Annotated in this window: 210 protein-coding genes, 4 tRNA genes, 4 pseudogenes and 1 riboswitch (1 of these 219 only partly in view); of the genes and pseudogenes, 137 read left to right on the top strand and 81 right to left on the bottom strand. The window is 74.3% G+C overall.

From position 1 onward, the window contains the following. Both FN207_RS17875 and FN207_RS17870 read right to left on the bottom strand, forming a co-directional pair. On the bottom strand, positions 1–524 hold the 5' portion of the coding sequence (locus FN207_RS17875; protein WP_142459799.1) for an energy-coupling factor ABC transporter ATP-binding protein. It extends 217 nt beyond the left edge of the window; the window shows 524 of its 741 coding nt (coding positions 1–524); it begins with the start codon at positions 522–524; the stop codon falls past the left edge of the window. Next, positions 521–1,084, bottom strand: a complete 564-nt coding sequence (locus FN207_RS17870; RefSeq protein WP_142459798.1) for a biotin transporter BioY — start codon at positions 1,082–1,084, stop codon at positions 521–523. Before FN207_RS17870 ends, FN207_RS17875 begins: the two co-directional genes overlap by 4 nt. A gap of 532 nt (positions 1,085–1,616) precedes the next feature. Here FN207_RS17870 and FN207_RS17865 point away from each other — a divergent pair. Next, positions 1,617–1,985 carry a hypothetical protein gene (locus FN207_RS17865; RefSeq protein ID WP_142459797.1) on the top strand — a complete coding sequence of 123 codons (369 nt, stop codon included), beginning with the start codon at positions 1,617–1,619 and terminating at the stop codon, positions 1,983–1,985. Positions 1,986–2,083: 98 nt separating this feature from the next. Here the strand turns inward: FN207_RS17865 and FN207_RS17860 are convergent, their stop codons facing one another. The 6 genes from FN207_RS17860 to FN207_RS17835 all read right to left on the bottom strand — a co-directional run bounded on the left by FN207_RS17860 (position 2,084) and on the right by FN207_RS17835 (position 10,288). Beyond that, entirely contained in the window at positions 2,084–3,631 is a 1,548-nt protein-coding gene (locus tag FN207_RS17860; protein ID WP_142459796.1) for an ATP-binding cassette domain-containing protein, read from the bottom strand. Between the two features lie 148 nt (positions 3,632–3,779). Beyond that, positions 3,780–5,372 carry a glycoside hydrolase family 13 protein gene (locus FN207_RS17855; protein ID WP_142459795.1) on the bottom strand — a complete coding sequence of 531 codons (1,593 nt, stop codon included), beginning with the start codon at positions 5,370–5,372 and terminating at the stop codon, positions 3,780–3,782. Between the two features lie 83 nt (positions 5,373–5,455). After that, a complete protein-coding gene (locus FN207_RS17850; protein WP_142459794.1) occupies positions 5,456–5,854 on the bottom strand; it encodes a globin in 399 nt (132 codons plus the stop codon). After that, positions 5,851–7,140 carry an MFS transporter gene (locus FN207_RS17845; protein WP_142459793.1) on the bottom strand — a complete coding sequence of 430 codons (1,290 nt, stop codon included), beginning with the start codon at positions 7,138–7,140 and terminating at the stop codon, positions 5,851–5,853. The genes FN207_RS17850 and FN207_RS17845 overlap by 4 nt, the downstream gene beginning before the upstream one ends. Further along, positions 7,137–8,168 (bottom strand): mechanosensitive ion channel family protein, encoded by a 1,032-nt coding sequence (locus FN207_RS17840; RefSeq protein WP_142459792.1) that lies wholly within the window; start codon positions 8,166–8,168, stop codon positions 7,137–7,139. The genes FN207_RS17845 and FN207_RS17840 overlap by 4 nt, the downstream gene beginning before the upstream one ends. A gap of 32 nt (positions 8,169–8,200) precedes the next feature. Further along, positions 8,201–10,288 carry a prolyl oligopeptidase family serine peptidase gene (locus tag FN207_RS17835; protein ID WP_142459791.1) on the bottom strand — a complete coding sequence of 696 codons (2,088 nt, stop codon included), beginning with the start codon at positions 10,286–10,288 and terminating at the stop codon, positions 8,201–8,203. A gap of 202 nt (positions 10,289–10,490) precedes the next feature. Between FN207_RS17835 and FN207_RS17830 the strand changes: the two genes are divergently transcribed. Next, positions 10,491–11,018 carry an HNH endonuclease gene (locus FN207_RS17830; RefSeq protein ID WP_246066145.1) on the top strand — a complete coding sequence of 176 codons (528 nt, stop codon included), beginning with the start codon at positions 10,491–10,493 and terminating at the stop codon, positions 11,016–11,018. Then, positions 11,015–11,893, top strand: coding sequence for an SCO6745 family protein (locus FN207_RS17825; protein WP_142459789.1), 879 nt, complete (start codon positions 11,015–11,017; stop codon positions 11,891–11,893). Before FN207_RS17830 ends, FN207_RS17825 begins: the two co-directional genes overlap by 4 nt. Before the next feature lie 36 nt (positions 11,894–11,929). Here FN207_RS17825 and kynU read toward each other — a convergent pair whose 3' ends face one another. Next, on the bottom strand, positions 11,930–13,183 hold the full coding sequence (gene kynU, locus FN207_RS17820) for a kynureninase (RefSeq protein ID WP_142459788.1): 1,254 nt from the start codon (positions 13,181–13,183) through the stop codon (positions 11,930–11,932). A 37-nt stretch (positions 13,184–13,220) separates the two neighbouring features. Here kynU and FN207_RS17815 point away from each other — a divergent pair, with 37 nt between their 5' ends. Genes FN207_RS17815 through FN207_RS17805 form a run of 3 tightly spaced genes read left to right on the top strand, consistent with a single transcriptional unit; the run spans position 13,221 to position 15,554 of the window. Continuing rightward, positions 13,221–14,660, top strand: coding sequence for an amidase (locus tag FN207_RS17815; RefSeq protein WP_142459787.1), 1,440 nt, complete (start codon positions 13,221–13,223; stop codon positions 14,658–14,660). A 30-nt stretch (positions 14,661–14,690) separates the two neighbouring features. Further along, positions 14,691–15,056, top strand: a complete 366-nt coding sequence (gene ctaJ / locus FN207_RS17810) for an aa3-type cytochrome oxidase subunit CtaJ (protein ID WP_142459786.1) — start codon at positions 14,691–14,693, stop codon at positions 15,054–15,056. Between the two features lie 45 nt (positions 15,057–15,101). Next, a complete protein-coding gene (locus FN207_RS17805) occupies positions 15,102–15,554 on the top strand; it encodes a DUF5130 family protein (RefSeq protein ID WP_142459785.1) in 453 nt (150 codons plus the stop codon). A 66-nt stretch (positions 15,555–15,620) separates the two neighbouring features. Here FN207_RS17805 and pepN read toward each other — a convergent pair whose 3' ends face one another. After that, positions 15,621–18,170 carry an aminopeptidase N gene (pepN, locus tag FN207_RS17800; RefSeq protein WP_142459784.1) on the bottom strand — a complete coding sequence of 850 codons (2,550 nt, stop codon included), beginning with the start codon at positions 18,168–18,170 and terminating at the stop codon, positions 15,621–15,623. A 134-nt stretch (positions 18,171–18,304) separates the two neighbouring features. Here pepN and FN207_RS17795 point away from each other — a divergent pair, with 134 nt between their 5' ends. Further along, on the top strand, positions 18,305–18,967 hold the full coding sequence (locus tag FN207_RS17795; RefSeq protein ID WP_142459783.1) for a mycothiol-dependent nitroreductase Rv2466c family protein: 663 nt from the start codon (positions 18,305–18,307) through the stop codon (positions 18,965–18,967). Between the two features lie 58 nt (positions 18,968–19,025). On the opposite strand, the gene FN207_RS17790 is transcribed toward FN207_RS17795, so the two are convergent. Next, positions 19,026–19,511, bottom strand: a complete 486-nt coding sequence (locus tag FN207_RS17790) for an ester cyclase (protein ID WP_142459782.1) — start codon at positions 19,509–19,511, stop codon at positions 19,026–19,028. A gap of 195 nt (positions 19,512–19,706) precedes the next feature. Between FN207_RS17790 and FN207_RS17785 the strand changes: the two genes are divergently transcribed. Further along, positions 19,707–20,462, top strand: coding sequence for an SDR family oxidoreductase (locus tag FN207_RS17785; protein ID WP_142459781.1), 756 nt, complete (start codon positions 19,707–19,709; stop codon positions 20,460–20,462). On the opposite strand, the gene FN207_RS17780 is transcribed toward FN207_RS17785, so the two are convergent. Together FN207_RS17780 and FN207_RS17775 are read right to left on the bottom strand one after the other, a co-directional pair. Continuing rightward, the gene (locus FN207_RS17780; RefSeq protein ID WP_246066144.1) at positions 20,459–21,244 is read right to left on the bottom strand and encodes an MBL fold metallo-hydrolase; all 786 of its coding nucleotides are present in this window, start codon (positions 21,242–21,244) and stop codon (positions 20,459–20,461) included. The two genes, FN207_RS17785 and FN207_RS17780, sit on opposite strands and share 4 nt — an antisense overlap. After that, positions 21,241–21,909: a DUF429 domain-containing protein gene (locus tag FN207_RS17775; protein WP_142459780.1), complete on the bottom strand. Its 669-nt coding sequence runs from the start codon at positions 21,907–21,909 to the stop codon at positions 21,241–21,243. Before FN207_RS17775 ends, FN207_RS17780 begins: the two co-directional genes overlap by 4 nt. 25 nt (positions 21,910–21,934) lie before the next feature. Here FN207_RS17775 and FN207_RS17770 point away from each other — a divergent pair, with 25 nt between their 5' ends. Next, complete coding sequence (locus tag FN207_RS17770) at positions 21,935–22,426, top strand: ribose-5-phosphate isomerase (RefSeq protein ID WP_142459779.1); 492 nt, start codon at positions 21,935–21,937, stop codon at positions 22,424–22,426. 6 nt (positions 22,427–22,432) lie between these two features. On the opposite strand, the gene FN207_RS17765 is transcribed toward FN207_RS17770, so the two are convergent. Then, complete coding sequence (locus tag FN207_RS17765; protein ID WP_142459778.1) at positions 22,433–23,674, bottom strand: GNAT family N-acetyltransferase; 1,242 nt, start codon at positions 23,672–23,674, stop codon at positions 22,433–22,435. 62 nt (positions 23,675–23,736) lie between these two features. Here FN207_RS17765 and FN207_RS17760 point away from each other — a divergent pair, with 62 nt between their 5' ends. Continuing rightward, positions 23,737–24,153, top strand: a complete 417-nt coding sequence (locus FN207_RS17760; protein ID WP_142459777.1) for a MarR family winged helix-turn-helix transcriptional regulator — start codon at positions 23,737–23,739, stop codon at positions 24,151–24,153. Here FN207_RS17760 and FN207_RS17755 read toward each other — a convergent pair. Both FN207_RS17755 and FN207_RS17750 read right to left on the bottom strand, forming a co-directional pair. Further along, on the bottom strand, positions 24,138–24,803 hold the full coding sequence (locus FN207_RS17755) for a LuxR C-terminal-related transcriptional regulator (protein ID WP_246066143.1): 666 nt from the start codon (positions 24,801–24,803) through the stop codon (positions 24,138–24,140). The genes FN207_RS17760 and FN207_RS17755 overlap by 16 nt on opposite strands. After that, on the bottom strand, positions 24,800–26,086 hold the full coding sequence (locus FN207_RS17750) for a sensor histidine kinase (protein WP_142459776.1): 1,287 nt from the start codon (positions 26,084–26,086) through the stop codon (positions 24,800–24,802). The genes FN207_RS17755 and FN207_RS17750 overlap by 4 nt, the downstream gene beginning before the upstream one ends. 221 nt (positions 26,087–26,307) lie before the next feature. On the opposite strand from FN207_RS17750, the gene FN207_RS17745 reads away from it, so the two are divergent. The 4 genes from FN207_RS17745 (at position 26,308) to FN207_RS17730 (ending at position 31,627) form a co-directional block, all read left to right on the top strand. Continuing rightward, positions 26,308–27,942: a hypothetical protein gene (locus FN207_RS17745; RefSeq protein ID WP_142459775.1), complete on the top strand. Its 1,635-nt coding sequence runs from the start codon at positions 26,308–26,310 to the stop codon at positions 27,940–27,942. A 94-nt stretch (positions 27,943–28,036) separates the two neighbouring features. After that, a complete protein-coding gene (locus FN207_RS17740; protein ID WP_142459774.1) occupies positions 28,037–29,839 on the top strand; it encodes a bifunctional metallophosphatase/5'-nucleotidase in 1,803 nt (600 codons plus the stop codon). A gap of 160 nt (positions 29,840–29,999) precedes the next feature. Next, a complete protein-coding gene (locus FN207_RS17735; RefSeq protein ID WP_110906308.1) occupies positions 30,000–31,001 on the top strand; it encodes a sigma-70 family RNA polymerase sigma factor in 1,002 nt (333 codons plus the stop codon). 122 nt (positions 31,002–31,123) lie between these two features. Then, on the top strand, positions 31,124–31,627 hold the full coding sequence (locus FN207_RS17730; RefSeq protein WP_142459773.1) for a DUF4396 domain-containing protein: 504 nt from the start codon (positions 31,124–31,126) through the stop codon (positions 31,625–31,627). Positions 31,628–31,666: 39 nt separating this feature from the next. Here FN207_RS17730 and FN207_RS17725 read toward each other — a convergent pair whose 3' ends face one another. Both FN207_RS17725 and FN207_RS17720 read right to left on the bottom strand, forming a co-directional pair. Further along, the gene (locus tag FN207_RS17725) at positions 31,667–32,548 is read right to left on the bottom strand and encodes an alpha/beta fold hydrolase (protein WP_142459772.1); all 882 of its coding nucleotides are present in this window, start codon (positions 32,546–32,548) and stop codon (positions 31,667–31,669) included. After that, positions 32,545–33,945 (bottom strand): FAD-binding oxidoreductase, encoded by a 1,401-nt coding sequence (locus FN207_RS17720; protein ID WP_142459771.1) that lies wholly within the window; start codon positions 33,943–33,945, stop codon positions 32,545–32,547. The genes FN207_RS17725 and FN207_RS17720 overlap by 4 nt, the downstream gene beginning before the upstream one ends. Positions 33,946–33,978: 33 nt before the next feature. Here FN207_RS17720 and FN207_RS17715 point away from each other — a divergent pair, with 33 nt between their 5' ends. Next, positions 33,979–34,803, top strand: coding sequence for a M55 family metallopeptidase (locus FN207_RS17715; protein ID WP_142459770.1), 825 nt, complete (start codon positions 33,979–33,981; stop codon positions 34,801–34,803). Between the two features lie 577 nt (positions 34,804–35,380). On the opposite strand, the gene FN207_RS17710 is transcribed toward FN207_RS17715, so the two are convergent. From FN207_RS17710 to FN207_RS26415, 5 genes are all read right to left on the bottom strand, one after another. Beyond that, the gene (locus tag FN207_RS17710) at positions 35,381–35,902 is read right to left on the bottom strand and encodes a hypothetical protein (protein ID WP_142459769.1); all 522 of its coding nucleotides are present in this window, start codon (positions 35,900–35,902) and stop codon (positions 35,381–35,383) included. A 569-nt stretch (positions 35,903–36,471) separates the two neighbouring features. Beyond that, positions 36,472–37,602 carry a site-specific integrase gene (locus FN207_RS17705; protein ID WP_142459768.1) on the bottom strand — a complete coding sequence of 377 codons (1,131 nt, stop codon included), beginning with the start codon at positions 37,600–37,602 and terminating at the stop codon, positions 36,472–36,474. A 41-nt stretch (positions 37,603–37,643) separates the two neighbouring features. Beyond that, on the bottom strand, positions 37,644–37,862 hold the full coding sequence (locus tag FN207_RS17700; protein ID WP_142459767.1) for an excisionase family DNA-binding protein: 219 nt from the start codon (positions 37,860–37,862) through the stop codon (positions 37,644–37,646). A 53-nt stretch (positions 37,863–37,915) separates the two neighbouring features. Next, positions 37,916–38,929: a hypothetical protein gene (locus FN207_RS17695; RefSeq protein ID WP_142459766.1), complete on the bottom strand. Its 1,014-nt coding sequence runs from the start codon at positions 38,927–38,929 to the stop codon at positions 37,916–37,918. A 483-nt stretch (positions 38,930–39,412) separates the two neighbouring features. Beyond that, positions 39,413–39,946 (bottom strand): hypothetical protein, encoded by a 534-nt coding sequence (locus FN207_RS26415; RefSeq protein WP_185938405.1) that lies wholly within the window; start codon positions 39,944–39,946, stop codon positions 39,413–39,415. 443 nt (positions 39,947–40,389) lie between these two features. Between FN207_RS26415 and FN207_RS17685 the strand changes: the two genes are divergently transcribed. Further along, complete coding sequence (locus tag FN207_RS17685) at positions 40,390–41,622, top strand: IS110 family RNA-guided transposase (RefSeq protein ID WP_142459870.1); 1,233 nt, start codon at positions 40,390–40,392, stop codon at positions 41,620–41,622. A gap of 1,366 nt (positions 41,623–42,988) precedes the next feature. Here the strand turns inward: FN207_RS17685 and FN207_RS17680 are convergent. Genes FN207_RS17680 through FN207_RS27555 form a run of 3 tightly spaced genes read right to left on the bottom strand, consistent with a single transcriptional unit; the run spans position 42,989 to position 48,508 of the window. Continuing rightward, the gene (locus FN207_RS17680) at positions 42,989–47,311 is read right to left on the bottom strand and encodes a caspase family protein (RefSeq protein ID WP_142459765.1); all 4,323 of its coding nucleotides are present in this window, start codon (positions 47,309–47,311) and stop codon (positions 42,989–42,991) included. After that, positions 47,308–48,195: an alpha/beta hydrolase family protein gene (locus FN207_RS17675; RefSeq protein WP_221888262.1), complete on the bottom strand. Its 888-nt coding sequence runs from the start codon at positions 48,193–48,195 to the stop codon at positions 47,308–47,310. Before FN207_RS17675 ends, FN207_RS17680 begins: the two co-directional genes overlap by 4 nt. A gap of 16 nt (positions 48,196–48,211) precedes the next feature. Then, entirely contained in the window at positions 48,212–48,508 is a 297-nt protein-coding gene (locus tag FN207_RS27555) for an HNH endonuclease (RefSeq protein WP_425459856.1), read from the bottom strand. A 649-nt stretch (positions 48,509–49,157) separates the two neighbouring features. Here FN207_RS27555 and FN207_RS17665 point away from each other — a divergent pair. From FN207_RS17665 to FN207_RS17655, 3 genes are all read left to right on the top strand, one after another. Continuing rightward, entirely contained in the window at positions 49,158–50,426 is a 1,269-nt protein-coding gene (locus tag FN207_RS17665; RefSeq protein WP_142459763.1) for a hypothetical protein, read from the top strand. Positions 50,427–50,786: 360 nt separating this feature from the next. Beyond that, on the top strand, positions 50,787–52,046 hold the full coding sequence (locus tag FN207_RS17660) for an SNIPE associated domain-containing protein (protein WP_221888261.1): 1,260 nt from the start codon (positions 50,787–50,789) through the stop codon (positions 52,044–52,046). A 590-nt stretch (positions 52,047–52,636) separates the two neighbouring features. Next, entirely contained in the window at positions 52,637–53,707 is a 1,071-nt protein-coding gene (locus tag FN207_RS17655) for a hypothetical protein (protein ID WP_142459762.1), read from the top strand. 85 nt (positions 53,708–53,792) lie between these two features. Here the strand turns inward: FN207_RS17655 and FN207_RS17650 are convergent. The 3 genes and pseudogenes from FN207_RS17650 to FN207_RS17640 form a co-directional block, all read right to left on the bottom strand. Next, positions 53,793–54,949: pseudogene (locus FN207_RS17650) on the bottom strand (IS3 family transposase). Between the two features lie 148 nt (positions 54,950–55,097). After that, positions 55,098–56,003, bottom strand: coding sequence for a nucleotidyl transferase AbiEii/AbiGii toxin family protein (locus FN207_RS17645; RefSeq protein ID WP_185938403.1), 906 nt, complete (start codon positions 56,001–56,003; stop codon positions 55,098–55,100). Between the two features lie 11 nt (positions 56,004–56,014). Then, entirely contained in the window at positions 56,015–57,076 is a 1,062-nt protein-coding gene (locus FN207_RS17640; RefSeq protein ID WP_142459760.1) for a type IV toxin-antitoxin system AbiEi family antitoxin domain-containing protein, read from the bottom strand. A gap of 863 nt (positions 57,077–57,939) precedes the next feature. Between FN207_RS17640 and FN207_RS26405 the strand changes: the two genes are divergently transcribed. From FN207_RS26405 to FN207_RS17630, 3 genes are all read left to right on the top strand, one after another. Further along, the gene (locus tag FN207_RS26405; protein ID WP_185938402.1) at positions 57,940–58,080 is read left to right on the top strand and encodes a hypothetical protein; all 141 of its coding nucleotides are present in this window, start codon (positions 57,940–57,942) and stop codon (positions 58,078–58,080) included. Between the two features lie 71 nt (positions 58,081–58,151). After that, a complete protein-coding gene (locus tag FN207_RS17635; RefSeq protein WP_142459759.1) occupies positions 58,152–58,907 on the top strand; it encodes a DUF6338 family protein in 756 nt (251 codons plus the stop codon). 432 nt (positions 58,908–59,339) lie between these two features. Further along, positions 59,340–59,909, top strand: a complete 570-nt coding sequence (locus FN207_RS17630) for a hypothetical protein (RefSeq protein WP_142459758.1) — start codon at positions 59,340–59,342, stop codon at positions 59,907–59,909. Between the two features lie 432 nt (positions 59,910–60,341). Here FN207_RS17630 and FN207_RS17625 read toward each other — a convergent pair whose 3' ends face one another. Both FN207_RS17625 and FN207_RS17620 read right to left on the bottom strand, forming a co-directional pair. After that, positions 60,342–61,196 carry a hypothetical protein gene (locus tag FN207_RS17625; RefSeq protein ID WP_142459757.1) on the bottom strand — a complete coding sequence of 285 codons (855 nt, stop codon included), beginning with the start codon at positions 61,194–61,196 and terminating at the stop codon, positions 60,342–60,344. 427 nt (positions 61,197–61,623) lie between these two features. After that, positions 61,624–61,697 (bottom strand) — tRNA-Gly (locus FN207_RS17620). A gap of 45 nt (positions 61,698–61,742) precedes the next feature. Here FN207_RS17620 and FN207_RS17615 point away from each other — a divergent pair. The 8 genes from FN207_RS17615 (at position 61,743) to FN207_RS17580 (ending at position 70,161) form a co-directional block, all read left to right on the top strand. Continuing rightward, positions 61,743–63,194 (top strand): amidase, encoded by a 1,452-nt coding sequence (locus FN207_RS17615; protein WP_142459756.1) that lies wholly within the window; start codon positions 61,743–61,745, stop codon positions 63,192–63,194. Between the two features lie 14 nt (positions 63,195–63,208). After that, positions 63,209–63,282 (top strand) — tRNA-Pro (locus FN207_RS17610). A gap of 85 nt (positions 63,283–63,367) precedes the next feature. Further along, entirely contained in the window at positions 63,368–64,846 is a 1,479-nt protein-coding gene (gene tig, locus FN207_RS17605) for a trigger factor (protein WP_142459755.1), read from the top strand. Between the two features lie 309 nt (positions 64,847–65,155). After that, a complete protein-coding gene (locus FN207_RS17600; RefSeq protein WP_425459854.1) occupies positions 65,156–65,791 on the top strand; it encodes an ATP-dependent Clp protease proteolytic subunit in 636 nt (211 codons plus the stop codon). Positions 65,792–65,809: 18 nt separating this feature from the next. Beyond that, positions 65,810–66,439: an ATP-dependent Clp protease proteolytic subunit gene (locus tag FN207_RS17595; RefSeq protein WP_110007178.1), complete on the top strand. Its 630-nt coding sequence runs from the start codon at positions 65,810–65,812 to the stop codon at positions 66,437–66,439. 306 nt (positions 66,440–66,745) lie between these two features. Further along, positions 66,746–68,020, top strand: coding sequence for an ATP-dependent Clp protease ATP-binding subunit ClpX (gene clpX, locus FN207_RS17590; protein ID WP_110007177.1), 1,275 nt, complete (start codon positions 66,746–66,748; stop codon positions 68,018–68,020). A 192-nt stretch (positions 68,021–68,212) separates the two neighbouring features. Next, positions 68,213–69,127 carry a DUF559 domain-containing protein gene (locus FN207_RS17585; protein WP_246066142.1) on the top strand — a complete coding sequence of 305 codons (915 nt, stop codon included), beginning with the start codon at positions 68,213–68,215 and terminating at the stop codon, positions 69,125–69,127. A gap of 104 nt (positions 69,128–69,231) precedes the next feature. After that, positions 69,232–70,161, top strand: a complete 930-nt coding sequence (locus tag FN207_RS17580) for an oxygenase MpaB family protein (protein WP_142459753.1) — start codon at positions 69,232–69,234, stop codon at positions 70,159–70,161. A 1-nt stretch (position 70,162) separates the two neighbouring features. Here FN207_RS17580 and valS read toward each other — a convergent pair whose 3' ends face one another. Further along, on the bottom strand, positions 70,163–72,748 hold the full coding sequence (gene valS, locus FN207_RS17575; protein WP_142459752.1) for a valine--tRNA ligase: 2,586 nt from the start codon (positions 72,746–72,748) through the stop codon (positions 70,163–70,165). Between the two features lie 42 nt (positions 72,749–72,790). Between valS and folC the strand changes: the two genes are divergently transcribed. Both folC and FN207_RS17565 read left to right on the top strand, forming a co-directional pair. Continuing rightward, positions 72,791–74,131 (top strand): bifunctional tetrahydrofolate synthase/dihydrofolate synthase, encoded by a 1,341-nt coding sequence (folC, locus tag FN207_RS17570; protein WP_142459751.1) that lies wholly within the window; start codon positions 72,791–72,793, stop codon positions 74,129–74,131. Beyond that, complete coding sequence (locus FN207_RS17565) at positions 74,128–74,502, top strand: DUF4233 domain-containing protein (RefSeq protein ID WP_142459750.1); 375 nt, start codon at positions 74,128–74,130, stop codon at positions 74,500–74,502. The genes folC and FN207_RS17565 overlap by 4 nt, the downstream gene beginning before the upstream one ends. A 12-nt stretch (positions 74,503–74,514) precedes the next feature. Here FN207_RS17565 and FN207_RS17560 read toward each other — a convergent pair whose 3' ends face one another. Both FN207_RS17560 and FN207_RS17555 read right to left on the bottom strand, forming a co-directional pair. After that, positions 74,515–75,051 carry a Clp protease N-terminal domain-containing protein gene (locus FN207_RS17560; protein ID WP_142459749.1) on the bottom strand — a complete coding sequence of 179 codons (537 nt, stop codon included), beginning with the start codon at positions 75,049–75,051 and terminating at the stop codon, positions 74,515–74,517. 1 nt (position 75,052) lies between these two features. After that, positions 75,053–75,274, bottom strand: coding sequence for a helix-turn-helix domain-containing protein (locus tag FN207_RS17555; protein WP_093582915.1), 222 nt, complete (start codon positions 75,272–75,274; stop codon positions 75,053–75,055). Positions 75,275–75,347: 73 nt separating this feature from the next. Here FN207_RS17555 and ndk point away from each other — a divergent pair, with 73 nt between their 5' ends. From ndk to FN207_RS17535, 4 genes are read left to right on the top strand one after another with little or no spacing between them, the layout of a single operon-like run. Then, positions 75,348–75,761, top strand: coding sequence for a nucleoside-diphosphate kinase (gene ndk / locus FN207_RS17550; RefSeq protein ID WP_142459748.1), 414 nt, complete (start codon positions 75,348–75,350; stop codon positions 75,759–75,761). 43 nt (positions 75,762–75,804) lie between these two features. Continuing rightward, positions 75,805–76,749, top strand: coding sequence for an ABC transporter ATP-binding protein (locus FN207_RS17545; RefSeq protein ID WP_142459747.1), 945 nt, complete (start codon positions 75,805–75,807; stop codon positions 76,747–76,749). A gap of 1 nt (position 76,750) precedes the next feature. After that, positions 76,751–77,530, top strand: a complete 780-nt coding sequence (locus FN207_RS17540) for an ABC transporter permease (protein WP_246066141.1) — start codon at positions 76,751–76,753, stop codon at positions 77,528–77,530. Then, on the top strand, positions 77,527–78,360 hold the full coding sequence (locus FN207_RS17535; RefSeq protein WP_142459746.1) for an ABC transporter permease: 834 nt from the start codon (positions 77,527–77,529) through the stop codon (positions 78,358–78,360). Before FN207_RS17540 ends, FN207_RS17535 begins: the two co-directional genes overlap by 4 nt. A gap of 6 nt (positions 78,361–78,366) precedes the next feature. Here the strand turns inward: FN207_RS17535 and FN207_RS17530 are convergent, their stop codons facing one another. After that, on the bottom strand, positions 78,367–79,086 hold the full coding sequence (locus FN207_RS17530; protein WP_221888260.1) for a TetR/AcrR family transcriptional regulator C-terminal domain-containing protein: 720 nt from the start codon (positions 79,084–79,086) through the stop codon (positions 78,367–78,369). 100 nt (positions 79,087–79,186) lie between these two features. Between FN207_RS17530 and FN207_RS17525 the strand changes: the two genes are divergently transcribed. Beyond that, positions 79,187–79,912, top strand: coding sequence for a DUF4386 domain-containing protein (locus FN207_RS17525; RefSeq protein WP_142459745.1), 726 nt, complete (start codon positions 79,187–79,189; stop codon positions 79,910–79,912). Between the two features lie 36 nt (positions 79,913–79,948). Here the strand turns inward: FN207_RS17525 and FN207_RS17520 are convergent, their stop codons facing one another. Continuing rightward, on the bottom strand, positions 79,949–82,219 hold the full coding sequence (locus FN207_RS17520; protein ID WP_185938401.1) for a putative bifunctional diguanylate cyclase/phosphodiesterase: 2,271 nt from the start codon (positions 82,217–82,219) through the stop codon (positions 79,949–79,951). A gap of 201 nt (positions 82,220–82,420) precedes the next feature. Between FN207_RS17520 and FN207_RS17515 the strand changes: the two genes are divergently transcribed. The 9 genes from FN207_RS17515 (at position 82,421) to FN207_RS17475 (ending at position 93,514) form a co-directional block, all read left to right on the top strand. Beyond that, positions 82,421–84,349 (top strand): TIGR03960 family B12-binding radical SAM protein, encoded by a 1,929-nt coding sequence (locus FN207_RS17515; protein ID WP_142459743.1) that lies wholly within the window; start codon positions 82,421–82,423, stop codon positions 84,347–84,349. Positions 84,350–84,361: 12 nt separating this feature from the next. Then, entirely contained in the window at positions 84,362–85,129 is a 768-nt protein-coding gene (locus FN207_RS17510; RefSeq protein WP_142459742.1) for a TIGR03936 family radical SAM-associated protein, read from the top strand. 287 nt (positions 85,130–85,416) lie between these two features. Continuing rightward, positions 85,417–88,722 carry a ribonuclease E/G gene (locus tag FN207_RS17505; protein WP_142459741.1) on the top strand — a complete coding sequence of 1,102 codons (3,306 nt, stop codon included), beginning with the start codon at positions 85,417–85,419 and terminating at the stop codon, positions 88,720–88,722. A gap of 214 nt (positions 88,723–88,936) precedes the next feature. Then, positions 88,937–89,248 carry a 50S ribosomal protein L21 gene (gene rplU / locus FN207_RS17500; RefSeq protein ID WP_110007164.1) on the top strand — a complete coding sequence of 104 codons (312 nt, stop codon included), beginning with the start codon at positions 88,937–88,939 and terminating at the stop codon, positions 89,246–89,248. Between the two features lie 7 nt (positions 89,249–89,255). Beyond that, the gene (rpmA, locus tag FN207_RS17495) at positions 89,256–89,513 is read left to right on the top strand and encodes a 50S ribosomal protein L27 (protein ID WP_110007163.1); all 258 of its coding nucleotides are present in this window, start codon (positions 89,256–89,258) and stop codon (positions 89,511–89,513) included. A 101-nt stretch (positions 89,514–89,614) separates the two neighbouring features. Next, positions 89,615–91,096, top strand: coding sequence for a GTPase ObgE (obgE, locus tag FN207_RS17490; protein ID WP_142459740.1), 1,482 nt, complete (start codon positions 89,615–89,617; stop codon positions 91,094–91,096). Beyond that, positions 91,093–92,229 (top strand): glutamate 5-kinase, encoded by a 1,137-nt coding sequence (gene proB / locus FN207_RS17485; protein WP_142459739.1) that lies wholly within the window; start codon positions 91,093–91,095, stop codon positions 92,227–92,229. The genes obgE and proB overlap by 4 nt, the downstream gene beginning before the upstream one ends. After that, on the top strand, positions 92,226–92,708 hold the full coding sequence (gene def, locus FN207_RS17480; protein WP_142459738.1) for a peptide deformylase: 483 nt from the start codon (positions 92,226–92,228) through the stop codon (positions 92,706–92,708). The genes proB and def overlap by 4 nt, the downstream gene beginning before the upstream one ends. Positions 92,709–92,731: 23 nt before the next feature. Beyond that, the gene (locus FN207_RS17475; RefSeq protein ID WP_142459737.1) at positions 92,732–93,514 is read left to right on the top strand and encodes an isocitrate lyase/PEP mutase family protein; all 783 of its coding nucleotides are present in this window, start codon (positions 92,732–92,734) and stop codon (positions 93,512–93,514) included. Positions 93,515–93,523: 9 nt separating this feature from the next. Here FN207_RS17475 and FN207_RS17470 read toward each other — a convergent pair whose 3' ends face one another. Genes FN207_RS17470 through FN207_RS17460 form a run of 3 tightly spaced genes read right to left on the bottom strand, consistent with a single transcriptional unit; the run spans position 93,524 to position 94,856 of the window. Next, a complete protein-coding gene (locus tag FN207_RS17470) occupies positions 93,524–93,859 on the bottom strand; it encodes a hypothetical protein (RefSeq protein ID WP_142459736.1) in 336 nt (111 codons plus the stop codon). A gap of 35 nt (positions 93,860–93,894) precedes the next feature. Then, complete coding sequence (locus tag FN207_RS17465; RefSeq protein ID WP_142459735.1) at positions 93,895–94,200, bottom strand: hypothetical protein; 306 nt, start codon at positions 94,198–94,200, stop codon at positions 93,895–93,897. Beyond that, positions 94,197–94,856: a maleylpyruvate isomerase family mycothiol-dependent enzyme gene (locus FN207_RS17460; RefSeq protein ID WP_142459734.1), complete on the bottom strand. Its 660-nt coding sequence runs from the start codon at positions 94,854–94,856 to the stop codon at positions 94,197–94,199. Before FN207_RS17460 ends, FN207_RS17465 begins: the two co-directional genes overlap by 4 nt. 73 nt (positions 94,857–94,929) lie before the next feature. Here FN207_RS17460 and FN207_RS17455 point away from each other — a divergent pair, with 73 nt between their 5' ends. Further along, positions 94,930–95,415 carry a MarR family winged helix-turn-helix transcriptional regulator gene (locus FN207_RS17455; protein ID WP_246066140.1) on the top strand — a complete coding sequence of 162 codons (486 nt, stop codon included), beginning with the start codon at positions 94,930–94,932 and terminating at the stop codon, positions 95,413–95,415. Here FN207_RS17455 and FN207_RS17450 read toward each other — a convergent pair. The 4 genes from FN207_RS17450 to FN207_RS17435 are packed head-to-tail and all read right to left on the bottom strand — an operon-like array spanning position 95,406 to position 98,557. Continuing rightward, complete coding sequence (locus FN207_RS17450; protein WP_142459733.1) at positions 95,406–95,810, bottom strand: Fur family transcriptional regulator; 405 nt, start codon at positions 95,808–95,810, stop codon at positions 95,406–95,408. The genes FN207_RS17455 and FN207_RS17450 overlap by 10 nt on opposite strands. After that, positions 95,807–96,808, bottom strand: coding sequence for a metal ABC transporter permease (locus FN207_RS17445; RefSeq protein ID WP_142459732.1), 1,002 nt, complete (start codon positions 96,806–96,808; stop codon positions 95,807–95,809). Before FN207_RS17445 ends, FN207_RS17450 begins: the two co-directional genes overlap by 4 nt. A 1-nt stretch (position 96,809) precedes the next feature. Beyond that, on the bottom strand, positions 96,810–97,613 hold the full coding sequence (locus FN207_RS17440; RefSeq protein ID WP_185938400.1) for a metal ABC transporter ATP-binding protein: 804 nt from the start codon (positions 97,611–97,613) through the stop codon (positions 96,810–96,812). Continuing rightward, on the bottom strand, positions 97,610–98,557 hold the full coding sequence (locus FN207_RS17435) for a metal ABC transporter substrate-binding protein (protein WP_246066138.1): 948 nt from the start codon (positions 98,555–98,557) through the stop codon (positions 97,610–97,612). Before FN207_RS17435 ends, FN207_RS17440 begins: the two co-directional genes overlap by 4 nt. A 65-nt stretch (positions 98,558–98,622) precedes the next feature. On the opposite strand from FN207_RS17435, the gene FN207_RS17430 reads away from it, so the two are divergent. From FN207_RS17430 to holA, 10 genes and pseudogenes are all read left to right on the top strand, one after another. Beyond that, a complete protein-coding gene (locus tag FN207_RS17430) occupies positions 98,623–99,891 on the top strand; it encodes a glutamate-5-semialdehyde dehydrogenase (RefSeq protein ID WP_185938399.1) in 1,269 nt (422 codons plus the stop codon). A gap of 25 nt (positions 99,892–99,916) precedes the next feature. Then, complete coding sequence (locus tag FN207_RS17425; RefSeq protein ID WP_110909214.1) at positions 99,917–100,804, top strand: AAA family ATPase; 888 nt, start codon at positions 99,917–99,919, stop codon at positions 100,802–100,804. Then, complete coding sequence (locus FN207_RS17420) at positions 100,804–102,252, top strand: vWA domain-containing protein (RefSeq protein WP_142459731.1); 1,449 nt, start codon at positions 100,804–100,806, stop codon at positions 102,250–102,252. Before FN207_RS17425 ends, FN207_RS17420 begins: the two co-directional genes overlap by 1 nt. A 311-nt stretch (positions 102,253–102,563) precedes the next feature. Next, a complete protein-coding gene (gene nadD / locus FN207_RS17415; RefSeq protein WP_246066137.1) occupies positions 102,564–103,295 on the top strand; it encodes a nicotinate-nucleotide adenylyltransferase in 732 nt (243 codons plus the stop codon). Continuing rightward, on the top strand, positions 103,292–103,918 hold the full coding sequence (gene rsfS, locus FN207_RS27050; RefSeq protein WP_246066136.1) for a ribosome silencing factor: 627 nt from the start codon (positions 103,292–103,294) through the stop codon (positions 103,916–103,918). The genes nadD and rsfS overlap by 4 nt, the downstream gene beginning before the upstream one ends. Further along, positions 103,915–104,664, top strand: a complete 750-nt coding sequence (locus FN207_RS17405) for a histidine phosphatase family protein (RefSeq protein ID WP_142459730.1) — start codon at positions 103,915–103,917, stop codon at positions 104,662–104,664. The genes rsfS and FN207_RS17405 overlap by 4 nt, the downstream gene beginning before the upstream one ends. Before the next feature lie 55 nt (positions 104,665–104,719). Beyond that, the gene (locus FN207_RS17400; protein ID WP_142459729.1) at positions 104,720–105,595 is read left to right on the top strand and encodes a DegV family protein; all 876 of its coding nucleotides are present in this window, start codon (positions 104,720–104,722) and stop codon (positions 105,593–105,595) included. Between the two features lie 138 nt (positions 105,596–105,733). Then, positions 105,734–106,588, top strand: coding sequence for a ComEA family DNA-binding protein (locus FN207_RS17395; protein ID WP_142459728.1), 855 nt, complete (start codon positions 105,734–105,736; stop codon positions 106,586–106,588). Further along, positions 106,585–108,690 (top strand): annotated as a pseudogene (locus FN207_RS27045) (ComEC/Rec2 family competence protein); the annotation flags it as partial. The gene FN207_RS17395 and the pseudogene FN207_RS27045, both read left to right, overlap by 4 nt. Before the next feature lie 325 nt (positions 108,691–109,015). Then, a complete protein-coding gene (gene holA / locus FN207_RS27040) occupies positions 109,016–110,020 on the top strand; it encodes a DNA polymerase III subunit delta (protein WP_246066135.1) in 1,005 nt (334 codons plus the stop codon). A gap of 91 nt (positions 110,021–110,111) precedes the next feature. Here holA and rpsT read toward each other — a convergent pair whose 3' ends face one another. Next, positions 110,112–110,372 carry a 30S ribosomal protein S20 gene (gene rpsT / locus FN207_RS17385; RefSeq protein WP_073419169.1) on the bottom strand — a complete coding sequence of 87 codons (261 nt, stop codon included), beginning with the start codon at positions 110,370–110,372 and terminating at the stop codon, positions 110,112–110,114. A 181-nt stretch (positions 110,373–110,553) separates the two neighbouring features. Here rpsT and lepA point away from each other — a divergent pair, with 181 nt between their 5' ends. From lepA to FN207_RS17365, 4 genes are read left to right on the top strand one after another with little or no spacing between them, the layout of a single operon-like run. Next, entirely contained in the window at positions 110,554–112,398 is a 1,845-nt protein-coding gene (lepA, locus tag FN207_RS17380) for a translation elongation factor 4 (protein WP_142459727.1), read from the top strand. Further along, a complete protein-coding gene (locus FN207_RS17375) occupies positions 112,395–113,066 on the top strand; it encodes an MOSC domain-containing protein (protein WP_142459726.1) in 672 nt (223 codons plus the stop codon). The genes lepA and FN207_RS17375 overlap by 4 nt, the downstream gene beginning before the upstream one ends. A gap of 31 nt (positions 113,067–113,097) precedes the next feature. Next, on the top strand, positions 113,098–113,826 hold the full coding sequence (locus FN207_RS17370; RefSeq protein WP_142459725.1) for an LppX_LprAFG lipoprotein: 729 nt from the start codon (positions 113,098–113,100) through the stop codon (positions 113,824–113,826). Further along, the gene (locus FN207_RS17365) at positions 113,795–115,540 is read left to right on the top strand and encodes an MFS transporter (RefSeq protein WP_142459724.1); all 1,746 of its coding nucleotides are present in this window, start codon (positions 113,795–113,797) and stop codon (positions 115,538–115,540) included. The genes FN207_RS17370 and FN207_RS17365 overlap by 32 nt, the downstream gene beginning before the upstream one ends. Here FN207_RS17365 and FN207_RS17360 read toward each other — a convergent pair. From FN207_RS17360 to selD, 4 genes are all read right to left on the bottom strand, one after another. Further along, positions 115,509–115,838 carry a hypothetical protein gene (locus FN207_RS17360; RefSeq protein ID WP_185938398.1) on the bottom strand — a complete coding sequence of 110 codons (330 nt, stop codon included), beginning with the start codon at positions 115,836–115,838 and terminating at the stop codon, positions 115,509–115,511. The two genes, FN207_RS17365 and FN207_RS17360, sit on opposite strands and share 32 nt — an antisense overlap. 16 nt (positions 115,839–115,854) lie before the next feature. Then, the gene (locus FN207_RS17355) at positions 115,855–116,820 is read right to left on the bottom strand and encodes a zinc-binding dehydrogenase (protein ID WP_142459723.1); all 966 of its coding nucleotides are present in this window, start codon (positions 116,818–116,820) and stop codon (positions 115,855–115,857) included. A gap of 74 nt (positions 116,821–116,894) precedes the next feature. Beyond that, a complete protein-coding gene (locus FN207_RS17350) occupies positions 116,895–117,464 on the bottom strand; it encodes a hypothetical protein (RefSeq protein ID WP_142459722.1) in 570 nt (189 codons plus the stop codon). A gap of 130 nt (positions 117,465–117,594) precedes the next feature. After that, positions 117,595–118,602, bottom strand: coding sequence for a selenide, water dikinase SelD (selD, locus tag FN207_RS17345; RefSeq protein ID WP_221888259.1), 1,008 nt, complete (start codon positions 118,600–118,602; stop codon positions 117,595–117,597). Positions 118,603–118,685: 83 nt separating this feature from the next. Here selD and FN207_RS17340 point away from each other — a divergent pair, with 83 nt between their 5' ends. The 5 genes from FN207_RS17340 (at position 118,686) to FN207_RS17325 (ending at position 122,913) form a co-directional block, all read left to right on the top strand. Continuing rightward, positions 118,686–119,282 (top strand): DUF6624 domain-containing protein, encoded by a 597-nt coding sequence (locus FN207_RS17340; RefSeq protein WP_142459721.1) that lies wholly within the window; start codon positions 118,686–118,688, stop codon positions 119,280–119,282. Between the two features lie 21 nt (positions 119,283–119,303). After that, positions 119,304–119,399, top strand: a tRNA-OTHER gene (locus FN207_RS26400). A gap of 40 nt (positions 119,400–119,439) precedes the next feature. Further along, entirely contained in the window at positions 119,440–120,750 is a 1,311-nt protein-coding gene (gene selA / locus FN207_RS17335; RefSeq protein WP_142459720.1) for an L-seryl-tRNA(Sec) selenium transferase, read from the top strand. Continuing rightward, positions 120,741–122,486, top strand: coding sequence for a selenocysteine-specific translation elongation factor (gene selB, locus FN207_RS17330; protein WP_142459719.1), 1,746 nt, complete (start codon positions 120,741–120,743; stop codon positions 122,484–122,486). Before selA ends, selB begins: the two co-directional genes overlap by 10 nt. Positions 122,487–122,538: 52 nt before the next feature. Continuing rightward, entirely contained in the window at positions 122,539–122,913 is a 375-nt protein-coding gene (locus tag FN207_RS17325) for a PH domain-containing protein (RefSeq protein ID WP_142459718.1), read from the top strand. A gap of 172 nt (positions 122,914–123,085) precedes the next feature. Here the strand turns inward: FN207_RS17325 and FN207_RS26395 are convergent, their stop codons facing one another. Together FN207_RS26395 and FN207_RS17320 are read right to left on the bottom strand one after the other, a co-directional pair. Further along, positions 123,086–123,241 carry a hypothetical protein gene (locus FN207_RS26395; RefSeq protein WP_185938397.1) on the bottom strand — a complete coding sequence of 52 codons (156 nt, stop codon included), beginning with the start codon at positions 123,239–123,241 and terminating at the stop codon, positions 123,086–123,088. A gap of 32 nt (positions 123,242–123,273) precedes the next feature. Beyond that, positions 123,274–124,041, bottom strand: coding sequence for an enoyl-CoA hydratase-related protein (locus tag FN207_RS17320; protein ID WP_142459717.1), 768 nt, complete (start codon positions 124,039–124,041; stop codon positions 123,274–123,276). Positions 124,042–124,089: 48 nt separating this feature from the next. Between FN207_RS17320 and hemW the strand changes: the two genes are divergently transcribed. The 5 genes from hemW to FN207_RS17295 all read left to right on the top strand — a co-directional run bounded on the left by hemW (position 124,090) and on the right by FN207_RS17295 (position 128,792). Further along, positions 124,090–125,313, top strand: a complete 1,224-nt coding sequence (hemW, locus tag FN207_RS17315) for a radical SAM family heme chaperone HemW (protein WP_142459716.1) — start codon at positions 124,090–124,092, stop codon at positions 125,311–125,313. Between the two features lie 89 nt (positions 125,314–125,402). Next, on the top strand, positions 125,403–126,290 hold the full coding sequence (locus tag FN207_RS17310; protein WP_142459715.1) for an ABC transporter ATP-binding protein: 888 nt from the start codon (positions 125,403–125,405) through the stop codon (positions 126,288–126,290). Further along, positions 126,287–127,027 carry an ABC transporter permease gene (locus FN207_RS17305; protein WP_142459714.1) on the top strand — a complete coding sequence of 247 codons (741 nt, stop codon included), beginning with the start codon at positions 126,287–126,289 and terminating at the stop codon, positions 127,025–127,027. The genes FN207_RS17310 and FN207_RS17305 overlap by 4 nt, the downstream gene beginning before the upstream one ends. Positions 127,028–127,047: 20 nt before the next feature. Further along, positions 127,048–128,178 carry a sensor histidine kinase gene (locus tag FN207_RS17300; protein WP_142459713.1) on the top strand — a complete coding sequence of 377 codons (1,131 nt, stop codon included), beginning with the start codon at positions 127,048–127,050 and terminating at the stop codon, positions 128,176–128,178. Further along, positions 128,175–128,792 (top strand): response regulator transcription factor, encoded by a 618-nt coding sequence (locus FN207_RS17295; RefSeq protein ID WP_110909597.1) that lies wholly within the window; start codon positions 128,175–128,177, stop codon positions 128,790–128,792. Before FN207_RS17300 ends, FN207_RS17295 begins: the two co-directional genes overlap by 4 nt. Here FN207_RS17295 and FN207_RS17290 read toward each other — a convergent pair. Continuing rightward, on the bottom strand, positions 128,787–129,257 hold the full coding sequence (locus FN207_RS17290) for a GNAT family N-acetyltransferase (protein ID WP_246066134.1): 471 nt from the start codon (positions 129,255–129,257) through the stop codon (positions 128,787–128,789). The genes FN207_RS17295 and FN207_RS17290 overlap by 6 nt on opposite strands. After that, a complete protein-coding gene (locus FN207_RS17285; RefSeq protein WP_425459855.1) occupies positions 129,254–129,568 on the bottom strand; it encodes a type II toxin-antitoxin system VapB family antitoxin in 315 nt (104 codons plus the stop codon). Before FN207_RS17285 ends, FN207_RS17290 begins: the two co-directional genes overlap by 4 nt. 253 nt (positions 129,569–129,821) lie before the next feature. Here FN207_RS17285 and hrcA point away from each other — a divergent pair, with 253 nt between their 5' ends. The 9 genes from hrcA (at position 129,822) to FN207_RS17240 (ending at position 137,543) form a co-directional block, all read left to right on the top strand. Continuing rightward, positions 129,822–130,841, top strand: a complete 1,020-nt coding sequence (hrcA, locus tag FN207_RS17280) for a heat-inducible transcriptional repressor HrcA (protein ID WP_142459712.1) — start codon at positions 129,822–129,824, stop codon at positions 130,839–130,841. Between the two features lie 14 nt (positions 130,842–130,855). Beyond that, entirely contained in the window at positions 130,856–131,992 is a 1,137-nt protein-coding gene (gene dnaJ / locus FN207_RS17275) for a molecular chaperone DnaJ (protein ID WP_142459711.1), read from the top strand. Next, a complete protein-coding gene (locus tag FN207_RS17270) occupies positions 131,989–132,771 on the top strand; it encodes a 16S rRNA (uracil(1498)-N(3))-methyltransferase (protein ID WP_142459710.1) in 783 nt (260 codons plus the stop codon). The genes dnaJ and FN207_RS17270 overlap by 4 nt, the downstream gene beginning before the upstream one ends. A 129-nt stretch (positions 132,772–132,900) precedes the next feature. After that, positions 132,901–133,260 (top strand): histidine triad nucleotide-binding protein, encoded by a 360-nt coding sequence (locus FN207_RS17265; protein ID WP_142459709.1) that lies wholly within the window; start codon positions 132,901–132,903, stop codon positions 133,258–133,260. Positions 133,261–133,321: 61 nt separating this feature from the next. Beyond that, a complete protein-coding gene (locus FN207_RS17260; RefSeq protein ID WP_142459708.1) occupies positions 133,322–134,149 on the top strand; it encodes an enoyl-CoA hydratase/isomerase family protein in 828 nt (275 codons plus the stop codon). 106 nt (positions 134,150–134,255) lie between these two features. Next, entirely contained in the window at positions 134,256–135,359 is a 1,104-nt protein-coding gene (locus FN207_RS17255; RefSeq protein ID WP_221888258.1) for a PhoH family protein, read from the top strand. Between the two features lie 5 nt (positions 135,360–135,364). After that, complete coding sequence (ybeY, locus tag FN207_RS17250) at positions 135,365–135,868, top strand: rRNA maturation RNase YbeY (protein ID WP_110007122.1); 504 nt, start codon at positions 135,365–135,367, stop codon at positions 135,866–135,868. A gap of 4 nt (positions 135,869–135,872) precedes the next feature. Next, complete coding sequence (locus tag FN207_RS17245) at positions 135,873–137,204, top strand: hemolysin family protein (RefSeq protein WP_142459707.1); 1,332 nt, start codon at positions 135,873–135,875, stop codon at positions 137,202–137,204. Between the two features lie 6 nt (positions 137,205–137,210). Next, entirely contained in the window at positions 137,211–137,543 is a 333-nt protein-coding gene (locus FN207_RS17240) for a cytidine deaminase (protein ID WP_142459706.1), read from the top strand. A gap of 67 nt (positions 137,544–137,610) precedes the next feature. Here the strand turns inward: FN207_RS17240 and acmB are convergent, their stop codons facing one another. Then, a complete protein-coding gene (gene acmB / locus FN207_RS17235; RefSeq protein ID WP_142459705.1) occupies positions 137,611–138,834 on the bottom strand; it encodes a methyl acetate hydrolase AcmB in 1,224 nt (407 codons plus the stop codon). A gap of 174 nt (positions 138,835–139,008) precedes the next feature. On the opposite strand from acmB, the gene era reads away from it, so the two are divergent. The 3 genes from era to FN207_RS17220 are packed head-to-tail and all read left to right on the top strand — an operon-like array spanning position 139,009 to position 141,466. Next, the gene (gene era, locus FN207_RS17230) at positions 139,009–139,923 is read left to right on the top strand and encodes a GTPase Era (protein WP_142459704.1); all 915 of its coding nucleotides are present in this window, start codon (positions 139,009–139,011) and stop codon (positions 139,921–139,923) included. Then, positions 139,924–140,712, top strand: a complete 789-nt coding sequence (gene recO, locus FN207_RS17225) for a DNA repair protein RecO (protein ID WP_110909628.1) — start codon at positions 139,924–139,926, stop codon at positions 140,710–140,712. After that, on the top strand, positions 140,702–141,466 hold the full coding sequence (locus FN207_RS17220) for an isoprenyl transferase (RefSeq protein ID WP_142459703.1): 765 nt from the start codon (positions 140,702–140,704) through the stop codon (positions 141,464–141,466). Before recO ends, FN207_RS17220 begins: the two co-directional genes overlap by 11 nt. A gap of 11 nt (positions 141,467–141,477) precedes the next feature. On the opposite strand, the gene FN207_RS26710 is transcribed toward FN207_RS17220, so the two are convergent. Further along, complete coding sequence (locus FN207_RS26710; protein WP_221888257.1) at positions 141,478–143,073, bottom strand: serine/threonine-protein kinase; 1,596 nt, start codon at positions 143,071–143,073, stop codon at positions 141,478–141,480. A 152-nt stretch (positions 143,074–143,225) separates the two neighbouring features. Here FN207_RS26710 and FN207_RS17210 point away from each other — a divergent pair, with 152 nt between their 5' ends. Genes FN207_RS17210 through FN207_RS17200 form a run of 3 tightly spaced genes read left to right on the top strand, consistent with a single transcriptional unit; the run spans position 143,226 to position 146,762 of the window. Then, entirely contained in the window at positions 143,226–144,773 is a 1,548-nt protein-coding gene (locus tag FN207_RS17210) for an FAD/NAD(P)-binding protein (RefSeq protein ID WP_142459702.1), read from the top strand. A 55-nt stretch (positions 144,774–144,828) separates the two neighbouring features. Next, the gene (locus FN207_RS17205; RefSeq protein WP_110909584.1) at positions 144,829–145,263 is read left to right on the top strand and encodes a hypothetical protein; all 435 of its coding nucleotides are present in this window, start codon (positions 144,829–144,831) and stop codon (positions 145,261–145,263) included. Then, the gene (locus tag FN207_RS17200) at positions 145,263–146,762 is read left to right on the top strand and encodes an FHA domain-containing protein (protein WP_142459701.1); all 1,500 of its coding nucleotides are present in this window, start codon (positions 145,263–145,265) and stop codon (positions 146,760–146,762) included. The genes FN207_RS17205 and FN207_RS17200 overlap by 1 nt, the downstream gene beginning before the upstream one ends. A gap of 359 nt (positions 146,763–147,121) precedes the next feature. Here the strand turns inward: FN207_RS17200 and FN207_RS17195 are convergent, their stop codons facing one another. Beyond that, complete coding sequence (locus FN207_RS17195) at positions 147,122–149,233, bottom strand: cation:proton antiporter (RefSeq protein ID WP_221888256.1); 2,112 nt, start codon at positions 149,231–149,233, stop codon at positions 147,122–147,124. A 253-nt stretch (positions 149,234–149,486) separates the two neighbouring features. Here FN207_RS17195 and FN207_RS17190 point away from each other — a divergent pair, with 253 nt between their 5' ends. Beyond that, complete coding sequence (locus FN207_RS17190) at positions 149,487–150,332, top strand: protein kinase domain-containing protein (RefSeq protein WP_142459700.1); 846 nt, start codon at positions 149,487–149,489, stop codon at positions 150,330–150,332. 90 nt (positions 150,333–150,422) lie between these two features. Here the strand turns inward: FN207_RS17190 and FN207_RS17185 are convergent, their stop codons facing one another. Next, on the bottom strand, positions 150,423–152,261 hold the full coding sequence (locus tag FN207_RS17185) for a serine/threonine-protein kinase (protein WP_142459699.1): 1,839 nt from the start codon (positions 152,259–152,261) through the stop codon (positions 150,423–150,425). A 271-nt stretch (positions 152,262–152,532) separates the two neighbouring features. Between FN207_RS17185 and FN207_RS17180 the strand changes: the two genes are divergently transcribed. The 4 genes from FN207_RS17180 (at position 152,533) to FN207_RS17165 (ending at position 156,334) form a co-directional block, all read left to right on the top strand. Beyond that, positions 152,533–153,387 carry a hypothetical protein gene (locus FN207_RS17180; protein WP_142459698.1) on the top strand — a complete coding sequence of 285 codons (855 nt, stop codon included), beginning with the start codon at positions 152,533–152,535 and terminating at the stop codon, positions 153,385–153,387. A gap of 84 nt (positions 153,388–153,471) precedes the next feature. Continuing rightward, positions 153,472–153,750 carry an antibiotic biosynthesis monooxygenase family protein gene (locus FN207_RS17175; RefSeq protein WP_110909580.1) on the top strand — a complete coding sequence of 93 codons (279 nt, stop codon included), beginning with the start codon at positions 153,472–153,474 and terminating at the stop codon, positions 153,748–153,750. A 90-nt stretch (positions 153,751–153,840) separates the two neighbouring features. Next, entirely contained in the window at positions 153,841–154,827 is a 987-nt protein-coding gene (locus tag FN207_RS26385; protein WP_185938394.1) for a nuclear transport factor 2 family protein, read from the top strand. Positions 154,828–154,915: 88 nt separating this feature from the next. After that, complete coding sequence (locus tag FN207_RS17165) at positions 154,916–156,334, top strand: glycine--tRNA ligase (RefSeq protein ID WP_142459697.1); 1,419 nt, start codon at positions 154,916–154,918, stop codon at positions 156,332–156,334. Here FN207_RS17165 and FN207_RS17160 read toward each other — a convergent pair. Then, the gene (locus FN207_RS17160) at positions 156,304–157,488 is read right to left on the bottom strand and encodes a glycosyltransferase family 9 protein (protein ID WP_142459696.1); all 1,185 of its coding nucleotides are present in this window, start codon (positions 157,486–157,488) and stop codon (positions 156,304–156,306) included. The two genes, FN207_RS17165 and FN207_RS17160, sit on opposite strands and share 31 nt — an antisense overlap. A gap of 60 nt (positions 157,489–157,548) precedes the next feature. Beyond that, a complete protein-coding gene (locus FN207_RS17155; protein ID WP_142459695.1) occupies positions 157,549–158,652 on the bottom strand; it encodes an NAD(P)-dependent alcohol dehydrogenase in 1,104 nt (367 codons plus the stop codon). Between the two features lie 174 nt (positions 158,653–158,826). Here FN207_RS17155 and dusB point away from each other — a divergent pair, with 174 nt between their 5' ends. From dusB to FN207_RS17110, 8 genes are all read left to right on the top strand, one after another. Continuing rightward, the gene (gene dusB / locus FN207_RS17150; RefSeq protein ID WP_142459694.1) at positions 158,827–159,981 is read left to right on the top strand and encodes a tRNA dihydrouridine synthase DusB; all 1,155 of its coding nucleotides are present in this window, start codon (positions 158,827–158,829) and stop codon (positions 159,979–159,981) included. Continuing rightward, positions 159,978–160,418: a hypothetical protein gene (locus FN207_RS17145; protein WP_142459693.1), complete on the top strand. Its 441-nt coding sequence runs from the start codon at positions 159,978–159,980 to the stop codon at positions 160,416–160,418. Before dusB ends, FN207_RS17145 begins: the two co-directional genes overlap by 4 nt. Positions 160,419–160,511: 93 nt before the next feature. Next, the gene (locus FN207_RS26380; protein ID WP_185938393.1) at positions 160,512–160,901 is read left to right on the top strand and encodes a hypothetical protein; all 390 of its coding nucleotides are present in this window, start codon (positions 160,512–160,514) and stop codon (positions 160,899–160,901) included. A 195-nt stretch (positions 160,902–161,096) separates the two neighbouring features. Continuing rightward, positions 161,097–163,808 carry a pyruvate, phosphate dikinase gene (gene ppdK / locus FN207_RS17135; RefSeq protein ID WP_142459692.1) on the top strand — a complete coding sequence of 904 codons (2,712 nt, stop codon included), beginning with the start codon at positions 161,097–161,099 and terminating at the stop codon, positions 163,806–163,808. Between the two features lie 77 nt (positions 163,809–163,885). Beyond that, a complete protein-coding gene (locus FN207_RS17130) occupies positions 163,886–164,512 on the top strand; it encodes a YdcF family protein (RefSeq protein WP_142459691.1) in 627 nt (208 codons plus the stop codon). A gap of 17 nt (positions 164,513–164,529) precedes the next feature. Continuing rightward, positions 164,530–165,045, top strand: a complete 516-nt coding sequence (locus tag FN207_RS17125) for a hypothetical protein (protein WP_142459690.1) — start codon at positions 164,530–164,532, stop codon at positions 165,043–165,045. 93 nt (positions 165,046–165,138) lie between these two features. Then, positions 165,139–167,643 (top strand): DNA primase, encoded by a 2,505-nt coding sequence (gene dnaG, locus FN207_RS17115; protein WP_185938392.1) that lies wholly within the window; start codon positions 165,139–165,141, stop codon positions 167,641–167,643. Further along, positions 167,640–168,221, top strand: coding sequence for a hypothetical protein (locus FN207_RS17110; RefSeq protein ID WP_142459689.1), 582 nt, complete (start codon positions 167,640–167,642; stop codon positions 168,219–168,221). Before dnaG ends, FN207_RS17110 begins: the two co-directional genes overlap by 4 nt. Positions 168,222–168,226: 5 nt before the next feature. Here FN207_RS17110 and FN207_RS26375 read toward each other — a convergent pair whose 3' ends face one another. Next, positions 168,227–168,541, bottom strand: coding sequence for a hypothetical protein (locus FN207_RS26375; protein WP_185938391.1), 315 nt, complete (start codon positions 168,539–168,541; stop codon positions 168,227–168,229). 139 nt (positions 168,542–168,680) lie between these two features. On the opposite strand from FN207_RS26375, the gene FN207_RS17100 reads away from it, so the two are divergent. Continuing rightward, positions 168,681–168,753: transfer RNA gene (locus tag FN207_RS17100), tRNA-Asn, on the top strand. Positions 168,754–169,240: 487 nt separating this feature from the next. On the opposite strand, the gene FN207_RS17095 is transcribed toward FN207_RS17100, so the two are convergent. Further along, a complete protein-coding gene (locus FN207_RS17095) occupies positions 169,241–169,597 on the bottom strand; it encodes a helix-turn-helix domain-containing protein (protein ID WP_142459688.1) in 357 nt (118 codons plus the stop codon). Between the two features lie 249 nt (positions 169,598–169,846). On the opposite strand from FN207_RS17095, the gene FN207_RS17090 reads away from it, so the two are divergent. The 12 genes from FN207_RS17090 to FN207_RS17035 all read left to right on the top strand — a co-directional run bounded on the left by FN207_RS17090 (position 169,847) and on the right by FN207_RS17035 (position 178,299). Next, positions 169,847–170,332, top strand: coding sequence for a helix-turn-helix domain-containing protein (locus FN207_RS17090; protein ID WP_246066133.1), 486 nt, complete (start codon positions 169,847–169,849; stop codon positions 170,330–170,332). A 406-nt stretch (positions 170,333–170,738) separates the two neighbouring features. Next, complete coding sequence (locus tag FN207_RS17085) at positions 170,739–171,146, top strand: hypothetical protein (RefSeq protein WP_246066132.1); 408 nt, start codon at positions 170,739–170,741, stop codon at positions 171,144–171,146. After that, on the top strand, positions 171,140–172,042 hold the full coding sequence (locus FN207_RS17080; RefSeq protein ID WP_142459686.1) for an ATP/GTP-binding protein: 903 nt from the start codon (positions 171,140–171,142) through the stop codon (positions 172,040–172,042). The genes FN207_RS17085 and FN207_RS17080 overlap by 7 nt, the downstream gene beginning before the upstream one ends. Beyond that, a complete protein-coding gene (locus FN207_RS17075; protein WP_142459685.1) occupies positions 172,039–172,728 on the top strand; it encodes an SAF domain-containing protein in 690 nt (229 codons plus the stop codon). The genes FN207_RS17080 and FN207_RS17075 overlap by 4 nt, the downstream gene beginning before the upstream one ends. Positions 172,729–172,742: 14 nt before the next feature. Further along, positions 172,743–173,522 (top strand): CpaE/TadZ family protein, encoded by a 780-nt coding sequence (locus FN207_RS17070; protein ID WP_142459684.1) that lies wholly within the window; start codon positions 172,743–172,745, stop codon positions 173,520–173,522. Continuing rightward, positions 173,512–174,930: a TadA family conjugal transfer-associated ATPase gene (locus FN207_RS17065; RefSeq protein WP_142459683.1), complete on the top strand. Its 1,419-nt coding sequence runs from the start codon at positions 173,512–173,514 to the stop codon at positions 174,928–174,930. The genes FN207_RS17070 and FN207_RS17065 overlap by 11 nt, the downstream gene beginning before the upstream one ends. Continuing rightward, on the top strand, positions 174,927–175,829 hold the full coding sequence (locus FN207_RS17060) for a type II secretion system F family protein (protein ID WP_142459682.1): 903 nt from the start codon (positions 174,927–174,929) through the stop codon (positions 175,827–175,829). Before FN207_RS17065 ends, FN207_RS17060 begins: the two co-directional genes overlap by 4 nt. Continuing rightward, positions 175,826–176,740 (top strand): type II secretion system F family protein, encoded by a 915-nt coding sequence (locus FN207_RS17055; RefSeq protein ID WP_142459681.1) that lies wholly within the window; start codon positions 175,826–175,828, stop codon positions 176,738–176,740. Before FN207_RS17060 ends, FN207_RS17055 begins: the two co-directional genes overlap by 4 nt. A 30-nt stretch (positions 176,741–176,770) precedes the next feature. Then, positions 176,771–176,968 carry a hypothetical protein gene (locus FN207_RS17050; RefSeq protein WP_091112575.1) on the top strand — a complete coding sequence of 66 codons (198 nt, stop codon included), beginning with the start codon at positions 176,771–176,773 and terminating at the stop codon, positions 176,966–176,968. A gap of 7 nt (positions 176,969–176,975) precedes the next feature. Further along, the gene (locus FN207_RS17045) at positions 176,976–177,440 is read left to right on the top strand and encodes a TadE family protein (RefSeq protein WP_142459680.1); all 465 of its coding nucleotides are present in this window, start codon (positions 176,976–176,978) and stop codon (positions 177,438–177,440) included. Continuing rightward, positions 177,437–177,862, top strand: coding sequence for a TadE/TadG family type IV pilus assembly protein (locus FN207_RS17040; RefSeq protein ID WP_142459679.1), 426 nt, complete (start codon positions 177,437–177,439; stop codon positions 177,860–177,862). Before FN207_RS17045 ends, FN207_RS17040 begins: the two co-directional genes overlap by 4 nt. Beyond that, positions 177,859–178,299, top strand: coding sequence for a TadE/TadG family type IV pilus assembly protein (locus FN207_RS17035; protein ID WP_142459678.1), 441 nt, complete (start codon positions 177,859–177,861; stop codon positions 178,297–178,299). The genes FN207_RS17040 and FN207_RS17035 overlap by 4 nt, the downstream gene beginning before the upstream one ends. Positions 178,300–178,577: 278 nt before the next feature. Here the strand turns inward: FN207_RS17035 and FN207_RS27035 are convergent, their stop codons facing one another. Next, a complete protein-coding gene (locus tag FN207_RS27035) occupies positions 178,578–178,832 on the bottom strand; it encodes a hypothetical protein (RefSeq protein WP_246066159.1) in 255 nt (84 codons plus the stop codon). A gap of 162 nt (positions 178,833–178,994) precedes the next feature. Here FN207_RS27035 and FN207_RS17030 point away from each other — a divergent pair, with 162 nt between their 5' ends. The 3 genes from FN207_RS17030 to FN207_RS17020 all read left to right on the top strand — a co-directional run bounded on the left by FN207_RS17030 (position 178,995) and on the right by FN207_RS17020 (position 182,813). Next, positions 178,995–181,496: a LysM peptidoglycan-binding domain-containing protein gene (locus FN207_RS17030; RefSeq protein ID WP_246066158.1), complete on the top strand. Its 2,502-nt coding sequence runs from the start codon at positions 178,995–178,997 to the stop codon at positions 181,494–181,496. A gap of 356 nt (positions 181,497–181,852) precedes the next feature. Continuing rightward, on the top strand, positions 181,853–182,254 hold the full coding sequence (locus FN207_RS17025) for a hypothetical protein (RefSeq protein ID WP_142459676.1): 402 nt from the start codon (positions 181,853–181,855) through the stop codon (positions 182,252–182,254). A 52-nt stretch (positions 182,255–182,306) separates the two neighbouring features. Next, entirely contained in the window at positions 182,307–182,813 is a 507-nt protein-coding gene (locus tag FN207_RS17020) for a hypothetical protein (RefSeq protein WP_142459675.1), read from the top strand. A gap of 333 nt (positions 182,814–183,146) precedes the next feature. On the opposite strand, the pseudogene FN207_RS17010 reads toward FN207_RS17020, so the two are convergent. After that, positions 183,147–184,104, bottom strand: a pseudogene (locus FN207_RS17010) (IS5 family transposase). 264 nt (positions 184,105–184,368) lie between these two features. Further along, on the bottom strand, positions 184,369–184,635 hold the full coding sequence (locus FN207_RS17005) for a hypothetical protein (protein ID WP_142459674.1): 267 nt from the start codon (positions 184,633–184,635) through the stop codon (positions 184,369–184,371). 144 nt (positions 184,636–184,779) lie between these two features. Here FN207_RS17005 and FN207_RS17000 point away from each other — a divergent pair, with 144 nt between their 5' ends. After that, on the top strand, positions 184,780–186,156 hold the full coding sequence (locus tag FN207_RS17000; RefSeq protein WP_142459673.1) for an ApeA N-terminal domain 1-containing protein: 1,377 nt from the start codon (positions 184,780–184,782) through the stop codon (positions 186,154–186,156). A 145-nt stretch (positions 186,157–186,301) separates the two neighbouring features. Here the strand turns inward: FN207_RS17000 and FN207_RS16995 are convergent, their stop codons facing one another. From FN207_RS16995 to FN207_RS16985, 3 genes are all read right to left on the bottom strand, one after another. Further along, the gene (locus FN207_RS16995; protein WP_342778757.1) at positions 186,302–186,481 is read right to left on the bottom strand and encodes a hypothetical protein; all 180 of its coding nucleotides are present in this window, start codon (positions 186,479–186,481) and stop codon (positions 186,302–186,304) included. A gap of 38 nt (positions 186,482–186,519) precedes the next feature. Continuing rightward, positions 186,520–187,020, bottom strand: coding sequence for a phage major capsid protein (locus FN207_RS16990; protein WP_185938390.1), 501 nt, complete (start codon positions 187,018–187,020; stop codon positions 186,520–186,522). Between the two features lie 137 nt (positions 187,021–187,157). After that, positions 187,158–188,204, bottom strand: coding sequence for a hypothetical protein (locus tag FN207_RS16985; protein WP_142459670.1), 1,047 nt, complete (start codon positions 188,202–188,204; stop codon positions 187,158–187,160). A 710-nt stretch (positions 188,205–188,914) separates the two neighbouring features. Between FN207_RS16985 and FN207_RS16980 the strand changes: the two genes are divergently transcribed. From FN207_RS16980 to FN207_RS16925, 12 genes are read left to right on the top strand one after another with little or no spacing between them, the layout of a single operon-like run. Next, positions 188,915–189,766, top strand: a complete 852-nt coding sequence (locus FN207_RS16980) for a hypothetical protein (protein ID WP_246066129.1) — start codon at positions 188,915–188,917, stop codon at positions 189,764–189,766. After that, complete coding sequence (locus FN207_RS27025) at positions 189,763–190,158, top strand: hypothetical protein (RefSeq protein WP_246066128.1); 396 nt, start codon at positions 189,763–189,765, stop codon at positions 190,156–190,158. The genes FN207_RS16980 and FN207_RS27025 overlap by 4 nt, the downstream gene beginning before the upstream one ends. Beyond that, complete coding sequence (locus tag FN207_RS16970) at positions 190,158–190,967, top strand: hypothetical protein (RefSeq protein WP_142459669.1); 810 nt, start codon at positions 190,158–190,160, stop codon at positions 190,965–190,967. The genes FN207_RS27025 and FN207_RS16970 overlap by 1 nt, the downstream gene beginning before the upstream one ends. Continuing rightward, positions 190,960–192,549: a hypothetical protein gene (locus FN207_RS16965; RefSeq protein WP_142459668.1), complete on the top strand. Its 1,590-nt coding sequence runs from the start codon at positions 190,960–190,962 to the stop codon at positions 192,547–192,549. The genes FN207_RS16970 and FN207_RS16965 overlap by 8 nt, the downstream gene beginning before the upstream one ends. Further along, positions 192,546–194,060, top strand: a complete 1,515-nt coding sequence (locus FN207_RS16960; RefSeq protein ID WP_221888255.1) for an SCO6880 family protein — start codon at positions 192,546–192,548, stop codon at positions 194,058–194,060. Before FN207_RS16965 ends, FN207_RS16960 begins: the two co-directional genes overlap by 4 nt. Continuing rightward, positions 194,057–195,562: an ATP-binding protein gene (locus FN207_RS16955; RefSeq protein ID WP_142459667.1), complete on the top strand. Its 1,506-nt coding sequence runs from the start codon at positions 194,057–194,059 to the stop codon at positions 195,560–195,562. The genes FN207_RS16960 and FN207_RS16955 overlap by 4 nt, the downstream gene beginning before the upstream one ends. Beyond that, complete coding sequence (locus FN207_RS16950; protein ID WP_142459666.1) at positions 195,559–196,707, top strand: M23 family metallopeptidase; 1,149 nt, start codon at positions 195,559–195,561, stop codon at positions 196,705–196,707. Before FN207_RS16955 ends, FN207_RS16950 begins: the two co-directional genes overlap by 4 nt. Positions 196,708–196,748: 41 nt before the next feature. After that, complete coding sequence (locus FN207_RS16945) at positions 196,749–198,692, top strand: type IV secretory system conjugative DNA transfer family protein (RefSeq protein WP_246066127.1); 1,944 nt, start codon at positions 196,749–196,751, stop codon at positions 198,690–198,692. Beyond that, complete coding sequence (locus FN207_RS16940) at positions 198,689–199,261, top strand: hypothetical protein (protein ID WP_246066126.1); 573 nt, start codon at positions 198,689–198,691, stop codon at positions 199,259–199,261. The genes FN207_RS16945 and FN207_RS16940 overlap by 4 nt, the downstream gene beginning before the upstream one ends. Then, positions 199,258–199,863 carry a hypothetical protein gene (locus tag FN207_RS16935; RefSeq protein WP_246066125.1) on the top strand — a complete coding sequence of 202 codons (606 nt, stop codon included), beginning with the start codon at positions 199,258–199,260 and terminating at the stop codon, positions 199,861–199,863. Before FN207_RS16940 ends, FN207_RS16935 begins: the two co-directional genes overlap by 4 nt. Continuing rightward, positions 199,860–200,156: a hypothetical protein gene (locus tag FN207_RS16930; RefSeq protein ID WP_142459665.1), complete on the top strand. Its 297-nt coding sequence runs from the start codon at positions 199,860–199,862 to the stop codon at positions 200,154–200,156. The genes FN207_RS16935 and FN207_RS16930 overlap by 4 nt, the downstream gene beginning before the upstream one ends. Positions 200,157–200,159: 3 nt before the next feature. Beyond that, a complete protein-coding gene (locus tag FN207_RS16925) occupies positions 200,160–201,494 on the top strand; it encodes a hypothetical protein (RefSeq protein WP_142459664.1) in 1,335 nt (444 codons plus the stop codon). A 229-nt stretch (positions 201,495–201,723) separates the two neighbouring features. Here FN207_RS16925 and FN207_RS26370 read toward each other — a convergent pair whose 3' ends face one another. The 5 genes from FN207_RS26370 to mobF form a co-directional block, all read right to left on the bottom strand. Continuing rightward, positions 201,724–202,683, bottom strand: a complete 960-nt coding sequence (locus FN207_RS26370; protein ID WP_185938389.1) for a VldE C-terminal domain-containing protein — start codon at positions 202,681–202,683, stop codon at positions 201,724–201,726. A gap of 295 nt (positions 202,684–202,978) precedes the next feature. Continuing rightward, positions 202,979–203,130, bottom strand: a riboswitch (cyclic di-AMP (ydaO/yuaA leader). 589 nt (positions 203,131–203,719) lie between these two features. Then, entirely contained in the window at positions 203,720–204,241 is a 522-nt protein-coding gene (locus tag FN207_RS16915) for a signal peptidase II (protein WP_142459663.1), read from the bottom strand. Further along, positions 204,231–204,890 carry a cation diffusion facilitator family transporter gene (locus FN207_RS16910; protein ID WP_142459662.1) on the bottom strand — a complete coding sequence of 220 codons (660 nt, stop codon included), beginning with the start codon at positions 204,888–204,890 and terminating at the stop codon, positions 204,231–204,233. The genes FN207_RS16915 and FN207_RS16910 overlap by 11 nt, the downstream gene beginning before the upstream one ends. Then, a complete protein-coding gene (locus FN207_RS16905) occupies positions 204,887–205,276 on the bottom strand; it encodes an ArsR/SmtB family transcription factor (protein ID WP_142459661.1) in 390 nt (129 codons plus the stop codon). Before FN207_RS16905 ends, FN207_RS16910 begins: the two co-directional genes overlap by 4 nt. A 260-nt stretch (positions 205,277–205,536) precedes the next feature. Further along, complete coding sequence (gene mobF, locus FN207_RS16900; RefSeq protein WP_142459850.1) at positions 205,537–211,050, bottom strand: MobF family relaxase; 5,514 nt, start codon at positions 211,048–211,050, stop codon at positions 205,537–205,539. A gap of 192 nt (positions 211,051–211,242) precedes the next feature. Here mobF and FN207_RS16895 point away from each other — a divergent pair, with 192 nt between their 5' ends. From FN207_RS16895 to FN207_RS16885, 3 genes are all read left to right on the top strand, one after another. Further along, the gene (locus FN207_RS16895; protein WP_142459660.1) at positions 211,243–211,509 is read left to right on the top strand and encodes a helix-turn-helix domain-containing protein; all 267 of its coding nucleotides are present in this window, start codon (positions 211,243–211,245) and stop codon (positions 211,507–211,509) included. Between the two features lie 410 nt (positions 211,510–211,919). Continuing rightward, positions 211,920–212,495 (top strand): hypothetical protein, encoded by a 576-nt coding sequence (locus tag FN207_RS16890; RefSeq protein ID WP_142459659.1) that lies wholly within the window; start codon positions 211,920–211,922, stop codon positions 212,493–212,495. A 35-nt stretch (positions 212,496–212,530) separates the two neighbouring features. After that, positions 212,531–212,989 carry a hypothetical protein gene (locus FN207_RS16885; protein ID WP_142459658.1) on the top strand — a complete coding sequence of 153 codons (459 nt, stop codon included), beginning with the start codon at positions 212,531–212,533 and terminating at the stop codon, positions 212,987–212,989. Positions 212,990–213,310: 321 nt separating this feature from the next. Here FN207_RS16885 and FN207_RS16880 read toward each other — a convergent pair whose 3' ends face one another. From FN207_RS16880 to FN207_RS16865, 4 genes are all read right to left on the bottom strand, one after another. Further along, a complete protein-coding gene (locus tag FN207_RS16880) occupies positions 213,311–214,999 on the bottom strand; it encodes a M48 family metalloprotease (protein ID WP_185938388.1) in 1,689 nt (562 codons plus the stop codon). Positions 215,000–215,385: 386 nt separating this feature from the next. Beyond that, positions 215,386–215,610 (bottom strand): hypothetical protein, encoded by a 225-nt coding sequence (locus tag FN207_RS16875; RefSeq protein WP_142459656.1) that lies wholly within the window; start codon positions 215,608–215,610, stop codon positions 215,386–215,388. A 19-nt stretch (positions 215,611–215,629) separates the two neighbouring features. Further along, positions 215,630–215,881, bottom strand: a complete 252-nt coding sequence (locus FN207_RS16870; RefSeq protein ID WP_142459655.1) for a hypothetical protein — start codon at positions 215,879–215,881, stop codon at positions 215,630–215,632. A gap of 261 nt (positions 215,882–216,142) precedes the next feature. Further along, positions 216,143–216,916: a methyltransferase domain-containing protein gene (locus tag FN207_RS16865; protein WP_142459654.1), complete on the bottom strand. Its 774-nt coding sequence runs from the start codon at positions 216,914–216,916 to the stop codon at positions 216,143–216,145. Between FN207_RS16865 and FN207_RS16860 the strand changes: the two genes are divergently transcribed. The 3 genes from FN207_RS16860 to FN207_RS16850 all read left to right on the top strand — a co-directional run bounded on the left by FN207_RS16860 (position 216,894) and on the right by FN207_RS16850 (position 218,628). Continuing rightward, entirely contained in the window at positions 216,894–217,367 is a 474-nt protein-coding gene (locus tag FN207_RS16860) for a MerR family transcriptional regulator (protein WP_221888254.1), read from the top strand. The two genes, FN207_RS16865 and FN207_RS16860, sit on opposite strands and share 23 nt — an antisense overlap. 352 nt (positions 217,368–217,719) lie before the next feature. Continuing rightward, positions 217,720–218,019 (top strand): thioredoxin family protein, encoded by a 300-nt coding sequence (locus FN207_RS16855; protein ID WP_142459653.1) that lies wholly within the window; start codon positions 217,720–217,722, stop codon positions 218,017–218,019. Positions 218,020–218,238: 219 nt separating this feature from the next. Beyond that, complete coding sequence (locus FN207_RS16850; protein ID WP_246066124.1) at positions 218,239–218,628, top strand: ester cyclase; 390 nt, start codon at positions 218,239–218,241, stop codon at positions 218,626–218,628. A 24-nt stretch (positions 218,629–218,652) separates the two neighbouring features. Here the strand turns inward: FN207_RS16850 and FN207_RS16845 are convergent, their stop codons facing one another. From FN207_RS16845 to FN207_RS16830, 4 genes are all read right to left on the bottom strand, one after another. Then, the gene (locus tag FN207_RS16845) at positions 218,653–218,988 is read right to left on the bottom strand and encodes a YnfA family protein (RefSeq protein WP_142459652.1); all 336 of its coding nucleotides are present in this window, start codon (positions 218,986–218,988) and stop codon (positions 218,653–218,655) included. 475 nt (positions 218,989–219,463) lie between these two features. Further along, positions 219,464–219,955: a hypothetical protein gene (locus tag FN207_RS16840; RefSeq protein WP_142459651.1), complete on the bottom strand. Its 492-nt coding sequence runs from the start codon at positions 219,953–219,955 to the stop codon at positions 219,464–219,466. 438 nt (positions 219,956–220,393) lie between these two features. After that, positions 220,394–222,601: a heavy metal translocating P-type ATPase gene (locus tag FN207_RS16835; RefSeq protein ID WP_221888253.1), complete on the bottom strand. Its 2,208-nt coding sequence runs from the start codon at positions 222,599–222,601 to the stop codon at positions 220,394–220,396. 1 nt (position 222,602) lies between these two features. Beyond that, on the bottom strand, positions 222,603–223,049 hold the full coding sequence (locus FN207_RS16830) for an ArsR/SmtB family transcription factor (protein WP_142459650.1): 447 nt from the start codon (positions 223,047–223,049) through the stop codon (positions 222,603–222,605). A 1,426-nt stretch (positions 223,050–224,475) separates the two neighbouring features. On the opposite strand from FN207_RS16830, the pseudogene FN207_RS27340 reads away from it, so the two are divergent. The 3 genes and pseudogenes from FN207_RS27340 to FN207_RS16820 all read left to right on the top strand — a co-directional run. After that, positions 224,476–224,595: pseudogene (locus FN207_RS27340) on the top strand (zf-HC2 domain-containing protein); the annotation flags it as partial. A 72-nt stretch (positions 224,596–224,667) separates the two neighbouring features. Beyond that, entirely contained in the window at positions 224,668–225,135 is a 468-nt protein-coding gene (locus tag FN207_RS16825) for a hypothetical protein (RefSeq protein ID WP_246066123.1), read from the top strand. After that, entirely contained in the window at positions 225,132–226,907 is a 1,776-nt protein-coding gene (locus FN207_RS16820) for a copper resistance CopC/CopD family protein (RefSeq protein WP_185938415.1), read from the top strand. Before FN207_RS16825 ends, FN207_RS16820 begins: the two co-directional genes overlap by 4 nt. Positions 226,908–227,494: 587 nt before the next feature. Here the strand turns inward: FN207_RS16820 and FN207_RS16815 are convergent. Continuing rightward, positions 227,495–228,895, bottom strand: coding sequence for a cytochrome P450 (locus FN207_RS16815; protein WP_246066122.1), 1,401 nt, complete (start codon positions 228,893–228,895; stop codon positions 227,495–227,497). A gap of 386 nt (positions 228,896–229,281) precedes the next feature. Then, a partial coding sequence (locus FN207_RS16810; protein ID WP_142459646.1) for a cytochrome c biogenesis ResB family protein occupies positions 229,282–229,740 on the bottom strand: 459 nt, incomplete at its 5' end.

Genomic DNA, 229,740 nt, shown 5'->3' with positions numbered 1-229,740 from the left:
ACGATCCGGGCGGGGCGCATGACGAGCACGCCGGCGATGGCCAGCAGCTGCTTCTGCCCGCCGGAGAGCAGGTGCGCGGGGTGGTCGGCGTGCCCGGCGAGGCCGTAGCGCTCGAGCACCTCGGCGACGCGGGCCGCGCGCTCGTCGGCCGGCACGCCCTGGTTCTCCAGCCCGTAGGCGACGTCCTCGGCCACCGTGGGCAGCACGATCTGCGCGTCGGGGTCCTGGAACACGAAGCCGACCCGGCGCCGCACCGCGCGCACCTGGGTCCGGGTGTCGAGCCCGTCGACGAGCACCCGCCCCTCCGACGGCACGACCAGGCCGTTGAGCAGCCGGGCGAGCGTGCTCTTGCCCGACCCGTTGGCGCCGACGACGCCGATCCGCGCCTCGGTGAGGGTCAGGTCGAGGCCGTCGAGCACCGGCCGGTCGCCGTAGCGGTGGGAGACCCCGCGCAGCTCGATGCCGCGCCCCGGGTCCGCGACGTCGTCCGCGGCGGGCGCCGGGCCGGGACGGCGGAACCTCACCGGCTCTCGGCGGTCCGGCGGGGACGCTCGATGACGGGGTAGCTGCGCCGGACGACGTCGGCGATCGCCGCCGCGACGACGGCCTTGAACAGGTCACCGGGCACGAACACGGCCGCGCCGCTCCAGAACGCGGCGCCCCACTCCAGGCCCGCGACCGCCTTGAGCACCGGGACGCCGATCGCGTAGATGACGACGATCCCGCCGACCACGTTGAACAGCGTGCCGCGCAGCACGTCGTAGCGGTCCCACGAGCGCTCGGTGAGCCAGCCGATGACGAACGCGGCCACCGGCCAGCTGTAGAGGTACCCCGCGGTCGGCCCGGCGAAGGGTGCCAGCCCACCGGCCCCGCTGGCCAGCAGCGGCAGCCCGACGGCCACCAGGACGAGGAACAGCAGCACGGCGAGGGAGCCGCGGCGGGCGCCCAGGACGCTGCCGGCCAGCATCACGCCGAGGGTTTGGGCGGTGATCGGCACCGGGCCGACGGTGATCGCCGGCAGGGTCCCCAGCACCGCGATGACGGCGGCGAACAGGGCGACGTAGGCGAGGTCCCGGGTCTTCACGGTGGCTCCTTGCGAGAGGCAGCGGGCGGGCCCGCGCGGTCCTCGCGGAAGGTACCGGAGCGGCGCGGGACACGGGTCCGGCGGCCTCTCCCGATGGTTGCCGTCGGTGTCGGCGCGCTCACCTGCAGAGACGCCCGCCGGTTTGCCCGGCCCGCCGGGGACGTGTTGTCTGGGGTCGCTGAGGCCTTCGGCGGACGCGGGAACAGGGCGGGACTGGCGCATGGCAACCGGGTGGTGGGCGTCTCTGTGGCAGCGGGGGCGCCACGAGCCGCGGGAGCTCCTCCAGGAGCGGCCACGGGAGCCGGTGCACCGGCCCGCCCCGGCCCCGCAGCCCGCCGTCGACGACGACGCGGTCCCGCCGCAGGCTCCGCACCCGGCTCCGGCCGGGAGCACGCAGGACGCTCCGGCGGCCCTCCCGCCCGGAGGCGCCGTGCCCCAGCAGACGTCCGGTCCGTCCGGCCGAGCCGGGTCTCCCGACCCGGTGCGCAGCACCCCGCTGCGTCCCCCTCTCGAGACGACAGGAGCCCCATCCGTGGCAACGCTCGACAACGTGATCGCCGACCTGCTCGCGATCGAGGGCGCCAACGGCGCCGCGATCGTGGACATCGACAGCGGCATGGCCCTCGCGTCCGGGGGCACCCCCGGCTTCGACCTCAACGTGGCGGCCGCCGGCAACTCCAACGTGGTCCGCGCCAAGCTGCGCACCATCGGCGACCTCGAGCTCAAGGACGAGGTCGAGGACATCCTCATCACGCTGGGCAGCCAGTACCACCTGATCAACGTGCTCAAGGGCCAGGGCAACTCCGGCCTGTTCATCTACCTCGTGCTCAACCGGGTGACCGCCAACCTGGCGCTCGCCCGGCACAAGCTGCGGGCGGTCGCGGCCACCGTCGCCGTCTGAGGCCCGCGGGAACCGACGGGCCGGCGCCCGATCCGGACGGGGGTCGGGGAGGGCGCCGGCCCGGCACCGCGGTGCCGGGCCGTGACTCGGGCAGCGGTTCAGGCAGCGGCGGTGGCAGCCTCGACGATGCGCTCGCGCACCGCGTCGACGGCGAGCTCGCCGGTGTCGATCCAGCGCGCCACGCGGCCGTCGGCCACGATCCCGACGCGGTCGCAGCACTCGGCCAGCTCGTCGGGGTCCACCGAGACCACGACGACCGACGTCCCGTGCATGGTCGCCTCGTCGAGCAGCCGCCGGACCTGCCGGCGGGCCCGGACGTCCAGGCCGCGGGTGGGCTCGTGCAGGACGACGACGTCGCGCGGTGAGGCCGACATCCACCGCGCGAGCGCGAGCTTGTGCTGGTCGCCGCCGGACAGCGCGCCGAAGACGGTGCGGATGCTCATCGTCTTGACGTCCATCTGGTGCACGGTCCGGATGACCCCGCGCAGCGTGGCGATCTCCCGGCGCAGGTCGGTGAGCGTGCCCCAGGCCTCCTGCGTCAGCGTGCGGGCGATGGTCTCGCCGGGGTCGACCCCGTAGGCGTCCTCGTCGGGCCGGTACGCCGGCAGCGCCAGCGAGCCGTCGTCGGTGCACCCGAGCGAGCGCTGCTCGCCGTGCAGCAGGAGCTCGTCGGTGACGGCCGGCAGCTCGCCGGACAGGGCGTCGGCGATCTCGCGGACGCCGGAGGAGCGGTGCCCGGTCAGCCCGATCACCTCGCCGCGGCGCAGCAGCAGGTCGACGCCCTCGACAGCGCCGGGCACCCGCAGGTTGCGGACCCGCAGCGCGACCTCGTCGGAGGGGGCCGGCCGCGGCGTCGTGCGCGCCGGGACGTCGTCGTCCGGTGCCGGCGACTGTGCCGGGACCGGGGCCGAGGCGATCCGCGGCGGCGGCGGCGTCACCGGCTCGCCCACGGTCTCCGCGGCCAGCCGGACCGGGTCCATCTGCGCGCTCGGGCAGTCGAGGGCGATCCGGCCGTCGCGCAGCACCAGCACGCGGTCGACCACCTCGAGCATCTCGGGCAGCCGGTGGCTGATGTAGAGCACCCCGCGGCCCTGGCGGCTCAGCCGCCCGGCGACGGAGTGCAGGCTGGTGACCTCCGAGGGCAGCAGCGGGGCGGACACCTCGTCGAGCACGACCAGGCGGGTGTCCTCGGCGAGCACGCGGGCGGTCTCGACCAGGCCGTGCACGAAGTGCGGCAGGTCCCCGACCAGGGTGTCCGGGTCGACGTCGAGCGCCACCTCGGCGAGCAGCACCTGGGCCTGCCGGCGCAGCTCCTCCTGCGGCCGCCCGGCCTGCGCGGTGCCGCGGAAGACCGCCTGCGCGACGGTCAGGTGCGGGTCGATGTGCACCAGCTGCTCGACGACGCCGACGCCGAGGTGGCGGGCGTCCTCCGTCGACAGCGGCGCGTACGGGTGGCCCTGCAGCGTCATGAGGCCGGAGTCGGCCGCGGTGATGCCGGCCACGATGTCCCCGAGCGTGGACTTGCCGGCGCCGTTGGTGCCGACCAGCCCGACGATCTCGCCCTCGTCGAGGGTGAAGGAGACGTCGCGCAGGACGCGGCGGGCACCGAACGACTTCGTCAGCCCCTCGACCTGCAGCAGCGCCATGGGCGGGCGAGCCTCCCCGAGAGTGGGTCCCCGACGGCGGGTCGGTCGACCGTGTGGAGCGTCCCCCGTGACGCCTCGTTACGAGACGGATGCTACCCGCGTCGGGGCCCGGCGCCTCCCGAGAGCGGGGGCGCCGGGCCCGTCCCGCTCAGGCGTGCAGCCACACCGCCGCGTCGGACGGGAGGGTCCCGCCGGTGACGTCGTCGCTGGCCAGCAGGACCCGTCCCTCGGGCAGCGGAACGGCCTCGGGGGAGAGGTTCAGCAGGCACACCAGGCCGCCGGGACGGCGGAAGGCGAGGCACCCGCCGGGGGCGGGCAGCCACTCCAGCGACTCGCCGGAGAACGCCGGCGAGGAGGCCCGCAGGGCCAGCGCGGCCCGGTACAGCGACAGCGTCGACGACGGGTCGGCGGCCTGCGCCTCGGCGGTCAGCGGCCCCCAGCCCTCGGGCATGGGCAGCCAGGTCTCCCGCCGCGCGGAGAAGCCGTAGGACGGCGCGCTGCCCGACCACGGCACCGGGATCCGGCAGGCGTCGCGGCCGCGCTCGGTGTGCCCGGAGCGCTCCCAGATCGGGTCCTGCAGGGCGTCGTCGGGCAGGTCGACGTCGGGCATGCCGAGCTCGTCGCCGTTGTAGACGTAGGCCGCGCCGGGGAGGGCGAGCTGCAGCAGCGCCGCCGCGCGCGCCCGCCGGGTGCCGAGCTCGCCGCCGCCGTAGCGGGTGACGTGCCGGGGCCGGTCGTGGTTGGACAGCACCCAGCAGGCCGGGGCGGGTACGTCGGCGACGGTGGCCAGCGAGTGGACGACGGCGTCGCGCAGGTCCTCGACGGTCCACTCGGCGGTCAGCAGCTTGAAGTTGAAGGCCAGCTGCAGCTCGTCGGGGCGCAGGTAGTCGGCCAGCCGGTCGTCGTCCGAGACCCACACCTCGCCGACGGCCATCGAGCCCGGGTGGGCGTCGAGCACGGCGCGCACCCGCCGGTGGACGTCGTGCACGCCGTCCTGGTCGAAGCGCAGGTCGCCGGGGCCGTGGTCGTCGAGCAGGCCGGTGTCCTCCATCGGCTGCATGTCCGGCAGACCCGCGGGCTTGGCCATGCCGTGCGCGACGTCGATGCGGAAGCCGTCGACGCCGCGGTCGAGCCAGAAGCGCATCGTCGTCTCGAGGTCGTCGAGGACCTCGGGGTTGGTGAAGTCGAGGTCGGGCTGCTCGGGGGCGAACAGGTGCAGGTACCACTGTCCGTCGGGCACCCGCGTCCAGGCGGGGCCGCCGAAGACCGAGGGCCAGTTGTTCGGCGGCTCGGCGCCGTCCGGGCCGCGGCCGTCGCGGAAGAGGTAACGCGCCCGCTCGGGCGAGCCGGGGCCGGCGGCCAGGGCGGCCTGGAACCACTCGTGCCGGTCGGAGGTGTGGTTGGGCACCAGGTCGACGGTCACCCGGATGCCGGCGGCGTGCGCCTCGGCCAGCAGTGCGTCGAACCCGTCGAGGTCGCCGAAGACCGGCTCGACGTCGCGCGGGTCGGCGACGTCGTAGCCGTGGTCGGCCATCGGCGAGGGGTAGAAGGGCGTGATCCACAGCGCGTCGACGCCGAGGTCGATCAGGTGCGGCAGGCGGGCGCGGATGCCGGCGAGGTCGCCGACGCCGTCACCGCTGCCGTCGGCGAAGCTGCGGATGTAGACCTGGTAGAAGACCGCGTCGCGCCACCAGTCGGCGTCGGTGCGGCGGAACGGGCGGGCAGGGGTGAGGGAACTCACCGGGCTCCTAGGTGACGTGAGGGAACGGCCCCCTCGCAGGGGCCCGCCGCGAGCTCGCGAGCGGTGGGGGGCGAGGGGGTCCTCTATCGGTTCTGCATGCTGCGGGCGGCCATCGTCAGGTAGGCCCACAGGGTGTCGTCCTGCTCGTCGGGCAGCTCGAGGCTGTCGACGGCGTCGCGCATGTGCCGCAGCCACGCGTCGCGCTCGGCCTCGCCGATCGCGAACGGGGCGTGCCGCATCCGCAGGCGCGGGTGGCCGCGTTCCTGCGAGTACGTGGTCGGGCCGCCCCAGTACTGCTCGAGGAAGCGGCGCAGGCGCGTCTCGGCGCCCTCCCAGTCGTCCTGGGGGTAGAGCGGCGCGAGCACCGGGTCGCCCTTGACACCGGCGTAGAAGCGGGCGACGAGCCGACGGAAGGTCGGCTCGCCACCGACCTCGTCGTAGAAGGTCCGCGCCGAGGGCAGGGACCGGCTCGCCTCGCTCATGACACCGATGGTCCCGCAGCCGGGCGCTCCTCCGCCACGTCGCCCCCGGAGGCGGCCCTCGTCCGCCCGTAGGCGAGCAGCGGCGGCACGACCGCCACCAGGCCGATCCCGCCGGCCAGCGCGACGACGGCGCTGGGCGCCAGCCCCTCCGCGGCCAGCCCGGCGGCGAGTGCCCCGACGCCCTGGATGCCGTACAGACCGCTGACCGCGACGCCGAAGGCGCGGCCCCGGAAGGCCGGCGGCACGGCCTGCACGAAGGCGACGTTGAGCGGGATGCTCCACGAGGCGCCGAGCCCGGACACGAACATCAGCCCGACGACGAGCGCGTACGCCACGCGGCCCGGCCCGGCGCTCATGGCGACCAGCCCGGCCAGCAGCACCGGCGCCAGCGACAGGCCCACCAGCAGCGGCATCAGCCGGTCGCTGCGCGCCGTCCCCAGCAGCCGGGCGAGCACCAGCCCGCCGACGGTCATCCCCAGCGGCTGGGCGGCGAGCAGCACGCCGACCTGGGCGGCCCGCTCGCCGAGCTCGTCGGTGAGCGGGACGGCGATGCCCTCGGCGGCGTTGGCGAACAGGGTGCCGACCCACAGCAGCGCGATGATCGCCAGCAGCCGCGGGCTGCCGCCGATCAGCCGCAGCCCCTCGCCGGCCTCCCGCCAGACCGAGGACGGCTCGGTGACGCCGTCGGTGGGCGCCGGCCGGCGCTGCAGCCCGGCGGTGAGCCAGACGGCGGAGACGGCGAAGGTGGCCGCGTCGGCGAGCAGCACGGCCGTGGGGCTGAGCACCGTGACCAGCCCGCCCGCGGCGAGGAACCCCACGACCTGCGCCATCTGCAGGCTGACGTTGGTCAGCGAGGTGGCGACGGCGTACCGCTCGCCCTCGAGGACGTCGGCCATGAGCGCCGAGCGGGCCGACTCGAACGGCGGCGCGCACAGCGAGACGAGGAACAGCAGCACGAGCAGCACGGCCAGCGGCGTCCCGGGGACGGCCATCCCGGCGACCAGGACGGCGCGGACGACGTCGCTGGTGATGAGCACCCGGTGCCGGGGGAAGCGGTCGGCGATCGTGGCGAGCACCGGCCCGCCGAGCGCCCACGGCAGGAAGCCCAGCGCGAAGGTGAACGCGGCCAGCAGCGGCGAGTCGGTGCGCTGGTAGACGAGGACGGTCAGGGCCACCCGGGCGAGCTCGTCGCCGATGGTCGACAGCGTGTAGGTGCCGAAGAACGGGCGGAACTCGCGGACGGCGAAGACGTCCCGGAACGTCGCCGGGCGCGTGACCCCGCTCATCGGGCGCCGCTGGCCGTGGCCCCGTTGGCCGCGCTCACCAGCGGGGGCGGCGTCCGGATGCCCTCGACGGCGAAGCGCTCCTTCAGCCGCATCCGCAGCTCCCGGCCGACCCGCCACTGGTCGGCGTTGGTCGTGCGCACCTGCACCCGCATCGTGACGCCCTCGGCGGTGATCAGCTCGACGCCGAGGGACTCCGGCTCGGCGAGCAGGACCCCCGCCCAGTCCTCCTCGGCGTAGAGGGCGTCGGCCACCTCCTGCATGACCCGCCGGCAGCGCTCGAGGTCGGTGTCGTGCGCGACGGGCATGTCGATGACCACCTGCGCGTAGCCCTGGCTCTTGTTGCCGACCCGCAGGATCTCGCCGTTGCGGGCGTACCAGACGACGCCGTTGACGTCGCGCACCCGGGTGATCCGCAGGCCCACCGCCTCGACCGTGCCGCTGGCCTCGCCCAGGTCGACGACGTCGCCGACGCCGTACTGGTCCTCGAGGATGATCCCGATCCCGGCGATGAAGTCCTTGACCAGGTTCTGCGCGCCGAAGCCGAGGGCGACACCGACGACGCCGGCGCTGGCGATGATCGGCGCCAGGTTGACGCCGAGCTCACCGAGCACCAGCACGACGGCGATGCCCATGACGACGAACGACGCGATGCTGCGCAGTACCGACCCGATCGCCTCGGCCCGCTGGGTGCGCCGCTGGGCGATGGTCTCCACGCCGTCGGGGTCGGCGGCGCGGACCCGGTTGCGCCAGGGCCGCAGGATCGTCGGCATCGAGCCGGTGGCGGTGCGGTCGGTGAGCCGCCGGATCGCCCGGTGCAGGAGCGCCCGGACGACGAAGGCCACGACGACGACCAGCAGGATCCTCGCCGGCTTCTCGATCAGCGCCTCGGCGTTGGTGGCCAGCCAGCCGACGCCGGACAGCTCGTAGACCTTGGCGCACAGGGTGGTCGGGTCCGACAGGCACGCGGGGGCGGCGCCGCCGAGGCCGGTGTCGGCGGCGGCGACCACCACGGAGAGTGGAGCAGGCATCACTCTCCATGGTGTCAGGTCGGGACGACGGATCAGGCGGGCGGCGCGCCCCAGTCCGACAGCCCGGTGGCCGCGGCGAGGAAGGCCAGCTGGTCGGCGGCCAGTCCCACGGTGCGGCTGACCGCCCGCGCGCCGTGGCCGACCGACGTCTCGCGCCGCAGGACGACGGGTGCGTCGGCGCTCGTGGCGGCCTGCAGGGCGGCGGCGAGCTTGCGCCCGTGCAGCGGGTCGACGCGGGTGTCGGACTCGAAGGTCGTGAACAGCGTCGCCGGGTAGGCGGTGCCCTCCCGCACGGCGTGGTACGGCGAGTAGCCGAGCAGCCAGCCGAGCTCGACCGGGTCGTCAGCGGTGCCGTACTCGTCGTTCCAGGTGCGGCCCAGGCCGAAGCGCTCGTACCGGACCATGTCCAGCAGCGGGGCGCTGCAGACGACGCCGGCGGCGAGGTCGGGCCGCTGGGTGAGGGTGGCGCCCACGAGCAGGCCGCCGTTGGACCCGCCCATCACCGCCAGCTGCGCGTGTGTCGTCCAGCCCTCGGCGACCAGGTGCTCCCCGGCGGCGGCGAAGTCGTCGAAGACGTTCTGCTTGCGCTCGCGCATGCCGGCGCGGTGCCAGTCCTCGCCGTGCTCGGAGCCGCCGCGCAGGTTGGCCACCGCCCACACGCCGCCGGCGGCGACCCAGGCCAGCGCCTGCGCCGAGTAGCCCGGCGTCAGCGCCACGTTGAAGCCGCCGTAGCCGTAGAGGACGGTCGGGCGGGGGGTGTCCGGCGTGCCGGTGCCCGACAGCACGAACAGGTGCACCGGCGTGCCGTCGGGCGAGGTCGCGTGCGTCTCGACGACGGTCAGGTCCGGCACCTCGCCGGCCACGGGCGCGCGCTCGTCCTCGGCCAGTGCCGTCGGCTCGGCGGCGTCCCAGCGCAGCACCGACGGCGGGGTCGCGTGGTCGGTGTAGCCCACCCACGCCGTCGTCCCGCCCTCGGGCGGCGCGCTGACGCCGGAGACGCTGCCGACGCCGAGGCCGGTGACCTCCGCCAACCGGCCGGAGCCGTCCGCGGCCCACACCGAGAGGCGGTCGGTGGCGTCGACGGAGTGCACGGCGAGCACCTGCAGCGACCCGTCGGCGCCGTCGACCAGCGCGACGTCGGACAGCACGCCGTCGTCGGACTGGGGGACGACGTCGGTCCACGCCTCCGCCGGCCAGGTGACGGGGTCGGCGGGGTCGGCGACGGCCAGCCGCCAGCGCGGGGTGCCGCGGTCGCTGAGCAGCCACAGCCGGCCGTCGCGGGCCACCCACGCGGAGGTCTGGGCGTCGACGCCGACCTGGAACTCCCGCAGCGCGCCGTCACCGGCGAGGTCGGCCAGCCAGACGTCGTCGCGCGGCGCGGTCCCGGCGGAGGCGGACACGGCCAGCCAGCGGCCGTCGGCGCTCACCCGCACGCCGTAGTAGTTGGTGGGGTCGAGTCCCTCGCCGTGCACGAGGACGTCGTCGTCGGGGTCGGCGCCGACCCGGTGACGCCACACCCGGCGGTGGAACTGCTCCTCGCCGGCGGGCACCTGGTCCGGCGCCAGGCGGCGGACGTAGAAGAGCTCCTCGCCGCCGGGCAGCCAGGCGACGGGGGAGTAGCGGCAGCGGTCGACCGGCCCGTCGAGCTGCTTCGCCGTGGCGACGTCGAGGACGTACAGGCGCGACTCCTCGTCGCCGCCGGTGGACAGCTGGTAGGCCAGCCGGTCGCCCTCCCACGACGGCGACCACGCGTCGAGCGTCGTCGTCCCGGACGGGTCGACCGCCATCGGGTCCACGAGCACGCGGACGGTGCCGTCGGGCTCGCGGACCCGCAGGACGGCGTGCTCCTGGCCGGGGTCGCGGCGGGTGGAGAAGGCCCGGCCGCCGCGGTGCACCGGGACGCCGACCGCGCCGGCGTGCACGAGCCGCTCGAGCCGGGCGGCGAGGTCGGCGCGCAGGGGGAGGGCGCCGAGGACATCGGCGGCGAGGGCGTCCTCGGCGGCGGTCCACGCCTGCGTGCGCGGGTCGCCGGCGTCCTCGAGCCAGCGGTAGGGGTCGGCCACGCGGTGGCCGTGCAGGTCCTCGACCAGGTCGAGCTTCTCGGCGTCGGGGTAGCGCACCCGGCCCACCGTAACCGCGGGCCGGACGGTTCCCCCGAGCGCCACCGGGCCTGGTCAGGGCACTATGGGTCTGCCCACGGGCCGCCCCGGTACGGCGGTCCGGGGACTCCGGAGGTGCTCCGTGTCGCGTTCCGCGTCCGGGTCGTCGCCGGCGGGCCACCCAGGTCCGCGGCGGGACCCCGTCCCACACCCCCGGCTGCCCGTGCCCTCGTCCGGCACGACGGCCGCCACCCTGCTGCTCAACGCCACCTACGAGCCGCTCTGCGTGGTGTCCAGCCGCCGCGCGATCGTGCTGGTCCTCGCGGAGAAGGCGGTCCCGGTCGACGACGCCGCCGAGGTGGTGCACGCCGAACGGGTCAGCCTCGCCGTCCCCGTGGTCGTGCGGCTGACGCGTTTCGTCCGGGTGCCCTACCCGGCGCAGGTCCCGCTGTCGCGCCGCGCGGTGTTCACCCGCGACGGGCAGACCTGCGTCTACTGCGGGAGCTCCGCGACGAGCATCGACCACGTGGTGCCCCGCAGCCGCGGCGGTACGCACACCTGGGACAACGTCGTGGCCGCCTGCCGGCGGTGCAACCACACGAAGGCCGACCGGTCGCTGGCCGAGCTGGGCTGGAAGCTCCCGAACCCGCCGCGCACACCGAGCGGCGCGGCCTGGCGGCTGCTGGGCGCCCGCACCGTCGACCCGCGCTGGCGCGAGTGGCTGGGCGTGCCCGAGAGCGTGTCGGCGTGACCTCTGCCGGCACCGCGCGGCGGCTGTGGGCGCTGGCCGAGCCGTACCACGCGGTCACGTACTTCTCCGACGAGTCGCGGGCTGCCGCGGAGGCGGCCGGGCTGACCGGCTTCTGGTCGGCGTACTTCGCGATGCGCGCGGCGCCGCTCGGGCCGGTGGGGCCGGAGGTCGTGACGGCGACCTTCGTCAACTTCGCGCCGTCGTTCGTGGCCCGTCGCGTGCCCGCCGTGTGGTCGGCGGTGACCCCGGAGGAGGCGCTGGCGGCGCGGCTGGCCGGCGTCGACGCGACGGTGCGCCGCGTCCTGGGGGAGTGGGTCACGTCCGCCGAGGCGGCGGAGGCCGCGGAGCTGGCGCGGATCGCCGCCGAGGCGGTCGACCTGCCGGGCCGTCCGCTGGCCGCGGCGAACGCGGCCGCGAGCGAACCCGACGAGCCGCACCTGGCGCTGTGGCAGGCGCTGACCACCCTGCGGGAGCACCGCGGCGACGGGCACACCGTGGCGCTCGTCGCCCGCGAGGTCTCCGGCATCGGCGCGCACGTGCTGGTGGCGGCGGCCGGCCGCGTCGACCGCGAGTGGTTGCAGAAGGCCCGCGGCTGGGACGACGACGCGTGGGCGGCCGCGACGGACGAGCTGGCCGGCCGCGGCTGGCTCGACGGCAGTGGGCCCGACGACGTGGAGCTGTCCGCGGAGGGCCTGGCGATGGTCACCGCGATCGAGGCCGACACCGACCGGCTGGCGCTGGGCCCGTGGCGGGCGCTCGGCGACCCCCGCTGCGACCGCCTCGCCGAGCTGCTCGTGCCGGTGCGCCGCGCCGTCGTCACCGCCGGGCTCTTCCCCGACCGCAACCCCATCGGCGTCCCGCCCGACGTCACCTGAGGAGAGCGGCAGAGATGGCCATTTCTGCCGACCTCCTCAGGTGACGCGGGTGCGCTCCTCGGGGTGGGCGGACCAGCCGCCGTCCTCGAGGATCGCGCGGAAGCGGTCGACGGCGTCCCAGACGTCGACGAACCGGGTGTAGAGCGGCGCGGGCCCGAGGCGCACGCGGTCGGGCGTGCGGAAGTCCGGCACCACGCCGCGGTCGACCAGCGCCTGCGTCAGCTGCCAGGCGTGCGGGTGCGCCAGGGTGACGTGCGACCCGCGGCGGGCGGCATCGCGCGGGCTGGCCAGCGCCACGCCGTGCGGCGCCAGGTGCGCGTCGGCGAGGTCGACCAGCAGCCCGGTGAGCGCCCGCCCCTTCGCCGCCAGCCGGCCGGTGCGCGCCTCGGCCACCAGCCGGGCACCCACCTCCACCGCCGCGGCCGCGAGCACCGGCGGCGTCCCGGTCGCGAACCGCCCGATGCCCGGCACCGGGTCGTAGACCGGTCCCATGGCGAACTGGTCGCGCTGGCCGAACCAGCCCCAGATCGGCTGGCGCAGCGACTCCTGCAGCTCCCGCCGCACGTAGAGGAAGGCCGGCGCGCCGGGCCCGCCGTTGAGGTACTTGTACGTGCACCCCACCGCGAGGTCGACGCCGTGGGCGGCCAGGTCCAGCTCCACCGCGCCGGCGGCGTGCGAGAGGTCCCAGACGACGAGCGCGCCGGCGTCACGCGCCGCCGCCGTCACCGCGGGGACGTCGGCCAGCGCGCCCGAGCGGTAGGCCACCGCCGAGAGCACGACGACGGCGACCCGCTCGTCCAGCGCCGCGGCCAGGTCGGCGGGGTCGAGCCCCTCGTCGACGTCGGCCGGCACCTCGCGGACGGTCATCCCGCGGGCGGCGGCGATGCCGGCGACGACGTAGCGGTCGGTGGGGAAGTCGTCGGCGCAGCAGACCAGCACGTCGCGGCCGGGCCGGGCGTCGGCGGCGGCGACCACCAGCTCGTACAGGTCGACGGTGGTCGTGTTGGCCAGCAGCACCTCGCCGGGCCGCGCGCCGAGGACGCCGGTGCCGATGACGTCGCCGACCCGCGTGCCGACGTCGATCCAGCCCGCCCACGACCCGACCAGCCCGCGGCCCCACTCCTCCTCGGCCACCCGCGCCAGCGCCGCCGGGGTGTCGCGTGGCATGCGGCCCAGCGAGTTGCCGTCGAGGTAGAGCAGGCCGTCGTCGACGCCGGCGAAGCGGTCGCGGAACCCGGCCAGCGGGTCGGCGTCGTCGAGGGCCTCGGCGGCGGCGCGGGTCAGGTGCACGCGGACCTGTCTACCGCGCGGGCTAGCGTCGCAGCCCGTGACCGGGACGCAACTGCACGAGCTCACCGCGCTGGAGCAGGCCGCCGCCGTGCGCGACCGGACGGTCAGCCCGGTGGAACTGGTCGAGGCGGCGCTCGCCCGGGTCGAGGCGCTCGACGCCGGCCTCGGCGCGTTCATCACGGTCACACCCGAGCGGGCGCTGGCCGCGGCCGCCGAGGCGGAGGCCCGGGCGCTGCGCGGCGGTGACCTCCCGCCCCTGCTCGGCGTCCCGACGGCGATCAAGGACCTCAACAACACCGCCGGCGTCCGCACCACCTTCGGCTCCGCGGTCTACGCCGACTTCGTGCCCGGCTTCGATGACGCGGTCGTCACGAAACTGGCCGCCGCCGGGACGGTCAGCGTGGGCAAGACCAACACCCCCGAGTTCGGCTTTCCCTGCTACACCGACAACGACGTCGCCGGTCCCGCCCGCTGCCCGTGGGACCCGACCCGGCTGGCCGGCGGCTCCAGCGGCGGCGCGGCCGTGGCGGTCGCCGCCGGGATGCTGCCGTTCGCGCAGGGCAGCGACGGCGGCGGCTCGATCCGCATCCCGGCGAGCGTCAACGGCCTGTTCGGCATCAAGCCCACCCGCGGCCGGGTCAGCAACGCGCCGCTGGGCAGCGACGTCACCGGCCTGGGCACCCACGGCCCGCTGGCCCGCACGGTCCGCGACGCCGCCGCGATGCTCGACGCCATGGCCGGCCCGGTGCCCGGCGACACGACGTGGGCGCCGCCCCTCCCGCCCGGCGAGACGTTCCTCGGCTGCGCCGACCGTCCGGTCGGGCGGCTGCGGATCGGCCGGGCGCTGGAGTTCCCGATGCCGGGCGTCGCGCTGGAGGCGGAGGTGGCCGCCGCCCTCGACGACGCCGCCCGGCTGCTCGAGTCGCTCGGGCACGAGGTGGTCGACGTCCCGGGGGACCTGCTGCCTCCCGACCTCCTCGGCGTCTTCGAGCAGGTGTGGGCGCTGTCGGGGGCGACCCTGGTCGTGCCGCCGGGCCGGGGTGGGGAGCTGCGGCCGCTGACCCGGGAGCTGCGGGCCCGCGGGCTGGCGCTCTCGGCGCAGGCGGCGATGGAGGCGCTCAACTCCCTGCGCGTCTTCTCCCGCCGCTACGTGCAGGCCACCGACGTCTTCGACGTCGTGCTCACCCCGGTGACGACGATGACCCCGCGGCCGCTGGGCTGGTTCGACGCCGACGGCGACGGCGCCGCGGACTTCGCGCGGCAGGTGCGCTACGCCGCCTTCCCCGCGCTCTACAACGTCACCGGGCAGCCCGCCGTCAGCGTGCCCCTGCACTGGACCGACGACGGCCTGCCGGTCGGCACCATGCTGGTCGGGCGGCCGGCGGACGAGGCCACGCTGATCGCGCTGTCGGCGCAGCTGGAGGAGGCCCGGCCGTGGGCGCACCGGCACCCGCCGGTCTGGCACGCCGACGCATGACCGGTCGGCGCGGGCGGTAGATTCCGGGGCGTGACCGTCGTCGAGACACTGCTCGTCTTCGTCGTGGCCCCGCTGGCGGTGTACCTCCTCCTGTGGGCGCTGACCTACCTGCCCGGCGGGCGCAAGCGCCAGGGCCTCCGGTACAAGCCGGGGCAGCCCTGGGAGCACGAGCCGGTCTGGTACGAGCCCCAGCCGGAGAACGCGCCGACGCACGCCGCCGGCGAGGGCGACACCCAGGCCGTCGGTTCCTCGCTGTACGGCGAGCCCGCCGCCATCGGGTCGTCCGACGGCCACGGCCCGTCCTCCGGCGGCTCGCACGGCGCCACCGCCGTCTCGGCCGGTGCGCCGGCGCCCGCGGCGGCCGGTCCGCTCGGCGGCGCCCGCGGGACCTGGTGACCCCGGCGTGACCCCCTTCTCCTCGACCGCCCCAGGAGGCCGGCGATGACCCGCGTGCTGGATGCCGACGCCCACGACACCGGGACGGTGGACACCGCGCCGACCCGGGCCGACCAGGGCTACGACACGATCTTCAGCTACCGCGAGCTGGCGCGGCTCGACGAGGCGCTGACCATGTCCTCGCGCGAGACCGGCCTGCGGTTCACGCTCTACATCGGCGACCTCGGGCCCACGACCCGCATCCGCGCCGAGGAACTGCACGCCCGCGGCGGCGACCCGCTCGACTCGGTGCTGCTGGCCGTCTCGCCCGGCCAGCGGGTCATCGAGGTGGTCACCGGGGCCTCGGCCGCCCGCCGGCTGCCCGACCGCGCCTGCGCGCTCGCGGTGCTGTCGATGACCAACTCCTTCGCCTCCGGCGACCTCGTGGGCGGCATCGTCAACGGCCTGCGGCAGCTGTCCGACCAGGCCGGCCACCCCCACCGCACCCACGGTCACTAGCGGCCACCAGCTCGAACGCGAGAGGCCCAGGACCCGACGGGTCCTGGGCCTCTCGTGTTCGGCGGTTCAGCTCTCGGCGGCGTCCCGCTGCCGGGCGCGCAGCGCACGGGCGATGCCGTCACGGCCCTCGGAGACCAGCCGGTGCAGCGGAGCCGGGTGCCCCTCCTGGCCCAGCCAGGCGTCGGCGGCCTTGAGCGTGTGCTCCTCGACCACCGGCGGGAACAGGTACTGCACGGCGTTCTTGGCGATCTCGCCGGGCCGGCGGTCCCACATCGGGCCGATCTCGGCGAAGTACCGCTCGACGTACTCGGCCGTGACCTCCCGCTGGGCGGGGTGCCAGAAGCCGGCCACCAGCGCCTCGTGGACGGCGTTGGGCACGTCGGGGTCGTGGAAGGCGCGCTGCCAGGCGTCGGCCTTGGCCTCGGCCGTCGGGCGCAGCGCCCGCGCGGTCGCGGCCCGGCGGACCCCGGTGGCGGTGGCGTCGCGCTCGGCCTCGGCGTCGATCTCGGCGTCCCCCGCCGCGCCGATGGCGACCAGGCCGTTGAGGAAGGCCCAGCGGGCGTCGGCGTCGACGGCCAGCCCCTCGACCGTCCGCGAGCCGTCGAGCAGCCCGCGCAGCACCGCCGCGTGCTCCTCGGTGCGCGCGGCCGAGGCCAGCGTCCGCGACCACTGCAGCTGCTCGTCGCTGCCCGGCTCGGCCGACTCCAGCGCCTGCACGGCCTTGTCGGCCAGGGCCGCCCAGCCGGTCTCGGCCCACTGCGGGTCGGCGTAGGAGGTCAGCGCCGACTGCACGCGCGCCAGCAGCGACTGCACGACGCTGGTCTCGGTCTCGGCGTCGATGCCGGCCAGCACCAGCTGCACCCACTCGCGGGCGGGCAGCTCGGCGTCGCGGGTCATGTCCCAGGCCGCCGCCCAGCACAGCGCGCGGGCCAGCGGGTCGGGGACGCTGCCGATCGCCTCGCGCAGCGTGGTCAGCGAGCGCTCGTCGAGGCGCAGCTTGGCGTAGGTGAGGTCGTCGTCGTTGACCAGCACCAGGTCGGCCGCCGGGTGCCCGACCAGGTCGGCCACCTCGGTGCGGGCGCCGTCGACGTCGAGCTCGACGCGGGTGGTGCGGGTCAGCCCGTCGGGACCGCGGTCGTAGAGGCCCACGGCCAGCCGGTGCCGGCGCAGCACGGGGTGCTCGGGGACGGCGGTCTGCTCGATGGCGAACGAGGCGTAGCGACCGTCGTCGGTGAGCTCGAAGACCGGGCGCAGGGTGTTGACCTGGCTGGTCTCCAGCCACTGCGCCGACCAGGCGGTGAGGTCGCGGCCGGTGGCCTCCGACAGCGGGTCGAGCAGGTCGGCCAGCGTGGTGTTGCCGTACTCGTGGTCGCGGAAGTACTTCCGGATCCCGGCGAGGAACTCCTCGCGCCCGACGTAGGCCACCAGCTGCTTGAGCACCGAGGCGCCCTTGGCGTAGGTGATCCCGTCGAAGTTCACCTCGACGGCGGCGACGTCGACCATGTCCGCGGCGATCGGGTGGGTCGAGGGCAGCTGGTCCTGCGCGTAGGCCCAGGCCTTCTCGGCGTTGGCGAACGTCGTCCACGCGGTCGTGTACTCGGTGGCCTCGGCCTGGCACAGCGTGGAGATGTAGGTGGCGAAGGACTCGTTGAGCCACAGGTCGTCCCACCAGCGCATGGTCACGAGGTCGCCGAACCACATGTGCGCCAGCTCGTGCAGCACCGTCTCGGCGCGCCGCTCGTAGCGGGCCCGGCTGGTGCGCGAGCGGAAGACGTAGTCCTCCAGCACGGTGACCGCCCCGGCGTTCTCCATCGCGCCGGCGTTGAACTCCGGCACGAACAGCTGGTCGTACTTGTCGAACGGGTACGGGTAGTCGAACACCCGGTGGTAGAACTCGAAGCCCTGCTTGGTGACCCGGAACAGCTCCTCGGGGTCGAGGTGCTCGGCCAGCGAGGCCCGGCAGTACAGCCCCAGCGCGATGTCCTCGTAGGCGTCGGTCACCCGGGCGTAGGGCCCGGCGATGAGCGCGACGAGGTAGGTCGACAGCCGCTTGGTCGGCTCGAAGTGCACCAGCTGGGAACCGCCCGGGCCCGCCTCGATGGTGCGCCCGCCGGTGTTGGAGACGACCTGCCAGTCGAACGGCGCGACGACGTGCACCTCGTAGGTGCCCTTGAGGTCGGGCTGGTCGAAGCAGGCGAACACGCGCTTGGCCTCGGCCGGCTCGAAGTGCGTGTAGAGGTAGACCTGCCCGTCCTCGGGGTCCTCGAAGCGGTGCAGGCCCTCGCCGGAGTTGGAGTACCGGCAGTCGGCGTCGACCACGAGGGTGTTGTCGGCGGCGAGGTCGGGCAGCGGCAGGCCGCCCTCCTCGGTGTAGGCGGAGACGTCGAGCTCGACCCCGTTGAGCGTGGCCGACCGGACGGTCTCGGCGACCAGGTCGATGAACGAGGCGGCGCCGGGCTCGCGGCAGGTGAAGCGGACCGTCGTCGTCGAGCGGAAGGTCCCGGTGCCCGGGTGCCCGTTCCCGTCGGTGAGGTCGAACTGCAGGTCGTAGCTGTCGACGGCCAGCAGGCGGGCGCGCGCGGCGGCGTCGTCGCGGGTCAGGTTGGGTACGGCCACGCCGGGCAGCTTCCCACGGACGGCCGACACGCCCGCCGGGGACGGGGGAACAAGCGGCCCCACCACGCACTTGGCAGCCGCAGGAGCCGGCGCCGCACGGGCCGGCTGCGATGACGACGAGAGGGAGACGACGGATGACCGAGGCAGTGCAGAGCTCTCCGGTGAAGGCCCGGGTGGACTTCTGGTTCGACCCGCTGTGCCCCTGGGCGTGGCTGACCAGCCGCTGGGTGCTGGAGGCGGCCAAGGTGCGCGACATCGACCTGCACTGGCACGTCATGTCCCTGGCGGTGCTCAACCGCGGCCGGGACCTGCCGGAGGAGTACCAGCAGATGATGGAGCAGGCGATCGGCCCGGTCCGGGTCGCGATCGCCGCCGCGCAGGCGCACGGCGACGAGGTCCTCGGCGACCTCTACACCGCCATGGGCACGCTGCGGCACCACGAGGAGCTCGAGCTCGACGAGATCGTCGCGCCGGCGCTGGAGAAGGTCGGGCTGCCGGCCGAGCTGGCCGAGGCGGCGACCTCCACCGAGTACGACGAGGCGCTGGAGAAGAGCCACCACGCCGGCATGGACCCGGTCGGCGACGACGTCGGCACCCCGGTCATGCACATCGACGGCGTCGCGTTCTTCGGGCCGGTGATCAGCAGGGTGCCCACGGGTGAGGACGCCGGGAAGGCCTTCGACGGCGCCGTCCTGCTGGCCAACCTGCCCGACTTCTGGGAGCTCAAGCGGACCCGCACGTCCGGCCCCGACATGGACTCGGTGCCGGCCGACACCCTCGAGCTCACCCGCCGCTGACCCGGCGGCCCGGGGCGGTGCGACTCCGCGCCGCCCCGGGCCGGTCGCGCGGGCGCGGTCAGGTGGCGGGGACCTCGGACGCCCGCTCGCTCCGGGTGGCGGCCCGGGGCTCGGGCACGGCCGCCGCGGCCTCACCCAGCCCCAGCTGTGACACCAGCTCGAGCCGGTCGTAGTAGAAGCGGTGTGCGACGGCCACGCCGTCCCGCACCGTGATCAGGTCGCACTCCCGCAGCCGCATGGTCCGGCCGGTCGGCGGCACGTCCCCGTCGGGCAGGCTCAGCACGCCGGTGTGGGTGCCGACGACCCAGCCCTCGTCGATCGCGGTGTCGCCGGCCTCGAAGGTGGCCCTCGACTCCCAGGTCATGTCGGGGAACGCCTGCACGAACGACAGCAGGTCGTCGGCGATGGCCTCCCGGCTGTCGAGTCGCCGGCCCTCCGGGGTCTCGGCGACGGCGTCGGCCGCGTAGAGCCGCAGGAGGGCATCCCGGTCGCCCGCGCCGGCCGCCGCCGTGATCCGGTCCATGATCTCTCGTGCCTGTCCCATGACGACTCCTCCGGTCGTGCGTCGGGTCGCCGGCCGGTCGGACCGGCCGGCGCCGCCGGCCGCCCGGGTCGGGCCCGCGGCAGGCCGACACCCCAGTGGGGACCCTGCCCCGGCCCCGGTGAAGAGGCGGAGGGCCCGTGGGGGTGCGCCGCACCGTGCAGGTCCGCGGACGTGCACGGTGGCATGCTCTCGGCCGTGCCGCGTCCCGTCCGCCAGCGGATCCTGCTCACCGGCGCCAGCTCCGGCCTCGGCAGGGGGATGGCCCGCCGCTTCGCCGCCCAGGGGCGCGACCTCGCCCTGGCCGCCCGGCGGCTCCCGCTGCTCGAGGAGCTGCGCGACGAGCTGCTCGCCGCCCACCCCGGTATCCGCGTGGTCACCGCCGCGATCGACGTCGACGACCCGCAGGCGGTCGCCGAGGGCGTGCCCGCGCTGGCCGCGGAGCTCGGTGGCGTCGACCGGTTCGTCGCCAACGCCGGCATCGGCAACGGCTCCTCGGTCGGCACCGGCGCCGCCGAGGTCAACCGGGCGGTCCTGGCCACGAACGTGCTCGGGACGCACGCGCAGTGCGAGGCCGCCGTCGAGCTGTTCCGCGCGCAGGGCTCCGGCCACCTGGTGGTGATCAGCTCGGTGGCGTCGGTTCGCGGCATGACGGGCAGCCGCACCGCCTACGGCGCCAGCAAGGCCGCCCTCAACGCCCTGGCCGAGGGCATCCGCTCCGACCTGCTCGGCACCGGCATCCGGGTCACGACCGTGCTGCCCGGCTACATCGAGACCGACATCAACGTCGGTCGCCGCGGCCCGTTCACCGTCGACCTCGACACCGGCGTCGACGCCCTCGTCGCCGCGATCGAGCGCGAGCCGGTCCGCGCCTACGTGCCCGAGTGGCCGTGGCGGCCGGTGTCGGCGCTGCTGCGGGTGCTGCCGCTGCCGGTGCTCCGCCGCCTCACCTAGGTCCCCGTCCCGCCATTCGCGCGCGAATGGCGTTCCGCCGCCGTCCGCATGACCGCCTCGGGGTAGGGGCCGCGGTCGAGGCGGCCCTCCCGGAGGGCGGCCAGCACCGCGAGCAGCTCCTCGCGCTGCGCGCCCACGAACGCGGCGTCCACGACCGCGCCGTGCCCCGGGACCACCGCGCCGCGGGCCATGGCGTGCAGCCGCCCGAGGGTCGCCGGCCACTCGGCGGGGAAGGCGTCGTCGAAGGCCGGCGGGGCGCCCTCCTCGACCAGGTCCCCGGCGAAGACGACCCCGTCCTCGACCTCCACCACCAGGTCGTGCCCGGTGTGCCCGCGGCCGAGGAACCGCAGCACCACCTCGACCCCGCCGACGTCGAGCACGGCCACGTCGTCGACCAGCGCGTCCGGCGGGTCCAGCGGCGCCAGCCGGACCTGCTCGGCGCCCTCGGCGTCCCCCGCGGCGAGCAGCTCGGCCACCCGGGCGGCGCGCTGCGCCTCGCCAGTGGCGAGCAGGTCGGCCGCGCAGCCGCGGGAGCCCCAGATCGTCGCGGGGCGGAAGGCGGCGTTGCCGAAGCAGTGGTCGTAGTGGGCGTGGGTGTCGACGACGGTCCACGGGGAGGGCGTCACCCGGCGGACGGCGGCGACCAGGTCGGCGGCCTCACCCAGGTGCGACCGGGTGTCGACGACGAGGCAGGCGCTCCTCCCCACGACGAGCCCGCAGTTGAGGTCGAGGGACTCGTGCCGCCGGACGAACACCCCGTCGGCGACCTCCCGGAAGGTCACCAGCAGATCCGCATCGGCCGGCCCCGGGCGTCGGGGGCGCCGTCGCCCACGCACTCCGCGACGCCGTCGGCCACCCGCCGGGCCGACCAGGCGGCGGCGCAGGCGTCGAGCGCGTCGACGGCGGGGACCAGCGGGGGAGCCCCGAGCAGCGCGGTGTCCACGGCCATCACCGGTCGCAGTGCGGCGAGCCGCTGTGCGAGCCCGCGGGCGGTGACCTTCGGATCGGCGACCCCGCCCAGCCCGAGCCGGAAGGCGAGCTCGGGATGGACCTCGACCACGCGCTCCGACGGCGGGTCGCCCAGCGCGTCGTCGAGCGACCGGATCGACCGGACCAGCTGGAACGCCTGCGCCGAGAGGGAGGTCCCCCCGGTGGCCGCCACCGACAGCGCGCGTGCCTCGGCGTAGTCGTCGGTGCCGAGCACCGCCCGCACGGGGGCGGCGAAGACCGAGCTCCCCGCTCTGCCGAGCAGGCGCCGCGCCGCGACGTCGCAGGCCCGCGCGCGGTCGTCGGACAGGCCGATCGGCATGTCGATGCCCACCACCTCGACGTCCGGCACGGCGAGGACGGCGTCGACGTCGTGGAGCGCCAGCAGGGTCACGGTGCGGCCCTCCAGGAGGGCGCCCACCCAGCGCCCGCGCCAGCCGTCGACCCCGAGCACCGCCACGTACCGACCCTGACAGACTCGGGCCATGCGCGTCTTCGTCGGCACCGACCACGCCGGACTGGACTTCAAGGAGCACCTCAAGCAGGCGCTCACCGAGGCCGGGCACGAGCCGGTCGACTGCGGCGCCCACGACTACGACCCGCAGGACGACTACCCGCCGTTCTGCTTCGAGGTCGGCGAGCGGGTGGTCGTCGAGCCGGGCAGCCTCGGCGTGGTCATCGGCGGGTCGGGCAACGGCGAGCAGATCGCGGCCAACAAGGTGCCCGGCGTCCGCGCCGCCCTCGTCTGGAACCGGGAGACCGCCGAGCTCGCGCGGGCGCACAACGACGCCAACGTGTGCGCGATCGGCGCCCGCCAGCACTCGATCGAGGAGGCCACCGCGCTGGTGCTGCACTTCCTCGCCTCCCCGTGGAGCGACGAGGAGCGGCACGTCCGCCGGATCGGCCTGATCAGCGACTACGAGCAGAACCGGCACCGTCCCGCCGGCGGCCTGCCCACCCGCGCCGACGTCGTCTGAGGCTCCTCAGAACTGGTCGGGGCAGTACGGGCTCACCGGCCAGGAGAACGCCGTCGCGGCCTGGGTGACCGCTCCGGGACTCACCTCGGTGACCCGGCCGGCCGCCTGCAGCGTGCCCAGCGAGACGCCGCCGAGGTAGGCCGCCGCGAGCGCCTCGACGTCGACCACCAGGTCGGGGTCGCCGTCGGTGGGGGCGCAGAAGGCCCCGGCCGGGTGCCCGCGCAGCCACCAGCGCCCATCGTTCCAGGGGCAGAACCGGTCGCGCACCTCGAGCACCATGTCGATCGGCGCGGGGTAGCGGCGGGCCGCCAGCGCCCGGCCGACGTCGACCAGCCGCAGCCACAGTCCGTCCAGCGGCCGGGCGAGCAGTGCCCGCGGGTCGGCCAGCAGGTGGCGCAGCGGGTCCTCGTCGGGTGCGTAGCCGGACTCCACCGACCGCACCAGGTCCAGGTCGAGCAGATACCGCCACAGGGCGGCGTACGCGGGCGTGCTGCGGGCGCGCACCTCCTCGACGACGACGGTGCCGTCGGGCGCGCCGTCGTCGGTCCAGCGCGACCGCACGTGGAAGGCGGCGTACCCGGTGACCTCCCCGTCGGCCTCGCGGTGCAGGAGGTACCGGCGCGCGCTCGCGCGGTGGCGGTGCTCGACGGGGTCGCGCAGCAGCCGGCCCCACCAGCGCTCGTCGCGCTCCATGTTCCCGGGGACCCAGCGGCGCAGCGCCTCGTGCACCCGCGCGGCGCCGTCCCGGTAGGCATCGGCGTCGACCGGTGCCACGGTGCCGGTGCCCAGGTCGACGTCGGGACGGAAGGCCATCTGCCGCGTGCGGCCGCGCAGGTTGCCCCGCTGGGTGGCCACCGCGTACCCGAACCGGCCGTAGATGCCGCCCTCGGAGGCCCAGAGCCCGGCCAGCGGCTCGCCGCCCTGCTCGTGCAGCTCGGTGAGCTGGCGCCGCATCACCGCGGTGAGCACGCCGCGGCGGCGGTGCGTGGGGGAGACGGTCACCCAGGTGACGCCCGCGCACGGCACGACGGCGCCGGGCACGGTCAGCTGCCGGCTGTAGATGCCCGCCGTGGCGGCCACCCGGCCGTCGTCGGCCCACAGGGCCAGGGAGCGGTCGAGCTCGGCCACCGGCGGCGGCTTCTCGGTGAAGTCGCCGACCGGCTCGTCGCCGAAGACCTCCATCATCGCCCGGCTGAAGGCGGGCCACTCCTCGGTCGTGACGGGGCGGAGGTCAGCGGGATCGGTCACCCCTGCTGTCTACCGGGAGGGGACGACGGCCCGCGACCGCGTTCCGGTGCGAGCATCCGGGGGTGCAGCAGCAGCGGCCGGTCGGGTGGTGGGTGAAGCGGCTCGACGAGCTGCTCGAGCGGGGTCTCGACGACGTCGTCGCGGCCGAGGGACTGTCCCGGCGGCACTGGCAGGTGCTCGACACCCTCGCCGCCGCCCCGTCGGCGCGCCCGGACCTGGACGCCGCCCTCGCCCCGTTCGCGACGCCGGCCCGGGTCGACGGCGTCCTCGCCGACCTCGCCGCCCGCGACTGGGTCGAGGAGCACGCAGGCCTCCTCGCGCTGACCCACGACGGCCGGGGCGCGCACGGCCGGCTCGCGGGCGCCGTCGCCGCGTTCCGCCGCCGCGTCGCCGAGGGGCTGTCGGCCGAGGAGTACGCGGCGACCGTCGCGGGCCTGGCCCGGATGGTCGCCAACCTGGAGGGTCAGCCGCGGAGGTAGGCCAGCGTGGCCATCACCCGGCTGTTGCGCTCCTCGTCGGGCGCCAGGCCGAGCTTGGCGAAGATCCGCTGGGTGTGCTTCTCCACCGCGCCGGGGGTGACCACCAGCTGCCGGGCGATCGCGGTGTTGGAGTGGCCCTCGGCGATCAGCCCGAGCACCTCCCGCTCGCGCGGGGTCAGCCGGCGGACGGGGTCGTCGGCGCGGCGGCGGGCGAACAGTTGCGCCACGACCTGCGGGTCGAGGACGGTGCCGCCGGCCACCACCTCGCCGAGGGCGGCCAGCAGCTGGTCGAGGTCGGTCACCCGGTCCTTGAGCAGGTAGCCCACCCCGCCGCGGCCGTCGGCGAGCAGCTCGTCGGCGTAGGCCACCTCGACGTACTGCGACAGCACCAGCACCGCCGTCCCGGGGACCACCCGGCGGACCTCCACGGCGGCGCGCAGCCCCTCGTCGGTGTGCGTGGGCGGCATCCGGACGTCGACGACGGCCACGTCCGGGCGCTCGGCGAGCACCGCGCGCACCAGCGACGGGCCGTCGCCGACCGCGGCCGCCACGGTGGTGCCCGCCTCCTCGAGGAGCCGGACCAGCCCCTCGCGGAGCAGGACCGAGTCCTCGCCGAGCACCACGCGCAGCGGTCGGTCGCCGGGGCTCATGCCCACGGCAGCTCGGCGGTGGTCCTCGTCGGCCCGCCGCGGGGGCTCTCGACGGTCAGGACGCCGTCGACGGCGCGCAGCCGGTCGGCGAGGCCGGCCAGGCCGTGCCCGGGCACGAGCAGCGCCCCGCCCTCGCCGTCGTCCTCGACGACGACCCGCAGGACGTCGCCGGCCCGCGCGACCTCGACCCGGCAGACCGACGCGCCGCTGTGCTTGGCGACGTTGGCCAGTGCCTCGCTGACGACGAAGTAGGCGGTGTTCTCGGTGGCGGGCGCCAGCCGCTCCCCGGGCAGGTCGACGGCCAGCTCCACCGGCACAGGCGAGCGGGCGGCCAGCGCGGCCAGCGCGGCGGCGAGGCCGCGGTCGGCGAGCACCGGCGGCGCGATGCCGCGCGACAGCGCCCGCAGCTCCTCCAGCGCCTCGCGGGCCAGGACGCCGGCCTCGACGAGCGTGGTGCGGGCGGCGGCGGGGTCGCGGTCGAGCTGCCGCTGGGCGCGGGAGAGGTCCATGCCCAGGCGCACGAGGTGCTGCTGCGGGCCGTCGTGGATGTCGCGCTCGAGCCGGCGCAGGGCCACCGCCTCGGCGGCGACGGCGGCGTCACGGCCGCGGGAGAGCCGCCCGAGCTCGGCCTGGGTGGCCGCCCGCGAGGTGAGCAGCACCCTGCCCAGCTGCGCCTGCAGCAGCGCGACGGCGCGGACGACGAACGGCAGCGCGGCCGCGGCCAGCAGGCCGATGAGCGTGTAGCCGACCACGCGCAGGCTCGTGCCGCCCTCGAAGCCGAGCAGCTCGAAGAGATCCTCGTTGCCCTCCTGGGGCAGCGCCCAGTCCCACAGGCCGTAGGTGATCCCGCCGAGGGCGAGCGCCCAGAACGCGACGGTCAGGGAGAAGGCGAGCACGGCCAGCGGGAGGCGCAGCACCGCGTGCAGGGCGTCGAGCCAGGACTGCGGGTCGCGCAGCGGGGTGAGCAGCCGGCGGACCGCGCCGCCCTCGGCGGGCAGATAGGCGGGGCGGGGGACCGGCCGGCCGAGGACCGCCGGCAGCTGCGCCCGCTCGAGGGTGGCCGAGCCGCGGGCGGCCAGCAGGGTGACGGCGAGGACGGCCAGGCCGATCCAGATCACCACGGTGCCGATCCCGACGGCCAGGCCGGTCACGGTGACGACGAAGAAGAACACGCCGACGGGCAGGGACAGCAGCGCGTAGCCGGAGTCGAGGAGGGCCTGGCGCAGGCGGCGCGCGTGCGGTGGCTCGGTCACGGAGGGCATCACCAGGGTGTCGGTGGTCATGGTGCGAGCCTGCTGACGGGAGACGGCCCGGCCGATCCCGTCACCCGGCCGATCCGCTGTCGGGCTGGCCCGACACCCGTTCCCGCGCCGCTCATCGGACGGGGATGCTCCCGGTCGCGGCGCGCCGGTGTCCAGGGGGCTGGCTACTGTCGGGGCCTGCCGGAGCGTGCCGACGGCGCCGCGCCCCCGCGTGGCCACGTGCCCGGCGGACGGAGGTCCCCATGCGCCCCAGGGCGGTGCCGGTCGTGCTCAGTGCCCTCCTCCTGACCGCCGGCTGCACGTCCTCGGCGGCCGGGGAGGACGAGGGCGCCGACGCCGCGGCGGTGGCCACGTCCGCCCCCGACCAGCGGCTGACCGTCGTGGCCGACGCCGAGCCCGTGGCCTCCGCCGTCAGCGCCAGCCGCGCGCTGTTCGACGAGGCGGGCGTGGTCGTCGTCGCGCCGGACGGCGACCGCGCGGCCACCCTGCTGGGCGCCTCGGCCGCCGTCGGCCTGGGCGTGCCGCTGCTGCTCGACCCCGAGGGCGAGGGCTCCGACGACGCCGTCGCCGGGGAGCTCGACCGGCTGGGCGCGCAGACGGTGCTCGCCGTGGGCGCCGACTCCGCGCCCGGGGACGCCGACGTCGTCGCCGTGCGGGCCAGCCCCGACGCCGTCGCCGCCGCCACCGGGCTGGACCTCGCCGAGGCCGACGCCGTGCCGGAGGACGGCGACGCGGCCGCCGTCGCGGCGCTCGACCCCGACGCCCCCGCCGCCCTGCGGCCCGAGGACGCCGACCCGGCCGAGGGCGAGGCCGACGGGGAGCTGCCGCCGGTGACCCGCGCCGAGCCGCTGGACGCCACGGTGGTCCTCGCCTCCGGCAGCGCCGAGTCGCTGGCCGGCGTCGCCACCGCCCGGGCCGCCGGCGCGAGCGTGCAGGTGACCGCCGGGCAGACCGACCCGCGTGCCTCGGCCGACGCCGTCGACGCGATCGCGGGAGCCGAGACCGTCGTCGCGCTCGGGACCGGCTTCGGCGCCGAGGACGGCCTGGACTGGAAGGTCGAGACGGCCGCCACCGGCACCCAGCTGCCCGGCGGCGGTCAGACGCTGTTCCCGCAGCACTTCATGGTCGCCCTCTACGGGCACCCGGGCACCGGCGCGCTGGGCGTCCTGGGGGAGCAGGACGCCGACGCCGCCGTCCAGCGGGCCCGCGACACCGCCGCGCCCTACGAGGCGCTGGTCCCTGACGCCACCGTCGTCCCGGCCTTCGAGATCATCGCCACGGTCGCCTCGGAGTTCCCGACCGAGGAGAACGACTACTCCTACGAGGCGCCGGTCGAGCAGCTCCGCCCGTGGGTGGAGGCCGCGGGCGCGGCCGGCCTGTACGTCGTGCTCGACCTGCAGCCGGGCCGCAACGACTTCGTCGCCCAGGCCGAGCGCTACCGCGAACTGCTGGAGCTGCCCCACGTCGGGCTGGCGCTGGACCCGGAGTGGCGGCTGGCGCCCGACCAGGTGCACCTGACCCAGATCGGCTCGGTGGGCATCGAGGAGGTCAACCGGGTGGTGACCTGGCTGGCCGACCTGACCCGCGAGAACCGGCTGCCGCAGAAGCTGCTGGTGCTGCACCAGTTCCGCGTCGACATGATCCCCGGCCGCGAGCAGGTGGACCTGTCCCGCGACGAGGTCGCCGTCATGGTGCACGCCGACGGGCAGGGGCCGCAGGGCAGCAAGCAGGAGACCTGGCGGGTGCTGCAGGGCGTCGGCCCGGAGGGGCTGGCCTGGGGCTGGAAGAACTTCTACGACGAGGACGCCCCGATGCTCACGCCCGAGGAGACGATCGCGCAGGTCTCCCCGCGTCCCCAGCTGATCAGCTACCAGTAGAGACCCCTGTGTGACGGGAACGTCACCCTCGGCAGTTAGCGTCGCCCGGCGCCCGGGACGCACGGGCGCCGCACACCGAGGGGATCTCGTACACATGCAACGACGCAGGTACCGGGCCGCGGCCCTGTCGGCCGGGATGGCCGTGCTGGCGGTGACCGCCGGGGCGGCGACGCCCGCGGCGGCGGCGCCGGGCGGTCCGTCCGACGAGCTCGACATCACGCTGCTGGCCACCACCGACCTGCACGGCCGGGTGCAGGACTGGGACTACTTCAGGGACGCGCGCTACACCGAGTCGGCGGGCTACGCCACCGGCCTGGCCCGGGTCGGCTCGGTGGTGGACCAGGTGCGCGCCGACAAGGGGGAGGACAGCGTCCTCGTCGTCGACAACGGCGACTTCCTGCAGGGCACGCCGCTGAGCTACTACTACGCGCGGCAGGAGCCGGTCACCGAGACCGGCGCCGAGCACCCGATGGCCGCCGCCTACGACGCGATCGGCTACGACGCCCAGGTCGTGGGCAACCACGAGTTCAACTACGGCCTCGACCTGCTGCAGGCCTACACCGAGGACGTCGACCACCCGGTGCTCGGTGCCAACGTCGTCGACGCCGCCACCGGCGAGCCGTACCTGCAGCCCTACACGCTGCGGCGGATGCACGTGCCCGGTCACAAGCCGGTCACCGTGGGCATCCTCGGGCTGACCACGCCGGGCTCGGCGATCTGGGACCGCGGCAACGTCGAGGGCCGGGTGGAGTTCCAGGACATGGTCGAGGCGGCGGAGCGGTGGGTGCCGGTCGTCGACCGGCAGGCCGACGTCGTCGTGGTGCTGTCGCACGCCGGCGTGGGCGGCACGTCGTCCTACGACCCCGCCCAGGCCCCGACCGAGAACCCGGCCGACGTCATCGCGCGGACGGTGCCCGGCATCGACGCCATGGTGGTCGGCCACACCCACCGCAACGCCCCGAGCCAGGTGGTCGTCAACGAGGTCACCGGCGAGGACGTCCTGCTGACCCAGCCCTACCGCTGGGGCGCCACGGTGTCCCAGGTCGACATCGGGCTGGAGAAGGTCCGCGGCCAGTGGGACGTCGTCAGCACCGCGGCCACCGCGCTGCGCACCGACCGGTACCCCGAGGACCCGGCGGTGCTCGCCGCGACGGCGGACGCGCACGCCCGCACGGTCGAGTACGTCAACCAGGTGGTCGCCACCTCGGCGGAGGCGCTGCCCGCGGCCACCAGCCCGTGGGAGGACACCCCGATCCTCGACTTCATCCAGGACGTGCAGACCGACACGGTCGGCGCCGCGCTGGAGGGCACGGAGTACGCCGACCTGCCGGTGCTCTCGATCGCCGCGCCGTTCAGCCGGGACGCGGTCTTCCCGCAGGGCGACGTCACCGTCCGCGACATCGCCGGGCTCTACGTCTACGACAACACGCTCGAGGCGGTGACCCTCACCGGCGCCCAGGTCCGCGCCTACCTCGAGTACTCGGCCCGGTACTACCGGACGGCACCGGCCACCGGTGCGGTCGACCCGGCGTCGCTGACCAACGCCGTGGCACCCGAGGCCCCGAACGGGATCCCGGACTACAACTACGACCAGCTGTCCGGCGTCACCTATGACGTCGACGTCGCGCAGCCGGTCGGGTCGCGGATCGTCGGCCTCTCCCACGACGGGCAGCCGGTGGCCGACGACGAGGTGTTCGTCGTCGCGGTGAACAACTACCGGCGCTCCGGCGGCGGCGGGTTCCCGGGCATCTCGACCGCGCCGGTGGTCTACAACGAGCAGCAGGAGATCCGCCAGCTGCTCATCGACCGGGCGCAGTCGACCGGGGTCATCGACCCGGCGGACTTCGCCGTCGAGAACTGGCGGCTGGTCCGCAGCGGCGCGCTGCTGGTTCCCTGACGCACCGTCCGCAGCGCGACCCGACCGCCCCGCCGGAGCCCTCCGGCGGGGCGGTCGGCGTCCGGGCACGGGTCAGGCCGTCGGGGACTCCCGTTCCGTCGGTCCCCCGTGGTGGACTGACGCCCGCCGACGGGGAGCCGACGAGGGAGAGGTGGTCCGCGTGACCAGCGTGCTGAGCGGGGTGGCCGACGAGCTCGACCCGCGGCTGCTCGAGCACCGCAGAGAGCTGACCGGCTACTGCTACCGGATGCTCGGGTCGTCCTTCGACGCCGACGACGCGGTGCAGGAGACCCTGGTCCGGGCCTGGAAGAGCTTCGCCTCCTTCGAGGGCCGCTCCTCGCTCCGGTCCTGGCTGTACCGGATCGCCACCAACGTCTGCCTCGACCAGCTGTCGGGCCGCCAGCGCCGGGCGCTGCCGATGGACCTGTCCGGGTCGCCGTGGTCGCCCGTCGAGGCGTCCCTGGCGGCCAAGCGGCCGGCCGAGGCGTGGGTCGAGCCGGTGCTCGACCGCGCGGTCCTGCCCGAGGACGGCGACCCTGCCGAGCGCGCGGTGGCCCGCGAGTCGGTGCGGCTGGCCTTCGTGGCCGCGCTGCAGCACCTGCCCCCGCGCCAGCGCGCCGTGCTGCTGCTGCGCGACGTGCTGCGCTGGCACGCCGACGAGGTCGCCACCCTGCTGGAGAGCACCGTCGCCTCGGTCAACAGCGCCCTGCAGCGTGCCCGCGCGACGCTGGCGGCGATGGGCGGCACCCCGGAGGAGCGGCCCCTCGACGCCGACCACCGCGACCTGCTGGCCCGCTACCTCGACGCCTTCGAGCGCTACGACATCGACGCCTTCGTCGCCCTGCTGCACGAGGACGCCACCCAGCACATGCCGCCGTTCGAGATGTGGCTGGGCAGCGCCGCCGACATCGGCACCTGGATGCTCGGCCCCGGCAGCGGGTGCAAGGACTCGCGGGTGATGCTCACCGAGGCCAACGGCTGCCCGGCGGTCGCCCAGTGGCGGCCGACGGCCGACGGCGGGCACGCGCCGTGGGCGCTGCACGTCCTGGAGATCGAGGACGGCCGCATCCGGCACCAGACGAGCTTCCTCGACCTGGACAACGACCTGTTCGCCCGGCTCGGACTGCCGGCGACGCCGGACGCGGAGCCCGCCGCAGGCTGACCGCCCGCACGACCGCCCCACCGCCTCCCGTCCCGCCCCGGGACGGGAGGCGGTGGTGCGTCCGGGGGTTGTGTCAGGTACCCCCTGGGGGTATACCTGTCGTCGTCCACGGAGGAGGCGACATGCAGACCGACCACACCCACCCGACCCACCAGGACCACACGGGCTCAGACCCGGGCTCCCGGGCATCCGTGCCCTGGAGCGCCGCCGCCCAGGCCACGCTGCACTGCCTCACCGGCTGCGCCATCGGCGAGGTGCTCGGCGTGGTGATCGGCACCGCGCTCGGCTGGTCCACCGCGGCCACCGTCGTCCTGGCCGTCGCGCTGGCCTTCGTCTTCGGCTACGCCCTCACGATGCGCGGCGTCCTGCGCGCCGGCCTGACGTTCCGCGCGGCGCTCAAGGTGGCGCTGGCGGCCGACACCGTCTCGATCGCCGTCATGGAGCTCGTCGACAACGCCGTCCTGGTCAGCGTGCCCGGCGCCATGGAGGCGGGGCTGTCCTCGGCGCTGTTCTGGCTGTCGCTGGCCGGCGCCCTCGCGGTGGCGTTCGTCGTCACCCTGCCGCTCAACCGCTGGCTCATGGGGCGCGGCCTCGGCCACGCCGTCGTCCACGCGTACCACCACTGACGCACGCGGGGCCCGGTCGGCGACCGGGCCCCGACGCGGTCAGGCGCGGGCGAGGGAGCGGCGCAGCGCCGCCACCGACGCGGCGGCGCCGGTCCGCGTCATGACCACACCGGCGTGGTCGTGGCCGGGCAGCAGCCCGGCCTGCACCAGCGACCCGTGCACCGCGACCACCGCCGCCACCTCGTCGGTGGTGTACGCCGGCGGCGTCCCGGCGCCCGTGCTCCACTCCGCGTACAGCAGCTGCGCCGGCACCCGCAGCGCGACCAGCGCCTCGGCGGCGGTGCCGGTGAGGAAGACGTCGGCGGCGTCGTCGACCAGGGCGCGGCCGTCCAGCCGCACCCGGCCGCCATCGGTCCCGCGCTCGAGGTCGTGCGCGAGGCAGCGGGCGAGCAGCGGGTCGGTGGGGTCGAGCAGCGGCGCGGTCTGCGAGACCACGTACCCGACGTAGGCGCCGAGGTCGGGCCAGTCGGTGGCCAGCCGGCCGAGCCGGTCGGCGAACGCGGCCTCGAGCTGCTCGCGGCGCGTGGGACGTCGGACCATCGGTACGCCGCCGTCGAGCAGGGTCAGCGTGCGCACGCGGTCGGGGTGCGCGGCCGCCATCTGCACGGCGACGAAGGCGCCCAGCGACATCCCGACGACGTCGACCCGCTCGAGCTCGAGGGCGTCGAGGACGGCGACCTGGTCCTCGACGTGCCCGGCGATCGTGGAGACGTCGGAGCGCGGCGTGCTCAGCCCGCGGCCGCTGAGGTCGGCGGCGACGAGGTCGACGTCGGGCGCCTCCTCGAGCACCCACTCCCACAGCCCGCAGGTGCTGCTCAGCCCGTGCACCGCCAGCACCGGCGGCGTGCTGCCCGGCCGACGCCGCACGTGCAGGGTGCGGCCGCCGGGCCGCGTGACCTCGACGTCCAGGTGCGCGCTCACGCCGGCACCTCGTCGGGCAGGACCTTGCCCGGGTTGAGGATGCCGTGCGGGTCGAGGGCGGCCTTGACCGCGCGCTGCATCGCCACCACCGCCGCGCTCTGCTCCAGTGCCAGGCCGGAGCGCTTGAGCAGGCCGACGCCGTGCTCGCCGGTCACCGTCCCGCCGAGGTCCACGGCGTCGGCCATGATCTCGGTGAACGCGACCTGCGCCCGCTCGCGCGCGGCGTCGTCGCCGGGCGGGGTGATGAGCAGCGGGTGCAGGTTGCCGTCGCCGGCGTGCGCGATGTTGGCGATGAGGACGTCGTTGCGTCGCGCCGCCGCCTCGATCCGCGCCAGCATCTCCGGGACGGCGGCCTTGGGCACGCAGACGTCCTCGGTCAGGACCGGGCCCAGCCGCTCGACGGCGGGATAGGCCAGCCGGCGGGCGGAGAACAGCGCCTCGGCCTCCTCGGCGTCGGTGGAGGCGGCCGCCCAGGTGGCGCCGGCGTCCTCGAAGCAGCGCAGCATGCCGGCGGCCTCGGCGTCGCCGGCCTCGCCCGGGGCGTCGGTGCGGCCGAGGAGGACGACGTCGGCGTCGACCGACAGGCCCATGTTCTTCCACGCGTCGACGGCGGCCAGGCAGTGCCGGTCGACCAGCTCCAGCGCCGACGGGACGATCCCCGCGGCGCCGATCGCCTCGACCGCGCGGCCGGCGTCGACCACCGAGGCGAAGTAGCCGACCACGGTCCGCTCGGCGGGCCGGGCCGGGCGCAGCCGCACGGTCACCTCGGTGACCACCCCGAGCGTCCCCTCCGAGCCGACCATCAGCCCGACCAGGTCGTAGCCGACGACGCCCTTGGCCGTCCGCCGGCCCAGCCGCACCAGCTCGCCGGTGCCGGTGACCACCTCGAGCTCGAGGACGTAGTCGCGGGTGACGCCGTACTTCACGCAGCACAGCCCGCCGGCGTTGGTGGCCACGTTGCCGCCGATGGTCGACCAGGGCGCGCTGGCCGGGTCCGGCGGGTACCAGAGGCCCTGCGCGGCGCAGGCGGCACGCAGGTCGTCGTTGACCACGCCGGGCTGGACGACGGCGTAGCGCTCGACCGGGTCGATCACCCGGATCTCGCGCATGGCCTCGGTGGAGACGACGACGCAGCCGTCGACGGCGTTGGCGCCGCCGGACAGGCCGGTCCCGGCGCCGCGGGTCACCAGCGGCACCCGGTGCTCCAGGCAGGCGCGGACGACGGCCTGCACCTCGCGGGCCTCGCGCGGGCGGACGACGGCCAGCGGCCGCCCGGACGGGGCCCACTCGGCCTCGTCGTGCCGGTAGGAGGCGAGGACGTCGTCGTCGAGGAGGACGCGGTCGGCGGGCAGGGCGGCCAGCAGGGTCCCGACGACCCCGGTGGTGAGGGTGGTCACCCGGACAGGAAACACCCCGTCGAGGATGGGGCGGTGAAGGTCTACCTCTCCTCCGACATGGAGGGCACCGCCGGCGTCGTCGACTGGGGCCAGTGCCGCGGGCCGGGCGCCGAGTACGACCACTACCGGCGGTTGCTGCAGGACGAGGTGAACGCGGCCATCGCCGGCGCGATGGACGCCGGGGCGACGGAGTTCCTGGTCAACGACTCGCACTCCTCGATGCAGAACCTGCGCCCTGGCGAGCTGCTCGGTGGTGCCCGCTACCTCTCCGGGCGGCACAAGCCGACGTACATGATGGAGGGGCTCGACGCGTCCTTCGACGCCGTCTTCCTCGTGAGCTACCACGGCTCGATGGGCGGCCCGTCCTCGGTGCTGTCGCACACCTACAATCCGGCGGCGATCGCCCGCGTGCGGCTGGGCGGCGTCGAGGTGGGGGAGTCGGGGATCAACGCGCTGGTCGCCCTCGGCCACGGCGTCCCGGTCGTGCTGGTCACCGGCGACGAGACCACCGCCGAGGAGGCCCGCGCGGTGTGCCCGGGCATCGAGGCCGCCGTCGTCAAGCGTTCGGTCACGCGGTTCGCGGCCGAGAGCCTGCACCCGGACGAGGCCTGCGCGCTGATCCGGTCGGGGGCTGCCGCCGCTCTGCGCGGGCTCTCCTCGGCGCGGCTGCCGGCCATCGAGCTACCGGCCACGCTGGAGGTCACCTTCCGCAACGCGGACCTGGCGGAGATGGCGTGCCGCATCGTCGGCGTCGAGCGGACCGGGGTGCTGGAGGTCTCGATCACCGACGCCGACCCGGTCGAGCTGTACCGGACGTTCGTCACGGTCGTGCTGCTCACCCGGGGGATCGCCGAGTGAGCGCGGAGAGCGGGTGACCGGGATCGAACCGGCATGGCCAGCTTGGAAGGTGCCCGGATGGAACCGGCGCAAGATGACGCCCACCTGGAAGGCCTCATCCCGTGGGCCGGCTGCTAGGGGTCGAGCCTCGCCGGTGACGCCTGCAGCACCCCACCTGCGATGACGGGGCGCCGCGTCCTACCCCAGGTCGATGGGTGTGTCCCCCTTGACCTTCTGCACCTCCAGTGCGAGATGTGCGGCCCTGAGGGCGTTGCGTGATCTCTCGGCGAGGGCGCCTCGGACAGGTGCTTCGAGCCTGTCGTTCACGTTTTCGGGCGCTTCTGCGGGCGGCCTGGGAGACACCGTCACGAGAAACGGCCTGCTGCAGTGACGTAGTGAGGGGAGTTCGATCTCCCGATGACTCCGAGGAGCCTTCGCTGTGCGCTCGTGCGCTAGGGGTTCAGCCGAGCCCCAGCCCACCGAGCGGACGTGTGAGCACCACCGAGTTCGGCCGGCATCCGCGCAGGCAGAGAACCCCTCACCTCGTGCGGGCCTCCGCCTGTGCGCATGCCTGGTCTTGTGGCGGTGCCGTCCGACGTCAGGGCGCCAACTCCGCGCAGACGTCCGTGGAGCGGCCGTTCAGCCGGTAGCTGGCCGTCTGGCCATTCTCATCGACGGCCAACCGCACGCGGCCGGTGGTGTAGGCGAGCTGCAGCACTCCGGCGGGTTGGCTGTTCTCGACGGATGTCCAGAGGAGGTTGGGGCCGGCCGCGTCGATGGTGAAGGAGCCATCGGGGAAGACGGTCTGCCTTCCAGGCCCGCTGACGTTGTAGGTGATCGACTCGCCTGTCTTGTCATTGATCACGATCGCCTCCGCATGGCCGGTGAAGCGGAACTCCGTGGCCCCGTTGGGCAGCGGCGTCTCCGTGACCTGCTGGTTGCTGAAGAAGTCGATGGTCACTGCAAACGGGCAGTAGCCATCGTCGCCAGCAGTGTCGGTACCGGGCAACTGGATGGTCTGGGGCTCCGTCGGCAGCGGATCGCCTTGCGCGGGGCCAGCCCCGGCTACCAGTCCGACGGCGGCAGTGGCGATGACCAAGGACGTGCGCGTCGTTCTCATGGCTCCCCCTCGAGACCGATGACGAGACCGTCACGCAGGGGGACATTGCGGAACAGGATCGTCAGCGGCTAGGGGGTCTCGCGTCGTTCGGTCCCGGATCCGGGGATCGCCGCAGAGTCCTCACATGCTCTCGAGCGCGTGCCTACGCAGGGTCAGTACGGCCGGTCGAGTGAGCGATGGGATCGTGAGAACCCGCCGGAGCAGTACGACGAAGTCCCGTCGTCTGCAGGTGAGCCGACGCCGAGCGCCTGACGAGCCGATCGCAGAGGGCGGTTAGCGGTCCGAGTCGTCACGCACGGAGCGGAGAACAGGTGTCTCCCAGGAGCGTGGATCGCCCGTCCGGAGGTTCCCCAGAGCTGCTCCGGAGGGTGACGGTCCGGTTCGCCCGCGGCGACGCGTGGAGCGGGTGACCGGGATCGAACCGGCATGGCCAGCTTGGAAGGCAGGATCTTGTGACCCGGTCTGTGCTGGTCAGCGGTCTACTTTGACCTCCGGGCGAGGGCTCGTGACCCACATGTGACCCAGCGGTCCGGCATGACCCACGCGTGACCCACCGTCCCTCGGGCGTACTAGCCGTCCCGGTCCGGATCATCCTCCGATGACTCGCCGGCCGCACCCAGCATGGCGTCGAGGGCACGGGCGATCTCGGCGTCGCGGTCGTCGGCGGCGTGCTGGTAGAGCAGGGCCGCGGCGGGGGAGGAGTGGCCGAGCCGGCGCATGAGCTCCTTGGTGGTCGCTCCGGTGGCAGCGGCGAGGGTGGCGCCGGTGTGGCGGAGCTCGTGAGGACGAACCGCCTGTAAGCCGATGGCGTCGGCGGCCCGGCGGAAGGTCCCATTCCAGTTGCTGCGGGCTAAGTAGCCGCCGGAACTGGTGCTGAACAGGAGGGCGTCGGGGGAAGCGACGACGTACTTCTCCAAGTGCTCCTCCACTAGGGCCACGATGGCGGCGGGGAGGGCCACGGTGCGATGTCCGGCGTCGGTTTTAGGCTCGCCGACCACCCACTGGCCGCCGACGCGTCGGACCGAGCGCTCGACGCGCAACCGGCCACCGGGTAGGACGTCGGACCGGCGCAATGCGGTGGCCTCACCGAACCGGAGCCCGCCGAAGGCGAGGACGAGCAGCAGGGCGCGGTAGCGCTCGGTTCTCCGGTCCTTCCCCAGTTGCTGTGCTAGCTGCAGCGCCTCGGCCGCGGTGAGTGCGCGGGACGGCCGGGAGGCCTTGGGCGTGCCGGCGCCACGCAATCGGCAGGGGTTGGAGGCGACGGCCTCGTCGGCGACCGCGACGTTGAGGATGGCCCGCAGGAGCCGGTACGCCTGCGCCAGTGCTGTCGGGCCGGTCGCCCGGCCGGCCTTGGCGTGCCAGGAGCGGACGGCGGCGGGAGTGACCTCGTCGACGGGGACGTCGGTCCATGGCTCGGCGAGGTGGTGGCGCCACAGGCCCGCGTACAGGACGCGGGTGCTCGCGCGGAGGTCGTTGCGGGCGAGGTAGTCCTCGGCGTAGTCGCCCACCGTCCTCCGGCTGGCGGTCGGAGCCCGCCAGGCCTTCCGGAGGAGGTCCGTCTGCTGGGTGGCCAGCCACGCCCAGGCGTCGGCCTTGGTGCCGAAGACCTTGGCGTGGCGCCGACCGTCGGGCCCGCGATACCGAGCGCGATAGCGACCGCTCGGAAGCTCGTCGACGGTGCCGAACGTCCGCTTGGCCACGTCACGACCCTGGCGGGCGATTCAGCGAGCGTCTTGGCTGATCAGCGCTGGCTGTGGACCCGGCCGGCGTCCACAAGGGCGTCTAGCGCCGAGCGCTCCAGGCGCACATACTTGCCGACTTTGACGTAGGCGATGCGGCGCTCAGTGATGAGCCGGCGGATGAACCGTTCGCCGGTGCCGAGGTATTCGCCGGCCTGCGCAACGGTCAGCAGCGGGTCGCCAGGGAAGTGTCGCCCGTAGGTCGTCCGCTGGATCGCCATGCCGCCGAGTCTCGTGAGCGTTCTCCAGTCCTCCTTGAGGAACGCCTTACCTGTCACTTCAGCGCGGACGGACCAGTTGCCTCCTCCACGTCAAGAGGGGCCAGCCAGCGAGGATCGCACTGGGGGCGACGAGCCTCAAAGGCAGCAAGCAGTGTCTCGGTGACCCGCGGGTTGCTTGGACGGCGTCCAAGCCGTCCCATGGCGTTGAAGGCCACCCCGGCGGCCCGCCATGTCCACCGCAGCGCCGCCCAGCGGCCAACCGGTCGGGTCCCTCTCCACACCTCAGGCAGAGAGGCGAGGTCGGCGAGGTCCTCGTCCCAGTAGCTGGCAAGTGTGAAGTGCCCGACGTGCCCCGCGTCCCCGATGCGCACGGCATAGTCCGCGAGCAGGTCCTCAAGCAGGTAGATGCGCGCAGCTGTACCGCGGTGCGGTTCCAAGGCGTCGCCCCAACCGACTCGCAGACTGACCTCGTCTAGGGTCAACGACTGCCAGCCACGGACTTCCGGCCAGCTCGAACCGGGGCAGCCGTCGGAGTCCGCGCTGATTGCAAGTAGACGGCGCAGCGCGGGCCGAGCTCGGACGATGTCGCGGCCGAGGGCGGCGTAGGCCGCGGCCACGGTAAGCCTTCTGCGGACCACCCGGTCGGCAACCTCGGCTAGGTGCTCAAGTACGCGCTCGACGGCGGCACGATATGTGCCCAGCGCCTCCACCGCCTCTAGCTCATCGGCTATAGCGCGGTCGAGCTGAGGGTGGTCCCCAGAAGCGCTCGCCTCACGTCCACCGTTGTCCATCGCGTTGACGAAGCTGATACGGGCATCCCGGTAGCGCGCGAGGACCTGGTGATACTGCGCGGACTCGTCACGAGTCGCAGCGGTGGGATGCCCAGCGACCAGCAGGGCAAGCCGCCACTCATCAACGAGTGCCGCCCACGCCTTCGCAACGTCGCCTTGATCGGCGGACTCGGCCAGGCGGTTCCCTCGCCGTCCCAGCACCACCTGGGACAGTGCGATGAGAGCTGCCCCCAAGGAGACAAGCACCGGGACCAGCCACGACCAGTCGATCTTCACGCAGCCATCCGCCTTCTCCGACCCTCCGGGCAGGATAGCTGCCGCGCCGCGCCATCCCTGGCTGGCGAGCTGCCCTAAGGGGCAAGCCCAAACGGATTCTGGTCAGGCACCGAGCTGTCGGTGGCTGCACGCGGCCGTCCGCCTCACGCAGGCTTCGCAGGGGTGAAGATCGCCTTGGCGGCTACTGGGTTATATCCGGCTCAGTCGCCGAACTCTGCCTACCGAGGCATTCCGCACGGCAGCCCCTCACTGGAGGGGCGCGAGATCGCGAGCCTGCACACCTCTGGCACCGGCGGTCGCCGAACTCGTTGTGACGAGCTGCGGCAGGCTGATTCAGGAGGTCCTGGGGGCACAACTGCTGGAGGGATTGAAGTCGGCATCGTGGGTGCGCCGCGAGGTCCGCGTCGCTGGCCGCGGCGGCAATTGGATGGGCGCGCTACCCGAGGGGGACCAGCCCCCTGTCGCGGACAGGCCGGATCGCATTCAGGGCAGGTGGAGGTGCGCTTGCTGCCGCGCCCGCGCCTGACGCTGGTAGTCGATCGATCCACTGCGGACGTACGTGCGGCGGCGGTAGGCGTCGAGGACGGCGTCGATGGCATCGGAGAGGTCCAGGAGGTCGCGGTCGTAGAAGCGGCCGTCGTCGATCTGGCCGGCGAGCTCGCCGAGCAGCGGCAGCCAGTCGCGGCGGGTCGGCGTAGCGGGGACCGGGACCTCGACGCGCCGCTCGACCACCTCGACGGCGGAGAGCCCCGACGCGGCGGCCCGGGTCTGCTCCCAGGCGCGATGTCGGCAGGTGGCCGAGCACCACTTCGGAATCGGGCCACGGTTGCGTGGGGTGATGGGCCCGCCGCACCAGGCGCAGTCGGTGGCGGCGGCCCGACGTTCCGGTGAGCGCTTGTCCTCATCCGCCGCGTCGGTTCGCCGCGGCGCGCGCGGCTTCCGCTCTGCCTTCTCGCGCCGTCGCCGCTCGGCCTCTGCTCGTCGCCTTCGGTAGTCCGCCGTCCCCTTGCTGGCCATGCTGGCGAGGCTGCTCAGCGGCCTCCAGTCTTCTCGTCACCACGAGTTCGGCGGGCCGACGATGCATGAGGTGTGTGGCACTTGATCTTGTGCATCTCCAGTGCCAGCAGGTCCGGTCGCTGGTGCCGATGCGCAGGTGGTCGCCGGGGTGCTTGAGCGCGCCCCTCGAGGTCACCGTGGGATCGAGACCGGGTGTCCCTAATGGGGCTGCATCCGGTCGGTAGTGCAGCAGGATCGGGTGTCCGAGCCGCCGGCGGGTGAGCACTGTGTGTCCCGGGTCCGATCCTCGAGGCCCACCTTCAGACCGTGCCCCCGCCGGTTGGTGAGGAGGAGCGGATGGCCGGTGGGATGGCGTGCCTCGAGCACTGATCCATTAGGTCGCCACAGCCTTCTCCTCCAGGGTCGGATGCTGCTGATGCCGATCCGGAGGAGGCCAGTGCGTGGTGTTGTTCCTCGGCAATGACTGGGCTGAGGCCCATCACGACATCGAGCTCGTCGACGACTCCGGCCGCCGACTGGCCCGCCGACGACTGCCCGAAGGCGTGGAGGGGCTGCCCGCGCTGCACTCCCTGATCGTCGACCACCTGGCCGAGGACGCCGAGCCTGGCCAGGTCATCGTCGGGATCGAGACCGATCGCGGGCCGTGGGTGCAGGCGCTGGTCGCCGCCGGCTACACGGTCTATGCAATCAATCCCCGGCAAGTGGCCCGCTATCGGGAACGGCACGGCACCGCCGGCGCCAAGAGCGACCCCGGCGACGCACACGTACTGGCCGAGCTGGTGCGCCTGGACCGGGCGCATCACCGGCCGGTGGCCGGGGACTCGGCGCTGGCCGAGCACGTCAAGGTGCTCACCCGCACCCACCAGTCACTGATCTGGTCTAGGCAGCGGCAGACCAACGCGCTGCGCTCGATGCTGCGCGAGTTCTATCCGGCCGCATTGACCGCCTTCGGCGAAGACCTGGCCAGCCGGGAGGCGCTGGCGATCCTCGCGCTGGCTCCCTCACCCGAGACCGGCCGCCGACTCTCACAGAGCAAGATCGCCGCCGCGCTGCGCCGCGCGGGACGACAACGCGGCATCGACGCTTCGGCCGAGCGGATCCAGGCCGCGCTCCGCACGCCGCAGCTGCAGGCCCATCCTGGCGTGGTGAGCGCCTACGCCGCCGCCGTGCGCTCACTGGTCGCCGTGATCGACGCCCTGGTGACCCAGGTTGAAGTCCTGCGCGGGGAGGTGGAGGCGGGTTTTGGCCGGCACCCGGACGCTGAGATCTACCTGAGCCAGCCCGGGCTCGGGCCGGTCCTGGGCGCCCGGGTGCTGGCCGAGTTCGGAGATGACCCGACCCGCTATGCCGATGCCAAGGGGCGCAAGAACTACTCCGGCATGGCCCCGATCACCCGCGCCTCCGGCCTCCGGCGGATGGTGCTGGCCCGCCCTGCTCGCAACCGGCGCCTGGCCAACGCCCTCTACTTCCAGGCCTTCGCCGCGCTGAGCAGCTCACCGGGAGCGAGGGCCTACTACGACGCCCAGCGCGCCCGCGGCGCTACCCACCACCAAGCGCTGCGCGCCCTGGCCAACCGCCTGGTCGGCATCCTGCACGGCTGCCTGCGCCACCACATCGCCTACGACGAAGCCATCGCCTGGCACCGCGAATCTCAGTCGCAAGGAACCGCCGCTTGACGGCTTAACACCGTGGGATGTCTGAAGGTCGCTCATGGAACGAGGTCGACCACACCCGGCGGCAGGGGCGACGAAGTGGTCGCTGAGTTCGGCGTCTGTCGGCGCGAGTCCGCTTTCGACAGCAGTTGAATGGCGATTGCTGGAGGCGCCGCAGCGCAGCTCCCAGGACGTGCTCCGCGAGGTGGCCGCCGATCTCATGCAGGCCGTTCCGGCGAACTGGATCCGCTGAAGTACTACGCCACGCTCATCGGCTTCCGCGGTCGAGACACGTTCGTGGCCGAGACAGCTGAAGGATCTGTCACACTCCCGGGCGCTCCCGACCACGTACGCTCCGCCGTCGAGGAGCTTAAGCGGCTGATGTGGACGCCGGAGCGCGGCGCCTGGATCGGGGTAGAGCTGGTCGTGGACCGCGAAGGCGGGCAGCTGCAGCCGGGGTTCAACTACACGATTGAGCCCGCGGGCGACCCGATGCCGGTGGATGTTCTCGCCGACGAGCTACGGCAGTTTCCACGCCCACCGGGCAGCCTGCCCGACTGGTGGGCTAAGAAGACGTTGCGGAAGTCGAAAGCGGGCGAGCCCGTCGGCGGGTCACGCAGGTCAGCCGCCCCTGACGCCGCGCGTCGACCGCACTGGCGCACTTCCGCAACAACTTCTAAGCGGGTCGGCGGCTGATGCACTCCGCCAAAAGGATGGCCAGCGTGTACGGGGACCTCTGCAAAGTGCCCAGTGACCTTGGATTCAAGTCACGAGGAGGCCGTGGGGCGGCGCGGAAGTCCAGCGAGGTGACCGCGTAAGCGGTCTCGCCGGAGGAGCCGTCCTTCGCCGGCGCCCGCGGACGGCCTGGATTGCCCAGGGCGGCCCGGGAAAGAACGTCGCAGCACGGCTGCTCTCCAGTTCGAGCACCTTGATTAAGCGGGACTCGGTCCGGCACTGTCCAAGACTGCACCGGCGTTGCCGGCGAACGACGCGGTCGACTCCAACCCCAGCAGCAAGATCCTCACCGCCTGGATCGCCAAGGAATAGCTCCGCGCGCTGCTGGTCTTCGCCCGCTCCGGTGGACAACCGTTCTCCATCGACTGCGGAACCACCGAGGACCTGACCACCGACCACAACTGGCCGCGTGGCAGCGGCAGGCCAGGGGGCCCGATCCGGCTGCGCGACGTGGACGTGGTGTGCCGGTCGAACAACGCTCGCCGTGGTTGTGGCGCCGACAGCAGCGCGACCTCCTCGTGAACCGCGTCTGGATCGCCGGCCTAGCGCGAGAGGTACCAACCCCCGATGGGCGGAGCTCACCGTGCTGCGCACCGCCGACATAGCCATCTGGGAGCACGAGGACGGCTGCCCCAGCCCACCAGTCTGACGTCTACTACCAGCCTGTTCTCCAACTAGTGCCCGTCTGGTGCTTACTGTCTTGTCCGCCGTTCGCAGCGGCATCAGGGGACACGAAGCGGCCGTCGGCCAGGCGACAACCGTCAGCATGCCCGCTGCGCCAACCGTCCGAGGGGTAGTCAGCCACAGCACTACAAAGGCAGAAGGCGAACCCGATCAACTCGCGGTTGGCGCTGACGACGATGTCGCCGGACTGCGTCGCTGAAAGGTGGGTCGCGGGATAGGGCAGAGCGTGTACGCCCACAAGTTGCTCCGCTGTTAAATCCCAAACTCGCACCGTGCGGTCGACGCTGCCTGTGATGGCGACCGGGGTGCCGTCGAGCTCAGTGCAAACCACTGCGGTCACCCAGCCCTCGTGGCCGGTAAGCACGCCGCGCTCAGTGGCGCTGGCCAGGTCCCAGAGCCGCACTGTGCCGTCGAAACTGCCGGTGACGGCGACGGGGGTGCCGTCAAGCTGGGCGCAGGCCACCGCGCTCAACCCGCCCTCGTGGCCGGCGAGCATGGCCTGTTCGGTGCCGGTGGCGAGATCCCAGACCCACAACGTGCCGTCTCTGCTGACGGCGACGGCGACGGCGGTCCTGTCGAATCCGGCGCATGCCACTGCGGTCACCCAGCCCTCGTGGCTGCCGAGCACGGCGCGTTCGGCGCCAGTCGCCAGGTCCCAGAGCCGCACCGTGCCGTCGCCGGCGGTGACGGCGACGGGGGTGCCGTCGAGTTCGGTGCAGGCCACCGCGCTCGGCGGGGCCTTGTGGCCGGTGAGCACGGCGCGCTCGGTGCCGGTGGCCAGGTTCCAAAGCCGCACCTTGCTGTCGCCGCCGGCGGTGACGGCGACGGGGGTGCCGTCTAGCAGGGTGCAGGCCACCGTGCTCACCCACCCCTCGTGGTGGCTGAGCACGGCGCGCTCGGTGCCGGTCGTAAGGTCCCAGAGCCGCACCGTGTTGTCGCCGGCGGTGACGGCGACGGGGGTGCCGTCGAGTTCGGTGCAGGCCACCGCACTTACCCCGCCCTTGTGGCCGGTGAGCGCGACCTGTTCGGTGCCGGTGGGCAACTCCCAAAGCCGCACTGTGCCGGAGTTGTCGCCGGTGATAGCGACGGGGGTGCCGTCCAGCAGGGTGCAGGCCACCGCCCGCACCAAGTTGTCGTGGCCGGTGAGCACGGCGCGCTCGGTGCCGCTTGCCAGGTCCCAGAGCCGCACGGTGTCGTCGTCGCCGCCGGTGATAGCGACGGGGGTGCCGTCCAGCAGGGTGCAGGCAACCGCGTTCACCCAGTCGTCGTGGCCGGTGAGCACGGCGCGCTCGGTGCCGCTTGCCAGGTCCCAGAGCCGCACCGAGTCGTCTTCGCCGCCGGTGACGGCGACCGGGGTGCCGTCCAGCAGAGTGCAGGCAACCGCGTACACCCTGCCCTTGTGGCCGGTGAGCACGGCGCGCTCGGTGCCGCTTGCCAGGTCCCAGAGCCGCACCGACTCGTCTTCGCCGCCGGTGACGGCGACGGGGGTGCCGTCCAGCTCGGTGCAGGCCACCGCGTTCACCCCGCCCTTGTGGCCGGGTAGCACAGGGCGGGAGATGCCGGTCGCGAGGTCCCAGAGCCGCACAGTGCCGTCTTCGCCGCCGGTGACGGCGACCAGGGTGCCGTCCAGCTGAGCACACGCCACCGCGGTCACCGGACCCTCATGGCAGGTGAGCACGGCGCTCTCGGTGCCGGCAGCCAGGCCCCACAGCCGCACCGTGCCGTCACTGCCGCCGGTGACGGCGACGGGGGTGCCGTCCAGCTCGGCGCAGGCCAGCGCGCTGACCGATCCTTGATGGCCGGCCAGCGTGGCGTGTTCGGTGCCGGTGGCCAGATTCCAGATCCGCACTGCGCCGTCGTTGCCGCCGGTGACGGCGACAGACATGCTGTTGAGCTTGGTGCAGGCCACGGTTCGGATGGAGCCCTGGTGGCCAGTGAGCGTTGCCCGGAGAGAATCGTGGACCATCGCTCCCGTCGCCCACCGCACGGGAAAGCGGCTGTCCTCTACAAGTGTCGTCAGCTGATCGGTGGCTGCGCACCGGGCAGCGTCGATCGCCAGAATGTCGCGCCGGGTCGCCGCGTCGGCGGTGCCGTGCACGCCGACGGATGCGAGGTACATGGTGCGGACCAGCCGCCCCACCGGGGTAGTGGCAGTCCTGATCGCCGTGGCGAGGATGTCCGGGTCGGCGTGCACCAGGTACTCGGTGTCGCCGACGAGGTCGTCGATTCGGCCCGCAGCGGCGGCGTGGGTGGCTAGGTACATCAGCGTGTAGGGGTGGGCGCGGCGCCAGTCGCGCCCACCGCCGACGCGGGACGGCACGCGGCGGCGCAGCGTGTCCACGAACGCCGATTCGACCGTCGCCGGGTCGGTGTCCTGGCGGAGATGCTCGGCGAGCGCCTCGTGATAAAGCCGGTAGGCCGACCGGCCGGCCTCGGTGGCCTCGACCACATAGGAGCCGGCGGCCCGGCGGAGCCACAGCAGATCCTCGTCGGCGTAGGTGTGGCCGCTGATGGCGCTGGCCAGCGGCGCCCAGAGGTTCTCCCACGGTAGGCCCTGGCCGTGCGCGTAGGCCAGAGGGCGGAGCAGGTCGCGGGCGCGCTGGGCGTTGGCGCCGAGACGGCGGTCCAGGTCGGCGCGCATAGCCTCCCCAGGCAGACGGGGCAGCCCGGCGCGCCAGGCTCGGTCGGTGATGTCGGCTACCTGGGGCTCGGCGGCGAGGGTGGTACTGACGATCCGGGCGACCAGGAAGGACGGCATCGCCGCGGCGGTGACCGCGGAGGCCACGTCGCGGACCAATAACGGGTGCGCGTCCAGGTAGGGGGAGTACTCGGCGCCTTCGAGCAGGCCGCGCATGGTGTAGGCCCTTATAGCCTCCCAGTCCGCGTACTCCTTCTCGTCCAACCCGACGGTCTGCACCGCTGAGCCGAGCAGCGGCAGCAAGTGGGGGCGGGTGCCCAGCAGCAGCCGCACCCGTCCCTTGCTGCGGTTGAGCAGGGGTGCGAGCAGGTGGGTGATCAGATGCTGCGGGTCGGCGGCCTCGTCAAGGGCGTCGATCAGGGCGACGAGCGGGCCGCTCCAGTCGGCCAGCCGATCGACCAGTTCGGCGACGGTGCCGGCGCGCACCTTCGCTGCCGCGGCGAGGCCGGCGAGGACTTGGTCGGTGGTCAGGGCGCCGGCGTAGATGGCGACGTCCAGTACCCCGTGAAACCGGTCGGCGGAGATGGCCAAGTCGAGCTCATCGAGGGGAACGGCGCGTCGGTAGTCGGGATCGCTCAGGGTGGCGACGAGGCCGAGCACGGCCGTCTTGCCGGTCCCAGGTCCTCCGGTCACCGCTAGCCCCGGCCGGTCCGCCGGGTGATCGTGCAGCCAGTCGGCGATGTCGCTGAGCGCGGCGCGCCGGCCGCTGAACCACCAAGTGGGAGGGCCGACGGTGGGGCTGCCCATCGCCCGCAGCAGGAAGCGCCGGCGGTACTCGGTGTCGCGTCGCGCGGACTGGTTGTCCCATGCGGTCACGTCTTGCAGGTAGAGGTCCAGATCGGTCAGCTCGGCGCGGTGCCGGGGGTTCGGCAGGAACTCCGGCGCGTGGCCAGTCAGACCTACCCCGGTCCAGCCAATGCGCTGGAAGGACGGCCGGTTCTCGCTGTCGTTCATCGCGGCGACCACCGCGCCGATGTCCAGCGCGGTCGGCGCATGCCCGGCGGTGGCCAGGCTGTCGACGGCCTCGCGCAGCAACGCCGGGAAGGCGGCCGCCTCGGCCTGCTCGGCGGGCAGCGCGGACGTCACCACGACAAGTCCGCCGCCGGAACCCCAGTCGCGCTGCATCCCCTCCAGCGCACTGGCCGCCAGTTCGTTGCCCCCCTTGCCGGAGTAGCAGGTGTCCAGCAGCAGCAGCAGGCGCTGCACCGGCGTGCCAAGCAGCAGCTTCCGCGCCAACTCTGCTGTGCGCAGCGCGTTGTCGATGTCGTCAGGGTCGGTGTCACTGGTCAACAGGACGTGCTCTCCGGAGGCGTCGAGGACCTCCCCGTGGCCGGAGAAGTAGACGACCAGGTGATCCTCCGGCTGGACCTGCTGCCTGCAGAGGGCGCGCAACTGTTCGGTGAGCTGGTACTGGGTGGGGTTCAGGCCGAGGCCGGTGAGATGGGTGTAGCCGAACCGGGACGTGAAGAGCGAGATGATCTCGTCGCGGGCGGCGGCGACACCAGGCCGGTCCCACGTTGGCTGCCGCATGTGATTAGGGACGGCAGTGGCGACGAGTAGGCGTCGCCCTTCACCCGGTGCGTCGCCGACGGTCACGGTCGGGCCAGTCCTTCGGCGATTGCGTTGCCGGTGGTGGCGTCGCTCAGGTAGGGACGGACGTCATGTGCGTGCGCGCCGTTGTACACCGTGAAGCCATTCACCCGGTCTCCGAACCACGGGCGCAGGTCCTTCTCTAAAGCGACCACATCTCCAGCGTCGGCGATGTTGGTCCACACGAGGCCTTCGGCTCCCGGCCAGCGGCCCACCCCGTCGGCCGGTGCAGGATCGAGCCGCTCAAAGATGAGGTTCCGGATGCCGAGCGGCGAGCCCAGCGTCACCAACGCCAGGGCTGGTGACTCCTCGGCTGGTACCGCGCACAGCGCCTCGTAGGCGATGACCGAGCCCAGCGAGTGCCCTACCACCACCCGGGTGTCCGGGCCCAAGAGCGCCCGCACCCGCCCTCGTGCGGCGGCCCGCACAACTGGGTCCGTTAGATACCGCCGGACCTGTTTCAGGTCGGCGATCATCGCCCGCAGCGCTAAACCGCCGAAAAAACGCGACCGACTCAACGCGCGGAACGCGGCCTGCGTGCTCCGAGGAGTCCGCACGAGGGTGTCCGCATCGGGGGCAACAACCCCCGGGTCCACACGTGCGGCCTCCTGCCACCAGGCCAGCAGCAGCTCCTGCTCCAGACCCGGCGCGACATCCTTCGGCTGGTACGGCGGATCAGCCGCGGCCAGTCGCTGGCCCGCAGGCCGGAACAGATCACCATAGAAGGCCATGCCGATGTCGTCGTCTCGAAGCAGGTCGCCGAACCCGGCTCGAGTCACGCCATCGTGGAGCGAAGGCACCCAACTCATCAGAAGCTCACGCTCACCCAGCAGTTGCTGTCCGATCCCATGCACGCACACGACTCGCATCGCGCCCCCGAGGAACTGCATCAGGCTGACCTGTATGTCACCCCGAACCGGATTGTCGTGACGTGGCCCGCTGTTGGCGGATTCTCCACTCGAACAGAAGGCTAGTGCGCTTACTGGCGTTGCACGGCGGACAGGCGGGCAGGATGTTGCCGATGCTATGCCTGCCATCTCTGGCCAGCGGGATGACATGGTCCCGGTGGAGTACGGCGCTCGGCTTGCCGCAGTAGGCACAACAGCCGCGGTACCGACCGACGAGACGGCGCCAGTCGCGCTCGGTGAACTGTAATGCCTCGCGTCTGAGCTGGCCCTTCCGCCGTCGACGGATGGCGCGCATGCGTTCGGGATTGTCTCTGAGGTACTGCATAGCGTATTCGCGTCGGCGCCTGGCCTCGCGCGGATACCTCTTGGTGCTCCGGGCATGCTCCCGGCCATCGGCGACTCGCCGGCCATCGGACGCGCGGGTCTTGCACGCCCGACTGCAGTAGACCGCGTGCGGGCGCTTGTCTGCCATCGAGGCACCGCAGACAGGGCATAGGCGGCCAGGGTCGACGCCCTCCCAGTTCGCCGCTTTGCGTCGCGCGGCTAACAGCGCCTGATTGCACCGCACGCTGCACGCACGCGCGTTCGACTTCTTCCCGGCCATGTCCCCGCCGCAGTGAGCGCAAGCCCGCGCGTCTTGGGCGTCCTGGGCGTCCGGAGGCAGTGCGGCCACGTTCGTCAGGCTAAGCGGGCGCGCTGCTGCGTCGGTTCAACTCTCCCCTCGCGTGGCCCGGAAGAGTGCAGCACTGTGCGGTGGTGCAGGCCCCACCAGCCGGCGCGGGCGGAGATCTCTCCACCACAGCGGCACCAGGAGCACCGTGGGCTACGCGGTGTCCTCCTCCACCTACGCGCTGTCGTCCCCGTGACCTACTGTCCGATCCGGAGCCGTACCGCAATCGACGGGGTAGTGGGCGGCCGCACGGGATCTGGCACGGAGGTAGGTCATGGCACGCAGGCGGGGCTTTTTCGCCGAGATGGCGCACCAGGCGGCGGTCGCGGAGAAGAACCGGCAGCGCGCACACGCCGCCGCCGTCCGCGCCCAGGCCCAGCGCCAGCGGCAGGCCGAGCAGGCCCGCCGGCAGTATGAGCAGGCCGTGCGCGCAGCCGAACGGCAGTCGGCGCACGAGGTGAAGATGGCCGAGATGGAGCGCCAGCGGCTCCACCGAGAAGCCCAGGAGGCCGAGGTAGACCGCCTCAACGGCGAGCTCTCCCTGCAGCTGGCCGACATCGACAACCTGTTGGCCGCCACCCTCGACGTCGACGACTTCGTCGACCTGGAGAAGCTGCGCACCGTCGTCGAGCAACCGCCGTTTGAGTCCCGGTACAGCACGCCGATCCCGCCGCCGGCGCCGCTGCCGGTGCCGCCGCAGCCGGTCTACGTCGAGCCCGAGGCGCCCCGCGGGGTTGGTGCCGTGCTCGGCGGCAAGAAGAAGCACGCCGAGGCGGTCGCCGCCGCCCAGGCCGCGCATGCCCAGGCTTACTCGGCGTGGCAGCAGGCCGCCGCGGCGGTGCCGATGCAGCAGCTGGCGCAGATGACTGAGCATCAGAAGGCCGAGCAGGCCCGGCTGTCGAAGCTGGCGTTCGACCAGTCCCGCTACGAGGCCGACTGCGACCGGCGCCAGCAGGAGGCCGATGCGGCCAACGCCGACCTCGAGGTGCTGATCGACGGGCTGCGCCGCGGCGCCCCGGAGGCAGTCGAGGAGTATCTCGGCGTGGTGTTCGGCAACTCCGTCTACCCGCCGGAGTGGCCGTGGCCGCCGGCCCACCGCTACGACGCCACCGGCCGGGAGCTGGAGATCCAGCTGCACTTCCCCGCCCCGGGAGACCTGCCGACGGTGCGGCAGTACAAGTACGTGCGCGCCGGTGACCAGATCACCGCGACCGAGCAGCCGCAGAAGGAGCAGCGCGACCGGTTCGCCCGCCTGGTCGCCAACATGACGCTCCGGACCCTGCACGAGGTGTTCGAGGCCGACCGCGGCGGGATCGTGCAGAGCATCTCGCTGATCGGCTCGGTGTCCCACGTCGACCCGGCCGCCGGGCGGGACACGGCCACGCCGCTGATTGCCGTCGCCGTCGACCGGAGCACCTTCGAGAGCATCGACCTGCGCCGCGTCGACCCGGCCGAGACGCTCAAGCACCTGGGCGCAGTGGTGTCGAAGAACCCGCACGCGCTGACCCCGATTCCTCTGGCCCCCGGCGTCCGCGCCCACTGACCGACCCGTACAGCGAGGCGATCTGCAATGCACGGCTTCCGCTTCAACACCCCGCCGGGCTGGCCGGTCGCTCCGGCCGGCTGGGTTCCTCCGGAGGGATGGGTGCCCGACCCGAGCTGGCCGCCGCCCCCGCCCGGCTGGGCGTTCTGGGTCCCCGAGGCGGTCGCGGCCTCGCCGACCCCGCCGCCGGTGACACCACCGGTGACGTCGAGCGCGGCCGCGAGCACTGCACCGGATCCCGCGCCGGCCCGGACCGCCTCGACTCCGGCGGCACCCTCGTCGAGCCCGGGCGACACGGCCGCAGCCGTCGGCACTGGGACCAGCGCGCCGACCGCCGCGGTGCCGCCCACGTCGCCTGCCGTGCCGGCGACGCAGGCCGCGGGCAGCGCGGAGGCCGACGCGCGGGTTGAGGCGCTGGAGGCCGAGCTGGAGCGGCTGCGCGGGCTGTTGTGGGAGGCCGGCCGCAAGGCCCGCGAGCAGACGGCCGCCGCGGCAGCTGCCCCGGCTCCTGTTCCTGCGGCGACTGCGGCGTCCCCGCCGGTGTCGACGGCCGCTCGGGCCGGTGACGACTTCGTCGAGCTCGACGACGCGCGGCTGCTGCAGCAGGTCGGCATATACCACTACCACCACCCCCTCGAGCACGCCGAGGCCTACCGCCAACGGCTGGCCGAGCTGCGGGAGCAGATCAAGGAGACGGTCAAGGCCGGGCGGGCGATCGAGGCCTCGGACAAGTTCTCCTACAACAACTCCCTGGCGCTGGGCCGGAAGATGACCGCCGACCTGTCCAAGCTCATGCTGCGCGCCTACAACGCTGAGGCCGACAACTGCGTGCGGGCGCTGCGCGCCGGTGCGCTGCCCGCGGCCACCAAGCGGCTGACCAACGCCGCCGACGCGATCGCCAAGCTCGGCACGATGATGGAGATGCGGGTCGCCCCGGCCTACCACGCGCTGCGGATCACCGAGCTGGAGCTGACCGCCGACTACCTGTTCAAGCAGCAGGAGGAGCGCGAGGCCGCCCGCGAAGAACGCGAGCGGCTGCGTGAGGAGCGCAAGGCCGAGGCCGAGCTGGCCGCGCAGCGGGAGAAGCTGGACAAGGAGCGCGCGCACTACGCCAACACCCTCGCCGCGCTGCAGGCCCGCGGGGACATCGCCGAGCTCGCCGACGTGCAGCGCCGCCTGGCCGAGATCGATGAGGCCATCACGCAGAACGACTTCCGCGCCGCGAACATCCGCGCCGGCTACGTCTACGTCATCAGCAACGTCGGCGCGTTCGGACAGTCGGTCGTCAAGATCGGTATGACCCGGCGGCTGGAGCCGATGGACCGCATCCGCGAACTCGGCGACGCCTCCGTCCCGTTCCCCTTCGACGTGCATGCGCTGTACTTCTCCGACGACGCGATCACGCTGGAAAACGAGCTGCACGCCGCGTTCGCCGCCCGGCGGCTTAACCACGCCAACCCGCGCAGGGAGTTCTTCTTCGCCCCCCCCGAAGAGGTGCGCGACGTGCTCGCCGAGAAGGTCGGCAATCTACTGGAGTACGCGGCTCAGCCAGAGGCCGAGCAGTACTACCAGAGCTTGTCGAGCTGGCCGGCCGACGCAGGTGGTCACCTCGGACGATGACGGCTCGAGGAAGCCGGGAGTATTCGCAGCCGTCCAGGGGAGGCGTCGCGCCGGTCCTTGCGCGTCTCGGTGGATACTCAGCCCGCCCGTTTGCGCACCGACAGCCGAAGAGCAACAGGCCGGATCGAAGAGTGTTGAGCGCCTCGAAGAGCGACAGAACGGTCAGCTGCGCTCGACCTCACAAGGGACAGTTCAGAGCCTCGTCCGCAGTCCACGCGATTGCCCCATCGTTGATTGCGTACACAGGCAGGTCGGGCCGCGAGTCGGGGTCGCCGCCAGTCTAGCCAAGTTCGATCAAGTGAATAGCTAAGAGCCCGTGCCTTGTTTGACCCCCGCCGCCCGGTACGCACGTCGCAGAGACGCACTCTCGTGATCCGACTGACCTGTCAGGCTTCCGGAGAAGGTCTGGAGGACCTTCCAGACGGCTCGTGCAGGCCCTTGGCGACGCCTGCTTCCCCTCCACTGGTCATGAATTGATCGCGCTGAGGCGGTCAATACGGCCAGCATGGGTGGCTGTTGTGCTACCGCACATCAAGTGTCCCGCGGCGCGGTGGACGACGGTCTGGCGAGAGCCGTGATAATAACGTTCGGTGACCACCACATCACCCGAGGCTTCGCCCGACGCCACCCTAAGTGCGTGGCGTGATGCTGAGTGCGGCATTTCACCTGAAACCGGATCACTCAAACTTGGCTGGCTTTATACCGTCATTACAGCCGGAGCGCTACCCGTAGCCTCTCCCTACTTCTTGCTCAGCACCTTATTGCAGTATCTGCGCGTTCTGTACGTGAAGGTGCGGAGCAGTGCAGCAACTTACGGTTCAGACACTACGCTTGGATTCGACCTAGTTGCCTCTCTGGTGATTATACCGCTCGCGGGCCTAATTTCCACGACCGGTGTTAGTGTCGCGCTTTTTATGCTTTCGGAGGAGGATCGAGTCACCTGGCAGTCGAGCGGTTGGATTGTCTTGATAGGAACCGTGTTGATTACGATTAAGTTGATCTGGTTGACGGCTCGCACTTTGAGTCGACACAAGAGCGGTGCGGAGGTTCTCGTTTTTGAGGAGAACGTCGAGGTCGAGGCCGCCATCGATCAACTGCGCGAATGGCGCGGTAATCGCGTACCCGGCTACCTTCCGGGACGCTTCAAGGCTGCCGATACTCTGGCGATGGAAGCGGTCGTAAAGGATATCGGTACGGTCGAGGCTCCAAGACTACGCCAAGCACTTGCATGCCTGGCAGCGCATCGCGTGGACCGCTTGCAGCTCATAGTGATTGCCGTCGGCGGCGTCGGCTGGATCATTTGTCCACTCCTCTGGCGTCCCGACACTTATCGGTGGTGGCTGATGGCGCTAATAATCCTCGTGGCCTATGCATTGCTTGCCCTCTCACTCGGCGTGACCGTTCAGTCGCTGTACTTTGACCGCCTACGTTGGCTGAAGCGATCCTGGGTCTTGTGGAAACGAAAGGCCGCACCGGAGCAACCCGAGGTCGCGTCGGGGAGTACGTTGACCGTTCTAACTGGTCAGGTTGCAGAGTTGGCGGATAAGGTCGATACGCTCCAACAGCTCCTTGCCGAGCGAAAGAACGGCCACCCGCGCATGTGGGTGCCCTGGAAGGCTCGGTCCGGGTCTTCGCGGGCCGGCGCTGGTAATCGACGGTGACATCGATCGCGCTGGCTTGCGATGGGGATTGCCCCGACTTCGGTTGACTCGCTTCGGTCGGGCCGTGAGCGGCGTTGGTCAGTGTCTAGAAGTCGATGGGCATGAGTCGTCCGAGGCGTCGTTGCTGGCGGCGCCGGTGGTAGGTCTTCTCGATCCAGGTGATGATTGTGAGCCGCAGGTCCTCACGGGTGGCCTAGCGCTGCCGGTCCAGGATGTTGCGCTGCAGCAGGGCGAAGAAGGACTCCATCGCGGCGTTCTCTCCGCAGGCGCCGTCGCGGCCCATCGAGCTGGTCAGGCTATTGTTCTTCAGCGCGGTTACGAAGGCGGTGGAGTCCGGTCTGGCTGCCGCGGTCGGAGTGCACAATCGTGCCGGCCCTCCTGCGGAGGGCGATGGCGTTGCGCAGGGCGGTCATGGCCAGTGTCGCGGTCATCCGGCGTCCATGCAGTGGCCGACGATCCGACCCGAGTGCAGGTCTTCGATGGCGCATAGGTAGAGCTTGCCCTCAGCGGCTGGGTGCTCGGTGATGTCGGTCAGCCCGACCGCGTTGCGTGCTGCGGCGGTGAACTGGCGGTTGACCAGATCGTCGTGCACCGGCGGGCCGGCTTTGCGGTTCAGGTCGCCCTTCTTCGCGGACAAACCAGATTCGCTGCGGGGAGCACAACCGGGCGACCCGGTTGTCACCTGCGGCCAGCCTGTGTTCGTACAGCTGGTCCGCGATGAACCGGTAACCGAAGGCGGGATCATTGGAGTGGATGCCGACCACGGCGTTGATCAGGTGCGCGTCTTCCCAGTCCCGCTGCGAGCCGGGGTTAGCGCACCACTTGTAAAGGGCCTGCTTCGAGAAGCCCAGCACCCGGCAGGTCGCCGCGACGGGGATGTGCTCGGCGGCGAGTTCACGGATCAGCGGATGGACCACTTTGGGAGGACGTCGCGGGCGAAGTAGGCCGTCACCCTTCGCAGGATCTTGTTGCTTGCTCCAACAGCTTGTTGCGGCGGCGCAGCTCTCGCAGTTCCGCTGAGTCGTCCTTCGGCCCGCCGCCACCGGCGTCACTCGAGGCTGGAGGCGCCAGGCCGTCCTCGCGGTCTGCGATCTTCAGCCAGCGCTGCAGGCAGGTCTTGGAGACGCCGAAGTCCTTGGCCACCTGGCCGAAGTCCTTGGCCACCTGGGCGACCGGCGCCTCGCTCTCGCGGGCCACAGCGATCACGTCACGACGGAACTCCGCCTGATACGGCTTGGGCACGATGCTGATCCTTCCGGCGAGGCCGTAGCCTCACAGGCGAGGAGTCAACCGAACCGGGGGCAGTCCCTGCGTAGACGTATCCCGGGGGCGGGGTCAGGCCGGTGCATGAATCGACACCACCGAGCAGGAATATGGGCCGGGGGTGCCGTTAGGTGGCGGATTGCCACTGATGATTGTCCGGATTCCACTGCATGCCGGTGACCTCTCCCGCGAGGACCGGGTCGAGGCACCGGGCTACCGCCGTCAGGGCCTGGGGGAGCGTGTGCAGTTCCGTCGGAACCATGGTGGGGCGAGCCACCTTGGGATATCCGGCGGTCCACGTCCTGTCGGGCGAGATCAGGGCCGTGGGCAGGTTCAGGGCGCGGCGGGAGGCTTCCTGCGCGAGTGCCTCGCCGAGTGCGTCGCCGTTCAGCGTGAACGCCTGGGTAATGAGGACGAGGTCGACCAGGTCACGGAAGCGGGTCGAAGCGATCTGCCGCGGCCCGTGCTTTTCGTACATGGCGCAGACCTTGTCCGCGACCTGATCGGCCAGTGGGTAGAGGGTGAACTCGGGGAGGGGTGCGACGCTGGGGATCTCGATGATCGGTGTCGGCCGGTAGCGCTCTACCTGGGCGACGAAGTTCAGCTTGGTGGACAGATCGATGGGAAATCGGCCGAACTCAGTCGCCCCGAGGTAGGCAGTCACCGGGATCTGCGCGCCGTCGACGAGGCCGGTCATGAGGACGGGCGCACCGAGCACGAAGCGGAATGGGTCACCGACGTCGGTGGCGGCGAGCGTTCCGAGTTCCTCAGCTGCTGCGGTGAGCGTCTCGGTTCGGTGCAGGAGGTCGATGTCTTGGCTGTGGCGGGCGCCGGGAAGTCGGGCGAGCAGCCCGGTGCCGCCCTTGAGGATCCAGGGGCTCGCCGGATCGGCGAAGACTCGGGCAAGGAATCGCTGCAGCAGGTACTCGCGCTCCAGCTGGTTGAAGGGGCGTCCGCTCTGCTGCGCTTGGGTCTTCAGACGGTCACGAAGGGATGCTTTAAAGGCGGCTGGGTTCTTGGCGGGTTGGGTCATGGGCGCTGGTCTCATTCCGGTAGCTCGTGGCGCGAGTGACCGGCTGCCTGCGGTGTCGTGCCTGCCTCCGGGTCGATGGGGTGATCAACCGTGTCGGGGGGATCCACTGGCTGGTCACTGATGGCAGGTGCGTCGACTGGCAGTGAGAGTGCCGACGTCAGGTGCTGGGCGAGAAGTCGTTGAAGGTCAGAGGTCACCGGTGCCACTGCTGCGGCCACCATCTGCTGAAGTTTGGCCGTCACCGGGGCGAGCGCGGCTGCCGCTGCCGTCTGCACGGAGTGCTTTGTGGGCTGCAGCGATGCCAGCGCTTGCTCCAGCAGGGCTTGTGAGGGCCGCAGTGCGGTGGCCAGGGCTTGCTGAGCCGCCTCCATGGCGGCTTGATCGGGTGCCCCGCTCAGCAGTTGTCCGACCGCGCGGGTGCTTCTGGGTACACCAGCCTGCTGCAGGAGCTGCTGGAGCAGTTGGTAGCCGTGGCCGGGCTGGGCTCCGTACCGGTGCGCGACCGGGTTCAGGACGGTAACGATCTGATCGACGTCGGCGTGCTGGGTGAGGACCGCGTCGCGGACAACGCCGGCCAGATGCCCGCCGTCGACACCGGCGTGGGCGAGGTCGCCGACGGTGACGGGAACGGTCGTCACCGGTAGTCCGTCGATGACCGTCCACTCCTCAGGTGTGAGGTGACGACGGTGCAGGCGAATCTGCGCGTCTCGGGTCTGCTTGCGTTCGGCGAGACTGAAGTTGAAGGTGTCCGCCTCAAGATCGCCTAGGGCGTGCAGGTCGGCCGCGGACTGAAAGGACACTACGGCGACACCAGGATCGCTCAGCCGCTCGTGCACAGAGAGTTCCGGCGCCAGGCTGAGCCAGGCAGCCTTAAGCTCTGTTCTGCGGTCAGCAGGGGCGCCGGCGAGTCGGTACACGCCGTGCCGCAGTCGGTCTAGCGCACCTTGGTGGGTCAGTCGGGCCAGCTGCTGGGTGGTGACCCCGACCTGCCGCGCCTGGGATGACGTAAGCAGACCCCACTGCTCGCTAGCAAGATCACTGAGGAGCGTGAGCCCCTCGGTCGACGTGGACATACTGCAATACTACTCGCCAGCGTTAGCTTTGCAGTAACGAACGCTACTTTCGTAGGCAGCGGATGTCGCTATCGATCGACGTGTACAGCGTCGCTGTCGACGCCAGTGCGCTCGTCAGCAGCAGCCCATGCGCCCCCGGTGCCCCGGCGCTCCCGACCGGGGTGCCCATACAGGTTGCGCCTTCTTAGCCCACCGAGTCCCTGCTTGCTGGCCCTGCCCTGCAGGACGTCCAGGACGCGGTCGGCCACGCCGATCCCACACACCACCCGCCGCTACAACTGCAGCCGGCACCGCCTCGACCGCTCGCCCCCGACCTGACCTGCTGGGCAACGGCACTCCTCGGCAACGGGCTGTCCCGGAACTATCAGCACCAGCGGCTACGGTGATTGGCTTATGTTTGAGCCCTATATCTAGGGGTGAAGGTGGCCGACGATGCCACATGTGGTGCATCGGTCGGTGTGTCGCGCCAACTCGTCACGCCAGTGTGGTCTCATCACTACAGACAGCACAAAGCCCCGGATGGTCCGGGGTGGACCGTCCGGGGCTTCGCGGATCCTCTTGGCCGAGGGAACCGCGAGGTTACAGGTCCTTGAGTTTGGCGTACCCCGCGCCACGCTCGAGCGGAGAGCCAGGAGGCTGTCGGAGAGGAGGACACCATGGCTCGCGTGGTGCGGACGACGAAGGTCGTTCGCGTGCCGGTCAAGGTGACCCGCACCGTCAAGATCACGATCAAGCCCGTCTGACGGGTCGTTCTCAGTCGACTGAGGAGCTCACGCTCGGGTCCTAACGTGCTTGCCGCTGGCTCTGTCGGCGAGACGTCAGGCCCTCTACTACCAAGGCCCTCATCTCGTAGGAGGAACACCATGGCCGCGAAGAACCGCACCAGCGCCAAGGCCGCCACCGCGGCGTCGAAGGTGCTGCGTGATGGGCGCACGTCGAAGGCGTCGAAGACCGCCGCCGGCAGCGCTCTGTCGCAGACCCCCGCCAAGCGCAAGGGGAAGTGACAGCCCGCGGCGGGGGCTCCAGCCCCCGCCGCGGTGCCGCGACGTGACAACACCCCCAGGAGTTCCGCAGCGTGCTCGTCCCTACGTCGGTGTTTCAGCTTGCCGCCGTCTTGCTGCTCATGCTGCCGGGCATCGTGTACACCGCGGTGCGTCGCCGGCTGGTAGGACCAACGCCCGAAGACCAGGCCTTTAGCGTCCGGCTGACTCGCGCCCTCGCTGTCAGCGTGGTCTTCGACATTGCCTACGTCCTGATCGCAGGACCGTGGCTCGTCGACCTCTTGAGTCCTCGGCCCGGCTCCAATGACGCCCTGAGCGGCCTCACCAACCGGCCACGGGTGGCTGCCGCAGTAGCGCTCCTGCTGCTGATCGTCGTGCCCACCGCGATAGCCGCGCTGGGACAGCTCCGGCTGCGCAAGCCCCTGCTGGGCGAGCGGCCGCTCGCACTGGCTCCGGTGTACCACCCAACGCCCTCAGCATGGGACCAAGCAGCGCTTGAGCGTGGCGGCGCCTTCGTTCGGGTGTTCACCGAGGACGGGCACTGGGTGGGCGGCTGGCTCGGCGCGGGCGCCTACGTCTCCACCTACCCCCAGCCGCGGGACCTCTTTATCGATGAGGAGTGGAAGCTGGGCCCCGCCGGGGACTTCCTGGAGAGAGTTCCCGACAGCCTTGGGGTGTTCGTCCCGCTCACCGGCAAGGAGCGGGTTGCCTGGATATCCGCGCCGGCAGACCAGACGACGCCACCCCGGCTCCCGGTCCACCGCCGACTGCTCTCCCGACTTTGGGCGCGCTGGCGACGACGCCGCGGAAGGCATACGCCCGCCAGCTGACGAGGTGTGCCGCCCCTGTCCGGGTACACGGCTGGCGCCTCTACTCAGCCTTGGCCTGTCCCGATCCGCCAGTCGGCCCCCGCTCCGGCCCGCGGGAGGGCTGAGCCACCGGAGCCGGTCGCCCACCCTTCTTTTCCCCGGGGGCCGACACCGTGGTGCGCGGGGCGGCACCGCCGGTGAACCCTCGCGGACTCGCGCCGCGCTGCTGTCGGTCCTCAGCCACAACAATGTCCCTTCGTCCCTGATGTAGGTGCGCCCGTTGTCGTCACCGCTGCTGGGCGCAACAGCTGCCAGTGTCCCCTCCCTTACCGACAGTTCGCAGTCCATCGACGCTCCCAGCCCACCGGTTCCGTCGACCGGCGGGGTCGCTGCCGGGGTAAGTCGAGACAGAACCCTGCTGTCAGTAGTCAGGTCGACACTGACGGTGTGCTTGTGACGGGAATCGAAACCGCTCTGGCGAGCCTCGGCTCAGCCTTCGCCACCGAGGCCGCCAAGGCCGCCACTGCTGGCCTGACTGCCGGCCTAGGCCGGCGTCCTCGCCGCTCGATCCGCCGAACCACCTATCAGGCGCTAATCGTGAGCTGCTCACGCGCCCGGCAGCGCATCGCCAGCGTGCTGGCTGTTCAACAGGCACGGCTCAATCCGTTCGACCCGGTAGCGGTGGTTACCGGCTTCCCGGTCGTGGTTACCGTCCTCGATCGAGTCATCGCGGACTTGGCCGACGTCTCCGAAGCCTTCTGCGCCGTGCAGGCCCTAGCACCCAACGACGTCGCCCGCGGCGCCGAGGAACTGCTCACGACAGTGGGACAGCTGTTGGCTCATCCCGATCCCGGCTGGCACCGTCCCCGACAACGCCGCGAAGCCCGTCGGCAAGCTCACGCTGCAGGCGAGCGCTACGACGCCGCCCTCAGCGAGTTCGGCCGCCTGGCTCACGCCGACGCCGCACCCAGCCGCAAGGAGCGGCGTGCCGCCCGCCGACGCGGGACTCCACCGCAGACGTAGGGCCCGTCAGGGCGGCGGCCGCTTACCCCCGTCCTGCCTTCCCTTGCACAGAGATGGGCGCCCGAGCCCGGCCGACTAACGCGGCCAGCCCGGGTTTGGGCTGTCAGCCGACGCTCAGCTGAGCATGCACCGCGTGGCCGTGGGCAGTCCGCGCGTCGCGCAGCTCGGCCAGAGCCGCCCGGGCTTCAGCCTGGACACCGGTGACACGTCCAGAGCCGACCCAACCGCCGGTGCAGCTTCGCGGATGATTACGCGCAGCCGCGACCCGGTCGGACATCATCGCCCGGGGAGCTGATCGGTAAGCGCTCGACGACTACGGCTCGGCGGGGGAGGTTGGCTCCCCACGCCTTCGGGCCGGGCTTCCATGGCCCGGAGAGGGCGAGGTACGGGCGGGCGGTACCGAGAAGTTCTGCGATCAGCCCTCGTGCAGGGTCAGGACTGGTCGCCGTGTGGTGAAGCGCAGCGCTGCTGAAACATGTCCAACGCAGCCTTGGTTAGCTGGTAGGCAGACCCCGCGACCATGCCCACCATCTCGATATTTGCGCCGTCCTGCAGGAGGGTGGCGCCTGGTTCAGCGCCAGGGGTCCGGGCCGCGCGGTGCAGCATTGGCCACAGCTTCCCGTGCGCGTCGCCACTGGCGATGCGCCAGCTGCTCCGGATGGCCTGATGAGACCACGGATCAGCGGCGGCAACGTAAGCCGCTGCCTCCTTGATGACGTCGGTCATGTTTACCTTCGAGAGTGTGTGGCCTCGTCGTTGCAGCTCGGCGGCCGTGTTGGTTTGTCGCTCCGTAGCTCGCGCGAGCTGCCCCTTGGCCGCTTGAACAGCCTTCAGCGGCAGTTTGTCGCGAAGCGGCGGCTCCAGGGCTTCCCGGGCGAGGTGCCGTGATTCCTGGAACTCCTCGTGGGCGACGATGAGCTGCCGCCGGACCCTCTCCGCCCGCAAGGGGGGTAGAAGGACCCAGAGCGTCTGTGCGGCGCCCATCAGCGCGGGGCGGATGAGGGACATGTACGGCGACGGCATCATCGTCCGCGTTTCCTGCATGAGCCGCCTGGCCGCCGCCAGGTGTTCGATCGCTGAAACCAAGCCAAGCCATGCCACGGTGCTCGCGGGCAGCAGTGACCAGGCGCGGTCGTCACCCGCGAGAGGACTGCCCGGAGCGGGTGCGGGCGGATCCTCAACCAAAGGCTCCCACTGGGACGTGATGGTGAACAGGCCCGTCAGCCGTCGTTCCCATGCCTCCCACTCCGGCGTCCGGAAGGAGTCGTCCCTCCGCCTGCTGGCCATCACACGAGGCTACGGGCCTGGGATCTGCCGTCCGCATGACACAGCGGCTGCAGGCGCTCACCGCGCCGAACGTCGTCTTCGCGCCTACCTCTCGCCGGCGACAAGGAACTTCAGTCCCCGGCGACTTCGGCGCGACGCTGGGGTTAAGGCCGACCGGTAGGTCTTCCTGAGAGCGACCGGATCGCTGTCCGGGCCAGCTGCCGGGTCGGCTTCGGCTACCTGCACCCTGTGACCCAAGTGGGTCAAGAGGCTCGGATCGGCGGCTGGAAAGGCTGTCCCACCAGGCCGTTCAAGCCGAGCGGCGTGACCCATCCATGACCAATGCAGCGGAAGACAGGGGTCCTGAAAGGGTTCAAACGGACAGTCCGGAGGCTCCTCCAGAGCTTCTCCAGAGAGCCTGACAGGCGGCTTGAGCTGCGGTTATGCGTGGAGCGGGTGACCGGGATCGAACCGGCATGGCCAGCTTGGAAGGCTGGGGCTCTGCCATTGAGCTACACCCGCGAGGTGCCGCCCCAGCGTAGCGGGCCGGGTCGATAGCGTCCGGGCGTGACCGAGCCCACTGAGCTGGACGCCACCGCACAGGCCGACCTGGTGCGCCGCGGGGAGGCCAGCCCCGCGGAGCTAGTCGACGCCGCCATCGCGCGCATCGAGGGCACCGACGGGCAGCTGCACGCCGTCCTCCGCGACCGGTTCGACGCGGCCCGCGCCGAGGCCGCCGGGGCGCTCCCGGACGGTCCGTTCCGCGGCGTGCCGCTGCTGCTCAAGGACATGGGCGCGCACATGGCGGGGGAGGAGACCGCCTACGGCCTGGCCCCGCTGCAGCAGGCCGGGATCCGCTGGCGGCGCGACAGCCACCTCGCGACGCTGTTCCGCGCCGCCGGCTTCGTCGTCCTCGGCCGCACCAACGTGCCCGAGCTCGGGACGACGGTCACCACCGAGCCCGCCGCCAACGCGCCGGCCTGCAACCCGTGGGACCCCAGCCGCTCCACCGGCGGCTCCAGCGGCGGGTCGGCCGCGGCGGTCGCGGCGCGGTACGTGCCGGTCGCGCACGCCAGCGACGGCGGCGGGTCGATCCGCATCCCGGCCGCCGAGTGCGGGCTGGTCGGGCTCAAGCCCAGCCGGGCCCGGGTCAGCCAGGGCCCTGACGTCGGCGAGGGCTGGGCCGGCGCCACGATCGACGGCGTCGTCACCCGCACCGTCCGCGACACCGCCGCGGTCCTGGACCTGATCGGCCGGCCGATGCCCGGCGACCCGTACGCCGCGCCGCCGCTGCCGCGACTGCTGCTCGAGGAGGTCGGCGCCCCGATCGGCCGGCTGCGGGTCGGCCTGCTCGATGCGCCGCCCGACGAGCGCATGCTCGACCACCCCGACTGCCGGGCCGCCGTCGCCCGGGCCGGCCGGCTGCTCGAGGACCTCGGCTGCGCCGTCGAACCCGCCTCGCCCGCCGCATTCGCCGACGAGCGGTTCTCCCGGCACTTCAACGCCACCATCGCCGCCGACACCGCCCGCACCCTCGCCGACTTCGAGCGGATCATCGACCGGGAGATCCGCGACGACGAACTCGAGCCCCGCAACGCGTACTACCGGGTCACCGGCAACCGGATGACCGCGCCCGAGTACCTCGGCGCCCGCGCCTGGCTGGGCTCCTGGTCCCGCCGCATGGCGGAGTTCTGGACGCCGGCCGAGGACGGCGGCGAGGGCTTCGACCTGCTGGTCACCCCGACCGTGGGTGCGCCGCCGCCGGAGCTCGGCTGGTTCACCGCCGCCGGCCCGCGCGAGGAGGGCCGGCGGATCTCCGCCTTCATCCCCTGGACCGCCCAGTTCAACGTGACCGGGCAGCCTGCGGTCAGCCTGCCGCTGCACACCACCGACACCGGCCTGCCGGTGGGCGTGCAGGTCGTGGCCGCCGCCGGGCGGGAGGACCTGCTCGTGCGGGTCGCCGCCGCGCTGGAGGAGGCCGCACCGTGGGCGGGACGGCGTCCGCGGCTGCCCGCCTAGACTCCGAGGGGCCACGGGGTGTGGCGCAGCTTGGTAGCGCACCCGCTTTGGGAGCGGGGGGCCGTGGGTTCGAATCCCGCCACCCCGACCCCGCCCCCGGCGTCTCTAGACTCGGGGGTCGACCCGGCGCCTGTCCCGGCGTCCCCTTCCGTCGTACGAGGAGCACTGCCGCTGTGAAGAGCACCATCGAGGAACTGGGCCCCACGCGGGTCCGGATGGCGATCGAGGTGCCCTGGGGGGACCTGGACCACGCCTTCGGTGAGGTCTACAAGGAGCTCAAGACGCAGGTCCGCGTCCCCGGCTTCCGCCCGGGCAAGGTGCCCAACCGCATCCTCGACCAGCGCATCGGCCGCCCGGTCGTCCTCGAGCAGGTCGTCCAGCACGCGATCCCGGAGGTCTACTCCGAGGTCGTGCGCGAGAACCAGGTCCGCGTCATCGGCCAGCCCGACATCGAGGTCACCCGCCTCGACGACAACGACACCCTGGCCTTCACCGCCGAGGTCGACGTCGCGCCGAAGATCGACCTGCCCCCGCTGGAGGACCTGTCGGTCACCGTCGACGACGTCGAGGTCACCGACGAGGAGATCGACCAGCAGGTGTCGGTCATGCGCGAGCGCTTCGCGATGCTGACCGGCGTCGAGCGGGCCGCCCAGGACGGCGACTACGTCTCCATCGACCTCGAGGCCCGCGTCGGCGACGAGGTCCTCGAGGACGGCACCACCAGCGGCATGTCCTACGAGGTCGGCTCCGGCTCGATCATGGAGGGCCTCGACGACGCCGTCCGCGGGCTGTCCGCCGACGAGTCGGCCACCTTCGAGACCCCGCTGCAGCAGGGCCCGCACGCCGGTGAGCAGGCGCAGGTCACCGTCACCGTCCGCTCGGTGAAGGCCAAGGAGCTGCCCGAGCTCGACGACGAGTTCGCCTCCACCGCCAGCGAGTTCGACACCCTCGAGGAGCTGCGCGACGACGTCCGCACCCGGCTCTCGCGGGTGAAGGTCATGCAGCAGGGCGCCCAGGCCCGCGACAAGCTGGTCGAGCACCTGCTCGAGGTCACCGAGGTGCCGATCCCCGAGGGCCTCGTCGACCGCGAGCTCGAGTTCCGCAACAACGCGCTGGCCACCGAGCTCACCAACGCAGGCATGGACTGGGACACGTTCCTGTCGATGTCGGGCACCGAGGGCGGCCGCGAGGCCTACGACGCCGAGCAGCGGAAGAACATCGAGGAGGCCGTCCGCACCCAGTTCGTCCTCGACGCGATCGCCGACGCCCGCGAGATCACCGTCGACAACGACGACCTGTCGGCGCAGATCATGGCCCAGGCCTCGCGCAACCGGATGAGCCCGGAGCAGTACGCCCAGCAGCTGCAGCAGGGCGGCAACATCGCCGAGTTCGTCGCCGACGTGCGCCGCACCAAGGCGCTGGCCCAGCTGCTCGAGCAGACGACGATCACCGACGCCTCGGGCAACGTCGTCGACCTCGAGTCGGTGCGCCCGCAGACCGTGCGCGCCGCCGAGGCGGCCCCGGCCGCCGACGACACGGACGCCGCCGACGCCGCCGAGGACGAGGCGCCCGACGCCGAGGTCGCCGACGCCGTCGCCGTCGAGGCGACCGAGGGTGCCACCGAGGACAGCTCGGACGTCACCAAGGCCTGACGAAGGACCCCGTCCTCCTCACCCCGAGCGAGCTCGGGGTGAGCCTCGGGACGGGGCCACCGACCGACGCCGTCCTGCCCCGCGTGTGCGGGGGAGGGCGGCGTCCGTCGTTCCCCGGCCGGCCGCGGGCGGGGGTCCGCTGCGCCGACGGCGAACAGGGCCCGCGCCGGGACTCCCGGCCCAGGGGTGCGCGTTAGGGTCGACGTGACTCGGGGCGGACGCCGGGGGTACGGCCCGGCCGGGCCGCCGGCCCCGCTCCCCGCCCACCGAGACCGACTCGATCCACCGCCAACGGAGGTCACACCACCCGTGAGCACCGACCCGAACCCGGCGTACAGCCCGCTGATGCGGGGTGCCGCCGGGGGGATGAACCTCAACGACTCGGTCTACGAGCGCCTGCTGCGCGAGCGCATCATCTTCCTGGGCACCCAGGTCGACGACGTCATCGCCAACCAGCTGGCCGCCCAGATGCTGCTGCTCTCGGCCGAGGACCCCAAGCAGGACATCCACCTGTACATCAACTCGCCCGGCGGCTCGGTCAGCGCCGGCATGGCCATCTACGACACGATGCAGTTCATCGACTGCGACGTCGCCACCTACGGCATGGGCCTGGCCGCCTCGATGGGCCAGTTCCTGCTCACCGCGGGCACCCAGGGCAAGCGCTACGCCCTGCCGCACGCGCGGATCATGATGCACCAGCCCTCCGCCGGCGTCGGCGGCACCGCGGCGGACATCGCCATCCAGGCCGACCTGTTCCGTCGCACCAAGCGCGAGCTCAACGAGCTGCAGGCGCAGCACACCGGCCAGTCGCTCGAGCAGATCGAGCGCGACTCCGACCGCGACCGCTGGTTCACGGCGCAGGAGGCCCTGGAGTACGGCTTCGTCGACCACGTGGTCAGCAAGGCCGCCATGACCGACAGCACCAACCCGGTCACCGACAACTGACGGTTCGGAGGAACTGACATGAGCTTCGAGATGCCCTCCAGCCGCTACATCCTCCCCTCCTTCGTGGAGCGGACGAGCTACGGCATGAAGGAGTCCAACCCGTACAACAAGCTCTTCGAGGAGCGCATCATCTTCCTCGGGGTGCAGATCGACGACGCGTCGGCCAACGACGTCATGGCCCAGCTCATCACGCTGGAGTCGGCCGACCCGGACCGCGACATCACCATCTACATCAACTCGCCCGGTGGCTCCTTCACGTCGCTGATGGCCATCTACGACACGATGATGTTCGTCCGTCCCGACATCCAGACCGTCTGCATGGGCCAGGCCGCCTCGGCCGCCGCGGTCCTGCTCGCGGCCGGGACGCCGGGCAAGCGGCTGGCGCTGCCCTACTCCCGCGTGCTGATCCACCAGCCCTCGGGCGAGGCCGGCGGCCAGGTCTCGGACCTGGAGATCCACGCCGCCGAGATCGAGCGGGTGCGCACGCAGATGGAGGAGATCCTCGCGCGGCACACCGGCCGGACGGCCGAGCAGGTCCGCTCCGACATCGACCGCGACAAGATCCTCACCGCGACCGAGGCCAAGGAGTACGGCATCGTCGACGAGGTCATCCAGAGCCGGAAGCTCAACGCCCTGCCCACGGCGTGAGCACGCCGTCCCCCGGACGGCGCGGGAAGAGTCGCGCGTGTCGCGGCCGTAACCCGTACCGTTCGGGGGGCAGTGCCGGGAGTGACGAGCGAGTCGGCCGTCCCCGGCGCACCGGGGCGTCGGACCCCCGCGGCGTCGGTGGCGGCAGGTACCGTCGGCGAGCGCCCGATCCCCGGCCGGCAGCGCCGGGAGGGTCGTCCTCGCGGCACCCGCCACCAGCGGGACCGAACACGGGCACATCAGTGACACATCATCCGCAGGTCCGTACCCCCGAGGACCTGCTTCCCCCGAGGTGGAGGTCAGCAGGTGGCACGAATCGGTGAGAGCGGTGACCTGCTCAAGTGCTCGTTCTGCGGGAAGAGCCAGAAGCAGGTCAAGAAGCTCATCGCTGGCCCCGGCGTCTACATCTGCGACGAGTGCATCGACCTCTGCAACGAGATCATCGAGGAGGAGCTCTCGGAGTCGTCGGACCTCAAGTTCGACGAGCTGCCGAAGCCCCGCGAGATCCACGACTTCCTCGAGCAGTACGTCATCGGCCAGGAGAAGGCCAAGCGCACGCTCGCCGTCGCCGTCTACAACCACTACAAGCGGGTGCAGGCCGGCGGTGAGCGCGCGGGCCGGGACGACTCGGTCGAGCTCGCCAAGTCCAACATCCTGCTGATGGGCCCCACCGGCTGCGGCAAGACGCACCTGGCGCAGACCCTCGCCCGGATGCTCAACGTCCCCTTCGCGATCGCCGACGCGACGGCGCTGACCGAGGCCGGCTACGTCGGCGAGGACGTCGAGAACATCCTGCTCAAGCTGATCCAGGCCGCCGACTACGACGTCAAGCGGGCCGAGACCGGGATCATCTACATCGACGAGGTCGACAAGATCGCCCGCAAGAGCGAGAACCCGTCGATCACCCGCGACGTCTCCGGTGAGGGCGTGCAGCAGGCGCTGCTGAAGATCCTCGAGGGGACGACGGCGTCGGTGCCGCCGCAGGGCGGCCGCAAGCACCCGCACCAGGAGTTCATCCAGATCGACACGACGAACGTGCTGTTCATCGTGGGCGGTGCCTTCGCCGGTCTGGAGAAGGTCATCGAGCAGCGGGTCGGCAAGCAGGGGATCGGCTTCGGCGCGGAGATCCGCGGCAAGAAGGAGATCGAGGCCTCCAGCGCCTTCGCCGAGGTCATGCCCGAGGACCTGCTGAAGTTCGGGATGATCCCCGAGTTCATCGGCCGACTCCCGGTGATCACCAGCGTCCAGGCCCTCGACCGGGACGCGCTGATCCAGATCCTCACCGAGCCGAAGAACGCCCTGGTGCGCCAGTACCGCCGGCTGTTCGAGCTCGACGGCGTGGAGCTGGAGTTCAGTGACGACGCCCTCGAGGCGATCGCCGACCAGGCCATCCTCCGTGGCACCGGCGCCCGCGGGCTCCGGGCGATCATGGAGGAGGTGCTGCAGTCGGTGATGTACGAGGTGCCCAGCCGCGACGACGTCGCCTCCGTGGTGATCACCAAGGAGGTCGTGCTGGAGCACGTCAACCCGACCATCGTGCCGCGCAAGCCCACCCGCGAGCGCCGCGAGAAGAGCGCCTGACGCGCTGATCCACCGCCGAGCGAGCCCGTCCCCGACCCCGGGGGCGGGCTCGCTCGCATGTGGAGGCCCGAGCGTGTGCGCTGACGCCGCATCCGGGGGCTGAGAACCCGGCCTGAGCGCACACGCTCGATGCCCGTCCACAGATCCCTGGGGCCGGGACACCGGTGGTCGCGCGCCGGTCACCGTCACCGGGTGACCCTCGACCCCACGGCCCTCGTCGGCCCGGACGGATGGACCACCTGGGAGGCGCTCACCGCGCGGGTCGACCGCGGCACGGTGGCGCGCTGGGTGGACGCCGGCCGACTGGTGCGGCTGCAGCCCGGCGTCTACACCCTGCCTGCGGTCGCGGGGGACTGGCGCCTCCGCGTCGAGGCCGCGGTCCGCGCCTGCGGCAGGGTGGTCAGCCACCGCTCCGCCCTGGCGCTCTGGGGGCTGGCTCCACCCGGTGGCCCCGTCCACCTCACCGTCGGCCACACCCGGAGCGGACGAGGGACCGAGGGCGTCGTCCTCCACCGCACCCGCGCGCTGGAAGACAGCATCCGGCGGGTCGAGGGCCTCCCTGTCTCCGCCCCCGAGCGCGCCGTCGTCGACGCGTGGGGCAGCCCGGCCGGCCTGTCCCGGGCCGCGGTCCGCGCCGCGGCCATCGACGCCGTGCGCCGGCGGCTCTGCCGACCGCAGGAGCTGCACGAGGAGATCGGGCGCCGTCCCTGCCTGCCCGGGCGCGCCGCGCTGGTCGACCTCGTTCGCCTTCTCGCCGAGGGGTGCCGCAGCGAGCTGGAGATCTGGGGCTGTCTCACGGTGCTGCGCGGTCCCGGGATGCCGCCGTTCACCCAGCAGCGGCGGCTCGAGGTGGCGGGGGAGGTGTTCCTCCTCGACGCCGCCTACGACGAGGTGCAGCTGGCCGTCGAGATGGACGGCGCCGCCTGGCACGGGTCCCGGGTGCAGCGCGAACGCGACATCCGCAGGGACGCCCTCGTCGCGACGGCGGGCTGGCAGACCCTGCGCTTCGGCTACCGGCGGCTGACCGGGGAGCCCGAGACCTGCCGCGCCGAGATCCTCGCCGTCCACCGGGTGCGGCGCCGCCTCCTCCGAGAGGGTGTGCGCTGACGCGGGGTTCCACGCCCCAGGATGCGGCCCCAGCGCACACTCTCGGCTCCGGGTGCCACGGCCTCGGGGGGCCGGGGGAGCGGGGGGCTGGCACAGTCGGGGGCGTGCGCGTGCTGACGTCCCTGCCCGAGGCCGCGCGCGAGGCGTTCCGGGCCCGCGTCTCCGGCGACCCCAGCGGCGCGCCCGACTGGGTCCGCGACATCGCCCTCGTCGGCACCGGCCCCGGCTGGTTCGAACCCGACGGCGTGGTGTGGCGGGTGCACGGCGACCTGTCCACGCTGGTCGGCGGCGTCGCGGCGCTGCTCGGGCAGGCGGCGCACCCGCTCGCGCTCGCCGGCGTGCAGCGGCACTCGGCCTACCGCGAGGACCCGTGGAAGCGGCTGGCCGGCACGGCGCGCTGGCTGGTCGTCAGCACCTTCGGCTCCGAGGAGCTCGCCGAGCGCGAGTCCGCTCGGGTCCGCGGGATGCACGAGACCGTGCGCGGGCGGGTCCGCGGCCGCCCCTACTCGGCGTCGGACCCTGTCCTGCTCCGCTGGGTGCACCTCGCCTTCACCGACGCCTTCCTCGCCGCCCAGCAGGCCGTCGGCCGCGACCTCACCGCCCGGTTCGGCCGCGGCTGGCCCGACGTCTACGTCCGCGAGTGGGCGCGCAGCGCGGAGCGGCTCGGCACCACCGACCTGCCCGCGAGTGCCGCCGAGCTGGCCGAGGCGCTCGCCGCCTACCGCCCCCAGCTCGCGCCCGTCCCCGACTCGATGCGCGCCTTCGTCACCGCCCCGCCGGGGCTGGGCACGGCCGAGCGGGTCTTCTACCGCGGCCTGGCCGGCGCCGCGGCGCACCTGGTCTCACCCGCGCTCGCGGGGTGTGCCGGCGTCCCCGGGCGCGGGCGCGGCGGCACCACGCAGGTCGCCGTCGCCCGCGCCCAGCTGCGCGGGCTGCGCCTCGCGCTGGGCGACCACAGCCCGTCGGAGGAGGCGGCCCGCTGGCGGCTGGGACTGGGCCCGGCGCCGGCCTGGACGCGGGAGACGGCGGCCTAGGTCAGGCCTCCGCGGGCGGCGCCAGCACCACGTCCACGGTCAGCGGCCCGGACCCGGCGACGACGCTCAGCGACGCGATCCGGCCGGCGTCGACCAGGTCGGCGCGGCCGGCCTCCAGCAGCGGCACCTGCGCCTCGGGCGCGGTCACCGTCGCGGACTCGACGTCGGCCCGCATCGAGACCTTGGCGTCGGACTTGGCCTTGCGGATCCCGGCCAGCGCCGCGGCCACCGCGGGCACGACCTCCGGGTCGCCGCCGTCGGGCAGCTCGGCGGCGGCCGGCCACGGCGACCGGTGCACCGAGCCGGCCTGCCACCAGGACCAGACCTCCTCGGTGACGAACGGCAGCACCGGCGCGAACAGCCGCAGCTGCACCGACAGCGCCAGCGCCAGCGTGGCCTGCGCCGACTCCGCCGCCGCGCCGGTGCCGTAGGCGCGGGACTTGACGAGCTCCACGTAGTCGTCGCAGAAGGACCAGAAGAACGCCTCGGACACCTCGAGCGCGCGGGTGTAGTTGTAGGCCTCCATCGCCGCCGTCGCCTCGTCGACGACGTCGGCCAGCCGGCGCAGCAGCCCGAGGTCGATCGGCTCGGTGACCTGCTCGCCGCTGAGCCCGGCGGTGACCCCGAGGCCCAGCACGAACTTGCCGACGTTGAGGATCTTCATGGCCAGCCGCCGGCCGACCTTCATCTGCGCCTCGTCGAACGGCGAGTCCGCGCCCGGCCGGGCACCGGCGGCCCGCCACCGGACGGCGTCGGTGCCGTAGCGCTCGAGCACGTCGATCGGCGTGACGACGTTGCCCTTGGACTTCGACATCTTCTTGCGGTCGGGGTCGACGACGAACCCGGAGATCGCCGCGTGCGTCCACGGCACCGCGCCGAACTCGTAGTGCGAGCGGACGACGGTCGAGAACAGCCAGGTCCGGATGATGTCGTGCGCCTGCGGCCGCAGGTCCATCGGGAAGACGTGCGCGAACAGCTCCGGGTCGGTGTCCCAGCCCGAGGCCACCTGCGGCGACAGCGACGACGTCGCCCAGGTGTCCATCACGTCGGGGTCGGCGATGAACCCGCCGGGGACGCCGCGCTGCGACTCCTCGAAGCCCGGCGGCACGTCCGAGGACGGGTCGACCGGCAGCGACTCCTCAGGCGCCAGCAGGGGAGCGCTGTAGTCGGGCTCGCCGGAGGAGTCGAGCCGGTACCAGACCGGGAACGGCACGCCGAAGAACCGCTGCCGGCTGACCAGCCAGTCGCCGTTGAGGCCCTCGACCCAGTTCTCGTAGCGGTGCCGCATGTGCTCGGGCACCCACTGGATCTCCCGGCCGCGGGCGACCAGGGCGTCGCGCAGCTCGGGGGAGCGGCCGCCGTTGCGGATGTACCACTGCCGGGTGGTGACGATCTCCAGCGGCCGGTCGCCCTTCTCGAAGAACTTGACCGGGTGGGTGATCGTCCGCGGCTCGCCGTGCAGGTCGCCGGACTCGCGCAGCATCTCCACGATCCGCTGCTGGGCGCTGAACACCGTCTTGCCGGCCAGCTCGGCGTAGGGCCCGCCCGGGACGCCGTCGGGCGCCTCGGGCACCAGCCGGCCGTCCCAGCCGACCACCGCGCGGGTGGGCAGCTGCAGCTCGCGCCACCAGGTGACGTCGTTGAGGTCGCCGAAGGTGCAGATCATCGCGATGCCCGAGCCCTTGTCCGGCTCGGCGAGGCGGTGGGCCACCACCGGCACCTCGACGTCGAACAGCGGCGTCCGCACGGTCCGGCCGACCAGCGCCTGGTACCGCTCGTCGTCGGGGTGGGCGACCAGCGCGACGCAGGCCGGCAGCAGCTCCGGGCGGGTGGTCTCGATGAAGACCGGGCCGTCGGAGGAGGAGAAGGAGATCCGGTGGTAGGCGCCGGGGCGCTCGCGGTCCTCGAGCTCGGCCTGGGCGACGGCGGTGCGGAAGGTGACGTCCCAGAGGGTGGGCGCCTCCTGCGCGTAGGCCTCACCGCGGGCGAGGTTGTGCAGGAACATCCGCTGCGCGGTGGCCCGGGAGGTGGCCGAGATCGTGCGGTAGACGTTCGACCAGTCCACCGACAGGCCCACCCGGCGCCACAGCTGCTCGAAGGCGCGCTCGTCCTCCTCGGTGAGCCGCTCGCAGAGCTCGACGAAGTTGCGCCGGCTGATCGGCACCTGGTCCTTGCCCGGCTTGGCCGGGGGCTCGAAGGACGGGTCGTAGGGGAGTGCCGGGTCGCAGCGCACGCCGTAGTAGTTCTGCACCCGCCGCTCGGTGGGCAGGCCGTTGTCGTCCCAGCCCATCGGGTAGAAGACGTGCCGGCCGCGCATCCGCTGGTAGCGGGCGACGATGTCGGTGTGCGTGTAGCTGAACACGTGCCCCACGTGCAGCGACCCGCTGGCCGTGGGCGGCGGGGTGTCGATCGAGTACACCTGCTCGCGCGGGGCGGCCAGCGCGGCGGCGCGGTCGAAGGCGTAGGTGTCCTGCTCGGCCCAGCGGGCGACCCAGGTGTCCTCGAGACCGTCGAGCGTCGGCTTCTCGGGTACGCCCGACCCCGCTCCCGGGGTGGTGCTGACCGGGGTGGCGGAGTCGGTGACCATGGCCTCCATCCTAGGAACCCGGCGACTGGCATCCTGGGGAGGATGAGCAGCGACCTGACGCGCGTGGAGGAGGAGCTGCTGGCGCGCTGGCCGGAGACCCGGCTGGAGCCCTCGCTGGCGCGCATCGCCGCCCTCGTCGACCTCCTCGGCGCCCCGCACCGGGCCTACCCGGTGGTGCAGGTGGCCGGCACCAACGGCAAGACGACGACGGCGCGGATGGTCGACGAGCTGCTGCGCGGCTTCGGCCTGCGCGTGGGCCGCTTCACCAGCCCGCACCTGCAGTCGGTGCGCGAGCGGATCGTCCTCGACGGCGAGCCGGTGAGCGCCGAGCGGTTCGTGGAGACCTACGACGACATCGCGCCGTACGTGAAGATGGTCGACGCCGCCGGCGAGCACCCGATGAGCTTCTTCGAGGTCATGGTGGGCATGGCCTACGCGACCTTCGCCGACGCGCCGGTCGACGTCGCGGTCATCGAGGTCGGCATGGGCGGCACGTGGGACGCCACCAACGTCGTCGACGCGCGGGTCGCGGTCGTGACGCCGGTGGCCCTGGACCACGCCGAGTACCTGGGCCCCGACGTCACCACGATCGCCGGCGAGAAGGCCGGGATCATCAAGCCCGACGCGATCGCCGTCCTCGCCCACCAGCAGCCGGGGGCGATCGACGCGCTGGTCCGCCGCGCGGTCGAGGTCGAGGCCGTCGTCGCCCGCGAGGGCACGGAGTTCGGCGTGCTCGACCGCCGCGTCGCCGTCGGCGGGCAGCAGCTGCGGCTGCAGGGCCTGGGCGGGGAGTACGAGGAGGTCTTCCTCCCGCTGTTCGGCGCGCACCAGGCGCAGAACGCGGCCACCGCGCTGGCCGCCGTCGAGGCGTTCCTCGGCGCCGGCGCGGCCACCGGGCCGGTCGACCAGGAGACCGTGCGCGCGGCGTTCGCCGCCGTCCGCTCGCCGGGCCGGCTCGAGCGGGTGCGCACCAGCCCCACGGTCCTGGTCGACGCCGCGCACAACCCCGCCGGCATGGCCGCGACGGTGGAGGCGATCCGCGAGTCCTTCGACTTCACCCGGCTGGTCGGCGTCGTCGGCGCGGTGCACGGCAAGGACGTCGAGGGGATGCTGCGCGAGCTGGAGACCGTCTGCGCCGAGCTGGTGGTCACGCAGAACAGCTCGACACGGGCGATGCCGGCCGACGAGCTCGGCGCACTGGCCGTCGACGTGTTCGGCGCCGACCGGGTGAGCGTGTCGCCGCGGCTGCCCGAGGCGCTCACCGAGGCGATCGAGCTGGCCGAGGCCGGTCCCGACGACGCCCTCGGCGGCTCCGGCGTGCTGGTCACCGGCAGCGTGATCACCGCCGGCGAGGCCAGGACCCTGCTCGGCGGACGCTCGTGACCGCGCCCGACCCGGTCCGCGCCGGGAAGGCGCTGCGCGGCGCCGCCGCCGCGGTGCTGCTGCTCGAGGGGATCGCGGTGCTGTTCGTCCCGCGGGCCATCGCGCAGACGGACGCCGGGCTCACCGGCCCCCGGCTGACGATCCTGCTGGTGCTGGCCGCCGTCCTCATCCTGGCCTCGGGCATCCAGCGCCGGCCGCGGGGCCTGGAGATCGCCACCGTCCTGCAGGTGCCCCTGCTGCTCACCGGGCTCATCGACTCGGCGATGTGGTTCGTCGGCGGCGTCTTCGTGCTCATCTGGCTCTACCTGCTGCAGGTCCGCAAGGACCTGCTCGGCTCGCCGTTCCGCGAGCCGGCCGCGCCCGCCGACTGACGCCGGGACGGCTCAGGCGGCCGACGCGCCGTCGAGGTCCTGCCGGAGCCGGACGACGTCGGTGCCCAGGTGACGCAGCACCCGCCCGACGACCGGGTCGGCGACGGCGAGGACGCCGACGACCAGGTGCCCGGTGTCGATGACCCGGTCCCGCTGCCGGCGCGGGCGGGCCAGGACGGACCGCAGCGCGCCCTCGAGCGCCTGCTTGGCGCCGTCGCCGAACGGGATGTGGCCGCTGCGGCCGAGCGGTCGCCGGTCGAGCGCGCCGGCGCCGAAGGCGGACTCCGCCGCGGCACGCACCTGCTCGAGGTCGATGCCGACGGCGGCCAGGGCGTCGGCGTCCAGCGGCCCGCCCGAGCGGGCCAGTGCGTCGCGGACGGCTGCGTGGTCGAGCCCGACCGACCGCAGCGCCGCGCCGCCGCGGCCGGGGTCGCGGGTGAGCGCGAGCAGCAGGTGCACCGGTTCGATGCGCTCGGCGCGCAGGTCGCGGGCCTCCTCCTGCGCGACGGCGACCGCGCTGCGGGCCTCGTGGGCGAAGCGTTCGAACACCTCAGACGTCCTTCCTGCTCCGGGCGTGCTTCTTGTGGACGGCCTGCCGGCTGACGCCGAGGGCCCCGGCGATCTGCTGCCACGACCAGCCGCGCGCCCGCGCGTTGCCGACCTGCAGCACCTCGAGGCGCTCGGCCAGCTCGCGCAGCGCCCGCACGGCGCGCAGGCCGGTGTCCGGGTCGTCGGCCGCGGCGGCGGTGGTGACGTCGGTGGGAGTGGCCATGCGTCAACCATCGTTGACACGGTGGCGACTGTCAACCCTCGTTGACAGATGCCGTCCCGTAGGGTGCCGCCTCGTGACTGATCGCACCCTCGTCCTCGTCAAGCCCGACGGCGTCGCCCGCGGCCTGGTCGGGGAGGTCGTCTCCCGCCTCGAGGCCAAGGGCCTGCGCCTGGTCGCCGCCGAGCTGCGCACGCTGCCCCGCGAGGTCGCCGAGGAGCACTACGGGGAGCACCGCGAGAAGCCCTTCTTCGGCTCGCTGGTCGAGTTCATCACCGGCGGCCCGCTGCTCGCCCTCGTCGTCGAGGGGCCGCGCGCGGTCGAGGCGTTCCGCGCGCTGGCCGGCGCCACCGACCCGGTGAAGGCCGCGCCCGGCACCATCCGCGGCGACTTCGCCCTCGAGGTGCAGTCCAACATCGTCCACGGCTCGGACTCCGCCGAGTCCGCCGCCCGCGAGATCGGGCTCTTCTTCCCCGACCTCGCCGCGTAATCGGCTGGACCCCGCCCCAGGGGCCGGCGTCAGCATGGGGGGCATGGTGGAGTCGCTGGTCCGGGCGCGGGGCCTGGTGAAGCGGTTCGGCTCGTACACCGCGGTCGACGGGATCGACGTCGACATCGAGCCCGGGGAGTCCTTCGGCTTCCTCGGGCCCAACGGCGCCGGCAAGAGCACGACGATGCGGATGGTCGGCGCCGTCTCGCCGCCGACGGCGGGGGAGCTGCGGATCCTCGGCATGGACCCCGCCGTCGACGGGCCGGCCATCCGCGCCCGTCTCGGCGTCGTCCCGCAGACCGACAACCTCGACCTCGAGCTCACGGTCGAGGAGAACCTGCTGGTCTATGGCCGGTACTTCGGCCTGCCCCGCGCGACCGTGCGGGAGCGGACGGCGGAGCTGCTGGACTTCGTGCAGCTCACCGACCGCGCGAAGGACCGGGTGGAGCCGCTGTCGGGCGGGATGAAGCGGCGGGTCACCATCGCCCGGGCGCTGGTCAACGAGCCCGACGTCGTCCTGCTCGACGAGCCGACCACCGGGCTGGACCCGCAGGCCCGGCACGTGCTGTGGGAGCGGCTCTACCGGCTCAAGCAGCGCGGCGTGACCCTCGTCCTCACCACGCACTACATGGACGAGGCCGAGCAGCTGTGCGACCGGCTGGTCGTCATGGACCGCGGCCGGATCGCCGCCGAGGGCAGCCCGGCCGGGCTCATCGCCGCCTGGTCCACCCGCGAGGTGCTCGAGCTGCGCTTCCCGGTGACCGAGGGCGGCCCGTCGCACGCGGCCGCGCTGGCCCCGCTGGCCGCCCGCGGCGCCGTCGAGCGGGTGGAGGAGCTGCCCGACCGGCTGCTGCTCTACACCGCCGACGGCGACGCCGCGCTGTCGGAGGTCCTCGCGCTCGGGCTGCGGCCGCTGTCGTCGCTGGTCCGGCGCAGCTCGCTGGAGGACGTGTTCCTGCGGCTCACCGGCCGCACGCTGGTGGACTGACGTGGCCCTGCCCGGCCCGGCCGCGACGTCGTTCTTCGTCCAGCGGCTCACCGCCCACCGGCACTTCTGGCGCAGCAGCGCGCTCGGCAGCGTCCTGGAGCCGGTGCTCTTCCTCGCCGCGATGGGCCTGACCCTGGGCACCCTGGTCGACCGCGGGCCCGGCGTCCCCGGCGGTGTCGGCTACCTGGCCTTCCTGGCGCCCGGCCTGCTGGTGGCCGCCGCCATGCAGACGGCGACCGGTGAGTCGTCCTACCCGGTCCTCGGCGCGCTGAAGTGGGACCGGCTCTACGAGGCGGTGCTCGCCACCCCGGCCCGCCCGGCCGACGTCCTGGCCGGCCACCTGCTCTACGTCGCCTTCCGGGTGACGACGTCGGCGGCGGCGTTCCTCGTGGTGCTGGTGCTCTTCGGCGCGGCGGCGAGCCCGCTGGTGGTGCTTGCCCTGCCGGTCGCGCTGCTCACCGGGCTGGCCTTCGCCGCCCCGGTCACCGCGATGGCCGCCCGGCTGGAGGAGGACGCCGCGTTCGCCGCGCTGCAGCGCTTCCTCATCGTGCCGATGTTCCTGTTCAGCGGGACGTTCTTCCCGGTCGCGCAGCTGCCGGTGGCGCTCGAGTGGTTCGCCTACGCCACGCCGCTGTGGCACGGCGTCGCGCTGGCCCGCGACCTGGCGCTGGAGACGGCGGAGGCGGGCTCCGCGCTGCTGCACGTCGGCTACCTGCTGCTGTGGACCGCCGCCGGCACGTGGCTGGCCGCCCGGGCGCTGCAGCGGCGGCTGGTCCGGTGACCGGCGTCCCGACGGCGACCCGCCCGGCCTCGCTGCTGCTGCGGGTGGTGCCGCTGTACCCGGTGTCGCCGCGGCGGGCCGGGCAGCTGGTGTACCGCAACCTGCTGGTGGCCCGGCGCAGCTGGCTGGTCTTCGTCTCCGGGTTCGCCGAGCCGTTCTTCTACCTGTTCTCCATCGGCGTCGGGATCGGCGCGCTGGTCGGCGACGTCGTGACCGACACCGGCACCGCGCTGACCTACCAGGAGTTCGTGGCTCCGGCGCTGCTGGCCTCGGCCGCGATGAACGGGGCCGTCTACGACGCCGTCTTCAACCTGTTCTTCAAGCTGCGCTACGCCAAGCTCTACGACGCCGTCCTGGCCACGCCGGTCTCGGCCGCCGACGCCGCGGTGGGGGAGACGGTGTGGGCGCTGATGCGCGGCGCCGTCTACTCCACGGCGTTCCTGCTCGTCATGCTCGCGATGGGCCTGGTCGGGTCGTGGTGGGCGCTGCTGGCACTGCCCGCGGCGGTGCTCATCGGGTTCGCCTTCGCCGCCGTCGGGCTGGCCGCGAGCACCTTCCTGCGCGGCTGGCAGGACTTCGAGTTCGTGCAGGTCGCGATCCTGCCGCTGTTCCTGTTCTCCACGACCTTCTACCCGCTTTCGACCTATCCGCGGCCGCTGCAGCTGCTCGTCGAGTGCACGCCGCTCTACCACGGCATCGAGCTGGTCCGCGGGCTGGTGACCGGCGACGTGCGGTGGGCGCTGCTCGGGTCGGCGGCCTACCTCGCGGTCATGGGGCTGGCCGGCCTCGCCCTCGGCGCCCGCCGGCTGCAGCGGCTCCTGCTGGCCTAGGCGGCGCTACACGGCGGGGGGCGCGCTCGCGGCCCGGGAGCTCCAGCCCCGTCGGTGCAGTCGTCCGGCACCGTCGAGCAGGAGGTCGAGGGCGAACGCGAACTCGAAGTCCTCGTCGCAGCCCCGCCCGACCCCGGACAGGTCGCCCTGCGTGGCGGCCAGGGCGATCTCCAGGACGTGCGGGTACCGCTCCGCGAACTCGGCCGCCATCGCCTGCTGCGCCTCCGGGGGGAGGGGTGGCGCGCCGGGGTCCCGCGGCTCGTCGAACAGCTCGGGGCTGAACCCCCAGATGCGGTTGCCGAGGGCGTGCATCACGTGGTGGGTGAGGTCCACGGAGAAGCCGCCGGCCCGGAACGTGCCGGTCACGGAGTCCATGTAGGCCAGCACCGCGGGGGTGCGCCGCGTGCGCGACTCGATGGCCTGCCGCGCCCAGGGGTGGCGCAGCACCGCCCGGCGCGCCGAGAGCACGCGCTGCCGGACCCCGTCCTGCCAGTCCAGCGCCGGATCGGGTGGGTCGAACTCCCCGATGACGGCGTCGACCATGCCGTCGAGCAGTGCGTCCTTGTCCGCGACGTGCTTGTAGAGCGCCATCGGGACGACGCCCAGCTGCTGCGCCAGCCGCCGCATGCTCACGCCGGCGAGGCCGACCTCGTCGGCGAGCTCGACGGCGGCGCGCAGCACCCGGTCGCGGTTGAGCGGCGCGCGCCGGGCCCCCTCCTCGGTCACGGTCGGCCTCCCTGCTCGCCTCGTTGACAGGTGGACACCGTACACCTATGGTCCCGATCGAGGTGTACGCCGTACACCTGCTGTCCGAGGAGGACCCGAGATGACGCAGACCCTGCCCGCTCCCGCACCGACGGGGCCGCACGCCGGCCCGATGCGGCGGACCGCCGTCGTCGCCGGCGTGCTCTACCTGGTCACGTTCGTGACGTCGGTCCCCACGCTCGCGCTGTACGGGCCCCTGAAGGGGGACGCGGGATTCGTCCTCGGTGCCGGCGACACCACCGGCGTGGTGTGGGGTGCTCTCCTCGAGGTCGCCCTGGCGGTGGCCTGCGTGGGCACCGCCGTCGTGCTGTTCCCGGTGGTGAGGCGGCAGAGCGAGACGGCCGCTCTCGGGTTCCTGGCGTCCCGGGTGGTGGAGGCGGGCCTCATCCTCGTCGGCGTCGTCAGCGTGCTCTCGGTCCTCGCCCTGCGGGACGACGTCGCGGGGACGGGAGGGGCGGACGCGGACGCGCTGGTCGCCACCGGCTCCGCCCTCGTCGCGGTCCACGACGGGACCTTCCTGCTCGGGCAGAGCCTCATGCCCGTCCTCAGCGCGCTGTGCCTGGGCTCCGCGGTGTACCGCGCCGGCCTCGTGCCGCGGGTCATCCCGGTCGTCGGCCTCGCCGGCGCGCCCCTGCTGCTCGCCTCGGACATCGCGGTCGCCTGCGGCGTCCACGAGCAGGGGACCGCGCTGGCCGGTCTCGCCGCCCTCCCGATCGCCGCCTGGGAGCTCGCGTTCGGGATCTGGCTGGTGGTCAGGGGCTTCCGGCCCTCGCCCGTCCTCGGGTGACCGGGGGCCGGCGCGGAGGCTCCTGCGCTGCCGGGCTCACGCCGCGCCGAGGAGCGGGCGGCCGGCGCGGACCAGCCGCTCGACGGTCGCGGCCGGTACGGGGGAGCCGAACAGGTGGCCCTGCGCGGCGTCGCAGCCCAGCGACCGCAGGGCGGCCAGCTGGGCGGGCTGCTCGACACCCTCGGCCACGACCTGCAGGCCCAGGCTGTTGCCGAGCGCGATGACGGCGTCGGCCACCGAGCCCGCCGCGGCGCCGGCCGCCAGCAGCGCCACCGACGACGGGTCGATCTTGAGCCGGTCCAGCGGCAGGTCCTGCAGCCGCGACAGCGACGACGCCCCGGTGCCGAAGTCGTCGATGGCCACGTGCACGCCCAGCGCCCGCACCTCGCGGATGCCGGCGGCGGCGTCGGGGCCGGCGGCCACGGCCTCGGGCACCTCGATCTCCAGCCGCCCGGGGTCGACGCCGGCGTCGCGGGCGGCCGCGGCGATGCTCACCGCGAGGTCGCCGGTGGCCAGCCGGCGCGGCGAGACGTTGACCGCCACGCGCAGCGGCGGCAGACCGGCGTCGTCCCAGGCGCGCAGCTGGGTGCAGGCCTGGACGATGACCCAGTCGTCGATCTCGTCGATGACGCCGGTGGCCTCGGCGACCGGGATGAAGCCGGCGGGCTCGACCAGCCCGCGGGTGGCCGACTGCCACCGCGCCAGCGCCTCGACGCCGGTGACCGCGCCGCTGCGCAGGTCGACCTGCGGCTGGTAGAGCACCCGCAGCTCGCCGGAGCCGACGGCGGCGCGCAGGTCGCGCACCAGTTCGTCCTGGGCGGCGACCTCCTCGCGCATCCCGCGCTCGAACACCCGCACCCGGTCCTTGCCGCCGGCCTTGGCCACGTACATGGCGAGGTCGGCGTCGCGCAGCAGGTCGTCCATGCCGCGGCCGTCGGCGGCGTCGGTGAACGTGACGCCGACGCTGCCGCCCACGGTGAACCGCTCGCCGCCCCACGTGACCGGCCGGCGCAGCGCGCCGAGCAGCCGCTCGGCCACCAGGACGACGTCGCGGCGGCCCTCGACGTCCTCCATGAGCACCACGAACTCGTCCCCGCCGAGGCGGGCGACGGTGTCGGCCGGCCGCACGGAGGACTCCAGCCGCCGGGCGACGGCGACGAGGACAGCGTCCCCGGCCTCGTGCCCGGCGGTGTCGTTGACCGTCTTGAAGTCGTCGAGGTCGAGCAGCAGCACCGCGTGCCGGCGGGCCCGCCGGTCGGCGAGGGCGTGCTCGAGCCGGTCCTGCATGAGCGCCCGGTTGGCCAGCCCGGTGAGCGGGTCGTGCAGCGCCATGCGGGCCAGCTCGCCGGCCTGCTGCTCGAGCTGGCGGGCGGTGGCGCGGGCCTCGGCCTCGTCGCGCTTGCGGCCGCTGATGTCCCGGGTGATGGCCGCGACGCCGGTGGGGGCGCCGTCCCCGCCGCGGATGAGCGACAGGGTGACCAGCGCGTCGAACACGGTGCCGTCCCGCCGGCGCTGGCGGCGCTCCATCGTGCCGGCGCCCAGCGTGGTGAGGTCGGCGGGCAGCTCCTGCCCGGCCGAGAGCAGGGACGCGTGCCGGCCCACGACCTCGTCGGCGGCCCAGCCGTAGAGCCGCTCGGCGCCGGGGTTCCACGAGGTGATCCGCCCGTCCGGCGTCGCGGTGACCACGGCGTCGTCGGTGGACTGCACGACGGCGGCCAGCCGGGCGAGCTCGTCGCGCTGGGCGGAGAGCTCGGCGGTGCGCGCGGCGACCAGCGCCTCGACGTGCTCGCGTCGGTCGTCGAAGTGCCGCCAGGCGACCAGGCAGGCCCAGCTCTCGACCAGCACGAAGGCGGCGTGCAGCAGCGCCATCGGCAGCGCGTCGGGCCCGTGCGCGAAGACGTGGTGCGGCAGCAGGCTGCCGAGCACCAGGTGGTGGACGGCGACGAAGGCCACGGCCAGCAGGAAGGGGGCCCGCGCCGCGTAGAGGGCGGCCAGGGGCAGCAGCGCGAAGAACAGGAAGTGCGCCTCGGTGGCGCCGTCGGACAGTTGGACGCCCACCGCGGCCGTCGTCATCAGCCCGAGCGCGGCGGCCGCGGCGCGGGTGTTGCGGCGCAGCGACGGTGCCCACGCGGCGAGGGTGAGGAGGGCGACGGGCGCGGTGTGCAGCGCAGCGGAGGCGAGGCCGTGGCCGGTGACCAGCGCGTACACCGGCACCGCGGCCAGCAGGACCAGCAGCGCCCGGATGACGACGCCGTGGTGGGCGGCCCACTGCTCGGGCGCCATGGCCCGGCCGGGAGGGAGCACCACGGAGGACCAGCCCCGGGGTCGGCTGCGGAGGACGCCCTCGGCGTCCGTCGGTGCACCGGCTTCCCGGGTCGGCCGGACCATGCTCCTCCTCGGAGACCGCCCCCGTTGGTCACGGTCAGTGTAGCGACGCTCACGCACCGCCGCCGGTCGAGCGAACGGGACCCCGACGCCGCAACCGGGGGCGTCTACCCTGGACCGGTCATGAGCGGAGAGAGCCTGTACCCCCGTCTCGAGCCCCTGCTGGCCCAGGTGCAGAAGCCCATCCAGTACGTGGGCGGTGAGCTGAACGCCCAGGTCAAGGCCTGGGACGACGTCGCCGTGCACTGGGCGCTGATGTACCCCGATGCCTACGAGGTGGGGCTGCCCAACCAGGGCCTCATGATCCTCTACGAGGTGCTCAACGAGCGGCCCGACGCCCTGGCCGAGCGCACCTACGCCGTCTGGCCCGACCTGGCCGCGCTGATGCGCGAGGCCGGCGTCGGCCAGTTCACCGTCGACGCCCACCGCGCCGTGCGCGACTTCGACGTCCTCGGCGTCAGCTTCGCCACCGAGCTCGGCTACACCAACCTGCTCGAGGCGCTCGACCTCGCCGGGGTCCCGCTGCACGCCACCGACCGCGACGAGAGCCACCCGGTCGTCGTCGCGGGCGGGCACGCCGCGTTCAACCCCGAGCCGATCGCCGACTTCGTCGACTGCGCCGTCCTGGGCGACGGCGAGCAGGCCGTCGGCGACATCACCGACGTCGTCGCGGCGTGGAAGCAGCAGGGCCGTCCCGGCGGGCGCGAGGAGCTGCTGGCCCGCCTCGCCCGCGTCGACGGCGTCTACGTGCCGCGCTTCTACGCCGTCTCCTACGGCCCCGACGGCGCGATCGCCGCGGTGACCCGCACCCGCGCCGACGTCCCGGCCCGGGTCGGCAAGCGCACGGTCATGGACCTCGACGAGTGGCCCTACCCGAAGACGCCGCTGGTCCCGCTCGCCGAGAGCGTGCACGAGCGGATGAGCGTGGAGATCTTCCGCGGCTGCACCCGGGGCTGCCGCTTCTGCCAGGCCGGGATGATCACCCGCCCGGTGCGCGAGCGGACGATCACCGGCATCGGGTCGATGGTCGACCAGGGCCTGCGCGCGACCGGGTACGAGGAGGTCGGGCTGCTGTCGCTGTCGAGCGCCGACCACTCCGAGATCGGGCAGGTGGCCAAGGAGCTCGCCGACCGCTACGAGGGCACCAACACCGGCCTGTCGCTGCCGTCGACCCGCGTGGACGCCTTCAACGTGACGCTGGCCAACGAGCTGTCCCGCAACGGCCGCCGGTCGGGGCTCACCTTCGCCCCCGAGGGCGGCAGCGAGCGGATCCGCCGGGTGATCAACAAGACCGTGTCCAAGGAGGACCTGGTCGCCACCGTCACCACCGCCTACGCCAACGGCTGGCAGCAGGTGAAGCTCTACTTCATGTGCGGGCTCCCGACGGAGACCGACGAGGACGTGCTCGAGATCGCCGAGCTCGCCGTCGAGGTGATCCGCGCCGGCCGCGAGGCCAGCGGCCGCAAGGACATCCGCTGCACGGTGTCCATCGGCGGGTTCGTGCCCAAGCCGCACACGCCGTTCCAGTGGGCCGCCCAGGCCAGCGCCGAGACCATCGACCACCGGTTGAGGGTCCTGCGCCAGGCGATCAACGCCGACCGGCGGATCGGCCGCTCCATCGGCCTGCGCTACCACGACGGCAAGCCCGGCGTGATCGAGGGACTGCTCTCCCGCGGCGACCGCCGGGTCGGCCGGGTCATCGAGCGGGTGTGGCGCGAGGGCGGCCGCTTCGACGGCTGGAGCGAGCACTTCTCCTTCGAGCGGTGGACCGCCGCGGCCGGCGCGGAGCTCGCCCCGTTCGGCGTCGACCTCGACTGGTTCACCACCCGCGAGCGCACCCAGGACGAGGTCCTGCCCTGGGACCACCTGGACTCCGGGCTGGACAAGGAGTGGCTCTGGGACGACTGGCAGGACGCGCTGTCGGAGGAGGAGGTCGCCGACTGCCGGTGGACGCCCTGCTACGACTGCGGCGTCTGCCCGACCAACGGCACCGAGATCCAGATCGGTCCCACCGGGCGCAGCCTGCTGCCGCTGACCGTCGTGGGTCGCTGAGGTGGACCGGTAGTGGCCCGCCAGCCCGAGGGACCGCCCCCGCCGCCCACCGTGCAGAAGCTGCGGCTGCGCTACGCCAAGCGCGGCCCGCTGCGCTTCGCCTCCCACCGCGACCTCGCCCGCGCGCTGGAGCGGGCGCTGCGCCGGGCGCAGGTGCCGATGGCCTACTCCGCCGGCTTCACGCCGCACCCGAAGATCAGCTACGTCGGTGCCGCGCCGACCGGGGCGGCCAGCGAGGCCGAGTACCTGGAGATCGGCCTGGCGCAGCGGTGCGACCCCGAGGCGGTGCGGGTCGCGCTCGATGATTCGCTGCCGCCGGGCATCGACGTCCTGGAGTGCGTCGAGGCGGCCGAGGGCGGCGGCTCGCTGGCCGACCGCATCGACGCCACCCGCTGGCGCATCGAGCTGCCCGGCATCGAGTCGGCGGAACTCGAGTCGGCGGTGGCCGCGCTCCTCGCCGCCGGCGAGGTCACGGTGGCCAAGCGCACCAAGAACGGCCTGCGCGACGTCGATGCGCGCGCTCCGATCGCGTCCGCGTCCGCGGGCGGGGCGGCAGGATGTGCCATACTGCACGTGGTCGTCCGGCAGGTGACGCCCGCTGTTCGACCCGACGACGTGGTGGCCGCTCTCGCTGCCGTCGCCGACCTGCGCCCGCCGTCGCCCCCCCGGGCCGTGCGTGAGGCGCAGGGCCGGCTCGACGACAGCGGGACCGTGGCCGATCCGCTCGGTCCCGACCGTGCGGCGCGCGCCCGCTGCCAGGGGGAGCACGCCGCCGTCTGACCGGGGAGCCCGGCCGCTCCCGCGCCGTCGAGCGACACGGCTGCCAGACGTGCCGCACCGGCACCACCCGAGACCCTCTGCACCACCGCACCACCTGCAGTCCGCACCACCTGCAGTCCGGCCCCGGCCGCGGCGACCGCCGCCCGGGACCGACCCCAGACTTCGCGAGCCGGACGCGCCGCCGCACCCCGAGCGGCCGCCCGGACCGCCCAACCCGTGCACCTGCGCGGCTGCTCGTCCCCGCTGGGGATCGGCGCCCGGGCGCACCACACAGGAGGCGAGCCCTCGTGGCCGACCAGGACAACGACCCCACCAGCGACACCCCCACCGGCGACACCGGCCCGGCCCTCCCGCCCGGCGACGCGCCGGCCGAGGAGGTGCTGAGCGGGGACGCGGCGACAGGGGAGACCCCCGAGGAGGAGCCGGCGGAGACGGCCGCCGCCGAGCCCCGGGACGCGGAGCCGGCGCAGCCGGCCGAGCCCCCCGCCGAGCCGGAGGAGGAGCCCGAGGACGAGCCGGTCCCGTCGCCCTTCGGCGCCCAGTTCAGCTCTCCCGAGCCGACGGCGGTCATCGCCCGGCCCCGCCGCCGGGCCACCCGCCCGGCCGGCGCCGCCGACCCCGGCGCCGTCGAGCCGCTCCCGCCGGTCGCCGCCCCGGCGATCCCGGCCTTCGTCAGCTTCGTGGCCCCCGAGGCCGAGGTGGCACCCCCGCCGCGCCGGCGCAGCCGCCGGCCGCAGGCCGAGTCGCCCGACGTCGAGGACGTCGCGGCCCCGGTCGAGGACGACGAGGAGACCCCGGCGCCCCGCTCGCGCCGCAGCCGCTCGCGCCGCCGCGGCGGTGCTGCCGAGCGCGAGCCCGACGAGCCGGCCGCCGACGAGCAGGTGGCTCCCGAGCAGGGCGCCGTCGACGCCGATGAGGACGAGGACGCGGCCGACGACGCCGACCGCGACGAGACCGACCGCGAGGACGGCGACGGCAGCGGCAGCCGCCGGCGCCGCCGCGGCCGCCGCGGCCGGGGCCGGGGCCGCAACGGCGACGAGTCCACCGACGCCGAGGACGACGCCGAGCGCGCCTCCGGCGACGGCGCCGACGAGCGGACCGCCGAGGACCGCACCTCCGACGACGAGGACGACGAGGACGCCGACACCGGCGAGGACGCCGAGGGCGAGGACGGCGCCGAGGGCGGGTCGAGCACCCGCCGGCGCCGCCGTCGCCGCCGCCGGGGCGGCGAGGCCGCCGCGGAGTCCGGCACCGAGGACGACGACGACCGCCCGGAGCGCGCCGGCCGCAACGGCCGCAGCACCAGCGACGACGACGTCCGCGGCGTCGCCGGCTCCACCCGGCTGGAGGCCAAGCGCCAGCGCCGCCGCGAGGGCCGCGACACCGGCCGCCGCCGCGCGCCGATCCTCACCGAGGCCGAGTTCCTCGCCCGCCGCGAGGCCGTCGAGCGCCGCATGGTCATCCGCCAGCGCGGCGAGCGCACCCAGATCGCCGTCCTCGAGGACGGCGTGCTGGTCGAGCACTACGTCACCCAGGCGCAGGCGACGTCCTTCGCCGGCAACGTCTACCTCGGCCGCGTGCAGAACGTGCTGCCCAGCATGGAGGCAGCCTTCGTCGACATCGGCAAGGGGCGCAACGCCGTCCTCTACGCCGGCGAGGTCAACTGGGAGGCCGCCGGCCTCACGGGCAAGCAGCGCTCGATCGAGCAGGCGCTCAAGTCCGGCGACAAGGTCCTGGTGCAGGTCACCAAGGACCCGATCGGGCACAAGGGCGCGCGGCTGACCCAGCAGGTCAACCTGCCCGGCCGGTTCCTGGTCTACGTGCCCGGCGGCTCGATGACCGGCATCAGCCGCAAGCTGCCCGACACCGAGCGGCAGCGCCTCAAGGACATCCTCAAGAAGATCGTCCCCGAGGACGCCGGCGTCATCATCCGGACCGCCGCGGAGGGCGCCTCGGAGGAGGAGCTCACCCGCGACGTCGCCCGGCTGCAGGCGCAGTGGGAGGTCATCCAGCAGAAGGCCGAGTCGGGCAAGGGGTCCTCCAACAGCGCCCCCGTGCTCCTCTACGGCGAGCCGGACCTGGCCATCCGCGTCATCCGCGACGTCTTCAACGAGGACTTCAGCGAGCTCGTCGTCCAGGGCGACGACGCGTGGGACACCGTCGAGGCCTACGTCGCGCACGTCTCCCCGGAGCTGTCCGGGCGGCTGACCCGGCACACCGGCGAGGGCGACGTCTTCCGCGACCTGCGCATCGACGAGCAGCTGGCCAAGGCGCTCGACCGCAAGGTGTGGCTGCCCTCGGGCGGCTCGCTGGTCATCGACCGCACCGAGGCGATGACCGTCGTCGACGTCAACACCGGCAAGTTCACCGGCTCGGGCGGCAACCTCGAGCAGACCGTGACGCGCAACAACATGGAGGCGGCCGAGGAGATCGTCCGCCAGCTCCGGCTGCGCGACATCGGCGGCATCATCGTCATCGACTTCATCGACATGGTGCTCGAGAGCAACCGCGACCTGGTGCTGCGGCGGCTCACCGAGTGCCTGGGCCGCGACCGCACCAAGCACCAGGTCGCCGAGGTCACCTCGCTGGGCCTGGTGCAGATGACCCGCAAGCGCGTGGGCCAGGGCCTGCTCGAGGTCTTCTCCGAGCCGTGCGAGCACTGCCGCGGGCGGGGCGTCCTCGTGCACACCGACCCGGTCGACGACCGCCGCCGCGGCGGGAACGGCCCCGGGGCCGGCGGTCAGGGTCCGGGCGGACAGGGTCCCGGCAGCAGCGGCCGGCGCGACCAGAACGGCCGCAAGGACGCCGAGCGCAAGGACACCGAGCGCAAGGACACCGAGCGCAAGGACGCCGACCGTCGCGACGCCGAGGTCGAGAGCCCCCAGGCCGTGGCGGCCCAGCCCGCGGCGCCCGACGCCGGTCCCGAGGCGGCCCCGGCCGGCGAGTCCGGCGAGGGGCAGCGCTCCGGCGGGAGCCGGCGCAACCGGGGCCGGCGCAACCGCGGCCAGTCCGGTGAGGAGCGCGCGGCCGAGGACGCCGCGGTGCTCGCCGCCGCCTCGGTCGTCCCCGACGACACGTCCCCCGAGGACGCCGCCGCCGGTCCGGCCGGTGCGGCCGACGACGCGGCCGAGGTCGAGGTCGCGGTGCAGTTCGGCTCCGAGGTCCCGGGCGCCGAGGTGACCGAGCCGGAGGTGACCGAGCCGGCGGAGACGGCCGAGGAGCAGACCGCCGAGGAGGGCGACCCCGCCCTGCTGGTGGCCGACGTCGCAGCTCCCGTCGAGGCCCCTGTCGAGGCCGCCGCCGAGCAGGACGCCGAGCCCGACGTGCCGGCCGGTGCGGGCCCCGACGACCCGGCGCCGGCCGCGGACCCGCAGGCACCCGAGCCCGTGGTCCTGGAACCCGTGGCACCGGAGGCCGTGGCACCGGAGGCCGTGGCACCGGAGGCCGTGGCACCGGAGGCCGTGGCACCGGAGCCCGTGGCACCGGAGCCGCAGGCGCCGGCCGCCGACGACGGCACCGGCACCGCGGTCGGCGCGGCGCGCCCGCGTCGTCGCCGCGCCGCCAGCCGCCCGGCCGGCCCTCCGGCCTCCTAGGCCGGAGCAGCACCACCCCGAGCAGTACGGCCCCGGGCGGCCGGGACCGCGTTCGACCCGGTCCCGGCCGCTCGGGTACGCTGGTCGGGTTGCACCGCCCCGGACCGGACCCCGGTCCCGCGGAGGTGGTGCGGCCCGTCCAGCACCCGGCGCCCGCGCCGGGGTGCGCGCAGGACGCATCGCGGGACAGACAGCAGCGATCGAGGAGTCAGTGGTGTACGCAGTCGTGAAGGCCGGTGGCCGGCAGCACAAGGTGGCCGTGGGCGACCGGTTCACGGTCAACCGTCTCGCGGGTGAGGCGGGCGACACCGTCACCCTCCCGGCCCTGCTCCTGGTGGACGGCGAGACCGTCACCAGTGACGCGCAGGCGCTGGCCGGCGTGACCGTGACCGGCGAGATCGTCGGCCACGGCAAGGGCCCGAAGATCCGCATCCACAAGTTCAAGAACAAGACGGGCTACCACAAGCGTCAGGGCCACCGTCAGCCGCTGACCGACGTGGTCGTCCGCGACATCACGAAGGGCTGACGACGACATGGCACACAAGAAGGGCGCCTCGTCCTCCCGCAACGGCCGCGACTCGAACGCCCAGCGCCTCGGCGTGAAGCGCTTCGGCGGCCAGGTCGTCAAGGCCGGCGAGATCATCGTGCGCCAGCGCGGCACCCACTTCCACCCGGGTCTGGGCGTCGGCCGCGGCGGCGACGACACGCTGTTCGCCCTCGAGGCCGGTGCGGTCACCTTCGGCACCCGGCGTGGTCGCAAGACCGTCTCGATCACCACGGTCGACGCCTAGGCCTCCGGGCTCCCCAGAGACCACGCACGCCACCGAGCGCACGGGCCGTCCGGCCCGTGCGCTCGTCGGCGTTGAGCAGGCAGTGAGCAGGTAGAGCAGACATGGCCGCGTTCGTCGACCGCGTCGTCGTGCACGTCGCCGCAGGCAACGGCGGCCACGGCGTCGCCTCCGTGCACCGCGAGAAGTACAAGCCCCTCGGTGGCCCCGACGGCGGCAACGGCGGGGACGGCGGCGACGTCGTCCTCGAGGTGGACCCCAGCGTCCACACGCTGCTGGACTTCCACCACCGGCCGCACCAGAAGGCCGGCAACGGCCGTCCCGGCGCCGGCAGCCACCGGCACGGGGCCAACGGCGAGGACCGCGTGCTGCGCGTCCCCCAGGGCACGGTCGTCAGCGTCGGCGGCGAGGTGGTGGCCGACCTCGTCGGCGCCGGCACCCGCGTCGTGTTGGCCTCCGGCGGCAGGGGCGGGCTGGGCAACGCCGCGCTGGCCAACCCGCGGCGCAAGGCGCCCGGCTTCGCGCTGCTCGGCGAGCCCGGCGAGTCCTTCGACGCCGTCCTGGAACTCAAGAGCGTCGCCGACGTCGGCCTGGTCGGGTTCCCGTCGGCCGGCAAGTCCTCTCTGATCGCGGCGATGTCCGCGGCCCGCCCCAAGATCGCCGACTACCCGTTCACCACGCTGGTGCCCAACCTCGGCGTGGTCCGCGCCGGCGACGTCGTCTTCACGATGGCCGACGTCCCCGGGCTCATCCCGGGCGCGGCCACCGGCAAGGGGCTGGGCCTGCAGTTCCTCCGGCACGTCGAGCGCTGCGCGGTGCTGGTGCACGTCGTCGACATGGCCACCCTCGAGCCCGGCCGCGACCCCGAGAGCGACATCGAGGCCCTCGAGCAGGAGCTCGCGGAGTACGGCGGCGACGAGCTCGACCTCGTCGGCCGGCTGCGGGTCGCCGTCCTCAACAAGATCGACGTCCCGGACGGCCGCGAGCTGGTCGACCTGGTGCGGCCCGGGCTGGAGGCCCGCGGGCTGCAGGTCTTCGCCGTCAGCGCCGCCACGGGGGAGGGGCTGCCCGAGCTCGGCTACGCGCTGGCCGCCGCCGTCGCGGAGTACCGCGCCGCCCTGCCGGCCCCCGAGCCGCAGCGCGTCACGCTCACCCCTCGCGCCGTCGACGACTCCGGTTTCACCGTCACCCCCGACCCCGACGACGAGGGCACCTTCGTCGTCTCCGGCGTGAAGCCCGAGCGCTGGGTCCGGCAGACCGACTTCACCAACGACGAGGCGGTCGGCTACCTCGCCGACCGGCTCAACCGCCTCGGCGTGGAGGACCAGCTGACGAAGTTGGGCGCCCAGGAGGGCGACACGGTCGTCATCGGCGACGTCGCCTTCGACTTCCAGCCGAGCCTGCCCGCCGGCACACCGATGGCCGAGGAGGCGGCGGGCCTCGGCGGACGCGGCACCGACAACCGCATCGACGCGCCGCACCGGGTGCGCGCGGCCGAGCGGCTGGCGGCGAAGAAGGCCCGCCGGATGCCGTACGAGATGACCGAGACCTGGACCGACGAGGAGCTGCCCGAGGAGGGCGAGTGAGCGCCCGTCCCTCGGTCGCCCGGGCCGGCCGCGTGGTCGTGAAGGTCGGCTCCTCCTCGCTGACCACGCTGCCCGGCGGGCTCGACGCCGCACGGCTGACCGCGCTGGTCGACGTCCTCGCCGCGGTGCGGGCGCAGGGCCGCGAGGTCGTGCTGGTGTCCTCCGGCGCGATCGCCGCGGGCCTGGCGCCGCTCGGGGTGGAAGGCCGTCCGCGGGACCTGGCCACCGCGCAGGCCGCGGCCAGCGTCGGGCAGCTGCGGCTGGTGCAGACCTACGCCGACGCCTTCGACCGCCACGGCATCACCGTCGGTCAGGTGCTGCTGACCGCCGACGACCTCACCCGCCGCGGCCACTACCGCAACGCCCGCCAGACGCTGGAGCGGCTGCTCACCCTCGGCGTGATCCCGATCGTCAACGAGAACGACACGGTCGCCACCGAGGAGATCCGCTTCGGCGACAACGACCGGCTGGCCGCGCTCGTCGCGCACGTGGCCGCCGCCGACGCGCTGGTGCTGCTCTCCGACGTCGACGGCGTCTACGACGGCGACCCGCGCACCGGCCCCGCCCAGCTGGTCGACCGCGTGCAGGGTCCCAGCGACCTCGCCGCGGTCACCCTCGGCACCGCGCGGCGCAACGGCGTGGGAACCGGCGGGATGGCCACCAAGGTCGAGGCGGCGTTCATCGCCTCGGGCGCCGGCGTGCCGGTCGTCGTCACCTCGACCCCGCAGGCCGCCGCCGCGCTGGCCGGGGAGCGGGTCGGCACCCTGTTCGAGCCCTCGGGCCGCCGCCCCTCCGGCCGGCAGTTCTGGCTGCGCTACGCCAGCCGCCCGCGCGGCCGGCTGGTCCTCGACGACGGCGCGGTGCGGGCGGTCCGCGAGCGGTCCGCCTCGCTGCTGGCCGCGGGCGTCACCGCCGTCGACGGCGACTTCCTGGCCGACGACCCGGTCGAGCTGGTCGGCCCCGACGGCACCGTCGTCGCGCGCGGGCTGGTCGCCTACGACGCCCGCGAGCTGCCCGCGCTGCTCGGGCGGCGCACGCCCGACCTCGACCCGGAGTACCGGCGCGAGGTCGTGCACCGCGACGAGATGGTGCTGGTCGGGCGTCCGCGGGCGGCTGGGAGACTGCCCCGGTGACGATCCGCCCCATCCGCGAGCTCGGTGACCCCGTGCTCCGCACGCCCGCCGACGAGGTGCGGGCCTTCGACCGGGAACTGGCCGCCCTGGTGCGCGACCTCGAGGAGACCGTCGACCACCCCGGCCGCGCCGGGCTGGCCGCTCCGCAGATCGGGGTGAGCGCCCGGGTCTTCAGCTACAACGTCGACGGCGAGATCGGCCACCTGGTCAACCCGCGGGTCGTCGAGCTGTCCGAGGAGACCCAGGACGGCGACGAGGGCTGCCTGTCCATCCCGGGCCTGTGGGCGCCCACGGTGCGGGCGATGGAGGCCGTCGTCGAGGGCTTCGACGTGCACGGGGAACCGCTGCGGCTGTCGGGCACCGGGCTCATGGCGCGCTGCCTGCAGCACGAGGTCGACCACCTCGACGGGAAGGTCTTCCTCGACCGGCTCACCGGCGATGCCCGGAAGACCGCGCTGCGGGCCCTGCGCGCCCGCTGATCCACCCCGTACGGTCGGGTGCCGTGACCGATCTCGCGACCCGCGCCCGGACCCTGCTCGACCTGCACACCGCCCCGGAGATCCTCGTCCTCACCAACGTGTGGGACGTCGTCTCCGCCCAGGTGGTCGCCGCCACCGAGGGCGTGCGGGCCCTCGCCACCGCCAGCCACGGCATCGCCTCGACCTTCGGCTACGAGGACGGCGAGAACATCCCGCTCGACCTGCACCTGGACATGGTCGGCCGGATCGTCGCCGCCGTGGACCTGCCGGTGAGCATGGACATGGAGGCCGGCTACGGCGACGCCGGCGAGACCGCCCGCCGCGCCATCGAGAAGGGCGTCGTCGGCGGTAACCTCGAGGACCAGATGAAGCCGCTGGACGAGGCCGTGGCCGCCGTCGAGGCGGTCGCGCGCGCCGGGCGGGACGCCGGCATCGACTTCGTGCTCAACGCCCGCACCGACGCCTTCGTGCGCGCCGGGCGCGACGCCGACCGCTCCGAGCTCGTCGCCGAGGCGATCCGCCGCGGGAAGGCGTTCCTCGAGGCCGGCGCCCCGGTCGTGTTCGTGCCCGGGCTGCTGGCCCGCGAGGAGATCGAGGCGGCCGTCGAGGGTCTGGGCCGGAACAAGCTGACGGTGATCACCGTGCCGGGGCGGTCGCTGCCGGCCCGCGAGCTGCAGGAGCTCGGCGTCGCCCGCGTCTCCACCGGCCCGTTCACCCAGCGGGTCGCGCTCACCGCGCTGCAGGACGCCGTCGTCGACATGGTCGGCGGCGGCGTCCTGCCGCCCGGCACCCGCGCGCTCAACTGACCCGACGGGTCACCGGCCGGCGGGGAGCGCCACCCCTCCGGCCGGGACCACCAGGCCGCGGACGTCGAACGGGGTGACCACCTCGGGCGGGTGCGGCCGCCCCGCCAGCACCTCGTCGACCAGCGGTCCGATCACCTCGCGGCCGTAGCGGTCGTACTGCTCGCGGGACTCCCACACCTCGATCACCCGCAACCCGTCGGCGGTCGGCCAGGCCAGGTGGACCAGCCGGCCCTCGAAGGCCCCGCCGGTGCGCTCCAGCAGCAGCCGGTGCACGGTGTCGTAGAGCTCCACCAGGTCGTACGGCTCGGCCGGCGCGGTCACGTCCTCGGTCACCGCCCAGATCATCTGGTCCCCTCCTCGGCGAGCCGGGTCGCGGGCGGTCAGATCGCGACGCCGGCGCGGGGGAGCACCAGGCCGCGGACCTCGAACTCGGTGGACGCCGAGGCCGGGGGCTGCTGTCCCCGCAGCACCTCGGCGAACGCCGGCTCGATGACCTCCCGGTTCGCGCGCTCGAGGTCCTCGCGCGACTTCCACACGTCGATCGCCTGGAACCCGTCCGCGGTGGGCCGGACCAGGTGCAGCAGCAGGCCGTCGAAGGCCGGGCCGTTCCGCTCCAGCATCGCCGCGTGCACGGCGTCGTAGAGCTCCACCGGTGCGGACACGTCTGTGATCACACCCAGGGTCATGTCGTCCTCCTCCTCGACTCCTCCCGGCGGCCGTGCGCCGCCGGCAGCCGTTGCACGCCCGCACCGGAGAGCCGGTGCACGGTCGCGGTGCGCCCGGTGATCAGCAGCAGCAGGTCGCCGGTCGTGCCCTCGACCGGGGCGCCCTCGCCCAGCACGAGGTCGCTGTCGGTGGCTCGCACCTGCAGGCCGGCCAGCCGCTTCCGCACCCCGAACGGGAAGCTCATGGCCCAGGCCCGCCTGGCCGACACCGCCGCCGGGCCGGGCGGGATCGCCCGCTCCCGGCCCAGCGGGACGGCGATGTCCTGCCCGTGCACGAGGACGTCGGTGAGTGGCTCGACGGGCGAGACGAACGGCGCCCGCCGCCGGGAGCCGACCATCGCGCGGATCCGCCGGCCGTACTCGCCGTCGGGCAGCGGGCCGACGCGCAGCGCCGAGTCCCGGATCATCCGGTCGAAGCCGCCCCGCGCCCGGACGACCTCCACCAGGCCCGGCCGCAGGCCCATCTGGGCGAGGGTCAGGTGCGCGGCGACGTCGCGCACCCGCCAGCCCGCGCACAGGGACGGGGTCTCCCACTCGGCCGGCGACAGGTCGTCGAGCAGGTCGGCCAGGCTCGCCCGCTGGGCGTCGATCGTGCGCCAGACGTCGTCGAGGTCCACGACGGCCTCCCGGGAGGTTGGTACGATGGTCTGACTATTCAGTCAGAAGAGCTGACCAACGTCAAGGGGTGTCGTGGAGGTTCGCGCCGAGGACCGGCAGAACGGGGGCGGCCGCGGCCGCCGGGGCGAGGAGCGCCAGAACCTGGCCCTGCTGTGCTTCTACCCGCACCGGGCGATGGAGGCCCGGCTGCTGGCGACGTTGACGGCCGAGGGCTACGACGACCTCACCCTCGCGCAGGCGCGCGTCGCCGCGCGGATCGGCCCCTCCGGCACCCGGCTGACCGACTTGGCCGCGCAGGCGCTGGTCACCAAGCAGACCGCGGGTCACCTGGTCGACCAGCTCGAGCGGGCCGGCTACGTCCGCCGCGTCCCCGACCCGACCGACGCGCGGGCCCGGCTGGTGCAGATCGCCGAGCGGGGCCGGGAGCTGGTGGCGGTCGCCCGCCGGGTGGAGGCGGAGGTCGAGGCCGAGTGGACGGCCCACCTGGGGGAGGAGACCGCGGACCAGCTGCGCGTGGCGCTCACCCGGCTGCGCGAGGTGACCGACCCCTACCGCTGAGCGCAGGCCCGGCAGGTGCCGAACACCTCGAGCTGGTGCTGCACGTCGGCGAACCCGTGCTCGGCGGCCACCCGCGCGGCCCAGCGCTCCACCGGCGGGTCGGCGACCTCCACGGTGGTGCCGCAGGAGCGGCAGACCAGGTGGTGGTGGTGCACCGGGGAGCAGCGGCGGTAGGCGGCCTCGCCGTCCTCGCTGCGCAGGACGTCGACCAGGCCGTCGTCGACCAGGGCCTGCAGCGCGCGGTAGACGGTGGCCAGGCCGACGGCGTCGCCGCGCTCGCGCAGCAGCGCGTGCAGGTCCTGTGCGGTGCGGAACCCGTCGAGCTCCTCCAGGAGGGCGAGCACTGCCGTCCGCTGCCGGGTCTGCCGGCGCACCGGCACCTCGGGAGCGCTCACGTCCGCTCCCTCCCGATGGCGTGCTCGTCGTAGTGGACGCCGGTGCCGGTGCGGTGGGGTGCGTGCAGGTGCCCGTCGTGGTCGTAGTCCACGTGGTCGCCGTGCGGCACCGGCTGGTGCCCGCAGCCCTCGCCGTGCTCGTGCGGGTGGGCGGTGTGCACGTCGACCCGGCGCCCGTGCCGGCGGCGCGCGGTCGCGTCGCGCAGCGCCACGGCCACGGTGACGACGAGGAACAGCGCGATCGCCAGCAGCACGATCGTGCCGCCGGAGGGGGTGCCGGTGTAGTACGAGGCGGCGGTGCCCGCGACGCTGACCACCACGCCGATCGCGCAGGCCAGGTAGAGCGTGGCGCGGAAGCTGCGGCCCACGAGCTGGGCGACCGCGGCCGGCAGGATCATCAGCGCACTGATCAGCAGCAGCCCGACCACCCGCATCGACAGCACGACGGTCGAGGCGACCAGCGCGGCGAGCACGGTGTTGAGCGGCAGCACCGGCAGGCCGACCGCGCGGGCGTACTCCTCGTCGTCGCTGACCGCGTACAGCCGCGAGCCGAGCAGCCAGACGACGCCCAGGACGACGACGGTGATGACGGCGAAGACGGCGACGTCGGACGCGGTCGTCGTGGTGATCGCGCCGAAGAGGTAGGCGTCGAGGTTGGTCGCCTGCCCGCGCGGGGCCAGGGAGAGCAGCACGACGCCGCCGGCGATGCCGCCGTAGAAGAGGACGGCGAGGGCGACGTCGCCGCTGGTGCGGCCGCGCGCGCGGACGAGCTCGATGAGCACCGCGCCGATCACCGCGGCCACCAGCGCCGTCCCGACCGGCGCGCGCGAGGTGAGGACGCCGACGGCGACGCCGGTGAGCGCCACGTGGCCGAGGCCGTCACCGAGCAGCGACAGCCGGCGCTGCACGAGGAAGACGCCGACCGCGGGGGCGGCCAGCCCGACCATCAGCGAGGCGAGCAGCGCCCGCTGCATGAACCCGTACTCCAGCAGCTCCACGTCAGCGGCTCCCGCGCGCGCGGGCGGCGTCGGGCGCCGGCCGGGGCTGGTCGAGCCGGTAGCCCCGGACGGGCGGCGCGGCGGCCTCGTCCGGGTGGTGGCAGTCCGGCCCGGCCCCGGGGCCGACGTCGCCCAGCGGGCCGTCGTAGGTGAGCCGGCCGGAGTCGACGACGACCGCGCGGGTCAGCACGCCCGAGAGCGGGCCGGTCTCGTGGGTCACGACGAGGAGTGTCGTCCCGGCCGCCGAGACCCGGGCCAGCACGGTGGCCAGCGCCGCCTGGCTGGCCGCGTCGACACCCGCGGTGGGCTCGTCCATGACCAGCAGCTCCGGCTCGGCCGCCAGTGCCCGGGCCACGAGCACCCGGCGCTGCTGCCCGCCCGACAGCGAGGCGACCGGGTCCTCGAGCCGGTCGGCCAGGCCGACGGCGTCGACCGCTTCGGCGACCGCGGCCCGGTCGCGGGCGCCCGGCCGGCCGAACAGGCCCAGCCGCGGCAGCCGGCCGACGCCGACCACCTCGCGCACGGTGGCCGGCATCGCGCCGCTGACGGTGTGCCGCTGGGGGACGTAGCCGACCCGGCCGCGCTCGCGCAGCCGGCCCACCGGGGCGCCGAGCACCTCGACGGTGCCGCCGAGGACGGTCGCCAGGCCCAGCAGGCCGCGCGAGAGGGTGGTCTTGCCCGAGCCGTTGGAGCCGAGGACCGCCACCGCCTCGCCGGGCCGGACGACCAGGTCGGCGTCGCGGACGATGGCCACGTCGCCGTAGCCGATCGTGGCGCCGGCGAGCCGGAGGGCGGTGTCGGTCACGCGCAGCCCTGCCCCTCCTGCAGCGTCGCCAGGTCGGCGCGCATGACCGCGAGGTAGTCGTCGCCGGCCGACTCGTCGCTCAGGCCCTCGATCGGGTCGAGGACGGCGGTCTGCACACCGGCCTCCTCGGCGACGGTCTCGGCGACGGCGGGGTCGACGAGGGTCTCGGTGTAGACGGTCGTCACGCCGCGCTCGCGGACCAGCGTAGAGATCTCGGCCAGCTGCGACGGGCTGGGCTCCGTCGACGGGCTCAGGCCGCTGACCCCGACGACCTCGAGGCCGTACCGGTCGGCGAGGTAGCCGAACGCGTCGTGGCTCGTGACCAGCGTGGTCACCGCGCACTGCGCCAGGCCCTGCTGCATCTCGGCGTCGAGGGCCTCCAGGTCGGTGCGCAGCGCCGCGGCGTTGTCCCGGTAGGTGTCCGCGCCGTCGGGGTCGACCTCGGCGAGCCGGTCGGCCAGGGCGTCGCCCACGTCGGCCAGCCGGGTCGGGTCGAGCCAGAAGTGCGGGTCGACGGCGCCCTCCTCGTCGGCGTGCCCGGCGTGCTCCTCCTCGCCCTCGTCCTCGTGCGCGGCGGCCGTCAGCGACAGGTCGGCCGCGTCCCCGGCGTCCCACGCGGCGTCCCCGGCCTCGACCACGGCGTCGTCGAGCGCCGGCTGGAAGCCCTCGAGGTAGACGACGAGGTCGGCCTCCGACAGCGACGCGACGTCCTGCGGGGTGAGCTCGAGGTCGTGCGGCTCGGCGCCCGGCGGGGTGAGCGAGGAGACGTCGACCCGGTCGCCGCCGACCCGCTCGGCCGCCCACTGCAGGGGGTAGAAGGCCGCCTCGACCGAGACGCCGTCCTCGGCGGCGGCCGCGTCGCCGCCGGAGGAGCCACAGGCGGCCAGCAGCAGGGCGGTGGCGGCCGCGGTGGCCGCGGCGAGGACACGCGTCGTCGTGGTCATGAGAACCATTCTCACACAGGCGCCGACGCGCCCGGGAGAGAGGGGCGGCGCGTACCCTGCGGGTCGTGTCCGACGCCGTCGACCTGCCGCTGATCGGGGCCGCCGCGCGGCGTGCCCGCGCCGCCTCCCGCGTGCTGCGCACCCTGCCGACCGACGTCAAGGACGCCGCGCTCTCCGCGATGGCCGACGCGCTGGTCGAGCGCACCGACGAGGTGCTGGCGGCCAACGCCCTCGACGTCGACGCCGCGGCCGCCGACGGCACGCCGGCCTCGGTGCTCGACCGGCTGCGCCTGGACGCCGGGCGGGTCGCCGGCGTCGCCGCCGCGCTGCGCGAGCTGGTGGCGCTGCCCGACCCGGTCGGCGACGTCGTCCGCGGGTCCCGGCTGCCCAACGGGCTGGAGCTGCGGCAGGTCCGAGTGCCCTTCGGTGTCATCGGGATCGTCTACGAGGCGCGGCCCAACGTGACCGTCGACGCCGCGGGCCTGTGCCTCAAGAGCGGCAACGCGGCGCTGCTGCGCGGCTCGGCCTCGGCGTACCGCACCAACGCCGCGCTGGTCGCCGTCCTGGCCGAGGCCGGGCAGAAGGCGGGCCTGCCGGAGGGGTCGGTGGAGCTGCTGCCGGCCGACCGCGCGTCCGTCGGCGAGCTGCTGTCCGCGCGCGGGCACGTCGACCTCGTCATCCCGCGCGGCGGCGCCTCGCTCATCCAGCGGGTCGTCCGCGAGGCGCAGGTACCGGTGATCGAGACCGGCGTCGGCAACTGCCACGTCTACGTCGACGCCTCCGCCGACGCCGCGATGGCCGAGGCGATCGTGCTCAACTCCAAGACCCACCGGGTCAGCGTCTGCAACTCCGCGGAGACGCTGCTCGTGCACCGCGACGTGCCGTTCCTGCCGCGGCTGCTGGCCGCGCTCGCCGACGCCGGGGTCACCCTGCACGGCGACCCGGCTGTCGTGGAGATGGCCGCCCGCGCCGCCCACGACGCCGTCGTCCCGGCCACCGACGAGGACTGGGCCACCGAGTACCTGTCGATGGACATGGCCGTCCGCGTCGTCGACGACCTCCCGCAGGCGCTCGAGCACATCGCGCGGTGGGGGAGCGGGCACTCCGAGGCGATCGTCGCCGACTCCGCGTCCGCGATCGCCGCGTTCACCGCGGGCGTCGACGCCGCCGCCGTGCTGGTCAACGCCTCCACCCGGTTCACCGACGGCGGCGAGTTCGGCTTCGGCGCCGAGATCGGCATCTCCACGCAGAAGCTGCACGCCCGCGGGCCGCTGGGCCTGCCGGAGCTGACCAGCACCACCTACGTCGTCACGGGCAGCGGCCACACCCGCTGACCCGACCCCCTCGCCAAGGAGTCGCATGCCCCGCCCGCCGACGCAGATGCCCCAGTTCTCCTCGGTCGCCGACGTCGGCAAGCGGTTGTCGACCGCCGGGTACCTGCCCGACGCGCAGATCGCGACGACGGTCTTCCTCGCCGACCGGCTGGGCAAGCCGCTGCTGGTCGAGGGGCCGGCCGGCACCGGGAAGACCGAGCTGGCCAAGGCCCTGGCCGCGGCGACGGGCTCGGAGCTGATCCGCCTGCAGTGCTACGAGGGCCTCGACGAGGCGCGGGCGCTCTACGAGTGGAACTACAAGAAGCAGCTGCTGCGGATCCAGGCGGCCCAGGGCGGGGACGGCACCGACTGGGACACCGTCCACGACGACATCTTCGGCGAGGAGTTCCTCCTCTCCCGGCCGCTGCTGACCGCGATCCGGCGCACCGAACCGACCGTGCTGCTCATCGACGAGACCGACAAGGCCGACGTCGAGGTCGAGGGCCTGCTGCTGGAGGTGCTCAGCGACTTCCAGGTCACCATCCCCGAGCTCGGCACCGTGGCCGCGACCCGGCGGCCGACCGTCGTGCTCACCTCCAACGCCACCCGCGAGCTGTCCGAGGCGCTCAAGCGGCGCTGCCTGTACCTCTCGCTGGACTACCCGTCGGCCGAGCGGGAGCGGGAGATCGTGCTCTCGCGGGTGCCCGACCTCGCGCCGGGGCTGGCCGAGCAGCTGGTGCGCACCATCCGGGCGCTACGGGCGATGGAGCTGAAGAAGTCGCCGTCGATCTCCGAGACCCTCGACTGGGCGCAGACGCTGCTCGAGCTGGGCCTGGACACCCTCGACGAGACCGCGGTCCGCTCGACGCTCGGCGTGGTGCTCAAGCACGCCAGCGACCAGGAGCGCGCCGCCGCCGAGCTGCGGCTCAACTGATGAGCGCGCCGGCCTCGGCCGCCCCCGGGGGACTGGCCGGGCACCTCGACGGGTTCGTGCGCGCGGTGCGCGAGGCCGGCATCCCGGTCGGGATCAGCCAGGCCGTCGACGCCGCGGAGATCCTCACCGTCGTCGACCTGCTCGACCGCGAGCAGCTGCGGCACGGGCTGGCCGCGGTGCTGCTGCAGCGGGCCTCGCAGCGGCCCGCCTACGACACGCTGTTCGACCTGTGGTGGCCGCTGTCGGACCGCCCGCGCGCCGGGTCCGCGTCCGGCGGGGAGGACGACGAGGACCCCGGCGCCGACGACGGCTCGACGCTGGACCTGCCCGACGGGCACGGCGACGCCGACGAGCGCGACCTCGCCCAGCGGATGCGCGAGCAGCTGGCGCGGCTGCTGCGGGACGGCGACGACGAGGCGCTGCGCCGCTTCGCGCGGCAGGCGGTCGAGCAGCTCGGGCGGGCGCCGGCGTCGCCGTCGGGGCAGTCCTACTTCGGCTACCGGGTGATGCGGGCCCTGTCGCCGGACACGCTGGTCGCGCAGCTGCTCGCCGGCCTGCTCGCCGACGGCGACCGCGGCGGGCTGGCCGAGCAGGTCGCCCGGCAGACCGTCCGCGAGCGGCTGGCCGCGTTCCGGTCGGCCGTCGACGCCGAGGTCCGGCGCCGTGCGGCGGCCGAGCGGGGCCGCGACCGGGTGGCCAAGAGCGCGGTGCGGCCGCTGGCCGAGCAGGTCGACTTCCTGCGGGCGCAGCAGTCCGACCTCGCGGAGCTGCGCCGGGCCGTGGCGCCGCTGGCCCGGCGGCTGGCCGTGCGGCTGTCGGCGCGCCGGCGCATGGGCCGCCAGGGCCGGCTGGACTTCCGCAAGACCGTGCGCGCCTCGCTCGGCACCGGCGGCGTGCCCGTGGTCACCCACCACCGGCCGCGCAAGGTGCACAAGCCCGAGCTCGTGGTGCTCTGCGACGTCAGCGGCTCGGTGGCCGGGTTCAGCCACTTCACGCTGATGCTCACCCAGGCGCTGCGCGAGCACTTCTCCGGCGTCCGGGCGTTCGCCTTCGTCGACGCCACCGACGAGGTGACCCGCTTCTTCCGGCCGGGCGCCGACGTCACCGCCGCGATCTCCCGCATCGGGCGCGAGGCCGACGTCGTCGCCTTCGACGGGCACAGCGACTACGGCAACGCCCTCGAGGTGTTCGCCGACCGCTGGCCCACCGCCGTCGGGCCGAAGACGTCGCTGCTGGTGCTCGGCGACGGGCGGACCAACTACCGGCAGCCGGGCCTGCCGGTACTGGCCGACCTGGTCCACCGGTCGCGCTCGGCGCACTGGCTGAACCCGGAGCCGCGCCGGCTGTGGGGGAGTGGGGACTCCGCCGCGGACCGCTACGGCGAGGTCATCGACATGGTCGAGTGCCGCAACGCCACCCAGCTCGCGGACTTCGTCACCACGCTCTGACACCGGCCGCTTCCGGCGACACGCCCGGAGCGGGGGTTTCCGGTACCCCGCGTAACCGGTCGGCCGGTGGGCCGTTGGTCAGCACGGGCACGGGTCGTCGGACCGGTGCCCGGCCCGGCTCGTCGTCGCCGACGGCGGCCGGGGCACGCGACCGACGGCACGGGGGTGCCGGTCGCGGCCGGACGATCCGTCCCGGCGGCCGGGTGCGGCGACGTCCGCACCCGGCCGTCCGCGATCGCACGACCTCGGGCCGGTCCGCGCGGGCCCGGTCCAGCAGGGCCGCCGCCGACCCGCCCGGCTAGGCTCGATCGGTGGCAGGAACCCGGATCGGCGTGATGGGTGGGACGTTCGACCCCATCCACCACGGCCACCTGGTCGCCGCCAGTGAGGTCGCCGGGCTCTTCGGCCTCGACGAGGTCGTCTTCGTCCCCACCGGTCAGCCGTGGCAGAAGAGCGAGCGCGAGGTCAGCCCCGCCGAGGACCGCTACCTCATGACCGTCATCGCCACGGCCTCCAACCCGCGGTTCTCCGTGAGCCGGGTCGACATCGACCGCGACGGCCCGACGTACACCATCGACACCCTCTCCGACCTGCACGCCCAGCGTCCCGACGCCGAGCTGTTCTTCATCACCGGCGCCGACGCGCTGTCGCAGATCCTGAGCTGGCGCGACAGCGACCGCTTCCTCCGGCTGGCCCACTTCGTGGGGGTCACCCGGCCCGGGTTCACCCTCGCCGACGGGCACCTCCCCGAGGGGGCGGTCAGCCTGGTCGAGATCCCGGCGCTGGCCATCAGCTCCACCGACTGCCGCGACCGCGTCGCCCGCGGCATGCCGGTCTGGTACCTCGTCCCCGACGGCGTGGTCCAGTACATCGAGAAGCGCGGCCTCTACCGCTCCGGCCCGGGCGCCCGCCGCTTCCCCGGCCCCCGCGGCGACCGGCCCGCCTACGACCGACCGCCGGCCCCCGACGCCACCGCCGACCACACCGCCGACCCCACCGACCCCACCGACCCTGCTGCCCACCTCCGGGAGGTACCCCGATGACCGCCTCCACCGAGGCCCGGGAGACCGCGCTGCTCGCCGCCCAGGCCGCCGCGGACAAGCTCGCCACCGACGTCTCGATCGTCGACGTCAGCGACCGCCTCGCCATCACCGACGCCTTCGTGCTCGCCGCCGCGCCCAACGAGCGCCAGGTGCAGGCGATCGTCGACGAGGTGGAGGAGCGCCTGCGCGCGCACGGCGTCAAGCCGGTCCGCCGCGAGGGCGTCGCCGAGGCCCGCTGGGTGCTGCTGGACTTCGTCGACGTCGTCGTGCACGTCCAGCACACCGAGGAGCGGGCGTACTACGCCCTCGAGCGGCTGTGGAAGGACTGCCCGACCATCCCGTTCGTCGACCGCGCCCTGCCGGCCACCGCGGCCACCGGCGGCGCCACGCTGTCGGCCGACGACGTCGACCCCGGCAGCTCCGACCCGCTGTCGCTGGCACCCGACCCCACCGAGGACCTCACCGAGGACGACCTCGCCGACGAGGACGCCCTCGAGGGCGACCCGATGCAGGACGGCCACCTGGACGACGGCACGGCCGGCTCGGACGGCTCGGACGGCTCGGACGTCCATGGCCCGGGCTCCGCGACCGGGGACGGGGACGCGGGGACGACCGGCCGGTGACGGCCCCCGCCGCGCTCGACCTGCCGGTGCCCCGGCTCGTCGTCTGGCGGCACGGCCGCACGGAGTGGAACGCCACCGGGCGCTTCCAGGGGCAGATGGACCCGCCCCTGGACGCCGAGGGCCGCGCGCAGGCCGCCCGCACGGCGCCGCACCTGGTGGCGACCGGGCTCTCCGCGGAGACCACGGTCGTCGTCGCCAGCGACCTCGTGCGGGCCGCCGACACCGCGACCGCCCTCACCGGCGTGCTCGGCGTGCCGCTGCTCCTCGACGAGCGGCTGCGCGAGCACGGCCTGGGCTCCTGGGAGGGGCTCACCCGCGACGAGGTCGCCGAGCGCCATCCCGAGCAGTACGCCGAGTGGCTCGCCGGCCGCCCGGTGCCCGACCGCGGCGGCGAGCAGGCCGCCGACGTCGCCCGCCGCGCGCTGGCCGCCCTGCGGGACCTGCCGCCGGCCGAGGTCGCCGTCGTCGTCACCCACGGCGGGACCGCCGGGCGGCTCATCGAGGCCCTGCTCGAGCTCGGCCCGCAGCACCGCCGGGTGTTCGGACCGCTGGCCAACTGCGGCTGGAGCGAACTGGCCCGCCAAGGGGAGCGCTGGCGCCTGATGCGGCACAACACCGTCGTGGCCGCGCTCCCGGGTCGGCTCGAGGGGCCGGCCACCGGCCGGCCGGCCACCGCCCCGGCGGATGCCGAGGCCACCCCCGAGGGCGCCGCGCCGCCCGCGCAGGACGCCGACGCGGTCCTCTGACGCAGCCCTCGGGACACCGGCCGACCGCCCGCGGGGCGCGGGCTAGCCTCTCGTGATGCCCGTCGCCGTGGTCACCGACTCCACGGCCTACCTGCCTCCCGAGGTCGTGGCGCGCTACGGCATCGAGGTGGTGCCGCTCTACGTGGCTCTCGCCGGCCGCTCGGGGCGCGAGGGCGAGGAGATCACCCCCGACGAGGTCGCCCGGGCCGTGGCGACCCGCGGCCAGCAGGTGTCCACGTCGCGGCCGACGCCCGGCGACTTCGTCGCCGCCTACCGCCGCCGGCTCGCCGAGGGCGCCGACCGGGTGGTCTCGGTCCACCTGTCCGCGGAGCTGTCGAGCACCTGGGACGCCGCGCGGCTGGCCGCCGCCCAGGTCGGTGAGCACGTCGTCACGGTGATCGACTCGCGGTCGGCGGCCATGGGCACCGGCTTCGCCGTCCTCGCCGCCGCGCGCTGCGCCGCCGAGGGGGGCGACGCAGCGCAGGTCGCCGCCGTCGCGCAGCGCACGGCCGCCCGCACGCGGACGTTCTTCGTCGTCGACACGCTCGAGCACCTCCGCCGCGGTGGCCGGATCGGCTCGGCGGCCTCGCTGCTGGGGACGGCGCTGGCGGTCAAGCCGGTGCTGCACGTCGCCGACGGGCAGGTCGTCCCGCTGGAGCGGGTGCGCACGTCGGCCCGCGCGCTGGCCCGGCTCGTGCAGCGCGCCGTGGAGGCCGCCGGCGGTCCCGGCGCCTCCTTCGCCGTGCACCACCTCGCGGCTCCCGAGCGCGCCGCGAAGCTCGCCGCGGAGCTGCAGCGCGCGGTGCCCGACGCGCGCGAGCTGTACGTCAGCGAGCTGGGGGCAGCGATCGGCGCGCACGTCGGGCCCGGCGCGGTGGGCGTGGTGGTGAGCCCGGCCGACGACCGCGACGGGGACCGCGACCGGGACTGAGAGCGGAACGGCGGACACGGGGCGCAGCCTGCACCGGACCCCGGTCCTCCGGGTCCCGCGCGTCCACAGCCGGCACCGCCGTCCACAGCCGGCCGGCGGACGGCTCCCCGGCGGGGCGGGCTGCCTAGCGTCCGCCGCGTGCGCCTGACCTCCCGTCGCGATCCCGCAGCCGACGTCATCCGTGCCCGCCTGCGCGTGCTGCTCGACGAGGGGCGGCGCTCCGGCTGGCTGCCCGAGGACGACCCGCTCGAGGACGCGCCCCGCACGGGCGTCGCCCTCCTCCGTCCTCCCGGGGACGACCCCGACCCGCTTCCAGACGACGACCCCGGGGAACGGCTGCCCGACGGTCTGGGCCGCCACCGGGCACCGGGCCGCGCCGTGCGCGTCGACCCGGGCCGCCGCGGCAGTGCCGCCCTGTGGCTCACCGGCCTGCTCGCCGCCCTGCTGCTGGTCGGCTGGACCTGGCTTCAGCGGCCGGAGGTCGAGCCGGCGCCATCGCCCGAGGTGGCCCCCGCGGCCGAGGCGGACGCACCGGGGACAGAAGAGGGGACGGCGGTCGGGGAGGCCGTCGAGGCCCGGACCACCGTGGTCGTCTCGGTCGTCGGGCTGGTCGTCTCCCCGGGCCTGGTGACGCTGCCTGAGGGTGCCCGGGTGGCCGACGCGGTGGCGGCGGCCGGCGGCCTCCTGCCCGAGGCCGACCCCGCCTCGGTCAACCTGGCCGCGGTCGTCAGCGACGGCCAGCAGGTCGCCGTGGGCGTGCCGGGCCCGGCGGCCGGCGCGGCCGGTGGCGCGGCGCCGGCCGGCCCGCTCGACCTGAACACGGCCACGGTCGCCGACCTCGACGCGCTGCCCGGCATCGGGCCGGTCCTCGCCCAGCGGATCGTCGACCACCGCGAGCAGCACGGCCGGTTCGCCAGGGTCGAGCAGCTCGACGACGTGCCGGGCATCGGGCCGGCGGTCTACGGCGAGCTGGCCGACCTGGTGCGGGTGTGAGCACCGGCCGCGACCGCCGCTGGTCGTGGCTGGACCTGCGCCTGGTCCCGGTCGCCGCCGCGGTCTGGGCGGTCACCCTCCTCGCGGCGCTGCTCCCGCCCGCCGCGCTGCTCGTCCTGGCAGGTGCCGCCACTCTCGCCGCCGTCCTGCTCGCTCCCCGCCGGCGATCGGCCCGCGCCCTCGTCCTGCTGGCCGTCCTCGCCGCCGTGGCCACCACCGCCACGGTCGCCGCCGTCCGCGGTGCCGCCCGTGCCGCGTCCCCGCTGGCCGAGGCGGCCGGCGGCCGGACGGTCGGCGTGGTCCTGGAGGTGGACGGCGACCCGCGGCGCATCCGGGGCGTCGGTCCGCCGCGGCTGGTCCTCGACGTCACGGTCACCGCCGTCGCCGACGACGCGGGCACGGTCGGGCTGAGCGCCGGGGCGGTGCTGTTCGCCCCGGCGGAGGACTGGGCCGGGGTGCTGCCCGGCGAGGTCGTCCGGACGCGGGTGTCGGTCGCGACCGTGCCGGCCACCGAGGGCGTCGTCGCCCGGCTGTCGGCGCGGGGGCCGCCCGAGCCGGTGGAGGAGCCGTCGCGGCTGCAGCGGGCCGCCGGCGCGGTGCGCGACGGGCTGGCCGCCTCGGCGCGGCGGGTGCTGGACACACCGGCCGACGGGTTGCTGCCCGGGCTGGTCGTGGGGGACACCCGGGGCCTCGACCCGGTGCTGGAGGAGGACTTCCGGCGCGCCGGGCTGTCCCACCTGACCGCGGTGTCGGGAGCGAACGTCGCGATCGTCCTCACCGGCGTCCTCGCGCCGCTGCGTCGCAGGGCGGTGAGCCGGCGGGTCCAGGCGGGGGTGGCGCTGGTCGCCCTGGCCGGCTTCGTGGTGCTCGTCCGGCCCGACGCCAGCGTGGTGCGCGCGGCGGCCATGGGTGCGGTCACGCTCCTCGCCCTCGCCACCGGGCGCGCGCGGACGGCCGTGCCGGCGCTGTCGGCCTCGGTGGTCGTGCTGCTGCTCCTGGATCCGCGACTGGCCCGCGACGCCGGCTTCGCCCTGTCGGTCGCGGCGACGGCGGCCATCGTGCTGCTCGCGCCCGGCTGGTCGCGACGCCTGCAGCGGCGGGGCTGGCCGCGGACCCCGGCCGACGCCGTGGCCGTCGCCGCGGCCGCCGGGCTGGCCACCGCGCCGCTGGTGGCGGGGCTGTCCGGCCTGGTCAGCCCGGTGTCGCTGCCGGCCAACCTGATCGCCGCGCCCGCGGTGGCGCCGGCGACGGTGCTGGGCCTGCTCGCGGCTCTCGCCGGGCCGGTCCTGCCGGTCGGCGGGAACGTCCTCGTGTGGCTGGCGGGCTGGCCGGCGCGGTGGCTGGTCCTCGTGGCCCGGACCGCGGCCGGCCTGCCCGACGGCGCCACCGGCTGGCCGGCCGGCACGGGCGGGGCCCTGCTGCTCACCGTCCTGCTGCTGCTCGCCGGTCTGGCGCTGTGGCGCCACCGTCGGCTGCGCCCGCTCGCGCTGGCGGCGTTGGTCGGCCTGGTGCTGCTCGGCTGGCCGCTGCGCCAGGCGGCCGACGGCTGGCCGCCCGCCGGAGCGGTCCTGGTCGCCTGCGACGTCGGGCAGGGCGACGCCCTGGTGGTGCCGACCGGTCCCGGCGAGGGGGTGCTCGTCGACGCCGGCCCGGAGGTCGGCCCGGTCGACCGCTGCCTCGACCGGCTCGGGATCGACCGGCTGCCGCTGGTGCTGCTGTCCCACCTCGACGCCGACCACGTCGGCGGACTGGCCGGCGCCCTGGAGGGACGGGAGGTGGGAACCGTCGCCACCGGGACGCTGTCCCCGGCCGACGAGCGGGCCGGGGCCCTCGACGCCGCGGTCGTCCGGGCCCGCGCCGCCCGCGAGGTGCTGGTCCCCGGAGACCGACGGGAGGTGGGCGACGTGCGCCTGGAGGTCCTCGCCCCGCCCCCGGAGATCGCGACGGCGGCCGCCGAGCCCAACGACCTCTCGCTGGTCGTGCGGGTCACCGCGCGCGGCGTCCGGGTGCTGCTCACCGGCGACCTGGGTGCCACCGCCGAGGCGCGTGTGCTCGACCGCGGGGTGGACCTGCGCGCCGACGTGCTCAAGGTGCCGCACCACGGCAGCGCCGACGCCGACCCGGCCTTCCTCGCCGCGACCGGCGCCCGGGTGGCGCTGGTGAGCGTCGGCGCGGACAACACCTACGGGCACCCGGCGCCGCGGCTGCTGTCGCTGCTGGCCCGCGACGGCGTGCAGGTGCACCGCACCGACCGGGAGGGCGACCTGGCCGTCGTCGGGTCGGCGGGGGAGTGGGGCGTCGCGGCGCGGGGATCGCCGGGTGCGTCGGCCGCCCGTCCGGCACCGGTCACCGCGGATCTCCCCGACGGCCTGCCCCCGGGCCCCGTGGCGCGGCGGGACCGTCGGCGGGCCGTGACACCATCGGGGCGTGGCAGCGGCACCCCCGGCACCGACCTCCCGGCTGCGGGTCGTCGTCGGCGAGGAGGAGCTGCTCCGCTCCCGCGCCGTCGCCGCCGTGCGCGCCGCCGTCCTCGAGCGCCACCCGCAGGCGGAGCTGCACGAGCTGCCCGCGCTCGGCCTGCCGGCCGGCCAGCTCGCCGACGTCCTGGCGCCGTCGCTGTTCGGCGAGCACCGACTGGTCGTCGTGGCGGGCGTGCACGAGGCCGCCGGCGCCCTGGTCGACGCGCTGACCAGCTACTGCAAGGACCCCGACCCCGAGCTCACGCTGGTCGTCGTCCACCACGGCGGCAAGCGCAACGAGGCCCTGCTCAAGGCGATGACCGCGGCCGGTGCCGCGGTCGACGAGTGCCCCAAGATCTCCTCGGCCGGCGACCGGGCGGCCTTCGTGCGCAACGAGGTGCGCTCGGCCGGCGGCCGGATCACCCCGGACGCGGTGACCGCGCTGGTCGAGGCGATCGGCGGGGACCTGCGGGCGCTGGCGTCGGCGGCCACCCAGCTGGTCGCCGACTTCGGCGGCACCATCGACGCCGACGCCGTCGCGCGGTTCCACCGCGGGCAGGCCGAGGTCACCGGCTTCACCGTCGCCGAGAAGGTGCTGGTGGGGGACCGCCAAGGGTCGATCGAGTCGCTGCGCTGGGCGCTCGAGCGCGGCGTCGCGCACGTGCTCATCGCCGACGCGATCGCCGACGGCGTCCGGACCGCCGCCCGGGTCACCTCGCTGAACACCGCCAACCCCGGCGAGCTCGCCCGGGCGCTGAAGCTGCCGCCGTGGAAGGTCAAGAAGGCGCAGAGCCAGGCCCGCGGCTGGAGCATCGAGGGGCTGCAGCAGGCGATCGGGGTGGCCGCCGAGCTCAATGCCGACGTCAAGGGCGTGGCCGCCAGCGCCGACTACGCGCTCGAGCGGGCCATCCGCCGCATCGTGGACATCCGCAGCGCCACCGGCCGCGACCCGCGGGCGCGCGGCCGCTACTGAGGTCCGGGCCCCGGGACGCTCCAGGCGGCCCCGGAACGCAGCGAGCCCCGTCCCTCGCGGGGACGGGGCTCGCGACGAGCGGGGACGCAGCTCAGAGGCTGGTCAGCTGCTTGGCCATGCCCGACTTGCGGTTGGCCGCCTGGTTCTTGTGGATGATGCCCTTGCTGGCGGCCTTGTCGAGGGCCTTGCCGGCCTTCTGCAGCGCCGTGGTCGCGGCCTCGGTGTCGCCGGCAGCGGCGGCCTCGCGGAAGCGGCGGACGGCCGTCTTCAGGGCGGACTTGACGGCGACGTTGCGCTGACGCGCCTTCTCGTTCGTCTTGTTCCGCTTGATCTGGGACTTGATGTTCGCCACGCGTGAGCCTCGGTGTCTCGCAGGAGGGAAAGGGTCTGTCGGTGCGTCCGGACGGCGTGCGTCAGCGGACCGGCCTGCCAGGTTACCAGCGTGCGGCGCGGCGTCCCACCCCGGCCGGGGAGAGGCCCCTCTCGGCACGGTGCTCCGCCCGGGCGGCCGGTCGTGGGACGATGGCGGCACTGTGACGACGCCTGCTGCCACCGATCCCGCCCGGATCCGGAACTTCTGCATCATCGCCCACATCGACCACGGCAAGTCGACGCTGGCCGACCGGATGCTCGAGGTCACCGGGATCATCGAGGCGCGGCAGATGCGCGCGCAGTACCTCGACCGCATGGACATCGAGCGCGAGCGCGGCATCACCATCAAGGCGCAGAACGTCCGCCTGCCGTGGACGCCGCGCACGGGCGAGGCCGCCGGCGACGAGTACGTCCTCGACATGATCGACACCCCGGGCCACGTCGACTTCACCTACGAGGTGTCCCGGTCGCTGGCCGCCTGCGAGGGCGCGGTGCTGCTCGTCGACGCCGCCCAGGGCATCGAGGCGCAGACGCTGGCCAACCTCTACCTGGCCCTGGAGAACGACCTCACGATCATCCCGGTCCTCAACAAGATCGACCTGCCGGCCGCGCAGCCGGAGCGGTACGCCGCGGAGATCGCGCACATCATCGGCTGCGAGCCCGAGGACGTGCTGCGCGTCAGCGGCAAGACCGGTGAGGGCGTCCCGGAGCTGCTCGACGCGATCGTCGCCCAGATCCCCGCCCCGGTCGGCGACGCCACCGCCCCGGCCCGCGCGATGATCTTCGACTCGGTCTACGACATCTACCGCGGCGTCATCACCTACGTCCGCGTCGTCGACGGGCGGATCTCCAGCCGCGAGCGGATCAAGATGATGTCCACCGGCGCGGTCCACGAGCTGCTCGAGATCGGCGTCATCTCACCGGAGCCCAAGCCGGTCGACGGCCTCGGCGTCGGCGAGGTCGGCTACTTCATCACCGGTGTGAAGGACGTCCGCCAGTCCCGGGTCGGCGACACCGTCACGCTGCAGCACAAGCCGGCCGCCGAGCCGATCGGCGGCTACAGCGACCCCAAGCCGATGGTCTACTCCGGCCTCTACCCGATCGACGGCAGCGAGTACCCGCTGCTGCGCGAGGCGCTGGACAAGCTGCTGCTCAACGACGCGGCGCTCACCTACGAGCCGGAGACCTCGGCGGCGCTGGGGTTCGGCTTCCGCGTCGGCTTCCTCGGCCTGCTGCACCTGGAGATCGTCCGCGAGCGGCTCGAGCGCGAGGCCGGCATCAGCCTGATCTCCACCGCGCCGAACGTCGTCTACCGGGTGGTGATGGAGGACGGCACCGAGCACACCGTCACCAACCCCAGCGACTGGCCCGAGGGCAAGATCGACCGCGTCTACGAGCCGATCGTCAACGCCACGATCATCGCGCCCAGCGACTACACCGGCGCGATCATGGAGCTGTGCCAGAGCCGGCGCGGTCAGCTCGGCGGCATGGACTACCTGAGCGAGTCCCGCGTCGAGCTGCGGTACACGCTGCCCCTCGGCGAGATCATCTTCGACTTCTTCGACGCCCTGAAGTCGCGCACCCGCGGCTACGCCAGCCTCGACTACTCCGAGGCCGGCGAGCAGGAGTCCTCGCTGGTCAAGGTGGACATCCTGCTGCAGGGCGAGGCCGTCGACGCGTTCAGCGCGATCGTGCACAAGGACAAGGCCTACAGCTACGGCGTGATGATGGCCGGCAAGCTGCGCGAGCTCATCCCGCGCCAGCAGTTCGAGGTGCCGATCCAGGCCGCCGTCGGCTCCCGGGTCATCGCCCGCGAGACGGTGCGCGCCATCCGCAAGGACGTCCTGGCCAAGTGCTACGGCGGTGACATCACCCGCAAGCGCAAGCTGCTGGAGAAGCAGAAGGAGGGCAAGAAGCGGATGAAGATGGTCGGCCGCGTCGAGGTCCCCCAGGAGGCGTTCGTCGCCGCGCTCTCCACCAACGAGTCCACCGCCTCCAAGAAGTGACCGCGCGGCTGGTGGCCGTCTGCGTCTCCGGCTCCGACCTGCTGCCCCTGCCCGGGCGCCGTCCCGACCGCAGCGGCATCGACAAGCGGCCGGTGGACGGCCGGGTCGCCGTCGCCGAGCTGGGCCTGGACGGGGACATCCAGGTCAACCGGAAGTACCACGGCGGGGAGGGCCAGGCGGTCTACGCCTACGCCCAGGAGGACGCCGACCACTGGGCGGCCGAGCTCGGCCGCGACCTCCCGCCAGGCCGCTTCGGGGAGAACCTGCGGACGGCGGGCCTCGACCTGACCGGCGCGGTGATCGGCGAGCGCTGGCGGGTGGGGACGGCGCTGGTCGAGGTGACCGCGCCGCGGATCCCGTGCGCCAACTTCGCCCGGTTCTGGGGCGTGCCCGACCTGGTCAAGCGCTTCACCGCGCACGGCGCCACCGGCGCGTACCTGCGGGTGCTGGAGACCGGCGACGTCGGCGCCGGCGACGAGGTCACCGTGGTCGAGCAGCCCGCGCACGGCGTCACCACCGGCCTGGCCTTCCGGGCGCTGACCACCCAGCGCTACCGCATCGCCCAGCTCGCGCCCGCGCTGGCGGCGATGCCGGTCAAGGACCAGCCCAAGCTCGCCGAGCGGATCGCCCGCGCCACGGGCCGGTCGGAGGCCGCCGCCCTCGGCTGAGCGGCGGGGTCGGTTACCGTGCCCGCGCCGGGTGGACCGGCGCGACGGGGAGGTCGTCATGCTGCTGCGCCGTGCCGCCGGGCTGGTGGCCGGGCTGGTGCTCGCGGGGTCGGCGCTGACCGGCTGCGGGTCCGAGGAGCCGGAGGAGTCGGCCGGTGACCTGCTGGCCCGCGCGAAGACGACGCTCGACGACACCGACCGCCTGCACTTCGTCCTCACCAGCGAGGGCGCGCCGACCACCGGCACCGCGCTGGTCGGCGGCGAGGGCGACGTCGTCCGGCCGGCCTCCTTCCAGGGCACGCTGCAGGTGCTGGCGCTGGGCTCGGCGCTCGACCTCGCCGTCGTCTCCGTCGACGGCACTGTCTACGCCCAGCTGCCCTTCACCAGCGGCTACAGCGTCGTCGACCCCGCGCAGTTCGGCTTCGGCGACCCGGGCGCGCTGCTCGACCCCGACACCGGCATCTCCCAGCTGCTGGCCCAGGCCGACTCCGCCGAGCTGGGGGAGGAGCGGCGGGTCGACGGCGAGGTGGTGCGCGAGGTGACCGCCGAGCTGCCCGGTGACCTGGTGGAGGAGGTGCTGACCAGCGCGGACCCGAGCCGGCCGGTGCAGGCCCGCTACTCCGTGGCCCCCGAGTCGGGCGAGCTGCGCCGCGCCGAGCTGACCGGCCCCTTCTACGCCGCCGGCCAGGACGCCACCTTCACCATCGAGCTCTCCGAGGCCGGCGACGATGTCGAGATCACCGCACCGCCTGTCGGCTGAGCCGCAGGCGCCCGCGGTCCCGGGGCTGCCGCTGGTCGTCCTGGCCACGCTCGCGGTCCTGGTGACCGCGGCCGACACCTACGTCGTCGTCCTGGCGCTGCCCGACATCCTCACCGGGGTCGGCGTCGGCATCGACGAGCTGCAGCGGGCGACGCCGATCATCGGCGGGTTCCTGCTCGGCTACACCGCCACGCTGCCGCTGCTGGGGCGCCTCGCCGACCTGCGCGGCCGCGTGCCGGTGCTCGCCGGCTGCCTGCTGCTGTTCGCCGTCGGCTCGCTGCTCACCGCGACGGCGACCGACCTCGGCCTCGCCGTCGCCGGCCGCGGGCTGCAGGGCGTGGGCGCCGGCGGGCTGGTCCCGGCCACGCTCGCGCTGGTCGCCGACCGGTGGCCGCCGGAGCGCCGCGCGGTCCCGCTGGGCGTCGTCGGCGCCGTGCAGGAGGCCGGCGCGGTGCTCGGCCCGCTGGCCGGCGCCGCGGTGCTCGCCGTCAGCGACTGGCGGGCGGTGTTCTGGCTCAACCTGCTGCTCGGGCTCGCGCTGGCCGCCGGGGTGGTGACCACCGGGGGACGGCGGCCCGACCCGCTGGGGCTCGCGCTGCTCGCGGTCACCGGCGCCGCGGCCGGACTCCAGCTGGCCGAGCCCGCCGCGCTGGCCGAGGACGTCACGCTCGGCCTCGGCTGGGTGCCGGTGGCCGACGGCGTCCCGGCCGCGACGCCGCTGGTGCTGGTGGCCGTGGTCGCCGGCCTGGCGCTGGTCGCGCGCAGCCTCACCCACCCCGCCGGCGCGGTCCTGCCGCTGCGCGGGGTCCCGCGGCTGCTGCGCGAGGTCGACGTGCTCGGCTCGCTGCTCGCCGTCGTCGCGCTGGGCGCGCTGGTGTGGGCCTTCGCCGCGGCCGACCCGGCCACCGAGGTCGTGGCCCACGGTCCGGTGCTGCTGCCGGTGGCGGCAGCGGCCGCCGTCGCGTTCTGGCTGCACGAGCGGCGCACGCCCGACCCGGTGCTGCCGCTGGGCGCGCTGCGGTCGGCCGGCGCCTGGGGCGCGCTGGTGGTCAACCTGCTCGTGGGGGTGGCGCTGGTGGCCGCGCTGGTCGACGTCCCGCTGTTCGCCCGCGCGACGACGACGCCCGGTGACCAGCTCGGCGCCGCGCTGGTGCTGGTGCGGCTGCTGGCAGCCGTCCCGGTGGGCGCGGTGGCCGGCGGGTGGTTGTGCCGCGTGCTGCCCCCGCGGGCCGTGGCGGCCGGAGGCATGGCGCTGGCCGCGCTGGCGCTGTGGGCGATGACCGGCTGGGGCGAGACCTCGCTGGACTCCTGGACGTCGACCGTCGTGCTGCTCGCCGCGGGCCTCGGGTTCGGCCTGGCGATCGCGCCGGTCAACGCGGTGCTGCTCGCCGTCACCGCCCCCGAGGTGCACGGCAGCGCCGGCGCGCTGGCCGTCGTCGCCCGGACCGTCGGCATGCTGGTCGGGCTCTCGCTGCTGACCGCGGTGGCGCTGCGCCGGTTCACCGCGGAGGTCGAGGCCATCGGCTCGCCGCTGACGCTGTGCCCGGCCTCGCCCGCGGACTGCCCGGCGTACGACGACGCCACGAACGCCGCCGTCCTCACCCAGCTGCACACCGTCTTCGCCGGCGCCGCGATCGCCGCCGGACTGGCGGCGGTCGCGGCGCTCGTGCTGCTGCGGGAGGTCAGCCGGGCTCGCGCACCTCGTAGTGCGTGACGGTGTCCTCCCGCTGCACCAGGTAGCGGTCGTCCTCGGGGTAGTAGACGGCGGCCTCGAGGTCGTCGCCGGCGAACCCGCGGACGGCCTCCAGCGACTCCCAGATGCTCAGCGCCACGATCTCGGTGCGGCCGTCGCCGAGGTCGCGGGTGAGCACCCAGGCGCCCTCGTTGCCCGGCGTGCGCCGGTACTCGCCGACGCCGGTCTCCTCGACGTAGGCGGCGTAGGCGGCGGTGTCCTCGGTGCGGACCCAGCCCCGCCACACCCGTGCTGTCCTGGCCCCTGCTGTCCTGGGCATGGCCGGCCTCCTCGGGTCAGAGGGTGAACACGATCTTCCCGGCGGTGCGGCCCTCGAGCATCCGGGCGAAGCCGTCACGGGCCCGGTCCAGCGGCAGCTCGACGTCGATGACCGGGCGGACTCCGGTGGCCGCGCACATGCGCATGAGCGCCTCCAGCTCGTCGCGGGTGCCCATCGTGGAGCCGATGACCGACAGCTGGGTGAAGAACACCCGGTTGAGCTCGGCGCTCGGGTCGAAGCCGGTGGTGGCGCCGGAGGTGACGATGACGCCGCCGGGCCGCAGCGACTTGACGCTGTGGCTCCACGTCGCCTTGCCGACGGTCTCCATGACGCCGTCGACCCGCTCGGGCAGCCGGGCGCCGGTCTCGAACGCCTGCTCGGCGCCCAGCTCGAGCGCGGCCTGCCGCTTCTCCTCGCTGCGGCCGGTCACCCACACGCGGAACCCGGCGGCCCGCCCGAGCACGACCAGCGCGGTGGCCACGCCGCCGCTGGCGCCCTGCACGAGCACGGTGTGCCCGGGGCGCAGCCCGGACCTCACGAACAGCATCCGGTAGGCGGTCAGCCAGGCGGTGGGCAGGCACGCGGCCTCGGCGAAGGACAGCTCGGCCGGCTTGGGCAGCACGTTGCGCCGGGGGACGGCGACCCGCTCGGCCATCGTGCCCTGGTGCAGCTCGGAGAAGAGCGTGCGCTTGGGGTCGAGGGTCTCGTCGCCGGTCCACCCGGGGGTGGCGACGACGCCGTGGACGACGACCTCGTTGCCGTCCTCGTCCAGACCGGCCGCGTCGGTGCCCAGGATCATCGGCATCCGCTCCTGCGGCAGGCCCACGCCGCGCAGGCTGAACAGGTCGTGGTGGTTGAGCGAGACCGCCTTGACCTGCACCGTCGTCCAGCCGTCGGGCACCTCCGGCTCGGGACGGTCGCCGACCTCCAGCACGGAGAGCGGGTCGTCGGGCGAGGGCGTGGAGACGAAGACGGCGCGCATGTCCGGACGCTAGCCGGTGCCCGGTCGCCCGGCGACGGGGGTCGCGGCCCACCCGGAGCCGCGACCGGCGCCGGTCAGTGCGGGGCCGCGCAGTTCGACAGGGCCGTCCGGATGTCGCCCCGGACCCCGGCCAGGTCCGCCGTGGCGTCGATCCCCAGCGCCGGGACCTCGAGGGTGATCGAGCCGGTCAGGTCGGCCTGGCGGATGAGCACGCGCAGGTCGCAGCCGGTCGGGACGGGCGGCTCCGGCTGTTCGGTGGCCGGCCCCCGCCCGCGCCACTCCACGTCCAGGCCGAGGGTGCCGGTGACGTCGGGGAGCCCGTCGGCGGAGCACGTGACGCCGGTCGTCCCGGCCGTGCGGACCGATCCGAGCCCGCGGAAGTCCGCCGGCAGGCGCTCGTCGGCGAAGCACTCGTAGGCGCCGGCGAGGACCTCCGGCACCGTGAACGGTGCCTCCCCGTCCGGGTCGTAGGCGCTCAGGAAGACGCCCGCGCCGCCGACGAGGGGGAAGGCGCTGGCCGACCCGGTCGTCGTGTTCTCCGTCCCGGAGCCGGCCGGGGGCGCCGCCGTCGCGGTGCCGGTCAGCGTGCCCAGGGCGCCGGCAGCCAGCAGCAGCGTCAGTGCGCCGGCCGTCCTCGTCCGCATGTCGTCCTCCTCCGCGCCACGGCCGGCCCCTCCGGTCGGGCGCGGCGGCAGGGTGGCAGCGGAGGGCGTGAGGCGGAACGGCTCCGTTCGCGACGGTGCGGGGCGACGGCGCGTCGGCCGGGACGCGCCGTCAACGGACGACGAGGACGTGCTCCCCGCGCGGGACGAACTCCCCGATCACCGGGGCACCGGGCACCTCGCCGGCCAGCAGCAGCCCGCCGGAGGTCTGCGCGTCGGCGAGCAGCAGCGCCTCGTCCTCCTCGACGGCGGACAGGTCGGCGTGCGGGCGCACCCACTCAAGGTTGCGCCGGGTGCCGCCGGAGACGAACCCGGCCGCCAGCGCCTCGCGCGCCCCGGTCAGGTAGGGGACGGCGGCGGCGTCGACCACGGCGGTGACCCCGCTGGCGCGCGCCATCTTGTAGAGGTGCCCGAGCAGGCCGAAGCCGGTGACGTCGGTGCCCGCGCGGACGCCGGCGGCCAGCGCGGCCAGCGAGGCGTCGCGGTTGAGCGCGGTCATCGAGGTCACCGCCTCCTCGCTCACCTCGCCGGTGGCCTTCATCCGGTTGTTGAGCACCCCGACGCCGAGCGGCTTGGTCAGCGACAGCGGCGTCCCGGCGACCGCGGCGTCGTTGCGGATGACCCGGTCGAGGTCGAGGACCCCGGTGACCGCCATGCCGTACTTGGGCTCGGGGTCGTCGATGGAGTGCCCGCCGCCCACGTGGCAGCCGGCCTCCTGCGCGGCCTCCAGCCCGCCGCGCAGCACCTCGGCGGCGAGCTCGGCCGGCAGCACGTCGCGCGGCCACCCCAGCAGGTTCACCGCGACGACGGGGGTGCCGCCCATGGCGTAGACGTCGGAGAGCGCGTTGGCCGCGGCGATCCGGCCGAAGGTGTAGGCGTCGTCGACGACCGGGGTGAAGAAGTCGGTGGTGAGCACCAGCCCCTGCCCACCGGCGATCCGCACGACCGCCGCGTCGTCGCCGTCGTCGAGGCCGACGACGAGCTCGGCGGCCGGGGCGGCGGGGCCGGTGTGCGTGAGCCCCGCGACGACGGCCTCGAGTTCGCCCGGCGGGATCTTGCAGGCGCAGCCGCCGCCGTGCGCGTACTGGGTGAGCCGGATGCGGGGCGGCGCGGTCGTCACCTCGCCGACGCTAGTCCGACCGCGGACGGTGGACCGCCGGAGCCGGGCGCGGGACGATCGCCGCGTCCCGGGGAGGCCCCGCCGTGTCCCGTCTGCTGCTCGCCGTCCTGTTGCTGCTGGCCGGGTGCGCGGCGGGGGAGCCCACGACCGGCGCGGCGTCGTCGGCGGTGGCACCGACGCCGTCGCGGTCCGCGGCCTACGACGCCGCCCTGCACGACGAGCTGGTCGCCATGCTCGAGCGGGACCAGAGCGGACGCACCGGCGGCCCGGACCCCGAGGGCGACGCCGCGCGGACGGCGCGGCTGGCCGAGATCCTCGACGCGCACGGCTGGCCGACCCGGGAGCTGGTCGGGGAGGACGGCGCCGAGGCGGCGTGGGCGATCGCGCAGCACTCCGACCTCGACCCGGCGTTCCAGCAGCGGGCGCTGGAGCTGCTGCGGCAGGCGGTGGCGGCCGGGCAGGCCTCGCCGGGCGAGCTCGCGTACCTGACCGACCGGGTCGCGGCCAACACCGGGCGGCCGCAGACCTACGGCACGCAGGTGTCGTGCACGCCCGACGGACCGCAGCCGGCGGTGCCGCTCGCCGACCCGGCGGCCGTGGAGCGCCTGCGCGCCGAGGCCGACCTCGACCCGCTGGCGGCCTACCTCGCGGAGATGGCCGACATCTGCGCCGAGGAGTGAGCGCGCCGTAGGCTGCTGCGCGGAGGCGTCAGGGTGTCTGGTGGCCCCCGCGGCCTCTAAAGCCGACGTGGCCGAGCAGCTCGGTCAGGCGGGTTCGATTCCCGTCCGCCTCCGCCAGCCGACCCCGTCGCGGGCCGGCGCCTACGCTCCCGAGGCGATGAGCGCCGACCCGCGGCGGGCAGTGCCCCGCACCGACACGCTGCTGGGCGACCCGGCGCTGGCCGCCGCGGCGTCCCGGCTCGGCCGCGACCTGGTCAAGGACGTCGTCCGCGCGGTGCAGGCCCGCGTCCGCGCGGGGGAGCTGGACCCGGAGGACGCCGTCGCCGCGGTCCTGGCCGACCTGCCGACGACGGCGGCCAGCCTGCGGCCGGTGCTCAACGCCACCGGCGTGCTGGTGCACACCAACCTCGGGCGGGCGCCGCTGTCGCCGGCCGCCGTCGACGCCGTGGTCGCGGCGAGCGGGACCACCGACGTCGAGCTCGACCTGCGCACCGGCCGCCGCGGCCCGCGGGGCGAGGCGGCGCTGTCCGCGCTGCTGGCCGCGGTGCCGGCGGCCGAGGCGGCGATCGTGGTCAACAACTGTGCGGCCGCCCTGGCCCTGGTGGCGACGGCGCTCGGCGGCGAGCTGGTCATCGCCCGCGGGGAGCTGGTCGAGATCGGCGACGGGTTCCGCATCCCCGAGCTGCTGGAGTCCACCGGGGCGCGGCTGCGCGAGGTCGGCACCACCAACCGGGTCGCGCTGGAGGACTACACCCGTGCGCTCGGCCCGGGCACCGGCGCGGTGCTCAAGGTGCACCCGTCGAACTTCGTCGTCCGCGGGTTCACGCGGGCGGTGCCGGTGGCCACGCTCGCGACCGGCCTCGCCGGGACCGGCGTCCCGCTGGTCGCCGACGTCGGCTCGGGCCTGCTGCGCCCGCACCCCGCGCTGCCCGAGGAGCCGGACCTGCAGACCACGCTGGCCGACGGCGCCGACCTCGTCCTGGCCAGCGGCGACAAGCTGCTCGGCGGCCCGCAGGCCGGGCTGGTGCTCGGCCGCGCGGAGCTGGTGCAGCGGCTGCGCCGGCACCCGCTCTACCGCGCGCTGCGGGTGGACAAGACGACGCTGGCCGCGCTCGAGGCGACGCTGCGCGGACCGCTGCCGCCGGTGCAGGAGATGCTCGCCGCCGACGTCGCGGACCTGCGCGCGCGGGCCGGTGCGCTCGCCGCCCGGCTGGCCGCCGCCGGCCTCGACGCCCGGGCCGTGGACTCGGCCGCCCGCGTCGGCGGGGGCGGGGCGCCCGAGCACCCGCTGCCCAGCGCCGCGGTCTCGCTGCCCGCGGGCCTCGCCGAGCCGCTGCGGCTGGGCGCGCGGCCGGTGGTCGGGTACCTCGCCGACGACCGGACGCTGCTGGACCTGCGCAGCGTGCCGCCGTCGGCCGACGACGACCTGGCCGCCGCGGTGCTGGAGGTGGCACGCCGGTGCAGGTGATCGCGACCGCGGGGCACGTCGACCACGGCAAGTCCACGCTGGTCCGAGCGCTCACCGGCATGGAGCCCGACCGGTGGGAGGAGGAGCGCCGCCGCGGCCTCACCATCGACCTCGGGTTCGCCTGGACGACGCTGCCCTCGGGCCGGGTGGTCGCCGTCGTCGACGTGCCCGGGCACGAGCGGTTCGTCGGCAACATGCTCGCCGGCGTCGGGTCGGTGCCGGCCGCGCTCGTGGTGGTGGCCGCCGACGACGGCTGGTCGGCGCAGACCGCCGAGCACGTCGCCGTCCTCGACGCGCTCGGCGTGCGGCACGCGCTGCTCGCCGTCACCAAGGCCGACCTGGCCGACCCCGCGCCGGTGCTGGCCGACGCGACCGAGCGGCTGACGGCCACGTCGATGGGCGTGGTGCCGGGCGTGGCGGTGAGCGCCCCGGCGGGGCGGGGCGTCGACGACCTGGCGGCCGCGCTGGAGACGCTGCTGGCCGGGCTCCCCGCGCCGGACGCCGGTGCGCCGGTGCGGCTGTGGATCGACCGCGCGTTCCCCATCCGCGGCGCCGGGACCGTGGTCACCGGCACGCTGGCGGCCGGGTCCGTGGCGCCGGGCGACCGGCTGCGGCTCGGCGGCCGGGAGGTCACGGTGCGTGGCGTGCAGTCGCTGGGCCGGCCGGTGGAGCGGGCGACGGCGACCGCGCGGGTGGCGCTGAACCTGCGCGGCGTCGCCGTGGAGGACCTGTCCCGCGGCGACGCGCTGCTCACGCCCGGCGCCTTCCGGGAGACCGACGAGGTCGACGTCGTCCTGGCGCGGGAGCCGGCGGACCGGCTGCCGGCCGAGGCGGTGCTGCACGTGGGGTCGGCGGCGGTGCCGGTGCGCTTGCGCCCGCTGGAGGGGACGGCGCTGCGGCTGCGGCTGGCCTCGGCGCTCCCGCTGCGGGTGGGCGACCGGGTGCTGCTGCGCGACCCGGGTGCCCGCCGGGTGCTCGGCGCCGACGTCCGCGACGTCGCCCCGCCCGAGCTGCGCCGTCGCGGTGCCGCCCGGCAGCGGGCCGCCGAGCTCGACGCCCAGGACGCCGGGCCGGCCGGGGCCGCGGCCGACCTCGCGCGCCGGCGGGTGGTGCGCGCCGACGACTTCACCGCGATGGGCTGGCCGGTGCCCGACGACGCCGTCCGCGCCGGCCCGTGGCTGCTCGCTCCCGGGCTGGTGGGGTCGCTCGCCCGGCGGGTGCCCGGGCTGGTGGCCGCGCACCGGCAGGCGCACCCGCTGGAGCCGGGGCCGCCGGTCGCCGTCGTCCGCCGGGAGCTGGACCTGCCCGCCGACGACCTGGTGGCGCTCGTCGTCCGCCCGCCGCTGGCGCTGCGCGAGGGCCGCGTGGTGGTGGCCGCCGCAGGCCTGCCGCCCGCCGTGCAGCGCGCCGTCGACGCGATCCGGAGCCGGCTGGCCGCCGATCCGTTCGCCGCGCCGGACGCCGAGGAGCTGCGCGCCGCCCGGCTGGGCCCGCGCGAGCTGGCGGCGGCGGTGCGCGACGGGCAGCTGGTCCGCATCGCCGACGGCGTCTACCTGGCGCCGGGGGTGGAGCAGGTCGCGCGCGAGCGGCTGGCCGGGCTGCCGCAGCCGTTCACGCTCAGCCAGGCCCGCTCGGCGTGGGGGACCTCGCGCCGCGTGGCGGTGCCGCTGATGGAGTGGCTCGACGCCCGCGGCGTCACCCAGCGCCTGCCCGACGCGAGCCGCCGGCTGCGCTGACCCCCTGGCGCGGGAGACCCTGCGTCACCTGGCCGTCACCTAAAGTGTCCGGGTGATCGACTTCTCGAACGGCTCGGTGTTCAAGCTGAGCCAGTGCAACCCCCAGGACGTCGCCGGTGACGTCGCCCCGCTGCTCATCCCGGGCGAGCAGCTGTACTTCGCGTTCAAGACGGTGCGGGACTTCGTCGTCTTCACCGACAAGCGGTTGATCGCGGTGAACGTCCAGGGCATGACCGGCCGCAAGAAGGACTTCACCTCGCTGCCGTACAGCAAGATCCAGGCCTTCTCGGTGGAGACCGCGGGCACCTTCGACCTCGACGCCGAACTCGACCTGTGGTTCAGCGGGCTCGGCAAGGTCCGGCTGGAGTTCAAGGGCAACTCCGACATCCGCCAGCTCGGCCAGATGATCGCCACCTACGTGCTCTGAGCGCAGTCGTGCTCTGCACACAGGTGTGTGCAGAGCACGACTGCCCTGACGGACGCTCGTGCTCTGCCCCCGATGCGGACCAGAGCACGAGCGAGCGGGCCGGAGGTGTCCGGCGGGGGCTCGTGCTCTGCCCCGCCGGGCGGGGCAGAGCACGAGCGTGCGCGGGAGGGGCTCAGCCGCCCGCCTCACGCAGGAAGCGGTCGCGCTCGTCGCTCTCGGTGTCGACCGGCCGCGCGGGCTCCGCGTCCACCGTCTCCACGGCGTCGTCGGGGCGGACCGGCTCGGGCAGGGTGCGGAAGCGCGCGCGGGGGTCCTCGGCTGCGGTCACGCCCGCAGGGTCCCGCGGCCCGCCGGCCGGCGCTAGAGCGTGGGGACCCAGCGGGCCGGGCGCTTCTCGCGGAACGCGGCGATGCCCTCCTGGCCGTCGTCGCCGGCGAAGGCCCGCGCCGAGAGCTCGAGCAGGTCGTCGAACGAGCCGCGCAGCCCGCCGGCGCGCAGCAGCCGCTTGGTCTCGGCCAGCGCCCACGGCGACCCGGCGGCCAGCGCCATGACCTGCCCGTCGACGGTGGCGTCCACCTCGTCGTCGGGCGCCACGAGGTCTACCAGCCCGCCGGCCGCGGCGGTGACGGCGTCGAACACCTCGCCGGTGAGCATCAGCCGGTGCGCCACGGGCGGCTGCATGCGGGGCAGCACGACGGCGGAGATCACCGCGGGCACCAGCCCGAGCCGCACCTCCGACATCCCGAACGTCGCCGAGGCGGCGGCCACGACGACGTCGCAGGCCGCGGCCAGCCCCACCCCGCCGGCGCGCGCCGGGCCGCGGACCGCGGCCACCACCGGCTTGGGCGCCGTCCAGAGGATCTCCAGCAGCTCGGGCAGCTCGCGCACGCCCTGGTCGCCCGCGCCGGCGCCCGCGGCCTCGGACAGGTCCATGCCCGAGCAGAAGACCCGGCCGGTGTGGTCGAGCACGACCACGCGGACGGCGTCGTCGGCGAGCGCGGCGTCGAGCGCCTCGCGCAGCTGGCCGCGCAGCGCGCGGGACAGCGCGTTGCGGTTGGCGGGGGAGTCCAGGACCAGGCGGGCCACGCCTCCCGCGACGGTCACCTGCAGCAGCCGGTCCGAGGTCACCCGGGGCATCCTGCCCGGGGGAGCCACGGCGCGGCACACTGGGAGCAGATGACCACCACCCTGCCCCTTCTGCCGGGGCGCCCGCCGGCGGACGACGACCTCCCGGCCGGCGCGCGCGAGCACCTGACGACGACGCCGTTCGGCCTGTACGTGCACGTGCCCTTCTGCGCCACGCGCTGCGGCTACTGCGACTTCAACACCTACACCTCCGACGAGCTCGGCCCCGGCGCCAACCGCGCCGAGTACGCCGGGACCGCGATCGCCGAGCTGACGCGCGCCGCGCGGGTCCTCGGCCCCGACCTGCCGACGGTCTCCACGGTGTTCGTCGGCGGCGGCACCCCGACGCTGCTGCCGGCCGAGGACCTCGCCGCCGTGCTGGCCGCCGTCCGCGAGCTGTTCCCCGTCGTCCCCGACGTCGAGGTCACCACCGAGGCCAACCCCGAGTCGGTGACGCCGGCCTCGCTGGCGACCCTGCGGGCGGCCGGCTTCACCCGGCTGAGCCTGGGCATGCAGTCCGCGGCCGAGCACGTGCTGGCCGTCCTCGACCGCCGGCACACCCCGGGCCGGGCGGCGCAGGCCGCGCGCGAGGCGGCCGCCGCCGGCTTCGAGCACGTCAACCTCGACCTCATCTACGGCACGCCCGGCGAGACCGACGCCGACTGGGCCGCCTCGCTCGACGCCGTCCTCGCCGCGCCGGTCGACCACGTGAGCGCCTACGCGCTGATCGTCGAGGACGGCACCCGGCTGGCCCGCCGCATCACCCGCGGCGAGCTGCCCATGCCCGACGACGACGTCCTCGCCGACCGCTACGTGCAGGCCGACACGACCCTGCGCGGTGCCGGGTTCGACTGGTACGAGGTCAGCAACTGGTCGCGGGGGGACGCCGCCCGCTGCCGCCACAACGAGCTGTACTGGGCCAACGCCAACTGGTGGGGGATCGGCCCGGGCGCGCACAGCCACGTCGGCGGGGTGCGGTGGTGGAACGTCAAGCACCCGGCGGCCTACGCGGGCCGGCTGGCGGTGGGGGAGAGCCCGGTGGCCGACCGCGAGGTCCTCGACGACGCCGACCGCGCGCTGGAGACCGTGATGCTCGGCCTGCGGCTGCGCGACGGGCTGCCGCTTCCCGCCCTGTCCGACGCCGGTCGGCTGCGCGCTGCCGACGCCGTCGCCCGCGGACTGCTGGAGGCCGGCGCGCACGAGGCGGGGCGGGCGGTGCTCACCGACCGCGGCCGGCTGCTCGCCGACGCCGTCGTCCGCGACCTGACGGACTGAACCTGACGGACTGAACCTGACGGATGTCAGGCCGGGACGACGACGTCCCGCACTACTGCCGCGACCTCGCGCGGGGCCAGGCTCGTTCCGTGCCCGCGAACGCCCTGGAGATCTCCGGCCTCACCGTCCGCCACGGCGACGTGCTCGCCGTCGACGGCCTGGACCTGCGCATCGGGGCGGGGGAGACCGTCGCGCTGCTCGGCCCCAACGGCGCCGGCAAGTCCTCCACCGTCTCCGCCGTCCTCGGCCTGCTGCGCCCCGCGGCCGGCACCGTCCGCGTCCTGGACCGCGCCCCGGCCGACGCCGTCCGCGCCGGCTGCGTCGGCGCCATGCTGCAGCACGGCGGACTGCCGAGCGAGGCGCGCGTCGGCGAGGTCGTGTACCTCGTGCGGCGCAGCTATCCCGACCCGTGGCCGCTGGAGGACCTGGTGGCCACCACCGGCATCGGCGGGCTGCTCGGCCGCCCGGTCGAGGCGCTCTCGGGCGGCCAGCGGCAGCGGGTGATGCTGGCCCTCGCGCTGGCCGGCCAGCCGCCGCTGCTGCTGCTCGACGAGCCGACCTCGGCCATGGACGTCGAGGGCCGCCGGGCCTTCTGGACGACGATGCGCGAGCTCGCCGCCCGCGGCACCACCGTCGTCTTCGCCACCCACCACCTCGAGGAGGCCGACGCCGTCGCCGACCGCGTCGTGGTCCTCGCCGGCGGGCGCGTGGTCGCCGACGGCTCCACCGCCGGGGTCCGCTCGGCGGTCTCGGGACGGACCGTGCGGCTGTCGGTGGGCGACGACGCCGACCTCACCGCACTGCCCGGCGTCACCACGACCGCGCGCCAGGGCGGCACCGCCGTCCTCACCACCTCCGACGCGGAGGCCACCCTGCGCGTCCTGCTCGACCGCGGCGTCCCGCTGACCGATCTCGAGGTCCGCGGCGCCAGCCTCGAGGACGCCGTCCTCACCCTCACGACGGGAGCCGCCCGATGAGTCCGCTGTTCGCCTTCCAGCTGCGCCGGGTCGGCCGCAACCGGCAGTACCTGCTCTTCACCGTCGTCCTGCCGGCGGCGTTCACCGTCTTCTTCACGCAGGTCTTCGCCGGCGCCCCCGGCGGGATCAGCCAGGAGGCGGCCGCGGCCACGATGGTCGCGATGATGGCCTACGGCGCCATCGGCGCGGCGCTGGGCGCGACCATCCGGCTGTCCTTCGACCGGGCGTCGGGGTGGCTGCGGCAGCTGCGGGTGACGCCGGTGCCGCAGACCTCGGTGGTCGCCGTCGACGTCGCCGTCGGGATGCTGCTCGCGCTGCCGCCGCTGGTGGTCGTCGCGCTGGTCGGGCGGTTCGTCAACGGCGTGCGGCTCGACCCCGGCGCGTGGGTGGGCCTGGTCGGGGTGCTGTGGCTCGGGTCGGCAGTGTTCGTGGCCCTGGGCCTGCTGCTCGGGTGGGCGCTGGAGGAGAAGGCGGCCGGCGGCGCGATCGGCCTGGTCGCCACCGTGCTGGCCGCGCTCGGCGGGCTGTGGGTGCCGGTGGAGATCTTCCCGTCGGGCCTGCGCGCGGTGGCGCACGCGCTGCCGTCGTACTGGTACGCGCAGACCGGCCGGGACGTCGCCGCGGGCGGCCTCCCCGGGATGACGGCGGTGGCGGTGCTCGCCGCGTTCGGCGTGGTCTTCGCGGTCCTCGCCGTCGCCGTGGCGCGGCGGCGTCCGCTGGCCGCCGTCGCGGGCTGAGCGGGCTACGGTCGATCGCCGTGGAACCCCGCACCCGGTGGCAGCGCATCGGCTGGGCGCTGCCCTGGCTGCTGTTCCAGTTCTTCCCGGTCGCCGACCTCGCCACCACCGACCGGCCGCTCGCCGCCCTGGTGCTGGCCGGCGCCGGTCTGGTGGCGTTCACCGTCGTCTACCTCGACGTGTTCCGGCGGGCGTTCGGCGGCGGCTGCTGGGGCCCTCCGGCGCTGTCCCGGCTGGCGTTCGTCGCGGTCCTCGCCGTCGTGCTCGCCGTCTGGCTCGGGCCGTCGTGGGCCGGGCTGATGATCTACGTGTCCGCGGCCTCGGCGGCGGCGCTCCCGTCGCGCTGGGTGTGGCCGGCGGTGGTCGCGGCCGCGGCGGTGTGTGCTGCCGTCGTCGCCGCTCACGGCATGCTCGGCGAGCTGTTCATCCTCCCGGTGATGTGCCTGCTCACCGCCTTCGGGCTGCGCGGCACCCGCCACCTGGTCGAGGTCAACAACGAGCTCGCCGAGGCGCGCGAGGAGCTGGCGCGCAACGCCGTCGCCGAGGAGCGGCTGCGCTTCGCCCGCGACCTGCACGACCTGCTCGGCCACAGCCTGTCGCTCATCGCGCTCAAGAGCGAGCTCGCCGGGCGGCTGGCCGAGGCCGACCCCGCCCGGGCGCGCGCCGAGATGGCCGACGTCGAGGCCGCCGCCCGCCGCGCGCTGGCCGAGGTCCGCGACGCCGTCAGCGGCTACCGCCAGGTCAGCTGCGCGCAGGCGCTGGCCGAGGCCCGCTCGGCACTGTCGGGCGCGGGCATCGCCGTCCGCGTGCCGGCGCGCGTGCCCACGCTGCCCGGGCCGGTCGACGCCGCGCTGGGCTGGGTGGTCCGCGAGGCGACGACGAACGTGCTGCGGCACAGCGGCGCGCGGTCGGTGACGGTGTCCCTGGCCGACGACGGTGCCGAGGCGGTGCTCACCGTGGCCGACGACGGCCGGGGCCCCACCGACGACAGCGAGCCCGGCTCCGGCCTGGCGGGGCTGTCCGAGCGGGTGGGCGCGCTCGGCGGCCGGCTCACCGGCGGCGCCGGACCCGACGGCGGCTACGAGCTGCGCGCCGTGCTGCCGCTGGTGGCCCCGGTCCGGGAGACGGCGCCGCAGACGGTGGCCCGGTGAGCGACCGGGTCATCCGCGTGCTGGTGGCCGAGGACCAGTCGATGGTGCGCGGCGCGCTGCGGGCACTGCTCGAGCTCGAGCCCGACATCACCGTCGTCGCCGAGGTCGGCCGCGGCGACGAGGTGCTCGCCGCCGCCCGCGAGCACGGCCCCGACGTGGCGCTGCTCGACATCGAGATGCCCGGGCGCGACGGCATCGAGGCCGCCCGCGAGCTGGCCGCCGAGCTGCCCGCGGTGCGCGCCGTCGTCCTGACCACGTTCGGCCGGCCCGGGTTCCTGCGCCGCGCCATGGAGGTCGGCGCGGCCGGGTTCCTGGTGAAGGACGCGCCGGTGGCCGAGCTGGCGACGGCGATCCGGGCCGTCGTCGCGGGGGAGCGGGTCATCGACCGGGACCTGGCCGCCGCGGCGCTGGCGATCGGGGCCACGCCGCTGTCGGCGCGCGAGGCCGACGTGCTGCGCGAGGCCGCCGACGGCGCCACCGTCGCCGACATCGCCCGGCGGCTGTTCCTGTCGGAGGGGACGGTGCGCAACTACCTGTCCTCGGCGATCGGGAAGACCGGCGCCCGCACGAGGGTGGAGGCCGCCCGCGTCGCCGCCGACAAGGGCTGGTTATAACTCCAGCTTCATCCCGATGTGGGAGGGGACGTAGCCGAGCCGCTCGTAGAAGCGGTGGGCGTCGGGCCGGCGGGTGTCGGTGGTGAGCTGCACCAGCGCGCAGCCGCGGCGGCGCGACTCCTCGGCCACCCAGCGCAGCATCGCCGCGCCCAGCCCGGTCCCGCGGCGGGCCGCGGCCACCCGCACGCCCTCGACCTGGGCGCGCAGCGCGCCGCCGCGCGAGAGCCCGGGCAGGAACGACAGCTGCAGCGTGCCGACGACGGTGCCGCCGTCCTCGGCCACGACCAGCAGGTGGGCGGGGTCGGCGTCCACGGCGGCGAACGCCGCGCGGTAGGGAGCGAGGTCGGCCGACTCCCGGCCGGCGCCCAGCGGGTCGTCGGTCAGCAGCGCCACGACCGCGGGGACGTCGTCGGCGGTGGCCTCGCGCAGCAGCACCCCGCCGTCGAGCCGGGCGAGCCCGCTCACGCCAGGTTGGCGGGCATCAGCGCGTCGAGGTCGAGCACCCGGACGTGGATCACCGAGCGCTGCTGCAGGGCCGCACGCAGCGCGCGGTGCAGGCCGTCCTCGAGGTAGAGGTCGCCGTGCCACTGGACGGCGTGCGGGAACAGGTCGCCGTAGAAGGTCGAGTCGTCGGCGAGCAGGGTGTCGAGCGCCAGTTCGCGCTTGGTGGTGACCAGCGTGTCGAGCCGGATCTGCCGGGGCGGGATCATCGCCCAGTCCTTGGTGGACAGGCCGTGCTCGGGATAGGGACGCCCGCTCCGCACCGCTTTGAAGATCAGGGACCCGACCTCCGTCCGACCTGCGCACCCGTTCCGACCCCGGCCAGCCTATCGGCCGCCCTCCTGCCCCGCCGCGCCCCCTCCGGGGTGCCGACGCCCTCGCGTCCGCGACGGGACGGCTCCCTCGACGTATGCTGGATTGGCACTCGGTCCGTGCGAGTGCCAGCCCGCCCGGCCCCTCCGGAGCGGACAGGCCGGGGCCCCGCGGCTCCCCGCACGGCGACGTCGACCGGTTCGGGGAGGTGTCACCGTGGCGCACGACGAACGGCGCCTGCAGGTCCTGCGGGCCATCGTCCAGGACTTCGTCTCCACCAACGACCCCGTGGGCAGCAAGGCCCTGGCCGAACGGCACGACCTCGGCGTCTCGCCGGCCACCATCCGCAACGACATGGCCGTGCTCGAGGAGCAGGGCTACATCACCCAGCCGCACACCAGTGCCGGCCGGGTGCCCACCGACAAGGGCTACCGGCTCTTCGTCGACCGGCTCTCGGCGGTCAAGCCGCTCTCGGCCGCCGAGCGCAAGGCGATCGAGCGGTTCCTCGACGGCGCCGTCGACCTGCACGACGTGCTGGGCCGCACCGTGCGGCTGCTGGCCCAGCTGACCAGCCAGGTCGCCGTCGTCCAGTACCCGACGCTGTCGCGCAGCGCCGTCCGCCACCTCGAGGTCGTGCAGCTCACCGGCTCGCGGCTGCTGGTGGTCCTCATCACCGACACCGGCCGCGTCGAGCAGCGGATCGTCGACTGCCCGGTCGACGTCACCCGCGACGACGTCGCCGACCTGCGCGCGATGCTCAACGCGGCGTTCACCGGCGCGAAGCTCGCCGACGCCGGGAGCAAGGTGCCCGACGTCGTCGACACCGCGCCGCCGCACCTGCGGGCGCTGGTCGCGGCCGTCAGCGCCGCGCTGGTGGAGACGCTGGTCGAGCCGGGGGAGGACCGCCTCCTCGTCGGCGGGACGGCGAACCTGGCCCGCGTCGCCGTCGACCCGGGCAGCCTGCGGCCGCTGCTGGAGGCGCTGGAGGAGCAGGTCGTCGTCCTCAAGCTGATCAGCGAGGTCGACAGCGGCGGTGCCGTGCTCGTGCGCATCGGCGAGGAGAACGCCTACGAGGCGCTGGCCGGTGCGTCGGTCGTGTCGGTGGGGTACGGCTCGGGCGACCGGGCACTCGGCGGGCTGGGCATCGTCGGCCCGACCCGCATGGACTACCCAGGCAACATGGCCGCGGTGCGAGCCGTGGCCCGCTACGTCGGCCAGTTGCTGGCCGGGAGCTGAGGTCTCGACAGCTGATGGCAACCGACTACTACGGCGTCCTCGGACTCGCCCGGGGCGCCTCCGACTCCGACATCAAGAAGGCCTACCGCCGGCTGGCGCGCGACCTGCACCCCGACGTCAACCCCGACCCCGGGGCCAAGGAGCGCTTCCAGGAGGTCAGCCGCGCGTACCAGGCGCTGACCGACCCGGACAAGCGGCGCATCGTCGACCTCGGCGGCGACCCCTTCGACAGCGGGGCCGGCGCGGCCGCCGGCTCGCCGTTCGGCGGGGCCGGCTTCGGCGGGCTCGGCGACATCATGGACGCCTTCTTCGGCGGCGGGGTGGGTGGTCGGGGTCCGCGCAGCCGCGTCCGCGCCGGCGACGACGCGCTGATCGGCCTCGAGCTCGACCTCGAGCAGACGGTCTTCGGCACCACCGAGGACATCACCGTCGACACCGCCGTCCTGTGCGGCACCTGCAGCGGCGCCGGCACCGCCCCGGGCACCCACCCGACCACCTGCACCACCTGCTCCGGGCGCGGCGAGGTGCAGAGCGTGCAGCGCTCCTTCCTCGGCCAGGTCGTGTCCAGCCGGCCGTGCCCGACCTGCGCCGGCACCGGCCAGGTCATCCCCGACCCCTGCCCCGAGTGCGGCAGCGAGGGCCGCGTCCGCGCCCGCCGGACCATCCCGGTCAAGGTGCCCGCCGGCGTCGAGGACGGCATGCGGATCCGGCTCACCGGCCGCGGCGAGGTCGGCCCCGGCGGTGGCCCCGCGGGCGACCTCTACGTGGAGATCCGCGAGCGGCCGCACGAGGTCTTCACCCGCGACGGCGAGGACCTCCACTGCCACGTGGCGCTGCCGATGACCGCGGCCGCGCTCGGCACCACGCTGCCGCTCACGCTGCTCGACGGCGAGGAGACCGACGTCGACGTCCGCCCGGGCACGCAGGCCGGCACCGTGCTGACGCTGCGCGGCCAGGGCGCGCCGCGGCTGCGTGCCACCGGCCGGGGCAACCTGCTGGTGCACGTCGACGTGCAGACGCCGACCCGCCTGGACGCCGAGCAGGAGAAGCTGCTGCGCGAGCTGGCCGTGCTGCGCGGCGAGGACCGCCCCGGACCCTCCGCGGAGGCGCACGGCGGGCTGTTCTCCCGCGTCCGGAACCCGTTCAAGTGAGCGCTCCCGCCCCTGACGACGCCCGGCCCGCCCTCGACGGCGCGCCGCTGTTCCTGCTGGACGAGCTGCCGGCCGCGGCGCTGCTCGACCGCGACGAGGTCCTCGTCGACGGCGCGGAGGGGCGGCACGCCGTCGACGTCGTGCGGCTGGCCCCGGGCGAGCCGGTGCGGGTCGGCGACGGCCGCGGCGCGCTGATCGAGGGGGTCGTCGTCGACGCCGGCCCGGCCGGGCTGCGCGTGCGGGTGACCGCCCGCCACGAGGTGCCCGCGCCCGAGCCGGAGTTCCTGTTGGTCCAGGCGCTGCCCAAGGGCGACCGCGGGCCGCTGGCGGTCGAACTCGCCACCGAGCTCGGCGTCGACCGGGTCATCCCGTGGGCCGCGGCCCGCTGCGTGACCCGCTGGCGGGAGGACCGCGTCGACAAGGGGCTGGCCAAGTGGCGGGCCGCCGCGCGGGCGGCGGCGAAGCAGTCGCGCCGGCCGCGGGTGCCCGAGGTCGCCGGCCTGATGACCACCCGCCAGGTGTGTGGCGAGCTGGCCGACGTCGACCTCGCGCTCGTCCTGCACGAGCAGGCCCGCCGCCCGCTGGCCGGGGTCGAGCTGCCGGCGTCGGGCACCGTGGCGGTCGTCGTCGGCCCCGAGGGCGGGCTCACCGACGGCGAGGTCGTGGCCCTGCGCGCGGCCGGCGCCCAGGCGGTGCGGCTCGGCCCCGAGGTGCTGCGGACCTCCACCGCCGGCGCCGCCGCGCTGGCCGCGCTCTCCGCCCGCTCCCGCTGGTCCTGACGCCGCCGCAGCACGATCAGGTGACCTGATCGTGCTGCGTCCTGACTCAGCGTCGACGGTGAGCCAGGACGCGTCACGGTGAGCCAGGACGCCGCGCCGCACGGGTCGGCGCCCCCTAGGGTCGGCCGGGTGAACGACTGCCTGTTCTGCCGGATCGTCGCCCGGGAGATCCCTGCCGACGTCGTGCACGAGACCGACCGCACGCTGGCCTTCCGCGACGTCAACCCGCAGGCGCCGACGCACGTGCTGGTGGTCCCCAAGGAGCACCACGCGACCGCCGGGCTGCTGGTCGGCGCCGATCCCCAGCTGCTGGCCGACGTGGTGGCCTCCGCGCACGCGGTCGCCGTCCAGGAGGGCCTGGTCACCGACGACGGCGCCGAGCCCGGCTACCGGCTGGTGGCCAACACCGGCCCGGCCGCAGGGCAGACCGTCCACCACCTGCACCTGCACGTCCTGGGCGGCCGCCCGCTCACCTGGCCTCCCGGCTGACCCCGGGGCGGCAGAAATGGCCATTCCTGCCGCCGGGGACGGGGGTGGCAGGGTGGCGGGCATGACCGACGCCGGCAGCGCCGCCCCCGTCCGGATCGAGCGGGACGGCGACGTCGCCGTCGTCGTGCTGGACAAGCCCCCGCTCAATCTCTTCGACGAGTCGGTGTTCGCCGGCTTCGAGGCCGCGGTCGCCGAGCTGGTCGCCCTCACCGAGCCCGGCCGGCCCGACCGCGCGCGGGCGGTGCTCCTCGAGGCGCGCGGCAAGGTCGTCTCCGGCGGCGTCGACGTCACCGCCTTCCGCGCGATCGCCGAGGGCCCCGACCCGGAACAGCGCGGTACGGCGCTGTGGGCGCGGCTGCTGCGCGTGTCCCAGACGCTGGAGGACCTGCCGGTCCCCACCGTCTTCGCCGCGCACGGGCTCACCCTCACCGCCGCGTTCGAGTTCGCCCTGGCCTGCGACGTGCTGCTCGCCGCCGAGCGGGCCTCGTTCGGGCTGGTCGAGATCGTCGTCGGCCTGACCCCCTCGATGGGCGGGCCGCAGCGGCTGGCCGAGCGGGCCGGGCCGGCACGGGCCAAGGAGCTCGTCTTCACCGGCGAGCGCTACCCGGCCGCGGTCCTCGAGCGGTGGGACGTCGTCAACCGCGTGCTGCCCGACGAGGGCTTCGCCGAGGCCGCCCGCGCGTACGCCCACCGCGTCGCTGCCGGCCCGACGCTGGCCCACGCGGCCACCAAGCGCCTGGTCACCACCGCGGTCCGCCACGGCGTGCGGGCCGCCGACGAGATCACGCCGCAGGTGTCCGGGCCGCTGTTCGGCACCGCCGACCTGCGCGGCGCGGTGGCCTCCTTCCTCGACGAGGGCCCCGGGCAGGCCACCTACCGGGGTCGCTGAGCGCGCTTCCTCCTCGACGCGCGCGGGTAGCATCGACGGGGTCACAACCCCGTGCCAGGAAAGGCAGGGTCGAGGGTTCTTGCCCGACACCTCCCCGAACGTCCCCGTGGCGGGCGCTCCCACGTCCCGCGAGGCCTCGCTGCAGGCCGCCGCGGTCGACGACGCCAGCACCCTCGCGAGCGCCGCGCCCGCCGCCGTCCGCACCACGATCACCGTCCCCGACTCCGTGTCGATGGTCGCCCTCCTCGGCTCCGGTGACGAGCTGCTGCGACTGGTCGAGGCCGAGCTCGAGGCCGACGTGCACGTGCGCGGCAACGAGATCGCCGTGACCGGCCTGCCGGCCGACAACGCCTTCGCCGTCCGCGTCTTCGACGAGCTCATCGCGCTGCTCGGCACCGGCCAGGCGCTCCGGCCGGACTCGGTCCGCCGGGTCATCGGCATGCTGCGCAGCGGCGGCTCCGAGCGGCCGGCCGACGTCCTCAGCCTGGACATCCTCAGCCGCCGCGGGCGCACGATCCGGCCCAAGACGCTGAACCAGAAGCGCTACGTCGACGCGATCGACGCGCACACCATCGTCTTCGGCATCGGCCCGGCCGGTACCGGCAAGACCTACCTGGCGATGGCCAAGGCCGTGCAGGCGCTGCAGACCAAGCAGGTCAACCGGATCATCCTCACCCGCCCCGCGGTCGAGGCCGGCGAGCGGCTGGGCTACCTGCCCGGCACGCTCAGCGAGAAGATCGACCCCTACCTGCGCCCGCTCTACGACGCGCTGCACGACATGGTCGACCCCGAGTCGATCCCGCGGCTCATGCAGTCGGGCACGATCGAGGTCGCCCCGCTGGCCTACATGCGCGGACGCACGCTCAACGACGCGTTCGTCATCCTCGACGAGGCGCAGAACACCACCGCCGAGCAGATGAAGATGTTCCTCACCCGGCTCGGCTTCGGCTCGAAGATCGTCGTCACCGGTGACGTGACGCAGGTCGACCTGCCCGGTGGCGCGCAGAGCGGCCTGCGGATCGTCCGCGAGATCCTCGACGGCATCGAGGACGTCCACTTCGCCAACCTGACCAGCTCCGACGTCGTGCGCCACCGGCTGGTCGGCGACATCGTCGACGCCTACGAGCGCTGGGACACCGCCCGCCAGCAGAGCGCGCCGGGTTCCTCGGCCCCGGCCCGCACGGCGCGGCCGCGCCGGCAGGGGAGCTGAGCGGCGTGCCCGTCGAGGTCGCCAACGAGTCCGAGATCGCCGTCGACGAGGCGGAGCTGACCGGCATCTGCCGGTACGTCCTCGGCGAGATGGGCGTCAACCCGATGGCCGAGCTGTCGGTGCTGTGCGTCGACCCGGACTACATGTCCGTGCTGCACGAGCGCTGGATGGGGGAGAAGGGCCCGACCGACGTCCTGGCCTTCCCCATGGACGAGCTCGACACCGCCCGCCCCGACGACCCCGAGCCCGGCCCCGCCCTGCTCGGCGACGTCGTGCTGTGCCCGTCGGTCGCCGTCCGCCAGGCCCGCGCCGCCGGCCACTCCATGGACGACGAGCTGCTGCTGCTGGCCACCCACGGCGTGCTGCACCTGCTCGGCTACGACCACATGGAGCCGGAGGAGGAGCGGGAGATGTTCGGGCTGCAGACCCGCCTGCTCGAGGGCTGGCGCTCGGCTCCGCGGCAGCCGGTCACCGGCGAGCCGGCCGAACGGGGTCCCGGGACCCGGTGACCCGATGAGCGCCGGTGCGGTCACGCTGCTGGTGGTCGCGATCTGCCTGGTCCCGCTCGCCGGCGCCTTCGGTGCCATGGACGCCGCGCTGCAGCGGGTGTCCAAGGCCCGCGTCGACGAGTTGCGCCGCGACGGTGTCCGCCGCGCGGCGAGCCTCAAGCGCGTCCTCGACGAGCGCGCCCGCCTGGTGGCGCTGCTCCTGCTGCTGCGCATCGTCTGCGAGATGGTCGCCGCGGTGCTCGTCGGCGTCGTCGTCTACGGGCTGCTGGAGAGCACCTGGCAGGCGGTGCTGGCCGCCGCCGGCGTGATGACGGTGGTCAGCTACGTGCTCATCGGCGTCGGGCCGCGGACCCTCGGCCGCCAGCACGCCTACCCGATCGCGCTGGCCACCGCCGGGCTGGTGCGGCTGCTCGGCCGCGTGTTCGGCCCGGTCACCCGGCTGCTGATCCTCGTGGGCAACGCGATCACGCCCGGCCGCGGCTACCGCGACGGCCCGTTCTCCACCGAGGTCGAGCTGCGCGAGCTCGTCGACCTCGCCGAGGAGCGCGGCGTCGTCGAGTCCGGCGAGCGCAACATGATCCACTCGGTGTTCGAGCTGGGCGACACCATCGCCCGCGAGGTCATGGTGCCGCGCACCGACGTCGTGTGGATCGAGCGCACCAAGACCCTCCGGCAGGCACTGGCCCTCGCGCTGCGCAGCGGGTTCAGCCGCATCCCGGTGATCGGCGAGAACGTCGACGACGTCGTCGGGATCGTCTACCTCAAGGACCTCGTGCGCCGGTCGCAGAACCTCGGCGAGGGCCGCGGCCCGCGGGTCGAGGAGCTCATGCGCCCGCCGGCGTTCGTGCCGGAGTCCAAGCCGGTCGACGAGCTGCTGCGCGACATGCAGGCCCGCCGCACGCACATCGCCGTCGTCGTCGACGAGTACGGCGGCTTCGCGGGGCTGGTGACGATCGAGGACATCCTCGAGGAGATCGTCGGCGAGATCGCCGACGAGCACGACGCGGTCCAGCGGCCGCCGGTCGAGCACCTCGACGACGGGTCGGTGCGGATCACCGCCCGGCTGCCGGTCGAGGACCTCGCCGAGCTCTTCGACGTCGAGCTGCCCGAGGACGACGACGTCGAGACCGTGGGCGGCCTGCTGGCGCGCGAGCTCGGGCTGGTGCCGATCGAGGGGTCCGCGGCGGAGGTCGCGGGCCTGCGGCTGGTCGCCGAGAACGCCGGCGGGCGGCGCAACCGCATCGACACGATCCTCGTGTCCCGGGCACCCGACACCGACCCGGAGCACCAGTCCGGGGCCACCCGCGTCGAGGTGCCGGCCACGGTGGAAAGCTAGGCGCTCGTGCCCGACCTGCAGCCCGAGGACGCCAAGCTCGTCACCCTCGCCCGCTCCGCCCGCGGCCGCACCGGTGCCCCGGAGGGCGCCGCGGTCCGCGACACCGACGGGCGAACCTACGTCGCCGCCAGCGTCGCGCTGCCCTCGCTGCGGCTGTCGGCGCTGCAGGCGGCGGTGGCCGCGGCGGTCTCCAGCGGCGTCGAGGGCCTGGAGGCGGCGGCCGTCGTGTCCGACGCCGACGCGATCGAGCAGGAGGGCCTGGCCGCGGTCCACGACCTGACGGCCTCCGCACCGGTGTTCCTCGCCGGCCCCGACGGGGTCGTCCGCGCGACCGCCTGAGCGGGACCGCCCGGGGCGCCGCGGACCGGACGCCCCGGGCGCGATCACGCGGGCCTGACCGCCGCCCTCACGACCGGGTGCCCGGCGGGTCGGGATCCGCGGTCAGCGCGCGGTAGGCCGCCGTCTCGAACTCCAGGTAACCGCCGAAGGAGGTCGCGTCGCCGAACGGCAGGACCTGCGTCGCCCAGAAGCCGCCGACGCCGTTGGTGCGGTCGATCCAGTAGTAGAGGTTCCCCAGGCCGGCCCACCCCAGCGCGCCGGCCGGCCGGCCGGTCGGGGCGGGCTCGTCGTTGACCATGAACGGCAGCGACCAGGACTTCGACACCCCCGGGAAGAACTCCGCGTCGTTGGACAGCGCCGGGATCACGCCGGGCAGCGCCGTCACCTTGAGGTCCCCGAGGTGGTTCTGCACGGCCATCTCCACCGTCTCGGGCCGCAGCACCACGCCGTGCTCGCCGCGGCCGTCGGCCAGCCACATGCGGATGAAGCGCAGGTAGTCCCCGACGGTGCCGTAGAGGCCGTGTCCACCCATGTGGACCTCGGGGTCGGGGGTGAGCTCCCAGCCGTCCATCGGCGAGAGCGAACCGTCCGCGCCGCGGGCGTGCATGGTCGCCGCCCGCGCGCGCAGCCGGTCGTCGAGGTGGAAGGTCGTGTCCCGCATGCCGAGGGGCTCGAAGACCCGCGCGGCGAAGACGTCGCCCAGGCGCTCGCCGGTGACCGCCTCCACCACCTGGCCGGCCCAGTCGACGTTGCTGCCGTACTCCCAGCGCTCGCCGGGGTCGAACAGCAGCGGTGTCCGCAGGCAGGCGCGGCTGGCGGTGATGACGCTGGGCTGCCCGTGCTCCGTCGCCAGCCGGTTGTAGTGCTCGTTGAAGAAGTCGTAGCCGAACCCGGCGGTGTGGGTCAGCAGGTGCCGCGTCGTGATGTCCCGCTTCGGTGGGCGCGTGCGCGGCGACCCGTCGTCGTCGAAGCCGTCGAGCACCCGCAGCTCGCCGATCTCGGGCAGGTGGAGGCGGGCGGGGGCGTCGAGGTCGAGGCGCCCCTCCTCGACGAGCTGCAGGGCGGCCGTCGCCGTGACCGCCTTGGTGGTCGAGAACAGGGCGAAGACGGTGTCGGGGGTCATCGGGTCGCCACCGCCCAGGCGGCGGGCGCCGGCCGCGCCCTCGTACACGGTGCCCTCCCGGTCGGTGACCATGGCCACGACGCCGGCGACGGGCGCGTCGGCCCGTACGACAGCATCGAGGACGGCGTCCCCGGCCTCGCGGAGCGTCTGGGCGGGGCTGATCGTCATGGGTCCTCCTGGGGTCGCCGGAACGTGCCGGGACCGGACACCGTGACGCCCGCCTCCCGATGGACTGAGCGGGCAGAGTGTGGCGCACGACACATCCCGGTGGTGGGTGCATCACCCCCGCGGTGCCGGTGCGGGGGGAGCGGGCGTGTCGGTGAGCAGTGGGAGACTGGTCGGGTGAGCACACCGGACCAGCCGTACCGCAGCGGCTTCGCCTGTCTGGTGGGCCGTCCCAACGCGGGCAAGACCACGCTGACCAACGCGCTGGTCGGCGAGAAGGTCGGCATCGTCAGCAACCGGCCGCAGACCACGCGGCACGCCATCCGCGGCGTCGTGCACCGGCCCGGCGGGCAGCTCGTCCTCGTCGACACCCCCGGCCTGCACAAGCCCAAGAGCCTGCTCGGCCGCCGCCTCAACGACGTCGTCCGCGACACGCTCTCCGAGGTCGACGTCGTGGTCTTCTGCATCCCCGCCGACCAGCCGGTGGGCACCGGTGACCGGTTCATCGCCCGGCAGCTCAAGGACGTCACGGCGCCGGTGGTCGTCGTCGTCACCAAGACCGACGCCGCGAGCAAGAAGCAGGTGGCCGAGCACCTGGTGGCCGCCAGCGCGCTGGTCGAGGCCGCCGAGGTCGTGCCGGTGAGCGCGGTGCGGGGCGACCAGGTCGAGCTGCTGGAGGACCTGCTCGTCGGCCTGCTGCCCGAGGGCCCGCCGATGTACCCCGACGAGCAGACCACCGACGAGGACACCGACCGGCAGATCTCCGAGCTGATCCGCGAGGCGGCGCTGGAGAAGGTGTTCCAGGAGGTGCCGCACTCCCTCGCCGTCACCGTCGAGGAGCTGAACCGCCGCCCCGACCCCAAGCGGGAGGGCGCGGAGCTGGTCGAGGTGCACGCGCTGCTGCACTGCGAGCGCCCGAGCCAGAAGCCGATGCTGCTCGGCAAGGGCGGGTCGGTCATCAAGGCGATCGGCACGGAGGCCCGCGCCGGGCTGGAGGACCTGCTCGGCGCGCGGGTGCACCTCGACCTGCACGTCACCGTCCTGGGCGAGTGGCAGGACGACCCCAAGAAGCTCAACCGGCTGGGGTACTGAGTGAGCACGACACCGAAGTCGCTGTACCGCGACGAGGGGATCGTCCTGCGCACCCACAAGCTGGGGGAGGCCGACCGGATCGTCACGGTCCTCACCCGCCGGCACGGCAAGGTGCGGGCGGTGGCCAAGGGCGTGCGCCGCACCAAGAGCAAGTTCGGCGCGCGGCTCGAGCCGTTCAGCCACGTCGACCTGCAGCTCTACACCGGCCGCACCCTCGACATCGTCAGCCAGGCGGAGTCGATCCGCTCCTACGGCTCGGTCATCGCCGCCGACTACCCGGCCTACACCGCCGGCACCGCGGTGCTGGAGACCGCCGACCGGCTGACGGCGGAGGAGAAGGAGCCCTCGCTGCGGCTGTTCCTCCTCGTCATCGGCGCGCTGCGGGCCCTGGCCGAGCGCACGCACCCGTCCGGGCTCGTCCTCGACGCCTTCCTGCTGCGCGCGATGTCGGTGGCCGGCTGGGAGCCGGCGCTCGGCGACTGCGCCCGCTGCGGCGTCACCGGCCCGCACCGGCACTTCTCCGTCCCGGCCGGCGGAACCGTCTGCCCCGGCTGCCGCCCGACCGGCTCGGCCATGCCCAACCCGGTCACCATCGAGCACCTGGAGGCGCTGCTGTCCGGGGACTGGGACACCGCCGAGGCCAGCGAGAACCCGCAGCGCCGCGAGGGCAGCGGTCTGGTGGCCGCGCTGCTGCAGTGGCACCTCGAGCGCGGCCTGCGCTCGCTGCCGCTGGTCGACCGCTCCGACGTCGCCCCGAGGCGGGAAGCGGGCCTGCTGAGTGAGGCGTGAGGTCAAGTCGCCCAACCCGCACCCGTCGGGCGCCCGGCCGCCGTCGATCCCCGCCGACAGGGTGCCCGGGCACGTCGCGATCGTCATGGACGGCAACGGCCGCTGGGCCAAGGAGCGCGGCCTGCCCCGGACGGCGGGTCACGAGGCGGGGGAGTCCTCGCTGTTCGACTGCGTCGAGGGCGCCATCGAGCTCGGCGTGAAGGCCATCAGCGCCTACGCGTTCTCCACGGAGAACTGGCGGCGCAGCCCCGAGGAGGTCCGCTTCCTCATGGGCTTCAACCGCGACGTCATCCGCCGCCGCCGCGACGAGATGCACGAGCTCGGCGTCCGGGTGCGCTGGGCCGGCCGCCGTCCGCGGCTGTGGCGCAGCGTCATCAAGGAGCTCGAGGTCGCCGAGGAGCTCACGCGCGACAACGACGTCCTCACGCTCACCATGTGCGTGAACTACGGCGGTCGCGCCGAGATCGCCGACGCCGCCGCCGCGATCGCCTGGGAGGCTGCCGCCGGCCGGCTCGACCCCGCCAAGGTCGACGAGTCCACCGTCGCCCGGTTCCTGGACGAGCCCGACATGGCCGACGTCGACCTGTTCGTGCGCAGCTCCGGGGAGCACCGGACGAGCAACTTCCTGCTGTGGCAGTCGGCCTACGCCGAGTTCGTCTTCCTCGACACCCTCTGGCCCGACTTCGACCGCCGGCACCTGTGGGCCGCGTGCGAGGAGTACGCCTCGCGCCAGCGCCGCTTCGGCAAGGCCTGAGCGCCGGGGCCTCAGGCCTCGCCGAACGTGGAGAGGGCGGGGTCGTCCCACCACTCGCGCAGCGCGGCCAGTCCGGCGGTGCCGCCGTTGCGGATCGTGACGACGGCCTCGACGGCGTCCTCGGTCTCGGTCCAGACGAGGACGGCGGTGTTCTCCTCGTCGACGTAGCAGGCGATCTGCCCCTTGACCTCGTTCTCCAGCGTCCAGTCCTGGTAGCCCTGCGACGCGGGGCAGCGGGCGCCGTTGGCCAGCTGCGGCAGGGCCAGCCGCTCGACGTCGGCGGTGAACGCGGCCTCGGCGGTCCTCCCGTCGGGATAGAGGAAGAACCGCGCCGTCCGCGGCCCGTCCTCGGTGGCCGACCGCCCGCAGTCCGCGGCGGCGACGTCGCCGTCGCCGGCCGTGGGCGCGGGGCGGCAGCCGGCGGCGTCGAAGTCGGCCGGGACGAGCGCCAGCAGGTCGTCGTGCCGCGCGGTCTCCGTGGGCCGGGCCGGCGGGTCCGCGGCCGCCTCCCCGCCGCCGCCCGCGAGCAGCACGACCGCGACGAGGGCGGCGGCCAGCAGCGCCGCCGTCGTCAGCAGGACGGCAGGCAGCCGCGAGCGGCGGCTGCCGGCCGGCGGCGCGACGGCGCCCGGGCCGGTGCCGGCGGGCGGGGGTGGCGGCGGCGGTGCGAGCGGGAGGCGGGTGGCCCCGGCCGGTCCCGGCAGCGGCCGCGGATCGGACGACGGAGCGGCCGGGACGGGGCGGGGCGGCGTCCCGGAGGAGCTGAGTGCCCGGCGGGCGGCCGCCGCCAGCGCGCCGGCCGAGGCGAAGCGGTCGGCCGGGTCCTTGGCCAGCCCGCGCGCCACCACCTCGTCGAGGGCGGAGGGCACGCCGGTGCGCAGCGAGGACACCGCCGGCGGTGTGTCGTTGACGTGCGCCCACATCAGCGGCGCGAGGTCCCGCGCCCCGAACGGGCGCCGGCCGGTCAGGCACTCGAAGAGCACGCAGGCCAGGGAGTAGACGTCGGTGCGCGCGTCGGCCGGCTGCTCGAGGAACCGCTCGGGTGCCATGTAGTCGAACGACCCGACCGCCGAGCCGGCCTGCGTGAGCGCGGTCGTGCCGCCGTCGTCCATCACCGAGCGGGCGATGCCGAAGTCGACCAGGTAGACGAACTCGTCGTCGTCGACGGGGTCACCCGCCGTCGAGCAGACCAGCACGTTGCTCGGCTTGACGTCGCGGTGCACCAGCCCCTCGGCGTGCGCGGCGTCGAGGGCGCGGGCGACCTGCCCGACGACCGACACCGCGCGGGCCGGGGACAGGGGACCCTCCTCGGTGAGCACGGTGGCCAGGTCGCGGCCGCTGACCAGCCGCATGTCGAGGAACAGCCGGCCGTCGATCTCGCCGTAGCGGTGGATCGGCACGACGTGCGGGTCCGACAGCCGGGCGGCGGCGTGCGCCTCGCGGCGGAAGCGCTCGCGGTAGCCACGGTCGGCGGCGAGGTCCTCGGCGAGGACCTTGAGCGCCACGGTGCGTTGGTGCTCGGTGTCGAACGCGCGGTGGACCTCGCCCATCCCGCCGCGGCCGATGAGCTCCTCGATCCGGTAGGGACCGAACTGTCGCAACTCCACCCGTGGCCTCCCGCAGCAGTGGCGGAAGTGTAGGCAGGTGGACGGCGTCCGGAGCCCGGGCAACGGTTCGCGCAGCCGCGCCGGAATCCGTTGACAGTCCCTCGTGCCCACCTGACAGTGACGGCTCCCCGACAGAGGACGGATCCACTCCCGTGAGCGAGAGCACCATCGCGCCCCAGCACGCCCAGACACCGCCGCAGCCGGGCGACCTCAACGACCAGTTGATCGCCAGCGACTTCTGGACCGACCAGATGCTCGCCGAGGCCGGCATCCCGGTCGTCGACGTCCCGTTCGTCACCTTCGGTGGCGGCATCGGCTCGTTCGTCACCGTGGACTACCTGCGCATCTGCGGTGTCCCGACCAGCGCCATGCGGGTGCTCACCCCGCTGAAGACGCCGTGGGAGAGCTACGAGTACCTGACGACGGTCTCGCAGATCCCGCGCGGCGAGCGGCTGCGGTCGGACTCCTCGTCGTGCCCCGACAACATCTGGGGCTTCCCGAGCTACGCCATCCGCGAGGCCCTGCAGGGCGACCTCAAGCAGGCGTGGAACGTCCTCGTCGAGCCCATCTTCGCGAACTACTACACGCCCAGGGCCGGGCACGCGTTCGAGTCGATGGAGAAGGAGATGTACCGGATCCGGTACCCGGAGATGGTCGTCAACGGCCAGGTCCGCATGGTCCGGCGCCGCGTGGGCGGCGGGTACTTCACCATCCTGACCCCGCCCGAGGGCGCCACCCCGACCCGGCGCATCGCCTACCGCAGCCAGTGGGTGCACGTGGCCGTCGGCTACCCGGGCCTGAAGTTCCTCCCCGACCTGCAGCGGTACCGCAACGAACACAACGACTACAGCAAGGTCGTGAACGCCTACGAGCGGCACGAGCACGTCTACGAGCGGCTGCACCAGCGCCCCGGGACCGTGCTCATCCGCGGCGGCGGCATCGTGGCCTCCCGCGTCCTGCAGCGGCTCATCGACGACCGCGACCAGCGCGGCCTGCAGACCCAGATCGTGCACCTGTTCCGCACCTACGTGGACCGCCCGCACGGCACCGGCATCCTCAAGCGCCGCAAGGGCGCCGACGGCTGGGCCTACCAGGGCTTCAACTACCCGAAGTCGGTGTGGGGCGGGCAGCTCAAGCAGCAGGTCCGCAAGAGCGAGGGCGAGGAGCGGGCCCGCCTGTACAAGGAGATGGGCGGCACCAACACCCCGGTCCGGCGGGACTGGAAGGAGCAGCTGCAGCGCGGCCGCCGCGAGGGCTGGTACCGCGTGATGATCGGCTCCATCGAGGAGATGAAGCCGGTCGGCGACCTGGTCGAGGTCACCGTGAACACCCCCGACCAGGGTCCGCACACGGGCACCTTCGACGCCGTCATCGACTGCACCGGCCTCGAGGCCGACATCCGCGAGCACCGCGTGCTGGCCGACCTGCTCGACCACTCCAACGCCCAGCGCAACCCCGTCGGCCGGCTGGACGTGCAGCGCAACTTCGAGGTCACCGGCGCGCAGAACGGCGGCAAGATCTACGCCTCCGGCAGCGCCACGCTGGGTGGCCCGTTCCCCGGCGTCGACACCTTCTTCGGCCTCCAGATCGCCGCCCAGGAGATCGCCGACGACCTGATCGCGCAGGGCTTCGCGCAGAAGCTCGGCCCGGGCCGGTCGACCAGCCAGTGGTGGAAGTGGGTCCGCAACAAGCAGATCTGACCGACCCGCCCTCCAGCCACCACCGACGTCCGCGACGACCGAGAGAGACGACACCGTGCTGCCCACCCTGAGCGGCCGCATCCAGACCAGGATCTTCCTGCTGGCCGTGGTCGGTTCGATCTGGACCCTGATCATCACCCCGGTGCTGCCCACCGGGGCCTCCCTGGCCGCCTCCTACGGCGCCACCTTCTCCGTGCTGCTCGTCGTGCTGGTGCTCGGCGTGCTGTGGGAGTTCCTGTACCACGGCATCCAGCAGTTCCGGTGGGAGAAGGACTGGCCGACGCTGTTCGGCCTGCTCACCGGCATCCCCGAGGGCCTGCTCGTGTGGTTCCTCTTCGCCGGCGGCGCCATCCCGTGGATCGACTCGCTGCCCGGCCCGGCCTTCGCCATCCACTTCGTCAGCACCTGGCTGATCGTGTGGCTGGTGGCCAACGGCCCGATGCGCGTGCCCTTCATCCACTGGCGGATCAACGGTGGGAGGCTCATCTGATGTCCTCCGCCACCCCTCCGGCGCCGCTGACCGGCACCACCGGGGCCCCGGCCACCGTGCCGCCGTTCGACCAGGTCGCCGTCCGGGTCGCCCCCGGTCCCGACCTCGTCGTCCGGCTGCCCGGCGTGCTGCTCGTCGTCGGGGTCACCAACCGGCCCACCGGTCCGGCTGCGCCCGCCGCCAAGCCGGCGCTGGTCGGCTGGGGCAGCGCTCCGGTCCCGGCCGCGCCGGTGGCCGCGCCCGCCGGCGACGCGCACGTCGGCGAGCTCGTCGCGCTCTGCCGCCGCGTCTCGGCGGCCGGCTCCCGCGCCCCGGGCCGCCGGCTGCACGAGGAGCTGCGCAGCTGGCTCGGCACCGTCACCGACCCGCCGTCGTTCGCGGTCACCGCCGCGACCGAGGACGGGCTCACGCTGGTGCTCGTCGGCGGCGGCACCGCCGAGGTGCCCGACCTGGGCCTGCGGCTGACGCCGGCGCAGGGGGAGAAGCTGGACAACGGCACGCTCGTGCTCGACCGCTTCGTCACCTGGCCGCCGGCCGCGCTGCACCTGTCGGCCGGCTCGCCCGCCGACACCGCGCCGCACCCGCTCGCCGACCTCGAGGCCGGCGCGGTCCCCGGTGCCGCGGCGGTGCTCTCCCCGGCTCCCGCGCCGTCGGCGCCCGGCCCGACGCCGGCGGCGACGATGCAGGTCCGGCTGCCGGCGCCGCACGCCCGGGTGCCGCTGTCCACGGTCAAGCCCCCGGCGCCCGCGGCCCCAGCGCCGGTCGTCCCGGCGCCCGCCGGTCACGACCACGCGGGGCACGACCACGCGGGGCACGACCACGCCGGTCACGAGCACCCGGCCCCCGCGCCGGTCGCGGCCCAGCCGCCGGCACCCGCGCCCGCGCCGGTCGAGCTGCCGGCGCCGAAGAGGTCGGCGCTGCTGTTCGGCGGCCCGGCGGAGGCCGAGCCGGCCCGGGAGCCGCTGCCGACCCCCGGCGCGGAGCCGTCCTCGGCGCCCGCCGCGGCAGAGCCCGAGGACGACCGTCCCAAGGTCAAGGGCATCCTCTGCAAGAACGGCCACCTCAACGACCCGCGGGCCGGCTTCTGCGCGCTGTGCGGCATCCGCACCACGCAGCAGACGGCGGTGCTGATCGAGGGCGTGCGCCCGCCGCTCGGACTGCTCGTCTTCGACGACGGCGCGACGGTCAGCCTCGACATGGACTACCTGCTCGGACGTGAGCCGGAGACCGACGAGCGGGTCGCCTCCGGCCAGCTGCGGCCGCTGCTGGTCCTCGACCAGACCGGCGGGGTCAGCCGGCACCACGCCGAGATCCGGCTCGAGGGCTGGGACGTGCTCCTGGTCGACACCGGCTCGGCCAACGGCACGCTCGTCGCCCCGCGCGGGGCCCCGGGCTGGTCGTCGCTGGTGCCGAACCAGCCGGTCCGGTTGACCCCGGGCATGGCCGTCCGCATGGGTGGCCGGCAGTTCGCCTTCGAGTCGCCGCACGGCGGTTTCTGACCGCACCCCGCACCACCGCGGCGCCCGTCTCCCCATCTGGGGAGGCGGGCGCCGTCGCGTGTCCGGGGCGGGGAGGACCTCCCGCGGACGCTCGTGCTCTGCCCACAGTTGGGCGCAGAGCACGAGCTCACCGGCAGACGGTCGTGCTCTGCCCCTGCAGGCGGGGCAGAGCACGAAGAGCGGACCGGTGGTGGTGTCTCGGACGGTCGCGCTCTGCCCACGGAGGCGGGGCAGAGCACGAGCGACCCGGGGGAGGAAGAGCACCGGCGGCAGCCTCGCGCGCGGACCAGGGCCCGGGAACGACGGAGCCCGCGTCCCCTCGAACGGGACGCGGGCTCCAGGCCTGCAGGGAGGAGAGGTCAGCTCACCCCGGGACGGGCCGCGATGCCGGCGAGGGTCTCGTCCATGTCGCGGTCGGTGTCGGCCGTGCCGGCGTGCACCAGCAGGATCGGCGTCAGGTCGTCGGCGCCCGGGACGGTGCCCACGCCGGCCGGGGCGACCAGCAGGGCCGGCAGGGACTCCGCCTCCGCGGCGATCTGCACCCCCGCCTTGCGCAGCGAGTCGGCGACGCCGCGCTTGACGCCCCGCCGCCCCTCGGCGGCCCGCAGCTGCAGCGGCACCCGCCGGCCCACGGCGGCGTGCGCGGCCAGCCGCAGCGCCGCCCGCCCGTCGGCGTCGCCGTCCTGCACCACGGCCACCGGGCCGCCGGGCTGCAGGCCGGCCTCGCCGAGCTCGCCGGAGACGGTCACGACCGACCCGTGCAGCGACGGCGGCCACGGGGTGCCGGAGCCGTCAGCGGCCAGCGCGCCCTCGACGATGCCCCAGCCGCTCCGGACCAGGACGACGTCGGCCTGGCTGCTGCCGGCTAGGTCCGCGACCTCGGCCCACGGGTCGTCGCTGAAGCGGGAGGCGACCGAGGCCTTGAGCCCCCGCGCCTCGACCTGCCGGGCCAGCGTCCGCAGCTCGTCGGCCACGGTGGCCATCAGCTCCAGGTCCGCGCCCAGGCCGCTGGCCCACTCGGGCTTGGGCCGCGAGCGGTGGACGACCCGCGTGACGACGACCTGGGCGGGCGTCTCGCGGCCCACGAGGTCGCAGGCCAGGTCGACCAGGGCGGCGTCGCGGTCGAGGTCGTCCACCACGACGACGACGGTGTAGGCGTCGGTGAGGCCCAGCTCCGCGCGCTCGGCCGCCGCGATGTCGCGCTGCAGGATGCGCTTGGGGTAGATGACGTTGAGCAGCGGCGTCGCCATGCCGGTCGTGACCAGCGCCATGATCACCATGAGCGTGAACATCTCGCCGTCGAGCACGCCCTGCTGGACGCCGATGTTGAGGATGACCAGCTCGGTGAGGCCGCGGGTGTTCATCAGCGTGGCGAGGGCGGTGGACTGCCGCTTGGGCACCCGCATCGCCCGGGCGGCGGCGTAGGCGCCGATGAACTTGCCGGAGATGGCCACCAGCAGGATCAGGCCGAGCTCACCGAGGCCGGCGAGGTCGATCGCGCCGACGTCGACGTTGAGCCCGGTGATGACGAAGAAGACCGGCAGCAGCAGGAGCACGCTGACCTGCTCGAGCCGGTCGACGATCTCGTGGTTGAGCCGGGCGGCGCCCTTGCGCGGCATCACGACGCCGAAGAGGAAGGCGCCGAAGATGAAGTGGATGCCGATCTCCTCGGCCACCCAGGCGCTGATCAGGATGCCGATGAGGACGCCGGCGAGCATCTCCGGGGTGAGCTGCCCCAGCCGCTCGTAGCGGGTCACGAGCACGCGCAGCAGCGGCTTGACGACCAGGAACATCACCAGGGCGAAGGCCACCGACAGGCTCAGGATCAGCACGACGCCGCTGAACGAGGAGGCGGCCACGATCGCGACGACGACGGCGAGCAGGCACCAGGCGAGGACGTCGTCGACGGCGGCGCAGGCCAGGGCGAGCACACCGGTGGGGATCCGGTGCATCTGCCGCTCTGCCAGGATGCGCGCCAGGACCGGGAACGCGGTGATGGACATCGCCACGCCGAGGAACAGCGCGAACCCGAGGAAGGGGATCGTCGAGGTGCTGCCGTCGGCCTCGGTGAAGACGTCGTGCTGCGTGTGCAGGTAGGTCGCCAGCAGGACGCCGAGCGAGAACGGCAGCAGGATCGAGGCCAACGAGACCGAGACGGCGACCTTCTCCCGCCCGCGCATGAAGGACATGTCGACCTCGAGGCCCACCAGGAACATGAACAGGACCAGGCCGAGCTGCGCCAGCACGTTGAGGAACGGCCGGATGTCGGTGGGGAACAGCAGCAGGTCGAGGTCTCCCGGCAGCGCGCCGAGCAGCGTCGGGCCGAGCAGGATGCCGGCGACGATCTCGCCGACGACGGCGGGCTGGCCGACCTTGACGGCCAGCCGGCCCATCAACCTCGCGATGATCATGATCACCGCGAGATCGACGAACACGTAGGCGATGATCTCTGCGACGGGACGCGCTTCCACTGGGTCTCCGGGCGTTGCTGTCCGCGCCAGGTGGGAGCGCGCGGGAGGTGGGTGGGACGGGCGGGACCCGGGCACCCGGGGAACGCCGGGCGCGGATGCTAGCTGCGGTCCGCCGACCTCGGGGGTCCTCCGAGCGCGGGACTTGGCAGGCGCGAACGGCTTCCCGGACGGCAGGGCTCCCGGCACACTGTGCCGCTGCCGCACCGGCGGCGTCCCCGGCACGGCCGGGGGAGAACAGCTCAGGAGGACATGCATGGATGCCGTCGGCCTGGTGGGCGCGGCGCCTGCCACCATCGCGGACTACCAGGTGGTCCGTGTGCTCGGCGAGGGCAACAACGGCCGCTTCTACCTCGCCCGCCCGCCGGCGCGGCTGGGCCTGCCCGACGAGTACGTCGCGGTCAAGGTCTTCACCGGCACGCACAGCGAGCAGGCCTACGAGCGGGGCGTGCGCGAGCTGCGCGCGTTCGCGCAGGTGGCCTCGCCGTACCTGGTGAGGGTCTACGACGCCGTGCTGCAGGACAGCTTCCTGTACGCGATGGAGTACTGCCCGCTCGGTTCGCTGGCCGCCCCGGCGCGGCCGCTCAACCGCGGCGAGGTGCTGCGCGCGGTGGCCCACGCCGCGCACGCCGCGCACGCGCTGCACGAGGCCGGGCTGACCCACGGTGACATCAAGCCGGCCAACATCCTGCTCACCGAGGACGGCGGCAAGCTCTCCGACCTCGGGCTGGCCCGCTACCTGGCCCCGGGCGTGACGCTCACCGGCATGGCCAGCGCGGCGTCGGTCGAGTACCTCGACCCGGCCCTGCTGCGCGGCGAGCGGCCGTCCCGCGCCACCGAGGTCTTCGCGCTGGGCGCCACCCTCAACCGGGCGCTCACCGGTACCGGCCTCTACGGCGAGCTGCCCGACGGCGAGCCGCTGCTGGCCATCCGCCGGGTGATGAGCGCCGAGCCGGCGATCGCCCCGGGTCTGACCGACGAGGAGGCCGCGCTGGTCTCCGAGTGCCTCGCGCCGATCGGCCAGCGCCCGGTCACCGCCCTGCAGGTCGCCGAGCGGCTCGACCGGCTGGCCGACGCCGCGCTGGGCGCCGCCCGCGCCTGACCCGACGGCGCCCGTACGACGAGGGCCCCGTCCCCACCGGCCGGTGGGGACGGGGCCCTCGTCGTGTCGGGGGACCGCGGTGCCGGGACCTCAGCGCTCCACGAAGTCGCTGCGCGCGCTGTCGGTCCACCACTCGTAGAGGGTCGCCAGGCCCTCCTGGCCGCCGTTCTGGATGGCGACGATGCCCTCGGCGGCGAACTCGTCCTGCGTCCAGTAGAGGAAGGAGTTGTTGTCCTCGTCGACGAAGCAGCCGAGCCGGCCGGCGGTCACGCCGTTGATCCGGTACTCGTCGTACCCCTGCCCGGTGGTGCAGTCCGGCTGGCCGGAGAAGGGGCTGACCCCCTCGCGCTCCATGTCGGCGAGGAAGACCTCGCTGACGGCCCCGGCGTCCTCGTAGAGGTAGAACGACGACGCCTGCGGACCCGGCTGCGTGGCGGCAGCGCCGCAGTCCACGGTCGCGAGGTCGCCGTCGCCGGCCGGGTCCCCGGTCGTGCAGGTGCCGGGGTCGAAGTCGCCGGGGACGATGCCGAGCAGCGTCTGCTCCGGGTTGGCGGGGGTGTCGGTGCCCCCCGAGGAGCCGCCGGAGCTGCCGCCGCTCGAGCCGCCCGTGGAGACGTCGGTGTCGTCGGCGCGGACGTCCTCGCTGCCGCTGAAGCCGCCGGCCAGGGCGATGACCACGACCACGACCGCGATGAGCGCCACGGCGGTGCCGACGATGACGAACGGCAGCTTGCTCGAGCCGCCGCCCTGGCCGCTGGCCGAGGACCCGCCGGGCGGCGGCGGGAACGCCGGACCGGTCGGCGGCCGGTAGCCGGTGGGCGGCCCGGGGTCGGACGGCGGGCCGTAGGTGGGCGGGCCGGGGTTGGACGGCGGGCCGTAGCCGGTGGGCGGCCCCGGGTTGGACGGCGGCCCGTAGCCGCCGGTCGGGTAGCCGGGGTTCGACGGCGAACCGTAGAGCGCGGCCGGGGCGCCCGCGTACGACGGCGCGCCGTAGGTGCCGGCCGGGCCGGGATTGGAGAAGCCCACGGTCTGCGGGCGCGGCGGCAGCGGGGTGACCGAGGTCGGCGGCGCGGCCTCCGTGCGGACCGCGACCCCGGCCGAGGTCAGCGCCGCCCGCGCGGCCGCGGCGAGCTCGCCGCAGGTCGCGTAGCGCTCCTCGGGCTCCTTCGCCAGGCCCTTGGCGACGACGTCGTCCAGCGCGCGCGGCAGCCCCGGCCGCAGCGCCGACGGCGCCTGCGGGGTGTTGTTGAGGTGCGCGTACATCAGCGTGGCCAGGCCGTCGCCGGTGAACGGACGGCGGCCGGTGAGGCACTCGAAGAGCACGCAGGCCAGCGCGTAGACGTCGACCCGCTTGTCGATCGACTTCTCGAGGAACCGCTCGGGGGCCATGTAGTCGAAGGACCCGAGCGCGGCGCCGGTCTGGGTCAGCGCCGGGCCCTGGGCGTCCGAGGTCGACCGGGCGATGCCGAAGTCCACGAGGTAGACGAACTCGTCGTCGCCGGTGCCGGTCAGCAGCACGTTCGAGGGCTTCACGTCGCGGTGCACGAGGCCGTCGGCGTGCGCGGCGTCGAGCGCGCGGGCGGTCTGGCTGACGACCGACACCGCGCGCTGGGGGCTCATCGGCCCCTCCTCGGCGAGGACCGCGGCGATGTCGCGACCGGGCACCAGGCGCATGTCGAGGAAGAGCCGGCCGTCGATCTCGCCGTAGCGGTGGATCGGGACGATGTGCGGCTCGTTGAGCCGGGCCGCCAGGTGCGCCTCCCGCCGGAAGCGCTCGCGGTACCCCTTGTCCGCGGCCAGGTGCTCGGACAGCACCTTGAGCGCGACCGTGCGGTCGTGCTCGGTGTCGAAGGCGCGGTACACCTCACCCATCCCGCCGCGGCCGAGCAGGGCCTCGATGCGGTAGGGGCCGAACTGTTGCAACTCCACCGGTGGTTCCTCCGTGTGCCGCAGCGCGGGCGCTCGTCGGAGCCGGCGCCGGGTGCGGGTCGTCGGCGGAGTGTAGGGACGGGTGTGCGTCCCGACCAGCGTCCCGGCCGCGGCTCGTCCGCGGGCGCGGCACCGGGTGCCGGGCCGTGACCGACCTGTGACCGGTCCGCGGAACTGCCGCGCACGAACCGGTAGGCGAGACGGCGGGTGCTCCCTATCTTGCTCTCGCTCGCGGGCCCCCAGCGCCCGTCCACACGAACGGAAGAAGCAGATGAGTCAGCCCCCCGGCCAGTACGGCGCGCCCGGTCAGTACGCGCAGCCCGGTCAGTACGGTGCGCCCGGCCAGTACGGAGCCCCCGGCGGCTACGGCGCGCCCGGCTTCGGCCCGGGCGGTGGCCCCGGCTTCGGTCCCGGCGGCTACGGCCAGCCGCCCCGGAAGAAGAGCGTCCTGCCGTGGGTCATCACCGCGATCGTCGTGGTGGCGGCCGGCGTCGGCGTGCTGCTGTTCTTCCTCCTGCGCGGGGACGACGACCCGACCCCCGCGGCGCAGCAGACCTCCACCTCCACGTCCACCTCGGCGGACAGCTCCGACACCGGGTCGGACACCGGTTCGGACACGGGGTCCGGCTCCGGCATGGGGATGGACATGGGTGGCCCGGTCTCGGTCCCCGGCGGCGCGGGCACGCCCGGCACCGGCGGCGGGAGCACCGGCGGCGGCAGCACCGGCGGTGGCAGCACCGGCGGCGGGACGCCGATGGGCGACGACACCGGCGGTGCCGACACCGGCCAGATCCCCGGCTCCTCCGACCTCGCGCTCGCGTGGGTCCAGGCGGTGTACGACTTCGACTTCGCGACCGCCTACGGCCTGTCCTGCGCCGAGCTGCAGTCCGCGGCGCAGCAGGGTTCGGCCAACACGGAGTACGGCCCCGAGGAGTACCTGACGCTGTACTTCTACAGCCAGATCCTGGGCGGCCAGACGATCGCCGAGGGCGGCCTGGTCAGCGTCGAGTACGACGCGGCGAACTCCGTCGACGTCGCCACCTTCGAGCTGACCCTCGAGGACGGCACCACCCAGAGCGTGGAGGTGTGGGTCGGCCAGGACCTGACGGTCTGCAACTTCGGCTGACGCACCCCCTCCGACGGCCGGTCCCCGCACCCGCGGGGGCCGGCCGTCGGCGTCTCCGCCCCGTGACTGCGGCACGATGGGCCGGTGTTCGCGGTGACCCGGTTGCGCGTGCCCGAGAGCGAGGCGGCCGAGGTCGCGACCGCCGTCGACGGACTGCTGGCGGCGCTGGCCGCCCGGCCCGGCTGCCTCGGCGGGGAGTCCGGGCGCTGCGCCGACGACCCGACGCTGTGGGCGCTGGTCACCCGCTGGGACGGCGTCGGCGCCTACCGCCGCGCGCTGTCGGCCGCGGAGGTGAAGGTGGCGGGCGCGCCGGTGTGGGTGCACGCCCTCGACGAGCCCGGCGCCTACCTCCCGGTGGGCTGACCCGGCGCGTGCCCGGCGATCGCCCGGCCACGGCGCCGCCGGATGCGTAGCCTTCGCGGGACAGCACCACGCCGGATCGGGAGAGGCGCGATGAGCCAGCCGCCGCACGACGACGGGACGCCGCCCCCCGACCGCACCCGCGAGGTGCGCCTGCCCCCGGTGCCGCCGCGCCCGCTGCCCGATCCGCCCACCGACCGGCTGCCCGGCGCGTCCGAGCAACGGGACCCGACGCTGCGCCTGGGCGGCCCGGTGCAGCAGCCCGGCGGGCCGGCACCGCAGCAGCCTCCCTACGGCCAGCCCCCCTACGGGCAGCCGGGCCAGGGCCAGCCGCCGTACGGCCAGCCGGGACAGCCTCCCCACCAGCAGCCGCCCTATGGGCAGCCCCAGTACGGCCAGCCTCCCTACGGGCAGCCCCCGTACGGCCAGGCCCCGTACGGGCAACCCGGGTATGCGCAGCCGGGCTACGGCCAGCCCCCCTACGGCGGGCCGGGGGCTCCGCGCAAGAGTCGCGGCCCCCTCGTCGCGCTGCTGGTGACCCTCGCCGTCCTGCTCGTCGGCGGCGGCGTGCTCGCCGCTGTGCTGCTCACCCGCGGCGACGACGGCGGCACGACCACGGCCACGCCCACGTCGGCGGGCACGTCGTCCTCGGCGCCGTCGTCCTCCTCGTCGTCGTCCTCGCCCTCCGGTGAGGGCGGGTTCGGCGGCGGGGCGTCGACGCCGACCGGCGGCACCGGCGGGGGCGGCACCGGCGGGGCGGGGGAGCCCGTCATCCCGGGCAGCCCGGAGTTCGCCGCCTCGTGGGTGCAGTCGCTGGTCGACCGGGACGGCGACACCGCCTACGCCGACCTGTGCGCCGACGGGCAGAGCCAGTTCCCCGACGGGCAGGCGCTGCTGGCCGACTTCGACACCTTCCTCGGCGGTCAGATCACCGAGGGGTCGGCCACCGACGCGACCGCCGCCGGCGACGTCGACGAGGTCACCTTCGAGGTCACCCTCGACAGCGGCGAGCAGGCGACGTTCGTGGTCACCGTGGTCGACGAGGGCGGTCCGGCCGTGTGCGGCTACACCTCCCCCTGAGGGAGCACGGCGGGCGGGGCCGCCCGGGCGGGGCGTCTACCGTGGGCGGGTCAACCGCCGACCGCCAGCCGGATGGAGCACCCAGCCCGTGAGCGCCAGCACCACCAGCACGTCGACAGCGCCGCACGACCCTGCCCGCCTCGAGAAGGTGGTCAACCTCTGCAAGCGCCGGGGTTTCGTCTTCCCGTCGGGTGAGATCTACGGCGGCACCCGCTCCGCCTGGGACTACGGGCCCCTGGGCGTCGAGCTCAAGGAGAACATCAAGAAGCAGTGGTGGCGCACCGTCGTCCAGAGCCGCGACGACATCGTCGGCCTGGACTCCTCGGTGATCCTGCCGCGCCAGACCTGGGTGGCCTCCGGTCACGTCGGCGTCTTCACCGACCCGCTGACCGAGTGCCAGAACTGCCACAAGCGCTTCCGGGCCGACCACCTCGAGGAGGCCTTCGAGGCGAAGAAGGGCCGGCTCCCGGAGAACGGCCTGGCCGAGATCACCTGCCCGAACTGCGGCGTGACCGGCCAGTGGACCGAGCCGCGCGACTTCAACATGATGCTCAAGACCTACCTCGGCCCGGTCGAGGACGAGTCGGGGCTGCACTACCTGCGCCCGGAGACCGCGCAGGGCATCTTCGTCAACTTCGCCAACGTCATGGGCGCCGCGCGCAAGAAGCCGCCGTTCGGCATCGGGCAGATCGGCAAGTCCTTCCGCAACGAGATCACGCCGGGCAACTTCATCTTCCGCACCCGCGAGTTCGAGCAGATGGAGATGGAGTTCTTCGTCGAGCCGGGCAGCGACGAGGAGTGGCACCAGTACTGGATCGACGAGCGGACCCGCTGGTACACCGACCTCGGGATCTCGCCGGACAACCTGCGGCACTTCGAGCACCCGGAGGAGAAGCTGTCGCACTACTCGAAGCGCACCGTCGACATCGAGTACCGCTTCGGCTTCCAGGGCTCGGAGTGGGGTGAGCTCGAGGGCATCGCCAACCGCACCGACTTCGACCTGTCCACGCACAGCCAGCACTCCGGCGTCGACCTGTCCTACTTCGACCAGGCCAGCAACACGCGCTGGACGCCGTACGTCATCGAGCCGGCGGCCGGGCTGACCCGCTCGCTGATGGCCTTCCTCGTGGAGGCCTACACCGAGGACGAGGCGCCCAACGCCAAGGGCGGCGTCGACGTCCGGACGGTGCTGCGGCTGGACCCGCGGCTGGCGCCGGTCAAGGCCGCCGTCCTGCCGCTGTCGCGCAACGCCGACCTCTCGCCCAAGGCGCGCGACCTCGCTGCCCGGCTGCGCCGGAACTGGAACGTCGACTTCGACGACGCCGGCGCGATCGGCCGCCGCTACCGTCGGCAGGACGAGATCGGCACGCCGTTCTGCCTCACCGTCGACTTCGACACCCTCACCGACGACGCGGTGACCGTGCGGGAGCGGGACTCGATGAGCCAGGAGCGGATCGGCCTGGACGCCGTCGCGTCCTACCTGGCGGCGCGGCTCCCCGGCTGCTGACCGGGCAGTTCCGCGGAGGTGCCCCGGGCACCTCCGCGGAACTGCACCGCGGCGTGCACCGCGGGGCCGGCGTGCGCCAGCAGGTCGAGCGCGGCGTCCCGCACGGTCGCCAGGGAGACGCCGGCGACCAGGGACGCGTGGTGCCCGCAGCGCGCGCGGGCCTGGTCGACGCCGCACGCCGGGCACGCCGTCCGGGTCGAGACGGCCACGCGGTGCTGCCGGCGGGTGAGCGGGCCGGCGTTGAGCAGGTTGCGCTCGAGGAAGACGCCGACGGTCGCCGTCCCGACCGCCTCGGCGAGGTGCCGCGGGCCGGAGTCGTCGGCGACGACGAGCCGGCAGCGGGCCAGCACGCCGGCCAGCGCGGACAGCGACAGCCGGCCGACCAGCTCGACCAGCGGCGCCGTCGTCGCCGCGCGGATGGCGTCGGCCGCCCGCCGGTCGTCCTCGCCCGTGCCGACCAGCGCCACCCGTGCGCCCTCGCCGGCCAGGGTCTCCGCGAGCGCGGCGAAGCACTCGGCCGGCCACCGGCGCCGCGGGTCCTGGGCGCCGGGGTGCAGCGCGACCAGCGGCTCGGGCCCGGGCGGCAGGACGCCGTCGGCGGCCGAGGCGTCCTCGGGGGTGACCGCCAGGCGCGGCTCGAGCGTCACCGGCACCGCACCGAGCAGGCCGGCGACCTCCAGGCAGCGCAGCAGCTCGTGCTGGTCGGAGCAGTAGGGCAGCCAGCGGTCCAGCGGCGGGGCGCCGGCGTCGCGGGCGCCGGCGGTCACCCGCGCGCCGAGGGCGGCCACGAGCGGGTTGGAGTTGCCGCCCCCGCCGTGCAGCTGCAGCGCGAGGTCGTAGCCCTCGGCGCGCTGCCCGGCGAGGAACGCGCGCGCCTCGTTGCCGTCGCGGGAGGCACCCGGGGCGTCCCGCACGCCGGGCCACGGCGGGACGACGACCACGCGGTCCCACGGCCCCGGGCGGCCGTCGAGCAGCGCGGCGTGCAGCGGCGCGCCCAGCAGCGTGATCTCGGCGTCGGGGTAGGCCGCCCGCAGCGCGGCCAGCGCGGGGAGCGTGAGCACCAGGTCGCCGAGGAAGTTGGCCCGCAGCACGGCGATCCGCTCGACGCCGGGGACGAGCGCGCCCGCGGGCGACAGCGGGGCGGACCTCGGCACGCGTGCTCCTGGGCTCGGGGGCGGGAGCACCCCCTGCCCGGACCGGACGTTCTCTGAACCTCACCCGGCCATGCGGACGACCGGCTTGACCACCGCTCCGCTGTAGGAGGCCTCGACGGCGTCCTCGATGCGCTCGAGCGGGAAGAACTGGACGAGCCGGTCGAACGGGAAGCGGCCCTGCAGGTGCAGGTCCATCAGCGCGGCGATCAGCGCCTGGCCGTGGCCGCTGCCGCCGAGGGTCCCCCGGATCGTCTTGCCCCACAGCGTCGTGAGGTGGTCGACGGTGAACTCCGCGCCGGCCGGGGCGCCGCCGATGAGGACGGCGGTGCCGAGCATGCCGACCGAGTCGACCGCCTGCCGGATCACCGGGAGGACGCCGGTGCACTCCAGCGCCGCGTCGGCCGGGCCGCCGCAGATGTCGGTGACCGCCTGCACCGGGTCGGTGTCGGTGGCGTCGACCGTGTGCGTGGCCCCCAGATCGCTCGCCAGGCGCAGCCGGGAGGCGTGCCGGTCGACGGCGATGATCGTCGTGGCGGCCGAGTTGCGGGCGGCCATGACCGCGGCCAGCCCGACGGTCCCGGTGCCGTAGACGATGATCGAGGTGCCCGGCTCGGGCCGGACGGTGTTGAAGACCGCGCCCGCGCCGGTGGCCAGCCCGCAGGCCAGCGGGCCCAGGAGCTCGACCGGGAGGCCCGCGGGGACGGGGACCAGCGAGGACGCGGTGGTCATCGCGTGCGTCGCGAACGACGACTGGCCGAAGAAGTGGCTGGCGAGCGGGCCGCCGTCCGTGGTGCGCAGCGCGGAGCCGCCGTCGAGCCGGTGCCCGCCGCCGACGAGCTCGCCCATCCGCAGGCAGTACCGCGGCTGCCCGGCGACGCAGTTGCGGCACGCGCCGCAGGAGGGCCAGCCGAGCACGACGGCCTGTCCCACCTGCACGCCGGTCACCCCGTCGCCGACCGCGACGACGGTGCCGGCGCCCTCGTGGCCGAGCACGCCGGGCAGCGGGAAGGGCAGGTCGCCGTCGCGGGCGATGCCGTCGGTGTGGCAGAAGCCGGTGCCGGCCACCTCGACGAGCACGTCCCCGGGTCCGGGCTCGTCGATCTCGACCTCCCGGACGACGAAGGGGCCGTGCAGCTCCTCGACGACGGCTGCGGTGATCCTCATGGGTCCTCCTGCCCGCGCTCGGGACGGCCGCGGTCGGTGCCGCCGGCAGCGCGGGCCCGGCGGCGGGCGGGGTGCACAGCGGGAGTGCCCAGCACTGCGGCCCGCACGCGCCGGGACGGCGGCGTCCCCGCGGGTGACCCCGGCCACCGAGGGCGGCCACCTACCCTGGACGGCGTGACGAGCACCCTGGCGCCGGCGGTCGCCCCGCTGCGGCTCGGGCCGCTCACCGTGGACCCGGCGGTGGTGCTCGCGCCGATGGCCGGGATCACCAACCCCGCGTTCCGCACGCTGTGCCGCGAGTTCGGCGCCGGCCTCTACGTGTGCGAGATGATCACCACGCGGGCGCTGGTCGAGCGCAACGAGAAGACGCTGCGGATGATCCGGGCGACGCCGGAGGAGGCCGCGGCCGGCTTCTCCGTGCAGCTCTACGGCGTCGACCCGGCCACGGTCGGGCGTGCGGTGGAGATGCTCGTCGACGAGGAGGTCGCCGGCACCCGCCCGGCGCACGTCGACCTCAACTTCGGCTGCCCGGTGCCCAAGGTGACGCGCAAGGGCGGCGGGTCGGCGCTGCCGTGGCGGCGGGTGCTGTTCCGCGACATCGTGCGCGCGGCCGTCCGCGCCGCCGGCGACGTGCCGGTGACCGTGAAGACCCGCATCGGCATCGACGCCGACCACGTCACCTACCTCGACGCCGGCCGGATCGCCCAGGACGAGGGCGCCGCCGCGATCACCCTGCACGGCCGCACCGCCGACCAGCTCTACAGCGGCACCGCCGACTGGGCGCCGATCGCCCGGCTGGTCGAGGCCGTCGACATCCCGGTGCTCGGCAACGGCGACGTCTGGGAGTCCGACGACGCGCTGCGCCTGATGAGCGAGACCGGGTGCGCCGGCGTCGTCATCGGGCGCGGCTGCCTGGGCCGGCCCTGGCTGTTCGGCGACCTCGCCGCCGCCTTCGCGGGGGAGTCGCGCCGCGCACTGCCGACGCTGCGCGAGGTCGCCGCGGTCATGTACCGGCACGCGCAGCTGCTGTCGGCCGAGCAGGGCGAGCTGCACGGCTGCACCGACTTCCGCAAGCACGTCGCCTGGTACCTCAAGGGCTTCTCGGTGGGCTCCGACGTCCGCCGCGCCCTGGCGATGGTGAGCTCGCTCGACGAGCTGGCCGGCCTGCTCGAGCGCATCCCCGATCAGCCCTACCCGACGGCGGTCCTCGGCGGCCCGCGCGGTCGGACGAGCAGCCCCCGGCCGGTGGCGCTGCCCGAGGGCTGGCTCGACGACCGCGACGACCCCCGCCCGCCGGCCGGCGCGGAGCTGGAGACGAGCGGCGGATGAGCGGCCCCCACCTGTACGACGAGGGGCCGGAGCCGCTGCACACCGGCACCCCGAAGAACGGCAACCGCCTGATCCTGGGGGTCTTCGGGGGCACCGCGGTCCTCGCCGTCGCCATGGTGTTCGCCCTGCCCCTGGTCAAGGGCGGCGGTGACGAGCAGGCCCGCGAGGTGACCGGCGTCTTCCTCGCCGCCCTCGCGGCCGGCGACACCGAGACCGCCGGCGACCTGCTGTGCCAGGCCGAGCGCGATGCCGGCGACGTCGCCGACGTCCTGCCCGCCTACGAGCACCCCGGCACCGGCGAGGTCGTCGGCGTCGAGGAGGGACGGCTGGCCGACCAGGAGTCCCGGGAGGTCCGGGTCCGCTGGGACGACGGCGCGGAGGCCACGTTGACCGTGGTCCTCGAGGACGGCCCGAGGATCTGCGGCACCTCCGACTGACCGCGAGCGGATCCCTTCTCACCCCGGCGGCGGGCTGTCACCATGTGCGCCGCCCGGCTGGAGGTCCACCGGGCCTGCTCGAGAGGAACCGCGTTGTCGCAGCCGCCCCACCCGCCCGTCGCCCCTGCGGGGCCCTATGCGCAGCCCGGGCCGTACGCCCAGCCCGGGCCGTACGCCCCGGCCGCGCCGTACGCCGCCGCGGGGATCGCGCCCGCCGGTGCGCCCGTCGCCGCCCCGGCGCCCCAGCCGGCCGCCGCCACGCAGGTCGCCTTCCCCGGCCAGGTGCAGCTGCCGCCGCAGCCGCAGTTCGCGCCCACGCCGCAGCAGGCCGCCCAGGTGCAGCGCGGGTCGCTGGCCAGCGGGTTCCCGCGCTACGTCCCGCCGCCGCCCTCGCCGGTGAACCGCACCGGTCTCTACGTCGGCATCCTCGTCTGCGTGCTGACGCTGCTGTTCGCCGTCGTCGGGTTCGTCCTCGTCGCCTGACGGCCCCCGGCGGCCACGAGCCGTTCCCACGGGCGGGCCCGGTCGGCAGCGACCGGGCCCGTCCCGTGAGGCCGCTCACCCTCCGACCCTCCAGCGGGCGACGCTCTGGCGTGTCCCCGCCCGGTGGGCGACGATCGCGTCCTGGCGCCGAGCGGACGTACTAGACGTCTACCCGGCCGGACGCGGAGGTACGCGGTGGGCAGCGGTACGGGCACGACCACCTGGGTCTACGACTTCAGCCAGGGCAACAGGGACCAGAAGGACCTGCTCGGCGGCAAGGGCGCCAACCTCGCCGAGATGACCAACCTCGGGCTGCCCGTGCCGCCCGGGTTCACCATCACCACCGACGCCTGCCGCTTCTACCTGGAGCACGGCAGCACCCCGCCCGACCTCGCCGACCAGGTGACCGAGCACCTGACGGCGCTGGAGAAGGCGATGGGCAAGACCCTCGGCGACCCGTCGGACCCGCTGCTGGTCTCCGTCCGCTCCGGCGCGGCCGCCTCGATGCCCGGGATGATGGAGACCGTCCTCAACGTCGGCCTCAACGACGAGTCGGTGCAGGGCCTGGCCGCGCAGTCCGGCAGCGACCGCTTCGCGTGGGACTCCTACCGCCGGCTGATCCAGATGTTCGGCAAGACGGTGCTCGACATCGACGGCGAGGCCTTCGAGGAGGCCCTCGACGACGCCAAGCGCGAGCAGGGCACCGACCTCGACCTCGACCTCGACGCCGACCACCTGCGCGACGTCGTCGGCCGGTTCAAGGAGATCGTCCGCGCGCACACCGGCCGGGACTTCCCGCAGGACCCGCGCGAGCAGATGGACCTGGCGATCAACGCCGTCTTCGACTCCTGGAACAGCCCGCGCGCGATCCTCTACCGCCGCCGCGAGCGCATCCCCCCGGACGCCGGCACCGCGGTCAACGTCTGCTCGATGGTGTTCGGCAACCTCGGCGCGGACTCCGGCACCGGCGTGGCGTTCACCCGCGACCCGGGCAGCGGCGCGCAGGGCCTGTACGGCGACTACCTGCAGAACGCCCAGGGCGAGGACGTCGTCGCCGGCATCCGCAACACCGTGCCGCTGGCCGACCTCGAGCGCATCGACCGCGGCGCCTACGACGAGCTCCTGGCCACGATGGCCCGCCTGGAGTCGCACTACCGCGACCTGTGCGACATCGAGTTCACCGTCGAGCGCGGCAAGCTGTGGATGCTGCAGACCCGCGTGGGCAAGCGCACCGCGGCCGCGGCGTTCGTCATCGCCACCCAGCTGGTCGACGAGGGCCTCATCGACATGGACGAGGCGGTCCGGCGGGTCAGCGGCGACCAGCTCGCGCAGCTGATGTTCCCGCGGTTCGTCTCCGGCGGGGATGCCACCCAGCTGACGCAGGGCATGAACGCCTCGCCCGGCGCCGCGGTCGGGCGGGCGGTGTTCTCCTCCGAGGCCGCCGTCGAGTGGGCGCAGCGCGGGGAGAAGGTGGTGCTCGTCCGGCGCGAGACCAACCCCGACGACCTGTCCGGGATGATCGCCGCCGAGGGCGTGCTCACCAGCCGCGGCGGCAAGACCTCGCACGCCGCCGTCGTCGCCCGCGGGATGGGCAAGACCTGCGTCTGCGGCGCCGAGGAGCTGCAGGTCGACACGAAGGCGAAGCGGTTCACCGCGCCCGACGGCACCGTGGTCTCCGAAGGCGACGTCGTCTCGATCGACGGGTCCACCGGGCGGGTGTGGCTCGGCGAGGTGCCCGTGGAGGACTCCGCCGTCGTCCGCTACTTCGAGGGCGAGATCGACCCGGAGTCCGCCGACGCCGACGACCTGGTCCGCAGCGTGCACCGGATCCTCACCCACGCCGACGCGCAGCGGCGGCTGGACGTGCGCACCAACGCCGACACCCCCGAGGACTCCGCCCGCGCCCGCCGCTTCGGCGCACGCGGCATCGGCCTGTGCCGCACCGAGCACATGTTCCTCGGCGACCGCCGCCAGCTGGTGGAGAAGCTGATCCTCGCCGAGGGCGACGCCGACCGGCAGGCCGCCCTCGACGCGCTCGAGCCGCTGCAGAAGCAGGACTTCCTGGAGATCTTCGAGGCGATGGACGGGCTGCCGGTGACCGTCCGGCTGCTCGACCCGCCGCTGCACGAGTTCCTGCCCGACCTCACCGAGCTGTCGGTCCGGGTGGCCGTGGCCGAGGCGCAGGGCGAGTCCGACGAGGGCACGCTGCGGCTGCTGGCCGCCGTCCGCCGGATGCACGAGTCCAACCCGATGCTCGGCCTGCGCGGCGTGCGCCTGGGCCTGGTCGTGCCGGGGCTGTTCGCCATGCAGGTGCGGGCGATCGCCGAGGCCGCCTGCGAGCGACGCGCGGCCGGCGGCGACCCGCGGCCGGAGATCATGATCCCGCTGGTCGGCGCCGTGCAGGAGCTCGAGGCGATCCGCGAGGAGAGCGAGCGGGTGCTGGCCGACGTCTCGGCCGCGAAGGGGGTCGAGGTGGACGCGCTCATCGGCACGATGATCGAGGTGCCGCGGGCCGCGCTCACCGCCGACCAGATCGCCCAGTCCGCCGAGTTCTTCTCCTTCGGCACCAACGACCTCACCCAGATGACCTGGGGCTTCTCCCGCGACGACGTCGAGGCGGCGTTCTTCCACGCCTACCTGGACAAGGGGATCTTCGGGGTCTCGCCGTTCGAGTCGCTGGACCGCCCGGGCGTGGGCCGGCTGGTGGAGATCGCGGTGGAGCGCGGCCGGTCGGCGCGGCCGGGGCTCAAGCTCGGCGTGTGCGGGGAGCACGGCGGCGACCCCGAGTCGGTGCACTTCTTCCACGAGGTCGGCCTGGACTACGTCTCGTGCTCGCCCTTCCGCGTGCCGGTGGCCCGGCTCGAGGCCGGCCGCGCGGCGCTCGGCGGGGACCCCGCGGGCTCCTGACGGCGGGGCGCGACCGTCGCGCGCCACGCCCGTCACAGCTGCCACGGCAGTCGCGGGCACCGTGTTATCCATGACCGGTGACGCGGGTCGGGGCGCTGGTATCGCGGGTGTTCGGCGCCCTCGTGCTCGCCGCGCTGCTGCTCGTCGCCTCGACCGCGGCCGCCATCTGGTGGACCGCGCGGCAGGACTCCCGGCCCCAGTCCGACGCGATCGTCGTGCTGGGCTCGGCGCAGTACAACGGCGTGCCGTCGTCGATCTTCGAGGCCCGGCTCGAGCACGCCCTGGCGCTGTGGGAGGACGGCGTCGCGCCGGTCGTCGTCACCGTGGGCGGCAAGGCGGCCGGGGACCAGTTCACCGAGGCCGAGGCCGGGCGCGACTACCTGCTCGAGGCCGGGATCCCCGCGGAGTCGCTGCTCCCCGTGCAGGAGGGCGTGGACACGCTGGAGAGCATGCGCGCGGTCGGCGCCGCGTTCGCCGAGCGCGGCTGGTCCGACGCGGTCCTGGTCACCGACCCCTGGCACGCCATGCGCGCCGAGCGGATGGCCGAGGACGCCGGCATCGCGGCGGAGAGCTCGCCCACGCGGCAGGGTCCCGCCGTCCAGACGCGCAACACGCAGTTCCGGTACATCCTGAGGGAGACCGCCGCCTACCTGCTCTACCGCGTGACCGGGGAGAGCGTCGCGGGCGCGCCGGGCATCGGCTGAGTCCACGGGAGGCACGGGTGCTGGAGCTGGGGAAGGCCGGGGAGTCCGGCGCGGGCAAGGGAGAGGTGCCCGTCCTGCGCGGGGGTGAGCTGGTCGCCCGGCTCCGGTCGACGGACTTCTGGAAGGAGGGCTCGGTCGCGGTCGTGGGGGACCGCGAGTGGGTCCTCGAGCGGCGGAAGGGCGGCGCGCTGGCCGGCCGCTGGACGGTGGACCCCGAGGACGCCGCGCGGCTGCGTGCCGAGCAGGTGTCGGTGTGGAAGGGCACCTGGCGGGCCGACCTCGAGGGCACCGTCGTCGACGTCGTCCCCGCCTCGTACTGGAAGGGCACCTACCGGTTCGCGGTGGGGGAGCGCACGGTCGCCGAGAGCGGCTCGACCGGCGGGTGGTCGCCCCGCCCGACGCTCACCGCCGGCGAGGACCTGACCCTCGACGCGCAGGTGTTCCTGCTGTGGCTGGTCCTGGTGCTGCAGCGGCGCACCTACGGCGCAGCGATCGCGGTGTCGATCGGCGCGGCGACCGCCGGGAGCAGCTGAGTCCACACGGTTCCCGCGCCCTCGACCCGGGAGGGGATGATCGGTGCCGGGACGCGCACCGGCGTCCCGGCAGCAGCACGACGGAGGGGGCCCATGGCCGGCCGGGGACGTATCCGAGCCGCGGACATCGCGCTGGTGCGCGAGCGCAGCCGGATCGACGAGGTCGTCGGCGAGCACCTGCAGCTCAAGCGCGCGGGTGGCGGCAGCCTCAAGGGCCTGTGCCCGTTCCACGACGAGAAGTCGCCGTCCTTCCACGTCACCCCCGCGCGCAACCTCTTCCACTGCCTGGCGGGCGAGACGGGGGTCCTCACCGAGGACGGCGTCGTGCCGATCGCGGAGCTCGCGGGGCGGACGGTCCGGGTGCTCGACGGCGCTGGACGCTGGGTCGAGGCGCCCTTCCGGTCCTACGGGGTGCAGCGGCTGATGAGGCTGACGCTCACCCGGGACGGTCGGACGAAGGTCCTCCACGCGACCGACGAGCACCGCTGGTTCGTCCGCTCGGGCCCGCGGCGTCAGGACCGGCGCGAGACCGTCACCCGGGACCTGCTGCCGGGCGACCGGCTGGCGTCGCCGTCCGGTGGAGCCCGGTCCGTCCCGCCGCCCGCGGCGCTCGCGTCATCCGGCGGTCCCGTGTCGACGCGGCGGGCGGTGGCCACGCTGCTCGGCCGCAAGGCTGCCGAGGTGGCGCGCTGGGTGCCGGACTCTCGCGCCGACCTGCGGTCGGGCCCCGCGCGGGACGTGGAGAGGGCCCATCTGCGGACGGCCTGGCAGCACTCCGAGGCCCGGCGCCTGAAGAGGAGCTGGGTCGTCCGGTCGGTCGAGTGGAGCGACCGCGTGGAGGAGGTCTACTGCGCCGAGGTGCCCGGCACGCACGCCTTCACGCTGGAAGACGACATCCTGACCGGCAACTGCTTCGGCTGCGGAGCCGGCGGGGACGTCATCAGCTTCGTCCAGCAGATCGACCACCTGAGCTTCACCGAGGCCGTCGAGCGGCTGGCGGCGCGGGCGAACATCGACCTCAAGTACGAGGACGACGGCGGCCGGCCCACCGGCGCGCCCGACCGCGCGCAGGCCGGGCAGCGGGCGCGGCTGGTCGCGGCCAACACCGCGGCGTTCGAGTTCTACGCGGAGCAGCTGCGCAGCCCCGAGGCCGCGCCGGCGCGGCAGTTCCTCGCCGACCGCGGGTTCGACCGGCAGGTCGCGCTCGACTTCGGCTGCGGGTTCGCCCCGGCCGGCTGGGACGCCCTCACCCGCCACCTGCGCGGCAAGGGGTACAGCCAGCAGGAGCTGGTGACGGCGGGGCTGGCCAAGGAGTCCTCGCGCGGCACGCTCATCGACCGCTTCCACCGCCGGCTGGTGTGGCCCATCCGCGACATCACCGGCGACGTCATCGGCTTCGGCGCCCGCAAGCTCATGGACGACGACCCCGGCCCGAAGTACCTCAACACCCCCGAGACGCCGCTGTACAAGAAGAGCACCGTCCTCTACGGCATCGAGCGAGCCAAGCGCGACATCGCGAAGAAGCACCAGGCCGTCGTCGTCGAGGGCTACACCGACGTCATGGCCTGCCACCTGGCCGGGGTGACGACGGCGGTGGCCTCCTGCGGCACCGCGTTCGGCCCCGAGCACATCAGCGTGCTGCGGCGGCTGCTCATGGACCAGGACGAGTTCCGCGGGGAGGTCGTCTACACCTTCGACGGCGACGCCGCGGGGCAGGCCGCCGCGATGAAGACGTTCAAGGAGGACCAGCGCTTCGTCGCGCAGACCTACGTCGCCGTCGAGCCCGACGGGCGCGACCCCTGCGAGCTGCGCCAGGCCCACGGCGACGCCGCCGTCCGCGACCTGGTCGCCCGGCGCACCCCGCTGATCGAGTTCGTGCTGCGGACGACGCTGGCCGAGTACGACCTCGACACCGTCGAGGGCCGGGTCGCCGCGCTGGACAAGACGGCGCCGCTGCTCGCCCAGGTCAAGGACCACGCCCTGCGCCCGGCCTACGCCCGCCGGCTGGCCGGGCTGATCGGTGACACCGACGAGGGCGAGGTGCTCGAGCGGGTCCGCCGCATCACCGGCGGGGACACCGCGCCGCCCCGGCGCCCCCGCGCGCCGCAGCGGACCCCCGACGACGCCGCGCTCGCCGTCGAGCGGGAGGCGGTGAAGGCGGCGCTGCAGGTGCCCGAGATCGCCGGGCCGTCGTTCGACGCGATCGCGCCGGAGGCCTACACCGACCCCGACTACGCCGCCGTCGCCGCGGCCGTGGCGCAGGCCGGGGGAGCGGCGGCCGCGCAGGTCACCGGGCCGGCGTGGCTGGACGAGGTGGCCGCGCACTGCGACCGCGAGACCGCGCGCGCCCAGCTCACCGCGCTCGCCGTCGAGCCGCTGCGCTCGGTGGGGGAGGCCGACGCGGGCTACGTGTCGGCGGTGCTGGCGCGGCTGCAGGAGATGGCCACCGTCCGGCAGGTCACCGCACTCAAGGGCAGGCTGCAGCGGATGAACCCCGTCGAGCAGGGCGACGAGTACATGCGCGCCTTCTCCCGCCTCATGGCGCTGGAGCAGGAGGCGATCTCGCTGCGGCAGCGGGCGATCGGCGGGCTCACGTGAGCGTCGCCTCGGCGCTGCGCCGCCGGTTCACCCGCGCGCCCGAGCCGGTGCGCGCCGCGGTACAGGCCTCGCCGGACCCCGACGAGCGGGTGCTGGCCTGGGGCGTGCTGGTCCGCGGGCAGGGCTGGCTGGTGGCCACCAGCCGCGGGCTGCGCGTCGTCCCGGGTGACCTGCCGCTCGACCGGGCCGGCGACGTCGGCCTGCTGCCCTGGCACGAGGTGGGGTCGGCGCGGTGGTCGGCCACCAACGACGGCGGCGGCAGCTTCACCGTCAGCGCCCTGACCGAGGTGGAGCCCGGCGTGCAGGCACGCGAGCCCGCCGAGCGGTACGCGCTCAGCGACGCCGGCGACCTGCCCGCCGTGGTGCGCCGCCGGGTCGACCAGACCGTCGTCGCCAGCCGCCGCTCACCGCTGCCCGGTGGCGGCGGGGTGGTGCTGGTGGCCCGTCGGGTACCCGGTCAGGCAGTGCGCGAGTGGACCGTCGTGTTCGACGACGACGCCGACCGCGGCGATCCCGAGGCCCGCGAGGTGGCCCGCCGCAAGCTCGCCGAGGCGGTCGCGGCGGACCAGCCCGACTGACCCGCTCAGCCCATCGGCGGCGGGTCGACCGGGAGCGCGGTGAGGTCGGGCGAGTCGGTGCTGGTCGTCGGCGGCGTCGTGGTGGTGCCGGTGCTGCGGGCCGACGCGGTGTCCGGCCCGGTGTCGCGGCCCATCTTCGACTTCACCGAGCTGACGACGTCGTCGGCGCGGGCCTGCGCCATGCCCGCCAGGCCCTGCAGCTGCGGGTTGTCCTTGGCGTCGGACCACAGGCCGGCGATCTGCTCGTACCGCTCGCGCCCGGCCCTCGCGCCGAGCACGTAGCCGGCGCCGAAGCCGAGGAGGAAGGAGAACTTGGCCACGGTGACCTCCGTGTGCGAGACGAGAACGACGAGGTGATCACGCTACGGGCGGACCCGACCGTCCGCGATCGGAGGAGCCTGCGCAGGGCGCCCGGAGCCGTGCGGTATCCTCGACGAGCGCGCGGGCCACGCCCGCCCGTCCCCCGTAGCTCAATTGGCAGAGCATGCGACTGTTAATCGCAGGGTTATTGGTTCGAGTCCAATCGGGGGAGCAAAGCTCCTGGTCAGCGCGATGATGATCCTCGCCAGCGGTTCACGAGCCCCATAAAACCCCCATCTTTGGTGCCGGCCGCTGATGGCGCACTCTCTGCGTCGGCGCGGCTGCTCGACCGAGGTCGCCGGAGTCCCCGGCCTCCCGGTCAGCAACGGCTTGTCGAGACCGACCCACGTCGGCGGCGGGGACAGGCGTCTCGGGCATGGATTCCTCGTCGAGAGGTTGCGCTCGTCGCTCCCCAGGAGAAGTGGGCGGTCGCTGCCGTGGGCGGTGAGGAACCCGACGGCCTCCTCGTTCTCCGGCAGCCTTCGCTTCCGGGACGCCGTCCTCGAGTCGTCGAGACGGCCTGTGAATGATCCCCGTGCCTGGTCCACGAGGACGTCCCAGGCGCGGACCAGCGAGTGCGGCTGCATGCGACGAGCGCGGGGAACGAACCGAGCAGGGGCGTCCTGGTCGCCGAGGTCAGTCATCACTCATGGGGTGGGTCACGGCGGCTGCTCCTCGGTGACGACCCGTCCCGCCTCGATGAAGGCGTCGAGCGCCGAACGCTGGAGCCGGACGAACTTGCCGATCTTGACGTAGGTGATCCGTCGTTGAGTGATCAGCCGGCGAATGAACCGCTCCCCGGTACCGAGATAGTCACCGGCCTCCGCGACCGTCAGCAGCGGGTCGTCTCCTCTGGCTCTGCCGACGCGTCCCGGCTCCGCCCCGGCCGTGTCCGACCTGCTGGGTGACGGAGTTCCCCGTAGGTGCGCCTGGGCCGAGCGCGACGGTCGTGGCGGGCCGAAGGCCCCAGGTGAAGAGGTCACCGAGGACGTCGCTGGATCGGTCGCGGGTCTCATGTCGAGAGCCTGAGCCGCGTTGTTCCGGCTCCGCTCCAGTCAGCCGTCGTCGGGTACGGCCTGTGTCATCGCCCGCCCGGGCTGTCCGGTCGTCTCGCGATGGGCGCCGGCCTTCTCCAGTCGTTCTCCGGTATCCCTTCAGTGCCGCGTCGGCGCATGGGCCGGCAGCGTGGCTGCAAGGGTTCTCCGGTTCGTGCGTCGCGCCTGGCCGGGAAGGCCCTCCGGCGGCCTAAGGTGCGGGACCACGGGGTGAGCATCGACCCGTGGCGATGGGGGACTGCCGTGGCGCGGCCACTGCTTCGAGGCGACCGCCTGCAGGCTGCCCGCGAGGCCATGGCGCTGAGCCGAGAAGAGCTCGCCACGAGACTCGAGCTGTCGAGCCCGTCGCGCATCCGGGTCTGGGAGACGGGACTGGAGCGTCCCCGACCCCGCTTCGTTCCCCGGCTGGCGGCCGCGCTGGGTGTCGAGCCGCTGCATCTCCTCGACGTCGATCCCGATGACCCACCCCTGGCAGCCCTTCGCCTGGCGGCCGGGCTGGCCACCAACGAGGTGACCGCTCCCGGCCTGTCCGTCATGACGTATGTGCGACTGGAGGACGGCCGTCCCGGCGCGGATCCCTCGACCAGGCTCACCACGGCCATCGCGGACGTTCTGGGTGTGGACGTCCCCCGCGTGGACGCCGCCGTCCGTCGCTCTCGACGCGACCACCGCGCCGTGGCGTCCTTCGGCGCCTGAACAGGAGAGTTACTGGAGGAAGAGGTTGCCTCCACGGGCGATTGCGGTGGTAATTTCCCGCATCCGCTGCCCGGGGAGGTGTCATGGCTCACACGGCACAGTCGCGCGTGGCCCGGGCCGGCGCGGTGTCAGCTTCCGTCCAGCGACCGTGTCCGGGCGTCGTCGGACCCGTGCGCGTGCCCAGGAACGACTGTCGTGCACGTAGGACGCTGCCGCGATGACGGCGCGGAGGCGGGTGACGGGTGTGCTCCTGCCTGCCCTTGTGGCCCTCATCGGCTGCACGGCGGAGGCGGAATCTCCGCAGAGTTCCTCATCGAGCGAGGCGACCCCGTCGCGGCCGAGCGCGGTGCCGTCAGAGACGAGCGACGCGCCGACTCCCGAAGAGGAAGCGGCGGGGTCCGCGACGATGACCGTCAACGAGTTGCTGCGCGTGACAGACGCGGCCAAGCAGGATCCAGCGGCCAGCGACTGGGAGCCGGAGATCCGGCGGTACGCCGGCGATCCCGCCGCCCTGCTCGCTGTCACAGCGGTGCGGGACTATGCGGCGCTCGGCCTGCGGCAGGAAGGCGACACAGCGGTCGATCTCGAGGTCACCGCCATCGACCTGGCCGCTTCGGAAGGGCCCACGGTCAAGATCGCTGGCTGTTACGACAGCCAGAGCACGCGTGTGGTCGAGGTCGAGAGCGGTGACGTCATCCCCCCAGGAACCCTTCCTCGATACGTCTGGGACATCACCGTTACTCGCTACGACTCCGTGCCGGGTTCTCCTTGGTTGGTCAATGTCCTGGAACCGCTGACGGACCGACCATGCTGAGGCTGTCCCGGGTCACCTTGCTGACGGCCGCCATACTCGCCGCTCCCAGTGCGCTGAGTACCGCCATGGCAGCCCCGCCCGTCGACTGCGCCAGAAAGGATGCGCAGACCGGCATCTGCCTAGTCGAAGCAACCTCTCCAGGACAAGCAGCAGACGGGGTTGCGCAAGAGAGCGAGAACGCTGGCGAGGAAGGACCGGAGGCGAGTGGCGGGGCCGCCGCGCCGAACCCGTGCACGTACAGCGTGGCCGAGCCGCAGCCGGCGCCGGACAGCGTGATCTGGCAGGGGAAGACCGCGGCCGATGGCGTGGTGTACGTGCAGGTCTGCCCGCGCGGTGACGGGTCGGGCCTTGCCGCGGTCCTCGTCTTCGTCCCGAACGGCTCCGCGCCCCCGGCACCGCCGGTGGATCCGCGGGTGCTGGCGGAGCAGGCGATCGCATCGCTGGTGATGCGCGCGCCGGAGATCCGGATGGCTCCGCCGCCGGGCTCGACCAGTGGGCTGGTCGGCCTGCCGGTGTGGATGTGGACCGAGCGGGGTGAGCAGTTCCTCGGCCCGGCCCGCCAGTCGGTGTCGGCCGGTGGGGTCACGGTCACCGCCGTGGGTGAGGTGAGCCGCATCGCCTGGGACATGGGGGATGGCACCACCGTCGTGTGTGGCGCCGGGACGCCGTACGTGCCGGGGGCGGGCGGGGAGTCGCCGGACTGCGGCCACGTCTACGCGCAGGCGTCGACCCGGCACGTGCCCGGTGGCGCGTGGCCGGTCACGGCGACGAGCACGTGGACAATCACCTGGTCCGGTGGCGGGCTGTCGGGCACCGAGACGCTGGAGCTGTCGTCGTCGGCGGAGTTGGTCGTCGGGGAGCTGCACGTCCTCAATCAGGACGGCGGTCGCCGATGACCCGCACGCAGCCTCCGAGGACCGGCGCGCCGGGGCGTGCCGCGGCGCTCAACGGGTCGTCCCCGGCGCCCGCGCTGCCGCCACCGCGCCGGCGCCGCCGTCCGGCGCTGTTGGCGCTGGCGGTGGCCATGGTGGTGCTCGGAGCGCTCGGTGCCGCCTACCTCGCCACGTCGCTGGGACGGACGACGCCGGTGATCGCGGTCGCGCGTGAGGTGCCCTGGGGGCAGCAGATCACCGCCGCCGATCTGGTGGAGGCGCGGGTGTCCGCCGATCCGGCGCTCGATCCCATCCCGTACGGCGACCGCGACCAGGTGATCGGCATGGTCGCCGCCACCACCCTGACGCCCGGATCGCTGCTCACCCGCGAGGCGCTGACCGCGCAGCCGCTGCCGCCCCCGGGCCAGCAGCTGGTCGGCGTCGGGGTGTCGGCGGTCCAGCTGCCGACGACGCCACTGCGGGCCGGCGACGACGTGCTGCTGGTCCCGGTGACCGGCAGCGGTGGGACCGGTGCGGCAGCTCCGGCGGGCACGGCCGGCACGGTGGAGGCCACGGTGGTGCGGTCCGGGCCGCCGGGCACCGACGGGCTGCGCGTGGTCGACGTGCTCGTCGACGCCGCCGACGGGCCGGACGTCGCCGCCCGCGCGGCCGCCGGACTGGTCGCCATCGTCGTCGTGGCCGGCGAGTAGACGGGGCGGTCGCCGTGCTGATCGCGCTGTGCTCGGCCAAGGGCGCCCCCGGTGTCACCACCAGCGGGCTGGCGTTGGCGCTGTCCTGGCCGCGCGGCGTGGTGCTGGCCGAACTGGATCCTGCAGGTGGCGACGTGCTGGCCGGGTACGGACGGGCGCAGCTGTCCGCCGGAGGACTCGCGGAGTTGGAAGTGGCGGCGCGGCGCGGCGGCCTCGACGGGCAGCTGGACGCGCATCTCCTGCGGCTGGACGGCACCGGCCGGGCGCGGCTGCTGCCGGGGCTGTCCGATCCGGCCACCGCCCGGCACGTGGGCTGGGAGCGGCTGGCCACCGCGCTGGCGTCGGTGAAGGGCGGGGCCGTCGACGTGGTGGCTGACTGCGGGCGGCTGCGGGCCGAGCACTTCCCGGCCGCGGTGCTCCGCCGGGCGGATGCCGTGGTGGTGGTGACCGGGTCGACGCTGCGGGCGGTGCGCGCGAGCGCCCAGGCGGTCGCCGAACTGCGCGATGAGGGAACGGGGCTGGGCCCGGGGGCCGGCGCGCTGGCGGCGCTCGTCGTGGGGCCCGGTGAGCCGTACGGCGAGCGGGAGATCGGCGAGGCGCTGGGCGTTCCGGCGGCGGTTCTCAGCGACGGCGCACCGGCCGGGCGGCTGTTCGCCCAGTCGGCCCTGCTGCGGGCCGCCCGGTCGGCGGCGGTCGGGCTGGCCGAGTTCGCCGCCGCGCACGAGGTGCGGCTGGCCCCGCCGCCGGCCTCGTCCGCGTCGGCGACCACCGCCGGAGGCCGCCATGACCGCTGATGCGCTCACCGACGGATCGGCCGGGATCACCTCCGGCGGGCCGGACGCGTCAGCCGAACCGGTCGACTGGGCGCTGGTGCGCCGGCTGCATGAGACCACCGGGACGGCGCTGGCCGAGGAGCTCAAGCGCCGCCCCGCGCTGAGCGCCGGAGCGCAGCAGGAGCTGGCCCGCACGCTCATCCAGGACGGGGTCGACGAGCTGGTCCGGGAGCGGATGCGGACCGGTCAGGACGTGCCGTCGGCGGCCGAGGAACGGGCGATCGCGGAGGCGGCGTTCGCCGCCCAGTTCGGGTTGGGCCGGCTGCAGCCCTATGTCGACGACCCGCAGGTGGAGAACATCGAGGCGCACGGCTGCGACAACGTCTGGATCGGCTACGCCGACGGACGCGACGTCCGGGTCGGCCCGATCGCCGACTCCGACGAGGACCTGGTGCGGCAGCTGCAGCACATCGCCGCCCGGCTGGGCCGCGCCGAGCGGACCCTGACCACGGCCAGCCCGCTGCTGACCATGCGGCTGCCCGACGGGTCGCGGCTGGCGGCGGTCATCGAGACGGTGCCCCGGCCGCAGCTGGTGATCCGCCGGCACCGGATCCGCAACGTCGACCTCGAGGACCTGGTCGGCCTGCAGGCGATCGACCGGCCGCTGGCGGAGTTCCTGCGGGCCGCGGTGCGCGCGCGGAAGAACATCGTGGTCACCGGAGGACAGGGTGCCGGCAAGACCCTGCTGCTGCGCGCGCTGGCCAACGAGCTCCCGGTGAGCGAGAACCTGGCCACCATCGAGAAGCACTTTGAGCTGCTGCTGCACGAGCTGCCCGACCGGCATCCCCGGGTGGTGCCCTTCGAGGCGCGGGAGGGCACCGGTGAGCGCGGCCCGGACGGCCGCCGCCTCGGTGAGGTGACGCTCACCGAGCTGGTGGAGCAGGCGCTGGTGATGAACGTGTCCCGGGTGTGGCTGGGGGAGGTGCGCGGCGAGGAGGCCTGGCCGCTGATCGAGGTGATGGAGGCCGGCGAGGGCGGCTCGGCCTGCACCCTGCACGCCCGCTCGGCCGCCCACGCCTTCGAGCGGCTGGCCAACCTGTGCATGCGCGGCCGCGCCGCCGTCACCCCGGAGCACGCCTACCGGTCGTGTGCGTCGGCGATCGACCTGGTCGTGCATCTGTCCACCGTCGACGAGCGGTGGATCGGAGGGCAGCGCCACCGGTTCGTCAGCCAGGTCGTGGAGTGCAACGGCATCGGGGAGGGCGGGCGCCCGGCGCTCACCGAGGTGTTCGCCCCGGGCCCGGACGGGCGGGCGGTGGCCGAGCACGATCCGGTGGACCTGGCCGACTACGTGCGGGTCGGCTTCGATCCCGACTGGCTGCGATCTGCCGCCGGGCGCTGGGCCGGCGCGGCCGGGAGCCGGCGGTGAGCGGCGCGGGACTGCTGGCCGGGGCGTGCGGGGCCCTGGTGGTCGGCGGCCTGCTGCTGGCCGCCTCCGCGGTCACCGCCCCGGCGGCGCCGGCCCGGCTCCCGCGCCGCCGGCCTCGTTCCACCGGGCCGGTCGATCCGCGGCGGGCCCGGCGGCAGCGGGTGCTGTGGAGCACCGCCGCCGTCGTGGCGGCCGGGGTGTGGCTGATCTCCGGATGGCCAGTCGGGGGCGCGCTCGCCGGAGGAGCGGTGGTCGGCGTGCCGTGGCTGCTGGCGCAGTTCGCCGGCGGCAACGCCGCGGTGGAGCGGCTCGAGGCCCTGCAGGAGTGGTCGCGCCGCAGCTCCGACGTGCTCGCCGCCGGCGGCGGGCTGGAGCAGACGCTGATCCGCTCGGCGCGCACCGCACCCGAGCCGATCTCCGCCGAGGTGGCGACGCTGGCCGCCCGGCTGCAGGCCCGCTGGCCGACGCCGCGGGCGCTGCTGGCCTTCGCCGACGACCTCGACGACGCCGCCGGTGACCTGGTAGTCGCCGCACTGCTGCTCGGCGCGGAGCTGCGCGGGCCGGGGCTGGCCCGCGTCCTCACCGAGCTCGCGGGAAGCCTCACCGAGGAGGTCACCATGCGCCGCAAGGTGGAGGCCGACCGCGCCAAGCCCCGCGCCAACGCCCGCTGGCTGCTGCTGATCACCCTCGCCGCGTCCGGCCTGGCCGCCCTCAACGGCGACTACCTGGCGCCCTACGGCACCGTCGTCGGACAGCTGGTGCTGGCCGCCATCGCCGCCCTGATCGTGGGCTGCCTGCTGTGGATGCGCCGGCTCACCGCCGCCGCGCCGTCGGCCCGCTTCCTGGCCGACCGCGACCGCAGCCGCCGCACCGAGCCGGGGGAGGTGCCGGCGTCGTGAGCGGCATCCAGGCGGCGCTGATCGGCTCCGGCGCCCTGGTCGGGCTCGGGGTCTTCCTGCTGCTCCGGGCGGTCCTGGTGGTCGAACAGCCCCGGCTCACCGACGCGCTGGCCCGCCTCGACGGGCGGTCGGCCGCCGCACCGACCCTGCCCCTGCCGCAGGCAGGAGACCGGTGGGGACGAGTGGCCGGCCGGGCGGGAACATGGGCGGCGGGCCGGCTGCCCGCCGCCGGGCCGCGGGCACCGGCACAGGCGCTGGCGCTGATCGGCTGGACACCGGAGGGCTACGCCGCCCGCAAGGTCGGCCTGGCCGCGTTCGGCGCGCTCTTCGTGCCGCTGCTGACCGCCGTGCTGGGCGCGACCGGCGTCCGGCTCCCGGTCGTGGTCCCCGTGGCCGGATCCCTGGCGCTGGCCGGGGGGCTGTTCCTCGTCGTCGACCTCGTCGTACGCGACCAGGCCGCCGAGGCCCGCGGGCAGATGCGCCGCGCCCTGTGCTCCTACCTGGACCTGGTCAGCCTGCGGCGCGACGCCAGCGAGGGACCCACTATCGCCCTGGAACGGGCCGCCGCCCTGGGCGAGGGCTGGGTGTTCCGGCGGATCGCCGACGCGCTCGTCACCGCCCGGCTCAGCGGCGAACCACCCTGGGACGGGCTGCGCCGGCTGGCCGCCGACACCGGCGTCGGGGAGCTCGCCGACGTCGCCGACATCGCGGTGGTCGCCGCGCAGGAGGGGGCGTCGATCGCCCCCACGCTGCGGGCCCGCGCCTCCTCGCTGCGCGTGCAGCTGCTGGCCGAGGAGGAGGCGGCGGCCAACACCGCCAGCGAGAAGCTCACCGCTCCGGTGGCGCTGCTGTCGATCGCGTTCCTCCTGCTGTTCCTCTATCCCGCCCTGGCCCGGCTCCTGGCCACCTGACCCTGCGCCCCGACCCAGAAGGACAGCCCGATGACACCGCTGATCAGCATCCTCACCGCCCTCGGGGCGGCACTGCGCGACCGGCTCCGCGCGGTCCGCGCCCAGCCCGAGCGGGGCTCCCTGTCGGTCGAGCAGGTGATCATCACCGTCGCCCTCATCGGCATCGCCGTCGCCCTGGTGGCCGTGATCGCCAACGCCGTCACCTCCCGCTCGTCCTCCATCCAGTAGCGCTCCCGTGCTCCCCTCCGCCAGCTCCCGCGGGCCCACCCCGCCGTCGCGGCCCGGCCGTGCCCGGGCCGGCCGGACCGGCGGCGCGGCACGCGGGGGGCCGTCGGAGGAGCGCGGCGCGGCATCGGTCGAGGTGGCGATCACCTTTCCCGTGGTGCTCCTGCTGGTGATGACGCTCATCCAAGGGGCGCTGTGGTTCTACGCCCGCTCCCTCGCGCTCGGGGCCGCCCAAGAGGGCGCCCGGGAGGGCCGGGTGCAGCCCGCCTCGACCGCCCGCGCCCAGTCGGCCGCCGAGGACTTCCTCGACCAGACCGCCGCCGACCTGCTCACCGAACGGGACGTCACGGTGAGCGGCTCGCCGGCCACCATCACGGTGACCGTGACCGGCACCTCACTGAGCCTGTTGCCCGGCCTGTCCGGCTGGTCGGTCACCCAGACCGCCGTCGGCCCCGTCGAACGGCCCGCCCCATGAGCGCCGGGACGGGGGAGCGGGGAGCGGTGTCGGTCGAGCTGGCGCTGCTGGCCCCGGCATTCCTCCTGCTGCTGTCCTTCGCCGTCGTCGCCGGACGCGCCCAGATCGCCGAGGGCGCCGTGCAGGAGGCCGCCCGCGCCGCCGCCCGCGAGGCCTCCCTCGCCCGCGACCCCGCCACCGCCGCCACCCTGGCCGGCGCGCAGGCCGAGCAGACCCTCGCCGCCCAGGACCTGCGCTGCCAGACCACCAGCGTCGACGTCGACACCGCCGGGTTCTCCGCGCCGCCCGGCCAGCCCGGCGACGTCACCGTCACCATCGCCTGCGCCGTCGGCATGGCCGACCTGCTGGCGCCGGGCCTGCCCGGATCGGTGACCGTCGAGGCGGTCTTCACCAGCCCCGTCGACGCCTACCGCGAGCGATGAGAACCCGACAGCGCCAGCGGCGGGCCGACGCCGAGCGCGGCGCGATCAGCGTCTTCCTCGCCGTCCTCGTTCCCGGCCTGCTGCTCATCATCGGCCTGGCCGTCGACGGCGGCGCCAAGGTGGCCGCCACCCAGCGTGCCAACGCCGTCGCCGACGAGGCCGCCCGCGCCGGCGGCCAGGCGCTCGACGTCGCCGCGGCGCTGGCCGGGCAGGTGCAGGTCGACCCGGCCGCCGCGGTCGCCGCGGCGCAGGACTACCTCGCCCGCACCGGCGTGCAGGGCGCCGTGAGCGTCGTCGACGGCGACACCCTGCAGGTGACCACCACCCTCACCGAGCCCACCACCTTCCTCGGCCTGATCGGCATCGCCACCCTGACCGTCGAGGGCACCGGCACCGCGGACCTGATCACCGTCCAGAACGGAGGAGCGGGCCCATGACCGCGTCACCGCGCCCCCTCGATCCGCTGCGGCGCGCGTCCGCCCTCGCGCTCCTGGTGATCGGCGTCGCCGGCGTCCCCGTCGGTCTGTGGCGGCTCGGCGGCGCGTACTTGCCCGACGGGCCGCCCACCTGGGCGCAGGTCACCGCCGCCCTGAGCGGACCGGACACCGGCGCGCTCTTTCTCGGGCTGCTCGTCGCGGTCGGCTGGGCCGCGTGGGCGCTCTTCGCCCTGTCGGTGGCCGTCGAGCTGGCCGCCCAGCTCCGGGGTCTCCCGCCGCTACGGCTGCCCGGCCTCGCCGCCCCGCAGCAGCTGGCCGGCCTGCTGGTGGCCGCCGTCGTCGGCGTCGGCGGCGCACCGCTGCTCGCCGGCCCGGCGCTGGCGGGCCCACCGGTCGTCGCCGAGCAGCCGACCGAGGAGCCTCCGCCGGCGCCCACCCCGGCACCGGAGGCCCAGCCGGCTGCACTCGCCGCGGCCGGGCCCGTCTACACGGTGCAGCCGCGGGACACCCTGGGCCGCATCGCCGCCCGGCACCTGGGTGACTGGGCGCGGTTCGAGGAGATCCTCGAGCTCAACCGGGGCCGACCCCAAGCCGACGGCGGTGCGCTCTCCGACCCGGGGATCATCCGACCCGGGTGGATCCTCCTCCTTCCTCCCGACGCCACCGTCGCGGCGGCCGGGCCGGCCGCCGGAGAGGTGGTCGTCCAGCCGGGCGAGACCCTCGCCGACATCGCCGAGCGGCACGGCCTGGACAGCTGGCAGCCGATCTTCGACCTCAACGCCGGCGAGCCGACGCCCGGCGGCGCCCGGTTCACCGATCCCGATCTGATCCGCCCCGGCCAGGTCCTCGACCTCCCACCCGCCGATGCACCGGCCCCCGCGCCGGTCCCCCCGATCGAGTCCGAGCAACCGGCGCCGGCCCCGCCGCGCGAGAACGAGCCCACCGCGCCCACGTCACCGGCTCCGCCGGCGACCGCGAGCCCATCCGGTGACACAGGTCCTGATCCGGCGGCCGAGGCCGAGAGCACGGATGCTGATGAGGACCAGTCGGCGTCCGAGCTGGCGATCGTGCTCAGCGGCGGCGGAGCCCTGCTCGCCGCCGGAAGTGGTGCCGCCTGGCTCACCCACCGCCGGCAGCGCCTGCGTCGCCGCCGTCCCGGCCGCAGGCTCGCGGCCCTTCCGGCCGGGCTCTCCGCCACACAGGCGGCCGTGACCGCCGCGGCCGATGCCGGCCGGGCCGACTACTCGGCGCTCGACCGCGCCCTGCGCGGCCTGGCGGTGCTGATCTCCGCGGAGCCCGACGGCCGGCTGCCCGACGTCGTCGCCGCCCGGCTCGACGGCGATCGCCTGGACCTGCGGCTGCACGGCGCCGCCGATCGACCGCCTCCCGTGCCGTGGACCGCGGACGAGACGGGCCTCTGGTGGTCCCTGCAGCTGGACAAGGAAACGGACATCGACGCCGGCGGGGCCCGCGGCCGGCTGGCGCCGTATCCGACGCTGGTCACCCTCGGCACCGAGGGCGGGCGACGCTGGCTGCTGGACCTGGAGCGTGTCGGCGTCCTGCGCGTGACCGGTCCGGCGGACCGGTGCGAGGACTTCGCCCGGCACCTGGCCGCCGAGCTCGCCGTCAACGGCTGGTCGGACCTGCTCACCGTCACCACCGTCGGCTTCGGTCAGGAACTCGTCGACCTCGCCCCCGATCGGATGCAGCCGGTCGATGCCTCCTCTACTGCCGACCTACAGACCGAGTTGAAAGAAGGCGTCGATCGCGACGGCGAGGACGTGCTGGCGGGGCGGCTGCACGCGGCGACCGGAACCGGCTGGATGCCGCACGTCGTCCTCGCTCCGCATCAGCCGGACAGTGACCAGCTCGTCGAAGCAGCGAGCGCGCTCGACGGTCGCAAGGAGCGCACTCCGACCGTCGTCGTGCTCGCTACCGAACCGACGCGGGGGAAGGACGACTGGCTGCTCACGCTGACCGAGGACGGGTCGCTGCTCGTTCCAGCACTCGACCTGCAGCTACCGGCGCCGCAGTTGACCGCCCAGCAGGCCCGCGACATCGCCACGCTGCTGGCCTTCGAGCGCGACACCGCAGACCAGCCCATTCCCGCCGCCGAGGGCGAGCGACCCTGGCAGGCACACACGGACGCCGGCGGCGCCCTGCGCGACGAGGTGCTCCTGCGTGGCAGCGACGAGGCCCCCGCGCCCGTTCCCCTGCACGGGTCAACCCGACACCGCTCTGCATCTGCGCAGGACGACTCCGCGCCAGCGCAGCCGGCCAGGGGCGGAGCATCCGCTGGGCCCACAGCGGACGACGACGTGGCATCGCTCGACCTTCCTCGGGCGACCGGCTGGCGGCAGAGGATCGAGAACGACCTGGAGCAACTCGACCGCGACCTCGCCGATTGGTGGGATCCCGACTGCACCCGGCCGCGCCTGACCTTGCTCGGCCCGGTCACGCTGCGCGCGCACGGCAACGAGCAGGCCGTCGCCAGGTCCGGGCTGCGCCGCCGCTACGAGGAGACGATCGCCTACCTCGCCACCCGCCCGCACGGCGCGACCGTCGACGAGGCCGCCACCGCCCTGCAGCCGGCCCGCGGTGGCAAGACAGACCCGGCCAGCGCCCGTGCCTACGTGCACCGGATCACCGCCGGCGCCCGCGCCTGGCTCGGCACCGACCCCGCCACCGGGGAGAAACACCTCAGCTCCGGCCACCGCGGCCCCTACACATTGACCAATGTCCTCGTCGACGCCGACCTCTTCTGCCAGCTGCGTGCCCGTGCCGCCGTGCGCGGCGACGACGGCATGCCTGACCTGGTGGCCGCGCTCGGGCTGGTGTCCGGACCGCCCTTCGCTCAACGCCCCACGGGCTACGAGTGGCTCGGCGGACTGGATCTCACCCTCACCGCGGCGATCTGCGATGTCGCTCACCAGGTCGTCGCCGCAGCACTCGCCGACGACGACCTGGACGCCGCCCGAATCGCCAGCGCCGCCGCGCTCCTGGTTGCGCCGGATGACGAGAGGGTCCTGCTGGACGCCATGTCGGTCGCCTACCGCCGTGGCAACCGCGCCGAAGCCGAGACTTACGTCGCGCGTGTCATCGATGTGCACGACGGCGACGACGAGATGGACCTACCGCTCAGCACCGCCGAGACCATCAACCGAGCTCGCCGTCAGTACCTCGATCGCGCCTCGTGAGGACACATGCCGGCCAGACGACCCTGCAGACTTAGGCGCATCGACATGTGTCTCGTTGAGCGGGCGAGGAGAAGGGAGCAAGGTCGCGAACGGCTCGCTGTCCGGCTCGGGCGCGTTAGCCTCTTGGCATGGGGCAGCCAGCCTCGACTAGAGCGGGGGGGCCGGACCGCGAGAAGGAAAGGGACCGAATCGTCTCCTGGCGGGCCGCCCTCCTCTCAGCGTGCGTCGTCTTCCTGGCGGGCATAGTTGGGGCGGCCTCGTCCTACCTTGTTGCTACTAAGCAAATAGAAAGTCAAGCCTCGCAATCGCAACTCGCCTTCTTGAGGGAACAACGGCAATCGCTCTACAGCACATACATGAGTGATGCGGTGGACATTTACGGTCGACTATCTCCGTACATTCCCTTGGAAGGAGCCACTTCCTCACCACCGCCGCCGGTGCTGACTGATGCCGAGATTGAGAGCTTATGGTCGGCCATTGCTGGCGCACGCAGGACATTATTCGAGATCCAGCTAATCGCGGGGGAGGATGCCCGCGATCTTGCCGCGCCAATCATCCTTGCATTGTATGAAGGCTTCGACTACATCGTTCGGCCCTACTGCGGGGCCCACCCCGACAATGTCCAAAGCTATTGCGTGGAGCCAGCGCTTCCCCCTGATCTCGAAGTACCTCCGAGAGGGTTGAACAACTTCAACAACATCGCGCGTGCGATCAACGAATTCTCAGATGTTGCTCGGCGCGAGCTTGGTGCCAATTAGAAGGCTTTTCCTCCTGTCCCCAGGCAGGTCTGCGGAGGCTGCTTCACTGCCTGTGCGCGGCGATCCCGGCGCGGGAGCGGATGATCACCTGCAAGGAGGTCTTCGTGCTTCCGAAACAACTCAAATACACAAGTCGGCGCGGGTGGCGGCCAGGCATGCTGACATCCGGCTCAAGCGCGACGAGGCCACGGCCGATGAGCAGGGCATGACGCGCTTTGCCCATGTGGTCTCCGTGCCACTGGCGGCCCTCGTCGTTCTCCTGGCTGGCTGCGGGGCGAGCGAAGCAGACCTCAAGGCCTGTGATGGCGTAGCCGCCCTTGATCTCAGCAGCCGCATGGGCGGTCGGAGCGGTCAGCAGGAGGTAGCGAGCCGAATTCTAGGCCAGCTCTCCGGCTACGCCCCCGGCGACGACCGATTGATCCGCGCCGTTAATCAAGCGCGCGAGGATGCGCTAGCTGTGGCCTCTGCCACGCATCCTGTGGAGATCGGCGCGGCATTCACGGCGCTGGAGGGCAGCCTCTCCGCAGTGCAGACTGTGTGTGACGACTTAAAACCTTGAAGTCCGGGCAGAGCTGTCGGGTCGCCGTGAAGGTCTACGACCCGGCCCGCGCAGGTGCCGTAGCGGTGGCCGACCGGACGTCGGTGGACGCCCTGACCCGCTTCGTCGACGGCCTGCTCGTGGCCATGGACCGCGGTTCCCACTGGCCGAGGTGCTGTGCGCCCAGGCCGCCGACGTCCGCGAGGCCGGCAAGCGCCGGCTGCTCGAGGCCGGCGGCCGCAAGGAGATCGCCATGATGGTCGCAATAGTCAGTGCCTCCTTGTCCAACATCCGGAGCACAGGCGCGCCAGCGCGCGCGTGAGATGGCGCCCTAGCTAGGGAGTGTCTGCCGGATCATGGAAGCCACGTCAGTAGCGCAGCGAGGTTGAGCGCACCGACGTAGTTGCGGGCGTGCTTGTCGTAGCGGGTGGCCAGTCCACGCCACTGTTTGACCCGGCAGAAGCCCCGTTCGACGACGTTGCGGCGCATGTAGCGGTCGGGGTCGAAGCCGACCGGACGGCCGCCGGCGGAGCCCTTGCGGCGCCGGTTGGCCTGCTGGTCGCGCGGTTCGGGGATGGTGTGGGCGATGCCCCGGCGCCGCAGCAGCGCCCGGTTGGCGCGGGAGCTGTAGCCCTTGTCGGCGACCACGTAATCCGGGCAGGTCCGCGGGCGGCCGGGACCAGCCCGGGCGACCCGCAGCGCGGCCAGCAATGGGGCGAACATGGTGGTGTCGTTGACGTTCCCGGCGGTCAGCAGCACCACCAGGGTCCGTCCGCGGCCGTCGGTGAGCGCGTGCACCTTGGTGGTCAGCCCGCCGCGGGAACGCCCGATGGCGTGGTCGGCCGGCTCGGCAGCGACGGCTTCGGCGGGCGAATTGGCCCCGATCGGCGGCTCGGTCGGGGTACCGGCCGCCCTCCTGGTCGTCGTCGGCCTGCCCGCCGGCGGTGGCGACGTTGCCGCCGATCCGCCGGGCACCTGCGCCGTGCTGATGCACCCGCACCAGGGTGGAGTCCGCCGCGACCAGCCAGTCCAGCTCGCCGGCGGCGTCGGCGTCGGCCTGGGCGCAGGCCAGCAACGTGGCCCAGGTTCCGTCGGTGCTCCACCGGGTCAGCCGCTCGTAGGCGGTCTGCCAGGGCCCGAAGGACTCGGGCAGTTCCCGCCAGGGCGAGTCGGTGCGGTACTTCCAGGCGATCGCCTCGATCACCTGGCGGTGATCGCGCCACCGCCCACCGCGTCGACCGGTCGAGGACGGCAGCAGCGGCTCCATCCACGCCCACGCCTCATCGGAGACCACGCATCGATGCTGTCGCATCGCCCGAAGCCTGCCGACATCAACCGCCGACTCAGGTCCTACGGCCCAAAAGACCGTCGTCCACGTCTGGGTCGGGTGGTCGCTGATCAAGGTCGACACGGAGTGGGGAGACTGACCCTCGCGCTTGCATCGCGAAGCGGCACTCGTCCGGTTTGATCAAGCGAAAGATGCTCCAGGCCAGCGGAGATGAGGTCCTACTTAGGGATCATCTGTCGCTCCGCAAAGGAGTACCTTGCAGGTCGCAAACGCCAGGCCGTTCTCTTGCTACGGCGAGCTGTCTTCCTCGTCTGCGAGGAACAAGATTCCACCGGCGGGACAGTTGTCCATGGTCACGACTCCCGGGCCAAGCGGCCGATCGTCGTAGGAGCGCAGTCCTGGTGGCACGGCAACCGGGCGGTCCTCGCTGACCGGGAGGATCTTGACGGTGGCGAGATCCAGGCCGCCCTCCCTCTCTATGGCACCCACCAGCCCTTGCAGGGCCGCCACCGTGGACTCCTCGCGGCAGATCCAGACGAACATGGTTCGCGGCATCTGCTGACCATATGGGGGCCGCAGGTATCGGGCCGCGCAGGTCGCGGACCACCGGGTTTCGGCACCCCGTGGTGCTGGGCACGCGAGGGTTTGGTCCTCCCTCGACGAGGGCTAGCACGGAGTCGGGCTTGGGGGGCGTGTTTGGTGGAGGCGTTCGACGCCGAGGGGCGATGGTGGCTGCCGGGGGCGCCCGACAAGACGACACCCGGGCGACTCGTCGTGACCGCTGATGGCAAGGCCGAGCTTTCGCTTATGGGGGCGTTGGACAGCTTCTTCGCGGGAAGTGAGAGCACCACGGAGAACGGGGTCACGACCACTCACTTCACCGAGTTGGGGATGGACCGGCGGGGTGCATATCCCCGCGTAATCGGAAGAGCCGGTGGCAAGCCGTACACGCTCGAAGACTGTCGGGAGTCCAAGCGCCACATTGGCGGAGGTTACGAGACTCAGCGTCTCCACGTGGGTCAGGTCTTCAGAGGGGTTCTATTCGAGACCGATGAGCAGTTGGCGTTCCGTCGCATCGACGTGGAGATGGACTGGATGCCGTTCTGGGTCAACGAGTCTGCCCTTGAGGAGTCATACTCCTACAAGAAGGTGGAAGGTGAGGCGGAACAACTCGTTGGCTTTACAATCGAGGTCGGGGCAATTGAGCCGCGAAGCTGTCAGGGGCAGGAGGATGCAACTGTAACTCTTGGGCACACTTCCGGAATCAGCGGCAATCGGGTAACGGAACGCTCCCTCTGGCAGAACTTTCACTTCTCGATCACTGCGGAGGCGCTACTGCCGCTCGACAGCTTGCTGGATCAAGCCAGTGATCTTCAGGATCTCGTGGCGATCGGTACGGGGTGCATCCCTGCCTACTCCAGTGTCGACTTTCGACACCCGGATGCTGTGATTGAGATTGGCGACAAGTCGTACGAGACGACTATTGAGATGTTCGCACAGTGGCAGGTCGTGAATAATCGGGCGCCGGACGCGCTGGACCAGTACCACATGTACTTCACGCTGCCTGAACTCGGAGGCATGCCTGGCGTGGAGCGATGGCTCACTGTTGCGGCGGCGAATCGTTCCGAGCTTGGCCGCGTGATGGCCACTCAATACTCCAAGACCATGTACGTGTCGGATCGACTAATGAATTGCGCCGCTTCCTTAGAGGCGTACGACCGTCGCAAGCATGCCGGAAATGACGTCTTCGCCGACAGGTTGACTCGCTCGGTCGGTCACGCAGGCGACATCTTCCGCGAACTGGTCCAGGATGTTGAGCGGTGGGTGAAGGCGGTCAAGGGCGCGAGAAACGACATCGCGCACCACAAGGCTCGTCTGGCGAACGCATCAACCGATCATCTCTTCCTGGCGCGGTCGGCCTATCTGCTCTTCGTCTTGTGTCTCCTGCGCGATGCGCAGGCGCCTGAGGTCGTGTTTGAACACATTGCTGAGAATCCTCAATACCGCTGGTTGAAGCGGAGACTCGCCGAGATGTTCCCATCCGAGTCAGAGTTGGGTGCTCAGGAACCCTCCTGACGGGAAAGCGCCCGGCGGACACGAAGTCCGTCCGATTCCGCCGGGCGCTTTCGTGTGCGCGCTGGCTGGTAGTCGCGGTGCCGGTGCGGTGCGCCCCGGTAGCGTCGACGGGCGGCGCGGTATACGGCGTGCAGACCGGCGTCTGTTAGGTCGCGGCGAGCCGGATGCGGACTAGGGCGGCCGGGTGCGGGAAGCCGAAGCCGACGCGACAGGTCGCGCGGACCCGGTCGCTGGTGAAGAGCACGGACTGGTCGGCCTGCACGTCGGCATCGCGCCTCACGGCGGTGACCACCCGCTCGGCCGGCAGCCCCCACACCGTGCCCACTGGAGCCTCCGGGGAGATCAGCAGCGGAACCCCGAAGATCATCCGGTGGGTCGGCTGAGCTGGGTCCGACTGAAGCAGCGGCGTGCCCGAGCCGGTGGCCTCACGTCACCCGCACCGACGGTGAGGCTGGCCGGCCCGTCGGGCTGCTCCCACCCTGGGCGGTTCGTCACCGAAGGCGGCGCCGTCGACCTTGCGGGCGATGTCGCGGCCCAGGCACCCCCGACCTCGGCGGTGGCCTCCGGGGAGGAGTCCTCGGCCAGCTCGGAGGTGACGACGGAGAGGCCGGCGACCTTGCGGGTGACGACATCTACCTCACCGGTGATCAGGTCGGAGATCGGGATTTCCGCACCCTCGGCGACCCACGCGGCGGTGGGGTCGGCGGTCACGGCGGGCAGCCGGACGGAGGGGGCGGTCGGCCGCAGCACCCCAGAGCACAACGGGTTGAGCGCCACCGAGGCGGCGAGGACGGGCGGGATGAGCAGGCTCTCGACCTGCTCGGGGGTCAGAAGGGCTCCGGCCGTTCCGGTAGTCAGGGTCACGAGTGTCGCGCCCCAAAAGTCTTGCCCCGGTTCGGCTGGGGAATTTCTTGGGTCACGGACCCTCGGGTGCGCCTCTCGCGCTGGTGCTGGCCGGCACCTGGTCACAGACGAGGGATGTCAGCCTCAGTTACCGCCGATTATGCCAGGGGATCGGGCTCTGCTGGGTACGCCTCGCTTACCTCTCTGCCGTATTTCCGCAGCTCTTGAACGGCGAACCATACGCCATCAGGTTCATGAAGCATTAGAAAGTCGAGGAAGTCCTGGACGTTCTTAGGCTCCTCTGCGGCCAGTCCTGGATAGAACTCCAGCTGAATCTGAGTCGACAGCTCCCAGTCGCCCAAGTATGTCGCGGCCATGGAAATAGCGGCTGACCAAGTACCTGATGAGGCGTCCTCGGGCAGTTTCATGCGCTTCACGGCACTGATGAGTCCGTCCACGAGTGGCGAGCGCACGTAGCCCAGATGTAGGCAAACGGCTAATAGTCCTCTCGACCGTTGGCGTAGTTGGTGAGCTTGGAAGGTGAGCCCTGCAGACACGGCCACCGCCACTGGTAGCAACAACCATGAAATGGGCACAGACACCAAGCCAATAAGGACGCTCAACGGGAGAGCAATAGCGCCGCGAAACTCAGACTCAGCTCTAAGCCGATCGTACTCTTCGGCTTGAAGAGGCAATTTTTCACCGAGCTGTACCGCGGCTGACTCCAGGCTCTCAATCACGTGCGCGAAGGGAACCACTTGGCACGCGAGAGCAGGTGCACCCGCCTGCGCGAAGCTGGTGGTCAACGCGCCCTCGAGTGGCAACGTCACACAACGCGGATCGTCCGCGAAGTGATCGTGCAGTCGATGGGCGATTCGAACTCGGCGAGGCCTGCCCGGAAGGTCCTGCTGAATCATCCATTCAATAACGGCAAACACGGAGGCTATAAGGCGACGCCCGAGTGCCAGTTGCAGGGGTGTGGCAATGCAGCCGATAACGTAAATGATCAGGACCAGTGCGGCTATCTCTATGGTCTGCGGAACGGCGTTCATGATTGCCTGTGCTTGAGCCAGCCCCGCGTTCACCCGCAGTTTATCCCACCGCGGCACGGCAACTACGGAGATGGCGGCGACCCACAGCGCCCCTACGGTGGCGGGGGTCCGCAATTGTCGAACACCCGGAAGAATTGAAGCCAAAAAGTTCACGACAGCGCGCCTCCGGTTCGATACGGCCTTGAATGTTGCCTCGACCGACCGCGCCAGGGGGCCTCAGACGCGCATGCACCTTGTCACAAAGGGGTTCTTGAGCCTCGGCTGACACAATGGTCCCGGCTGTACGCCGGGACGGCCTAATCGCCGGACGTCCGGGTCAGTGCTGCCCGCGCAGCACCTGGCCCCACGTGGCCCCGGAGCGTTGGTCGACCTGGGGGCGGCGACCCTGCCGAAACCGGGGACCCGCGACGGGAGCATCGGGCCCATCGTGATGATCGGGCGGACGCTGCCCAACGGCCGGTAGATCAGGGGTGGTGACTCGGTCCCTGCTTCTTCTGATTCTCTGGTGGCCTGGGCTGGCTCGGGCGGCAGGCCGGCTGGCCACGAACCGGAAGCCGGAGGGCGAATCCTCCGGTGGGTCTCCAGCGGCATCGACCGGTGCCTGCGAGCGCTGTTCCGTGCCGGGCAGGGACCGCGCCCGAGCCGCCGGGGAGGCCCAGGGTGCCTGCGGATCGGCCAGCCCCGGATAACTGGAGGATTACCGGAGCCGCGTCGACACGGTCAGCGGCATGCAGTTCCACGAAGCGTCGTCCCGCCGCGACACCACCCCGGGCCCCTCGGACCGTTTCCCGTCGTCTCCGGCGTCGGTGACGGCCGCCCCATTTACCCGCGTACGGGAGCCACGGCCCCTGACGGTCGAGGCGATGAAGGCGGCCGTCCTCGCAATCCGGGCCGGCGCGTTCGACGGCCAAGGCAGCACTCCCGCCGTCAGCGGCGATGCGCTGGGCGCCTCCGCTGAGCTCCGAACGTCTCGCTCGGGTGACGTCCGCCCGCCCTGGGCCGACGTCGCCATCAGCGGTCCCGTGGTGCTGGTCCTGGCGGGGCATGCCGGTGCGGGCGCGTCGACGGTCGCGCTGGCGATCGCCGAGGGCCTGGCCCTCGACCGGCCGGTGCAGCTGGTCGACTACGCGCCGCCTGCGCAGTCCGGGCTGGCGGTGGCGTCGAGCATCGAGCTGGGCGCGGACGGTGCCGGGTGGCGGCGGGGCCAGCGCGGGCATCTCGACGTCTTCCGCCTGGCCCGACGTCCAGGCGGGGACGGGCTTCCGCTGTTCCCCGCCGGAGACGACGCCGATCGGGTGTCGGTGGTCGACCTCGGTTGGCCCCTTGCTCTCGCGATGCTCGAAGGCGCCGACGGGACGCCTGGAAAGCGCAGCGCGTACGTGGTCGTGACCCGGGTGACGGTGCCGGCCGTGCGGCAGGCCGAGCACGCCTTGTCCGCACTCGGCGGCGAGGCCGTGGTGGCCGCGGTGGGGCCGGCGTGGCCGCGGGTGATCGAGGCCGGCTGCGGGCCGCTCCTGACCGACCTGCGGTCCCGTGGCCGGGTCGTGCGGGTTCCGCTAGACCGGCGGCTGGAGGTCACCGGCCTCACCGGGGACCGGCTGCCGAGGCCGGTGGCGTCCGCGGGGCGGGCGCTCGCGGCGCTGCTCGCGCCCGGCCTGCCCGCGGCTCCCCGGCATCGCCGGCGGGCCGCCGCCCCCCGCGGGGAGCAGCCGTGAGGGCAGCGGTCACACGCGTCGTGGGCACCGCGCCCGCCCTCGTCCGGGTCGTCTCGGCCGCGGTGCTCGGTATCCCCGAGACCGTCGGGGTGGCGTGGTGGGCGCTCGTCGAGGAGCCGGGGGAGGAGCCCGCGACCGTCTGCCCCCAGGCGCCACCCGGCATGCAGGCCTTCGCCGACGACGTGACGGCCTGGGTGAAATGGGGGGTGCTGGCGCTCATCGTCATCAGCGCGGTGGTGTCGCTGGGCGCGATCCTCGCCGGGCGGATCTTCTCCCACCCGCACGCCTCCCGGTACGGGGCTATGGGGGTCGCGGTGGTGGTGCTGGTGGCCATCACCTACACGGTCATCCTGGTGATCCTCGACTCGATCACCGGCAGCGGGTGCACCTGATGCGCCGCCGACCGGAACGGGACGCGGGCGGCGCTCCGGAGTGGAGCCCGGCCCGGCTGCTGGTGGTCGCCGCGCTTAGCGCGCTGGTCGCCCTGGCGGTGCTGGCCGGGGTCGTCCTCGCGGTCGTCGCCGTCCTGACCGACGACGAGTCCGCCCCGCCGGCGGCCGGACGAAAGGCTCCGCCCTCATCAGCGACGGTGTCCCGGCAGGACGCGCTGGCGGCCGCGCCGATGCCGAGCGCCGACCCCGACGATGCGTTGCCCCGCCCCGTGTCGACGCAGGCCGCCGACGCCCTCGAGCTGCCCCGCGCCACCGGCGTCGGCGCGGCCGGCGTGCTCACCGGCTTCCCCCGCACCCCGGAGGGCGCGCTGGCGCAGCTGGCGGCCATCGACGTGACGGCGATGGGCAGTGGCTCGATGAACGGCGTCCAGGGGGTCATCACCGAGTGGGCGGCGCCGGGCGGTCCCACCGCGCGGACGTGGAGCGGGGTGCACGGCATGGCCCGCCTGCTGACGGCGGCCGGCGTGTCCGGGTCCGGATCGCCGCAGCTGGCCGTCGTGGTCCGCCCGGTGATGGGCCTGATCAAGGGAACGGTGGGGCCGGACTTCGCGGTGGTCTGCGTGAACTCCGAGTTCACCGTCACCGTCGAGCAGACCGCGCGCATCGCGGTCGCCGACTGCCAGCGGATGGTGTGGACCGGCGAGCGGTGGGTGATCGGCCCCGGAGCGGAACCGGCGCCGGCGCCGTCGATCTGGCCGGGCACCGACGCGGCGATCGCCGCCGGCTACCGGGAGCTCCGCCATGGGTGACCGAAATCAGCGGCGGGGCGGCTCACCGGGAAGCGCGCGGGCGTCGGTCGTCCTGGTGCTGTCGGCGGCGGCCTGGCTCGTGTCGGTCGCTCCGGCGGCGGCCGACCCGGCGTGGGCCTTTCCGGCAGATCCGGTGGCCGAGGACGGCGCCCTGCCGTGCCTGCCGACCGATCCGCTGTGCGCGGTCGGTGAGCTCGCCGGCGCCGCGGTCACCGACGTGTGGACCGCCGCGATGCTGGCGCTGTGGGAGGCCGGGCTGTGGCTGCTGGGCCTGGCCTTCTCGGTGGTCGATGCCCTAGCCACGCCGGACCTGTCCGCGGACGGCCCGCTGGCCGGGATCTATCCGGTGACCTTCGGGATCGGCGCCAGCGTCGCCGCGGTGATGGGTCTGGTGCAACTGGGTGTGGCCGCGCTGCGCCGGGACGGGCGGACCCTCGGCCGGCTGCTGATCGGGCTGGCGCAGTTCGGCCTGGTCTGGTCCGGCTACGTCGGGGTGGCGGCGCTGCTGGTCACCGGCGTCTCGGGGCTCACCACCGGCCTGCTGCAGAGCCTGCTGGACATCGACACCCTGGCCGCCTTCGACCCGTCGATCAGCGTGGGCCGCGACCTGGTCGACGGCACGGTCGCCACCGTCCTGGGGATTAGCTCGGTCTTCCTGCTCGTGCCCGCGAGCGTGGGCTACCTGCTGCTGATGCTGGTCCGCGAGGCGGCCCTGATCGTCCTGGCGGCGACGTCGGCGATCTCGGCCGGCGGCCTGCTGGCGGCGACCTCGAGCGCCTGGTTCTGGCGGAGCCTGCGCTGGTTCCTGGCCGCGCTGCTGGTCTCCCCGGTCGCCGTCCTTGTCCTCGGGGTCGGGGTCACCATCACCGAAGGCGTGGTGACCGGCGCCGAGGGAACGAGCACCGGGTCCGCGGCCGGCACGGCGGTGGTCGGCTGCCTGCTGATCCTGCTCGGCGCGGTCTGCCCGCTGGCGCTGTTCCGGCTGCTGGCCTTCGTCGACCCCGGCACGTCCAGCGGCGCGGCGCTGCGCTCGTCGCTGGCCGCCTCCGGCGGGCTGCTGGGCGCGCTGCAGAAGGTCGCCGGCGGGGCCGCGGGAGCCGCTGTCGCCGGCTCCGCCGGCGGGGCGGCCGCCTCGGGGGCGGCGGCCCAAATCGCCGGGGACCGGGCGCAGGGGGAGTCGACCGCCGACGCGGTCACCGGCGGCCGGTTCGCCGGTGCCCTGCGCGCGCTGACCGCCGGCAGCGCCCAGGCGGGACGGGTGGCGGCCGGGGTCGCGGCGTCGGCGGCCGACGTGCTGTCGGCTGCCGGCGTGGGCCACTCCGCGCCGTGGCACGGGCAGCCGCCGAGCGGACGGATGCGGATGCGGATGCGCGGCACCGGCTCCCCGGGCGGGACGGGCACCGCCGGAACACTCCGCCGCGGCGCCGGCTCCGACGATGGCGGGCCGCCGCCGGCGGGGTCGGGGAGCCCGGCCGGGACGTCGCCCGCCACCTGGCCCACCCAGTCCCTCGATCACACCGCACCCGACCGGGTCGACGGCGTCGACGGGTTCGACGGCTCCGACGAGGACGGTGCGCGGTGAGCGCCGTCCGCTACGGCGACTACGCGCGCGATGTATCCGGCTGGTTCCTCGGCATGACCGGTGTCCAGCTGGCGCTGGTCACCGGAGCCGGGATCCCGGCGCTGCTGGCCCTCAACGCGCGGGCGTGGGGGCTGCTGCTGGGATGGCTGCCGGTGTGGGCGCTGCTGGCAGCCGTGCTGCTGGTCCCCGTCCGCGGCCGGGCGGCCGGCCGCTGGCTCGCCGACCTGGTCCTGCACGCGGTCGGGCAAGCGCTGGGCTGGACGGTGTTCGGCTCCCGCGCCGCCGCCGGCACCGCCGACGACCTGGCGACCGCCGACCTGCCCGGGGTGCTCGCCGCCGTCCGCACCCACGACGGGCCGCCGTACGGACACGGCGTGGACCGGCCGGTGCTCGTGCAGGACCGGGCGGCGCGCACCTGGGCGGCGGTGGCCCGCATCGACCATCCCGGCATCGGGCTGGCCGAGCCGGACCAGCGGGACCGGATGGGCGCCGGCCTCGCCGAGCTGGTCGAGCTGGCCGCCCGCACCGAGCTGGTGGACACCCTGGCCCTGCAGGTCCGCACGGTGCCCGACGACGGCGCCGAGCGCGCCGCCTGGGAACGCGCCCACGCCCGGCCGGATGCGCCGGCGCTGGCGGCCCGGGTGAACGGGCTGCTGGGTGCGGCGCTGACCCCGGCCGCGGTGCGGACCGAGGCGTTCGTGACCGTCGTGGTGGGGGAGGGCCGGATCGGCCGGGCGGCGCGGGAGGCCGGCGGCGGGGTGGACGGCCGCGCCCGGGTGCTGCACGGGGTGATGGCCGAGGTGGAGGCCGCGCTGCGCGGGCCGGTCGGCTGCACGGCGGTGACCTGGCTGGACTCCGCCGCGCTGGCCGCCGCGGTGCGCACCGGCTTCGCGCCGGCTGACCGAGCCCAGCTGGTCGCCGCCGACCTGGCCGCCGCCGACGGCGAGCCGGTGGCCACCGGGGTGCCGATGGCCGCGGCAGGCCCGACGGGCGCGCGGGCGGAGGTGCGGCACTACCGGCACGACGCGTGGGCGTCGGTCACCGACACGGTGCTGCTGCCCGACTCCGGGGCGGTGCTCGGCGCGCTGGCGCCGGTGCTGGTGCCCACGACCGCGGGGGAGCGGCGCTGCCTGACGGTGTTCCTCGCGCCGCTGCCGCTGCAGCGGGCCACCCGGCTGGTCGGGCGGGAGGCGATGAGCGCGACCACCGGCAACGAGCTGCGCGCCCGGATGGGCTTCCGGACCCGCGCCCGGCAGCGGCGGGACACCGAGCGGATCGGCGTCGCCGACGAGAAGCTCGCCGCCGGGCGGGCGCTGGTGCGCCCGGCGCTGGCCGCCTGCGTCACCGTCCCGGCGACCTGGCCGGTGGCCGAGCACGGCCGGCGGCTGGACGCGTCCATCCGCGCCGCCGGGTATGTGCCGCTGCGGCTGGACCTGGCGCAGGACTCCGGGTTCGCCGCCGCGGCCATCCCGCTGGGTATCGGGCTGCCGGACCGCCGGGGGCGGCGGTGATCCGCCGCGCCGCCCGGGCGGGCCGGGACGTTGCGGTGCTGCTCGACGACTTCGGCCACCGGCTGCCCGCCGTCCCCGCTCCGCCGCGGGCGGCGCGCGACCGCGGGCCGTTCGCCGAACTCGTGCCCCGGCGCGGCCCGCGGGGCCGCGGCCGGGGCCGGGCCGCCACGCCGGCGCCGCTGTCGGTATGGCGGATGACCTCGGAGCAGACGCCGGTCGTGTGGCCGCTGATCGCCACCTCCGGGCTGCCGCCGACCGGCGCGCAGATGGGCATCGACCTGCTCTCGGGCGGGGCGTTCTACTGCGATCCGGTCGGCTGGGTCACCGACGAGACGATTCCGGTCACCAATCCCAACGTCGTCGTCTTCGGCAAGCCCGGCCGCGGCAAGTCCGCCACGGTCAAGGCGTTCGCGCTGCGGATGCTCGGCTACGGCTACCGCATCCTGGTCCTGGGCGACACCAAGGACGAGTACGAGCCGCTGTGCCGGGCGCTGGGCGTGGAGCCGTTCGCCATCGGCCCCGGCCTGCCCACCCGGGTCAACCCGCTGGCCTTCGGCCCGCTCGGGCACGACTGGGAACACCTTGGCGCCGCCGAGGCCCGCCGCCGCGAGGCGCTGGTGTTCGCCCGCTGGCTGGTGCTCATCCGCGGCCTGGTCGGCTCGCAGTCGGTGCCGTTCGGCCCGGTGGAGGAGACCGCCGTCGGGGAGGCGCTGCGGCTGCTCACCGGCTACCGCACCGCCGCCACCCGGCTGGCCGAGCCGACGATCCCGCGGCTGTGGCGGGCCCTGGACGAGCCTCCCGACGAGCTCGTCGCCGGCTGCCGGTACGCCGACCGGCGGCACTTCCTCGACGCCACCCGCCTGCTGCGCGACGCGCTCGGCGCGCTGGTCAAGGGCTCGCTGGCCGGGCTGTTCGACGACCACACCACCGTCGCCGTCGACTGGCGCGCCCCGATCCAGTCGCTGTCGCTGTCCCGCCTGGAGCCGCTCGGCGACTCCGCCGTCGGCATCGCGCTGACCTGCCTGAACTCCTGGGGACAGGCGATGCGGGAGATCGCCGACCCCGGCGACCTGCGGATCGTCATCCGCGACGAGACCTGGCGGCAGATGCGCCTGGGGCCCGAGGCGATGAAGAGCCTGGACGCCAACCTGCGGCTGTCCCGCCGCGACGCCGACGTGCAGATCCTGCTGGCGCACAAGCCCTCGGACATGCTCACCGCCGGCGACGCCGCCTCGCAGGCGGTCGCCATCGCCCGCGACCTGCTGCACCTGTGCGACGTGAAGGTGCTGCACGGCCAGGACCAGGCCGTCGGCGACGAGCTCGGCGCCTCACTCGGGTTGACCCCGACCGCGCAGCGGGTGGTCACCGGCTGGGCGGTCGCCGGCAAGGGCCGGGCGCTGTGGCTGGTCGGGGACCGGGCGTTCCAGGTCCAGACCGTCCTCACCGGGCCCGAGCTGCGGCTGACCTACACCAACGAGGCCCTCACCGGCGGCCCGGCATGACCGACGCGGCGCGGACCTGGCTGTGGAGGGCCGCAGCTCCGGTGGCGGTCCCGGTGCTCGCCGCGCTCACCCTGCTGCTCGTTCCGCTGGCGATCCTGACCGCGCCCGAGGCGGGCTCCCCGGCGGCGTCGTCGGCGTGCTCGGCCGGTGGCACCGGCACCACGGTGGCCGGTGTCGCGCTGGACGCGGTCCAGATGGGTCACGCGCAGACCATCGCCAACGTCGCCGCCGCCCGCGGCCTGCCGGCGTACGCGGTGACCGTGGCGCTGGCCACCGCCTGGCAGGAGTCGCGGCTGCGGATGCTGGCCAACGACGGCAGCAGCCCCGCGCTCACCGCCGAGCAGGCGGCAGTGACCGCGACCAGCCTCACGCATCCGCACGACGGGATCGGCTCCGACCACGACAGCGTCAACCTCCTCCAGCAGCGCTGGCTGGCCGGCTGGGGCACCGTCGCCCAGCTGATGGATCCCGTCCACGCCGCCGAGGCCTTCTACTCCCGGCTGGTCGCGGTGCCGAACTGGCAGACGATTCCGCTGACCGAGGCCGCGCAGGCCGTGCAGGTCTCGGCCGCGGGCGGCGCCTACGCCCGCTGGGAGCCGTTCGCCCGCCAGCTGACCGCCGTGCTGTGGTCGGCCGCGCAGGCCACAGCCGCCGGCCCGGCCGGGGCGGCGGACGGGATCTGCCCAGGCCTGGCGGTGGCCGCCGGGTCGTGGATCCGGCCCACCGCGGGGACGGTCACCTCCGGCTTCGGAACCCGCTGGGGCGCGTTGCACGCCGGCGTCGACCTCGCCGGGCCCCGCGGCACCCCGGTCTACGCCGCCGCCGACGGCACCGTGATCCGTGCCGAGTGCACCAGCGCCTACTGCGACCGCGACGGCGGCCTCGGCCTGGCCGGCTACGGCAACCTCGTCGAGGTCGACCACGGCGCCGGCGTGACTTCCCGCTACGCCCACCTGTCGGCCTACACCGTCCGCGCCGGGCAGCCGGTCCGCGCCGGGACGCTGCTCGGCTACCAGGGCTCCACCGGCAACAGCACCGGCGTGCACCTGCACCTCGAGGTCCGCATCGACGGCGACCCGGTCGATCCGGTGCCCTGGCTGGCCGCGCGCGGCGTCGACCTGTCCGCGACCACGACCGCCGGCTGACCCGGCACCCCATCCACCGCCAGGACCTCGAGGAGGAGATCGTGCGCATCACCGGATCCCGATCCGCACCTGTCGCGCTGCGGTCGCGCGCCGACGTCGGCCCGGCCGGTTGGGAGATCCCGACCGCCGCCGCGCTGACCTGGCTGGCCGCCGCCGCGCTGCTCCTGCCGGCCGCGCGCGGGGCAGCCGCCGCGGTGGCCGGCGGCGGCTGGGTGTGGCCCGCGGGGCCGAGAGCCCTGGCCGCCGCGGTCGGCGGCCTGCTCACCGGCGACGCCACCGCCGGCCTGACTGCCGCCCAGGCCGCGGCGGCGCCCGCGCCCGGCGCCGTCCACACGGCCGTGGCCGTCGCAGTCGCGGGATTCCTGGCCGGCACCGGGGCAGCGGTCCGGGAGGGGCGGCGCGTGCTCGGCGCCGGCACGGGCCTGGCCACCCGCGGTGAGGCCGCGCAGGTGCTCGGCCGCCCTCGGCTGCGGCGGGTCGCGGCGGTGATCCGGCCCGACCTGCTCCCGGCCGCCCGCGCCCGGACCGGGCGACGGCGGGCGCCCGACCCGTCCGCGGTCGGCTGGCGGCTGGGCCGCGGCGCCGTTCCGGCGGCGGGGGAGCTTTGGGTGCCCTTCGACCGGACCACCGGCGTCTACGGCCCGCAGGGCTCCGGCAAGACCCTCGACCTGCTCGCCCCCGCGCTGCTCGACGCCCCCGGCGCGGCCCTGGTCACGCTGACCAAGGCCGAGGACCTGCTGCTCACCGTCGACGCCCGCGCCGCCGGCGGCCGGCCGGTGGCCGTGCTCGACCCGTTCGGTGCCGTCCCCGGGCTGCCGGAGCTGGTGTGGGACCCGGTCGCCGGCTGCGCCGACCCGATGGTCGCCGAGCGCCGCGCCAAGGCCTTCGCCACCGGCACGGTGACCGGAGCCGTCGGCGGCGGCGGTTCGGACAACGCCGCCCGCTTCTACGCCTTCGAGGCGGCCAAGGTGCTGCAGGCCTATCTTCACGCCGCCGCGCTCACCGGCCGCACCGTCGAGGACGTCCTCGCCTGGGCCGCCCATCCGCAGGCCAGTCCGCAGCCGGCCGACATCCTGCGCGGCCACCCGCACGCCGCCCCGCTATGGGACGGGCTGCTGCACGGCGCCCTGCACGGCGACGACCGCACCGCCGGCAACACCGCCACCACCGTGCAGCAGGCCCTGGCGCTGTTCTTCCAGGCCGACATCCGCCGCCGCTGCACACCCGGACCCGGGCGGCCGGCCACCGACCTCGCCGCCCTGCTCGCCGCCGGCGGCACCGTCTACCTGCTCGGCCGCGACGACCCCTACGCCTCCGCCGCGCCGCTGATGACCGCGCTGGCCGAGCACGTCCTCGACACTGCCCTGACGCTCGCCGACGCCGCGCCGACCGGGCGGCTGTGCCCGCCGCTGCTGGCCTGCCTGGACGAGCTGCCCTCCACCGCGCCGCTGCCCACCCTGCGCACCCGGATGGCCAACGACCGGGCCCTCGGGATCGGCTTCCTCTACGCCGCGCAGACCTGGCGGCAGCTGGTCATCGTCTACGGCGAGGACGAGGCCCGCGCGCTGTTCGGGCTGACCAACGTCGTCGTCGCCTTCGGCGGCGGCAAGGACGGCGGCTTCAACCGGGAGCTGTCCGACCTGACCGGCACCACCCGGGTGCGGCGCACCAGCTACAGCTCCGGCCGCGCCGGATGGAGCCGCTCCACGCACGGCGAGGACGTGCCGGTGCTGCGGCCGGAGGAGATCCGCCGGCTCCCGCCCGGGCGTGCGCTGGTCGTCGCCGAGCACGCCCCGCCGCTGATCGCCGCACTCGACCGTTGCCTCACCGGCCGCGGCGGGGCCGCGCTGCTGACGGCCCAGGCGGCCGCCCGCTCCCGGGTCGCCGCCGCACGCGCAGCCGCGCCTCATCCACCGCACCGCACCGACCGCGCACCCGCGGTCGTCTCGTCGGGGGGCCTCGTGCCGGGGGAGGAGCGGCGGTGACCGCGCCGCTGCTCCTCCCCTTCCCGGCGCCGCCGCGAGCGGTGCGCACCGCCTTCGACCACCTCCGCCAGGCCGAGGACGCCGGCCTCGAGCCGGCCGGCCTGCAGCTGCTGGACCGGCCCTGGGATCCGGCCGGCTGCGCACCGCGCGTCCGCGCGCAGCTGTGGCCGTGGCTCGACGACGTCGCCGGGTGGCTCAACGGCACCCACGCCTGGCAGACCGCCTCCGCCATCCCGTCCTGCTGGCCCGCCCATCCGCACCTGGTTGCCGAGCTCGCCGTGCTGGCCTGCCTGCGGGTCGTCGCCGGCGACGCCCCCACCCCGCACGCGCTGGAGGAGTGGCACCGCTACGCCCTGCCCGGCTTCACCACCCGGATGGCCGACCGGCTCGGCATCGGCTGCCCACCCGGACGGCACCTCGACTGGCCGGCCCGCTCCTGGGCCGCCGCGCACGACAGCGCCGAGTCGGCCCAGGCGCGCCGCGACCTGTTCGACGGCGACACCGGCCACGGGCGATCCGCCGCCGCGGCCGGCCCCTCGGCCCGACCCCTGCGGGGAGCGACCCCGTGAGCGGCGGGGACCGGCTCCGGCCCGGCCGCGGCGACTGGGTGACGCTCACCGGCGGCGTCCGGGTCAGCCGGACCTGGATGACCCGGCACACCCCCCGCCTGCTGGGCGCCTGGTGCGACGCGCCCTCCGAGGAGGAGCGGCGTGCGATCGCCGCCCGCATCCTGCAGGTCGCCGGCGGCCTGGAGAGCGAGCCCGACGACGGCGACCGCGACCCGGGTGGCCGGGACTGGGAGGTCCTCGCCGGGCGGATCGACCCGCGCCTGGTCGACGGTCCGGACTGGCCACCGCTGGCCGCCGCGCTCGACCGCGCCGCCGCCGCCGGCTACGACCCCGCCCGCCGGCTCCCCGCCCTGGCCGCGGCCACGCCGCTGCCCGCGCGGCACCCGGCGCGGGAGCTGCACTGGCGGCTGCTCGAGGACTGCCCGGCCGCCCTTCCCCGACGTCTCGACGCCGAAGGTCCGGGCGCCAGCCGTAATCCCGCACAACCAACCGCTCACAGCGGACCCGCTTGCCCACAGACCTCCGCCGATCGCACCGCACGACGGGCCGGCAGCGAACCGTCCACCCCAGCCCCGCCCCACGACCCAGGAGCCACCCGATGACCGCCGACCTCACCGCCGATCCGCTCAGCTACGCCGCCGCACTGCTCGACGCCGTCGGCGCCGACCGGGTGCAGGTGCCCGCCGAGATCGCCCTGCACTGCCTGTACGCCGCCGAGCTGCTCGAGCGGGCCGGCGCCCAGCCCACCCCGACGGAGCTGATCGACGGCGACCCCCGCATCACCGTGCGCGTGGCCATGGCCGCCCTCGCCGACCTCGACGAGGACGCCTTCGCCGCCCCGCCGGTCCTCGACGCCGCCCGCGCCGCCCGCCAGGCCCTGCGGCGCCTGGGCTGAGCGGTGGCCACCTCGCTGCAGCACCTGCTCGACGAGCTCACCACGCGCACCCACGCGCCCGCACCGACGGCGGCCATCGAGGACGTCACCGGCGCGCTGGCCCACCTCGGCCGGGCGCTGACCGGGCTGACCGAGGACGGACTGAGCCCGGCGGCCAGCGCCCGGCAGCAGACCGCCGCCGGACTCGCCGGCGCGTGCGCCACCGCGGGCGGCCTGTGGCCGCGCACCGGCGGCCCGCTCACCGACCTCGCCGGCGCCGCCGCCGACCTCGTCGGTCGCCACCGGGGCACCATGGGTCGCGCGCACCGGTGGGCGGTCACCGTCGAGCTGGCCGAGGTGGCCGAGCACTGCGCGCGGCTCGGCCGACGGCTGCTGCCGCCGGAGGCGGCCCCGGAGCTGGTCTTCGTCCGCCAGTCGGCCGCCGACGTCGAGCGCGACGCGCAGGCATCCCCACCGACCGCGGACGGCTGCGCGGTGCTCGACCGCCTCGTCCCGCTGCCCGGCGCACCGCCCGGTGGGCGAGAGGTGACCGCGCTGGACGCCGCCGCGGCCCTCGCCGCGGCGCTCGACCGGGCCCGGCGGGCCGACGACCTGACCCTGCGCGACTTCCGCGCCGCCGTCGCCGCCACCGAGATCACCAGTCGCTCCGCCGCCATGGTCGCCGGCACGGCCGGGGAGGACGCCGGACCCCTGGTGGTCACCGGGCTCGCCTGGCAACTGGCCGGCCGCGCCAGCATGGTCTTCCACGACGGGCGGGTGGGAGAGCCGATCGACCCCCGGGGAGTCGTGGCGCACGCACGGGCGCTCGCCGATGCCCTGCGCCTCCACGTCGGCGATCCGGCCGGCATCGCCCACCCGGACGACGGCCGGGACCTCTCGAGCGCAGCCGGCACGCTGATGCGCGTGGTCGGCCAGCTGCCGGCCCTGGCCGACCGGCTCGTGGCCGCCGTCGACCGCTGGTCCCGGACCGGGCGGCTGTACGCCGACGCGCGGGATCTGCCGCCCATGGAGGACATGCCCGGCGACCGGGTGCAGGCGGTGATCGGCGGACGCACGGTGCAGGCTTCCGGCGCCGACCTCGACCACCTCCGGCGGGTCGTCGCCCGGGCCGCGGCCCTGACGACCGGGCTCGCCTCCGCACGGACGCCCGCGGAGGACGCGGCGAGCGTGCTGTCGCGGCCCTCATCCGGCAGGAGCGTCCGCAGCGGGCGGATCCCCGGCTCACCGCAGCGTCTGCTCGACCGTGCGCAGGCCGAGGCCGGGACTGTCTCGGCCACCAGGCCGTCCCCGGGTGCTCCGTCGGACGGGATCCGCGGTGGCCCCGCGCGCGGCGTCTGAGGACTGGATCGGTCAGCCCGTGACCTGAGGATCGAGCCCTCGGCGTGCGGCGCGCACCGCAGCGGGTGCGGGACGGGAGCCCGGCGGAACGCTGAGGAAACACGTCGACAGGGAGCACGTCGACATCGCCACGGCGGGGCCGGCGCCTGTCCGCGCCACCCGCGAGGGTCGCCTCCTGGCGAGGATCACCGGCCGGACGTGGCGGACGGCCTGCGGTCCCCGGCCTGGACTACAGGTAGTTCACGTGGACGTGGTCCATGTGGTTCTGCGTCGCGCTGCCACGGTCGGCCATGGTCGACCAGGAGCCACCCGGCGACTGCAGGATGCGCTGCTGGTAGATCAGGTAGTCGACGCCGAGCGCGTCCCAGTTGGCGATGTGGTACTGGACGATCGCATTTCCCAGGGCGGTGTCGGAGAGCACCATGTAGTCCAGGGCCAGCCCCGAGGGGTGGCCCCCGGGGTCGGTCGCGCTGGCCCGGGTTCCGCCGATGGTGATGTCGTCCGCGCCGGGCACGTTGGACACGACTGCGTCCGCGGCCGCCTGCGACTGCGGCTTCGGTGATCCCGCGCTGTTGGTGATCCGCGCGACCGCGGTCACCGCCGTGCTGGCGGCCACCTCGCCGGCGCCGGCCTCCTCCCCGGACTCCTCGTCGGAGGCCTCCGACTGCGCCTCGGCCGACTCCGCGGCGGCGTCCGCTGCCTCGGCCTGGGCGGCTGCCTCGGCGTGGGCGGCTGCCTCGGCCTGGGCGGCTGCCTCGGCCTGGGCCGCGGCTTCGGCCTGGGCCGCGGCCTGGGCGGCGGCCTCGGCCTGGGCGGCGGCCTCGGCCTCGACCCGCTGCCGCTCGACCGCAGCCTGGTCCGCGGCGGCCTGCGCCTGCTGGGCGGCGGTCTCCTCGGCCTCCCGGCTGCTGCGGCTGGCGGTCAGGTCCTGCAGCGGCTGCAGATCGGGTGCGGCGCCGGCCGGGCTGGACTGGCCGGAGAGGCCGAGGGCCTCGGCGACGCTGGCCGACTCCGAGGACGCGGCCCCGGCCTGAGCGGCCGGCCCGGTGCCGGTGAGGACGTTGACGAGGACGGCGCCGGCGGCGGCGACACCGAGGAGAAGGCCGGGACGGCGGCGGGCGATGGCCGACCGGGCGGCCCGGCCGCGGCGCCCCGCGGCGCGGCCGGAGGTGGTGGTGCGGACGTCCATGAGTGGTGGTGCTCCGAGGTGTTCGGGCGCAGCGGCGCACGAGCGCGCGACTGCGGAGATGTCCAGGTGGCGAGGGCTGCGGCCGACCGCGGACGCCGGGCTCGACGCAGGTGCACCACGGGAACCAGCGGGACGCCGGTCGAGCGTGAGTTGCTCGAGCTGGTGGAGCCTGCGTGGGCGCTCGGCGAGGGCGGGCCCCGAGCGGTCAGATGCGCGGGCGCAGCCCGCTCCAGCGGGAAAGCCGGAGACGACGTGGTGGTGCGGCAGGGCAAGGGCGCGCCATGCGGCGGCTCTCCGTTCTTCCGGTGGCCGCCTACCGAGTTAGCTGACGGGTTCGGGCGGGAAGCAGCCCTACAGGCCCGGGACGTCAGGCCCCGGAGCGCGATTCACCCCAGTACTGCAGTGGGTCCCCGGTTCGCCGTGGAGGCGACTCGGCGGCGTCCGCTCGGACTCCCCTGAAGGGGCGTGACGACCGACCGGACCCAGCCACCGTAGCTTCGTTATCAGGTCGTGACAATCTGCGACCGCTGATTCGTCAGGTGACACGCGTCGCGGACGCCCGTTGACGCGGGTGCCGGGAGGTATAGACCGACGCTTTCACGCCGGTCCTCGCCCTCGACGACGAGAGCGCTGCGCCGCGGCGCGATCGGTCAACGGCACGACCGGGGCTGCCCTCACCGGGTGGCCCGAGCGGGCCCGCAACGACCAGCCCGGGCTCCGCGGACGGTCCGCGACCACGAAGGCGGTGCAGGACGTCGAGGCCGATGGTCGCCGGATGAGCGAGGAAGTCCTCGACGGCGGCCCGGCTCACCGGCTCGTCGGTGAGCGCGTCGTCGATGCGAGCCAGGAGATCGGCCGTGCTCGGTCACCGGCAGCAGCGAGGGGTCCTCGACATGGTCGGGCAGGCCGGCGTGGAGCTCGCGCCAGGCCGCCGCGGTGGGTGCGGCGGGCATCGATCGGCAGGCGGAGGGCGCTGGTGGGACCGGGTGCGACGACGGGCGGTGCCGGGCGCACCGCAGCGGTGCCCTGTCCGCTCCTAGCGCCCCTGGCGTCGGGGCATGTCCTCGCGCAGCACCGCCAGGGCCACGGTGACCGCGCCCAGGGTGATGCAGACATCGGCGAGGTTGAACGTCGGCCACCACCCGGTGTGCAGGTAGTCGGTCACCACGCCGTCGCCGGCGCGGTCGGAGAGGTTGCCCACGGCGCCGGCGAGGACCGCGGACAGCCCCATGAGCACAGGCCATGAGGCGGTCGAGGCTGATCGCCAGGCGAAGACGGCGACGCCGGCGGTGATGAGGCCCGTCACGGCGAGGACCACCCAGCTGGGCAGGCCCGCCCCCAGGCTGAAGGCCGCGCCGGAGTTGTAGCCGAGGCGAAGGTCGAGCAGGCCCAGGTCGATGCTGCGGCCACCGGTGAGGTTGTGCTCGGCGGCTGCCTTGAACGCCAGGTCAGCGGCTGCGAGAACGAACGCCGTGGCGGCGACGGCCAGGCGAGCAGTGCGGGGACGGCGGGGTCCGGGCGCGTCGCTCACTGCTGCCGAGGGCGTCTCAGTCGTCATCGTCGTCGTCCTCGACCAGTTCGCCCTCCCAGGCTTCCCGTCCCTCGTGGATGGCGAAGGCGGCGATGACGAAGCCGGCGACGGGGTCGAGCCAGGTCCAGCCGACCAGGGCGTAGAGGGCGAGGCCGAGAAGGGTGGAGATGCTGAGCAGCACGCAGATCCTCGTCTCGGCGGCGTCGGCCAGGATGAGCCGGTCGCCGCCGAGGGCCTCGCCGACCCGGCGCTTCGCGCGGACCAGCAGCGGCATGACGATGATCGAGGCGACGAGCAGGACGATCCCGACGGGGGAGTTGTCCGGGGCCTCGTCACTGAGGAGGCTGCGGACGCCCTCGATGACCACGTAGGCGGCGAGCACGAAGAAGGTGACGGCCACGGCCTTGAGGGCTCGGCGCTCCTTGGCCTCGTCGGCCTCGCCGTTGCGCAGTCGGGCGGCCAGACGCAGGCCCACCAGCACCGACGCCGCGGACTCGATGCCGGAGTCGACGCCGAAGCCGACGAGTGACACCAGGCCCGCGAGGATGCCCGCGGTGATGGCGATGGCGCCCTCGGCGACGTTGTAGACGACGGTGAACTGCGCCAGGCGCAGCCCTCGCCTGGTCAGGCGCTCGGTGTCGGCGGGGCTGAGGGTCTTGGTGGTGTGCTCGCTCATCGGACCTGCGTCTCCTCGCGGCTCGTCGCTCCGTAGGTGGGGCACAGGTCGACGGCATCGCCGGTGAGGGCCAGCAGTCGCTCGGCGGCGGCCAGCAGGTCGAGCAGCTCGTCGCGGGTGGTCAGCGAGAACATCGACGCGCGCCCCTGGGGGCGGGAGTCGACGAGACCGCAGTCGCGCAGGCAGGCGAGGTGCTTGGACACCGTCGACTGCGCCAGCCCCAGGTGCTTGGTCAACTCGACGACGCGGTGCTCCCCGAGTGACAGGTGGCGCAGGATCGCCAGGCGGGTGGGATCCGACAGGCTGTGGAACAGCGAGGCGGCCGGGGACAGGCCGGACGTCTCCAGGTGCGGCCCGTCGGATACAGCGTCTCCGGAAACACTCATCGACACCCGGCGATGATAGCGCTGGAATGGGGTAGGTGAGGACCGGTCCCGAGGACGACGCGGCCCACGGTGGCTCACGGGATCGATCTGCCGTCGTCGACGAGCGCCAGCTCCGCCCGGTCCTCCCGATCGGTGTCAGCTGCGCGCGACGGATCGGCACGGCGTTGCGCTGCTGCGCACGGCGGTGATCGAACCGACCGATGAGATCCGAGACGTCGGGACGTGGCCGCGGACGTCGATCGCCAGGCATGGCGGCCACGTCACCGGCTCGGCGCAGGACCTCCCCGTGCCAACGGGGCCGAGACCCGTCGGTCCGTGGCCGGTCGCATCGGAGGCGTCTGGAGGGCGGCGGGCTCGTCGCGCGGAGTGGCAGCGACGTGGTGGCCCGGTTGGGTGCCGGCGTCGCGTGCCGACCCCCCGCTGGCGTCGAGCACCGCGGCGTGCAGGAGGCCGGGTCGCAGCTGCAGGCGGGTGGTGACCCGGTCGATGTGCTCGAGCCAGCGCAGCGGTGGAGTGGCCGCGACGACCGCCGCCACCTCGCCCAGGACCGCGGGACCGGAGGCACCACCGGCGCGCGCCTCGTGGAGGCGAGCGTCGAGGAGGTGGGCGGCCAGGCTCCCGGCCCGGTCGATCGCCTCTTGCACGGCGGGGGTGCCGCCCTCGCGGAGCAGGTCGGCGGGGTCGCGGCCGTCGGGTAGCCCCAGCCGGCGCGGATCGTCGCCGCGGGCGGTGAGCTGCCAGTACATCCGCTCGGCGGCCCGCCGGCCGGCGTCATCGGCGTCGGTGGCCACGAGGACACCGGGGCCGTCGCCCCGGATGTGAGGACGGAGCAGGTCGGCCTGCCGGTCGGTGAGGGCAGTGCCGAGCAGAGCGACACCGACGGTCCGCCCGTCGCCGGCCAGGGTGAGGGCGATGGCGTCCAGCGGTCCCTCGACGAGCGCCGGGGCGGCGCCGGCGGCCAGCGCCGCTCGGCTCTCGTGCAGCCCGAGCAGGTGCTCGCCCTTGCGGTAGAGGTCGGTGCCGGGGGTGTTGAGGTACTTGGGGCCGGCGCGTCCGTCCTCGGCGGCGGCGGGGTTGCGGCGTGCGACGAAGCCGCGGACGACACCGTCGACGTCGCGGGTGGGGAAGGTGAGCCGGTCGCGGAACCGGTCGATCAGGGTCCCGGTCCGGGCGCGCTGGGCCAGGCCGGCGGCGAGCAGCTCGTCGTCGGTGGCACCCCGGCCGCGCAGGTGGTCGACCAGCGCGGTCCAGCCGCCCGGCGCGTACCCGGGGGTGAAGGGTGTATCAGGCGTGAGATCGGTGCCCAGCCGTTCCCGCAGGTACCCGGGCGCCCAGGAGCCGGGGTAGGAGTCGGTGAAGAAGGCGGCGGCCTCGGCGTTGAGCTCGACCAGCCGGTCGCGGCGGACGGCTGCGGTGGCCCAGAAGTGCTGCTCGAGCAGGTAGTCGGCGTCGTCGACGCCCGGCTGCCCGGTCGGGGCGAAGGGGTCCGGCGTCACGTACCGCGGCGCGACCGGTGGTGGGGGAACGTCGTGGCCGCGATGGAAGGGCACGTCGGGGTCATCGGGGGGCGGGTCCGCCCGATCAACGGTGACGGCAGCGGCCTGGTCCTCAAGGGGGAGGAGCTGGTCGGCGTCGTCAGACGGTTGCAGGTCAGCCGGCAGCGGCTCGGCAGTCTCGACGGGTGCGGGGTCGGTGAGGGCGGCGACGCGGAAGACGAGCGCCTCGGCCACCCCCGTTCCGGTCGGGTCGCCGTCTGTCCCGGTGGGCAGGCCGGCGGTCGCGGCGGCGAGCAGGTCGGCGGGGGACCAGCCGCCGCGGATCCCGGTGCTGACCGCGGCGACCAGGGCCGGCCACGCGGGGCCGGCCAGCACCCGCTGCCCGTGGTCGTCGGGCAACAGCTCCAGCAGCGCACTGCACCAGTCGGGGCGCAGCCCGGCGCCGTCGGGGCCGGTGGCGACGGTGGCCGGGGCGAGGTGGGGCGCCAGCCGCCACCACAGCGCGGCGGCGGGCAGCTCGTCGGGCAGCGGCCGCTGCGCCGCGACCGCGGCGAGCAGGCCGGCGGCGTCGAGGCCGGCGCGGTCGGCGGCGGCCAGCCGGTCGGCGAGCGCCGGCCAGTGCGGATCGCGGCGCAGCCGGGGATCGATGCCGTCGGCCAGCGCCGCCCACAGCGCGCCTCCTCGCGCCGGGGTGGTCGCGGCCAGGGCCTCCTCGAGCCGCCGTTGTTGCCGGCGGGCGGTGGCCGCGGGCTGGGGTGGTCCGGTGGGGCGCCGGTCGCTGTCGGGGACGGCGAGTGCGGCGCGCCAGACGGCGAGGTCGGCGCGCAGCGACGCCCGGGCCGGGTCGAGCAGCGGTCGGGCCCAGCCGGGTGCGGTCGCCGGCGTCATCGTGGCGGCGGTGTCGGCGACCCGCCCCGCGCAGGCGGTGAGGTGACCGGCCCGGGCGGTGAGGTAGGGCCCCCAGTGGGGGTCGTCGGCCAGTGCCGTCGGCACGCTGGGCAGCCACGGCAGCGGACCCGCCGCACCGGACCCGGGCAGCCGCCAGTCGAGCACGGCGGCGGGGTCGTGTGCGCTGCCGAGCTCCCGGACCGCGGCGGCGGTGGTCAGGGCGGCGATCGGGTCGGCGCCGGCGCAGGCGAGCAGCGCCAGGTGCCCCCGCAGCGTCTGCCACGCCGCCGCGGCGGTCAGCCCCGGATGGACCTGCTCGGCGGCGTTCTCCAGTTCTTCTGCAGCCGCGGCGCCCAGGTGCTGCTCGGCGGCGAACCGCAGCGCATCGATGTACCGGATGGCGGCGGCGTGCAGCTGGACGGCCGGATCGGCCAGTGCCCGGCGCGCGCCCGTGGCCGAGGTCTGCGCGCCGTCGCGGCCGAGGATGGCGATCAGCAGGTCGGTGGCGGTCGGCGGGAACACCGCGGCGGGCGTCACGATGCTGTGCGGGTCCCCGTCCCCGACGGTGGCCAGATACAGGTGGTTGGCCGCGCGGCCGCGGGTGAGCGCCACGTAGAGCAGCTGCCGGGACTCGGTGCCGGTGAGCACGGTGTGGCAGGTGTCGGCGGTGACGCCCTGGGCGCCGTGCACGGTGGCGGCATAGCCCAGCTGCACGGACGTGCGCACGTAGGCCGCCGGCAGGGTGAGCCGCCGGCCGGTGGCGGTGTGGACGACGGCGAGGGCGCCGTCGTCACCGACGGCGGTGACGGTCCAGCGGTCGCCGTTTTTCACCCAGTCGGCCGCGCCGAGCGGCAGCCGGCGGTCGTTGGCGCGGGTGATCACCGGGTCCCCGGCGCCGGCCCGGGTGCCGTCGGCCAGCGCGACCTCCGCACCCACCGGCTGCCCGAGCGCGGCGAGCCGGTCGGCGCGGGCGCGCTCGTTGAGCTGCTGCACCACCTCGCGGGTGGCGGCCAGCAGCAGCGCGTCGGCACCGCGGGCGCGGTCGGAAGCCCAGGCGGTGTAGGCCTGCTCGGCGCAGGTGGCTCCGTCGCCGACGTGCACCCGACCGGAGTCGAGGTAGAAGCCCAGGGCGGTGGGATCGCCGTCGCGCAGGGCGACGGTGGCCGCGGCCTCGGCCGGGTCGGTGAAGCGCACCAGCGAGGTCAGTGTCACCGCGCCGTGCGTGGCGGCGATCTCGGCCAGCACGCCGCCGGCGGCGACGGAGGCCAGCTGCTGGGAGTCCCCGACCAGCCGCACCGACCCGCCCCGCCCCAGCACGTAGGCCACCGTGCGGGCGAGGTCGAGCGTGCCGGCCATGCCCGCCTCGTCGACGACGACCAGCGTGTCCGGCCCGATCCCGGCCACCCAGTCGGGCGGGTCCCCGGTGTCCAGGGAGCAGACCAGCTTGGCGAGGGTGTCGCACGGTGCGCCGATCGCCTCGCGCAGTCCGGCGGTGGCCACCGCCGAGGGGGCCAGGCCCAGCACGCTGCCCCCGTCGGCGGTCCAGGCCCGGGCCAGGGCGGCCAGCGTGGTGGTCTTGCCCGTGCCGGCCGGGGCAAGGGCCAGCTGCACCCGCGCGCGGCTGCGGGCCAGGTCCCGCACCAGCTGCACCTGACCGGGGTTGAGCTCCCGGCCGTTGGCGGTGGCCTCCAGCAGCGCCAGCTCGACGACGGCCGGATCCGCGCGGCGGCCGTCGCCGCGGCCGGCCGCGGCGAGCAGGAGGGCCTCGGCGTCCAGCACCGCCGCGCTGGTGTAGCGGCGGGCGCCGGCGACGCTGTACACGCTGGCCCCGTCCGAGCGGCGCAGCTGCGGCGGCTCGACCACCGGATCCGGATCGCCCAGCGGGATGGCGTGGGCGGGGGAGAGGGCCGTTGAGGTCACCCGGGCCACGGCGCGGTCGATGTCGCCCGGGGCCAGGCCGGCTCCGCGCACGAGCCGCTCGGCCTCCGCGCGCACGTGCCAGTACTGCCAGCTCGCCCGCTGCCCGCTCACCGTGTCCAGCACCCGGGCCGCGGCCGCGGCGACCCAGGACTCGGTGACCGCGCGCCGGCGGTGCGGCGGACGGCCGAGGACGCGGCCGAGCATGCCGGTCAGGGCGGACGCGCTCCCGAGGACGGCCAGCGCCTGGCGCCGCCAGGCCGCCCGCTGCTCGGCCAGCGAGCGGGGCTCGTGCTTGGCCTCCCGTGTCCGCAGGGTCGCCTGCTGGGCCAGCGCGATCGCCTCGGCCGCCGTCGGGGGCCGGCCTTGCTCGGCCTGGAACTCCGCGGTCAGCGCCGCCCGGGCGACGTCGATCGCCCGCCGCCGCGAGGACCACGTGCTCAGCAGCCGCGGGTCCACGCCGACGATCTCGCGCACCGGCCGCTTGCCGGCGTCCCCGCCGGGACGCTCGGCGAAGCGCACCCCGAGCCGGGTGACCAGGTGCGCCTCCAGCCGGGTGTTGTACCGCTCCGAGGCCGCGACGTTGGCCTTGTGCAGCACCCGCCCGTCCAGCGCCCGCCACTGCCCGTCGCGGGTCTGCACCTTGTTGCTCACAGCCACGTGGGTGTGCAGGTCCGGGTCGCCGGCGCGCGAGTCGCGGTGGGTGAACACCGCGGCGATCACGCCGGTGGTCTCCACCTGGCGCACGCCGCCGGCGCCTAGCCGGGTGAAGGCGGCGGTCTCCTCCAGCCAGGCGAGCGTGTCGGCGACCGCCGCGGCGTGGGCAGCCTCGACCTGCTCGGCGACCTCCCGCGGGGCCAGCGCCCACAGCGCCGAGACCGACTTCACCGGCGAGAACGTCAGGTCCCAGCCGGCCACCGCCCGGGTCGCCGGCCGCGACGCCCGGGCGATGAACCCCGACAGCTCCCGGGCGTCGGCCGGCGGGCGGCCGAACGCGACGGCGAACATGCCCCGCGCCGTCTGACTGCGGATCCGGGCCCGTTCCTCCGCCGGCAGCGGCGCCTCCCGCGGCAGGCCACGGGCGGCGTTCACCGCAGCGAACCGCTGCGCGCACCGCGCCCGGAAGCCGTCCGCCGGTGCGCTGTAGAGCAGAAACGGCAGGCCGAGGGCACCGGCGGCCCGCGCCTCGGCCGGTGTCCGGCCCGCGGCCAGAGCTTCCCGCTCGAGGCGCTCCGCGTCCGGATGACGCCCCTGCCCGAACAGCGCCGCCATCTGCCGCTCGCCGACCGGGTGCCCGGCGTCCACCCCGGGCAGCCCGGCCAGGCCGCTCCCGGCCCACGTCCCGGGCGACTCACCGCGCTGCGCGTAGTAGTCCCCCAGGCCGCCATGGCCCCGCTCCGTGGCGTCCAGCGCCGCCACCTGCCTGGTCAGGTAGGTGTATCCCTCGCCCGCCGTCAGCTTGTGCAGGGACATCACGCCCGCGGACGGTACGAACGGCACCTCCAGTCGCGGATCCGCGGTCCTCCAGTTCCTCACACTGCGGCTGGTGTCCCAACGCCCGACCGCTGACCGGCGGGCCGCGTCGAGTCCCGGTCGGGCCTCCGGTCAACGCCGTCACCCTGGCGGGCGACGACGGGCTCGACCGCCGGCCCGTACCGTCGCGCCGTGCCGTATCCGCCCCGCACGGAGCACCGGCCGCTGGCCGCCTTCGCGGGCACGGCCTCTCCACGCCCGGACCCGGACGTGCAGGCGCAGGTGGAGCGGTTCGTCGTGGAGCAGTACGCGTCAGGCCGCTCGCTCAGAGAGCTGGCGGAGCTCACCGACCGGTCGTTCTCCGCGGTGCGCAAGATCCTCGACCGGCACGGAGTCCGCCGGCGCGGCGTCGGCGCGGCCCGGCTCACCGCCGAGCCGCCGACCCCGCTCACCCGGTAGACGGCTCGCGGCTCCACGGCGTCGCCGCGGTCTGTCACGCCCCGGGGCTCGCCGGAGCCGACAGTGCATGAGGTGTGTGCCACTTGGTCCTGTGGCTTCTGCAGTGCTCCTGAGGGACACGAAGTCCGAGTCCGAGGCCGGGTAAGCCGGTCGTCCAGGGCAGGGGTTGAGATTGCCCCGGATGGGGCGCCGGAGGCGTGTAGCCAACTCCGCGAAGGCCGGGCGCCGCCTCGGCCCTCGACTTCCTTGGCTCCGCTCGTCGTCAACCGTCTCCGAGCACAGCGTGCCGCACGGGGCTGGCGGGTCAGACGACAAGAGCGGGACGCCGGTTGACGCCGCGTCCCGGAACCGGCCCGTCCGGCTGGTTACCTTCCTGCCCGTCATCCGACAGCATGGGGGAGATCCACATCATGGCCGAACCGCTCGACACCGTCCGATTCCTCAACGCCCGCTTCAAGACCGGCCCCGAGCCCGACCGCGAGCAGCTGCAGAAGGCAAAATCCGTCCTTCTCGAACACCGCGGCGCCAAGGGCACCGGTTTTGAGTACATGCTCGCGCGCGTCGACGCCCGGCTGCACGCAATCAACACCGGCCAGCCCATCGTCGAGCCCGAGAAGCCGAAGGCCGACAAGGCTGAGGTGGCCAAGGGCCTCAGCGTCCTCGCCGTCATCGGCCTGGTCGTCGCCGCCTGCGTGTCGAACATGAACGACGACAACAAGTCCAGCGGCGGCGGTCGCGACGAGATCGGCGCCGGCGTCGCCTGCGAGGAGTTCGTCAAGCGCCAGCTGCGCGCTCCGGCCACCGCCGACTTCCCGAACTTCCAGGAGTACGTCGTCACCGGCTCGGGTGACCAGTACACCGTGCAGGGCTACGTGGACGCGCAGAACGGCTTCGGCGCGCTCATCCGCAGCGACTGGAGCTGCTCCATCCAGCGCGACGAAGAGCAGGAGCAGTGGACGCTGACGGCGCCCGTCACCTTGAACTGACCGCGCCAGACACAAGACGTTGCCACGGGAGAACCATGCGTCGCAGCACCATCCTGTCTGCCGCCATCGCCATGCTTGCGTTGGCCGGCTGCAGCTCCAACGGCGTCGGACGGAACAGCCAAACCGGCGACGGTAGCGCGAGCAACTCCTCGACGAGCTCCTCATCGCCAGCGGCAAGGACGACCTCCGGGGTCAACGACGCGGCGGCCCGGAACAACTGCATCGACGCCGGTGCCGCTTACACCTCCATCCGCACCGGCCTGAGCGGGCAGGCTGACCTCGAGGGCGCCTTAAACGACTTCAACCCACCGGAAATCGAGCGGGCGACCACGGACGCCGGTGGTGATGCGCAGCTTGCTCTGGCAGAGCTGAACTACCAGACCGCCCTGGCTCGCGCGCAGGCGCTAGGGCCTGCAGGCGTCGACCAGGCGGCACTGGAAGCCGCGTACGACGCGGCGAAGGCAGCTTGCGACGCCATCGGCGGCGGGATGTAGCAAGGACGAAGCGCCCCTGTTCTGCGTGGCATGACGGGCCTGTTGTCGTTCCTCGCTTGACGGTGTCGGTGAGGTACTAGTTCCACCTCGGCCACTGGTCCCGAGCCGGTAAGTGCGTCGTCCCACTCGTCGTCGTCACGGGCGCGCAGTCCGCAACAAGTCCGCAAGACGTTCAGGCAAGGCCATAACTGACCACTACCAGTCAACGGCACAAGTCTTGTTCGACGGCTTGATGCTCGCGTGAGTGCCGGTCCGTGAGGCGCGCGGGAAGGTCTCTTATCCGCGGGTTGTGGGTTCGATCCCCACGGGGCCCACCTGATTTCAGCCTGGCAGGCTCAGCAGCCACCAGGCGGCGCCACCGACGACCGTGATTCCAACGGACAAAACGTAGGCGACCACCCACGAGAACCCGCGCACCCGCCGGCCCTCGGACGGCAGCAGTTCGCGCAGCTCGAGAACGGGTGCGGGGGTGCGGCGGTACCAGCCGCGGACCACGACCTCCTGGTCGAGCAGGTCGGGTACCCGCAGGAGGCCGAAGAGGCTGCGCGCGAACGGCCAGGGTTGCTGGTAGAGGACGGGCACGAAGCCGGAGTCGTCCTGCACGACGACGTCGGGGGAGAGGACGTAGCCGGGCATTCCGCGTCCGGTCACGTGGCCGCGCACCTCGACGGGGATGCCGCTGGCCGGATTGGCGTCCAGCCGGGGCAGCAGTGAGGCGATCCGGTCGGTCGGCTGCGCATTCCGCAGCGGGCGCTGCAGCGCGGTGCGTGCCAGGAGCGCGAGGCCGCCGACCGTCGCGGCTTGCGCCAGCAGCAGCCAGTGGTCTTGGGACCAGGCGAGCAGTCCGACGATCAGGGCCACCAGCGGCGTGTAGCGCGCGATCAGTTCTGGCAGGAAGCGCCGGCGGGCGCGGTCGAGATCGGGACCCTGGCAGGTCAGTGCGACCTCTCGGGCACTCCAACGTTGCGGTGCGCCCGGCAGGCCGCTGTCCTCCAGGGCAGCGATGCGGCGCACGACCAGAGGATGGGTGGAAAAGAGCTGGCTGAAGCGGGCCCACGGCGTGCAGGTGTCCCAGCGCAGCGCTCCGATGACCTCGCGTGGGTCCAGGCCGCGCTCGGTCGCGGCCAGCACCGTCGCGCCCTGCCGCGAGTCGGCGATGCCCAGGACGCCGGCCGCGCGCAGTCGGGAGGCACGGCGCTCGTCCTTGGCCGCGGCACGCTGGGCGTCCTTGTCCTTCCCTGCGCGGGCGGCCGCCGTGCGGGATGCGCGCTCGTCGTCCACCTGTCCCATGCCGTACCCGATGGAGACCAGGGCGCTGCACAGCGCGTCGCCGTCGCCGGTGACCCGGCAGCTGTAGTGGTCGGCGCCGAGTTCCCGCGCGCGGCTGAGGGCCAGCACCACCAGCTGGGACAGCAGGTAGCCGACGTAGCTGACGACGGCCGGCACGACGGTGTTCTGCTGCCGGGTGTCGCGGAGTGCGAGGTAGGCGTAGTAGAGGACGACCGGCACGGTCGCGGCGATGGCCATGACCAGGACGTCGTTCTGCCGCACGTGCCCGACCTCGTGGCTCACCACGGCGTCGAGCTCCCGCTCGTCCAGGCGGTCCAGGAGGCCGCGGGTCACGTAGATGTGCGCGTTGCCGCGGTGGTGGCCGAAGGTGAAGGCGTTCGGTGTGCCGTCGTCCACGACTCCCAGCCGGACCGGTTCGACCCCGGCCTCCCGGCAGCGCCGTTCGACGATGCCGGCCAGCAGTCGCGCGCGGGGATACCCGCTCACGTCGTAGGCGCCGGTGTCGTACCGGCCCTCGGCCCGGCGCAGCTCGAACGCCGGGATCAGCCATCCGATCAGGAACGGGGAGAGGGCCCACTGAGCGCCGACGACGACGGCGGCGAGCACGAACGGCAGCCACAGCGGCGCACCCCAGGCCAGGAGCAGTGCTCCGGCGGCGGCCAGCAGGGCGGTGAGGACGGTCAGGGACAACAGCGAGCGGCGCAGCACATAACCGGTCACCGGTATCCGTCCTCCTGCGGGTCACGCGACGGGGTCAGGAGCACGCGCAGGACACCACCGCGGCTGGTCCCGCGCGATCCGGGGTCGCCCGTTCGAGGGACGGGTGCTGCGTTCCTCGACCTGGCCGACACGGAGCGTGGTCGCAGATCCGCGGGCACTCCGAGACAGCCGTCGCTCACGACCCCGGTTGTCACGCCTTGCCCGCGGCACGTGGCAGGCGCGGGAGGGGGCGGCTCGACATCTCGCGGTTCCGCCGGCACGGGTCAGCCGTCACACGGACGAGCGAGCCGAGCCGGCACCTTGTGCTACCCCGCAGGCCGGCGGGCTCGTCAGTGCCAGGCGGCGAGGCGGGCACCCCGAGATCCGACCGGCCATCGAGCCGACGATCAGGGCGCCCCACACCGCGCCGACCGTGGAGCGATCTCCCGGACGTGGTCCGGGTCGACGGCGCGGAGGAACGTCGACCCGACGGCCGCGGTGTAGGTGACGTGGCACCGCCAGCCGCCCTCGGCGAACGTCCAGCCGGACGCGAGGCCGGGGATCCAGCGGCCGTCGTCGTGCCGCACCTCCACCTGGCGCGGCTCGTCGTACCGCCGCCACCAGCTAGTCACCGGGTGCCCCGCGACGGTGCTAGACGAGGTCGATCGCGTCGCAGACCGGGCAGGGGAGGGAGGAGGAGTCCAGCCGCTGCGGCGGCGGCCACGGTGTCGTCGTCAGCTGCTGCACCGGCGCGCGGCACAGGCCTCGGACGGTGCCGGCCTCGGCGGTCTGGCCGGGTCGGACGGCGTGCGGCACCCGCAGGGTCGCCATGTGCGCGCCGGACATGTGGTCCACACGCACCGTCTTCAGCTCGTACCCGGTCACGAGGTCGCTGGTCGTCACGTCCCTCAGCGTCGCCCGGCGAGGTGACAGTCACGTACCGCCGGGGCGGCGTGTCGAACCGGCGCGCTCGCTGATGCCACCGGCCAGCCGGTCGAGGCGTGGGCGCCTCGACCGGCGCGGCGGTGACCTCATCACCACGACGGTCCCGCCCGACGTGCCTGTCGGCTTCGCGCACCGCTGTGGGCGCCACGGTGCACCGTCTGCTCGGCGCTGGCGCGAGCACCACCCGGTGAGGGCGCCGGTGGTCTCACCCCGCCCATCTCAGGGCCGCGTCGCTGCGGTCACGAAGATCGGCACCGCAACGAACAAGCGCCCGGTCTGGGCCCGGCGGGTGTGCTCGGCGGTCCAGACGTCGGCTCGGTCGCGGGTGACGGCGCCTGCGTCGCAGGCAGCGTCCGCGAGTCCGGTGACCAGCGGGAGCATCCTGGTGTCGGTGAGGACAGCGGTGAGGACGTCGGTCGTGACGTCTCGGAAGCCGGCGTCGAGCAGCCACACGTGACTCTGGCGTGCCGCCCGGGGATGGGCGATGGTGTCCGCGCGCGCGTGCACGATCGTCCTGGTCAGACCGGGGTCCACGGAGTCGATCATGATCCCGTCCCAGTCCTGACCCGTGAGCACGATGCGTCCGCGGGAAGCCAGGACGCGCTGCGCCTCCGCCAGCGCCCGGATCGGGTCGTCCACCAGGTGGAGCACCTTGTCGGCCCGGTAGCCCGCCACCGAGCCGGCGGGGATCGGCAGCTGTTCTGCACCTCCGGTGGCGAAGTCGCGGGATGGCCAGCGGCGCCGTGCGACCGCGAGCATCTGCGCGTCGATGTCGACGCCGATGGGCCGGGCCCCACGGTCGGCCAGCTCGGCGACGGCGCGCCCGGTGCCGCATCCCACGTCGGCCACCGACTGACCCGGCAGGAGTCGCAACAGGTCATAGGTGTGCGCGCGCAGCTCCGCTGCGCCGGGCATCGCGTCGATGGCGTCCAGGAGCTGGATGAACGGTGGCTCGGGGACGTCGGACCGGGTGACATCGCTGCTCGTGGACATGCCCGGGATGGTCGAAGTTAATGGTCACGTGAAGTCAAGCCGTGACAGCGCGACGCTCCTGAGCATCGGGGAGGTCGCTCAGCGGTTCGGGCTGCCCACCCACGTCCTGCGGTACTGGGAGTCCATGGGTCTGATGGCCCCCACGCGGGGCGTCGGCGCTCGGCGTGGCTACGGCCCGGACGACCTGTTCCGTCTGGTCGTCGTGCTTCGGGCGAAGAGGGCCGGCTTCGGACTGGAGGCGATCCGCCGGATCGTCACCGCCCAGGAGCCGGCGACGCGCACCGACCTGCTGCGACGTCACCGCGCCCAACTGCTTGATCGCATCGCCGCGGCGCAGGCGTCCCTGGACCTGATCGACGCGGCGCTCCACTGTGAGCACGAAGACATCGCGCAGTGTCCGCACTTCCGCGCGATGGTGGCCGAGGAGACGCAGGGCTTGCTGCGAGGGTGATCGCCTGACTGCCCGTCCCGCCGCCATCGATCAAGTGACGGCGACCTGGTCGGGATCGGAGCACCGGCGCGGACATCCCCGGACCCGCCCAGCATGGCCGTGGGCAGCCGCGTCCCGGTCGGTGTGCACGTGCGCCGTGCTGGCGTCGCGCTGCTCGCGAGGGAACGCCGTGGACTCCGTCCCGCGGCTCGGATTCCCGCGGATTGGCCGGGACCGGCTCACCGGGGCCCGGCGGTGTCGGCCGAGCTACGTGGCGCGATCCCAACCTGGGCACTGGCCCGGCTGCCACCATGGATGCCTAGTCGGTGCCGCGGGACGCGCGTGCGTCGGCGCTCAGGTCTGGGAGGTCAGCGTGGACGTGGTGCTGCTCCACGTCGACGGCTGCCCGAACCGGCGTCCGGCCGACGGGCGGCCACGGGAGGCGCTGGCCCGGACCGGGCGGACCGACATACGCGTGGAGCGCCGTGAGGTCGCGAGTGCGGCGGAGGCCGAGGCCGTCGGATTCCGCGGCTCACCGACGGTGCTGGTGGACGGTCGGGACCCGTTCGCCGAGCCGGACGCCCCCGTCGGCCTGTCCTGCCGCGTCTACCGCACCACGACCAGGCTGGCCGGAGCGCCCACGGTCGGGCAACTGCTCGAGGTCCTGCGGTGAGGTCGCCACGCCGTCGGTTCACGGGGGCCGAGGAGACCCGGGCGTGCGGGTGTTGCGGGCGGGACCGGCCGCGGACCGGGGTCCACGAGCTGGGCAGCACTCCGGGCGTGTACGTGTGCTGGCGGTGCGCACTGTGGATGGTGGCCCGCATCGGCCGCCGGAAAGACCTCGCACCGTGACCGTGACCGTGACCGTGACCACGGACGGGGGGAGGTGGCGGTGAGCGTGGAGGACAACAAGCGGCTGGTCGCCCGCGCGGTCGGCGAGGTGATCAACGGCGGCGACCTCGGCGCGGTCGAGGGGTTGTTCGCGCCGGACATCGCTCGGACGGCGCGGGAGTGGGTGGCGCCGTTCCGGGCGGCGTTCCCGGACGTGCGGATGCAGACCGTCGCCCTGGTGGGCGAGGGCGACAGCGTCGTCGGGCACTTCCGCTGCTCGGGCACCCAGACCGGCCCGTGGATGGGCCGGCCGGCCACCGGGCGGGCGTTCCGCGACGTCCGCGAGGTCTACTGGTTCACCGTCCGCGGCGGCCGCATCGTCGACTGGTGGGGGCTGGAGGACAACGACGACCGCCGCCGGCAGCTGCGCTCCGGCGGTGCCCCCGCCTGACGGCCCCGCCGGCGGCGTGTCCGGTCACGTCGAGCGCGGCGCATACATGATCACCGCGACGCCGACCAGGCAGATGAGCGCCCCGGCGACGTCGTAGCGGTCGGGCCGGAACCCGTCGGCGACCATGCCCCAGGCCAGCGAGCCGGCAACGAACACGCCGCCGTACGCGGCGAGGATCCGGCCGAAGTTCGCGTCGGGCTGCAGCGTCGCGACGAACCCGTAGAGCCCGAGCGCGATCACGCCGAGCCCCATCCACATCCAGCCGCGGTGCTCGCGGACGCCCTGCCAGACCAGCCAGGCGCCGCCGATCTCGGCGACCGCGGCGAGGATGAACAGCAGGATCGAGCGGGCGACCGTCATGGTCGGGAGGGTGCCAGGTGCGGAGGTCGCGGACGTCGCCGTCGCAGCCTGCCTCTCCGGCACACCCGCTTGCAGGTCTGCGCGGAGTCGCGCCGACCCGAGTCTGCGATCGACCGCCTCAAGATGTGTGCAGGTCAGTGCTCTGGAATCCCTGGGCTTCTTGGGACGGGTGCGCGCAGCTCCTCGGGAGTCATCCGGCGAAATGACCAGGGAGCGGCTGCATGGTGATCAAGACCTTCTGGGGACAATTGGGTCCGTGATGGCCCAGTCAGGGGCAGAGATTGCTCGGTCGGCACGCCGCCTCCACAGCACCGCCCGGCGCGGCACGCCGGCGGCCCGGGCGGAGGGTCCAACCCGGAGGGGTCGGGCTCCCTCACCCCCGGGGGATGGATCCCCGGGGTCCGCGTGCACGGGCTGGCCCGGGAGCGGGCGCACCGCCCACGCGCGGTGCGTCACTGGGCGCCGGCGCCGGCGTCTAGTGGAGCGCGGCCTTGAGCACGATCAGGAAGGCGCCGATCAGCGCCACCAGGCCGCCCTGAACCAGGGCCCGGGGAACCGGCGCGCCGGCGAAGCGGGCCGCCCAGTAGCCGTAGAAGCCGATCAACACGAGCCCGCTCCACTTCGCCAGGGTGAACGCGGTGCCGATCTCGATCAGGCCGAGGGCGGCAAGCAGGAAGATCACCGACGGGAAGGCGACGCCGAAGGCGACCGCGGCTGCGGCCTCGAGCATGTGCCGCAGCTGCTGACCGGTGACGCGGTGGCGCTCGCTGGTCTCGGTGCCGACGACCTCGCTGTAGAACTCCGCCAGCGCGACCGCGACGGCCGTGCCCACTAGCCAGCCGATCATCTGTCCGGCGCTGGTCGGGTAGCTCTCCAGCGCGACGATCAGGGCCAGGCCGATGATCGCGCCGTAGATGACGCGGGCGACATTCCTGGAGCCCAGGTGTGCCGCGAGCCTCGTGTGCACGAATGAGAGCGTCGCCACCGGGGCCGGGCGGCGGCATCACCCGGCCAGGAGGATTGCGTGCGGCAACGCGGCCGTCGGAAATCCGCTTCCCCGCAGCCGCTGCTGGACCACGCCACAGCGTCAGGCGGCACGGACTCCGGGCGCCCTACGCCTGATCCAGGACCTCGCCGCCGACGACGTGCCCGGACGTGACCCGCCAGCGCTGCTGCTCGGCCGGGTGCTGGACCGGCACCTGCGTCGACGAAGCAGCGAGAACGTCCGCTGAGACGACCCCGGACCGCCACCCGCCATGTGATCGGTCGCTGCGTCGACCAGCACGTCCACGAATGAATGGGTTCGCGGGCACGGTGCCCCGCTGGTGGCCGAGGACGTGTCCCCGCCACCAGGCCCGGTGCCGCGGGGTAGCGGGTGCCGAGGTCGGATCGACAGGTGGGGCGGTCAGCGGTCCTCGCTGCCGCGCGGGATGGCGGCCGCGTAGTCGCGCCGCGGTTCTTCCTGGGGCGGAGTGGGAACGGTCGGCTGCTCAGGACGGCGTAGTCGGCCGGCGCGGACGCCGTTGGCGATGACCAGGACCTCGGCCAGCTCATGAGTGACGATGACCGTGCCCAGGCCGAGGACACCGAAGGCGGCCAGCGGGATGAGGACGACCAGGATCGCTCCGGACAGCAGCAGGCTCTGCAGCATGATCCGCCGCGCGCGGCGGGCGTGGGCGAGGGTGCGGGGCAGTTGGCGCAGGTCCTCGCCCATCAGCGCGACGTCGGCGGTCTCGATCGCCACGTCGGCGCCCATGGCGCCCATCGCGATGCCGACGTCGGCGGTGGCCAGCGCGGGGGCATCGTTGATGCCGTCGCCGACCATCGCGACCCGGCCGCGGTGGCCCAGCTGCTCGACGAGGGTGGCCTTGTCCTCCGGGCGCAGCTCGGCGTGCACCTGGTCGATGCCGGCGGCGGCGGCCAGGTGGGCGGCGGTGCGCGGGTTGTCGCCGGTGAGCATGGTGGTAGCGATGCCCATGCGGTGCAGCGTGGTGACGGCCTCGGCGGCCTCGGGGCGCAGCTCGTCGCGGATGGCGAGGGCGCCGAGCAGCCGGCCTGCGGCCTCGACGAGGACCACAGTGGCCCCGGCCTCCTGGTGGGCGGTCACGACCGCCGCGAGGGGGCCGGGGTCGAGGAAGCCGGGCTTGCCCAGCCGCGCCGGCCGGCCGCCGACCAGTCCGGTGACTCCCCGGCCGGGCAGCGCCTGGGTGTCGGCGGCGGGGTCGACCGGCGGCTGGCCGGCCGGCCAGGCGGCCAGCACGGCGCCGGCCAGGGGGTGCTCGCTGCGGGCCTCGAGCGCGGCGGCGACGGCGAGCACCTGGTCCGTGCTGCTGGCGGGCAGGGCCTCGATGGCGACCACCGCGGGCCGGTTGCGGGTCAGCGTGCCGGTCTTGTCCAGCGCCAGGGCGCGCACCCCGCCGAGGGACTCCAGCGCCGCTCCGCCCTTGATGAGCACCCCGGCGCGGGTGGCGGCGCCGATCGCGGCCACCACCGTCACCGGCACCGCGATCGCGAACGCGCACGGCGAGGCGGCCACCAGCACCACGAGGGCGCGCTCGATCCACAGCTGCGGGTCGCCCAGGATGCTGCCGAGGACGGCGATCAGGCCCGCGGCGAGGAACACCGTGGGCACCAGCGGGCGGGCGATGCGGGCGGCCAGCCGCTGGGCCGCGCCCTTGCGCTCCTGGGCCTCCTCGACGATGTGCACGACGCGGGCCAGGGAGTTCTCCGCCACCCGGGCGGTGACCACGACCTCCAGCGCGCCGCCCCCGTTGACCGAGGCGGCGAACACCTCGTCACCGGGGCCGACCTCCACCGGCACCGACTCCCCGGTCACCGCGGAGGTGGCCAGTGAGGAGAGCCCGGTCCGCACCCGTCCGTCGGTCGCCAGCCGCTCACCGGGCCTGACCACCAGCACGTCCCCGGGGGTGAGCTCGGCGGGGTCGACCTCGTGTTCGCGGCCGCCGCGCAGCACCGTGGCGCGGGCGGGCACGAGGTCCAGCAGCGCCCGCAGCCCGCGGCGGGTGCGGGTGACCGCGTAGTCCTCCAGCGCCTCGGCGAGGGAGAACAGGAACGCCAGCATCGCCGCCTCGCCGACCGCACCGAGTGCGATGGCGCCCAGCATCGCGACGGTCATCAGCGTGCCGACACCGAGCCTGCCGCGGCGCAGGGCCCGCAGGGTGCCGGGCACGAAGGTGGCGCCACCGGCCAGCACCGCCCCACCGGCGAGCACCGCGGAGGCGACGCCTCCTCCGCTCAGCCACCCGACGAGCACCGAGGCCAGCCACAGCGCCCCGGCCAGCCCGGCCAGCTGCATCGGCCGGGACCGCCACAGCGAGGTGGGTTCGTCGGTGTCGTGGTCCGCGGGTGCGGGCGCCGAGCAGGTCGGATCCCCGCAGCCGTCCCCGCCGGGCGCGGCGGACCGCGGCGACGCCACCGTGGGCGTCCGGGGAGGGGTGCAGCAGGCGCAGCCCTCGCCGCAGTCCTCGCCGGTGGACCGCGGGCCGCCGACGGTGATCGGCCTTGGCGAGAGCGCCGGCAGGTCGGCGGTGCGTCCCCTCACCGGCCGGGCCCGGGAGCCGTCCTCGTCGCCGCCGCAGCAGAGATCCGACATCTCAGGCCTCCTGCAGGTCGACGTCGCCGCGCGGCGCGCCGGAGGGCGAGGTGCCGGCGGGCGCGGTGCCGGGGTCCTCGGGATCCGCGGTGCTCGGCGCGTCGACGGCAGGCGGGCCGGAGGGCGCGAGCATGCAGCGGCCGGTGGCGGTGAGCCGATAGATGACGAGCTTGCCCTCCCGCCGGGAGGCGGCCAGCCCGGCCGACCGCAACACACGGACGTGGTGGGACACCAGGTTCTGACTGGCCCCGCAGATCCAGGCCAGGTCGCAGACGCACAGTTCCCCACCGGTCAGCAGGGCGGTCGCGATGCGCAGCCGGACAGGATCTCCCAGGGCCTTGAAGCGGGCGGCGTGGGTCTGCGCCTCGTCGATCTGCGGCAGGGTGGCCCGGACCTGCTCGGCGTGGGGGAGGTCGAGGCACAACAGGTCGCAGCGATCGGGGCCCACGGGTACTCCTCCGGCTTCGCCAGGTGCGGACTAGGAGCCCGAGGCTAGAACATCCCAACACTCGTTGCGACGTTGTGCCGTCGGCGTTTGGCTACCCGACCGTCTTCCTCCTCGGCCGGGGAGAGGGCCACGAGGGCCCGGCACGCGACGGGGATACGGTGCCGGCCAGCCGCCGATCGCGCCGCCGCCCCCGGCGGGGGCGGCGGCCGTGACCTCGAAGCAGTAGCGGTTACGTTTGCTGGGATTGGTCGGTGAACGGCCGACCGCGGCCAGACCGTCGCTCCGTGCTCGAGAGATCGGCGTGCCGCACGACAGTGCTCCCGTCCGCGCAGGGCGAAACCCGAGGAATGACGACGATGATCCGATCTGCATCGCTTTCCGACCGGCTGGGATCGCTGGTCCGCGGCCCCGCGGTGCGCTCACCGCTGCGGTGGCCAGGTGCGGCGGCTGGGTTCGTCGCTGCTGCTGCGTACGTTCCGGTCATCCCCGCACAGTGGGACGCGGCGGCCTACCGGGGTGTTGTCGCTGTCCTCTGCGTGGCCGGTCTGCTCCTGCTGGGTCTGCTCCTGCTAATCCGTGACGCACCGGCGGTCTACGTGGCCGCCTCCCTGCACTGCCGCGTCACGGTGCTGGGCCTCGTCTTCACGCGCTTGGTGTCCCCGCTTGAGCGAGGTGGCAGTTGGCTGGACGTGCTCGACGTGGTGTCGCTGCTCTCGGCCGCTGCCATGGCAGTTCTGTGCGGGGCCGTGATGGCGACGCACCGTCGAGGCAGCCGAGCAGTTCCTGGAGCGTCACGGCCGACGTCGGTGACGCCTCGGTGAAGGACGCCCAGGCGCGCGCAGGCAGGCGAACCCGGGAACCGGTGGGCCGTGCCAGGACCGGGTCACCGCCGCGCTCGGGCCGGCCGCGCGGCATGGTCCTCGGCTGCTGACCGGCGACCGCCGTGGAGTTCCCGTGCTGACGAGGACGGGAACTCCACGGCCGCCGGGGACGACCATTGAACCGTGACTGACTGTTCCACTGGCCTGGTGCGACGCGCCGCGACCCGTGGCGGTGGGCGCGCTCGGCCTCTTCCTGGTGGGCCAGGCCCGGCCGGCCGCGACGCCGAAGCCTCCTCCGCACGGCCGGCGCCGGCGGTCCCCGTCGCTTCCGCGCCGCCCGCCCCGACGACGACGGTGCCGAGCGCTCGGGCCGCCACTGGGCGGCCACCGGCTCGTCGGCCGGGGCGGACTCCACCTCGTCTGCCCCGCCGGAGGCGGCGGCTGCGACGACCGAGGAGTCCTCGGCCACCCGGATGGACCGTCGCCGGTGTGGTCGTGATGGCTGCGGTGCTCGCCGGAGTGCCGTGATGCTGGCGACGGCGCGCCGCGAGCCAGCGGCGACAACGAATCGCTGAGCGATCCACGGCGTCGAGAGGTCGAGTGCGTTGAGTGTCGATGACCGAGGCAGGCGGTGCGCCGGCTTCCGTGAGGCGATCTCGGCGCGACTCGACGGCGAAGCGCCCGGGATGCCGGTCGCCGATCTCGATCGCCACCTCGCGACGTGCGTAGCCTGTGCTGACTGGAGCGGCCAGGCCGCACAGGTCACCCGCCGGGCGCGGATCGTCCCGGCGCGTGCCGTGCCCGATCTGACGGTGGCCATCCTGGCTGCCCTCCCGTCGTCGCTGACCACGGCGGCCTCCGTCAGGTGCCGAGTGCTCGGCACCGCCCTGCGGCTGGCGCTGCTGGCCATCGGGGTGGCTCAGGCCGGGCTGGCCTGGCCGGCGCTGCAGCGGGGCGCCGGCGCCATGAGTGCGCCGGTGCACATGGCGCACGAGACCGGAGCGTGGAACCTCGCCGTGGCGGTGGCCTTCCTCGCGGTGGCCGCCGCACCGAACCTGGCGGCGGGGGCGCTGCCGTTCCTCGCCAGCTTCAGCGTGCTCCTGGCGGCCCTCACCCTGTCGGACCTGGATGCGGGATGGGTGCACGTCGAGCGGGCGGTCCTGCACGTCCTGGTGCTCGTCGGGGTGGGGCTCGTGGCGACCGTGGCCTGGCGGGGACGCCGACGTCGGCGCTCCGCCGCGTCCGGGCGGGAGGCGGTGGCGTGAGGCGCCTGTTCGCCGTGGTCCTGCTGCTGGTCGTTGCGGTCACCGGTGGCGTGCTCGTCGACGTGGCCACCGCCCGGCCGGCGTCGGCACACGCCACCCTCGCCACCACGACACCCGCCGAGGGGGTCCGGCTGCCCGCCGCACCCTCCGAGGTCACGCTCGAGTTCACCGAAGCGGTGGAGCTCGGCGCCGGCTACGCACGGGTGCTGGCGCCCGGCGGGGAGCGCGCGGATGCGGGCGGGGCGGCGGTGGACGGCGCGGTCGTGACCATCCCGCTGCGCGGCGACCTCCCGGACGCCAGCTACGTGGTGACCTACCGGGTCGTCTCGGAGGACTCCCACCCCATCGCCGGGGCCTTCGCCTTCGTGGTCGGTGACGGCGAGCTCGTGGCGCCGTCGCCGGTCACGAGCGCGCAGGACGTCGATCCGGTGGTGGCCGGTGCCCTCCCCGCCGCCCGGTGGCTGGGCTTCACGGGCGTGGCGCTCGGGCTCGGCGTCCTGGTGTTCCTGCTGGTCTGCTGGCCGGCCGGCTGGGGCGTGCCGCTGATGCGCCGGCTGACCTCGACCGGCCTGGCCGCGGTCGTCCTCGGCGGGTTGCTGACCGTCCTGCTGCAGGGCCCCTACGCCGCCGGCGCCGGGCTCGGCTCCCTGCTCGACCCCTCCCTCCTGGCGGCGACGACGTCCTCCGCGTTCGGCGTCACGCTGCTGCTGCGCGCGTTCTGCGCGCTGCTGCTGGCGGCGGCGCTGGCGGTCGGCTGGCGCCGGGGGACACGCCCCTCGGCGGTCCTGATCGCCGTCGCGGCGCTTCCGGCCGCCGGGCTGGTGCTGGCGACGGCGGCCGTCGGTCACCCCGTCGCCGGCCCGCTTCCCGCGCTCGCCGTGTCGATCACGGCCGTGCACGTCGCGGCGATGGCCGTGTGGCTGGGCGGCCTGACCGCTCTGCTGACCGGTGTGGTGCGCCCCGGCGTGCCCCCGGCGGCGGTGGCCGCCGCGGTGACCGGCTACTCCCGCCTGGCCTTCTGGGCGGTCGCGGCCCTGGTCGCCACCGGCGTCCTGCAGTCGGTCCGCGAGGTCGGGTCCCTCGTCGCGCTGGTGACCACCACCTACGGCTGGCTGCTGGTCGCCAAGCTGGCGCTGGTACTGCTGCTGCTGGCCGCGGCCGGGGTCTCCCGGGCGTGGGTGCTGCAGCACCTGGGCGATCCCCGTCGGCGCCCCGGTGGTCACCGGGTCACCGCACACGCCGTGAGCGCCGAGGCGGGGGACACGGTGGCTCGACCCGCCGCGGCGACGCGGCGGCCGGTCGAGGCGGCGACGGCGGACCTCGGTGCCCTGCGGCGCTCCGTGCTGGGTGAGGTCGCCATCGGCGCGGTGGTGCTGGCCCTGGCGGCGGCGCTCGTGGGGACCCCGCCGGCGCGGTCGCAGGTCGCCGAGCCGGTCGACGTCACCCTGCCGCTGCGAGGGGAGGACGCCTCCTCGGCGGCCGGCTCGGTGCAGATCACCGTCGACCCGGCCGCCACCGGGCCCAACACGCTCATGGTCTACCTCTTCGACGAGGCCGGGCAGCTCGCCCAGCCGCAGGAGATCCGCGTGACCCTGACCGAGTCCGCACAGGAGATCGGCCCGCTCGAGGTCGACCTCGTGCCCAGCGGCCCCGGCCACTACATCGCCGACGAGGTGTCCCTCCCGACCGCCGGCGCATGGACCGTCACCGTCTCGGTTCGCCTGGACGAGTTCACCGCCGCCACGGCGAGCACGGACTTCGCCGCGCGCTGACGTCGTCACCGACGGCCGGACCTCCCGGTGGCCGGACGGGCCAGGGGTGCCCGGACGCCGGGCGAGGAGGCCGGGCGGCCGCGGTCCATCGACGCCGAGGTCGACGCGGGCCACCGGGGCCGGGCCGAGGGCGACCGGGCGCGGGCTGTGGACAACCGAGCGCGGGCTGTGGACAACGGCGCGCGGGTCGCCGAGCGACCGGCCGCAGCAGCGAGGCACCGGGGCCCGCCTCGACCTGCCGCGGCGGATCGGGCGGACCCGGATCGAGCCTGCCGACGTGAGGCGGAGCTCCACCGGCGTCACCGTCACTCGCCCCGCGGGTGATCCGGGCGGCCGGGTGCTGATGCGCGTCCGCCGACGCCGCTCGCGGTCGACTGCGGCCTCGCCACATCGGCCGCATGGCCGACCGGCTCCGGTGCCGACCTCGGCCACCGGCCGTGCCGGCCGGCATCGGTGGCCACCGGGGTCTCCCGGCCGACCGCGTCCGGCCGGCCCGCGGAGCCCCGGCCGGTGCCCGTGGTGCGCTGGTGCGGCCGCCGTCCCCGGCCGGGATCGCGGTCGGGTGCCCGGCTGGCTCTGCCGGGTGGTCAGAAGGAGACGGGCAGTTCCTCGACGCCGTAGACGAAGGAGAGGCGGCGCCAGGCGAGCCGGTCCTCGGGAACGGCCAGGGCCAGATCCGGAAAGCGGCGGAGGAGAGCGGGCAGGACGATGCGCAGCTCCAGGCGGGCGAGCTCGGCGCCGAGGCAGCGGTGGATGCCGTGGCCGAACGCGAGGTGACCACCACCGCCGGGTGACCGGGCCGGGTCGAACCGGTCGGGTTCCGGGCTGGCCCAGAGCGGGTCGCGGTCGGCGCCGCTGAGGGAGACGGCGACGACGTCGTCCTTGCGCACCGGGCAGCCGAACAGCTCCAGGTCCCGCTTGGCGAAGCGTGGGAAGGCCACCTGGACCACTGTCAGGTAGCGGAGCAGTTCCTCCACAGCGCGCTGGACGTCGGCGCGGGAACCGTCGCGGACCAGGGCGGCGTGGGCGGGATCGCGCAGCAGCACCGCGGTGCCCATGGAGATCGTGCTCGCGGTGGTCTCGTACCCGCCGGTGACGATGCCGTCGACCAGGCCGGCGAGTTCGTTGTCGGAGATGCTCTCGCCCTCGGCCCGCAGGATGCGGCCGACCAGGCCGGCGCCGGGGTCGCGGCGCTGGCGGGCGACCACGTCGAGCAGCATCGCCTTCTGCTCGGACACCGCGCCGAGCGACGCGGCGGTTCCGCCGGTGGCGTCGAAGCGCTCGGTGCCCAGCCGGACGAAGGCGTCGTGGTCGGCGTCGTCGAGCCCGAGCAGCGCACAGATCACGTCCATAGGGACGCGGGAGGAGACGTGCGCGGCCAGGTCCGTCGGCGATCCGGCGGCGGCGAGCTCGTCGAGCCGGCGGGTCACGATCGCTTCGATCATCGGCTCCAGCGTGGCCAGCCGGGCCCGGGTGAACTCCGGGGCCACGAGCCTGCGCAGCCGGGTGTGGGACGGCGGATCGGTGAAGCCCAGTCCGCCGACGTCGGCGGCCGAGCCCTCGCTCGCGTCGCGGAACAGGTGCCGCATGTCGTTGCTGTAGGAGTCGCGGTCGGCGAGGACGGCGCGGGCCTGCTGGTAGCCGGTGACGAGGTGGACGGCGAAGCCGAAGGGCAGGTCGAGCCGCTGCACCGGGCACCGCGCGCGCAGCTCCGCGAGCTCGGGCACCGGGTCCGTGCCGGTGCGCAGCAGCGGCAGCCGCGCCGCCTGCGGGAGCAGGGTGAGCGTGGAGAGGTCCAGGCCGTTGCTGCGGATCCGCCGCTGCACCAGGCGGCCCAGCCACGCGGTGATCAGCGCCCGCGGGCCGCTGGGGCGCCGCACCCGAGGAGGGACCTCCGACGTCGGCGGGGCGGCCGGTGCGCCGCGGCGGCCGGCCCGGCCGGTGAGGCGGAGCAGGGGCCAGCGTGGTGGGGGATCGGTCATGCGCATGGGTGCCTCGTCGTCGTGGCTCGGCCGGCTCCTGCGGGTCGAGCGGGAGCGCGGCCGGGTGGCAGGTCGGGCTGGCGGTGAGACCGGCGGCCGGTGAGATCGGCGGCCGGTGAGATCGGCGGCCATGGGGGAGCTGGTCCGGACCGGCCGCCACCGATCGGCGGCACGCCCGGTCGTCACTGGAACCTACGGTGCCGCCGGCCTGCTCGTCGCCAGGCGAGGGGAGGTGTCCGTCGTGGAGCGACCGTGCAGCGCGTGGGCGGTGACGACGAGCGCGACGGCGACCAGGAGGACCGCGGCCGGCCGGCGCAGCCGGGACCGGCCGGCGGTTCCCGAGGGCGTCCGGGCGGCCGGGCCGGTGTGGGGGAGGGGCGGGAGGGCAGGGCTCAGGCTCCGCGGGCTCGTTCCGGCCGGCCGTTCCCGAGCAGGCCGGTGAACAGGGCGCCGAAGCGCTCGTGGTGCTCGCCGCTGCCGCCCCGGGCGAGTCCCGCCAGCGACACCGTCGCCGACCGGCCGCCGCCGGCATCGGCCGCCGGCGCCTCGGCGATGCGGGCGAAGACCCGTTCCCGGCGCACCAGCAGGGTCACCATGAGCCCGAGCAGCATGGTGATGGCGCTGATGAGGACGGCGACCTGTCCCGGGTCGTGCGAGACCTGCAGGGCCGCGAACTCCCGGTACCCGTCGAAGCGCACGACCGTGCCGTCGTCGAACGTCGCGCTCTGCCCGACGCTCAGGTTGGCCTCGCCGATGCGGTTCAGCGCTCCGACGTCGATCTGCCGCTGGTCCAGGGTGAACACCGACTGCGGATCGCCGCTGTCCAGCCCCAGGTAGCCGCGGTAGCCGAT

The organism is Geodermatophilus aquaeductus (assembly GCF_900182545.1).
Lineage (GTDB): Bacteria > Actinomycetota > Actinomycetes > Mycobacteriales > Geodermatophilaceae > Geodermatophilus > Geodermatophilus aquaeductus.
Note: the sequence above shows the minus strand (reverse complement) of the source record. Positions and strands in the feature narration are given on the sequence as shown.

Excerpts from the sequence above, each read along its gene's own strand:
- FN207_RS17435 (WP_246066138.1), bottom strand. The coding sequence starts at position 98,557 with ATGACCACGACGACGCGTGTCCTCGCCGCGGCCACCGCGGCCGCCACC.
- FN207_RS17050 (WP_091112575.1), top strand. The coding sequence starts at position 176,771 with ATGACACCGCTGATCAGCATCCTCACCGCCCTCGGGGCGGCACTGCGC.
- dnaJ (WP_142459711.1), top strand. The coding sequence starts at position 130,856 with ATGGCAACCGACTACTACGGCGTCCTCGGACTCGCCCGGGGCGCCTCC.
- FN207_RS16835 (WP_221888253.1), bottom strand. The coding sequence starts at position 222,601 with ATGTCGGATCTCTGCTGCGGCGGCGACGAGGACGGCTCCCGGGCCCGG.
- hemW (WP_142459716.1), top strand. The coding sequence starts at position 124,090 with ATGACCACCACCCTGCCCCTTCTGCCGGGGCGCCCGCCGGCGGACGAC.
- FN207_RS17790 (WP_142459782.1), bottom strand. The coding sequence starts at position 19,511 with ATGGGACAGGCACGAGAGATCATGGACCGGATCACGGCGGCGGCCGGC.
- FN207_RS16845 (WP_142459652.1), bottom strand. The coding sequence starts at position 218,988 with ATGACGGTCGCCCGCTCGATCCTGCTGTTCATCCTCGCCGCGGTCGCC.
- FN207_RS16930 (WP_142459665.1), top strand. The coding sequence starts at position 199,860 with ATGACCGCCGACCTCACCGCCGATCCGCTCAGCTACGCCGCCGCACTG.
- FN207_RS17350 (WP_142459722.1), bottom strand. The coding sequence starts at position 117,464 with ATGCGGACGAGGACGGCCGGCGCACTGACGCTGCTGCTGGCTGCCGGC.
- FN207_RS16890 (WP_142459659.1), top strand. The coding sequence starts at position 211,920 with ATGGCCGAACCGCTCGACACCGTCCGATTCCTCAACGCCCGCTTCAAG.
- FN207_RS16950 (WP_142459666.1), top strand. The coding sequence starts at position 195,559 with ATGACCGACGCGGCGCGGACCTGGCTGTGGAGGGCCGCAGCTCCGGTG.
- FN207_RS17035 (WP_142459678.1), top strand. The coding sequence starts at position 177,859 with ATGAGAACCCGACAGCGCCAGCGGCGGGCCGACGCCGAGCGCGGCGCG.
- FN207_RS17360 (WP_185938398.1), bottom strand. The coding sequence starts at position 115,838 with ATGCCCAGGACAGCAGGGGCCAGGACAGCACGGGTGTGGCGGGGCTGG.
- FN207_RS17145 (WP_142459693.1), top strand. The coding sequence starts at position 159,978 with ATGAGCGGCCCCCACCTGTACGACGAGGGGCCGGAGCCGCTGCACACC.
- FN207_RS17840 (WP_142459792.1), bottom strand. The coding sequence starts at position 8,168 with ATGCCTGCTCCACTCTCCGTGGTGGTCGCCGCCGCCGACACCGGCCTC.
- FN207_RS16915 (WP_142459663.1), bottom strand. The coding sequence starts at position 204,241 with ATGACGACTGAGACGCCCTCGGCAGCAGTGAGCGACGCGCCCGGACCC.
- FN207_RS16865 (WP_142459654.1), bottom strand. The coding sequence starts at position 216,916 with ATGTCCACGAGCAGCGATGTCACCCGGTCCGACGTCCCCGAGCCACCG.
- FN207_RS17200 (WP_142459701.1), top strand. The coding sequence starts at position 145,263 with ATGTCCTCCGCCACCCCTCCGGCGCCGCTGACCGGCACCACCGGGGCC.
- FN207_RS17740 (WP_142459774.1), top strand. The coding sequence starts at position 28,037 with ATGCAACGACGCAGGTACCGGGCCGCGGCCCTGTCGGCCGGGATGGCC.
- FN207_RS26370 (WP_185938389.1), bottom strand. The coding sequence starts at position 202,683 with ATGGACGTCCGCACCACCACCTCCGGCCGCGCCGCGGGGCGCCGCGGC.
- FN207_RS17795 (WP_142459783.1), top strand. The coding sequence starts at position 18,305 with ATGACCGAGGCAGTGCAGAGCTCTCCGGTGAAGGCCCGGGTGGACTTC.
- FN207_RS17525 (WP_142459745.1), top strand. The coding sequence starts at position 79,187 with ATGACGCAGACCCTGCCCGCTCCCGCACCGACGGGGCCGCACGCCGGC.
- FN207_RS17805 (WP_142459785.1), top strand. The coding sequence starts at position 15,102 with ATGACCCGCGTGCTGGATGCCGACGCCCACGACACCGGGACGGTGGAC.
- FN207_RS17355 (WP_142459723.1), bottom strand. The coding sequence starts at position 116,820 with ATGCGCGCCGTCTTCGTCTCCACGCCCTCGCCCGACGACCCGCTCTCC.
- dnaG (WP_185938392.1), top strand. The coding sequence starts at position 165,139 with ATGGCCGGCCGGGGACGTATCCGAGCCGCGGACATCGCGCTGGTGCGC.
- FN207_RS17745 (WP_142459775.1), top strand. The coding sequence starts at position 26,308 with ATGCGCCCCAGGGCGGTGCCGGTCGTGCTCAGTGCCCTCCTCCTGACC.
- FN207_RS17065 (WP_142459683.1), top strand. The coding sequence starts at position 173,512 with ATGACCGCTGATGCGCTCACCGACGGATCGGCCGGGATCACCTCCGGC.
- FN207_RS17710 (WP_142459769.1), bottom strand. The coding sequence starts at position 35,902 with ATGAGAACGACGCGCACGTCCTTGGTCATCGCCACTGCCGCCGTCGGA.
- FN207_RS16815 (WP_246066122.1), bottom strand. The coding sequence starts at position 228,895 with ATGCGCATGACCGATCCCCCACCACGCTGGCCCCTGCTCCGCCTCACC.
- FN207_RS17365 (WP_142459724.1), top strand. The coding sequence starts at position 113,795 with ATGTCGAGATCACCGCACCGCCTGTCGGCTGAGCCGCAGGCGCCCGCG.
- FN207_RS17675 (WP_221888262.1), bottom strand. The coding sequence starts at position 48,195 with ATGCAGTTCCTCGGGGGCGCGATGCGAGTCGTGTGCGTGCATGGGATC.
- selA (WP_142459720.1), top strand. The coding sequence starts at position 119,440 with ATGAGCGCCGACCCGCGGCGGGCAGTGCCCCGCACCGACACGCTGCTG.
- FN207_RS16965 (WP_142459668.1), top strand. The coding sequence starts at position 190,960 with ATGGGTGACCGAAATCAGCGGCGGGGCGGCTCACCGGGAAGCGCGCGG.
- FN207_RS26415 (WP_185938405.1), bottom strand. The coding sequence starts at position 39,946 with ATGGCCAGCAAGGGGACGGCGGACTACCGAAGGCGACGAGCAGAGGCC.
- FN207_RS17080 (WP_142459686.1), top strand. The coding sequence starts at position 171,140 with ATGCTGAGGCTGTCCCGGGTCACCTTGCTGACGGCCGCCATACTCGCC.
- FN207_RS17755 (WP_246066143.1), bottom strand. The coding sequence starts at position 24,803 with ATGAGCCCCGGCGACCGACCGCTGCGCGTGGTGCTCGGCGAGGACTCG.
- FN207_RS17515 (WP_142459743.1), top strand. The coding sequence starts at position 82,421 with ATGAGCGGAGAGAGCCTGTACCCCCGTCTCGAGCCCCTGCTGGCCCAG.
- FN207_RS17075 (WP_142459685.1), top strand. The coding sequence starts at position 172,039 with ATGACCCGCACGCAGCCTCCGAGGACCGGCGCGCCGGGGCGTGCCGCG.
- FN207_RS17645 (WP_185938403.1), bottom strand. The coding sequence starts at position 56,003 with ATGACCCAACCCGCCAAGAACCCAGCCGCCTTTAAAGCATCCCTTCGT.
- folC (WP_142459751.1), top strand. The coding sequence starts at position 72,791 with ATGAGCAGCGACCTGACGCGCGTGGAGGAGGAGCTGCTGGCGCGCTGG.
- valS (WP_142459752.1), bottom strand. The coding sequence starts at position 72,748 with ATGGTCACCGACTCCGCCACCCCGGTCAGCACCACCCCGGGAGCGGGG.
- FN207_RS17155 (WP_142459695.1), bottom strand. The coding sequence starts at position 158,652 with ATGAGGATCACCGCAGCCGTCGTCGAGGAGCTGCACGGCCCCTTCGTC.
- FN207_RS17700 (WP_142459767.1), bottom strand. The coding sequence starts at position 37,862 with ATGGCGATCCAGCGGACGACCTACGGGCGACACTTCCCTGGCGACCCG.
- acmB (WP_142459705.1), bottom strand. The coding sequence starts at position 138,834 with ATGACGATCAGCCCCGCCCAGACGCTCCGCGAGGCCGGGGACGCCGTC.
- FN207_RS17005 (WP_142459674.1), bottom strand. The coding sequence starts at position 184,635 with ATGCCGCGAACCATGTTCGTCTGGATCTGCCGCGAGGAGTCCACGGTG.
- FN207_RS17465 (WP_142459735.1), bottom strand. The coding sequence starts at position 94,200 with ATGACCCTGGGTGTGATCACAGACGTGTCCGCACCGGTGGAGCTCTAC.
- FN207_RS26405 (WP_185938402.1), top strand. The coding sequence starts at position 57,940 with ATGGCCGCGAAGAACCGCACCAGCGCCAAGGCCGCCACCGCGGCGTCG.
- FN207_RS17470 (WP_142459736.1), bottom strand. The coding sequence starts at position 93,859 with ATGATCTGGGCGGTGACCGAGGACGTGACCGCGCCGGCCGAGCCGTAC.
- rpmA (WP_110007163.1), top strand. The coding sequence starts at position 89,256 with ATGGCACACAAGAAGGGCGCCTCGTCCTCCCGCAACGGCCGCGACTCG.
- FN207_RS17025 (WP_142459676.1), top strand. The coding sequence starts at position 181,853 with ATGAGTGATGCGGTGGACATTTACGGTCGACTATCTCCGTACATTCCC.
- FN207_RS17640 (WP_142459760.1), bottom strand. The coding sequence starts at position 57,076 with ATGTCCACGTCGACCGAGGGGCTCACGCTCCTCAGTGATCTTGCTAGC.
- FN207_RS17860 (WP_142459796.1), bottom strand. The coding sequence starts at position 3,631 with ATGGCGCTGCTGCAGGTCGAGGGGCTGACGAAGTCGTTCGGTGCCCGC.
- FN207_RS17545 (WP_142459747.1), top strand. The coding sequence starts at position 75,805 with ATGGTGGAGTCGCTGGTCCGGGCGCGGGGCCTGGTGAAGCGGTTCGGC.
- FN207_RS16910 (WP_142459662.1), bottom strand. The coding sequence starts at position 204,890 with ATGAGCGAGCACACCACCAAGACCCTCAGCCCCGCCGACACCGAGCGC.
- FN207_RS16980 (WP_246066129.1), top strand. The coding sequence starts at position 188,915 with ATGAAGGCGGCCGTCCTCGCAATCCGGGCCGGCGCGTTCGACGGCCAA.
- FN207_RS16885 (WP_142459658.1), top strand. The coding sequence starts at position 212,531 with ATGCGTCGCAGCACCATCCTGTCTGCCGCCATCGCCATGCTTGCGTTG.
- obgE (WP_142459740.1), top strand. The coding sequence starts at position 89,615 with ATGGCCGCGTTCGTCGACCGCGTCGTCGTGCACGTCGCCGCAGGCAAC.
- FN207_RS16905 (WP_142459661.1), bottom strand. The coding sequence starts at position 205,276 with ATGAGTGTTTCCGGAGACGCTGTATCCGACGGGCCGCACCTGGAGACG.
- FN207_RS17260 (WP_142459708.1), top strand. The coding sequence starts at position 133,322 with ATGACCGACGCCGGCAGCGCCGCCCCCGTCCGGATCGAGCGGGACGGC.
- FN207_RS17850 (WP_142459794.1), bottom strand. The coding sequence starts at position 5,854 with ATGAGCGAGGCGAGCCGGTCCCTGCCCTCGGCGCGGACCTTCTACGAC.
- FN207_RS17400 (WP_142459729.1), top strand. The coding sequence starts at position 104,720 with ATGCCCGTCGCCGTGGTCACCGACTCCACGGCCTACCTGCCTCCCGAG.
- FN207_RS17190 (WP_142459700.1), top strand. The coding sequence starts at position 149,487 with ATGGATGCCGTCGGCCTGGTGGGCGCGGCGCCTGCCACCATCGCGGAC.
- FN207_RS17040 (WP_142459679.1), top strand. The coding sequence starts at position 177,437 with ATGAGCGCCGGGACGGGGGAGCGGGGAGCGGTGTCGGTCGAGCTGGCG.
- FN207_RS17245 (WP_142459707.1), top strand. The coding sequence starts at position 135,873 with ATGAGCGCCGGTGCGGTCACGCTGCTGGTGGTCGCGATCTGCCTGGTC.
- rsfS (WP_246066136.1), top strand. The coding sequence starts at position 103,292 with ATGACCGCCTCCACCGAGGCCCGGGAGACCGCGCTGCTCGCCGCCCAG.
- FN207_RS17770 (WP_142459779.1), top strand. The coding sequence starts at position 21,935 with ATGCGCGTCTTCGTCGGCACCGACCACGCCGGACTGGACTTCAAGGAG.
- FN207_RS17095 (WP_142459688.1), bottom strand. The coding sequence starts at position 169,597 with ATGAGACCCGCGACCGATCCAGCGACGTCCTCGGTGACCTCTTCACCT.
- FN207_RS26385 (WP_185938394.1), top strand. The coding sequence starts at position 153,841 with ATGAGCCAGCCGCCGCACGACGACGGGACGCCGCCCCCCGACCGCACC.
- FN207_RS17180 (WP_142459698.1), top strand. The coding sequence starts at position 152,533 with ATGAGTCAGCCCCCCGGCCAGTACGGCGCGCCCGGTCAGTACGCGCAG.
- FN207_RS17845 (WP_142459793.1), bottom strand. The coding sequence starts at position 7,140 with ATGAGCGGGGTCACGCGCCCGGCGACGTTCCGGGACGTCTTCGCCGTC.
- FN207_RS17730 (WP_142459773.1), top strand. The coding sequence starts at position 31,124 with ATGCAGACCGACCACACCCACCCGACCCACCAGGACCACACGGGCTCA.
- FN207_RS17665 (WP_142459763.1), top strand. The coding sequence starts at position 49,158 with ATGGCACGCAGGCGGGGCTTTTTCGCCGAGATGGCGCACCAGGCGGCG.
- mobF (WP_142459850.1), bottom strand. The coding sequence starts at position 211,050 with ATGTCCCTGCACAAGCTGACGGCGGGCGAGGGATACACCTACCTGACC.
- FN207_RS17425 (WP_110909214.1), top strand. The coding sequence starts at position 99,917 with ATGCCCCGCCCGCCGACGCAGATGCCCCAGTTCTCCTCGGTCGCCGAC.
- FN207_RS17625 (WP_142459757.1), bottom strand. The coding sequence starts at position 61,196 with ATGGCCAGCAGGCGGAGGGACGACTCCTTCCGGACGCCGGAGTGGGAG.
- FN207_RS16970 (WP_142459669.1), top strand. The coding sequence starts at position 190,158 with ATGCGCCGCCGACCGGAACGGGACGCGGGCGGCGCTCCGGAGTGGAGC.
- FN207_RS17085 (WP_246066132.1), top strand. The coding sequence starts at position 170,739 with ATGACCGTCAACGAGTTGCTGCGCGTGACAGACGCGGCCAAGCAGGAT.
- FN207_RS17420 (WP_142459731.1), top strand. The coding sequence starts at position 100,804 with ATGAGCGCGCCGGCCTCGGCCGCCCCCGGGGGACTGGCCGGGCACCTC.
- FN207_RS17305 (WP_142459714.1), top strand. The coding sequence starts at position 126,287 with ATGAGTCCGCTGTTCGCCTTCCAGCTGCGCCGGGTCGGCCGCAACCGG.
- FN207_RS27555 (WP_425459856.1), bottom strand. The coding sequence starts at position 48,508 with ATGCGCGCCATCCGTCGACGGCGGAAGGGCCAGCTCAGACGCGAGGCA.
- FN207_RS17750 (WP_142459776.1), bottom strand. The coding sequence starts at position 26,086 with ATGACCACCGACACCCTGGTGATGCCCTCCGTGACCGAGCCACCGCAC.
- FN207_RS17595 (WP_110007178.1), top strand. The coding sequence starts at position 65,810 with ATGAGCTTCGAGATGCCCTCCAGCCGCTACATCCTCCCCTCCTTCGTG.
- FN207_RS17555 (WP_093582915.1), bottom strand. The coding sequence starts at position 75,274 with ATGGCCACTCCCACCGACGTCACCACCGCCGCCGCGGCCGACGACCCG.